Origin of the sequence: Bradyrhizobium sp. CIAT3101 (genome assembly GCF_029714945.1) — a bacterium.
GTDB lineage: Bacteria > Pseudomonadota > Alphaproteobacteria > Rhizobiales > Xanthobacteraceae > Bradyrhizobium.
Genome location: NZ_CP121634.1, coordinates 1,303,587 through 1,531,035, shown reverse-complemented (window position 1 = coordinate 1,531,035; position 227,449 = coordinate 1,303,587). Strand labels below are relative to the sequence as shown.

The 227,449-nt window shown below is 63.3% G+C and carries 218 protein-coding genes, 2 tRNA genes and 1 pseudogene (2 of these 221 only partly in view); 81 read left to right on the top strand and 140 right to left on the bottom strand.

Going from position 1 to position 227,449, the window contains the following annotated elements; genetic code table 11:
• The 3 genes from QA645_RS06990 to QA645_RS06980 all read right to left on the bottom strand — a co-directional run.
• Window positions 1-617 carry the 5' portion of a Crp/Fnr family transcriptional regulator gene (locus QA645_RS06990; protein WP_283049145.1) on the bottom strand. It extends 97 nt beyond the left edge of the window, so the window shows 617 of its 714 coding nt (coding positions 1-617); it begins with the start codon at window positions 615-617; the stop codon falls past the left edge of the window.
• A gap of 89 nt (window positions 618-706) precedes the next feature.
• Window positions 707-1,504, bottom strand: coding sequence for an enoyl-CoA hydratase/isomerase family protein (locus tag QA645_RS06985; RefSeq protein ID WP_283049143.1), 798 nt, complete (start codon window positions 1,502-1,504; stop codon window positions 707-709).
• A gap of 35 nt (window positions 1,505-1,539) precedes the next feature.
• Window positions 1,540-2,355, bottom strand: a complete 816-nt coding sequence (locus QA645_RS06980) for an amidohydrolase family protein (protein WP_283049141.1) — start codon at window positions 2,353-2,355, stop codon at window positions 1,540-1,542.
• A 97-nt stretch (window positions 2,356-2,452) separates the two neighbouring features.
• Here QA645_RS06980 and QA645_RS06975 point away from each other — a divergent pair, with 97 nt between their 5' ends.
• The 10 genes from QA645_RS06975 to QA645_RS06930 all read left to right on the top strand — a co-directional run bounded on the left by QA645_RS06975 (window position 2,453) and on the right by QA645_RS06930 (window position 14,196).
• The gene (locus QA645_RS06975) at window positions 2,453-3,106 is read left to right on the top strand and encodes a TetR/AcrR family transcriptional regulator (protein ID WP_283049140.1); all 654 of its coding nucleotides are present in this window, start codon (window positions 2,453-2,455) and stop codon (window positions 3,104-3,106) included.
• 67 nt (window positions 3,107-3,173) lie between these two features.
• Window positions 3,174-4,877 (top strand): AMP-binding protein, encoded by a 1,704-nt coding sequence (locus tag QA645_RS06970; RefSeq protein ID WP_283049138.1) that lies wholly within the window; start codon window positions 3,174-3,176, stop codon window positions 4,875-4,877.
• A gap of 31 nt (window positions 4,878-4,908) precedes the next feature.
• Entirely contained in the window at window positions 4,909-5,595 is a 687-nt protein-coding gene (locus QA645_RS06965; RefSeq protein ID WP_283049136.1) for a glutathione S-transferase N-terminal domain-containing protein, read from the top strand.
• Window positions 5,596-5,609: 14 nt separating this feature from the next.
• A complete protein-coding gene (locus QA645_RS06960; RefSeq protein WP_283049135.1) occupies window positions 5,610-6,215 on the top strand; it encodes a DsbA family protein in 606 nt (201 codons plus the stop codon).
• Between the two features lie 572 nt (window positions 6,216-6,787).
• Window positions 6,788-7,861, top strand: a complete 1,074-nt coding sequence (locus QA645_RS06955; RefSeq protein ID WP_283049133.1) for an ATP-binding protein — start codon at window positions 6,788-6,790, stop codon at window positions 7,859-7,861.
• A gap of 39 nt (window positions 7,862-7,900) precedes the next feature.
• Window positions 7,901-8,533 (top strand): response regulator, encoded by a 633-nt coding sequence (locus tag QA645_RS06950; protein ID WP_283049131.1) that lies wholly within the window; start codon window positions 7,901-7,903, stop codon window positions 8,531-8,533.
• 143 nt (window positions 8,534-8,676) lie between these two features.
• A complete protein-coding gene (locus QA645_RS06945) occupies window positions 8,677-9,066 on the top strand; it encodes a response regulator (protein ID WP_283049129.1) in 390 nt (129 codons plus the stop codon).
• A 67-nt stretch (window positions 9,067-9,133) separates the two neighbouring features.
• Entirely contained in the window at window positions 9,134-11,119 is a 1,986-nt protein-coding gene (locus QA645_RS06940) for a carbohydrate porin (RefSeq protein WP_283049128.1), read from the top strand.
• A gap of 14 nt (window positions 11,120-11,133) precedes the next feature.
• Window positions 11,134-12,870 carry an ABC transporter permease subunit gene (locus tag QA645_RS06935; RefSeq protein ID WP_283049126.1) on the top strand — a complete coding sequence of 579 codons (1,737 nt, stop codon included), beginning with the start codon at window positions 11,134-11,136 and terminating at the stop codon, window positions 12,868-12,870.
• Window positions 12,871-12,885: 15 nt separating this feature from the next.
• The gene (locus QA645_RS06930) at window positions 12,886-14,196 is read left to right on the top strand and encodes a nitrate/sulfonate/bicarbonate ABC transporter ATP-binding protein (RefSeq protein WP_283049124.1); all 1,311 of its coding nucleotides are present in this window, start codon (window positions 12,886-12,888) and stop codon (window positions 14,194-14,196) included.
• A gap of 61 nt (window positions 14,197-14,257) precedes the next feature.
• On the opposite strand, the gene QA645_RS06925 is transcribed toward QA645_RS06930, so the two are convergent.
• The 12 genes from QA645_RS06925 to QA645_RS06870 form a co-directional block, all read right to left on the bottom strand.
• Window positions 14,258-15,094: a DUF1194 domain-containing protein gene (locus QA645_RS06925; protein WP_283053111.1), complete on the bottom strand. Its 837-nt coding sequence runs from the start codon at window positions 15,092-15,094 to the stop codon at window positions 14,258-14,260.
• A gap of 1,160 nt (window positions 15,095-16,254) precedes the next feature.
• Window positions 16,255-16,956 carry an SDR family NAD(P)-dependent oxidoreductase gene (locus tag QA645_RS06920; protein WP_283049122.1) on the bottom strand — a complete coding sequence of 234 codons (702 nt, stop codon included), beginning with the start codon at window positions 16,954-16,956 and terminating at the stop codon, window positions 16,255-16,257.
• A 39-nt stretch (window positions 16,957-16,995) separates the two neighbouring features.
• Window positions 16,996-17,802 (bottom strand): glutathione binding-like protein, encoded by an 807-nt coding sequence (locus QA645_RS06915; RefSeq protein WP_283049121.1) that lies wholly within the window; start codon window positions 17,800-17,802, stop codon window positions 16,996-16,998.
• Between the two features lie 29 nt (window positions 17,803-17,831).
• Window positions 17,832-19,031, bottom strand: coding sequence for an ABC transporter substrate-binding protein (locus QA645_RS06910; protein WP_283049119.1), 1,200 nt, complete (start codon window positions 19,029-19,031; stop codon window positions 17,832-17,834).
• Between the two features lie 65 nt (window positions 19,032-19,096).
• On the bottom strand, window positions 19,097-20,257 hold the full coding sequence (locus QA645_RS06905; protein WP_283049117.1) for an iron-containing alcohol dehydrogenase: 1,161 nt from the start codon (window positions 20,255-20,257) through the stop codon (window positions 19,097-19,099).
• 47 nt (window positions 20,258-20,304) lie between these two features.
• Window positions 20,305-21,315, bottom strand: coding sequence for a nitronate monooxygenase family protein (locus QA645_RS06900; RefSeq protein ID WP_283049116.1), 1,011 nt, complete (start codon window positions 21,313-21,315; stop codon window positions 20,305-20,307).
• Window positions 21,316-21,336: 21 nt separating this feature from the next.
• On the bottom strand, window positions 21,337-22,524 hold the full coding sequence (locus tag QA645_RS06895) for an acetyl-CoA C-acyltransferase (protein WP_283049114.1): 1,188 nt from the start codon (window positions 22,522-22,524) through the stop codon (window positions 21,337-21,339).
• Window positions 22,525-22,538: 14 nt separating this feature from the next.
• The gene (locus QA645_RS06890) at window positions 22,539-23,669 is read right to left on the bottom strand and encodes an acyl-CoA dehydrogenase family protein (RefSeq protein ID WP_283049113.1); all 1,131 of its coding nucleotides are present in this window, start codon (window positions 23,667-23,669) and stop codon (window positions 22,539-22,541) included.
• A 23-nt stretch (window positions 23,670-23,692) separates the two neighbouring features.
• Window positions 23,693-24,874, bottom strand: coding sequence for an acyl-CoA dehydrogenase family protein (locus tag QA645_RS06885; RefSeq protein ID WP_283049111.1), 1,182 nt, complete (start codon window positions 24,872-24,874; stop codon window positions 23,693-23,695).
• An 11-nt stretch (window positions 24,875-24,885) separates the two neighbouring features.
• Window positions 24,886-25,623 carry an SDR family oxidoreductase gene (locus tag QA645_RS06880; RefSeq protein WP_283049110.1) on the bottom strand — a complete coding sequence of 246 codons (738 nt, stop codon included), beginning with the start codon at window positions 25,621-25,623 and terminating at the stop codon, window positions 24,886-24,888.
• 47 nt (window positions 25,624-25,670) lie between these two features.
• Window positions 25,671-27,218 (bottom strand): class I adenylate-forming enzyme family protein, encoded by a 1,548-nt coding sequence (locus QA645_RS06875; RefSeq protein WP_349253175.1) that lies wholly within the window; start codon window positions 27,216-27,218, stop codon window positions 25,671-25,673.
• A gap of 58 nt (window positions 27,219-27,276) precedes the next feature.
• Complete coding sequence (locus tag QA645_RS06870; RefSeq protein WP_283049109.1) at window positions 27,277-27,915, bottom strand: 2-hydroxychromene-2-carboxylate isomerase; 639 nt, start codon at window positions 27,913-27,915, stop codon at window positions 27,277-27,279.
• A gap of 204 nt (window positions 27,916-28,119) precedes the next feature.
• On the opposite strand from QA645_RS06870, the gene QA645_RS06865 reads away from it, so the two are divergent.
• Window positions 28,120-28,578 (top strand): helix-turn-helix domain-containing protein, encoded by a 459-nt coding sequence (locus tag QA645_RS06865; protein WP_283049108.1) that lies wholly within the window; start codon window positions 28,120-28,122, stop codon window positions 28,576-28,578.
• A 1,006-nt stretch (window positions 28,579-29,584) separates the two neighbouring features.
• Entirely contained in the window at window positions 29,585-29,800 is a 216-nt protein-coding gene (locus QA645_RS06860; RefSeq protein WP_283049107.1) for a dodecin domain-containing protein, read from the top strand.
• A 120-nt stretch (window positions 29,801-29,920) separates the two neighbouring features.
• On the opposite strand, the gene QA645_RS06855 is transcribed toward QA645_RS06860, so the two are convergent.
• The 14 genes from QA645_RS06855 to QA645_RS06790 all read right to left on the bottom strand — a co-directional run bounded on the left by QA645_RS06855 (window position 29,921) and on the right by QA645_RS06790 (window position 44,379).
• The gene (locus QA645_RS06855; protein ID WP_283049105.1) at window positions 29,921-30,349 is read right to left on the bottom strand and encodes a hypothetical protein; all 429 of its coding nucleotides are present in this window, start codon (window positions 30,347-30,349) and stop codon (window positions 29,921-29,923) included.
• Between the two features lie 90 nt (window positions 30,350-30,439).
• Window positions 30,440-31,669: a 5-aminolevulinate synthase gene (gene hemA, locus QA645_RS06850; protein ID WP_283049103.1), complete on the bottom strand. Its 1,230-nt coding sequence runs from the start codon at window positions 31,667-31,669 to the stop codon at window positions 30,440-30,442.
• A 347-nt stretch (window positions 31,670-32,016) separates the two neighbouring features.
• The gene (locus QA645_RS06845) at window positions 32,017-32,532 is read right to left on the bottom strand and encodes a hypothetical protein (RefSeq protein ID WP_283049102.1); all 516 of its coding nucleotides are present in this window, start codon (window positions 32,530-32,532) and stop codon (window positions 32,017-32,019) included.
• Between the two features lie 37 nt (window positions 32,533-32,569).
• Entirely contained in the window at window positions 32,570-33,643 is a 1,074-nt protein-coding gene (locus QA645_RS06840; protein ID WP_283049101.1) for a tetratricopeptide repeat protein, read from the bottom strand.
• Complete coding sequence (locus QA645_RS06835; RefSeq protein WP_283049100.1) at window positions 33,640-34,764, bottom strand: DUF4331 family protein; 1,125 nt, start codon at window positions 34,762-34,764, stop codon at window positions 33,640-33,642. The genes QA645_RS06840 and QA645_RS06835 overlap by 4 nt, the downstream gene beginning before the upstream one ends.
• Before the next feature lie 32 nt (window positions 34,765-34,796).
• Complete coding sequence (locus tag QA645_RS06830) at window positions 34,797-35,120, bottom strand: NIPSNAP family protein (protein ID WP_283049099.1); 324 nt, start codon at window positions 35,118-35,120, stop codon at window positions 34,797-34,799.
• Between the two features lie 112 nt (window positions 35,121-35,232).
• Window positions 35,233-36,597 (bottom strand): Dyp-type peroxidase, encoded by a 1,365-nt coding sequence (locus QA645_RS06825; protein ID WP_283049098.1) that lies wholly within the window; start codon window positions 36,595-36,597, stop codon window positions 35,233-35,235.
• A gap of 30 nt (window positions 36,598-36,627) precedes the next feature.
• The gene (locus QA645_RS06820; RefSeq protein WP_349253189.1) at window positions 36,628-37,950 is read right to left on the bottom strand and encodes a cytochrome c; all 1,323 of its coding nucleotides are present in this window, start codon (window positions 37,948-37,950) and stop codon (window positions 36,628-36,630) included.
• Window positions 37,947-40,121 carry a molybdopterin cofactor-binding domain-containing protein gene (locus QA645_RS06815; protein WP_283049096.1) on the bottom strand — a complete coding sequence of 725 codons (2,175 nt, stop codon included), beginning with the start codon at window positions 40,119-40,121 and terminating at the stop codon, window positions 37,947-37,949. Before QA645_RS06815 ends, QA645_RS06820 begins: the two co-directional genes overlap by 4 nt.
• A gap of 7 nt (window positions 40,122-40,128) precedes the next feature.
• Window positions 40,129-40,593: a (2Fe-2S)-binding protein gene (locus tag QA645_RS06810; RefSeq protein ID WP_283053108.1), complete on the bottom strand. Its 465-nt coding sequence runs from the start codon at window positions 40,591-40,593 to the stop codon at window positions 40,129-40,131.
• Window positions 40,594-40,640: 47 nt separating this feature from the next.
• Complete coding sequence (locus QA645_RS06805; protein WP_283049094.1) at window positions 40,641-41,360, bottom strand: hypothetical protein; 720 nt, start codon at window positions 41,358-41,360, stop codon at window positions 40,641-40,643.
• Between the two features lie 762 nt (window positions 41,361-42,122).
• On the bottom strand, window positions 42,123-42,842 hold the full coding sequence (locus QA645_RS06800) for a hypothetical protein (RefSeq protein WP_283049092.1): 720 nt from the start codon (window positions 42,840-42,842) through the stop codon (window positions 42,123-42,125).
• Window positions 42,839-43,465 carry a flavin reductase family protein gene (locus QA645_RS06795; protein ID WP_283049091.1) on the bottom strand — a complete coding sequence of 209 codons (627 nt, stop codon included), beginning with the start codon at window positions 43,463-43,465 and terminating at the stop codon, window positions 42,839-42,841. Before QA645_RS06795 ends, QA645_RS06800 begins: the two co-directional genes overlap by 4 nt.
• Window positions 43,466-43,539: 74 nt before the next feature.
• Entirely contained in the window at window positions 43,540-44,379 is an 840-nt protein-coding gene (locus QA645_RS06790) for an SDR family oxidoreductase (protein WP_283049089.1), read from the bottom strand.
• 100 nt (window positions 44,380-44,479) lie between these two features.
• Between QA645_RS06790 and QA645_RS06785 the strand changes: the two genes are divergently transcribed.
• Entirely contained in the window at window positions 44,480-45,436 is a 957-nt protein-coding gene (locus tag QA645_RS06785) for a LysR family transcriptional regulator (RefSeq protein ID WP_283049088.1), read from the top strand.
• Window positions 45,437-45,445: 9 nt separating this feature from the next.
• Here QA645_RS06785 and QA645_RS06780 read toward each other — a convergent pair whose 3' ends face one another.
• The 8 genes from QA645_RS06780 to QA645_RS06745 form a co-directional block, all read right to left on the bottom strand.
• Window positions 45,446-45,679, bottom strand: coding sequence for a hypothetical protein (locus QA645_RS06780; protein ID WP_283049087.1), 234 nt, complete (start codon window positions 45,677-45,679; stop codon window positions 45,446-45,448).
• A gap of 182 nt (window positions 45,680-45,861) precedes the next feature.
• Complete coding sequence (locus tag QA645_RS06775) at window positions 45,862-46,170, bottom strand: hypothetical protein (protein ID WP_283049085.1); 309 nt, start codon at window positions 46,168-46,170, stop codon at window positions 45,862-45,864.
• Between the two features lie 236 nt (window positions 46,171-46,406).
• Window positions 46,407-47,606 carry an HlyD family secretion protein gene (locus tag QA645_RS06770; protein ID WP_283049083.1) on the bottom strand — a complete coding sequence of 400 codons (1,200 nt, stop codon included), beginning with the start codon at window positions 47,604-47,606 and terminating at the stop codon, window positions 46,407-46,409.
• A gap of 11 nt (window positions 47,607-47,617) precedes the next feature.
• Window positions 47,618-47,821: a DUF1656 domain-containing protein gene (locus QA645_RS06765; RefSeq protein ID WP_283049081.1), complete on the bottom strand. Its 204-nt coding sequence runs from the start codon at window positions 47,819-47,821 to the stop codon at window positions 47,618-47,620.
• Entirely contained in the window at window positions 47,821-49,761 is a 1,941-nt protein-coding gene (locus tag QA645_RS06760) for an FUSC family protein (RefSeq protein ID WP_283049079.1), read from the bottom strand. Before QA645_RS06760 ends, QA645_RS06765 begins: the two co-directional genes overlap by 1 nt.
• 34 nt (window positions 49,762-49,795) lie before the next feature.
• The gene (locus QA645_RS06755) at window positions 49,796-50,206 is read right to left on the bottom strand and encodes a transcriptional regulator (RefSeq protein WP_283049078.1); all 411 of its coding nucleotides are present in this window, start codon (window positions 50,204-50,206) and stop codon (window positions 49,796-49,798) included.
• Between the two features lie 217 nt (window positions 50,207-50,423).
• Window positions 50,424-51,059, bottom strand: coding sequence for a response regulator (locus QA645_RS06750; RefSeq protein ID WP_283049076.1), 636 nt, complete (start codon window positions 51,057-51,059; stop codon window positions 50,424-50,426).
• Window positions 51,060-51,294: 235 nt separating this feature from the next.
• Entirely contained in the window at window positions 51,295-51,510 is a 216-nt protein-coding gene (locus QA645_RS06745; RefSeq protein WP_283049074.1) for a hypothetical protein, read from the bottom strand.
• Between the two features lie 571 nt (window positions 51,511-52,081).
• On the opposite strand from QA645_RS06745, the gene QA645_RS06740 reads away from it, so the two are divergent.
• Entirely contained in the window at window positions 52,082-52,489 is a 408-nt protein-coding gene (locus QA645_RS06740) for a response regulator (protein WP_283049072.1), read from the top strand.
• Here the strand turns inward: QA645_RS06740 and QA645_RS06735 are convergent.
• Window positions 52,471-58,363 (bottom strand): annotated as a pseudogene (locus QA645_RS06735) (AAA family ATPase). The gene QA645_RS06740 and the pseudogene QA645_RS06735 sit on opposite strands and share 19 nt — an antisense overlap.
• A 286-nt stretch (window positions 58,364-58,649) precedes the next feature.
• Between QA645_RS06735 and QA645_RS06730 the strand changes: the two are divergent.
• The 9 genes from QA645_RS06730 to cydB all read left to right on the top strand — a co-directional run bounded on the left by QA645_RS06730 (window position 58,650) and on the right by cydB (window position 68,900).
• Entirely contained in the window at window positions 58,650-59,564 is a 915-nt protein-coding gene (locus QA645_RS06730; protein ID WP_283049070.1) for a 3-hydroxyacyl-CoA dehydrogenase, read from the top strand.
• A gap of 23 nt (window positions 59,565-59,587) precedes the next feature.
• On the top strand, window positions 59,588-60,565 hold the full coding sequence (locus QA645_RS06725) for a 3-hydroxyacyl-CoA dehydrogenase NAD-binding domain-containing protein (protein WP_283049068.1): 978 nt from the start codon (window positions 59,588-59,590) through the stop codon (window positions 60,563-60,565).
• Between the two features lie 87 nt (window positions 60,566-60,652).
• A complete protein-coding gene (locus tag QA645_RS06720) occupies window positions 60,653-61,855 on the top strand; it encodes an acyl-CoA dehydrogenase family protein (protein WP_283049066.1) in 1,203 nt (400 codons plus the stop codon).
• Between the two features lie 57 nt (window positions 61,856-61,912).
• Window positions 61,913-62,764: an enoyl-CoA hydratase-related protein gene (locus QA645_RS06715; RefSeq protein WP_283049064.1), complete on the top strand. Its 852-nt coding sequence runs from the start codon at window positions 61,913-61,915 to the stop codon at window positions 62,762-62,764.
• A gap of 29 nt (window positions 62,765-62,793) precedes the next feature.
• Window positions 62,794-64,017 carry a CoA transferase gene (locus QA645_RS06710; RefSeq protein ID WP_283049063.1) on the top strand — a complete coding sequence of 408 codons (1,224 nt, stop codon included), beginning with the start codon at window positions 62,794-62,796 and terminating at the stop codon, window positions 64,015-64,017.
• A gap of 38 nt (window positions 64,018-64,055) precedes the next feature.
• Window positions 64,056-64,841, top strand: coding sequence for an enoyl-CoA hydratase (locus tag QA645_RS06705; RefSeq protein WP_283049061.1), 786 nt, complete (start codon window positions 64,056-64,058; stop codon window positions 64,839-64,841).
• Between the two features lie 68 nt (window positions 64,842-64,909).
• Window positions 64,910-66,241 carry an NAD(P)/FAD-dependent oxidoreductase gene (locus tag QA645_RS06700; protein WP_283049059.1) on the top strand — a complete coding sequence of 444 codons (1,332 nt, stop codon included), beginning with the start codon at window positions 64,910-64,912 and terminating at the stop codon, window positions 66,239-66,241.
• Window positions 66,242-66,408: 167 nt separating this feature from the next.
• Window positions 66,409-67,818 (top strand): cytochrome ubiquinol oxidase subunit I, encoded by a 1,410-nt coding sequence (locus QA645_RS06695; protein ID WP_283049057.1) that lies wholly within the window; start codon window positions 66,409-66,411, stop codon window positions 67,816-67,818.
• Between the two features lie 2 nt (window positions 67,819-67,820).
• Complete coding sequence (gene cydB, locus QA645_RS06690) at window positions 67,821-68,900, top strand: cytochrome d ubiquinol oxidase subunit II (RefSeq protein WP_283049055.1); 1,080 nt, start codon at window positions 67,821-67,823, stop codon at window positions 68,898-68,900.
• A gap of 84 nt (window positions 68,901-68,984) precedes the next feature.
• Here the strand turns inward: cydB and QA645_RS06685 are convergent, their stop codons facing one another.
• From QA645_RS06685 to QA645_RS06670, 4 genes are all read right to left on the bottom strand, one after another.
• On the bottom strand, window positions 68,985-70,670 hold the full coding sequence (locus tag QA645_RS06685; RefSeq protein WP_283049053.1) for an ATP-binding protein: 1,686 nt from the start codon (window positions 70,668-70,670) through the stop codon (window positions 68,985-68,987).
• A gap of 425 nt (window positions 70,671-71,095) precedes the next feature.
• A complete protein-coding gene (locus QA645_RS06680; protein ID WP_283049051.1) occupies window positions 71,096-71,875 on the bottom strand; it encodes an ATP-binding protein in 780 nt (259 codons plus the stop codon).
• A 102-nt stretch (window positions 71,876-71,977) separates the two neighbouring features.
• Window positions 71,978-72,421 (bottom strand): transcriptional regulator, encoded by a 444-nt coding sequence (locus QA645_RS06675; RefSeq protein ID WP_283049049.1) that lies wholly within the window; start codon window positions 72,419-72,421, stop codon window positions 71,978-71,980.
• A gap of 189 nt (window positions 72,422-72,610) precedes the next feature.
• Window positions 72,611-75,325, bottom strand: coding sequence for a LuxR family transcriptional regulator (locus QA645_RS06670; protein ID WP_283049047.1), 2,715 nt, complete (start codon window positions 75,323-75,325; stop codon window positions 72,611-72,613).
• A gap of 882 nt (window positions 75,326-76,207) precedes the next feature.
• Between QA645_RS06670 and QA645_RS06665 the strand changes: the two genes are divergently transcribed.
• From QA645_RS06665 to QA645_RS06630, 8 genes are all read left to right on the top strand, one after another.
• Entirely contained in the window at window positions 76,208-76,351 is a 144-nt protein-coding gene (locus QA645_RS06665; protein ID WP_283049045.1) for a hypothetical protein, read from the top strand.
• Window positions 76,352-76,391: 40 nt separating this feature from the next.
• A complete protein-coding gene (locus QA645_RS06660; protein WP_283049043.1) occupies window positions 76,392-76,724 on the top strand; it encodes a hypothetical protein in 333 nt (110 codons plus the stop codon).
• Between the two features lie 196 nt (window positions 76,725-76,920).
• A complete protein-coding gene (locus tag QA645_RS06655) occupies window positions 76,921-78,006 on the top strand; it encodes a heme o synthase (protein WP_283049041.1) in 1,086 nt (361 codons plus the stop codon).
• On the top strand, window positions 77,909-78,886 hold the full coding sequence (gene cyoA / locus QA645_RS06650) for a ubiquinol oxidase subunit II (RefSeq protein WP_283049039.1): 978 nt from the start codon (window positions 77,909-77,911) through the stop codon (window positions 78,884-78,886). Before QA645_RS06655 ends, cyoA begins: the two co-directional genes overlap by 98 nt.
• Window positions 78,883-80,865, top strand: coding sequence for a cytochrome o ubiquinol oxidase subunit I (gene cyoB, locus QA645_RS06645; protein WP_283049036.1), 1,983 nt, complete (start codon window positions 78,883-78,885; stop codon window positions 80,863-80,865). The genes cyoA and cyoB overlap by 4 nt, the downstream gene beginning before the upstream one ends.
• Complete coding sequence (locus QA645_RS06640) at window positions 80,862-81,494, top strand: cytochrome (ubi)quinol oxidase subunit III (RefSeq protein ID WP_283049034.1); 633 nt, start codon at window positions 80,862-80,864, stop codon at window positions 81,492-81,494. Before cyoB ends, QA645_RS06640 begins: the two co-directional genes overlap by 4 nt.
• On the top strand, window positions 81,491-81,886 hold the full coding sequence (gene cyoD / locus QA645_RS06635) for a cytochrome o ubiquinol oxidase subunit IV (protein ID WP_283049032.1): 396 nt from the start codon (window positions 81,491-81,493) through the stop codon (window positions 81,884-81,886). The genes QA645_RS06640 and cyoD overlap by 4 nt, the downstream gene beginning before the upstream one ends.
• Window positions 81,887-82,217: 331 nt before the next feature.
• A complete protein-coding gene (locus QA645_RS06630; RefSeq protein WP_283049031.1) occupies window positions 82,218-83,123 on the top strand; it encodes a copper chaperone PCu(A)C in 906 nt (301 codons plus the stop codon).
• 763 nt (window positions 83,124-83,886) lie between these two features.
• On the opposite strand, the gene QA645_RS06625 is transcribed toward QA645_RS06630, so the two are convergent.
• A complete protein-coding gene (locus QA645_RS06625; protein WP_349253174.1) occupies window positions 83,887-85,344 on the bottom strand; it encodes a SagB family peptide dehydrogenase in 1,458 nt (485 codons plus the stop codon).
• Between the two features lie 12 nt (window positions 85,345-85,356).
• On the bottom strand, window positions 85,357-87,597 hold the full coding sequence (locus tag QA645_RS06620) for a TOMM precursor leader peptide-binding protein (protein WP_283049030.1): 2,241 nt from the start codon (window positions 87,595-87,597) through the stop codon (window positions 85,357-85,359).
• 903 nt (window positions 87,598-88,500) lie between these two features.
• Here QA645_RS06620 and QA645_RS06615 point away from each other — a divergent pair.
• Entirely contained in the window at window positions 88,501-89,358 is an 858-nt protein-coding gene (locus QA645_RS06615; protein WP_283049028.1) for a VOC family protein, read from the top strand.
• Window positions 89,359-89,427: 69 nt separating this feature from the next.
• Here the strand turns inward: QA645_RS06615 and QA645_RS06610 are convergent, their stop codons facing one another.
• Window positions 89,428-89,889: a DUF6314 family protein gene (locus QA645_RS06610; protein ID WP_283049026.1), complete on the bottom strand. Its 462-nt coding sequence runs from the start codon at window positions 89,887-89,889 to the stop codon at window positions 89,428-89,430.
• 123 nt (window positions 89,890-90,012) lie between these two features.
• On the opposite strand from QA645_RS06610, the gene QA645_RS06605 reads away from it, so the two are divergent.
• A complete protein-coding gene (locus QA645_RS06605; protein WP_283049024.1) occupies window positions 90,013-90,246 on the top strand; it encodes a hypothetical protein in 234 nt (77 codons plus the stop codon).
• A gap of 7 nt (window positions 90,247-90,253) precedes the next feature.
• Here QA645_RS06605 and QA645_RS06600 read toward each other — a convergent pair whose 3' ends face one another.
• Window positions 90,254-91,213: an AraC family transcriptional regulator gene (locus QA645_RS06600; protein ID WP_283049023.1), complete on the bottom strand. Its 960-nt coding sequence runs from the start codon at window positions 91,211-91,213 to the stop codon at window positions 90,254-90,256.
• 295 nt (window positions 91,214-91,508) lie between these two features.
• Between QA645_RS06600 and QA645_RS06595 the strand changes: the two genes are divergently transcribed.
• The 5 genes from QA645_RS06595 (at window position 91,509) to QA645_RS06575 (ending at window position 97,645) form a co-directional block, all read left to right on the top strand.
• Window positions 91,509-91,751 (top strand): hypothetical protein, encoded by a 243-nt coding sequence (locus tag QA645_RS06595; protein ID WP_148755338.1) that lies wholly within the window; start codon window positions 91,509-91,511, stop codon window positions 91,749-91,751.
• Window positions 91,752-91,776: 25 nt separating this feature from the next.
• Window positions 91,777-92,028 carry a hypothetical protein gene (locus QA645_RS06590; RefSeq protein ID WP_283049020.1) on the top strand — a complete coding sequence of 84 codons (252 nt, stop codon included), beginning with the start codon at window positions 91,777-91,779 and terminating at the stop codon, window positions 92,026-92,028.
• 257 nt (window positions 92,029-92,285) lie between these two features.
• Window positions 92,286-94,979, top strand: a complete 2,694-nt coding sequence (locus QA645_RS06585) for a DUF2235 domain-containing protein (RefSeq protein WP_283049018.1) — start codon at window positions 92,286-92,288, stop codon at window positions 94,977-94,979.
• A gap of 78 nt (window positions 94,980-95,057) precedes the next feature.
• Complete coding sequence (locus QA645_RS06580) at window positions 95,058-95,729, top strand: response regulator transcription factor (protein WP_254128204.1); 672 nt, start codon at window positions 95,058-95,060, stop codon at window positions 95,727-95,729.
• Window positions 95,726-97,645 (top strand): ATP-binding protein, encoded by a 1,920-nt coding sequence (locus QA645_RS06575; RefSeq protein WP_283049016.1) that lies wholly within the window; start codon window positions 95,726-95,728, stop codon window positions 97,643-97,645. Before QA645_RS06580 ends, QA645_RS06575 begins: the two co-directional genes overlap by 4 nt.
• A gap of 50 nt (window positions 97,646-97,695) precedes the next feature.
• On the opposite strand, the gene QA645_RS06570 is transcribed toward QA645_RS06575, so the two are convergent.
• Window positions 97,696-97,983 carry a hypothetical protein gene (locus QA645_RS06570; protein WP_283049014.1) on the bottom strand — a complete coding sequence of 96 codons (288 nt, stop codon included), beginning with the start codon at window positions 97,981-97,983 and terminating at the stop codon, window positions 97,696-97,698.
• A 232-nt stretch (window positions 97,984-98,215) separates the two neighbouring features.
• On the opposite strand from QA645_RS06570, the gene QA645_RS06565 reads away from it, so the two are divergent.
• Window positions 98,216-98,440, top strand: a complete 225-nt coding sequence (locus QA645_RS06565; RefSeq protein ID WP_283049012.1) for a cysteine rich repeat-containing protein — start codon at window positions 98,216-98,218, stop codon at window positions 98,438-98,440.
• A gap of 131 nt (window positions 98,441-98,571) precedes the next feature.
• On the opposite strand, the gene QA645_RS06560 is transcribed toward QA645_RS06565, so the two are convergent.
• From QA645_RS06560 to QA645_RS06530, 7 genes are all read right to left on the bottom strand, one after another.
• Window positions 98,572-100,464, bottom strand: coding sequence for a hypothetical protein (locus tag QA645_RS06560; RefSeq protein WP_283049011.1), 1,893 nt, complete (start codon window positions 100,462-100,464; stop codon window positions 98,572-98,574).
• A gap of 2 nt (window positions 100,465-100,466) precedes the next feature.
• On the bottom strand, window positions 100,467-100,934 hold the full coding sequence (locus QA645_RS06555; RefSeq protein WP_283049010.1) for a hypothetical protein: 468 nt from the start codon (window positions 100,932-100,934) through the stop codon (window positions 100,467-100,469).
• 10 nt (window positions 100,935-100,944) lie between these two features.
• Window positions 100,945-102,687, bottom strand: a complete 1,743-nt coding sequence (locus tag QA645_RS06550) for a hypothetical protein (RefSeq protein WP_283049009.1) — start codon at window positions 102,685-102,687, stop codon at window positions 100,945-100,947.
• 133 nt (window positions 102,688-102,820) lie between these two features.
• Entirely contained in the window at window positions 102,821-103,516 is a 696-nt protein-coding gene (locus QA645_RS06545) for a hypothetical protein (RefSeq protein ID WP_283049008.1), read from the bottom strand.
• Window positions 103,517-103,604: 88 nt separating this feature from the next.
• A complete protein-coding gene (locus QA645_RS06540) occupies window positions 103,605-104,327 on the bottom strand; it encodes a hypothetical protein (RefSeq protein WP_283049007.1) in 723 nt (240 codons plus the stop codon).
• 133 nt (window positions 104,328-104,460) lie between these two features.
• On the bottom strand, window positions 104,461-104,709 hold the full coding sequence (locus QA645_RS06535) for a hypothetical protein (RefSeq protein WP_194479426.1): 249 nt from the start codon (window positions 104,707-104,709) through the stop codon (window positions 104,461-104,463).
• 124 nt (window positions 104,710-104,833) lie between these two features.
• Window positions 104,834-105,799 (bottom strand): nitronate monooxygenase, encoded by a 966-nt coding sequence (locus QA645_RS06530; protein WP_283049006.1) that lies wholly within the window; start codon window positions 105,797-105,799, stop codon window positions 104,834-104,836.
• A gap of 107 nt (window positions 105,800-105,906) precedes the next feature.
• Between QA645_RS06530 and QA645_RS06525 the strand changes: the two genes are divergently transcribed.
• Window positions 105,907-107,469 carry an AMP-binding protein gene (locus tag QA645_RS06525; RefSeq protein ID WP_283049005.1) on the top strand — a complete coding sequence of 521 codons (1,563 nt, stop codon included), beginning with the start codon at window positions 105,907-105,909 and terminating at the stop codon, window positions 107,467-107,469.
• A gap of 410 nt (window positions 107,470-107,879) precedes the next feature.
• On the opposite strand, the gene QA645_RS06520 is transcribed toward QA645_RS06525, so the two are convergent.
• From QA645_RS06520 to QA645_RS06490, 7 genes are all read right to left on the bottom strand, one after another.
• Entirely contained in the window at window positions 107,880-108,653 is a 774-nt protein-coding gene (locus QA645_RS06520) for a thioesterase family protein (protein WP_283049004.1), read from the bottom strand.
• 11 nt (window positions 108,654-108,664) lie between these two features.
• Entirely contained in the window at window positions 108,665-109,633 is a 969-nt protein-coding gene (locus tag QA645_RS06515) for a nitronate monooxygenase family protein (protein ID WP_254128192.1), read from the bottom strand.
• 283 nt (window positions 109,634-109,916) lie between these two features.
• A complete protein-coding gene (locus QA645_RS06510) occupies window positions 109,917-111,317 on the bottom strand; it encodes an aspartate ammonia-lyase (RefSeq protein WP_254128191.1) in 1,401 nt (466 codons plus the stop codon).
• Window positions 111,318-111,345: 28 nt separating this feature from the next.
• The gene (locus QA645_RS06505) at window positions 111,346-111,867 is read right to left on the bottom strand and encodes a hypothetical protein (protein ID WP_254128190.1); all 522 of its coding nucleotides are present in this window, start codon (window positions 111,865-111,867) and stop codon (window positions 111,346-111,348) included.
• 68 nt (window positions 111,868-111,935) lie between these two features.
• A complete protein-coding gene (locus QA645_RS06500) occupies window positions 111,936-112,538 on the bottom strand; it encodes a YqaA family protein (protein ID WP_254128189.1) in 603 nt (200 codons plus the stop codon).
• Window positions 112,539-112,573: 35 nt separating this feature from the next.
• Window positions 112,574-112,978 carry a phosphoribosyl-ATP diphosphatase gene (gene hisE, locus QA645_RS06495; RefSeq protein WP_254128188.1) on the bottom strand — a complete coding sequence of 135 codons (405 nt, stop codon included), beginning with the start codon at window positions 112,976-112,978 and terminating at the stop codon, window positions 112,574-112,576.
• 104 nt (window positions 112,979-113,082) lie between these two features.
• Window positions 113,083-113,457 carry a hypothetical protein gene (locus QA645_RS06490; protein WP_254128187.1) on the bottom strand — a complete coding sequence of 125 codons (375 nt, stop codon included), beginning with the start codon at window positions 113,455-113,457 and terminating at the stop codon, window positions 113,083-113,085.
• Between the two features lie 227 nt (window positions 113,458-113,684).
• Between QA645_RS06490 and QA645_RS06485 the strand changes: the two genes are divergently transcribed.
• From QA645_RS06485 to QA645_RS06460, 6 genes are all read left to right on the top strand, one after another.
• Window positions 113,685-114,725 (top strand): ABC transporter substrate-binding protein, encoded by a 1,041-nt coding sequence (locus QA645_RS06485; RefSeq protein ID WP_283049003.1) that lies wholly within the window; start codon window positions 113,685-113,687, stop codon window positions 114,723-114,725.
• Between the two features lie 85 nt (window positions 114,726-114,810).
• Window positions 114,811-116,604, top strand: a complete 1,794-nt coding sequence (locus QA645_RS06480; protein WP_254191646.1) for a glucan ABC transporter ATP-binding protein/ permease — start codon at window positions 114,811-114,813, stop codon at window positions 116,602-116,604.
• Between the two features lie 189 nt (window positions 116,605-116,793).
• On the top strand, window positions 116,794-118,221 hold the full coding sequence (locus QA645_RS06475; protein WP_283049002.1) for a D-alanyl-D-alanine carboxypeptidase family protein: 1,428 nt from the start codon (window positions 116,794-116,796) through the stop codon (window positions 118,219-118,221).
• Between the two features lie 196 nt (window positions 118,222-118,417).
• Complete coding sequence (locus QA645_RS06470; protein ID WP_254128183.1) at window positions 118,418-120,103, top strand: long-chain fatty acid--CoA ligase; 1,686 nt, start codon at window positions 118,418-118,420, stop codon at window positions 120,101-120,103.
• 14 nt (window positions 120,104-120,117) lie between these two features.
• Window positions 120,118-120,672: a DUF924 family protein gene (locus tag QA645_RS06465; protein ID WP_254128182.1), complete on the top strand. Its 555-nt coding sequence runs from the start codon at window positions 120,118-120,120 to the stop codon at window positions 120,670-120,672.
• A gap of 108 nt (window positions 120,673-120,780) precedes the next feature.
• Window positions 120,781-121,266: a peroxiredoxin gene (locus tag QA645_RS06460; protein WP_007597501.1), complete on the top strand. Its 486-nt coding sequence runs from the start codon at window positions 120,781-120,783 to the stop codon at window positions 121,264-121,266.
• 154 nt (window positions 121,267-121,420) lie between these two features.
• On the opposite strand, the gene rnhA is transcribed toward QA645_RS06460, so the two are convergent.
• The 3 genes from rnhA to ispH are packed head-to-tail and all read right to left on the bottom strand — an operon-like array spanning window position 121,421 to window position 123,840.
• Complete coding sequence (gene rnhA / locus QA645_RS06455) at window positions 121,421-121,885, bottom strand: ribonuclease HI (protein ID WP_283048998.1); 465 nt, start codon at window positions 121,883-121,885, stop codon at window positions 121,421-121,423.
• A complete protein-coding gene (locus QA645_RS06450; RefSeq protein ID WP_283048996.1) occupies window positions 121,882-122,865 on the bottom strand; it encodes a homoserine kinase in 984 nt (327 codons plus the stop codon). The genes rnhA and QA645_RS06450 overlap by 4 nt, the downstream gene beginning before the upstream one ends.
• Before the next feature lie 6 nt (window positions 122,866-122,871).
• Window positions 122,872-123,840, bottom strand: coding sequence for a 4-hydroxy-3-methylbut-2-enyl diphosphate reductase (ispH, locus tag QA645_RS06445; RefSeq protein WP_254128179.1), 969 nt, complete (start codon window positions 123,838-123,840; stop codon window positions 122,872-122,874).
• A 265-nt stretch (window positions 123,841-124,105) separates the two neighbouring features.
• Here ispH and QA645_RS06440 point away from each other — a divergent pair, with 265 nt between their 5' ends.
• Window positions 124,106-124,801 (top strand): cell cycle transcriptional regulator TrcR, encoded by a 696-nt coding sequence (locus tag QA645_RS06440; RefSeq protein WP_254128178.1) that lies wholly within the window; start codon window positions 124,106-124,108, stop codon window positions 124,799-124,801.
• 137 nt (window positions 124,802-124,938) lie between these two features.
• Here the strand turns inward: QA645_RS06440 and QA645_RS06435 are convergent, their stop codons facing one another.
• The 4 genes from QA645_RS06435 to QA645_RS06420 form a co-directional block, all read right to left on the bottom strand.
• Entirely contained in the window at window positions 124,939-125,199 is a 261-nt protein-coding gene (locus QA645_RS06435) for a hypothetical protein (RefSeq protein ID WP_283048994.1), read from the bottom strand.
• A gap of 287 nt (window positions 125,200-125,486) precedes the next feature.
• On the bottom strand, window positions 125,487-127,409 hold the full coding sequence (locus QA645_RS06430) for a propionyl-CoA synthetase (RefSeq protein WP_283048992.1): 1,923 nt from the start codon (window positions 127,407-127,409) through the stop codon (window positions 125,487-125,489).
• Between the two features lie 223 nt (window positions 127,410-127,632).
• Window positions 127,633-129,003 (bottom strand): tetratricopeptide repeat protein, encoded by a 1,371-nt coding sequence (locus QA645_RS06425; protein ID WP_283048990.1) that lies wholly within the window; start codon window positions 129,001-129,003, stop codon window positions 127,633-127,635.
• Between the two features lie 131 nt (window positions 129,004-129,134).
• Complete coding sequence (locus tag QA645_RS06420) at window positions 129,135-129,899, bottom strand: tetratricopeptide repeat protein (RefSeq protein ID WP_283048988.1); 765 nt, start codon at window positions 129,897-129,899, stop codon at window positions 129,135-129,137.
• A gap of 95 nt (window positions 129,900-129,994) precedes the next feature.
• Between QA645_RS06420 and QA645_RS06415 the strand changes: the two genes are divergently transcribed.
• The gene (locus tag QA645_RS06415) at window positions 129,995-131,572 is read left to right on the top strand and encodes a sodium:proton antiporter (RefSeq protein WP_283048987.1); all 1,578 of its coding nucleotides are present in this window, start codon (window positions 129,995-129,997) and stop codon (window positions 131,570-131,572) included.
• 67 nt (window positions 131,573-131,639) lie between these two features.
• On the opposite strand, the gene QA645_RS06410 is transcribed toward QA645_RS06415, so the two are convergent.
• The 5 genes from QA645_RS06410 to QA645_RS06390 all read right to left on the bottom strand — a co-directional run bounded on the left by QA645_RS06410 (window position 131,640) and on the right by QA645_RS06390 (window position 136,779).
• Window positions 131,640-132,446, bottom strand: coding sequence for a glucose 1-dehydrogenase (locus QA645_RS06410; protein WP_283048986.1), 807 nt, complete (start codon window positions 132,444-132,446; stop codon window positions 131,640-131,642).
• A gap of 12 nt (window positions 132,447-132,458) precedes the next feature.
• Window positions 132,459-132,878: a DUF1850 domain-containing protein gene (locus QA645_RS06405; RefSeq protein WP_283048985.1), complete on the bottom strand. Its 420-nt coding sequence runs from the start codon at window positions 132,876-132,878 to the stop codon at window positions 132,459-132,461.
• Window positions 132,839-134,953 carry a TRAP transporter permease gene (locus QA645_RS06400; protein WP_283048983.1) on the bottom strand — a complete coding sequence of 705 codons (2,115 nt, stop codon included), beginning with the start codon at window positions 134,951-134,953 and terminating at the stop codon, window positions 132,839-132,841. Before QA645_RS06400 ends, QA645_RS06405 begins: the two co-directional genes overlap by 40 nt.
• Window positions 134,954-135,153: 200 nt before the next feature.
• On the bottom strand, window positions 135,154-136,101 hold the full coding sequence (locus QA645_RS06395; RefSeq protein WP_283048981.1) for a TAXI family TRAP transporter solute-binding subunit: 948 nt from the start codon (window positions 136,099-136,101) through the stop codon (window positions 135,154-135,156).
• 198 nt (window positions 136,102-136,299) lie between these two features.
• A complete protein-coding gene (locus QA645_RS06390; RefSeq protein WP_254128167.1) occupies window positions 136,300-136,779 on the bottom strand; it encodes a hypothetical protein in 480 nt (159 codons plus the stop codon).
• Window positions 136,780-136,988: 209 nt separating this feature from the next.
• Between QA645_RS06390 and QA645_RS06385 the strand changes: the two genes are divergently transcribed.
• Entirely contained in the window at window positions 136,989-137,291 is a 303-nt protein-coding gene (locus QA645_RS06385) for a hypothetical protein (RefSeq protein ID WP_254135216.1), read from the top strand.
• A gap of 181 nt (window positions 137,292-137,472) precedes the next feature.
• Here the strand turns inward: QA645_RS06385 and QA645_RS06380 are convergent, their stop codons facing one another.
• Both QA645_RS06380 and QA645_RS06375 read right to left on the bottom strand, forming a co-directional pair.
• Window positions 137,473-138,690: a hypothetical protein gene (locus QA645_RS06380; RefSeq protein ID WP_254191631.1), complete on the bottom strand. Its 1,218-nt coding sequence runs from the start codon at window positions 138,688-138,690 to the stop codon at window positions 137,473-137,475.
• A gap of 53 nt (window positions 138,691-138,743) precedes the next feature.
• The gene (locus QA645_RS06375; RefSeq protein ID WP_254128165.1) at window positions 138,744-139,370 is read right to left on the bottom strand and encodes a CoA pyrophosphatase; all 627 of its coding nucleotides are present in this window, start codon (window positions 139,368-139,370) and stop codon (window positions 138,744-138,746) included.
• A gap of 72 nt (window positions 139,371-139,442) precedes the next feature.
• Here QA645_RS06375 and QA645_RS06370 point away from each other — a divergent pair, with 72 nt between their 5' ends.
• The 13 genes from QA645_RS06370 (at window position 139,443) to QA645_RS06310 (ending at window position 152,069) form a co-directional block, all read left to right on the top strand.
• A complete protein-coding gene (locus tag QA645_RS06370; protein ID WP_283048977.1) occupies window positions 139,443-139,868 on the top strand; it encodes a PaaI family thioesterase in 426 nt (141 codons plus the stop codon).
• Window positions 139,869-140,035: 167 nt separating this feature from the next.
• The gene (locus QA645_RS06365) at window positions 140,036-141,058 is read left to right on the top strand and encodes an aldo/keto reductase (RefSeq protein WP_283048975.1); all 1,023 of its coding nucleotides are present in this window, start codon (window positions 140,036-140,038) and stop codon (window positions 141,056-141,058) included.
• 16 nt (window positions 141,059-141,074) lie between these two features.
• Window positions 141,075-142,388: a tetratricopeptide repeat protein gene (locus QA645_RS06360; protein ID WP_283048973.1), complete on the top strand. Its 1,314-nt coding sequence runs from the start codon at window positions 141,075-141,077 to the stop codon at window positions 142,386-142,388.
• A 34-nt stretch (window positions 142,389-142,422) separates the two neighbouring features.
• A complete protein-coding gene (locus tag QA645_RS06355) occupies window positions 142,423-143,241 on the top strand; it encodes a CoA transferase (protein ID WP_283048972.1) in 819 nt (272 codons plus the stop codon).
• A complete protein-coding gene (locus tag QA645_RS06350) occupies window positions 143,241-143,984 on the top strand; it encodes a CoA transferase (RefSeq protein WP_283048970.1) in 744 nt (247 codons plus the stop codon). The genes QA645_RS06355 and QA645_RS06350 overlap by 1 nt, the downstream gene beginning before the upstream one ends.
• Window positions 143,985-144,202: 218 nt before the next feature.
• Complete coding sequence (locus QA645_RS06345; protein ID WP_283048968.1) at window positions 144,203-144,781, top strand: hypothetical protein; 579 nt, start codon at window positions 144,203-144,205, stop codon at window positions 144,779-144,781.
• Between the two features lie 129 nt (window positions 144,782-144,910).
• A complete protein-coding gene (locus tag QA645_RS06340) occupies window positions 144,911-146,773 on the top strand; it encodes an ATP-binding protein (RefSeq protein ID WP_283048966.1) in 1,863 nt (620 codons plus the stop codon).
• Between the two features lie 284 nt (window positions 146,774-147,057).
• A complete protein-coding gene (locus QA645_RS06335) occupies window positions 147,058-148,854 on the top strand; it encodes a tannase/feruloyl esterase family alpha/beta hydrolase (protein ID WP_283048964.1) in 1,797 nt (598 codons plus the stop codon).
• An 80-nt stretch (window positions 148,855-148,934) separates the two neighbouring features.
• Entirely contained in the window at window positions 148,935-149,561 is a 627-nt protein-coding gene (locus QA645_RS06330; protein WP_283048962.1) for a hypothetical protein, read from the top strand.
• A 125-nt stretch (window positions 149,562-149,686) separates the two neighbouring features.
• Window positions 149,687-150,586, top strand: a complete 900-nt coding sequence (locus QA645_RS06325) for a LysR family transcriptional regulator (protein WP_283048960.1) — start codon at window positions 149,687-149,689, stop codon at window positions 150,584-150,586.
• 24 nt (window positions 150,587-150,610) lie between these two features.
• Entirely contained in the window at window positions 150,611-150,958 is a 348-nt protein-coding gene (locus QA645_RS06320; RefSeq protein ID WP_283048959.1) for a DUF3088 domain-containing protein, read from the top strand.
• A gap of 107 nt (window positions 150,959-151,065) precedes the next feature.
• Window positions 151,066-151,641 carry a cysteine hydrolase family protein gene (locus QA645_RS06315; protein ID WP_283048957.1) on the top strand — a complete coding sequence of 192 codons (576 nt, stop codon included), beginning with the start codon at window positions 151,066-151,068 and terminating at the stop codon, window positions 151,639-151,641.
• A gap of 110 nt (window positions 151,642-151,751) precedes the next feature.
• Window positions 151,752-152,069, top strand: a complete 318-nt coding sequence (locus QA645_RS06310; protein ID WP_283048956.1) for a hypothetical protein — start codon at window positions 151,752-151,754, stop codon at window positions 152,067-152,069.
• Between the two features lie 49 nt (window positions 152,070-152,118).
• Here the strand turns inward: QA645_RS06310 and QA645_RS06305 are convergent, their stop codons facing one another.
• Genes QA645_RS06305 through QA645_RS06295 form a run of 3 tightly spaced genes read right to left on the bottom strand, consistent with a single transcriptional unit; the run spans window position 152,119 to window position 154,786 of the window.
• Window positions 152,119-153,390, bottom strand: a complete 1,272-nt coding sequence (locus tag QA645_RS06305) for an NAD(P)/FAD-dependent oxidoreductase (protein WP_283048954.1) — start codon at window positions 153,388-153,390, stop codon at window positions 152,119-152,121.
• 9 nt (window positions 153,391-153,399) lie between these two features.
• Window positions 153,400-154,104, bottom strand: coding sequence for a RibD family protein (locus tag QA645_RS06300; protein WP_283048953.1), 705 nt, complete (start codon window positions 154,102-154,104; stop codon window positions 153,400-153,402).
• 22 nt (window positions 154,105-154,126) lie between these two features.
• The gene (locus QA645_RS06295; RefSeq protein ID WP_283048951.1) at window positions 154,127-154,786 is read right to left on the bottom strand and encodes a heme-binding beta-barrel domain-containing protein; all 660 of its coding nucleotides are present in this window, start codon (window positions 154,784-154,786) and stop codon (window positions 154,127-154,129) included.
• Between the two features lie 239 nt (window positions 154,787-155,025).
• Between QA645_RS06295 and QA645_RS06290 the strand changes: the two genes are divergently transcribed.
• A complete protein-coding gene (locus QA645_RS06290; protein ID WP_283048949.1) occupies window positions 155,026-157,050 on the top strand; it encodes an ATP-binding protein in 2,025 nt (674 codons plus the stop codon).
• Between the two features lie 489 nt (window positions 157,051-157,539).
• Here QA645_RS06290 and QA645_RS06285 read toward each other — a convergent pair whose 3' ends face one another.
• Window positions 157,540-157,815, bottom strand: a complete 276-nt coding sequence (locus QA645_RS06285) for a hypothetical protein (protein ID WP_283048947.1) — start codon at window positions 157,813-157,815, stop codon at window positions 157,540-157,542.
• 3 nt (window positions 157,816-157,818) lie between these two features.
• On the opposite strand from QA645_RS06285, the gene QA645_RS06280 reads away from it, so the two are divergent.
• The 3 genes from QA645_RS06280 (at window position 157,819) to QA645_RS06270 (ending at window position 160,427) form a co-directional block, all read left to right on the top strand.
• Window positions 157,819-158,484 carry a helix-turn-helix transcriptional regulator gene (locus QA645_RS06280; protein ID WP_283048946.1) on the top strand — a complete coding sequence of 222 codons (666 nt, stop codon included), beginning with the start codon at window positions 157,819-157,821 and terminating at the stop codon, window positions 158,482-158,484.
• A 67-nt stretch (window positions 158,485-158,551) separates the two neighbouring features.
• Window positions 158,552-159,694 carry a helix-turn-helix transcriptional regulator gene (locus tag QA645_RS06275; RefSeq protein ID WP_283048944.1) on the top strand — a complete coding sequence of 381 codons (1,143 nt, stop codon included), beginning with the start codon at window positions 158,552-158,554 and terminating at the stop codon, window positions 159,692-159,694.
• A 118-nt stretch (window positions 159,695-159,812) separates the two neighbouring features.
• Window positions 159,813-160,427 carry a hypothetical protein gene (locus QA645_RS06270; RefSeq protein ID WP_283048942.1) on the top strand — a complete coding sequence of 205 codons (615 nt, stop codon included), beginning with the start codon at window positions 159,813-159,815 and terminating at the stop codon, window positions 160,425-160,427.
• A gap of 150 nt (window positions 160,428-160,577) precedes the next feature.
• Here QA645_RS06270 and QA645_RS06265 read toward each other — a convergent pair whose 3' ends face one another.
• The 8 genes from QA645_RS06265 to QA645_RS06230 form a co-directional block, all read right to left on the bottom strand.
• Window positions 160,578-160,826 (bottom strand): hypothetical protein, encoded by a 249-nt coding sequence (locus QA645_RS06265; RefSeq protein ID WP_283048940.1) that lies wholly within the window; start codon window positions 160,824-160,826, stop codon window positions 160,578-160,580.
• Between the two features lie 188 nt (window positions 160,827-161,014).
• Window positions 161,015-162,202 carry an ABC transporter permease gene (locus QA645_RS06260; protein WP_283048938.1) on the bottom strand — a complete coding sequence of 396 codons (1,188 nt, stop codon included), beginning with the start codon at window positions 162,200-162,202 and terminating at the stop codon, window positions 161,015-161,017.
• A 4-nt stretch (window positions 162,203-162,206) separates the two neighbouring features.
• A complete protein-coding gene (locus QA645_RS06255) occupies window positions 162,207-163,367 on the bottom strand; it encodes an FtsX-like permease family protein (RefSeq protein WP_283048935.1) in 1,161 nt (386 codons plus the stop codon).
• A complete protein-coding gene (locus tag QA645_RS06250; protein WP_254128141.1) occupies window positions 163,364-164,065 on the bottom strand; it encodes an ABC transporter ATP-binding protein in 702 nt (233 codons plus the stop codon). Before QA645_RS06250 ends, QA645_RS06255 begins: the two co-directional genes overlap by 4 nt.
• Window positions 164,066-164,084: 19 nt before the next feature.
• On the bottom strand, window positions 164,085-165,026 hold the full coding sequence (locus QA645_RS06245; RefSeq protein ID WP_283048933.1) for an efflux RND transporter periplasmic adaptor subunit: 942 nt from the start codon (window positions 165,024-165,026) through the stop codon (window positions 164,085-164,087).
• A 584-nt stretch (window positions 165,027-165,610) separates the two neighbouring features.
• Complete coding sequence (locus QA645_RS06240; protein ID WP_283048931.1) at window positions 165,611-166,450, bottom strand: bifunctional allantoicase/(S)-ureidoglycine aminohydrolase; 840 nt, start codon at window positions 166,448-166,450, stop codon at window positions 165,611-165,613.
• Window positions 166,451-166,452: 2 nt separating this feature from the next.
• Window positions 166,453-166,959: an ureidoglycolate lyase gene (locus QA645_RS06235; protein WP_283048929.1), complete on the bottom strand. Its 507-nt coding sequence runs from the start codon at window positions 166,957-166,959 to the stop codon at window positions 166,453-166,455.
• A 24-nt stretch (window positions 166,960-166,983) separates the two neighbouring features.
• On the bottom strand, window positions 166,984-168,318 hold the full coding sequence (locus QA645_RS06230; protein WP_254128137.1) for a C4-dicarboxylate transporter DctA: 1,335 nt from the start codon (window positions 168,316-168,318) through the stop codon (window positions 166,984-166,986).
• 205 nt (window positions 168,319-168,523) lie between these two features.
• Between QA645_RS06230 and QA645_RS06225 the strand changes: the two genes are divergently transcribed.
• On the top strand, window positions 168,524-169,420 hold the full coding sequence (locus QA645_RS06225; protein WP_283048927.1) for a LysR substrate-binding domain-containing protein: 897 nt from the start codon (window positions 168,524-168,526) through the stop codon (window positions 169,418-169,420).
• A 198-nt stretch (window positions 169,421-169,618) separates the two neighbouring features.
• On the opposite strand, the gene QA645_RS06220 is transcribed toward QA645_RS06225, so the two are convergent.
• The gene (locus tag QA645_RS06220; RefSeq protein WP_349253173.1) at window positions 169,619-170,701 is read right to left on the bottom strand and encodes an ABC transporter substrate-binding protein; all 1,083 of its coding nucleotides are present in this window, start codon (window positions 170,699-170,701) and stop codon (window positions 169,619-169,621) included.
• Between the two features lie 538 nt (window positions 170,702-171,239).
• A complete protein-coding gene (locus QA645_RS06215; protein ID WP_349253172.1) occupies window positions 171,240-171,611 on the bottom strand; it encodes a lysozyme inhibitor LprI family protein in 372 nt (123 codons plus the stop codon).
• Between the two features lie 317 nt (window positions 171,612-171,928).
• Between QA645_RS06215 and QA645_RS06210 the strand changes: the two genes are divergently transcribed.
• The gene (locus QA645_RS06210; RefSeq protein WP_283048920.1) at window positions 171,929-172,630 is read left to right on the top strand and encodes a DUF2306 domain-containing protein; all 702 of its coding nucleotides are present in this window, start codon (window positions 171,929-171,931) and stop codon (window positions 172,628-172,630) included.
• Between the two features lie 44 nt (window positions 172,631-172,674).
• Here QA645_RS06210 and QA645_RS06205 read toward each other — a convergent pair whose 3' ends face one another.
• Window positions 172,675-174,240 (bottom strand): acid phosphatase, encoded by a 1,566-nt coding sequence (locus tag QA645_RS06205; protein WP_283048918.1) that lies wholly within the window; start codon window positions 174,238-174,240, stop codon window positions 172,675-172,677.
• Between the two features lie 118 nt (window positions 174,241-174,358).
• Here QA645_RS06205 and QA645_RS06200 point away from each other — a divergent pair, with 118 nt between their 5' ends.
• Window positions 174,359-175,585: a cytochrome c peroxidase gene (locus QA645_RS06200; RefSeq protein WP_283048915.1), complete on the top strand. Its 1,227-nt coding sequence runs from the start codon at window positions 174,359-174,361 to the stop codon at window positions 175,583-175,585.
• A gap of 43 nt (window positions 175,586-175,628) precedes the next feature.
• Here the strand turns inward: QA645_RS06200 and QA645_RS06195 are convergent, their stop codons facing one another.
• The 10 genes from QA645_RS06195 to QA645_RS06150 all read right to left on the bottom strand — a co-directional run bounded on the left by QA645_RS06195 (window position 175,629) and on the right by QA645_RS06150 (window position 182,044).
• Window positions 175,629-175,832, bottom strand: coding sequence for a hypothetical protein (locus tag QA645_RS06195; RefSeq protein WP_283048913.1), 204 nt, complete (start codon window positions 175,830-175,832; stop codon window positions 175,629-175,631).
• Window positions 175,833-176,122: 290 nt separating this feature from the next.
• Window positions 176,123-176,198 (bottom strand) — tRNA-Phe (locus QA645_RS06190).
• A gap of 163 nt (window positions 176,199-176,361) precedes the next feature.
• Window positions 176,362-176,544 carry a DNA gyrase inhibitor YacG gene (yacG, locus tag QA645_RS06185; protein WP_283048911.1) on the bottom strand — a complete coding sequence of 61 codons (183 nt, stop codon included), beginning with the start codon at window positions 176,542-176,544 and terminating at the stop codon, window positions 176,362-176,364.
• Window positions 176,545-176,670: 126 nt separating this feature from the next.
• On the bottom strand, window positions 176,671-177,300 hold the full coding sequence (locus QA645_RS06180) for a Maf-like protein (RefSeq protein WP_148774643.1): 630 nt from the start codon (window positions 177,298-177,300) through the stop codon (window positions 176,671-176,673).
• 158 nt (window positions 177,301-177,458) lie between these two features.
• A complete protein-coding gene (locus tag QA645_RS06175; protein ID WP_254128132.1) occupies window positions 177,459-177,926 on the bottom strand; it encodes a low molecular weight phosphatase family protein in 468 nt (155 codons plus the stop codon).
• Window positions 177,927-177,931: 5 nt separating this feature from the next.
• On the bottom strand, window positions 177,932-178,429 hold the full coding sequence (locus QA645_RS06170) for a UPF0262 family protein (protein ID WP_254128131.1): 498 nt from the start codon (window positions 178,427-178,429) through the stop codon (window positions 177,932-177,934).
• Window positions 178,426-179,721 (bottom strand): histidinol dehydrogenase, encoded by a 1,296-nt coding sequence (gene hisD / locus QA645_RS06165; protein ID WP_283048909.1) that lies wholly within the window; start codon window positions 179,719-179,721, stop codon window positions 178,426-178,428. The genes QA645_RS06170 and hisD overlap by 4 nt, the downstream gene beginning before the upstream one ends.
• A gap of 159 nt (window positions 179,722-179,880) precedes the next feature.
• Window positions 179,881-180,330: a DUF2948 family protein gene (locus QA645_RS06160; RefSeq protein ID WP_254128129.1), complete on the bottom strand. Its 450-nt coding sequence runs from the start codon at window positions 180,328-180,330 to the stop codon at window positions 179,881-179,883.
• An 89-nt stretch (window positions 180,331-180,419) separates the two neighbouring features.
• Window positions 180,420-181,079, bottom strand: a complete 660-nt coding sequence (locus QA645_RS06155; protein WP_283048907.1) for an NAD(P)H-binding protein — start codon at window positions 181,077-181,079, stop codon at window positions 180,420-180,422.
• 26 nt (window positions 181,080-181,105) lie between these two features.
• Complete coding sequence (locus QA645_RS06150; RefSeq protein WP_283048905.1) at window positions 181,106-182,044, bottom strand: oxidoreductase; 939 nt, start codon at window positions 182,042-182,044, stop codon at window positions 181,106-181,108.
• Window positions 182,045-182,128: 84 nt separating this feature from the next.
• Between QA645_RS06150 and QA645_RS06145 the strand changes: the two genes are divergently transcribed.
• Window positions 182,129-182,770, top strand: coding sequence for a TetR/AcrR family transcriptional regulator (locus QA645_RS06145; RefSeq protein WP_283048903.1), 642 nt, complete (start codon window positions 182,129-182,131; stop codon window positions 182,768-182,770).
• 9 nt (window positions 182,771-182,779) lie between these two features.
• Here the strand turns inward: QA645_RS06145 and QA645_RS06140 are convergent, their stop codons facing one another.
• The 5 genes from QA645_RS06140 to QA645_RS06120 all read right to left on the bottom strand — a co-directional run bounded on the left by QA645_RS06140 (window position 182,780) and on the right by QA645_RS06120 (window position 186,707).
• Window positions 182,780-183,604: an alpha/beta hydrolase gene (locus tag QA645_RS06140; protein ID WP_283048900.1), complete on the bottom strand. Its 825-nt coding sequence runs from the start codon at window positions 183,602-183,604 to the stop codon at window positions 182,780-182,782.
• A 27-nt stretch (window positions 183,605-183,631) separates the two neighbouring features.
• Window positions 183,632-184,141, bottom strand: a complete 510-nt coding sequence (locus QA645_RS06135) for a hypothetical protein (protein ID WP_254128124.1) — start codon at window positions 184,139-184,141, stop codon at window positions 183,632-183,634.
• Between the two features lie 198 nt (window positions 184,142-184,339).
• A complete protein-coding gene (locus QA645_RS06130) occupies window positions 184,340-184,648 on the bottom strand; it encodes an EthD family reductase (protein ID WP_063985878.1) in 309 nt (102 codons plus the stop codon).
• A gap of 123 nt (window positions 184,649-184,771) precedes the next feature.
• Window positions 184,772-186,478: a cyclic nucleotide-binding domain-containing thioredoxin-disulfide reductase gene (locus QA645_RS06125; RefSeq protein ID WP_283053103.1), complete on the bottom strand. Its 1,707-nt coding sequence runs from the start codon at window positions 186,476-186,478 to the stop codon at window positions 184,772-184,774.
• A gap of 46 nt (window positions 186,479-186,524) precedes the next feature.
• Window positions 186,525-186,707 carry a hypothetical protein gene (locus QA645_RS06120; RefSeq protein ID WP_283048898.1) on the bottom strand — a complete coding sequence of 61 codons (183 nt, stop codon included), beginning with the start codon at window positions 186,705-186,707 and terminating at the stop codon, window positions 186,525-186,527.
• 316 nt (window positions 186,708-187,023) lie between these two features.
• Between QA645_RS06120 and QA645_RS06115 the strand changes: the two genes are divergently transcribed.
• Window positions 187,024-187,098, top strand: a tRNA-Thr gene (locus QA645_RS06115).
• 742 nt (window positions 187,099-187,840) lie between these two features.
• On the opposite strand, the gene QA645_RS06110 is transcribed toward QA645_RS06115, so the two are convergent.
• The 3 genes from QA645_RS06110 to QA645_RS06100 form a co-directional block, all read right to left on the bottom strand.
• Window positions 187,841-188,299, bottom strand: coding sequence for a hypothetical protein (locus QA645_RS06110; RefSeq protein ID WP_283048896.1), 459 nt, complete (start codon window positions 188,297-188,299; stop codon window positions 187,841-187,843).
• A gap of 147 nt (window positions 188,300-188,446) precedes the next feature.
• On the bottom strand, window positions 188,447-188,683 hold the full coding sequence (locus QA645_RS06105) for a hypothetical protein (protein ID WP_283048894.1): 237 nt from the start codon (window positions 188,681-188,683) through the stop codon (window positions 188,447-188,449).
• Complete coding sequence (locus QA645_RS06100; protein WP_254128121.1) at window positions 188,683-189,006, bottom strand: hypothetical protein; 324 nt, start codon at window positions 189,004-189,006, stop codon at window positions 188,683-188,685. Before QA645_RS06100 ends, QA645_RS06105 begins: the two co-directional genes overlap by 1 nt.
• Before the next feature lie 181 nt (window positions 189,007-189,187).
• Between QA645_RS06100 and QA645_RS06095 the strand changes: the two genes are divergently transcribed.
• Complete coding sequence (locus tag QA645_RS06095; RefSeq protein WP_283048893.1) at window positions 189,188-190,141, top strand: dienelactone hydrolase family protein; 954 nt, start codon at window positions 189,188-189,190, stop codon at window positions 190,139-190,141.
• Between the two features lie 364 nt (window positions 190,142-190,505).
• On the opposite strand, the gene QA645_RS06090 is transcribed toward QA645_RS06095, so the two are convergent.
• From QA645_RS06090 to QA645_RS06080, 3 genes are all read right to left on the bottom strand, one after another.
• A complete protein-coding gene (locus QA645_RS06090; protein WP_283053101.1) occupies window positions 190,506-190,982 on the bottom strand; it encodes a cyclic nucleotide-binding domain-containing protein in 477 nt (158 codons plus the stop codon).
• Between the two features lie 113 nt (window positions 190,983-191,095).
• The gene (locus QA645_RS06085; RefSeq protein WP_254191612.1) at window positions 191,096-191,725 is read right to left on the bottom strand and encodes a ferric reductase-like transmembrane domain-containing protein; all 630 of its coding nucleotides are present in this window, start codon (window positions 191,723-191,725) and stop codon (window positions 191,096-191,098) included.
• Window positions 191,726-191,736: 11 nt separating this feature from the next.
• The gene (locus tag QA645_RS06080; protein ID WP_254191611.1) at window positions 191,737-192,240 is read right to left on the bottom strand and encodes a Twin-arginine translocation pathway signal; all 504 of its coding nucleotides are present in this window, start codon (window positions 192,238-192,240) and stop codon (window positions 191,737-191,739) included.
• Window positions 192,241-192,498: 258 nt separating this feature from the next.
• On the opposite strand from QA645_RS06080, the gene QA645_RS06075 reads away from it, so the two are divergent.
• Entirely contained in the window at window positions 192,499-193,506 is a 1,008-nt protein-coding gene (locus QA645_RS06075; protein WP_283053100.1) for a luciferase-like monooxygenase, read from the top strand.
• Window positions 193,507-193,643: 137 nt separating this feature from the next.
• Here QA645_RS06075 and QA645_RS06070 read toward each other — a convergent pair whose 3' ends face one another.
• The 7 genes from QA645_RS06070 to QA645_RS06040 all read right to left on the bottom strand — a co-directional run bounded on the left by QA645_RS06070 (window position 193,644) and on the right by QA645_RS06040 (window position 200,279).
• Window positions 193,644-195,353 carry a methyl-accepting chemotaxis protein gene (locus tag QA645_RS06070; RefSeq protein WP_283048892.1) on the bottom strand — a complete coding sequence of 570 codons (1,710 nt, stop codon included), beginning with the start codon at window positions 195,351-195,353 and terminating at the stop codon, window positions 193,644-193,646.
• Between the two features lie 316 nt (window positions 195,354-195,669).
• Complete coding sequence (locus QA645_RS06065) at window positions 195,670-196,545, bottom strand: amidohydrolase family protein (RefSeq protein WP_283048891.1); 876 nt, start codon at window positions 196,543-196,545, stop codon at window positions 195,670-195,672.
• Window positions 196,546-196,558: 13 nt separating this feature from the next.
• Window positions 196,559-196,951, bottom strand: coding sequence for a RidA family protein (locus QA645_RS06060; RefSeq protein ID WP_283048890.1), 393 nt, complete (start codon window positions 196,949-196,951; stop codon window positions 196,559-196,561).
• Window positions 196,952-196,975: 24 nt separating this feature from the next.
• On the bottom strand, window positions 196,976-197,779 hold the full coding sequence (hpaH, locus tag QA645_RS06055) for a 2-oxo-hept-4-ene-1,7-dioate hydratase (RefSeq protein WP_283048889.1): 804 nt from the start codon (window positions 197,777-197,779) through the stop codon (window positions 196,976-196,978).
• Between the two features lie 3 nt (window positions 197,780-197,782).
• The gene (locus QA645_RS06050; RefSeq protein ID WP_283048888.1) at window positions 197,783-198,643 is read right to left on the bottom strand and encodes a fumarylacetoacetate hydrolase family protein; all 861 of its coding nucleotides are present in this window, start codon (window positions 198,641-198,643) and stop codon (window positions 197,783-197,785) included.
• Between the two features lie 49 nt (window positions 198,644-198,692).
• A complete protein-coding gene (locus tag QA645_RS06045) occupies window positions 198,693-199,310 on the bottom strand; it encodes a flavin reductase family protein (protein WP_283048887.1) in 618 nt (205 codons plus the stop codon).
• Window positions 199,311-199,313: 3 nt separating this feature from the next.
• Window positions 199,314-200,279 (bottom strand): tripartite tricarboxylate transporter substrate binding protein, encoded by a 966-nt coding sequence (locus QA645_RS06040; RefSeq protein WP_283048885.1) that lies wholly within the window; start codon window positions 200,277-200,279, stop codon window positions 199,314-199,316.
• A 129-nt stretch (window positions 200,280-200,408) separates the two neighbouring features.
• Here QA645_RS06040 and QA645_RS06035 point away from each other — a divergent pair, with 129 nt between their 5' ends.
• The 3 genes from QA645_RS06035 (at window position 200,409) to QA645_RS06025 (ending at window position 203,383) form a co-directional block, all read left to right on the top strand.
• Window positions 200,409-201,203: an IclR family transcriptional regulator gene (locus QA645_RS06035; protein WP_283048884.1), complete on the top strand. Its 795-nt coding sequence runs from the start codon at window positions 200,409-200,411 to the stop codon at window positions 201,201-201,203.
• A gap of 97 nt (window positions 201,204-201,300) precedes the next feature.
• Window positions 201,301-202,596 (top strand): O-acetylhomoserine aminocarboxypropyltransferase, encoded by a 1,296-nt coding sequence (locus QA645_RS06030; protein ID WP_283048882.1) that lies wholly within the window; start codon window positions 201,301-201,303, stop codon window positions 202,594-202,596.
• 4 nt (window positions 202,597-202,600) lie between these two features.
• Window positions 202,601-203,383 carry an alpha/beta hydrolase gene (locus tag QA645_RS06025; protein ID WP_283048880.1) on the top strand — a complete coding sequence of 261 codons (783 nt, stop codon included), beginning with the start codon at window positions 202,601-202,603 and terminating at the stop codon, window positions 203,381-203,383.
• Here QA645_RS06025 and QA645_RS06020 read toward each other — a convergent pair.
• The gene (locus tag QA645_RS06020) at window positions 203,380-204,333 is read right to left on the bottom strand and encodes an aliphatic sulfonate ABC transporter substrate-binding protein (protein WP_283048878.1); all 954 of its coding nucleotides are present in this window, start codon (window positions 204,331-204,333) and stop codon (window positions 203,380-203,382) included. The two genes, QA645_RS06025 and QA645_RS06020, sit on opposite strands and share 4 nt — an antisense overlap.
• Before the next feature lie 12 nt (window positions 204,334-204,345).
• Window positions 204,346-204,567 (bottom strand): hypothetical protein, encoded by a 222-nt coding sequence (locus QA645_RS06015; RefSeq protein ID WP_283048877.1) that lies wholly within the window; start codon window positions 204,565-204,567, stop codon window positions 204,346-204,348.
• 388 nt (window positions 204,568-204,955) lie between these two features.
• Here QA645_RS06015 and QA645_RS06010 point away from each other — a divergent pair, with 388 nt between their 5' ends.
• Window positions 204,956-205,687: an SDR family NAD(P)-dependent oxidoreductase gene (locus tag QA645_RS06010; protein ID WP_283048875.1), complete on the top strand. Its 732-nt coding sequence runs from the start codon at window positions 204,956-204,958 to the stop codon at window positions 205,685-205,687.
• A 164-nt stretch (window positions 205,688-205,851) separates the two neighbouring features.
• Here QA645_RS06010 and QA645_RS06005 read toward each other — a convergent pair whose 3' ends face one another.
• From QA645_RS06005 to phnG, 9 genes are read right to left on the bottom strand one after another with little or no spacing between them, the layout of a single operon-like run.
• Window positions 205,852-206,463: a pyridoxamine 5'-phosphate oxidase family protein gene (locus QA645_RS06005; RefSeq protein ID WP_283048873.1), complete on the bottom strand. Its 612-nt coding sequence runs from the start codon at window positions 206,461-206,463 to the stop codon at window positions 205,852-205,854.
• Window positions 206,464-206,488: 25 nt separating this feature from the next.
• Window positions 206,489-207,085: a phosphonate metabolism protein/1,5-bisphosphokinase (PRPP-forming) PhnN gene (gene phnN, locus QA645_RS06000; RefSeq protein WP_283048872.1), complete on the bottom strand. Its 597-nt coding sequence runs from the start codon at window positions 207,083-207,085 to the stop codon at window positions 206,489-206,491.
• Complete coding sequence (locus tag QA645_RS05995) at window positions 207,082-208,239, bottom strand: alpha-D-ribose 1-methylphosphonate 5-triphosphate diphosphatase (protein WP_283048870.1); 1,158 nt, start codon at window positions 208,237-208,239, stop codon at window positions 207,082-207,084. Before QA645_RS05995 ends, phnN begins: the two co-directional genes overlap by 4 nt.
• A 12-nt stretch (window positions 208,240-208,251) precedes the next feature.
• Window positions 208,252-208,950, bottom strand: coding sequence for a phosphonate C-P lyase system protein PhnL (phnL, locus tag QA645_RS05990; protein WP_283048869.1), 699 nt, complete (start codon window positions 208,948-208,950; stop codon window positions 208,252-208,254).
• Window positions 208,951-208,958: 8 nt separating this feature from the next.
• The gene (phnK, locus tag QA645_RS05985; protein ID WP_254128101.1) at window positions 208,959-209,756 is read right to left on the bottom strand and encodes a phosphonate C-P lyase system protein PhnK; all 798 of its coding nucleotides are present in this window, start codon (window positions 209,754-209,756) and stop codon (window positions 208,959-208,961) included.
• The gene (locus tag QA645_RS05980) at window positions 209,749-210,657 is read right to left on the bottom strand and encodes an alpha-D-ribose 1-methylphosphonate 5-phosphate C-P-lyase PhnJ (protein WP_283048867.1); all 909 of its coding nucleotides are present in this window, start codon (window positions 210,655-210,657) and stop codon (window positions 209,749-209,751) included. The genes phnK and QA645_RS05980 overlap by 8 nt, the downstream gene beginning before the upstream one ends.
• The gene (locus QA645_RS05975) at window positions 210,654-211,769 is read right to left on the bottom strand and encodes a carbon-phosphorus lyase complex subunit PhnI (RefSeq protein ID WP_283048865.1); all 1,116 of its coding nucleotides are present in this window, start codon (window positions 211,767-211,769) and stop codon (window positions 210,654-210,656) included. Before QA645_RS05975 ends, QA645_RS05980 begins: the two co-directional genes overlap by 4 nt.
• A gap of 3 nt (window positions 211,770-211,772) precedes the next feature.
• Window positions 211,773-212,381 (bottom strand): phosphonate C-P lyase system protein PhnH, encoded by a 609-nt coding sequence (phnH, locus tag QA645_RS05970; protein WP_254191598.1) that lies wholly within the window; start codon window positions 212,379-212,381, stop codon window positions 211,773-211,775.
• Window positions 212,382-212,385: 4 nt separating this feature from the next.
• Window positions 212,386-212,850: a phosphonate C-P lyase system protein PhnG gene (phnG, locus tag QA645_RS05965; protein ID WP_254128097.1), complete on the bottom strand. Its 465-nt coding sequence runs from the start codon at window positions 212,848-212,850 to the stop codon at window positions 212,386-212,388.
• A 120-nt stretch (window positions 212,851-212,970) separates the two neighbouring features.
• Between phnG and phnF the strand changes: the two genes are divergently transcribed.
• Entirely contained in the window at window positions 212,971-213,699 is a 729-nt protein-coding gene (gene phnF / locus QA645_RS05960; RefSeq protein WP_254128096.1) for a phosphonate metabolism transcriptional regulator PhnF, read from the top strand.
• Between the two features lie 168 nt (window positions 213,700-213,867).
• Here the strand turns inward: phnF and phnE (QA645_RS05955) are convergent, their stop codons facing one another.
• The 4 genes from phnE (QA645_RS05955) to phnC all read right to left on the bottom strand — a co-directional run bounded on the left by phnE (QA645_RS05955) (window position 213,868) and on the right by phnC (window position 217,478).
• Complete coding sequence (gene phnE / locus QA645_RS05955; protein ID WP_283048862.1) at window positions 213,868-214,713, bottom strand: phosphonate ABC transporter, permease protein PhnE; 846 nt, start codon at window positions 214,711-214,713, stop codon at window positions 213,868-213,870.
• Window positions 214,710-215,594 carry a phosphonate ABC transporter, permease protein PhnE gene (gene phnE / locus QA645_RS05950; protein WP_283048861.1) on the bottom strand — a complete coding sequence of 295 codons (885 nt, stop codon included), beginning with the start codon at window positions 215,592-215,594 and terminating at the stop codon, window positions 214,710-214,712. Before phnE (QA645_RS05950) ends, phnE (QA645_RS05955) begins: the two co-directional genes overlap by 4 nt.
• 75 nt (window positions 215,595-215,669) lie before the next feature.
• Window positions 215,670-216,608 carry a phosphonate ABC transporter substrate-binding protein gene (gene phnD / locus QA645_RS05945; protein ID WP_283048859.1) on the bottom strand — a complete coding sequence of 313 codons (939 nt, stop codon included), beginning with the start codon at window positions 216,606-216,608 and terminating at the stop codon, window positions 215,670-215,672.
• 60 nt (window positions 216,609-216,668) lie between these two features.
• Entirely contained in the window at window positions 216,669-217,478 is an 810-nt protein-coding gene (gene phnC, locus QA645_RS05940; protein ID WP_283048857.1) for a phosphonate ABC transporter ATP-binding protein, read from the bottom strand.
• Window positions 217,479-217,653: 175 nt separating this feature from the next.
• Here phnC and QA645_RS05935 point away from each other — a divergent pair, with 175 nt between their 5' ends.
• From QA645_RS05935 to QA645_RS05925, 3 genes are read left to right on the top strand one after another with little or no spacing between them, the layout of a single operon-like run.
• On the top strand, window positions 217,654-218,313 hold the full coding sequence (locus tag QA645_RS05935; RefSeq protein ID WP_283048855.1) for a chloramphenicol acetyltransferase: 660 nt from the start codon (window positions 217,654-217,656) through the stop codon (window positions 218,311-218,313).
• On the top strand, window positions 218,310-219,503 hold the full coding sequence (locus tag QA645_RS05930) for an alpha-D-ribose 1-methylphosphonate 5-triphosphate diphosphatase (RefSeq protein WP_283048853.1): 1,194 nt from the start codon (window positions 218,310-218,312) through the stop codon (window positions 219,501-219,503). The genes QA645_RS05935 and QA645_RS05930 overlap by 4 nt, the downstream gene beginning before the upstream one ends.
• 18 nt (window positions 219,504-219,521) lie before the next feature.
• Window positions 219,522-220,247 carry a DUF1045 domain-containing protein gene (locus tag QA645_RS05925; RefSeq protein ID WP_283048852.1) on the top strand — a complete coding sequence of 242 codons (726 nt, stop codon included), beginning with the start codon at window positions 219,522-219,524 and terminating at the stop codon, window positions 220,245-220,247.
• Here the strand turns inward: QA645_RS05925 and QA645_RS05920 are convergent.
• From QA645_RS05920 to QA645_RS05890, 7 genes are all read right to left on the bottom strand, one after another.
• On the bottom strand, window positions 220,225-220,818 hold the full coding sequence (locus QA645_RS05920; protein ID WP_254135211.1) for a hypothetical protein: 594 nt from the start codon (window positions 220,816-220,818) through the stop codon (window positions 220,225-220,227). The two genes, QA645_RS05925 and QA645_RS05920, sit on opposite strands and share 23 nt — an antisense overlap.
• Before the next feature lie 83 nt (window positions 220,819-220,901).
• Complete coding sequence (locus QA645_RS05915; RefSeq protein WP_283048848.1) at window positions 220,902-222,302, bottom strand: selenium-binding protein SBP56-related protein; 1,401 nt, start codon at window positions 222,300-222,302, stop codon at window positions 220,902-220,904.
• A gap of 384 nt (window positions 222,303-222,686) precedes the next feature.
• Window positions 222,687-223,625, bottom strand: coding sequence for a dihydrodipicolinate synthase family protein (locus QA645_RS05910; RefSeq protein ID WP_254191587.1), 939 nt, complete (start codon window positions 223,623-223,625; stop codon window positions 222,687-222,689).
• Between the two features lie 132 nt (window positions 223,626-223,757).
• Window positions 223,758-225,839: a methyl-accepting chemotaxis protein gene (locus QA645_RS05905; RefSeq protein ID WP_283048845.1), complete on the bottom strand. Its 2,082-nt coding sequence runs from the start codon at window positions 225,837-225,839 to the stop codon at window positions 223,758-223,760.
• A 124-nt stretch (window positions 225,840-225,963) separates the two neighbouring features.
• Complete coding sequence (locus QA645_RS05900; RefSeq protein ID WP_283048843.1) at window positions 225,964-226,734, bottom strand: enoyl-CoA hydratase; 771 nt, start codon at window positions 226,732-226,734, stop codon at window positions 225,964-225,966.
• Between the two features lie 12 nt (window positions 226,735-226,746).
• Window positions 226,747-227,220 (bottom strand): MarR family winged helix-turn-helix transcriptional regulator, encoded by a 474-nt coding sequence (locus QA645_RS05895; protein ID WP_283048841.1) that lies wholly within the window; start codon window positions 227,218-227,220, stop codon window positions 226,747-226,749.
• A gap of 47 nt (window positions 227,221-227,267) precedes the next feature.
• Window positions 227,268-227,449 carry the 3' portion of a TetR/AcrR family transcriptional regulator gene (locus QA645_RS05890; RefSeq protein WP_283048839.1) on the bottom strand. 427 nt of this gene lie beyond the right edge of the window, so 182 of the gene's 609 nt are visible here — the last part of the coding sequence; the start codon falls outside the window, past its right edge; the stop codon is at window positions 227,268-227,270.

Genomic DNA, 227,449 nt, shown 5'->3' with positions numbered 1-227,449 from the left:
AAGATCTTTCCGTGCCGCGTCGTGACGAGGCCCGCGGCCTCGATGCTCGCGAGGGCTTTGTTCGCCGCCTGGCGAGAGAGGCCGGCCAGAAGCGCGAGTTCCTCCTGCGTGATCTCGATGAGCGAGCGGGTGTTCGGATAGAGGATCGGGTTGAACAGCCACGCCAGATGCCGTGCCACGCGTACCGCGAGATCGTGGAGGCGATCCGATTCCATGGCGGCGATGAATTGACCCATCCGTTCGTTGAGCTGCTGCGCCAGAAACTGCGTGAACCGAGGGCAATTCTCGAACAGCCAGATGAACGTGTTCCGGTTCAACATCGCCAGATGAGTATCGCGCAACACGACCAGGTCGTACTTGCGTCCCTCGTTCTTCAGTAGGCTGCCTTCGCCGAACCATCCGCCGGCGCCAAGGCCGGCGAACGTCATGGGCTTCCCCGTCTCGGAGATCGCACTCATCTTGACGAGACCCGTCACGATTCCGGTCCAGTAATCGAGGCGGTCGTCCCGATGGCAGATGTAGGTGCCGGCGCGGTAGCGGCGCTCGCTGATGCCGACAATCGCCCGCTCGGCCTCCTCCTCCGAGAGGACGTCCGCCCAGAACGCCAGCTTTCGCAATTCCTGTTTGGCACCCATTGGGATCTCTCGGAATTGGCAACCGGTGCTCGACGTCGAGCCGTCCGGAGCGCAAATCTCTAACAGTCGGTTCAGACTGGCATCGGCCAGGTGATGTCCCGGCCCTTCAGCTCGCGATAGCGGCGCGCATTCGCTTGCAGGCTTTTTGGATCCGACATGCCCCGCGACAGAAGATCGAGATCGAGCCTTGCCGCCGCATCGATCGCCGCCATCGTCGTCGCCTGCAGCGCGCGCTTGGCAAATGCATAGGCGGGATAGCAATCGGGAGGGACATTGGCCGCCCAAGCCACCGCCGCATCGAGCAGTTGGTCCGGCCGGACGACCTTCTGCACAACGCCCATCCGCGTCGCTGCGGCCAGATCGTACACCTGGCCGAATAGCGTGAACTCCGATGCGGCTTGCGAGCCGATCGCATGCTTGATGATTTCGCAGTAGACTGCCGGCATGGGGATGCCGATCGGCACCTCGTTCAGCGCGAACTGCAGATCGGCCTGGGCGGCGACGCGATAGTCGCAATCGATCGCGGTGATGAAACCACCGGCATAGGCATGGCCGTTGATCGCGGCCACGGTCGGCCGCGGATACGTGAAGAGCCGCAGGTTCGTCGCGCGGTATGCGGCGAACCATTTGTCGATTTCCTTCAGATCCCGGCGGGCGAACATCGCGAAATGGTGGTCGAGATCGAGGCCCGCTGAAAATACCCGTCCGGTCCCGGTGAGGACCACCGCGCAGTCCTCGAACTCGCGCTCGAGGCGGTCGAACGCCGCGTGAAGATCGTCGAAGAACGCCGGATTTTGGGCATTCACCTTGTTCGTGTTCATGGTCACGACGACGACGTGGTCGTGTCTGCGTTCGATGGTCCAGGCCATAATTGATCCCTATCGCGATGACAAAGGAGTTGGGTTCAGCCGAGCTTGAAGACGCGCTTCGCGTTGCCCGAGAGAAACGCCGCTTGGGCCGGGTCGCCGAGCTGCAGATCCTGAAGCCCTTCGATGCAGTCGCCGGCGGGCCAGAACGGATGGTTGGACCCGAACAGGACGCGATGCTTCGGATTACCCCGCATGTATTCGACCACTTCCTTGGGATAGCGGCTGACCTTGTAGGCCGAGGTGTCGATGAAGACGTTCGGATACTTCATCATCAGCGACAGCATTTCGCCGAACCACGGCACGCCGATATGACCGCCCAGGATGCGAAGCTCCGGAAACTCGATGGCGACGCGGTCGAGATACGGAATGGGACGTCCCGGTTCGGACTCCCTTAAGGGCCCGGCGTGCCCGACCTGCGTGCAGAAGGGAATATCGAGCTCACAACATTCGGCAAACAGCGGGTAGTAGCGTCGGTCGTCGGGCGGCAACCCCCATAGCCAGGGCAGGACGCGGAGTCCCTTGAATCCGTCCTGCCGGACACGCCGACGGAGTTCCCGCACGCCATCCATCGGCCGGTAAAGATCGACCGACGCGATGCCCACGAAGCGATCCGGATGCGCCCGGCAATGCTGGGCGACCTCCTCGTTGCTGATCATCGCGCCTTGGGGGCCGTGCCATCCGCACAGCATACCGACGAAAACGCCCGCCCTGTCCATTTCGGCCAGGGTCTCTTCGACCGGCCGGCTGGTCTCGGACCACGGGCCCGGCTTCCAGCGGCGAAGGGACGCGAACATGGGGTCGCCGATCCATCCGGCGTTCGGGTGCTGCATCCATGCGTCGATCGTCGTCATGTTCCCTCTCCCGACAAAATTATCGCCGCCCTCTTGCAATCCATAACACTGTTATATTAGGATTTCAACATTACATTTGCAGAACGCAGGTGCGACCATGCCGAGCTCGTCGGACGACAACAGTGAAAAGCGCCGGGTCGCCGTCAGTGCCTTCAAGCGGACGCTGATCCGCGAGGCGGCGAAGCAAGTCTTCGTCGAGGTCGGCCTGAACGCGACCTCGGTGAGGGAAATCGCTCGAGTGGCCGGATGCACAACCGGCGCGATCTATTCGCAGTACGAAAGCAAGGAAGCCGTCTATGCCGACATTCTGCGGGAATCCCTGCAGGACATGGCGGAAGCGGTGGGAGGAGCGGCGCGGGCGGCCCCGGTGGGCCGCAAAGGCGCGGCAGCGCTCCGCGCTTGGTTCGAATACTTTCGCGCGAGGCCGGCCGAATACGATCTCGGTTTCTACCTCTACGGCGGCGCGAAGCCCGCCGGCGTCGGCAAGGACCTCAATCGCGAACTGAACGTGCTGCTCAAGCGCGTGTACGCGGCCGCAGCGGACGCTCTCGAAGCCGACGGACTCGCAACCGCCTCGAACAAGCTCGAGAGAGGGGCCGCCGGCGCCTCCTGGATGTTCGGTCTCCTCCTCATGCTGAGAACGGGTCGCCTTCGCATTTTGTCGCTCGACGTCGACAAGCTGGTCGACCAGGCCTTGGCCACCTTCGAAAACGGTCAGTCCGAAAGAGCGGCTCGCAGATCGAACGCATAGCCGAGCGACGAAGAAAGACAGCCATCCACGAAGCCGTCGATCGTCGAAACCATTTAGGAGGAAGCCGATGTCGACTGCCGACGTTGCAGCCCGTGGAAGCGATGCGTCCAGTCTTGTGCGGGGCGCGACCACGCCGCCCCTGCTCGAAACGACGATCGGCGACCGGTTCGACGAGATCGTTCGGCGTCATCCCGACCGTCCGGCGCTGGTTTCTCGCGCCCAGGGGCGCCGATGGAACTACCGAGAGCTCGGTGTCGCCGTCGACGATTTCGCACGCGGTCTGGCGTCGCTCGGTTTGAGAAAAGGCGACCGCATCGGAATCTGGTCGCCCAACAACGCGGAATGGGTCATCACGCAGTTCGCAACCGCGAAGCTCGGCCTCATCCTCGTCACCATCAACCCGGCCTACCGGACCCATGAGGTGGAATACGCATTGCGGAAGGTCGGCTGCTCCGCGCTGATCACCGCGACCTCCTTCAAGTCGAGCGACTACGTCGGGATGTTGCGGAAGCTCGCGCCGGAGATCGCGACGGGGACGCCGGGGCGGCTCAAACTCGAGAAGCTTCCGGACCTGCACACGGTCATCCGGATCGGCGGATTCCCGGAGCCCGGCCTGATCGCGTTCGACGAGGTGAGCAAGATCGGGGCCGGCGCTCCGGCGCCCTCGGTCGACCTGGACCCCGACGACGCGATCAACATCCAGTTCACCAGCGGAACGACGGGCTCTCCTAAAGGAGCCACGCTGACCCATCGAAACATCCTCAACAACGCCCACCTCTTCGGTTTGGCGCTGGGATTTACACCCGCCGACAAGCTCTGCATCCCCGTCCCGTTCTACCATTGCTTCGGCATGGTCATGTCGAGCCTGATGTGCGTCACGCAGGGCGCCACCATGGTGATCTCCGGCGAATCCTTCGATCCATTGACTGTGCTGGAGACCGTCCAGGCGGAGCGCTGCACCGCGCTGCATGGCGTGCCGACCATGTTCATCGCCGTCCTGCAGCATCAGGATTTCACGCGATACGACCTGTCTTCCTTGCGGACCGGCGCAATGGCGGGGGCGCCGTGCCCCGTCGAAGTCATGCGGCGCGTGATCGACGAAATGGGCATGAGCGAGATCACGATCGCCTACGGCATGACGGAGACCAGCCCGATCAGTTTCCAGAGCGACCGCGCGGACCCGATCGAGCGGCGTGTTTCCACGGTCGGCACGATCCACCCCCATCTGGAGGTCAAGATCGTCGACGTGAACGGCCATGTCGTGCCTCGGGGCGTGCCGGGAGAGCTGTGCACCCGGGGCTATTCCGTGATGAAGGGCTACTGGGAAGATCCCTCGAAGACCGCCGAGGTGCTCGATCCGGAAGGATGGATGCACACGGGCGACATCGGGACCATCGACAACGAGGGATACTGCAACATCACCGGCCGCATCAAGGACATGGTCATCCGCGGCGGCGAGAACATCTTCCCGCGGGAAATCGAAGAATTCCTGTATCGGCACCCGCACGTCCAGGACGTGCAGGTGTTCGGAGTTCCGGACCCGAAGTTCGGCGAGGAACTCTGTGCCTGGATCCGGCTCAAGGACGGCCAGGCGTCGGACGAGGATGCGATCCGTGCTTTCTGCCGCGACGCGATCGCGCACTACAAGATCCCTCGCTACATCCGCTTCGTGGACAGTTTCCCGATGACGGTCAGCGGCAAAGCCCAGAAGTTCGTCATGCGCGAGGCAATGGTTCAGGAACTGAGCCTGGCCGAGATCCGCACGGCGTAGCCATTCAGAACCGCACACACGGAGACTGCTCATGATCAAGCTCTACACATGGCCAACCCCGAACGGCCACAAGGTCCAGATCATGCTCGAGGAGATCGGACTCCCCTACAGCGTCCACCCGATCGACATCACGCAAGGCGCGCAATTCGAGCCGGCCTATCTCGCCCTGAACCCCAACAACAAGGTGCCGACCATCGTCGACGAGGAAGGACCGGACGGCAGGCCCTTCACGGTCTTCGAGACCGGCGCCATTCTGATCTACCTCGCGGAAAAGACCGGCCGGTTCATGCCGTCCGACCCGCGAGCGCGATCCGAAGTCTTGCAGTGGCTGATGTGGCAAATGGGCGGCCTCGGCCCGATGCTCGGCCAGGCGCAGCATTTCTACCGATACGCGACCGAAAAGGTTCCGTACGGAATCGAGCGCTACACGAAGGAAGGAAGACGTCTGCTCAAGGTCATGGAGAAGCGACTGGAGGGGCGCGATTTTCTCGTCGACGAATACTCCATCGCCGACATCGCTTGCTTCGCCTGGGTTCGCATCCACAAGATGGCGAACCAGAGCCTGGACGATCTACCCCAAATTTCGCGCTGGTATTCGACCATCCGCTCGCGACCGGCCGTCGAGCGCGGTATCAAGCTGATGATCGACAAATGGGTGGACGTCACCAAGAGCGACGACGCGAAGACGAACCTTTTCGGCAAGCCCCAGTTCGGTTGAAGCAAGTACCCCCGATGACGAAATCACTCACGCTATACGCCGACTACCGGAGCCCGTTCTCCTACCTTGCCAAGGACGAGGCCTATGCGCTCGAGAAGGAGCTCGGCGTGACCATCGCTTGGCGGCCGTTCGCCGTCGACATCGAAAGCGCCTACGGCGGCACCGTCGAGGAACGCACGGAACGCGACTGGCGGAAGGTGCGCTACTCCTACATGGATGCCCGCAGGCTCGCGAACCGGCGGGGCCTGATCGTCCGCGGCCCGCAGAAAATCTACAACGGCAACAACGTCCACATTGGCATGCTGCACGCCCAGCGGGCAGGAAACGACGTGTTTCGAAGATACCACGACGAAGTGTACGAACGCTTCTGGTGCAGGGATCTGGAGATCGAAGACTTGACAGCCGTCCGGGACGTCCTCGTCAAGGCCGGGGCGGACGGAGCCGCTTACGAAGACCTAGTGCGTTCCGGGGAAGGTCTTCGGGAGTACACGCAAGTCGTCGCAGAGGCGGAAGAACGCGGGGTCTTCGGAGTGCCGACGTTCGTCGTCGACGAGACCGGCGAACTGTTCTGGGGCACCGACAGGCTTTGGCTGCTGCGCGAGTGGCTCGAAAAGACGTGAATTCGGCGTTCAAAAACGCAATAGAACGCGCACAATCGCAAAATATCGTAGAAAATCGTGGAGCGGGTGAAGCGCTCTGTTTCGAAATCTCGAATGCAATTAGTTAAGCAAATACAATGTCTTATATCGATTCACCCATTTTCATGTTGGACGTTTCATTGGACCGTTTTTTGCGCCTGACAAGGGACTAAATGTAGTCAACACTAGGGATGTCGCGATTTCTATCGGACGCGCAGCGCTCTAAAATTTAGAGGGCGCACCACTTTCGCGGAGCCCTGGCCTCCGAAGTCAAAGGTCACACGTTCGAATCTTGTCGGGTGCGCCAGCTTCTCGTTGTTTTCCAGCGCGATACGTCCGTCCGGGCGGAAAACTCCGAATATGCGAGCGAGTAAGCAATCTCGAGACAAGCACTCGCTGAGCGAAAGTGGCTCGGCGACAAGCGATTGCCCCGAGCCTCGTCTTCTCCGCGACTTGGATCGCCCCCAGGATCCAACCGAGGTCCGCCAACCAGCCGTATTCAGCATGCGTAACAGCGATGGTAGGCTCCGACGCGTTGCTCAATCGAGGCTTCCATGCAGCTTGCTCAGCGATACTGGTTCACTATGCGTGATCTGCTCCTGCCGGGGCTGGCGGTTCTTATGACGGTTTCGATCTTCATATTCGACACGTTGACCGACCTGGAAATCGCTGTCGCCGCTCTCTACGTGATCGTCATCCTGCTATCCGTCAGCTTCGCACAGGGGCGCGGCGTTCTCCTCATCGGCGGAACATGCATCGTTCTTACCATAGCGAGTTTTCTGCTCACGCGATCCGGAGCAGCCTTTTCCGGTGCAATCAATTGCCTCATCAGCATCGCTGCGATCGCCGCGACCACTTACCTCGTCCTCCGAATCGAGACGGCGCGTGTCGCGGTCTACGAAACACGCGCCCAGCTCGCTCACGTGACCAGGGTCACGACGTTGGGCGAACTAACGGCTTCGATAGCCCACGAGGTGAACCAACCGCTCACCGCGGTGATCACCAACGGCAATGCTGCCTTGCGGTGGCTTGGATCCTCTCCGCCGAACAGCGAAGAGGCTGCTACGGCCATCAGGCGCATCGTCCGGGATGCAAACCGAGCGAGCCAAATCGTTGGTCGGATACGTCTCCTCGCCAGGAGATCTCCCCCCGCACCGAGCTGGTTCAGCCTCAACGATACAGTGACGGCGACGATAAGCCTGATCCAGAATCAGGTCCGTCACCATGGGATCTCTCTGAGCACGCAGCTCGATGTGGGCCTGCCTACCGTTCGGTGCGACGAGATCCAGTTGCAACAGGTCTTGCTCAACCTGCTTGTCAACGCTGTGGAATCACTCGCGAAGGTCGATGCGGCTTCCAGGAAGCTGCACCTGACGACATCGAGGGACCCGGGAGGAGTGGTCGTCACGGTGGAGGATAGCGGCGCCGGCCTGGGGGGCAACCTTGACCGGCTGTTTGATGCCTTCTACACGACCAAGGACGAAGGCTTGGGAATGGGCCTGGCAATCGCCAGGTCCATCATCGAGTCCCACGCGGGCCGTATCTGGGCCGAAGGCGCGAAACCGCAAGGCGCAATCGTACGGTTCTTCCTACCAGTTTCAGGTGAGCCGTTACATTCTTTCGCCTGAGCCGGGCATGAGCCCGGTCCCGAGACTCTGGGCAGAGCGATGGAAAGCGAGGCAACTGTTTTCGTTATCGACGACGAACTGGCCGTGCGGGAGGCGCTCGACAGCCTGTTCCGCTCGGTGGGGTTGCGCGTGCTGTCGTTCGGATCGGTCCCGGAATTCCTGGCCTGCAAGCTGCCCGACGCACCCGCGTGCCTTGTGCTCGACGTTCGCCTTCCCGGCGTGAACGGCCTCGACTTCCACGACCAGATGGGCGAGCTCGGCGTTCAGATGCCGGCAGTCATCATAACCGCTCATGGCGACGTGCCGATGTCGGTGCGGGCCATGCAGGCGGGTGCGATCAACTTCATTATCAAGCCGTTTCCGGACGACGCGTTGCTGGATGCGGTGCACGCGGGCCTAGCAAGGGACCGCCTACGCCGAGCAAGCCTTGCCGCAGCCGATTCATTGACGCGCCGCTTCGAGTCGCTCACGGAGCGCGAAAAGCAAATCCTCTGGCTTGTGGTGGCAGGTCAAATGAGCAAGCAGATCGCGGCTCATCTCGGCCTGAGTGAAATCACGGTCAAGGTCCAACGCGCCCAGATGATGCGGAAGATGAAGGCGATGTCGCTCATCGATCTTGTACGAAAGGCGGATATCCTCTCTCGCCATCTCGGAAACGGCGCGCTCCACTGATCTCGGTCCAGCGCCGAATTGGCCCGGTGTCCGACGGATCCGTATACCCGGGTATAATCGCCTTTTGGGAGGAAATCGGCGATTTCCCCGAATGTATCAACTGCGTCCTGCTTGGTCTCAGCTCATAGGCCCTCGGGGAAGACATGCCGATCAAGCCGTCGATTGCCATCATTGATGACGATGAGGCCGTACGCGATGGGCTGATTGCCCTGGTGCGTTCGCATGATCTTCTGGCAAAGGCATTTGCCAGCGCGGATGAATTTCTCAACTCTTACCGTCTCAGCCTGACCACCTGCGTGATCTCAGACGTCAAGATGCCGGGCATAAGCGGCTTGGAATTGTACGGCCGCCTGGTGGCGCGAGGGACACCCATCCCAACCATTCTTGTGACCGCCTATCCGGATGAGCAAACACGTGCGAGAGCGCTGGGTGCGGGCGTCAGCGCATATCTTGCAAAGCCATTCAGCGAGAGCGAACTGCTCGACGCGATAGGCCTCGCGACGGGCTACAACGTCCTCTCAACCAAACGATAACGCAGTTTCATACAGGCGTCTTCCAACTGTCTTATCCGCAGACGGGGAGACGGAAGGCACGCAGGGCATGACCATGAAGCATATTCTGGCGATCGCGAGCGCAAGCCTCGCCGGCAATTGGCTCCCGGCGGCTGCAGCCGATCTGCCGTTGAAGGCGCCGGCGGCACATATCTTGTACAATTGGACCGGATTTTATGTCGGCGGTCACTTCGGCTATGGCGACGCGAGCTTTGGGCCCGGGACCAATCCGCTGCCCGAACAGGGCGTATTTCTGCCGCACAGCGCGACCGGACTCCTCGGCGGCTATCAGCTTGGCTATAATCGTCAGCTCGCCAACGGCGTCGTGCTTGGCGTTGAAGCGGATTCCACCTTCACCAGTCCAGTGGATGGCCCCGCACTGGCGCGCGCGCCGAGCCCTTTCAATACGACGATCGATTATGTCGGGACGGTGCGCGGCCGGATGGGCTACGCGTTCGGACGATTCATGCCCTACGTGACCGGCGGCTTCGCCTGGGGGCATACCCACATCAATGTCAATGATGGCGACGGCGTTACGGCCGTGTTCCCAGTCGGCCACTACCAGACCGGCTGGACCGCGGGACTCGGCCTGGAGTTCGCGGTCAGCGGCAATTGGACCGCAAAGGCCGAGTACGAATATGTCGACCTGGCACGTCGGACCTACGATCTAGGCGGTTTCGGATTGCCGAATGTCGACGCCGATCCGCGCATCCACCTGTTCAAGCTCGGGCTGAACTATCAGTTCGACGACACGCCGTGGATGGCGTCCGTCAGCGACAAAACCAAGCTGCCGGAATCCACCGACTGGAACGTCCACGCGCAGACGACCGTCCTGCCGCAGGGCTATGGGCCGATCCATTCGCCCTATGCGAGCCCGCTTAGCCTTCCCGGCAGCGGCCAGTTGCAGGCGACCTGGACGACGACAGCTTTCCTCGGTGCACGGCTCTGGGACGGTGGCGAGGTCTACTTCAATCCGGAGCTTGCCCAGGGCTTCGGCCTCAATGGCACGCTCGGCCTCGCCGGCTTCTCCAACGGCGAAGCTCAGAAGGCCGGTGCCGCCTTCCCGAAGATCCGCGCCCAGCGTTATTACCTCAAGCAGACCTTCGGACTCGGCGGCGAGCAGGAAGACGTCGCCGATGGGCCGAACCAGCTTGCCGGCAAGCGCGACATCGACCGCATCACCGTTATTGTCGGCCGCTTTGCGGTTGGCGACTTCTTTGACGGCAATTCCTACGCGAAAGACCCGCGTGCAGATTTCATGAACTGGGCGATGTGGTCGTCGGGTGCCTACGATTTCCCCGCCGATTTGCCTGGCTACACGCGCGGCGCCGTGGTCGAGCTTAACCGCAAGGACTGGGCGGTGCGTGCCGCCCTGCTCCAGGTGCCATCGGCGCCCAACAGCGACGTGCTTACCTTCAAGACCGGCGGCAGCGTGATCGAATTCGAGGAACGGCACTCGATCGCCGATCAACCCGGCAAGCTGCGCCTTGGCGCGTTCTACAATAGCGGCAATACCGCGAACTATCGCGACGTGCTCGCGATCGCGGCCGTCAATCCGGCGCTCGACATCAACGACATCACTATCGCCAATCAGCGCGACCGAATGAAATACGGCTTCTATGCCAATCTCGAGCAGCAGATCGTCAAGGACGTCGGGCTGTTCGCCCGCGCGAGCTGGAATGACGGCCAGAACCAGATCCTGTCGTTCACCGACATCGACCGCAGCCTGTCCGGCGGCCTGTCAGTCAAGGGTAGCTTCTGGGGGCGGCCCGACGATACGGTCGGCATCGGCGGCGCCATCAACGGGCTTTCCGCCGCGCACCGCGATTTCCTTGCTGCTGGCGGCACGGGCCTACTGATCGGAGACGGGCAGCTCAACTACAGCCCGGAGCGCATCCTCGAAGCCTACTATGCCTGGAAGCTCAACACCTGGACGACGCTGACATTCGACTATCAGTTCGTCGCGAACCCCGCCTACAACGCCGATCGCGGTTCGGTGTCGGTCTTCTCCGGCCGGCTGCACGCCGAATTCTGACGGAGGGCGACCGGATGACATTGCAGGATATCCGTTCGGCCGTCGTGGGGCGCAGCGCCCTCTGGCCCAACGTCTGGGACCTCATCGCGCTGCTGCTCCTGGTCGGCGCGATGGTGCTGATGGTCTATGGCGGCGAGCAGACCGTGGTGCCGTTGTCGGAGCTCGAGCATACGCCGGTCTCGCTCGATCCGCAGCATTTGCCGCTCTATGCGCTCCGCACGACGATGCGGATGCTGCTGGCGATCGTCTGCTCGACCGTCTTCACCTTCATCTATGCGACCGTCGCCGCCAAGAGCCGCCGAGCCGAGCTGGTGCTGATCCCCCTGCTCGACATCCTGCAGTCGGTGCCGATCCTCGGCTTCCTCACCTTCACCGTCGTGTTCTTCATGAACCTGTTTCCGGGCCGGGTGCTCGGCGCGGAGCTCGCTTGCGTGTTTGCGATCTTCACCAGCCAGGCCTGGAACATGACCTTCAGCATGTACCAGTCGCTGCGCAGCGTGCCGAAGGACCTGGAGGAGGCGACCGCCAGCTTCCACCTCTCGGGCTGGCAACGCTTCTGGCGGCTGGATGTGCCCTTCGCAATGCCCGGCCTGATCTGGAACGCGATGATGTCGATGTCCGGCGGCTGGTTCTTTGTGGTGGCCTCCGAGGCGATCACCGTCGGCAACACCACAGTGACGCTGCCCGGTGTCGGCTCCTATGTCGCGCTCGCGATCCAGCAGCAGAACTTGCCTGCGATCGGCTACGCCCTGGTCACGATGCTGCTCGTCATCATTGCCTATGACCAGTTGCTGTTTCGTCCGATCGTCGCCTGGGCTGACAAATTCCGCTTCGAGCAGACCGCCTCCGGCGAGGCGCCGACCTCCTGGATGCTCGATCTGTTTCGTCGCACGCGCGCGCTGCGCGCCCTCACCTACCCGCTCGCCGCAGCTAACAAGGCGATTTCGACCCTGCGCATCCGGATGCCGACAGCGCTACGGACCCGCGCGAAGATCGCGCCATCCTCCCGCACCATCGATGTGGTATGGATTGCGATCATCGTCGCCGCTGCGGGCTATGCGGCCTGGATCGCCGCGCAGTATCTGTCCGCCAATCTTGGCCTCACCGACGTCGTCACTGCTGTCGGCTATGGATTGATCACGCTGGTGCGCGTCGTCGTCCTCATCACGTTGGCAACGCTGATCTGGGTGCCAATCGGCGTCTGGATCGGACTGCGGCCAAAGCTGGCAGAGCGGATCCAGCCGCTCGCGCAGTTCCTTGCGGCGTTCCCGGCAAATCTCGCCTTCCCCGTCTTCGTCGTGCTGATCGTGCGCTTCGGCTTGAACCCGAACGTCTGGCTGAGCCCGCTGATGATCTTGGGCACGCAATGGTACATCCTGTTCAACGTGATTGCGGGCGCCGCCGCATTCCCGACCGATCTGCGCGAGGCGGCGGGGAGCTTCCATCTGAAAGGGTGGCGCTGGTGGATGAAGGTCGTGCTCCCCGGCATTTTTCCTTATTACGTCACGGGCGCGATTACCGCGTCGGGCGGGTCGTGGAACGCCTCGATCGTCGCAGAAGTGGCGAGTTGGGGCGATACGCATCTCACCGCCAGCGGGCTCGGCGCCTACATCGCGCAGGCCACCGAGACAGGTAACTTTCCACAGGTCGTGCTCGGCATCGTCGTGATGTGCGTCCTGGTGACGCTGTTCAACCGCCTGCTGTGGCGCCCGCTCTATGCGTTCGGCGAACGCCGGCTCCGTCTCGGCTGATCAGGAGGATCGTCCATGCTCGACCAACCCAAGACATCTCCCCTGATCGATATCCGTAACGTCTGCCGCTCGTTTCCAAAGGGCAGCGGCGAAGAACTGTTGGTGCTCGAAAAGGTCGACCTCACGATCCGTGCCGGCGAGATCGTCGGCCTGCTCGGCCGCTCCGGATCAGGCAAATCGACCCTGCTGCGCATCATCGCCGGCCTGATCGCGCCGTCATCGGGCAATGCGACCTGCCGCGGCGAAACGATCGCAGGCCCGCCAAACGGCGTCGCCATGGTGTTCCAGTCGTTTGCGCTATTCCCCTGGTTGACCGTGCTGCAGAACGTCGAACTCGGGCTGGAAGCGTTGGGCGTCGACGCCACCGAGCGCCGCAAGCGCGCGCTGTCGGCGATCGACCTGATCGGTCTCGACGGATTCGAATCCGCTTACCCCAAGGAGCTGTCGGGCGGCATGCGCCAGCGCGTCGGCTTTGCGCGCGCCCTGGTCGTGCATCCCGACCTATTGCTGATGGACGAGCCGTTCTCGGCACTGGATGTGCTGACGGCGGAGACGCTGCGCACCGATTTGATTGATCTCTGGATCGAAGGACGCTTGCCGATCAAGTCGGTGCTGATGGTGACGCACAATATCGAAGAAGCCGTGCTGATGTGCGACCGAATCCTGGTGTTCTCGTCGAACCCGGGGCGTGTCGCCGCCGAGGTCAAGGTCGAGCTTCAGCATCCGCGCAACCGGCTCGATCCGGCATTCCGGCAGCTCGTCGACCAGCTCTATGCGCGCATGACCCAGCGCGCGGAGCCGCGGCCGACGTCTATCGACGGCATTCCGGGCACCGGGGTTGGCATGGTTCTGAACCACGTCTCCTCCAACGTGCTGTCCGGCCTGATCGAGACCATCGCGGCGCCGCCCTACGACGGCCATGCCGACTTGCCGGTACTGGCAGGCCAGTTGCAAATGGAGGCTGACGAGATCCTCCATCCCGGCGAATCCCTGCAACTGTTGCGCTTCGCCCAGCTCAGCGAGGGTGACTTGGTGCTCACGGATGCCGGCAAGCGATTTGCGCATCTGGAAACCGACGCGCGCAAGAGGTTGTTCGCAGAACACCTCGTCAATTATGTGCCCGTCGCAGGGTTGATCCGGCGCGTGCTGGACGAACGCCCGTCGCACACAGCACCGGCCGCACGGTTCCGCAGCGAACTCGAGGACTACATGTCGGAGGACGACGCCGACGAGACACTCCGCACCGCCGTATCGTGGGCCCGCTATGGCGAGCTATTCGCTTATGACGAGCAGTCGGAGACGTTCAGCCTCGAAAATCCAGGCTAAAAGTGGGTCTTCGAATAAAGTGAATACTGGCCCGCATGAAGAGGCGCATCAGAACCAGACTCTAACGTCCCCAACGTTCCTGCCAGATCCGTTCACCGATCTGGCAGCTAACCCGCGGCTCCTTTTCGGCGACCGGAACGACCTTGTGCACGTCACGGTGGTCCGCGACCTCGAGCAGCAGCTTGGTCCGGATCGCTTCCTTGAACTTGTCGCGATCCTTGATTGCCACCACGAACGAACCAGGCCCGCCGATGACGCAGTCTTCGTAGTACCAATCGAGATTGTCGATATCCATCGTCGAATAGGACGGCTCCTTCACCATGATCGGCAGGCCGTTGATGACGATACCCTTTCCCAGCGCCTCGTCACGTGCCGGTGTAATCGGCGGTCCGTTGTTGTTTGGACCATCGCCGGAGATGTCGATCACGCGCCTCAGGCCACGGTTCGGGTTCTGGTCGAACAGCGGCATCGCATAGAGAATGGCACCTGAGATCGACGTGCGTGACCCTCGCCTGACAGGAGTCTGCATGATTTCGTTGGCGACGGCATCGGCCGTCTCGGGCCCATCGATCACCCGCCAGGGAATAATCAGCTTCTGGTCACTGAAGGCCGACCACTCGAAATACGTGATCGCGATCTTACCGTTCGGCCCGCCCCTCAGCGCCTGCAGGAATTCCTTTGATACGATTGCCTGGGCATACCCCTCCCGCTGGACCGCCAATTCGTCGAGGTCCATTGAGTAGGAGACGTCGACCGCGATAACCAGTTCAACATCGACCGAGGGCGCAGCCTGCTTATCCGCAGCCTCCTGCCGTCCACTGACACCGGCAACGCTGGTGCCGGCGAGTAGGCCCGCTATAAAAAGCGGTCCAATGGAGACGCCCCACCGAGCCTGCATAAGTGGACCTCCGCGTTGCATATGATGGTGACATGCACCGCCCTTCGCGGAAAGCGGAAGGTGCATCTCACCAATTCACGATCCCGGGATATATCTTGGACGGACCACTCGCTCGACCCGCATGAGACCAAGACATCATCGGCAAGATCAAGACGACCGAAGCGACCCTGAACGCTGTCTGACCGTCGTCCCCGCCATCCGTTCATCGCCGCCGAACGCGGTCTCTCCGACGGCGTGGCCGACGGCGCATCGGGGTGGTCGTCGCCGAGCCAAAGTCCTCACACCTCGTTCAATGTTGTCGGACATTGGCCTGCCATTGTCATTGCAAGTCCAGCAGATCAGCGTCGCGCGATCGGCGATTTCGGCGTCAATCTCGCACGCCAGATCACTGCAGCGCGCCGTAGCGGACAAATCGGACGAAGCAGAACCGATCGCGCAGAGGTTTGCAGCCGGGGTTCGATTCCGGGCGAGGCGGTTGCGCGGATGGAAACGGCATGGGGCGAGCCTATCGCCGGGGAGCCCCGCTAAAATTTTTTTCAGCTCATCCCGCGCGTCAGGCTGTCGGTATTTCTGTCGGTATCGGTGGGAGTAGACGACAAAAATAGATTTGAATTCATATAGTTATGGTATTAGTTGATCGTCGGCCAGGGGCACCAAGACGAAAACATCAATAATAACAATATCTTACAATGCTGGTTCGATTCCAGATTTTCGGGAAAATTCTCAACGCACATTGAAAACACGCGCAAAAGTTCGCTCCAGCCGTGCGTGTTGTCGGTATTTTTGGCGGTAGTTGGGAGAACAGCCGTTCGCGGCGAATTTCGCTATTCCGAACGAATTGAGCAGATGACGCGCAAGACGACGGCGCGTGCGACCACCCCAAGCAGCGACGGCAGGTTCGATTTCGGAATCTCTGAACCGCGGTATTCGCGCTCGGTGTGATCTACCTAGGCGGCTTTCAGCTTGCTGATCGCCAGGTCGGCGAACCCGGCGGCGCGTATGGAAAGCCCGCTTCGCTAGCTGCCACCGCGAAGGAGTAATGCTGCAACGGTCCCACCGCCCGCCGGCAGCGGGACGTTGCCTGTTGTTCGATCTGGCGAGGTCACTTCCCCGCCATCTTGGCGGCGAACTACCCGCTTTCGTAACGTTCTACGCTGCGACTACCAGTTTTCTCCGAAGGGCCGCAGCTCCACGTTGAATGACCACGCGCTGCGAGGCTGGTGAACGACGTGCCAGATCTCCTCTGCGATCGCCCGCGGCTTGATGAAGAAGTCGTCAGAGCGCTCCGGGTAACGTTTCCGCGTCCATTCCAGGTCGATCACCGCGTCAATGACTACGTAGGCTACGTGGACCCCTCGCGGCCCAAGCTCGCGCGCCATCGATTCGGCGAGAATCCGCTGCGCCGCCTTGGTCGGTGCAAAGCCGGCGAAACCGGGCTTGCCCCGGAGTGCGGACGTATTGCCGGTGGCGACGATGGCACCTTTACCGGAGCTGACCATCGCCGGCGCAAAGCGCCTCGCCAGATACAGCAGCCCCATCGTGTTGATCTGGAAGTTCCGGTTGAGAATTTGCGGATCGATCTCCCGAAACGTGCCGAAAGCTCCGCCAACTGCATTGTGAATAACGACGCCAGGTTGGCCTAGCTCGCGTTCCACGGAGCTGGCGACTGCTTCGATCTGTGCCGGATCCGAAACGTCGCATCGATACCCCCGCGCGTTCGGTAGCTCCTTCTCGAGCGCGACAAGACGTTCCTCGCTCCTGGCGAGGAGCGCCACGCGGTAGCCGCCCTCGGCAAATCGTCTGGCAAGCGCCGAACCCGTGCCGGGTCCAACGCCCGTTATCAGGCAAACGGGCGCGGTCATGCGATTAAACCTCCTGGTTGGAGCGGACGGCCCTTCCCTTCAGGCCGCCGCCTTTGAGACCAATTTCTCGACATACGGTTTGAGGTCCGGCCTGAAGTTCTCGTGATCGACCAGCCGCGCGAAGTGCGCGAACACCAATGGATAGACGTTTTCGATTGCCGGATGCAGGATCTTATCGAGCCCATGCTCGCTCAACTGCCTGGCCCGCGCATGCTCGTTCATGAACAATGCAAGCTCGGCGGCAAAGCAGATGTCCGCGAGCGTGACGCCTTCTCCCACCAGCGTATCGCGTCGCGGAGACAACGCCTGTTCCAGTCCCGAGGCATAGATAGCAAAGGCCTCCTTGGCGCGGGCGTGTATCGCAGCATTCACCGTGCCGTCCGACAGCGCGAGCAGATAGATCTGCGTATCTCTGGCGAAGACGAGGCTGACATCCAGAAAGCTGTCGATCCTGGACGCTTCGTAAGCATCACGCCCATAGAGCGGGAACGCCGCCTCACCCAGCCGCGCCACCGCTCGCATGATGCTGTTCGACTCGAAAATACCGGTCTTGCTGTCCGCCCCGAAAGCGGCGGGCACGTTGCCGAAGGGCTGCGCTTCAAGGAACGCGTCAGTCTTGAAAAGCTGTGCACCAGTCAGCCCGACCCGCCCCGTACGCGCAAGGGCCGATAGCGATTGACGCTCGTGGTCGGCCAGGGGACGCGCATCATAATCCCATAGCCAGTCTCTCAACTCCTTGGCCGACGCTCCCCTGACCTCGACATCCACGGCGCAGAACCGGGCCGCGATGGTCGCTTTCCAGACACGCGGGTTCGGCAGATAGGAGAATATTCGCAGATCAGCCATCGTGTATCGCTCCTAACGAACCTTGTGACCTACTCTGAACTCCCGTCGAGAACTTCACCGAACTGCTGCCAACCGGTGCCCGTCCATCGCTGGAGCTGCAGTTGCGTCCAGATCATGTTGTTGTTGGCGCTGGTGTTGATCTGAATTCCGGGCAGCGCCGTAGGCAGCGAGAGGTTCTTCAACGATTTCGCCTGCTTGATGATGTTTTCGCGCGAAAGGTCATCGCCGCATTGCTTGAGGATCTGTTCCAGCACCATGCCCTGCTGGTACCCGGTCAGATAGCTGGTGTTGCTGATATCGGATCCGGCCAGATATCGTTCGAAAAAGGCGCGATAGACCTTGACGCCCTCATCATCCGCCCATTTCTCATCGCTGGGATCTTTGTTCGGCGTTCCCACGATCACGCCGATCGCGTTTTCCAATCCCGCTGGCTTGAGCGTACCCGCGATCGTCGACGAAGGGAAGTTGATGAAGATTGTCGGTTTCCAACCGCTCTCGGCGGCGCGGCGGATCGCCTGCGCGGCAAATTTCGGCGTCCCCGCGATGAACAGCGCCTGCGCGCCTGAGCTCTTGAGCGTGACCACTTGCGAGTCGACTGTCGGCTCTGTCACCTCGTAACTGGCCGTCACCACGCGCTTGTCGAAATCGGCACCCAGCACTGTCTTGAACGCGTTCACGTAGTCACGGCCGAGATCGTCATTCTGGAACAGGATCGCGTATTTCGCGGCGGGCAAGGTGCGCTGCAGATATCTTGCGTAGATCTTTCCCTCGGTGTCGTAGCTGACAAGTCCCGTGGTCGTCAGCGGATAGTCCTTGACGCTGGTGAATTTGCTCGCGCCGGTCACGATCGCGATCGTCGGCACGCGTTTCGCAGCGAGGTATTTTGCCACGGCGGAGTTTCCCGCTGTACCGAGCTGGCTGAACATAAAGGCGATCTCGTCGCTCTCCACCAGCCTGCGCGCCTGCTCGAATGCCTTTGGCGGGCTATAGGCATCGTCGAGCATGATATAGTCGATCTTGCGCCCGTTGATTCCACCGCGATCGTTGATCGATTGCACATAAGCGCGTACGCCCTGCCCGGTCTGGCCGATCGAGGAGGCCGGTCCACTCAAGGGAAATATCCCGCCGATCTTGATGGACGTTGCCGTGACACCGGGCGTGTCACCTGCCCAGCACGAGACCGACATAGCAAACAAGAGCGCACAGCCTAGCCGGATGCTCCTAAACATTGCGCATTCCTCCAATGTTGACGCGCCTCGCCCATCGCAGGCTTGACGCTTGTTGTTCGGTCGGCTCAGGCGGCCAACTTCAGAATCTTGACGATATCGCCGGGCTCGCGGATCGGCTGCGGGTTGGCGCGCGTAAAGATCGAGAGCATGGCGTTCTTCCCGATCAGCTCGAAACGATCCTCGGCAACGCCGACCTCGGCGAGCGTCCTGGGAAGGCCTAGCTCCGCGATGAACCCCGCGAAGGCCTCGCTGGCGTCGCGTCCCGGCGCGCCGAGCGCCGCTGCGACCGTCTTTTGAGCAGCTTCCGTGGCAGGGCGGTTGTAACGCAACACGCTCGGCATCATCACGGCCGTGCAGAAATAGTGCGGTACGTCGCAGGTACCACCGAGCACATGACCGATGGCGTGGCTCGCGCCCATCGGCACCCGCGCCTGCAAGCCGAAGGCCGACAGCCACGAGCCGAGCTGACAGCTCAATCGCGCCGCCGCGTCGTCGGGATCGCGCTTGGTGCGCCCGAGACCATCATGCAGATAGCGCAACCCCTGCTGACACACCGCGTCGACAAGCACATTGGGACGGCTCGAACAGATCGCCTCAATGCCGTGATCCATGGCCCGCGTGCCGGAGCCGAGCCAGAGCTTTTCCGGCGTATATCTGGTCATGGCGGGATCGAGAATGATGCTGCGCGGCATCATCATGGGGTGGTTGAAGATCTGCTTCAGCTTGCGGCGGGTATCAGTGACCAGTGCGCCGGAATTGTACTCGCCGCCGGATAGCGTGCTGGGGATGGCGATCATCCGCACCTTGGGGGTGCGGAACTGACCGAAGCGTCGCTCCGGCGTAGTCTCGAAGCCGTCAAGCCCGTCCTGCTCGAAGATCTCGTGCTCCATGCACATCAGCACGATCTTCGCCGCGTCGACCACCGAGCCTCCGCCGATGGCAACGACCAGGTCGGCCTTCGCTTCCGTCGCGCGCTTTGCGATCTGCACCACCGCTTCGCGTGTCGTGTGCTGCGGAACCCCGTCGAACGTCTCGGCATGGCGTTCGCCGAGGCCCTTCCAGATCTTTTCGATCTCATCGGTCTTGCTGTTCAGCGTACGGCTGACGATCAGGTAGACGCGCCTGGCGCCAAGCCGCTCCGCTTCCTCACGCAAGGCCTCGGCCGCGGGCTTGCCGTAGATCACCGATTCCATCGTCGGGTATTGATAAGCGCCCGCGACCAGCATGCCTTCCTCCCATCGATGTTGTTGTTAGACGTTCCCGCATGAGGCCGTCAGGCGACGGCGCGCGCCGGCGTGTCGTCGATCGTCGCATCCAGGAAGCCGGTCAGGCGCTGGCGGATGATTTGCTCCGCTTCCCTCATGATCCGGTCGACCAATTCCTTGACCGTCGGGATGTCCTTGATCAGGCCGACCACCATGCCGCAGCTCCAGGCGCCCGCATCCATCTCGCCGTTCACCATCACCCTGGGATAGACGCCAGCGACCTGCTCGTGGATGTCGTCGATCTTCAAGCTCGCGCCCTTCTCGCGCTCGATCTCAAGCAGTTCTGTGACGCCCTTGTTCTTCAGCACGCGCTCGGTGTTGCGCAATGCGCGCATGACCAGAACCGTGTCGAGCTCTGTCGCCTTGACCAGCGCCTGCTTGACGTTGTCGTGGACCGGCGCCTCCCTGGTGGCAACGAAGCGGGTTCCCATGTTCATGCCGGCCGCGCCCATCGACAGAGCCGCGACGAGGCTCCGCGCATCAGCCATGCCGCCCGACGCCACGAACGGGATCTTCAATTCATCTGCGGCGCGCGGCAGCAGGATCATGTTGGGGATATCGTCTTCACCAGGGTGACCGCCGCACTCGAAGCCATCGACGCTCACCGCATCGCAGCCGATCTTCTCGGCCTTGAGCGAGTGCCGCACCGAGGTGCATTTGTGAATCACCTTGATCCCGGCCGCTTTGAGCGCCGGCATGTACTGCTCGGGGCTGCGGCCGGCCGTCTCGACCGCCTTGACGCCACCTTCCTTGATCGCGGCGATGTATTCCGGATAAGGCGGCGCCGTGAAGCTCGGCAGAAACGTCAGGTTCACGCCGAACGGCTTGTCGGTCATGTCGCGGCAGCGCGCGATTTCCTTCGCCAGCAGTTCCGGCGTCCTCTGCGTCAGGCCGGTGATGATTCCGAGACCGCCGGCATTGGACACGGCGGCGGCGAGTTCGGCAAAGCCGACATAGTGCATGCCGCCCTGGATGATCGGGTGCTGGATGCTAAACAGTTCAGTGATTGCTGTCTTCACGAAGATCTCCCGCGTTTCCGATCAATGGACGATTTCAAACAGGCCGGCGGCGCCCATGCCGCCGCCGATGCACATGGTGACAACGCCATACTTTGCCTTGCGCCGCCGACCCTCGATCAGGATATGGCCGGTGAGGCGCGATCCGGTCATGCCATAGGGATGGCCGATCGCGATCGAACCGCCGTTGACGTTGAGCTTGTTAGGATCGATGCCGAGCTTGTCGCGACAATAGATCACCTGCACCGCATAGGCTTCATTGAGCTCCCAGAGGTCGATGTCGTCGATCTTCAGATTGTGGCGCTTCAGGAGCCGCGGGATCGCGGCAACCGGACCGACGCCCATCTCATCGGGCTCGACGCCGGCGGCGACGAAACCGCGGAAGATGCCGAGCGGCTTCAGCCCCTTCTGGGCCGCGATCCGATCGCTCATGATGACGCAAGCCGAGGCGCCGTCGGAGAGCTGACTGGCGTTGCCGGCACTGATGGTCTTGCCCTCGAACACCGGCTTGATCTTCGCAAGGCCCTCGGCGGTCGTATCCGGGCGCGGGCCTTCGTCCTTGGCCAGCGTGACCTGCTGGTAGCTGACCTGCTTGGTGTCCTTGTCGACCACGGCCATTTTGGTCGTGAACGGAATGATCTCGTCGTTGAACCGGCCACCCTGAAGGGCCGCGCCGACGCGGCGCTGGCACTCGAGGCTGTATTCGTCCTGTTTGTCGCGACCGATCTTGTAACGCTCGGCGACGACCTCGGCCGTCTCCAGCATCGACATATACATCTCCGGCTTCATCGCCATCAGCTCGTCGTCGACGGCGTGGAAGCGGTTCATGTGATCGTTCTGCACCAAGCTGATCGATTCGATACCGCCGCCGATTGCGATCTCGACGCCGTCGAGCATGACCGAGCGCGCGGCGACCGCGATCGCCTGTAGGCCGGAGGCGCATTGACGATCAATGGTGGTACCGGCCACCGTGACCGGCAGGCCGGCCCGGATCGCGCCCTTGCGCGCGACATTCATTACCATGGTGCCCTGCTGCATGGCGCAGCCCATCACCACGTCCTCGACCTCGCCGGGGGCGATGCCGGCCCGTTTGACGGCCTCGGCCATCACGTGGCCGGCCAGGGTCGGTCCGTCGGTGTTGTTGAGCGCGCCGCGATAGGCCTTGCCGACGCCGGTGCGCGCGGTGGAAACGATGACTGCATCAACTGACATGCTTGCCTCTCTGTCTAGGCCGCCACATCGGGCTGCGCGTACCGCAGCAGGTGATAGGCGGGGTCGCCGAACTGGATGTTGATCGCGGAAATGCGCTTGAAGTAGTGACCGATGTTGAGCTCGTCGGTCATGCCCATGCCGCCATGCAGCTGCACCGCCTGGTCGGCGACGAACTTGCCGGCATAGCCGATCTTCGATTTTGCCCCCGACGGCAGCCGCGAGACGCCGGCCTCGTCCGCGCCGAGGGAAAGATTGAGATGCTGCATCAGGGACAGCGCTTCCTGATGCGCGATGAACATGTCGACCATCCGGTGCTGCAGCACCTGGAACGAGCCGATCGTGGTTCCGAACTGCTTTCGTGTCTTCGAATAGTCCAGCGTCGCCGCGTTCAGCTCGCCGATCGCGCCGACGGCTTCCGCGCATAATGCCCCGATGGCCCGATCGCGGCAGGCTTCGAGCGCGGCGACGCCCTCGCCCTCATTGCCGAGCAGCTCGCCCCGCACATTGTTCAGGCTGACCTCCGCGGCGCGGCGTCCGTCGATGGTCTTGTAGCCCTGCAGATGCAGATTGGCCGCACGGCGATCGACCACGAACAGGCTGACGCCGGCGCGGTCGCGGCGACCTCCCGAAGTCCGGGCAGACACGATGAGATAATCCGCCCACGGCGCTGCGATCACGGCGGTCTTCTCGCCGGTCAGAACGTAGTCGTCGCCGTCGCGCCGCGCCGTGGTCGCGACCGCCGCCGGGTCGAAGCGCGAGTCCTTTTCCGTCCAGCCGAGGGCCCAGATCTTCGTGCCGGCGATGATGTCGGGGATGAAGGCCTGTTTCTGTGCGTCCGATCCGGACTGCTCGATCAGGCCGCCGGCAAGCACGACCGTTTCCACGAACGGCTCGACAACGAGGTGGCGACCGAACTCCTGCATGATGATCATGGTGGACAACGGCCCGCCGCCAAGGCCACCGGCGTCCTCTGAAAACGCTGCCGCAAACAGGCCGAGCTCGGCGAAATCAGCCCATTGCTTGCGGCTGAGGCCTTCTTCGCTTGCGACGATCTTGCGACGCGCGTCGAAATCATACTGGTCGCGCAGCAGTCGCTGAAGGCTGGATCGCAGCAATTCCTGCTCTTCCGTGAATTGGATATCCATCCGATCCTCTTATGGCGCTGTTGCTAGAGACCGAGCACGGCCTTGGCGATGATGTTGCGTTGGATCTCGTTCGATCCGCCGTAGATGCTGAGCTTGCGCGAGTTCAGGTACTTTTCCGACGCCGTGTGGCCATAGTCCGGCCCCGGCATGAAGTGGTTCGCGCTGACCGGATGCTCGCGGATGGCGAGGCCATAATTGCCGATCGCACGATGCGTCAGCTCCGTGATCTGTTGGAATATCTCGGTGCCGCGGATCTTGAACAGCGAGGCCGCCGGCCCCGGATCGATGCCGCGCGCCATCTGCGCCACGACCCGCAGCTCGGTGGCTTCCAGTGCCAGCACGTCGAGCTCGATGCGGGCAATCTCCTTGATGAATTCGAGATACGCCGGATCGTCGTCCGGAATCTCCGCCTTGACGATCTTCTTGAGCTTCGCGAGGTAGCGCGTCGAGCGGCCGATGCCAGCCATGCTGGTGCGCTCATTGCCGAGCAGGAATTTGGCGTAAGTCCAGCCCTTGTTCTCCTCGCCGATCAGGTTCTCGGCGGGAACACGAACGTCTTCCAGGAAGACGTCGTTGACCTCATGAGAGCCGTCGATGGTGATGATCGGCCGTACCGTTACACCTGGCGATTTCATGTCGATCAGCAGGAATGAGATACCGGACTGCGGCTTGGCGGTTGGATCGGTCCGCACCAGGCAAAAGATCCAGTCCGCGTGCTGGGCCAGCGTGGTCCAAGTCTTGTGACCGTTGACGATATAATGGTCGCCGTCACGCACGGCCTTGGTGCGGACAGTGGCTAGGTCAGATCCGGAGCCCGGCTCGGAATAGCCCTGGCACCACCAGTCCTCGCCCGAGAGAATGCGCGGCAGAAACTTCTTCTTCTGCGCCTCGTTGCCGAACGTGTAGATGACAGGGCCGACCATCGTGACGCTGAAGGCCAGCGGTGGCATCGTCCCGGCGCAGGACGTCTCCTGCTCGAAGATGAAGCGGCGCGTGATCGACCAGCCGGGTCCGCCATATTCCTTAGGCCAGAGCGGCGCGATCCAGCCCTTCTTGTTCAGGATGCGATGCCAGAGCAGCATCTGCTCCTTGGAAAGATCGGTCTCCGGATTGGGAACCCGCATCTCGGCCGGGTAGTTCGCGGCGATGAAGGCGCGCACCTCGTCGCGAAATTCTGCATCTTCCGGTGATAACGCGAGCTCCATTGGACCGGCTCCTACCACTTCTCGCCGAAGGGACGAATTTCCAGCTCGAAGGTCCAGGCACTCTTCGGTTGCAGATAGAGCTGCCAGTAGGACGTCGCGACAGAGGACGGCGGCATCAGGAGATTGGGATTGTCGAGGGCGTCGGGACCCAAAGCCTCGGCACGGCGCTGCCGCACCCATTCGGTATCGACGCCGGAATCGATGATGAGATGGGCGACGTGGATGTTCTTCGGCCCCAATTCACGCGCCATCGCCTGTGCCACCGCGCGCAGACCGAACTTGGCGCTGGCAAAGGCAGCGTAGCCGCTGCCACCGCGCAAGGACGCGGTCGCACCGGTGAAGAAGATGTTGCCGCCACCGCGCGGCAGCATCAGTCGCGCCGCTTCGCGACCAGCCAGGAAGCCGGAATAGCACGCCATTTCCCAGACCTTGCGGAATACCCGCTCGGTCGTCTCCAGGATCGGAAAGTTGACGTTGGCGCCGATATTGAAGATGCAGACTTCCAGCGGCGCGTGCTTGTCGGCGTCATTGAGGAAGGAGATGATCTCCTCCTCCTTGCGAGCATCGAGCGAGCGGGCGTGGATTTCACCGCCGGCCGCCTCGATCTCCTTGACCAGCGGCGCGAGCTTGTCGCCATTGCGGCGGCCCGCAAACACCGTAAAGCCTTCGGCAGCGAATTTCTTGGCAATCTCACCGCCGATATAGTCCCCTGCGCCGATCACGGCCACCGTGGCGTTTCTCTTCTGCATGATGTTCTCCGCTGAGTTCTGCAAACGTTGTTGGCGGGTGCGCCGCCTTAGCTGCTGCGCAACTGTTCCGCCAATTTATGCTTCAGGATCTTTCCGGTGGATGTCGCCGGAAGCGCGTCGAGCAGGATGATTTCCGACGGGCGCTTGTAAGAGGTGAGCTGGGGAGCAACATGCGCCAGCAAATCTTGCGCGGTCGCAGTCGAGCCCTTGATCAACTGGACGAAGGCCACGACCTCCTCGTTCCCCTCGACCTGCCGCCCGACCACGGCGCACTGCACCACCGCATCATGGGTGCTAAGGACGGCCTCGATCTCCGCGGGATAGACGTTAAAGCCCGAACGAATAATCATCTCTTTGGTGCGCCCCACGATGTAGAGCGCCTCGCCCTCGAAGCGAGCGAGATCTCCGGTATTGAACCAGCCCTCGGGGTCGATCGCTTTTGCGGTGAGGTCAGGTGCGCGGTAATAGCCGCGCATCACGTTCGGACCTCGAACATGCAGTTCACCCACCTCGCCGTTGGCGACCATCTTGCCATCACGACCGACCAGCCTGGCTTCGACGTCAGGCAGCACGGTGCCGACAGCGTGGTCAGCCCGCGGCGACTCCGACCGCACGCCTGATATCCCGGGCGAGCACTCGGTAATGCCGTAGCCATTAAGCAGCGAAAGGCCTAGTTCCTGCTCGACCCGCGATTTGAGGTCGAGATCGAGCGGCGCGCCGGCGACCGCGATCAGGCGCAGCGCGCCGCGATCGAGCTTCGGCAGGCCGGCATTGCGACGATATTCGATCAGACGCTGATAGGTGGCGGGCACGCCGTTGAGGATGGTGATGCCCTCATCAGCCATCGCCTTCACCAGCGCGGCGGGATCATATTTGGCAACCAGGCGCACGGTCGCGCCGACCATCAGCGTCATCGTCAGCAGCGAAATGCCGACGATGTGCGAGATCGGCAGCACGCAATATTGCACGTCGGCTGCCGTCATTTTGCGCCATATCGCGGTGCCACGCGCGCTGAACAGGAGATTGCGATGCGTCAGCATCACGCCCTTCGGCGTCCCCGTCGTCCCCGAGGTGTAGATCAGGACGGCAACCTGCTTTGCGGCATCGGCCTCGACCGGCTCAGGCAATGTCGTCTCGTTCAACGCGGTGACGCCTATCCCTTTGAGCGGGCCTACATCCTGCACCGACGCATTCAAACGCGTGGCGTGGGCAGCGGCTTCCTGTGAAACGTCAGCCGTCAGGAACACCCGACGCGCGCCGCTGTGGTCCCTGATCTGGTCGAGTTCCCGTGCGGACAGGCGTGGATTGGCGACTGTCGCCCAGACGTTCAGCCGGCTTGCGGCGAGGATCAGGCTGGCGAGCGGAATCGAATTCTCGCTAACGATCAGCATACGGTCGCCAGGCCGCACGCCGAGCGCCCCGAGTGCCTCGACGACGCCGGCCACGGTCCGGTCGAGCGCGCGATATGTCAGGCTGGCCTTGTCGTCGACCAACGCCAGCTTGTCGGGCGTCGCATCGACATATCGGTCCATCACCTCATGAATCCGGTTTGGCAAAGTCTCGGGAATAGCGCTCGTCGTCTGGGTCGAAGCCACCGATCAATCCTCCCTGTGACAGCCCTTTGGGCCCCGTTATTGCCTCGCGTGATCCCGGTTATGCGGATTTGCGCTGCCCTGCAGCGAGTTGGGCGACGATCTCGTCTTCGACCTCACGCAGGCGATCCTTGCCGAAGAAGATCTCGTCCCCGACAAAAAAGGTCGGCGAGCCGAACGAACCACGCGCAACCGCATCGCTGGTGTTTTCGATCAGCTTTTTCTTGACCTCGTCTTGCTGGGCGCGGGCAATGATGCGGTCGATGTCGAGGCCGGACGACAGGAACGCCGCACGGAACACCTGCGAGTCGTCCATCTTCTTCGGCTCGACCCACATGTGATGATAGGCGGCACGGAAATAGGGTTCGAACATCCCTTCGAATTGGGCCGCGACGACCCCGCGCATCAGCATCAGCGTGTTCACCGGGAAGAACGGGTTCGACTTGAAGTTCATGATGTTGTGGCGCCGCAGAAAGCGCTCGGTTTCCAGCGCATTGTATTCAGGCTTGTTCTTGATGCCGTGCAGGGACTCGGCCGGCGACATGTTGCCGGTCGCCTTGTAGACGCCGCCGAGCAGCACGGGAATGTAATCGAACTTCACGCCGGTCCTGCGCTCGATCTCCGGCAACGCAAGCTCGGCGAGGAAGGCATTGGGACTGCCGAAATCGAAGTGAAACTCGACCTTAAGCGGAGCCGCCATGGAGCACCCTTCCCTGCGATGGCGGCGCTTGCTTGCCCCGCGATTGATGTGCCCCATCGATACGGTTCTATTTTAGAACTGTCAATATGATGATGATCATATTATGCAGGCAATAGCCGCGCATTCTGCGCATCCTGTTGATTTCCCGTAAGTTCCGATTTAGAATTTATTTGTAACCGCGTGGTGGATTCGCTGGAGAGATCGATGAAATGGGATACGCTCGAGGAGGAGCCGTGCTCGCTGGCCCGCACAGTGGCGGTGATCGGCGACCGCTGGAGTCTGCTCATCCTCCGCGAATGTTTCTTGCGTATCCGCAGGTTCGATGAATTCCAGGCGTCGCTGGGAATCACCCGCCACCTTCTCGCCGACCGGCTGAAGAAGCTGGTGCGCTTTGGCGTGCTTCGCCGGATTCCCTACCAGGACTCGCCCAAACGCTACGAATACATCCTGACGCAGAAGGGCCTCGACCTCTATCCGATCATCATGTCGATCGTGCATTGGGGCAACATCCACATGGTCGATGCGCGCGGAAGGCCGATGCTGCACGAACACAAGAACTGCGGAAAGATGTTCGACCCCGTGATGGTGTGCTCGGAATGCGGCGAGCCATTGACGGCCAAGGCAGTCCACGTGCATCCAGGCCCCGGCGCCCGTGCTGCGTAGGCAGGCCGCGACGGAACGCATCGATCGGGCATAGCGCGCCATTTGGCCATCTTCCTGAAGTGGCTAGTAACGAACTAGTTTACTTGGGCGGCGCAAGAGCGAGTCCGAAGAAAAGGGGCGCGACGAGCGAGCCGCAGAGTTGCGGCCTCCTCTGACCCGCTACTCTTGTCCAGGCACCGCCACTACGGTCCTCACGCCGCCCTTCCGCCCCACGGCTTCAGCTGACTGGATCGATTTCGCGGGCTCCGGAGATGTCCCGCTCGCAGCGGTACCGGCCACGAAGCCGCTCCCCTGCACTAGCTTACGCGGGAGCTCGACCGCCGCCCAAGGAGCGCGAGCAGAGGTCAGATCGGAGGTACGGGCACAATCCAAGGATCCGCCCCTCGAGACGGGCATGATTCCGCAACCTCAGCTGACTATCGAATGGGACTGGTCGCATCGCGCCGTGCGTACGACGGCGATAGTTGTTGCTGCCCAGCTGGGAGTGCGGCTTGAGAATCGAATTTCGACCAAGGCTGATGCTTGGCGCTCCATTTCTGACCAGGACCTCGCATGTCGTGCAACTCGGGCCGGTAGCTGTCGCGGACGTCCAGAATCAGATTGCGAACGAGACCGGCGAAATCAGAGGCCGACCCGGCCGTCCTGCGAGCAAGACCCGACAATGCGCTTGCATCCATGATTCCCATCGCTGTGACTCCTCGACTGCCGCGCGATAGATCGGACAATTGACGCCCCGAGCGTAGTCCACGAGAGGAGAACCAAACCATTGCACAGAGGTCGATCGCGTACGGTGCATTAGCTAACAAGACCAAACCTAAGTTTAGGATCTGCCAGAGCCTGAGCCGGCCTTCAAACCGGCGCTCACTCGGACCTGCCGCGATGCAACACGGCCCAGCTCACCTGCCCTGCGGCGATATCGCGTCCTTTCAGCGCCGACATCGTGATGCTAGGTTCGACGTCGGCAGGAAGTACCTGCTTCCTGCTTCATACCGAACGGGAGAACAACATGGCTGAGAGCGTCTACAAAGTCATTGAGCTCATCGGGACCAGCGACACTTCCTGGGAAAAGGCCGCCGCCAATGCAGTTGAGCAAGCCGCAAAATCCCTGCGAGATCTTCGCGTTGCAGAAGTCGTCAAGCTCGATATGCAACTGGACGCCCAGGGAAAGATCGAAGCCTATCGCGCCAAACTCAACGTCTCATTCAAATTCGAGGGCTCCTGACCTGAAGTGATCTCGCTTCACGGCCGGATCGTCGACCGCCGGATCGGGCTCGCATTGACATTTCAAGCGAGTCCTCCCGAAGTCATGCCTCTAAACATGTTCTGCAGGTCGCAAGCCGGGCTATGTCCGCTTGACCTGTTCGAGCCAACTCACAAAGCGTGGGTGTCTTGCAAATCTGCCCTCCAATGCTTCCAATTCTTGTCGAAAACTCGGGAGAGAAAGAGTTCTTTTGATATCGGGCTCTCTTATCTTCCAGACCTCCGATGGGAGGTAGCCATGCACTTTGAGCTCATAGAGCTCGAAGATCGAGTAGATGATTTCATGTGCTGCTCGACGTTCTTCCGGAGTCATCTCCAAATGACAAGGCCCGTCAAGTCCATCAAAAGCAGCTATTGGGAGGTTGCGCCTCACGTCGGCAATTCGATCAGAGTATTTCAGGAATATGTCGGCCCCCAAACGCCTATTGTTGGTGTAAAGCGCAGTGTAGATCGCAATACTGCCAACGATGACGGTGCCAAGCGTCATGAATCGCAGAATATGATCAAGCACCCGCATTCTCCTTCGCTCCTGCACACGCGAGAGCCGGATTACACGTCAGCATCGTCGGTAGAGCTGGGTTGAAGCGCCCCACTGTTACTCTCACTCTGCCGCGAGCGCGCCGTGACGGAGAGGTAAACCGAGGTGCTCCCAGACGTCGACCAGCGCCTCAGCGAGCGCATCGATGAGAGCATCATCGTGATAGGGCGTCGGCGTGATCCGCAGCCGTTCGGATCCGCGAGGCACAGTCGGATAGTTGATTGGCTGAACATAGATGCCGTGCTCGGTGAGCAGGAGATCGCTGGCCTCCTTGCACTTCTCGGGATTGCCAACCATCACCGGCACGATGTGCGTCTCGCTAGGCATGAGCGGCAACCCCGCTGCGTTGAGCACGGCCTTCACCCGCGCCGCGCGTTCCTGGTGGCGGTCGCGCTCCCACTGCGAGGTTTTCAGGTGCCGGATGGCTGCGGTGGCAGCGGCGCAGACCGCCGGTGGCAGCGCGGTGGTGAAGATGAATCCTGGCGCGTAGGAGCGCACCGCATCGATGACGTCAGCATTCGCCGCGATATAGCCGCCAAGCCCTCCAAAGGCCTTCGCCAGCGTACCCTCGATGACGTCGATCCGGTGCAGCGCCCTTTCACGCGCCGCAATGCCGGCGCCGCGCGGGCCGTACATGCCCGCCGAGTGGACCTCGTCGATATAGGTCATGGCGCCGTAGCGCTCCGCGAGATCGCAAATCTGGCTCACTGGCGCTACGTCGCCGTCCATCGAATAGAGCGCCTCGAACAGGATCAGCTTCAGTCGCCCGGGCGCCTCCGCCGCCAGCAGTTCTTCGAGATGACCGACATCGTTGTGACGCCAGATCTTCTTGTCAACGCCGGCACGGCGCACGCCCTCGATCATCGAATTGTGGTTCCAGGCATCCGATAGAATCACGCAGTCGGGTAGCAGTTTCACAATGGTCGGAATGCCGGTCTCGTTGGATACATAGCCAGAAGTGAAAACCAACGCCGCCTCTTTGCCATGGAGGTCGGCGATCTCACGCTCCAATTCGACCAGCGGATGGTTGGTACCGGAAATGTTGCGGGTGCCACCGGCGCCCGCACCCATGCGGGTCGCGGTTTCGACCATAGCGCCGATCACCTTCGGATGCTGGCCCATGCCGAGGTAGTCGTTCGAGCACCAGATCACGACCGGCCGCGGACCGTCCGCTGAATGCCATATCGCGTGTGGAAATCGACCGGCAATACGCTCGATATCGGCAAACACGCGATAGCGCCGCTCCGCATGAAGGCGGGCAAGCGCTGCGGAAAAGAAATGATCGTAGACCATGGAGCGAAATCTCCGTCCGTTTTCGGCTCAACGATTGGGACTTCCCCGATCCAAGAGACCAATGCCCATCCCATCCAGCATCCGCGAGCCATCGGCCGTTCGGAGGGGCGGCCGGTCCTCCGGGAGGGAAAGGACCGGCCACTGGTAGCCGCGGCGGAGGGACGGCGCCGGGGCCAATCGCTTGCGAAGCTGTCAGCCCCTGCAAGGCAAATTGGTATGCGACGAGGAGCGTCGGTGCGAGTAAAACAATCCAAATTTCAGCAAACGTGACGCACGACCGCGATGGTCTTGCCCGCGAGTGCAGTGGGCTGAAGCAAGACTGGAAGGTCTCTTCGAGACGGTGACCCTCAAGTCGCCGCATCAAGCAGCTCGCTGACGGCTCCGCTCAGACGCCGCATCTTCGCCACGTCTCGGGCCGTGACATCCGGATTGCTTACAAAGAAAAAGTCGCATTCGAAAGCAAAGCCCAAGAGCTCTTCAACAGATTTGCGGTCCTGCGTACCCTTGAACCCGTCCCACACACCGAGAAAGATCTGGTCGAGCCAGGGAGACGCCTCCCTCAGGATGTCTGCGATGTAGGGCTTGAAGTCGCCATCGAAGACAATCGTAAAGAGGATGCGGGTATCGTTGTCGATGAGCGTTACCCGGAAGTCGTGAACTGTGCCGATACGCGTTTCCCAGTAGCCGGCCTCAGCCTGGATTTGCGGCAGGCGCTCGCGGAACAGCTGCGCTCCGCCCGGAGCGACCTTTCCGATGCCAGAAATTTCTCCTTTCTTTCCGATGCGCTTGCCTGGCCCGTCGGGCTGACGAGATATGTGCTGCGACATCGCGGTGCGTTCGTTTTCGATGAGTTTCGCGGTCACTGTGTTCTCCTCATGACTGAGTTGCTGCTCAATTGGGTTAGGTGACGCTGAAGCAACGAGCAGATGTCGCTCCCGCGATGTTCGCATCAATTGCCTGCGCCAGGAGTTCACGCGCACGCGGCGTCTCCCGCACTTCGAGATTGAGCGTTGCGAGGCGTAGACCCTTCTCTGGATCCTTACCTGGACCGAGCCAGAACTCCGCCGCATGATCGGCGAACGCCTCGCGGTGCGTCGCGGTCAACTCGTCATAGCGGTCCGCAGCCCTGCGGCGCCAAACACTGGACTCGTCGTCCCGACCCATTTCGCCGAGGATGCGCGCGAGTTGCGCCGCGTAATCGGGATCGTCGGAAGAGACGGCCAATGGGTACAGCCGCGTCAGCGCCGATTCAGGGTTGCCCAGATCTGCCTCGACCTCCGCCAAGTGTCCTTGCGCTGGTGCATAGGCCGGCACGCGAGCTATCGCCACCTCGAAGCACGTTCGCGCCTCCTCCAGCCGCTGATGCCTCATCCACATGACGCCCAGTTGAAAATCGAGTAGCGCCACCGGAAACGGAGAAATGCCGCGGTAGCTGCGCAGGCTATCGAGGTAACGGCGCTGCGCCGTGTCAGCCTCGCCCCGCTCGGCCCACAGGCCCGTCAACGCAGCAGATCGTTCAAATTGGCTCACACGGTCGTCAGTGGTGGCGTATGCTGCGAGCGATTCATGATACCTCCCCTGCGCCTGCAGGATTACCGCACGCTCCCGCTTTGCGGTGGCGTCGTCGGGCGACATCCGATCGGCGTTATCAAGATCGTCAAGCGCCTCTGCAAAACGATGAAATACCGCGCGGGTCCGCGCGCGCGCCATGTAGGCTGCGGCGTCCACAGTTGCAGCGCCGACCGCACGATTGGCCAGCTCCGCGGCTCGCTCATAATCGCTGATGCGCCCGAGGATGAGCCCCCGAAGAATGAGCAGATCGATCAGGGTTGCTGTTTCCGCCGAGGTCCAGTGACCTTCGAGGCCATCGATTTGGGCCTGCAGATTGAGCAGGGCAATCGTTCCGTCCGTCAGCGTGAGCGGGCTGGCGGCGGGCCAAATGGCCGGCGCGGAGATTCCGGACGGATCGATCATGCTACCGCTGCCTTCGTTGGGTTGGGCGGCGCAAGATACGGAAATGCCTTAGACGACCAGGCGATCGGCGCGTCCACGCCATCGTTGATGGGCGGGCCGTTTATGCCGTTGACATAGAGCGTGTAAACGAAATCCATGAAATCCTGATTGAGCCAACGGCCGCCAGGCGTGGTGTGCGATCGGCCCTCGAGCATCGAATGCTCGATATCGAAGTAGCTCGCTTCAGCGAAAGGCATCGAGGCATCGACGACCAGGAAGTCCGCCAACAGCAGCTTGGTGAGCGGATGATTGCCGTGCTGATCGAACGGCCAATCGATCTTGCCGTCGAGTCCATCGTGGAATGCCAGATTGGCGTTCATCCGCATCCGATAGACATCGAAATAGTCGGGCTTGACGTCGAAGGCGTCCTCGCTGTTGTAGAGATCGCGGATTTCAAGGTCTCTGTTGATCTGATCGAATTGCTTCCAGCTCAAAGTGACGTTCTTGATTTCAGGACGGCCGACTCGTTCAATTCGAACTGGTCGCTTGCCGGCCGCGAGCGTTTCGCACACGACGGCGAAGAGCGGTCCGCCGTTGAGCATCTTGCGCCAATCGAACTTGATCACGATGGCAAGTATGTTGGTGCCATAGAGAGTATCAGACCCTTTGGGTTTGAACGACAATTTGCCGGTGGCTGCCGTCTTCTCGATCATCCGCACGTCGAGGAAGAAAGGTTCAGAACGCTGGCCCGCGAATACTTGGACGCCGTCATCCACACCGCCGTTCTCGTCGTCGGCGCGAAACGAGATGACACGTCCATCCGGCGTGAGACAGCGGCCGTACTGAACCGGGCGCACTGCGTTGCCGGTGCCACTCGGGACGTCGAACGTGCAGTCAAATGTGAACTCAGTTTGACTCGGTGCAAAGGCCGCTTCCGGACCCATTGCAGCAATCTCAACCGGCCGTATTCGAAACCGATAGATGATCGCGTCGGAGAAGACGGCCGAGGGGCCGGCCTTGCCGAACACGTCCAGCACCAAGACAAGGTGATCTGGACTGTCGGGCGCCGGAAACGCATACACATCCGTGATGTCGGCAGCTGGTTCGGAGAGGGCCCGAGGCCCGGAGAAGTGATCGGACATGGTCGAACAATCCTTGTTACCGATGACCGCACTCACCGTTTGATGGGGGCAAAGCTCGCCGGCACCATGAGGCTGTTGCGCTGCCCCTCCAGGTAAGCGGCCTCATCGGCCAGCTTCAGGTAATTCAGCCATTCCGGGTCCGCCATCATGGAGGCGCGGCGGCAGGCTCGATCGGCGGCATCCTCAAACGTCCAGAGATGAACCATGGTGTTCAGGTCGCCGCTTTCAGCGTGCAAATACGCAAGCGGCGCACCCAGGTGACGGATTTGCGCCGCCAGTCCGTGTTTGGCGTAAAGATCAAGCTCCTGGGTGAGTTTTCCCGGCTTGACCTGATAAGTGCGGACATCGACGAGCACGGTGCTTCTCCTAAATCTTCGGCAGTATCGAGCTTTGAATTAGGTGATCTTGCGCTGCACTTCGAGTGAAGGCTGACAAAGCGATGCAAAGCCTTGCTAACGCTGCGCGCGTCTAGCCGGTATCGTCGCCCAAGCGCGCGATCCATTGCAGCGCGCGCAGGCCAGGCATGAAGCAATATTCACCGCCCCGGACGGAGACGAAGCTAGGCAGCCCGTGCAGACGACGCCGAACCGGAACCTTGGGAATAGTGAAGACGCCCTCACCATCGTTGTTGCCGATGACCGGATCCTGTTCGGTTCCGTGACTGATAAAATTGCCGTCGGTCGCCCATTGCGACTGCACGAACTCGAACTGCCGCTGCAAGTGTGCGCCGATCAAGAGGAAGACGCCGCCGCGCTCGGCGCCGTCATCTTCGAGCACTCCCTCCGGCAAGGCTGATCCGTAGTTCGTGCCGCGCCGCAGGAATTTGTGGAGATTGACGTCGACGACGTCGTCCTTCAGGGCATCGCGCGGATTGATGCGGCGGATGTGCGCGCTGAACGGGCACTTCAATCCCTTCATATCATCTGCATAGCCGAAATCATTGTTGCGGTTCGTATCACCGCCAAGCGTGGGATCGTCATGCTCGGGCGCCAGCGCGAGGGGCGCTCCGCTGCGCCATCGCCCTATCATCTTGGCCGCGAGCAGCTCCTCTTCTTCGGGCGACGCTGCCTGCGTGCGCAGGTAATTGCGAAACGCCGCGACATCCATCTGAAACTTGCGGAAGGCCACGAAGGTGCCGTTATGCCGCAGCTCCTCAGGAATCGGCGCCTGCACAATCTGGCCGAGTTCGTCCGGATAACCCATGACGAACTCGCCGGCCTTGATCGGTGGCTCGCTTGCGGTTGCGACAAGAGCGATGTGTTCTTCAGCGACGCTCCCTTCGACGTGCGGATTGTGCAGTCCGTCCCGGAAACCGAATGGATTGCGCCCGCCCGGCAGTTCATTGAAGCGCATGCGATAGACGACTGAGACATGCGCGAGATCATGGTGGGACTGGCGCGCCCGTTCCAGAACTTCGCCGAGATGCTGCTCATTGTCCGAGTAGACCGCTAGTGCGACATGCATTTCGGAGTTGCCGAACGGATATTCCCAATTGCTCGGCGCGTTGCCGCCGAAATCGTGCAGTATCGCGGCACGAGCGGCCATCCCCTGTCGAAACTCGATGGGAAAGCTGTCCAGGGAGGCCTGCGGCAGCCCTAATGCTTTGAGGCCCTGGTAGGTGAAGGCGATTCCTAGCCAGCCTGGTAGCGATGGCACCCACCATTCGTCGGCGGGCGCGACGTGCGGGATTATTCGGCGTAACATCTCTCGCCCCTGCGCCGCGTCGTCGATGCGAAGAACGACGTATTCTCCCACGTAGGGCGACGGGCGTGGCCGCAGGACCGTGGCCTGGATATCGCTCACATCAAGGGCGGGTGTGGAAGGCTTAAGCATCAAACCGAGCTCGTTCTGCGTGGTGGCTGATCAGTTTTGTGTTCGGAGGTTCGCGACATCCTGCGCCGTGAGCGATGAGCCCTTGGCTCCAAAGCGGGCGGTGACGTAGTTGGCGACCGCGGCGATCTCATCGTCGGAGAACGCGCCGAACGACGGCATCGACAACGCTCCAGCGGGTGTCAGGCGTCTCGTACCGCCGATAACAACCTGTGCCACGTTCGTCGCACTCGGATCGTTCACGGCAGCGCTTCCAGTCAGCGTCGCGAATGACGATACCGCGCTCTCACCGGTCCAGCCGTGGCAACTCGCGCAAGCGCCCTCGAAGACCTTCTTCCCAAGAAGGTTTGCGGTTACGCCATCCTTGTGGGAGGCCGACGCGGGCGCCGATCGTGAAGGCAACTCGAGTGTTGTGCTGGGTGGAACGCTCCGTACGAACGCGACCATGGCCTCGATATCAGCCTGCGTCATCTTGCTGAAAGAGTGATCGACGGCCTCACCCATCGCTCCTGATGCAGTGCCGTGCCCCGGTGCATGTCCGGGCGAAAGATAGGAGGCGATGTCCTCATCGGTCCAGCTGCCAAGGCCTGTAGCCTTGTCGGAAGAAATATTGAAGGCGCGCCAGCCTCCCACCGGAGCTCCGGCAAACTTCTTGCGGTTATCGAGTGCAAAGCCGATGTTGCGAGGCGTGTGGCATTCGCCGCAATGCGCCAGCGCTTCAGCCAAATAGGCCCCCCGATTCCATTTGAGGCTTTGCGAAGAATCAGGCTGGAAGCGCGTATCGCGATTGAACACCGCTGACCAGAACATCATCGCCCAACGCTGGTTGAATGGGAATAGCAACGTGTTTTCCGGCGGGACCGCGCGCACCGGCGCAAGGCTAAACAGGTACGCCTTGATCGCGAGTGCATCAGCGTCCGTGATGTAAGTGTAGGACGTGTAGGGCATTGCCGGATAAAGTCGCGCGCCATCGCGGCGGACGCCCCGATGCATCGCGTCGAGGAACTCCTTGTCGGTATACTTGCCGATACCCGTCTCCTTGTCGGGCGTGATGTTGGTGGAGTACATCGTTCCGAAGGGCATTTTGAACGCAAAACCGCCCGCATATTCCTTGCCGCCAGGCGCGGTGTGGCAAACCCCACAGTCCGCAGCCTCCGTGAGATACTTGCCACGTTCGAGGAGGCTGGCCTGTCCCATGGAGGCAGGCACGCCGGTCGGATCACCATCCTTGTAGTCAGCCAGCGCGACGCTCTTACCGCCGGTGAAGGCCAACGGACCAGGGCCGCGCACGTACCAAACTGCGCCCAGCGCAACGATGCCGCCGATGATGATGATAGCCCCGATGAGCTGCTTCAAAGCCACGACTTCTTCTCCGCAATAAGCCGCCGATCGATCGGAAGCCGACGCAATGCGACCCCAGTCGCCGCGTAGATGGCGTTGCGCAAGGCCGGGGGTCCTCCGACCACACTGGCCTCACCGATCCCGCCAGGCGCCTCGGCACTCTTGACGAGATGGACATTGATCTTCGGGATCTGGTCGATGCGCAGCATGCGATAATCATGGAAGTTGGATTGCTGAACGCGCCCCTTCTCCAGCGTGATCTCGCCATACAATGCGGCGGTGAGACCGAAGATCATGCCGCCCTCGATCTGTGCTAGGACGGTGTCCGGATTGATGGCGAGCCCGCAATCCACAGCGAGTGTCACCTGGCGAATGTAGACGTCGCCGCCAGAGTCCACCTCTGCCTCAACCACGGTAGCAATCGATGTATTGAACGTCGGCTGGACGCTGACGCCCCGGCCGACGCGTCGCGGCAATGGCTGGCCCCAGTTCGACTTTTCCGCCACGAGGTCCAGCACGTGCCGGAGACGCGGCGTCTTTCCAAGCATGTCACGTCGAAATGCGATTGGGTCCTTGTTCGCCTTGCCGGCAAGCTCGTCCATGAAACTTTCGATGGCGAACACGTTGTTGTTCGGACCGACGCCGCGCCAGAAGCCGGTCGGCACCGCAGGCGGCTCGACACGGACATATTCCACCTGGAAGTTTGGAATATCGTACGGGGTGTCGGCGGCGCTATCGATGGCGTCGTCATCGATGCCTTTCTGAAAGCCGGGCGGCAACCATCGCGCAATCACCGAAGATCCGGCGACGCGGTACTTGAAGGCGACTACCTTGTCGCCGGACAGTCTTGCTGAAATTGTATCGCGGTAAACTGGCCGGTAGATGTCGTGTTGGATGTCCTCCTCCCGCATCCAGGTGATCTTGATCGGGCCATCGACTTTGCTACCGATGCGCACCGCCGTGGCAATCATGTCGACCTCGAGCCTGCGCCCGAATCCACCGCCGAGCAGGTGCTGATGGATCGTCACCTTGTCTTCTGGAAGCCCGGCCGCCTTGGCGGCGACCGACCGCGCGCGCGCGATGATCTGCGTTCCCACCCAGACGTTACAGGAATTCGGTGTCACGTGGACGGTACAGTTCAGAGGCTCCATGGTTGCGTGGGCAAGGAACGGCATTTCGTAGGAGGCTTCGTACGTCTCGCCAAGGTGCAGCGCGTCGGCGACGTCTCCGACGGATTTGGCGACGACACCTGCGCCTTCGCTGGCGGCGCGAAGATGGCCCCAAATGTCCTTTGAACTGACGTTGGCGTTCTTGCCTTCGTTCCAGGTGATCTTCAGGGCCTCAAGCCCACGCTTGGCGGCCCAGGTATGATCGCCAATGACAGCGACCAGATCATCCAGCACCACGACTTGCCTTACGCCGGGGATCTGCATCGCGGCATGGTCTTCAACATCGGCAACCTTGCCGCCAAAGACCGGGCATTGCGCCAACGTCGCAAACTTCATGCCGGGTATCATGGCGTCGATGCCATAGATCACCTTGCCGTTGACCTTGTCAGGCGTATCGAGACGCTTCAAAGGTTTTCCGATTAGAACGAAGTTCTTCGGGTCCTTCAGCGGAATATCGCTTGGCGCAGACAGCTTGCTGGCGGTGTCGACGAGCTCGCCGTAGCGAAACCTACGGCCGCTTTCGACGTGGAGTACCGCGCCAAAGGCCGCGCTGCAACTTGCCGGCGTGACTTGCCACTGGTCCGCAGCGGCCTTGATGAGCATAGCCCGCGCGGTTGCGCCGGCTTCGCGCAGTGGGGTCCAGAACGCCCGAACGGAGGTTGATCCGCCGGTGGCCTGAATGCCGAACGACGGGTTCGCATAGAGCTTCTCGTCCGGCGGCGCGTGCTGGAGAACGACTTGAGTTAGGTCTGCATCGAGCTCTTCGGCAAGGATCGTCGCGACGCCGGTGTAGATGCCCTGCCCCATTTCGACCTGTGGCATAATGAGCGTAATTTGGTTGGATTCGTCGATGCGGATATACGCGTTTGGTGCAAACTTTCCGTCGGCCGTATCCATTTGCTGCGGCGGCCGGGCTGCGCCAACCGGGAGATGGAATGCGAATACGAAACCGGTCGCCAGTGCACCACCGAGGATGCGACGACGCGAGATCTCCGAAACTTCGGTCGTGACGGTCATGCGCACCTTACGATTTCTGAGTGGACGCTGCCTGCTTGATGGCAGCTCGAATTCGCACATAAGTGCCGCAGCGGCAGATGTTGCCCGCCATCGCTGCGTCGATGTCGGAGTCGTCTGGATCCGGCGTCGAAGCCAATAGTGCGGCGGCAGACATGATCTGGCCGGACTGACAATAGCCGCATTGCACGACTTCGAGATCCAACCACGCTTTCTGCACCCCCGCCCCTACCGGCGTCGTACCGAGGCCTTCGATGGTGGTGATCGTGCGGCTCTGGAGCCTGCCAACGGGGAGCACACAAGAGCGCACCGGTCTGCCATCAACATGCACCGTGCAAGCGCCACACTGTGCCATGCCGCATCCGAATTTCGTGCCGGTCAAACCGAGAATGTCCCGCAGGACCCACAACAGGGGCATTTCTGGCGGCACATCGATGGATCTTTCCTGACCATTGATGGTTAGCGTCGTTGCCATATGAACTCCTGCAATCTTCTCGAACTTGTTCAGATCGACCGACATGCCTAAGAGAAGGCGACGTCACTGATCTCCATCGATACCATCAGCATATCCAGGATCGGACGCCGGTCGGGGCCGCGCGTAAAAGCGCGACGCTTGCTCGGCAAGCGCATGCCGTTGGCCTCGGTATATTCCAGCATCAGTTGAGCGGCCGGAAAGCCACCGGCGATATTGACGCTATAGTCGTGGCGGCGGAGCTCACATTTCTCGTCAAAGAAGAAATCCTGAACTTCGCAGTGCGTCCCGATCGAGCCGGGAAAATAGACACGCAGCACCCGCCAGGTCTCCTTCCCCTCTTGCCAGGGCTCCGCCTCCTCGACCCGGACACCGTCCATTGCAAAGGCGAAGGGCGTCGCGAGGTAGGTCCACAGGGCTTCGCTGTTGAAGTAGGCGAGATGCAGAGGATCCCACGGCGTGTGCATCTGGTGCCCCGCAAACGAATCCTTGGGCGCAAACCGCTCTGCGACGATGGTTCCATCGAGCTTCTCGATGCCGATCCGGTCGGGGGTGAACATGGTGCGTTGATCCGCTGCCCCAAAATTCGTGAGTGACGATCGCTCTTCGTGCAGCGACACAGTCAAGCGGCGTGGATCTGCGTCCATCAAAACGCCCTTCAAGGCAAAGAAGCCACCGCCAGCGACAATTGTGGCCTCAACCTTGTTGTAGCTACGCCAGCGCTCCAGACCACCGTGCGCATCGAGAACTTTCGTCAGCAACTCGTTCATGGGTTACCCCTCCCTCAAGCAGGATCGCGGCAGTTTCCCGGACCAAAAAGCTCCTACTGCTAGCGCCACACTGTCGTTAGTTTCGCACGGCGGTCCAATAGCCTGAGCAACGCGCGCCTCCCGAATAACCGCTCCACGTTCCGCGACCTGAACCATTCGAGAGTCTGCCTGAGCCGGCCGCGTATTTGTCCTGAACAGTCACGGAAGCGCGCACGGCACCCGAGCGTGCCACTCGGCCTCTGAACCTCACCAGATTTGGATGCGTGACGACGCCGTTGGTGATATTGACCGAGAAGCTATAGGTCGGATCGCACGCGCCTCTTTGCGTCACGAAGGAAAGGTCCCAGGACCCGTCATACGCAGGACGGGCTTGCGCGGCGGAGACAAATGCGACCAAGCAAATCGCTGCCGTCGCACAAGTGAAAAGCTTTTTCATCATTTGCTCCAAAAGTTGTGATCGTTGGTCTCGATACCGAGCGCGATCCGAACAACCTCCTCCATGCCCATCCGATCCAACACCGCGGTCCATCCGCCTTACGGAGGGGGCGGCCGGTCCTCAGGGAGGGAAAGGACCGGCCGCGGGAAGCCGCGGCGAAGGGACGGGACGCCGGGGCCAAGCACTCAGGAGTATCGTTCGCCTCCGATAGGCCAATTGATATGCGACAAGGGGCGTCGGTGCGAGTGAAGCAATGCAAATCCCAGCAAATCGTGGCGAATACGCGTGCGAGTACCTCGACGCGAGTCGCATACAGACTCAGCCGTCTAAGAGAAGGCAACGTCGCTGATGTCGATCGATACCATCAGCATATCCAATATTGGGCGCCGGTCGGGACCGCGCGTGTATGCGCGACGCTTGCTCGGCAAGCGCACGCCATTGGCCTCGGTGTATTCCAGCATCAGCTGCGCGGCGGGGAAGCCACCGGCGATATTGACGCTGTAGTCGTGGCGCCGAAGCTCGAGTGTCTCGTCAAAGAAGAAATCTTGAACCTGGCAGTGCGTCTCGATGGAGCCGGGAAAATAGACACGCAGCACTCGCCAGGTCTCCTTCCCCTCCTGCCAGGGCGCGGTCTCCTCGACGTGAAAGCCATCCATCGCAAAGGCAAAGGGCGTGGCGAGGTAGGTCCATAGCGCTTCGCCGTTGAAATAAGCGCGATGCAGCGGGTCCCATGGCGTGTGCATCTGGTGCCCGGCAAACGAATCCCTGGGCATGCGCCGCTCGGCAACCACCGTACCGTCGAGCTTCTCGATAGCGATCCGGTCGGGCGTGAACATCGTGCGCTGATCCGCCGCCCCATATGGCGTGACGGACGATCGCTCCTCGTTAAGCCAGACAGTCATGCGGCGCGGATTTGCATCCTGCAAGACGCCCTTCAAGGCAAAGAAGCCGCCGCCACTGATAATGGTGGCCTCAACCTTGTTGTAGCTGCGCCAGCGCTCTAAACCGCCGTGCGCGTCGAGAACTTTCGTCAGCAACTCGTTCATGGCTTTCCTTTCCAATCCTGAAGTGCAATCGCCGGCATTTCGAAACGCTCGCGCGTGCGCGTGTACCAGCCGCCTTCCATGCGGCCGATCAGATCGAGCTTTTCGGCATCGACATGCTGGCGGGCCGCATTGGTTACAGCCTCGTCCTTGACATGCACCATCAGGATCTTGCCGAGCACCAGAGAGAAGCTGCCGAGCGCAATCTCCTGCATGAAGGTGCATTCCATCGAGACCGGCGCTTCTGCGATACGGGGTACGCCGACCCGTAACGAGGGTACCAGCGACAGGCCTGCCTCCTTCGGCTCCTCGACGCCCCTTGGAAACGCGATCGACGTGATACGCATTTGCTCGGCCAACGAGAACGGCACCAGATTGACGACGAATTGTTCATTGGTACGAATATTGGCACGGGTGTCCTTTGGCTCAGCCGGCCCCTTGCTACCGATGCCAATACCTACCGTCGCCGGATCGCTGCCGAACACATTGAAGAACGAGAACGGCGCGGCGTTGATTGCGCCGGCAGCGTCGCGGGTCGTCACCCAGGCGATCGGCCGTGGCAAAACGGTCGCCAGCAGCAGTCTGTAGCGTTCGAGTGCTGCCATTCTTTCGAAATCAAACTGCATGGCTTCTCCGATCTAGTCGGCTCTAGCGCCTCGCTTCGACCCTTTGTTGTCGACCTTAAACTCTTGCCGGCGGGTCACCGCGTCGACATTGCGGTAGCTTTCGACGTCGAGACATTTTCTCTGGCGTTGTATCGAGGGGCCGGGACAGCGCTTGAGAGCTTGCCTGACATGGCGATGCGCGCGCCCTCATATCGGTCCCAATCGGCCTTGTCGGCGAGCGACGGAATGGTGACCACCTCGCCCTGGTCGAGGCCGGTCAGTGCGGCGTCGACCATGTCATCGGCGGTCATCACGATCGCAGCAGGTAGCTGGTGGACCGGCACACCGGCGATGTCCCAGAAGTCGGTCGCCGTGGCGCCGGGCAGGACGGCCTGGACGCGCACGCCCTTGTCGGCAAGCTCATGGTGCAGCGAGAGGGAGAAGGCCAGCACGAAGGCTTTGCTTCCGGCATAAACGCCATTGAGCGTTTCGGGAGAGATCGCCACGATCGACGAGATATTTATGACGGTACCGCTGCCGCGGCCGACGAAGCCCGGGACCGCGGCGTAGGTCAGTCGGGTCAGCGCGCCGACATTGAGGCGGATCATCTCGTCCATCTTCTCGACGTCGGCGTCAAGCAGCGGCGCCGTGGCCCCAACGCCAGCATTGTTGACCAGCAGCGTGATGTCCGCGTTCGTGCTCAGGATTGCCTCGACCTTGGCCAGATCCGTCTTGTCGTTGAGGTCTGCTGCGACCGTGTCGACAGAGCGGCCGGTCGAGCTTCTCAAGCGTTGCGCGAGGCCGGCGAGACGGTTCTTGTCGCGGGCGACCAAGATCAGGTCATAACCCCGATGGGCCAGACGGTCGGCATAGATGGCGCCGATGCCAGCCGATGCGCCGGTGATCAACGCAGTGCCTTTGATTGTGGTGCTCATGGACGTTCTCCTCTGTTGCGTCTACAGCTAAGACCTTCCGAAATCTGGCGCTATATGGCAAAGTCGAGAGCTATCCTTCCAAAATATGGAAGAGGAGCTGATGGATCGTCTGGAAGCGATGTCGACCTTCCTGACCGTGGTCGAGACAGGCAGCCTGTCGGCCGCGGCGCGGCAACTGAAAACGCCCCTGGCAACGGTCAGCCGCAAGGTCTCCGAGCTCGAGTCGCACTTGCGGACGAAGCTGTTCAACCGGTCGAGCCGGAAGCTGGTCCTTACTGACGCAGGCAGCTCCTATCTTGCCGCGTGCAAGCGGATTCTGGCCGACGTGACCGAGGCCGAGCGCGCCGCCTCCGGCGAATATACCGCTCCGACAGGAGAGCTGATCTTGACGGCTCCGGTCGGGCTTGGCCGCGCTTACCTCATCCCGATCCTGGCGGATTTCCTCAAGGCCTACCCGGATATCAAGGCCAATCTGCTCCTCGCCGATCGCGTGCAGAGTCTGTTTCAGGAGCAGATCGACCTTGGGCTGCGCATCGGCGCGCTGCCCGACAGCAGCCTGATTGCGGTACGCCTCGGCACCACGCGCCGCATGGTTTGCGCCAGTCCCGCCTACCTCGCTGCGCACGGAACGCCGCGCACGCCCGACGATCTCGCCGGGCATGACTGCATCACCTATGCGGGCTTCATGTCACCCGATGTCTGGACATTCTTCAAAGATCAGATCGCCGTTGCGGTACCCGTGCACGCACGGCTCGTGGTCGGCAGCGTCGAGGCCGCCTGCGATGCAGCATGCGCCGGCATCGGAATTACCTCAGCCTTCGCCTATCATTTCCGGGCAGCTCTCGAGCGCCGAGCCCTTACGCCCCTGCTCGATGAATTCCAGCCCCTGCCACTACCGGTTAATCTTGTGTACACGGCCAATCGGTTTCTACCGATCAAGGTGCGCGCCTTCCTCGACTTTGCGGCCCCGAGGCTGAAGAAAGTCTTTGCGGAGCTCGAGGCGCCAGCTTTCCAGATGGAACAGGTTCTGACTGAGCCAAAGGATCGACCGGAATAGTGACAATCTTCAGTGGGGCTTCCCCAGCACGAAAGTGAAGGGCACAACGAAGAGCTCATCGCCCTGATCGTCGCTGACATGTAGGACCCAGTCACGCCAATCCTCGAGGCTACGCTCGTTGGTGAAGGATTGCACGACACGGGACGCATGATCGCGCGCCTCAGCAAGATCGTCCACCACCGCGCCGCGGTAATCGACGAAAACCTTCCTCGTGTTGGAGCAGTGGAAATAGACCTGGGTCATGTCGAGCCTCCTCAAGATAGGCAGATAGCCACGCGATCAGCGTTTCTGCTCTCCTAGACAGCGCGGCACGAAAGCCGGAAGCGGTGATACCATGAAGATTTTGAACCACATCCAGGTGGCATGAGAGGAGATAGGATCATCTGCGCACCTCAGAGGTTGCAATTTGTTGAGGCTTGTGCGGCCTAGCCGCCGCACTTCGTCGCCAGCAGGTCGTTGAAGGCATTGATCACGGAATCGAGCGCCACCAACACTTGCGCGCCGTCAACGCGGTCAGCAGCGGCGCGCCGCAGCACCACTGACTCATAGAATGAGGCGGCGTAGGCGCGACAAGTTTTCTCCTTGTCAATGGCGTTAGCTGGCTGGCTCTGTACCGTCGCCAACGACGCGCAAGAGCCGCCAATGCCCTTGTTTGAGGGGCACTCCGCGGCACTCGCGGGAATCGTAGATGCGTTAATCGCGGCAAATGCGATGAGAACAGCGATTCTCCTCACGAGGCGAACTCCATAAAGCGAGTTGTTGCGAGGAGAGTTACAGTTCTACGTGTCTATCTTCTATTGCACGCCAGTCGTTCTGAGTACGACTGTGGTTGCGCCACATAAGCCTTGGCTTAGAAAAGCGAGCGACGGTTCCGGATGCGACAGGACCACCGCCCTCTTGGCCAGTTGATGGCACCAAGCTCAGTTGGCGACGGACGCAGTGGTCTGTCCTTCCAGCTGATAATTGCTTCCTACCGCTGCGGAGGCGAAGGGCCAGGAATACAGCCGGGCCGCGGCGAAGCTTTGCCGATCAATCCGAAGAAGCTGGTCTCCAGATCGGCAAGGACTCTTTGCAAGAGCCCTCCACTCTCGCCGTTCTTGCCGTCGCGAATCGTGACAGTTGCGGTCAAACCCGACACCAGCGGCACGCCGGGTGGCACGTTGTCGATTGCGATCCGGACTGGCACTCTCTGCGCCAAGCGCACCCAGGTGTAGACGGGATCGACGTTGGGCAACCCCTGCGTGGACGCAGCCGCGTTGGATACGCTGACGCCACGCGTCACTGTTGCTATGCGCCCCGTGATCGGCGCCGGGTAGCCCATCAGTTTTGCCTCGGCTCGGTCACCCATGCACAAGCGGGCCAGTTTGGTCTCCTCGAAATACCCGTCGATCCAATAGCTATCTGTATCGATGACCGAAACATTGGTGGCGCCCTGATGTGCGTAGTCTCCCTCTCGCAGCAGAAGGTTGGTGACAATTCCATTCACCGGACTGCGCACTTCAGTGCGCTGCAGATTGATCTCCGCCTGCCGTACCTGCTGCTGAGCCGAATCGACGGCGGCTTTTGCCTGCAGCGCGTTTCCCTCATAGATTTGCTTCTCTTCGGTGCTGCTCGCCAGATCCGACAAGCGGCGCCGACGTTCGGACTGCAGATCCTTTACGTTGAGGTCCGCCATCCTTTGCTGCAAGATCGCCTTGTTCGTCCGCAGTGCGACGTCAAAATCAAAGGGATCGATGACATACAGAAGGTCGCCTTTGTGCACGAACTGGTTGTCGACAATTCGCAGCTCAGTGATCTGACCGGAAATCTGCGGCGCCACACTTGCAACTTGAACTCGCACACGCCCGTCGCGTGTCCAGGGCCCGGCGTTATAGTGGTCCCAAGTGACGAGAGCTATCAGAACCGCAACCACTACGATCCCGGCTGTAGCCACTTTGCGCAACAGAAACCGCACGGTTCGCAAGGCGTCGCCTCGACGCCGCACCACCTGCTTTCCGGCGGACGAGACAATCGGTTCTTCGTTTGAATATCCTTCCGACACCGTTTGCGCGACGTCGTCGAGCTCACTGGCTCGGCTAGCCGATGCGCCATCGACACTCGGCGAAGATTTCGTGACGGCTGCCTGCATCACGTCTTGCCGAACAGCCTCATCATGAACGGCCGCATCCATGGCCACCTCCTTCAGAACAAGAGCACCAACAAGCTCAGAATGGCCACGTACAGACTGAACTCAGCAACTGAGGCGTGACTGAACATCTTCGCAAAGCCGACGACATGCAAAAGCGGTCGCAGGACAACGATGAGGACAAGAGCTGCCACCAAATAGGCTACAAACGGCGCGAACAGGACGCCTTCGACCACCAGCTCCGCAAAGGTGTGCCCCATTAGATTACCTCCTGAGAGAAATCGATGCCGCTACCCCGGTCGAGGATCCTGCTTGTCAGGATCAGGCACGCGGCAAGATCGGCCTCAATCGAGGTTTTCTGTGTGGCCCCGTCACGCAACCGGTGCGCAATGGTGCGCAGGATCGCCGTATCCCGATTGACGATCGCCAGGCGCGCTTCGTCTGCCAGCGATGCAAGTGGCTCATCGGCGAGCGACTTCAGCTTTTCCTCGCAAAGCCGGACCATCACCGATTGGTCGAAGCAGGAGAGCATTTCTGCCAGGGCGCGACCGTCTTGCGCTCCTCCGACGGAAAGAAATTGTCCAATTCGCGAGGCGTCCCTGAACGTTGCTTCTTCTGAAGCCTCATTAGTCTGATGGGCTGGTTCCTGCAGCTCGCTACGTGCCTCCAGGAGCAGCCGCTTGCTGCGCTCGTCATCGGACACGGGAGGAATTAACGTCTGTGCGGCAAGCAACAGCGCCGCTGCCGCCACAAGAAATAGAGAGGTGAAGAGGAAGCTCTGCGGATTGTAGGTCTGCGGATTGCTCGGCGCCAGGAGAACCGGGACGAACAGCAGATTGACGCGACCGAGTGATGACCACAAAAGGCTTTGTGACCTCATCAGAGCGGCTGCGCCGATCGTAAACGGAGCCATGGCGACCGCCAACACAGGAAAGGCGTCGGCGCCATTGAGGATGATGAACTCGAGAATACCGGTCAGTACAGCCGCGATCGGCGTACCAATAAGCGTGATGGTGGTGAAGCCGCGCGGGCTCGGTGTTGTGGCCCCCAATCCGATAATCAGCGCGACAAAGGACAGCGAAACGCTCGCAGCGGGCCATCCAGCCCAAATGTAGAACGTCGCGGCGATTGCAAACCAAATAGCCGCACGGACTCCGCTTTCAGCTGCAGTTCTGTAGGATCGATACAAGGGCGCGCGCCACGCCCGCAGTGGCCATCGCGCCGACCTCAGGGCTAACAGATCCTGGCGAACCTCCTCATCCCGAAGCAGCAATTGCCTGGCTGCCCAGGCCGACGCTTCGGTCTCAACGTCACGTACAGGTCTCTGTCCCGCCACGAGTTCCAGCAGCCGCTGCACCGGCAAACCGGAATCGCCGGCTCGTACGAATGCAGGCCTTGCCTGATTGCAAGCAATGTTATCGGCCTCAACAGGACCAACGTTCAAGATCCGGGCGGTCTGTAATTCAGCAACCAATCCGACCGCCGCGCTGCGAGCAGCGATGCTCCTAACGGATCCGCTGCTCGTCTCAAGAGCCACGCTTGCGATCTCAGGCCGGAGCGCCACGATTTCCCGAAGCAGCGCCAGGAATGTAGTCGAGCTGCCTTGTTCGCCGCGGAAGGCCGCGCTCGCATACTCGCGAACGCGGCGACGAATCGCCGTGAGTTGCACCAGGAGTCGCGGATGACGGTCGGGGGTATACATGAACGTATTTACAACCGCCATCGACAGAATGCCGACCGAGATCGCGGCACCACGCGCCAGACCGGATTCGAACACGTGCTGCGGAGTGTCGATCTGCTGTGTCGCAATAAGTGCGACAGTGTAGCCAGACAGGACTGCGGCATAGGCCCGATAGCCGTCCAGAAGGTTCGCCGCAAAGACGCAAATACCGATCCATACCGCAAATGCAGCGAGGATCAGATCTCTCTCCTGGGAGAAGAGCTCAGTGACTGCGATTGATGCGGCCACGCCCACAATAGTGCCGAGCAACCGAAAGCCCGCCTTCTCCAGTGCCTGACCGCGGGTCGGTTCGGCAAGAATTCCAACAGTGACCGCCGCCGACGCCGGCGCCTCAAGCTGCAGCCAAAAACTCACGAGCAAGGCCAAGAGCATGGCCAGCCAAACCCGGATGGCGAAGCTCCAGGAGCTGAGGGGGATATTCGCTACAGTGAGCGGCTGCTCTGATGTTGTCGCGACCACGGTGATACCTCGGCGGATAGTTCGCCACTAGCCCTCAATTCTCGTGTCCCGCGACATCCACTGAAGCAACGAAGCAATAGCCACGTCCGGGAATGTTGACGATGAACCGATGCCCGTCACGGCCATCGCGCAACGCGCGACGCAGCGCAGAAATATGGACCGTGAGGTTGGCAGGCTCGACAAAGACGTTGGGCCACACCCGAGCCATCAAGTCCTGGTTGCTGACCAGCTCACCGCGGCGTTCAAGCAAAGCGATCAGAATTTCCAGAGCCCGGCTTCCAAGAGGCACGGGCCTGTCGCCTTCCCGCAATAGAAACTGCGTCGGAAGGAGGCAGAACGGTCCGAACAACACTTTGGCGTGAACGGGACGCTTCTGGTCAAGCTCCGGTTCGGGATCAAATTGCGCCAAGCCTCCGAAAGTTGCGGTCGATCCTGATGCGCGCATTATCACCTCGCGTGCGTTGGGAGAGCTAATCCCTGCAAAGATGCTTGTGAGGCGTAATCTGACGGCTTGGAGTGCGGTGGGCTATTGCACGCGGGTGGCGCGTCACGGCGAATTTAGCTGTATTAGCTAAACTCAAATTTACACGGCGCCCTGCAGATTGCCGCAAGAAATTGGGCGCGCCTGCCGTGCAGGTGAAGGATTCCACCAAATTGGCAGCCTAGGAACGTCGCGGCGTGCCAGGCACCAGCTTGAGCTTGTCGGCCATCCGGCCGAGTTCGGGAAGCGAGCCGGCCTGCATCTTCTGCATTGCCCTGCTGCGATGCACTTTCACAGTGGCCTCAGCGATGCCGATCTCATGGGCAATCTGTTTGCTCAGGCGACCGCGGGCAACCTGAGTTACGATCTCGCGCTCCCTGGGACTTAGTGACCCGAAACGCTCCCTGAGAACGGCCAGGTCCTTGTCATTTTCCCGCCGTGTACGGTCGCGAGAGAGACCGAGCTGAATGGCGTCGAGGAGATCCTGATCGCGAAACGGTTTGGTCAGGAACTCGATGGCACCTCTCTTCATCGCTTGCACGGACATTGGAATGTCCCCATGCCCGGTGATGAAGATGATCGGGATCTCCCTGTTTGCTGCGGCGAGCTCGCACTGGAGATCGAGGCCGCTCTGGCCGGGTAGCCTGATATCGAGCACCAGGCAAGTAGGGCAGTTCGGAGGATCGGATTTGAGGAAGTCGGAAATGGAGGCAAATAGCTGAACATTGATACCGAGCGACCGCAACAGACGCCCGACCGAAGCGCGGAGATCCGGATCGTCGTCGATGACCAACACCGTGGAGGTTGCGTCAGACATCGCTGCTGCTCAGAAAAAGATCGCGAAAATCAGCCTGTGCGTGCGGCCAGATCGCGCATTTCTAGTCCTAATCCTGAAATCTGAACAGCCCCATTTTTCCTAAGAGCACGCGCGCGGGGTACGCCAAAGTTTATGTGCCGACACTGTCCGTGCCTATCGGAGGTGCGGGCCGAATTTTGGCTGAAGTTCGATCTACCGTCCGCCTGATAGCCGCTGAGCGAGCCTATCCATCGGCTCACACGAGCCACTCCTGTTCCGGGCCGGCAGCTGACCGAGCCAACGCCCTGGCTGCATCATCACGCGAGGCCTTTTCAGCTCGGCGCTCGTAGTCGTCGGCAAGCGCCTTGAGCTGCCCCGCAATCGCCTGGTCAGTCATGGTCTTGGCGGAACGGAGCAAGGTCTGCGCAGTCTTCAGATATTCCTTGCCTCGTTGCGAGATCTGAAGAGTCATGACTCCCTCGCGCGGGTCACGGGCGACTGGTCGATGGCGATTTGGAGCCAGCTCATCCAGTTACGGTCACTTTGACGGCGCGCCTTGAGACGATCGACGCACCTCCTTGAGCAAAGCGGCGTTCGCCACGAATAATGTCGAACGAGCCCAAACTTGCCATCACAGACTGCGCATCGCGTGGCCTTGTCAGAGCCGCGACTTTCCGAGCGATAAGACATTGTCCTCTCCTCTTGGCCTGTGCGAACTTCGTACGCATGCAGACTAGGAGGACGGTCACCAAGAGCTCAATTGAGCACAGGTCGACATCGGGCATCCAAAGGGGGCAAGATGACGATACCAAGGCTTATGGCACCCGGACCTAGTCCTAAGGTCGCCCGATGCGATCCCGGCGCCCCGTTCGATCAGCCGAAATTCTCGATCGCAAGCCCTATCCGTCCAGCTTCGCAGTTGTCGTCAAGATAAGCCAAAGTTTATGGGGCATGGGCATTGCACTGGTGGCATTCTCGCCCAGATCGGGCAATTCCATGCAGAGCGTCGGCATAGTTGGCTGCCCAAACGACGGGTCCACCGAATGACCAAAGGCGGCATGACGAGAAAGATACTGGTTTCGGTCGTCGATGATGATCGGTCTTGTCGCGAGTCCTTGTGCAGGCTCTTGAGATCGCTGGGCCATACAGCCGACGTTTTCTCGTCTGCAGCCGAATTTCTTACCTCCCCGCGCCTCGCCGAAACAGCCTGCCTAATCGCCGACATCCAGATGCCGGCCATGACGGGGCTCGAACTCTACCGACGCCTCATCGACACGGGCCAGGTGATTCCGACGATCCTCGTGACCGCGTTTCCCAATGATGCCGACCGGGCTCGCGCCCTGAATGACGGGGTCGCATGTTACCTGGGCAAGCCGGTGGATGACGAGCATCTTACGCAGTGTGTCCGCGAAGCCCTCAGGTCGGCTGGCCCTCATGAAGAAGAGCCGTGAGCTCCTTTTTCGAGATCGGGCAAGGTGAACCGAAATGCGGCACCGCCAGGATTATTTGCTCCCGCCCACAGCTTACCCCCATGAGCATGGATGATGGAGCGGCAAATCGACAACCCCATGCCTGTTCCACTGGACTTCGTCGTGTAGAAGGCGTCGAAGACCCGATCGAGATGCAGCGGATCGATGCCCGGCCCGGAATCGCGCACCGCCACGAGGACGCCCGCCTGGTCCTGCTCGGTGCAGATCAACAGCTCTCTCGCCCCCTCCTCAACCGAAGCCATTGCTTCAATTGCGTTGAGAACCAGGTTCAACAAGACTTGTTGCAGCTGGACGCGATCCCCCAAAACCGGACGCAGTCCCTTCGCTAGCTGGATTCGGACCGAAACGCCATTCCGGAACGTCGCGCTTTGCGCCAATCCAATCACTTCATTGATTGCCGCGTTGAAATCAAAGCGCTCCTTTCGCGGCGGCGCCTTCTTGATTTGCTCCCGGATACGATCAATGATTTCTCCTGATCGATCTGCGTCCGCAACCAGACAGGAGAGCGCTTCCCTGACCTCACCCAGGTTCGGCGGCTGCATCTTTAGAAAATTCTGGGCCGCCCGGGCGTTGTTACGGGCACTGGCGATCGGTTGCGCGATCTCGTGAGAGAGCGAGGCTGCCAACTCTCCCATTATGCTTACGCGGTTCATGTGGGCAAAATCCGATTGCATCTGCTGCAATTGCGCCAGCGCTTGTGTGCGATCCTCGATGTCCGTCAGGAGGACATACCAACGGGTAATACGTCCAGAGTCATCGCGAAGCGGGATGCCGCGGTTATCAAACCAGCGATATTCACCGTCGAAGCGTCGAATGCGTTGTTCAATATGGTAGGGAATCTCGGCGGCGATCGATTTTGTGAAGACTTCGGCGACATTGGGAAGATCGTCGGGATGTATCGTCCCGTTCGTTGCCCAATTCCTCAACTCCTCCAGCGACTGTCCGCCATATTCAAGGATTTGGCGATTGACGGCTTCGAGCTCACCATTTGGGGCTAGAATCGCAACTAGACCAGGTATCCCATCAATGGCCGAGCGCAAACTTCGTTCACTTTCACGCAGCGCCTCTTCCGCGCGCTTGCGCTCAGTCAAGTCGAGCACGAACGCGACGCCCTCGCTCCCGCCTTCGTTGAGGAGCGCAGCACCAACAAGCACAGGAACGCGGCTGCCGTCCTTCCTAAGGTACTCCCTCTCGAAAGGCTGAATGATTCCGGTGGAAGTCAGTTCGGCCCAGATACCCTTGTCGAGCTCACCCCACTCCGGCGGGCTCAGATCGGCCAAGCGCAAGCGACCCGAAACCAGATCCTCACGGTCATATCCGATGATATGTAGAAACGCGTCATTGGCTTCAAGAATCCGACGTTCGCGGTCGCCAATGAATATCCCGATGATGTTGGCGTCGACCAAACGACGAATCTTGCTTTCGCGATCTGCAAGGTCGTGATAGAGCCGCGAATTTTCAAGCGAGATTGCTGCTTGCGATGCAAGCACCTTCAACAGAACGACGCGGTCAGGTGTGAAAACGTTCGGTGATAAGTTGTTCTCTAGGTAGAGAATGCCGATGAGCTTTCCCTGACTGATCAACGGTAAACAGAGAATAGAACCGACGCGCCCCTGGACGATATAGGGATCGGCAGAAAACGCATTCTGAGATGATACGTCGTCGAGAATAACGGTCTCCTGGGTACGTGCTGAATAACGAACCACCGACTCCGGCAGCGCGGCTGCATTATGTTGCCCGTCCCGCAGACGCACGGATACGTCCTCTCCGCTGGCCGTCGCTTCCGCTTCTGCCTGCAGCTCATCGCCTCGCGGGGCAATCAAGAGACCTCGTTCTGCGCCGGCGTGCTTGAGGGCCGCGCGCATAAGTTTGTCGACGAGCTTTTCCAGAACTATTTCGCCAGAGAGCGCTTGCGAGACTTCGATCATCGTTGCGAGATCGAGATGTTCGACCGGTGCCTCGATCGTACCCGTTGGGCTCCGCGCGCGCTCGTCCTGCCTTAGCCGCGGATGTAGCTGGTCGAGTTGCCGCACCTTTCCGCCAGCGCCCCATCGCAGATAACCCCGCCGCGCGTTTCCCAGGTAGTGATGCGCAACCTCCTCGAGGCCGCGCGCCGCGTAAAAGCGGGCGGCCAGTTCGCAGGCAAGCGCTTCAAGTTGCGCGAAGTCGTTCGTGCGCGCAGAACGGATCGCCTTTTCGTAGAGGCGCTCCGCGTCGAGTTCCCGATCTTCGATTCGGGCGATTTCGGCGCCGATGATGGCGGCGCGGCTTTCGAAATTCTCCGGGCAGTTATCTGCCCATTCCACGAATCTTCGGTAATGGGCACTCAGTGCCTGGACGTGCTGCTGGAGGTCATTGGGCGATGCGCCATTGCAGGACGCCGCGTGGCTTAGCGCACCATAGAAGTACGCTTCTGCCGCCTCGAAAAAGGACGGCGATGTCCAGAGCAGCTCTTGCACCTTCAGCCATGCGCCGGCGGCCGCCGCATAGTCGCCCGCAAAGAAGCGCGCTTGAAGCTTCCGTAACCAATACCAACACGCCACGATCGGGGGCACCTCCCGGCCTTCGAACTCAACCTCATTGAAATGCGCGTCGCTCAGGCTACCGAAACTCACTGTGAGGCCGCGAAGATTACGGATGAGCGCAAGCTGCGTCGCAATAACGTCAACGACGCCAACGAAACGGGCTTTTTGGGAGAACTCCAGGCCGTGCTCGGCTTCGCGTTGCACGTCGGGGAGAGGATCACCTATCGCCAGAAGCCTGTGATTGACGTTATGGCACGCGTATCCCGCGTAGGTGAGATCGCCGACGCTATTGGCGGCCTCGAACGCTCGACGGTACAAATCCCGCTCGGTTCGTAGATGTTTGGTCCACGGGATGATGAGAACGACGAAATCCAGGTATGTCCGAGCCTGGAATCTCTTCAGCCCTCGCCGTTCGACCAGATCGTATCCCAGCCGGCCGAGGCGAAAGCCGGCCTTGTAGTTGCCAAAAATCATTCCGGCAATCGCTCCCACACAGACATAGGCGGCACAGGAGGCATCGGTGTTGCCGCGTTCAAGGCTCAGATTGACCATCCGGCACATCACCAGGCCATACAGATTCAAATCCACATTCATTGCGGCGACCGCGACCTTCGTCAGAACATCCATGGAGGCCAGAGCCTCTGGTTCGCTCATGATGGGCAAGTCGACGAGAGCCTCGATCTCGCGCCCTGCGAGCAGCGACCAGATTCGCTCGTATTCACCTTGCGCCTCGTCCGCCGTCGGATGAGCCGACCACTCGACACCGAGACAACGGAGGTAGCCGAGACAGACTTCGACTGCACGGTCGACCCGGCTCATCGTCGTATAAAGATCGATACGCAAGCCGGCGATTGCCGCCTGATCGATGATCGTTGCGGCGTGGGATGCCAGCATCGTCAGGCGCTCCTCCGCGGCGGCCAGTTCGCCAGTCAAAAACTCACATTCCGCTCGGTGCAGCTCCAGCGCGAACATGAGATCTGGCCTTCGCTCCGATGCATCGTCTGGCAAAATTGCCGCGCCCGCAGTAAGATAGCGCAATGCTGAAACATAGGCCGTGGAAGCTTTGGCGCGCTTGCCAGCGATCAGGTTCAGCTCGGCGAGTTGTTCGCGCTCGTCGTGCGAAGTGATCAGCGATATACCGCGGTTTAGTTGATTGACGATCTCAAAAATTTCTTCGTCGCGTTTCTCCCGGGGGGGTCTGCGCCAGCAGCAGCCGGCCGATCGCCAAATGTGCCTCGGCGCGCGCGTTGTCCGGGATCAGGTCGTAAGCAGCTTCCTGCACGCGGTCGTGAATGAACTTGTAGGACCGCCCAAGACGGTCGATCAACTGTTGACGCCGGGCCTCCCAGAGAGCCGAGTGCACCTGTTGTTCCGACGTTCCCAGAACGATCGAAAGCGCCGCGACATCGGCAACATTACCGAGGCAAGCGAACCGCCGTAACGCGTCCTGCGTGTCGAGCGGCAGCCGTGTCAGCTTCCCTGCCAGGAGCTCCACGACGTTGTCCGCATATCGTTTGGCATTTATGCCGCCGAGGTCCCACGTCCACTGCGCCCACTCATGATCGAAGGCCAGGAGACCCTCGTTGGCGAGCAGGTGAAGAAACTCGATCACGAAGAACGGATTGCCGCCGGTCTTTACATCCACCAGCTCTGCGAGGGGATGAGCCTCCTCTGCGTCGCAGCGGAACGAATCTGCGACAAGGTTTCCCAGCTCCTTGGCCGTGAGCGGAGCCAGCTTGATGTCCTGTACCCTTCCTGTCGCACGGACCGCCTCCAGCTTGCGCGTGAGCGGATGCGTTGCTGTGACTTCATTGCTGCGGAACGCGCCGATGAGGAGGAGATTGCGGAGATCGGGCCGGCTCAACAGGTCTTCCAACAGGTCGAGCGTAGCTGCATCGATCCATTGCAAGTCATCGACGAAGAGTGCCAGGGGATGTTCAGGCCGAGCAAAGACACCGATGAACTGCCGAAACATCAGCTGAAAACGCCGTTGCGCGTCCTGTGGCGGAAGCTCGGGAACCTGCGGCGGCTCTCCAATGATGAGCTTCACTTCAGGAACGAGATCCACAATCAACCCTGCGTTCGGCCCCAGCGCTTCCCGCAAGGCGTCGCGCCAGGGTGTAAGGTCGGCTTCGCTCTCGCCGAGTAGAGGACGGATCAAGCCCTGAAAGGCCTGTGCCAGCGTTGCGTAGGGAATATCGCGTTTGAGTTGATCGAACTTGCCGGAAGCGAACAGGCCGCGCGGCGGTACCAGCACCGGCTGGAGCTCGTTGACGACCGAGGATTTGCCCACGCCGGAGTAGCCGGAGACCAGGACCAATTCCGGGGCGCCACCGTTGACGACCCGATCGAACGCAGCGAGCAAGGTGTCAACCTCGTGTTGACGCCCATAAAGCTTTTCGGAAATCAACAGCCGGTCAGGCGTGTCGTGTTCGCCGAGCGGAAACTCGTCGATCCGCCCCTGCGCCTCCCATGCGATCAGGCAGCTGCCAAGGTCGCTTTCGAGGCCACCCGCCGTCTGATAGCGGTCTTCGGCCCTCTTCGCGAGCAGCTTCATGACGATCGCCGAAATGGCGCCGGGGATTTCCTTCAGCCGTTCGGCCGGCGGCACCGGCCGCTTGGCGAGATGGCAGTGCACCCATTCCATCGGCTCCGCGGCAACAAACGGCAAGGCACCCGTAAGCAACTGATAGAAGGTGACGCCGAGCGCGTAGAGGTCACTCCTTGAATCGATCGACCGATTCATCCGTCCGGTCTGTTCCGGCGCCATGTAGGCGAGCGTGCCGGCGATCATCTCTGGCGGATGCGGCGACTGACGCTCGCGCGCAAAGCGGGTGGCGATGCCGAATCCCGTCAGCAGCACCTCACCGGTCGCCTCGTTGAACAGGATGTTGGCCGGCTTGATATCCTTATGGACGAGCCCGCGCTGGTGAAGTTTGCCGACAGCCGAGGTGACCGCGATGGCGAGGCCCAGGAAGCGCCCCGCCTTCATCGGCACACCGAGCAACCGCTCGAGTGGCTCGCCATCCACATTGTCGAGCACCAGCATGGTTCGATTGGCGTCGCGCACGAGCTCCAGCGGCCGCACCGCCCACGCGCTGTCGAGCTCGTCCTTCAGTTCGTATTCGTGCCTGAAGTGTTCAAGAGTTGAACGAGACGCGCGATCGGCGGCAGGAACAACGAGCAGCACGGGGCGCCGTTTGCCCTCATCGTCGAGTCGCCAACCGCGTTGAAAGACGCGTTCGCTGTCTCTCCATAAGACCTGAGCGCCATCTTCTGAGTACGCGACGTCCTGCGAATGCGGCACCATCTGTCAGACTCCGGCATCCGGGCCCCGAAACGGTCAGGCAAAGCACCGCATTAGGTGCACAAAGGTCCTGCCTTTCTCGGGTCTGCAGAAATCGTATCCAATCGGCTGAAAAATGCCAGCCGTCCGTTGATCCTGCATGATCCGAAATGCGCCGAACCGGCCCTCTTCTTAGCAGCCATTTGGCGCGATTTGCCGGGCTTTACTCGCGACGATGACACACGTGGGTCAAATAGAGGTCAACCAAGGCAATTCGAGACAAGGCAACTGTAACTCCGAAGGAAAGACCATGACGACACTGGAAGCAACCAAATCGAGGGCCGCATCGGGCGTCACCCGCTCCGCCAGGCTATTCGTTCTCGAACTGAGCGGGGACCGCATCCACGCGATGAATCCCGACGGTTCCGACCGCAAGACCATCGTCACCGATTGCCGCCTCCCCGACGGCATCGCCGTGGATGTCGAGGCTGGTCACATCTACTGGACCAACATGGGCGTTCCTCCTCTCAACGACGGCTCGATCGAGCGCGCCGACCTCGATGGCGGCAACCGCAAGGTCATCATCCCGCAAGGCGTCACCCACACGCCGAAGCAGATGCACCTCGATAAGGAGAACGGCAAGCTCTATTGGTGCGACCGCGAGGGCATGCGCGTGATGCGCGCGAACCTCGACGGCTCCCAGGTCGAAACGCTGGTCGAACGCGGCCGCGGCGACAAGGACCAGCTCGATGAAACCCGCTGGTGCGTCGGCATCACTATCGATCCGAAGTTCAAGAAAATCTACTGGACGCAAAAGGGCGCGACGAAGGGCGGACTGGGCCGCATCTTCCGCGCCAACATCGAGATCCCGAAGGGCGAGACCCCGACGAACCGCTCCGACATCGAGCTGCTCTTCGATCATCTGCCGGAACCCGTCGACCTCGAGCTCGATCTGGCGAACCGTATCCTCTACTGGACCGACCGCGGCGATCCTCCGCGCGGCAACACCGTCACTCGTGTGCCGATCGACACAAAGGCTGCCCCGGAGATCGTGGTCACGCATTTGATGGAGGCCATCGGCATCGCGCTTGATGTCCCCGGCAACCGGATGTTCGTCACCGACTTCGCGGGATCGATCTATTCCGCCGATCTCGATGGCAAGAACGAGCGCAACTTCCTTTACGCCCAGGGCAACCTCACCGGCGTTGCCTACGCCGAAGTCTGAAGATCGAGGAGGAGAAACAAACCATGTCGAACAATAAACCCATTCGCCGCATCGCCATGATCGGGACCGGCGTGATTGGAGCGAGCTGGACCTCGCTGTTTCTCGCCAAGGGACTGCAGGTCGTCGCGACCGACCCCGCGCCAAACGCAGAAGCCTCGCTCCGCAAGTTCGTGGAGACGGCCTGGCCAGCGCTCAAGCGACTGGGCCTGTCGCCGGGAGCCTCGCAGTCGAACGTCACGTTCACCGCCGATCTCGCGCAGGCGGTTGCCGGCGTCGACCTCGTCCAGGAGAACGGGCCCGAGCGGATCGATTTCAAGCAAAAGCTCTACGGGCAGCTCGATGATCTCCTGCCACCCGAGGTCGTTATCGCATCGAGTTCGTCGGGGCTCACCATGAGCGAAATCCAGAAAGGCGCCAAGACCCATCCGGAGCGCTGTGTCATCGCCCATCCATTCAATCCGCCGCACCTGATCCCGCTGACCGAAATCGTCGGCGGAGCCAAGACCTCGGAAGCGACAATCCAGCGCGTGGAGGAATTCTACACGTCGATCGGGCAGAAGACCGTGCGGGTCAAGAAGGAGATGCCCGGCCACGTCGCCAACCGCTTGCAGTCCGCGCTGGCGCGCGAGGTCTACTATCTCGTCGCCGAGGGCGTGGTGAGCGCGGCCGATGTCGACACCGCCCTCTCCTGGGGCCCGGGCCTGCGCTGGGGCGTCATGGGCAACATGATGCTCAATCACCTTGGCGGTGGCCCGGGTGGGATCGAGCACTTCTTCCATCAATTCTCGGGGCCGATGACGGCCTGGTGGAAGACTCTCGGCTCGCCCGTGCTGACGCCGGAAGTGCAGCAGAACCTCATCGACGGCGTCCACGCGGAGGTCGGCTCGCGCTCCATCGCGGAGCTGGAGGCAGAACGCGACGAAGTCCTGCTCGGCCTGATCGAGCTGCGCAACAAGGTCGCAAAGTCGAACCAGACCAAATCGATCGAGCCGGTCGCATAAGCGAAAGCGCAACCGCGGAGATCGGACATGCAACTGACGCCGCCTCTTCTCTTCCGGCCTTCAGGCCACAGCAACAGGAGACCCAGAATGCTTACCAAAGCCCAGAAGCAGCTTCCGACGCCGAACAGCGATTTCTATCACCTCGCGAATACCCTGAACGCAGACGAACGAGCGGTTCTGCACAAGGTGCGCACGTTCATGGAGTCCAAAGTCCAGCCCATCATCAACAAGTACTGGGTCGAAGACGCTTTTCCGTTCGAGCTGCTGCCCGCATTCAAGGAGCTGAACCTCGCCGGAGTCGGCATCGAGGGACACGGCTGCGCCGGCGGGAATCAATTGCTGGTCGGTCTTGTTGCGATGGAGATGGCGCGGGTCGACTCCTCGTTCGCAACCTTCTTCGGTGTCCACAGCGGCCTCGCGATGGGTTCGATCGCGATCGCTGGAACGGAGGAACAGAAGCAAAAGTGGCTGCCGCCGATGGCCCGCATGGAGAAGATCGGCTGCTTCGGCCTGACCGAGCCGCTGGTCGGCTCCGGCGCGGGTGGCGGCCTGACCACGACGGCAAAACGCGAGGGCGACACCTGGGTCCTTAACGGCCAGAAGCGGTGGATCGGCAATGCGCCCTGGTGCGATATCTCGATCATCTGGGCGCGCGACGTCGACGACAACCAGGTCAAGGGCTTCATCGTCGAAAACAAGACCACGCCCGGCTTCACCGTCGAGAAGATGGAGAACAAGATTGCGCTCAAGGTAGTCCAGAACGGCCAGATCACGATGAAGGACTGCAGGATTCCGGAGGCAAATCATCTTGGAGCCGGCACCCAGTCCTTCCGCGACACCGCGCGCGTGCTGCGTGGGACGCGGTACCTTGTGGGATGGGAAACGACGGGATGCCAGATGGGTGCATACGAGAATGCGCTCAAGTACGCACAGGAACGACTGCAGTTCGGAAAGCCAATCGGCTCGTTCCAGATCATTCAGGACTTGCTTGCGAAGATGCTCGGCAACATCACTGCCTGCCAATGCATGGTGGCCCGTACCGCACGGCTCGCGGACGAAGGCAAGCTTACAGACCAGCAATCGGCGCTTGCGAAGGCGTTCACGACGTCCAAGACACGCGAGACGGTTACCTGGGCGCGAGAGCTGCTCGGCGGCAACGGCATCCTCGTCGACTACAACGTGGCGCGGTTCTTTGCGGATGCCGAGGCCCTCTATTCCTACGAGGGCACGTACCAGATGCAGCACCTGATCGTCGGGAAGGAGATCACAGGGTTCAGCGCCTTCATCTGAACCTCAAGCGAGCCGCCGCGCTCTGCGCCGGGTCGCGAACTGGAAAGAGAGATCAACATGTCATCGACAACAATCACGCTGCCACCTCCGCCCCCAGCAGTGCCTGCCGATTCATTGGCAGCCGTGCTGACGCTCGCAAACGTCCTGTACGAGAAGCGGGGCGCGATCGCCTATGTGACCGTCAACCGGCCCAAGGTGCTCAACGCCCTGAACACGCCGACATGGAAGGATCTGCGGACGGCCTTCGAGCATGCACAGGACGACGACGCCGTGCGCGGCGTCATTCTCACTGGCGCGGGCGACAAGGCATTCATTGCCGGCGCCGACATTAGCGAGCTCGCACATGCGAGTGCGATCGACGCCGAACGATCCAGCAGTTCCGGCCAGGAGGTGCTCGATCTCGTCGAGAATCTCGGCAAACCGGTGATCGCGGCAATCAACGGCTTTGCGTTGGGCGGCGGCTGCGAAACGGCAATGGCTTGCACCATCCGCATCGCGGTCGAGCACGCGAAGTTCGGCCAGCCCGAAGTCAAGCTGGGATTGCTGCCCGGCGGTGGCGGCACGCAGCGCCTGCCGCGCCTGGTCGGAAAGGGCCGCGCTCTTCAGCTCATTCTGTCCGGCGAGATCATCAACGCGGAGGAAGCCTGGCGCATCGGGCTCGTCAACGAAGTCGTCGCGGCAGCCGACCTCGTCCCGCGCGCGGAAGCCATTTTGAAGATGATCGCGTCGAACGCTCCTATCGCTGTCAAGCTCTCGCTCGAGGCGGTGAACAAGGGAATGGACACGAGCCAGAGCCAAGGCTTTGCGCTGGAAGCCTCCTATTTCGGCCTGTGCGCCGGGACGGAGGACAAGAAGGAAGGCACGTCCGCCTTCCTCGAGAAGCGCGCCCCCAAGTTCCTGGGGCGGTGAAGCAAGCACGACGATTTAGGAGAGATCCAATGCCAAGCGACAACATTTTCTCTGGACTGAAGGTGGTTGACTTCGCGAGCTTCATCGCGGGGCCCGGCGCGGCGGTCATGCTGTCGGATTTCGGCGCCGACGTCATCAAAGTCGAACCACCGAGCGGCGACCCCTGGAGACATGGGCACAAGATCCCACCGCAGCCGGCTTCAGATGATCCCTATCAGTGGCATCTCGCCAACCGCAACAAGCGCAGCATCACGCTCGATCTGAAGTCGGCCAGCGCGCAGCAGGTCGTCGAGCAGTTGGTCAGGTGGGCCGACGTCTTCATCGTCAATACACCGCATCCCGCTCGCAAGAAACTGAAGCTCGAATACGCCGACGTCGCACAATGGAACCCGAAGCTGATCTACGCGGATCTTACTGGCTTCGGCGAACAAGGGCCCGATTCCGCGCTGCCTGGCTTCGATCTCACGGCGTACTGGGCGCGCAGCGGCCTGCTGTCGATGACGCGCGATGCCGGCGCACCGCCAACCTGGCCGGTGGCCGGTAGCGGCGACAACGCGACCGCGGTTGGAATTTATTCGGCGATCGTCACCGCGCTCTACCGTCGCGAGCGAACCGGCAAGGGAACGTATGTCACGACCTCACTGCTCGCCACGGGTGTCTGGTCGGCGAGCGTTTCGATCCAGGCCGCATTGTCCGGCGCGAGTTTCTACGGGCTGCATGATCGCAAGCATCCGGCCAATGCGGCGCTCAACGTGTACCGCGCCTCCGACGGCACCTGGTTCGTTCTGGTCGTCGCGCCCGACAGGCTGGCAGCCGTGACGAAGGCGATCGGCCGGTCGGATCTCCTGACCGATCCGCGGTTTTCCGATCCCGCAAAGCTGACAGCGAACATGCCGGAGCTCACGGCCATTCTCGACGAGACTTTCTCCGCGCGACCGATGGAGCATTGGAATGAGGTTCTCAGCGGCGTGAACGTCACGTTCGGCGCCGTGCGCGGGCCGCAAGAGGTGATCAACGATCCGCAGTTGGCGGCAAACGACATCGTCGTTCCGCTCGAAGGCGCCGGCGGCAAGCTCACCTCCACGATTAGCAGCCCAATTCAGCTGCACGGTGTCGCCAAGGTGCCGGCCCGGCGTGCGCCCGACCTCGGCGAGCACACCGAGCAGATCCTCGGTGACCTGGGATTTGATGCTGATGGCATCGAGGACCTGCGAGCAACCGGCGCTGTACCGAAGGTCAAGGAACACGCCTGAAAAGTTGCGACGACGACTTGCAAACAAAGGAGCAAACGATGAGCGACATTCTCACCGAGAGCAGCGACGGCATCCTGCGGATCCAGCTCAATCGCCCGGCCCAGAAGAACGCGATGACGTCCGCCATGTATACGAACCTGGCCGACCTCCTCAACGAAGCCGACAAGGACGACGCGATCCGTGTCGTTCTCTGGCACAGCACGGGGAACGTGTTCAGCGCCGGCAACGACGTCGTGGATTTCCTTAAGAATCCGCCCAGGCCCGGAGCATTTCCGCAAGGCGACTTGATGGACGCATTCGTCAGGTTCGAAAAACCGATCGTCGCGGCCGTACAAGGCGCGGCGATCGGCGGAGGAACCACGATGCTGACGCACTGCGATTTCATCTACGCGGTCGAGAGCGCGAAATTCCAGCTACCGTTCATCAACCTGGCGCTGGTGCCGGAATTCGGATCGAGTTTTTCGATACCAGCACGCATAGGCCACCTCCGAGCGGCGGAATTGTATTTGCTGGGAGAGCCCTTCACGGCCACGCGGGCCGCGGAGCTAGGCCTCGTGACTCGCGTCGTGCCCGACGCCGATCTGCTCACGACCGCCACCGCAACGGCGCACAAGCTGGCGGCAAAACCGAGCGGCGCGTTGGTGGCGAGCAAGCGGCTTCTCAAGCAGCCTTCGATAGGCCAGCTCAAGGCGGCGATCGAAAGCGAAAGCCAGGAGTTCATGGCGCGGGTGACTTCGGCAGACGCCAAGGAAGCGCTCTCGGCTTTCCTCGAGAAGCGTCCGCCCAATTTCAACAAGACGAAGGCGCCCGTCGCGGCCAAATAATCCGCGACGGCAGCAATCGATAGGCGTCGAATCGAGCACGGTGCGGCGCAGGCGCAAGGAGATGAACCATGAGTGCGATGTTGGCTGAAACCCAGGCTGACAAGCCGACCGTCGTTGCCGCGCCCCCCCGCCAAGAGCGCAAGCGCGTCATCATCATCGGCGGCGGCTTTGCAGGGATCGCAGCGGCGCGTGCGCTGCGGCATGCCGATGTCGATGTCGTCCTCATCGACCGCCGCAATCACCACATCTTTCAGCCGCTGCTCTACCAGGTGGCGACGGCGGTGCTCTCGCCTGCAGAGATCGCCGCGCCGATCCGTCAGCTCGAGGTGAAGCAGCGAAACCTGAGCGTGCTGCTGGCGGAGGTAACCGGCGTCGATGTTGCCTCCCGCACGATCGACGCATCCTCACCGGGCGTGGGCGTCCGCAAGCTCGCCTGCGACTATCTGGTAGTCGCGACCGGCATGCGTCCGAGCTATTTCGGGCACGACGAGTTCGCTCAATATGCACCGGGCCTCAAGAACCTCAGCGACGCCGAGACGATCCGAGCCAAAATCCTGGGCGCGTTCGAATTGGCTGCAACGACCGAGGATGAAACCGAACGCGCGCGTCAGATGACGTTCGTGCTGGTTGGCGCGGGTCCCTCCGGCGTGGAACTCGCCGCGTCGCTAGCGCAAATGGTGAAGGTCACGCTGCGCAGCAACTTCCGCCGCATCGATCCGGCACAGGCAAACATTGTTCTGCTCGACGCAGGCAAGCGGGTTCTGCCGACCTTTGCTGAGTCGCTGTCCCGCCGGGCGACCCGACGGCTCGAAAAGCTCGGTGTGAAAGTCATGACCGGAGTGAAGGTTGAGACCGTCGACGCGCAGGGCGTGGTCGCCGGCGGAAGCCGGATCCCGAGCGCCACGGTGCTCTGGACCGCGGGGGTTGCGGCATCGCCGATCCCCAAGATGCTCGGCGCCAAGACCGACCGCGCTGGACGCGCGCTCGTTGATCCCTTCCTGAAGGTCGTGGACGCGCCCGGCGTCTTCGTCGTGGGAGATGCAGCGTCGGTCATGCAAAAGAACGAACAACCGGTACCAGGCGTGGCTCAGGCGGCGATCCAGGAAGGACACTATGTCGGGCGGCTGATCGCGAAGGAGCTGAATGGACGGAAAGTCAAGCGTCCGTTCCGCTATTTCGACAAGGGCAACATGGCGGTCGTCGGCAAAAACTACGCGGTGCTTGAGCGAGGCTGGCTGCGCACAAGCGGAGCGCTGACGTGGCTGGTGTGGGCGTTCGTTCACGTCCTCGCCCTGCCGCAGCTACAGAATCGTTGGCGCGTGCAGCACCAGTGGCTCTGGTCGTATTTCACGGGCCAGCGCAGTTCGCGATTGATACCTGAACCTCCCAGGATCGGATGATTGAGCGTGTTCGCGCCACGAACCGGCGCAATTCGATGGAGCCGGGCTGAGCTATATTGAGCTCTTGATCCGCCTCGAAATGTACAGTGGCGAGTTCCTGGTCAGCAGACGTCAAACTCAATGAGCGACAGCGTGCAAGAGCCTGCGTGAGCAGATAGGAGACTTCGATGGACTCTTCGGCACTTCTTCTGTCGCGGCTGCAATTCGCATTCACCATTTCTTTTCACATCATTTTCCCGGCATTTAGTATTGGTCTGGCCGCCTGGCTCGCTTTGCTGGAAGCAAAGCATCTGCGGACGGGCAACGCCGTCTACCGGACCCTGTTTCAGTTCTGGCTCAAGATATTCGGCGTCGCTTTCGGCCTGGGCGTGGTGTCGGGCGTCGTCATGGCCTTTCAGTTCGGCACGAACTGGAGCGTGCTGTCGAATATGTCGGGACCGATCCAGGGACCGCTGCTCTCCTATGAGACATTCACGGCCTTCGCGCTCGAAGCCGGCTTCTTCGGCGTCCTCATTTGGGGTCGAACGCGTGTATCCCCTTGGTTCTACTTCTTTTCGACTGCCATGGTAGCGCTTGGAACGACGCTTTCGGCATTCTGGATCATGGTGAACAACAGCTGGATGCAGGTGCCGGTCGGTTACGTCGTGCAAAATGGCCAGTTTGTTCCTGATGATTGGACAACGATCATCTTCAACTCCGTGGTCTGGTCGCGTTTTCCACACATGCTGTTGGCGTCGTATCTCACGGGTGCATTCTGCGTCGCATCAACTGGTGCGTGGTATCTGCTGCGAGGCAAGTCTCGCGCTGAGGCCCTGATCATGCTCCGCATGGGGCTAGTCCTCGCGGCGCTGCTTATGCCGGTTCAGTTGGGGTTCGGCCACCTGGTTGGCGACTATGTACACGACTTTCAGCCCGCGAAGTTCGCGGCGATCGAGGGCCGTTGGCGCGCTGAGCAGCCGGCGAGCGAGGTAGTGATCGCGCTGCCCGATCCGGTACACGAGACCAACACGTACGAAATCAAGATACCGGTGCTCGGAAGCATTATCGGCAGCATGAGCATGACGTCCAAGGAGGTCGGTCTGACCGATTTCCCCGCGCAGGATCGTCCGCCAGTGTTGATCCCGTTTGCGACCTTCCGCATCATGGTCGGCTGCGGACTCATCATGCTCGTGCTTGCCTGGCTCGGATCCTATCTGAGCGTCACGCATCGGCTCGAGCGAAGCCGTCTTCTCCTTTGGTCCATCTTTCTAAGCTTTCCCCTGCCGTTCATTGCCATCCTCACGGGATGGTACACGGCTGAGGTCGGCCGCCAGCCATGGACGGTTTACGGGGTGTTGCGAACGGATCAGGCGATGACACCATTCTTGACGGCTGGCACCGCGCTGAGCTCGCTCATCCTGTTCGGCGCAGTCTACCTGTTCATCTTCTCGTTCGGCACCCTCTTCATCTACCGGCTCCTGCGCGATGGCCCCTCGCGACATGCCACCGCGCTTCCGTATGACGCTACTCCCGGCCGGCCTATGTCGTTGGCCGGCGGTGACGCCGCGGCTTCGATCCTTCTGCCTGCAGGAGAATAGAAATGGTCATGTTCTGGGTTTCGGTTCTCGCCATCAGCATGCTCCTGTATCTCTTGCTTGACGGGTTCGATCTTGGCGTCGGCATGCTGCTCGGCTTGACAAGGAACGAGGCCAGCCGAACCATCATGTTACGCACCATCGCGCCATTCTGGGACGGCAATGAGACCTGGCTCATTGTCGCTGCCGTAGTCTTGTGGAGCGCGTTTCCGGTCGTCTACGCGACAGCGCTATCTGCGCTTTACGTTCCTGTCGTCGTCATGCTGGCAGGCTTGGTCCTGCGCGGCGTGTCATTCGAGTTTCGCAATGAGGCGCAGCGACGCTGGATCTGGGATCTTTGCTTCGCTGGCGGCTCGCTTGCCGCGAGCTTCATGCAGGGCGTGATGGTCGGCGCTCTGGTCGAGGGACTGCAATTCACCGATGGCCGATATTCCGGTGGCGCTTTCGGCTGGACGACGAGCTTCGCAATGTTGTGTGGCGTCGGGCTTTGCTTCGGATACGCACTTCTTGGGGCCTGCTGGCTCGTCAGGAAATCCGATGGCCAGATCAGGGCCTTGGCGCACCGCGCGATGCCCGTTCTCGCAACCGCCGTATTGGCGTTCCTGGTCGTTGTCTTCCTACACGCGCTGAACAAACATCTTCCGATCATGCACCGATGGATCGACCGCCCATATCTTCTCGTCTTCCCAGCCATCGGGGGCGTTGCGGCATCGATCCTTGCGCTCAGCATTTTGCGTCAGGACGACCGTTGGCCATTCCGTATGGTTACGCTCATCTTCGTTTCGGCCTTCGGCACGCTCGCGCTTTCGTTCTGGCCTTACATGATTCCGTTTGCCATCACGATCGATTCCGGCGCGGCCCCCTATTCCAGCCTCGCCTTCATGTTCTGGGGCGCGGGTCTCTTCGTCTATCCCCTTATGCTGCTCTACGCCGTGGTCGGGTATCGCGTCTTCCGCGGCAAGCTCGAACCTGCAGCGTACCGCCATCATCGCTCCGGCAATGCCCACGGTGGGGCCAGGGATTCGCTACATCCAGCGGAAAACGACGCCAACGTCCGCCTTGGGTCCGCAAGCCGACCACGGTAGCCCGCTTGACCTAGGTCGGATTCCCATCCGAAAACGGTCGTAGCAGCGTTCTGCGCAAAGGTCGGCTACGGCCAATTCCGGAAGTTATCCGGAGGCGTTGGGCAAGGTGAATTGAAACACAGCACCGCGAGGTTCGTTCGCATCTGCCCATAGCCGCCCCCCATGGGCGGTGATGATGGAGCGGCAAATCGACAGCCCCATGCCTGTTCCACTGGACTTCGTGGTGTAGAAGGCGTCGAAGACCCGTTCCAGATGCGCCGGATCAATGCCCGGCCCGGAATCGCGCACGGCCACGCGGACGCCTGTCCGGTCTTGCTCGGTGCTGATCAACAACTCTCGTGCCCCAACCTCAACCGAGCCCATTGCCTCAGCCGCATTCAGGATGAGGTTCAACAAGACCTGTTGAAGTTGAACGCGATCCCCCTCAACGGGAAACAATCCGTCCGCAAGCTGGGTCTGGACCGAGACGCCATTCCGGTTGGTCACGCTTCGCGCCAAGACAATCAGCTCGTTAATCGCCGCACTTAGGTCGAAACGCTCCTTTCGTGGCGGCGCGTTCTTCATTTGCTCTCGGATGCGATCGATGATGTCTCGGGCTCGATCAGTATCGCCAACGATACATGCGAGTGCTTCCCGGACCTCGCCCAGGTCCAGCGGCTGCATGTTTAGGAAGTTCTGGGCCGCGCGGGCGTTGTTGCGCGCGCTGGCAATCGGTTGTGCGATTTCGTGAGACAGCGAAGCGGCCAATTCTCCCATCACGGTCACGCGGTTGATGTGGGCGAAATCCGATTGCATCTGCTGTAGCCGCGCCAGGGCCTGCGTGCGATCCTCGATGTCCGTCAGGAGAACATACCAGCGCGTGATACGCCCAGAGTCATCGCGAATTGGGACGCCTCGGCTATCAAACCACCGATATTCGCCGTCAAAGCGTCGAAGGCGAACTTGATGCTGGTAGGGAACACCGGAGGCGATTGATTTGGTAAAAATTTCAATAAGATGGGGACGATCTTCATGATGGAGCATTTCGTTGGTGCCCCAGTTCCTCATCTCTTCCAGTGGGAGGCCATAATACTCGAGGATTTGGCGATTGACGGCTTCGACGTCACCGTTCGGGGCCAGGATCGCAACGAGACCAGGTATCCCGTCAATTGCGGAGCGCGACCGTCGCTCGCTGTCGCGCAAGGCTTGCTCGCGACGGGTAATGTCCACGGCAATGGCAGCCTGCGCGGCGAAGTCCGTGACCAGTTCGATCACTTTCTCCGTAAAGGGCTCTATGCGGTACCGCACAAGGTTAAGCGTTCCGATTAGCTCGTCGTTTCTGAGCATCGGCACAAAAAGAACTGTCCTAGCACCACTTGATATAGCCTCTCGATCACCTTCGTCCGTGGCTCCCATGCGCTCGAGATATGTAGCTAAGTCGGGAATGTGGACCGGCGAACTGCATCCGAAGAGGCGACCTGAAACGCTGCTGTGTTCCCGAAGCAGTGGCGGTGAGTACACCTCAGACAACTCTGGGCTTGCTTTATAGGCAACGAGACGAAAGCCTATTTCCTCGACAAGACGGAAGGCGCCCCATTCTGCTCGGCAGAGATGCACTGCGCTCTCGATGATGGTGTCGAATATGGGCTGCAAGTCGTGCAGTGAATTGGCAATAGCGCGCAGCACTGCCGAGATGGCCGCCCGCTGCCGAAGGACCTCCTCCAGCTCCTTTTGCAAATCTGAGCGGCCGTGAGCACCTTCGGACGCCTCGCTGGTTGCGAGCTGGTCCATCGCCCAATCTCCAATCTACTTGCGGCAGCGTCGAATGGACGCGCGACTCGGCAATGCGCCGCTACTGACCGAGAGTTTCGATAACTCTCAATGCCGCGTTCTCCGTTGTGCCGTGTAGACCTAAGCGTTCCGAAGTCTGGCGCGATATGGAAAGTCGAGAACTGTCCTTCCAAAATATGGAAGGGCAGCCGATGGATCACCTAGAAGCGATGTCGATTCGTCGGAGATGCTATCGACCCCAGCCCGGCCCTCGGATAGCCCACGCTGGAACCTGAGCCCGAAGAAATGCGTCCGAGGGCTGCTCTGGGTCATTCTCTACTGGGCCAGCCGGTCCTGCCTCCCAGTCGATGTCCGCCTTGACCGTACACTCGACCTGATTGCTGCGGGCCTGCAAAATGACGCGACGGGCACAGACAATCGGTTGGTCAAGACGGCCGCGCAGGGATCGCAAACTGAAATAGGGCTCCACGTGGCTGGCCCGCGCTGACCCACAGGCGTCCGCCATGGGCTTCGACGATCGAACGGCAGATTGTCAGTCCCATTCCCATGCCGTTGGGTTTTGTCGTGTAGAATGGCTCGAACAGACGTGAGACGGTCTCCGGGCTCAGCCCAGGGCCAGTATCCCGAACGCCGACGTACAGATCGTTCAAGTCGGTCTGACGGCTGGTGATGAGCATCTGTCGCGCGCCCTCACCCACTGCGCCCATCGCCTGCACGGCGTTGAGAATGAGATTAAGAGCGACTTGCTGAAGCTGGACCCGGTCACCGGCTATGACAGGCAGGCCTTGCGCGAGTTGGCTCTCCACCACCACCCCGTTCTTCAGCGCTTCTCCCCGGGTCAGCTCGATTACTTCCTGCAGGGCCTCGTTGATATCTACCGGATCCAGTCGGGGCGACCCTTTCTGCATGAGCGCACGCATACGACCGACAATGGTGCTGACCCGGTCAGCGTCCTTGACAGCGGCAGCGAGCGCTTCTCGAACCTCCTGCAAATCTGGCGGATCCCTGTTCAAGAAATGCAGCGCCGCAATGACGTTGTTGCGCCCCGCCGCAATCGGCTGATTGACCTCGTGTGCGATAGAGGCGCTAAGTTCCCCCATTGTTACGAGGCGGTTCGTGTGCGCCAGTTGCATGTGGTGCTCGCGCAGCTCCCGCTCGCGGCGGCCGATCTCCGGGGCAAAGGCAGTCTGTGCAGCGAGGTCCATGAGGGGCTCAATCTCGTTCCCGATTGCGATGGCGGCTGTAGCGAGCTTGCGCACCAGTAGCCGCAGGCGCAAGGCGTCATGCGGACGTTTTACCACTCGAGCTCAGTTATCGTCTCCCGACACATCCACTGAGCCGACGAAGCGGTAGCCACGTCCGGGGATATTGACGATGAACCGACGTCCGTCCCGGCCGTCGCGCAGCGCGCGTCGCAGAGCAGACATGTTGATCGTGAGGTTGGACGGGTCGACGAAAAGGTTAGGCCAAACGCGGGCCATCAAGTCGCGGTTGCTGACAAGCTCACCGCAGCGTTCCAGCAAGGCAATTAGGATCTCCATGGCACGACTTCCGAGAGGCACCACCTTGTCGCCCTCCAACAGGAGAAGCTGCGTCGGGAGCAGAGAGAACGGCCCAAAGAAAACTTTGGTTGGCCGGAAATCGGCGGCTTCGGTTCGCTTCTCGACGATTACCTTGTCCATATCCTGACGTTGAGCGGCGTGTCTTTCGTTAAGCCCCGATCTTGGAATAAATCGAACAACCTCACTCATGTTCACTCCTATTGAATTCGGGATCCGCCGAGCGTCCATAAATGCTGGCATTATAACCTAGCGTGGCGCGTCACCGACCGACCGAGGCGGCTCCGACAATTGTCTCGCGGGTTTGAACGTATAGCGACCGAGGACGGGCGCCATCTGGCAAATGCCCAGTCCGACGACTCAGGAGGTCAAGTTGCCAGGCTACGGGCTTGTGGAGAGAATGGGTCCCAGGCTGGATCGGGAGGTGATCCCGGTCTTTGAAAAGATGTGCTGCAGATGGTAGCCGACGGTTTTATGTGACAAGTACAGTTTGGCGCCGATTGCCTTGTTAGAAAGCCCTTGAGCAGCGAGCTGCGCGATGTGCAACTCTTGTGGGGTCAGCTTCTCCCAAATTCGTTCGGTTCGACGAAGGCTGGTTTCGCCGGCTGCTCGCAACTCCACGCGCGCGCGATCGCTCCAAGGCCTAGCGCCAAGCGCGTCGAAAATGCCCCGGGCGTCGCGCAGTGGCGCCCGCGCGTCGGCGGGCCTGCGGTGTCGGCGTAGCCACACGCCATAAGCGAGCAGGAGGCGCCCTCGCAAGAAAGGCCAATTCTTTGCAGCCGGCCCAAGCCCCTGCAGGAAGAGCCGCTCCGCATCTTCTTCAGTCGCGATCAGCGCGTTGCCGTAGAATAACATCGTCTCGACCCACGGCACCGGCTTCGGAGCCGAGACGCGCTCGATCTCATCGATCACACTACGCGCAGCTTGCGACTGATCGGAATAGACCGCCGCCTCGACGAAATCGGCGAGCGCAAACACTTGCAGACGGGAGTTGAAGGCCGGATCGGCAGGCGCAAACAGGCGGCGCAGATGCTCAAAGGCTTCCAAATATCGGCCGGCACCGATCGCGGTTACGCCTCGCGCCAACTGCAGCTGGGCCAGCAGGAACTTGGCGCCGGTGGATAAGACGAGACGCTCTGCTTGCGCCGCATGTGCTTCGGACTGCTCCAGATCGCCTTGCATACCCGCGAGCTCCGCCTTCATGATCGTGGCCGCAGCGGTCCATAAGCCGCTTCCCGTCTCCTCGGCAAGGCGCACCGCTTCCTCGGCTTCTCTCATTGCCCCCACCCAATCGCCCACTTCCCTTTCGGCCCACGCTTGAGCGACAAGCGTACGCGGCAGGTTGCCGATTCGACCTTGTCTGCGCAGCTCTGCACTGGACTCCGCCAGAAAGCTGACACCGAGATCGAACGCCCCGATGACGTTGGCGGAGCTTCCCAGGAAGCGCCCAATATTTGCGTTGCCGATACTTCTTCGAGAGAGCGCCTTCAGCTTCGCGTACACGTCACCGCCTCGGCGAAGCGGCTCAGTATAGGCGGAAATTGCGATCGAGCGCGCATCGAGCTCCGGTAATTCCAACCGGCTTGCCGCAGCAAGAACGACCGCGCAGACGTCGCTGCTCGCGTTGCTCCACCAGCAGTGTTGTGCGGCCCGCCAGAGGAGATTGGCTGCGAGATCCTTCGCGTCTGCGGCGCGTGCGTGGTCGGAAAAGCCAACCAACGCGGAGATCTTTCTTGGATCATTGAATATCGGAGGCTGGCTTATCTCGCGACACCACCCGATTCGCGCTGCGCTCAGCCTATCCGACGTATCTACCTCGGCCCCTAGCAATAGATGCTCGACCAACTCCGGGCTCCCGAGATCGGCAGCAAATTCGGCGGCCTTCAGAAGTCGCTCCCTCCTTGCCCCAGCTGTGCTACTCAATTTCGCTGCAACTTGCAGGATCTCGACCACCATGGCGATACAACCCCGCTGCCGCGTGCGGGTTGCCAGGAGATCGTGTTCGGCAGCCAGTTCATCATCCGGTCCGATTGTCGCTGCCGCACGATGCCAAAGCCGGCGATCCGGATCTTCGATGATCGCCGCGAGCGCGGCGTGAACCCTTTGCCGCTCCGCCAGGTCAGTGACTTGATGAATCGCGGATCGTACGAGCGGGTGTCGAAACCGCACCTCCGTTGCATTGAGCTCGATCAGTTTAGCCGAGACGGCGGCCGCGAAGGCGTCAACTCCGATATTCTGGTCGAGCAGCACTTCGCCGGCGCGCATGATTTCGTGAGGAGACGCCCCATCGTTTGCCGCAGCTACGGACAGGAGCGTCCGCGTGGTACTGGGAAGCTCGGACAAGCGACTGGAAAAAGCGCGTTCAAGGCGCTCCGTCAACGGGAGCCATCGGGCCTCACGATCATCTGCCGCCTGGATTGCGCTCGGCAGCTCCATAAGGGCGAGCGGATTGCCGACGGCTTCTCTCAGCACTCGGCCGCGTAGATCATCTGAAAGGCCAGGCGCCTGGATCTCCAGCAAGCGTTCCGCATCGGCATCGCCGAGAGCCGGAATAATGTGTCGCAGGGTATCGGCATCACCAAACGGCAGTTCGAAACCCTCACGTACAGCCAACACCAGAACGATCGGGTCCGAACTCAATCGCCTCGAGACAAAGGACAAGACACTGCGGCTCGCCTCATCCAGCCATTGGGCGTCATCAGCGACAAGCAAAAAGGGCTTGCGACCCGCACCTCCAGTCAGAAGCGCGAGCGTCGCCAGGGCGACCAGCCAAATATCCGGGGACGCAGCGGCATCATTGCCCATACCAAACGCAGTTAGCAAAGCAGACCGTTGGCCAGAAGCCAAAGATTTTGCCTGCTTCATGAGCGGCCGCAGTGCCTGCTCAAGTCCCGCGAATGCAATATGGACTTCAGCCTGGACACCCGTCATGCCCAATACGGTGATGCCGCGTTCACGCGCCCGGCTTTTTGCTTCTTCAAGCAGCGCTGATTTCCCGATCCCGGGTGCCCCGCTGATCACGAGAGACGAGCCACCTTGATCGATCCGGTCGAGAAGTTGATTGATCAGGGCGATTTCTGTCTCTCGTCCCTGCAAGGCTAGCCCCCTCGATCGTGGGGCGCCTTCGTCCTGCTTGGACCGCGGTAACGGAGTTGGTTTCAGCCGTTTCGCCATTCTAGGCCTTACCGCCTCGTGCGCTGTGTTTCAGCCGGACCTCAGAGATATCCTATCACACGCCAGCGACGAGGGGCAGACCGTCAGCGGCAAGAGAAGCGAGCGGCACGACGCGGCGCTACCGTCATCATCGAGTCGCCGGCCGCAATGAAAGACGCACTCGCCGTTCTCCCAGACGATCCGAGAGCTGCATCCGAGCCCGTGCTGTTTGGCGCATGCGGCACCACCTGAGAAGCTCCAGCAGGACTTTCCGGGATGAGTGGGACCAAGCACTTGTGCGCCATGCTCGTCCTCTCCGGCGCGACAAATGGCACCCGATCGCCTGAGAAATGCCAGCCGTTCTTTGATCTTGCCTGATCCGGCACATGTGGACCGCCTTCTCGCTCCTAGAAATTTGGAGCGATTCGCGACGCTTAACTCGCGGTGGCCGCGTCTCCGCGTCAAACAGAGGCTGACGAACGCAAGAAGAGCCCACGCAACTGCGACACCGACGGAAAGACCATGACGACGCTCGAAGCGATTGAATCGACGACCTCATCGCGCACCACTCGCGCCGGCTGGCTGTTCGTTCCCGAACTGAGCGGGGCCGCAATCACTCGATGGCTCCCGACAGCTCCGACCGCAAGACCATCTTCACCGACTGCCGCCTTCCCAGCGGCATTTTGCGAAGAGACCGACACACGTACCGGCCGAATAGTCTTCTGCTTGCAGCATTTGACGAGCGTCGCACCGTGTCCGGTGCCGCGCAAGCTGGGACGTGAGAGGCGTCACCGCGGCGTCGGATGAAATGCGCAGGAACCACCCATGAAACACATCTTGACCGTGGTCACGTTCATCATGGGAGCCCTGTGCTTCGCGATGTTCCTGACCACGCTGAAGCCAGATCCGCTAGGCGCACTCCCCCGACCGGACGAGCCCGATAAGGTGATTGAGCGCGCCGTGCCATGAACCGGACGGCGTTCGACAAGTATTCAACGGAGAGATCAAAATGCGCACCCTTCCTTTTGCTGTAGCCGCCATTGTCGCTGCTTCATGGGCGATTGATCGCGCTGCGGCCGCCGACCGAATACCTGCTTTCGATATTGTCCGAAATTGCAGCGCCGAGGTGGCAGTCGTCGGCACCGAAATCGCAGACTGCGCGAAAGACGAAACGGATGCCAAGGACGAGCTCGACAGACGATGGCCTGAATTTGACGCATCGAACAAGAAGACATGCGTCGCTGAGAGCACCAATGGCGACGCGCAGAGCTATGTTGAGCTTTTGACCTGCCTCGAAATGTCTAGTGGCGCGTTCTTAGCCGGAAGACCTCAAACTCAATGAGTGATGTCGCGCAAGAGCTCATTTTCGGCATGCGCGCCGCCGGGTGCATCGCGCAGTTCTCGCGCACCGATACCTGCGGACTCTAGATGTTTGCGATCGCTAGGAAGAATTTGCTGGGATTTGGCAGCCTTCACTCACGTCGCTGGAGCTCGTCAGTTTAACTGTCAGAGAGGCGCATGATCCTTGCGACGGCGAAATGAAGGGTTTCACTCAAACAAAGCTCTGGCTTGAGGAAGCGACCACCATGAATACCACAGCGATTCCATTATCGCGTCGTTCGTTGGCTTCACGGCCGAGTTTGGTGAAGCGGCTGCCCCACTTCGTCACATTGATGAAGCCGCGCGTTATGGCGCTCGCGCTGTTCACGGCATTTGTCGGATTGATGGTCGCACCGACCCGCCTCGATCCGCTCATTGGTTTCATGGCAATTCTCGCCATCGCAGCCGGAGCTGGCGCCGCCGGCGCACTGAACATGTGGTACGACGCCGATATCGACGCGATCATGGCGCGAACCGCGATGCGGCCGATTCCCCGCGGCAAGGTCTCGAAAGCTGAGGCGCTTGTCTTTGGGCTCGTCCTCGGCGTGGTTGCAGTCACTGGTCTCGCTCTGGCGACGAACTTCGCGGCGGCCGCGCTGCTTGCCTGCACGATCCTGTTCTATGTTGTTGTCTACACGACGTGGCTGAAGCGCAACACATCCCAGAACATTGTCATCGGCGGTGCCGCCGGCGCCCTGCCACCGGTGATCGGATGGGCCGCTGCGACCGGACAAGCCGGGCTCGAGCCCCTCGTGCTTTTTTCTATCATCTTCCTTTGGACACCGCCCCATTTTTGGGCTCTCGCGCTCAATCGCAGCGATGACTATGCCCGTGCCGGCGTTCCCATGCTTCCGGTTGTTGCGGGACGAGCTGCGACGACGAGGCAGATCCTGATCTACAGCGGCCTCCTTGTTCTCGCGTCAGAACTGCCTTGGGTACTCGGGTTTGCCAGCGCGATCTATGGCGCGATCGCTACTGCCTGCGGCGCGCTTTTCTTTCTGCTCGCATACCAGTTGAACAAGAGCGAAACCGATCGTCGCGCCGCCCACAGCCTGTTCCTATTTTCCATCGCCTATCTGTTCGTGCTGTTTGCAGCGCTCCTGGTCGAGCACGACGGTGGTTCATTCTTGCGGATTCCTGCCCCGCATGCTGGCCGTAGCGGCGGATGGGTACATGCCGAGGCCCAGCCAGGCACGGCCCGCGGCGCAAGCGGCTTCACCAATCTCAGCACGCGCGAGGTCTGACATGCGATACCGTTTGCTTGCTTTGGTCCTGATCGGCGCCTCGATGCTCGGTGGTTGTACCGAGGGCGTGCTGGATCCGAAGGGACCCATCGCCTTCGCCGAGCGGCAGATTCTGTTCAACGCGACCGGCATCATGCTGGCGATCGTGATCCCGGTGGTGATTGCGACGCTTGGCGTTGCCTTCTGGTTCCGCGCATCGAATGACCACGCACGCTATCGGCCGGAGTTCGTCTATTCCGGCCGCCTCGAGATGCTCGTCTGGTCGATCCCCCTCATGACCATCTTGCTCACCGGCACTGTGGCATGGATTGGCGCATACGATCTCGATCCGCCCAAGCCGATTGCCTCTTCGACGAAGCCGATCAAGGTTCAAGCCATCTCGCTCGACTGGAAATGGCTGTTCATCTATCCGGAGCTGGGTGTCGCGAGCGTCAATCACCTGACCATACCCGTCGGCACTCCGGTGAGCTTCGAGCTGACATCATCGGGCGTCATGAACAGCTTCTTCGTGCCGCAACTTGCCGGCCAGATCTACACCATGGCCGGAATGGTGACGCGGCTGAACTTGCGGGCCGACTACGCGGGAACTTATCGCGGCTTGTCGGCCAATTTCAGCGGCGACGGCTTCGCCGATATGCACTTCAACGTCGACGCGATGCCACCCGAACGCTTTGCGCAGTGGGTCTCTTCGACCGGCAGCACTGGTCCGGTGCTGGATTCGAAGAGCTATGCCGATCTCGCCAAGCCTAGCGCCGCCGTGACTCCGTTCACCTATCACTCGGTCGCGCCCGGTCTGTTTGACAGCATCCGGACGACATCAATGCAGTCCGACGCTGCCTTGTGCCGCAGTTATCCCACATCGATGAGGGCAGAGAAATGACGCTTCTTGGCAAGTTGGACTGGAGTGCCGTTCCCTTCGATCAGCCGATCATCATGGGCACGGTCGGCGTCATGGTCGTCGCCATCGGCTCGGTCCTTTCGTGGGTCACGCTCAAGGGTTACGTACCCTATCTCTGGCGCGAGTGGATCACCTCCGTCGACCACAAGCGCATCGGCGTCATGTATATCGTCCTGGCGCTGGTCATGCTGCTGCGCGGCTTCGCGGATGGCATCATGATGCGCACGCAGCAGGCCGTTGCAGTCGGCGGAGCGCAAGGGTACCTGCCGCCCGAGCATTTTGACCAAATCTTCTCGGCTCATGGCACGATCATGATTTTCTTTGTGGCCATGCCGTTTGTGATCGGACTGATGAACTTTGTTGTCCCGTTGCAACTCGGCGTGCGCGATGTCGCGTTCCCTACGATGAACTCGATCAGCTTCTGGCTCACCGCGTCCGGTGTTCTCCTCACCAACATGTCGCTCGCTATAGGCGAATTCGCGAAGACCGGCTGGTTCGCTTATCCGCCGCTTAGCGAGCTGCAATTCTCACCCGGAGTCGGCGTCGACTACTATCTCTGGTCGTTGCAGATCTCGGGCATTGGGACCTTATTGAGCGGCGTCAACTTCGTCACCACGATTCTGAAGATGCGGGCTCCCGGCATGAGTTACCTACGCATGCCGGTTTTCTGCTGGACAGCGCTTGCATCGAACCTGCTGATTGTGGCGGCGTTCCCCGTGCTCACCGCGCTTTTCGCCATGCTTCTTCTCGATCGCTACCTTGGCTTTCACTTCTTTACCGTGGATGCCGGCGGCAACGTGATGATGTATGTGAACCTGTTCTGGATCTGGGGCCACCCCGAAGTCTACATCCTGGTCCTGCCTGCATTTGGCGTCTATTCCGAAGTGGCCGCCACGTTTTCCGGAAAGTCGCTGTTCGGCTATCGGTCGATGGTGCTCGCGACCATGGCGATCTGCGTGCTCTCCTACACGGTCTGGCTGCATCATTTTTTCACCATGGGCGCCAGCGCGAACGTCAACGCCTTCTTCGGCATCACAAGCATGATCATCGGGGTGCCGACGGGCGTCAAAGTCTTCAATTGGCTGTTCACAATGTACGGCGGTCGAGTCCGGTTCACGGTGCCGGTTCTGTGGACGATCGGGTTCATGGTGACGTTCGTGTTCGGCGGTTTGACCGGCGTGCTGTTGGCGTTGCCGGCGGTCGATTGGCAGGTCCACAACAGTGTTTTCCTGGTCGCCCATTTCCACCACGTTATCATCCCGGGCGTCCTGTTCGGGGCGATCGCTGGCTACAATTACTGGTTCCCCAAGGCATTTGGTTTCAAGCTGGATGAGCGCTGGGGCAAGGCGGCCTTCTGGTGCTGGTTCATCGGCTTCCACCTCGCTTTCATGCCGCTCTACGTGACGGGGCTGATGGGTATGCCCCGCCGTCTGCAGCACTCCGATGTCCTTGCCTGGCAGCCTTGGTTGTTGTTGGCCGAGGTGGGCGCAATCGTGATTTTTGCTGGCATCATCTGCCAGATCGTCCAGATCGTTGTGTCCATTCGCCACCGCGAGCAACTCCGCGACACGACGGGCGATCCCTGGAACGGTCGCACCCTGGAATGGTCCACCGCGTCGCCGCCCCCGGCCTGGAATTTTGCGGTGCTGCCGCGTGTCAGCGAACTCGACGCCTTCTGGGCATACAAGCAGCGCGTGCTGGCTAAGTTGCCGGTGCAGCAACACGCATACCAGCCGATCGAGGTGCCCAAGAACAGTCCGGTCGGTTTCATGACCGCGTTCTTCACAGTGATCACCGGCTTCGCCTTGATCTGGCACATCTGGTGGATGGCGGGCTTCGGAGTTATCGGCGCGGCCGTGACATTGCTTGCCTTCATGTTCCGCAGGAAGGACGAGGTCGAAATTCCAGCAGATGAGGTCAGCCTGTTTGATCGCGCCCACCCGGTGGAGGTTTCGCTATGAACGTCGCAGTTGAGATGGATGCGGTCCGCGAAGGCGAGTTGCTGAACGCAAGTGAGGCAGGCCCCGCCTCGAAGCGGGTCATCGCCGGCTTCGGGTTCTGGATCTTCCTGCTGAGCGACATCGTGATGTTCTCGGCGCTGTTTGCAGGCTATGCCGTGCTCGCAAAAGCGAGTGCCGGCGGTATGACCGGCATTCAGCTGTTTGACCAGCGCAACGTCGCAATAGAGACCGCCCTGCTACTGCTCTCCAGCTACACCTGCGGAATGATGTCCCTGGCCATCAATTCGCGGCGATATCTTGCTACCTTCCTTGGCGCCGCGGCGACATTCCTCCTGGGAGCAGCCTTTCTTGCCCTCGAGCTTCGCGAATTCCAGGGCATGATTGCGTTGGGAGCGGCGCCCCAACGTAGCGCATTCCTCTCCGCGTTCTTCACGCTGGTCGGCAGTCACGGACTGCACGTGACGGTCGGACTGGCGTGGCTGGTTCTCATGATGGTTCAGCTGTCACTGAGGGGCTTTCAGGACGTCGTGGTGCGCCGCCTGCACTGCTTCTCCCTGTTCTGGCACGCGCTCGACATCATCTGGGTTCTTATTTTCACCGTGGTCTATCTGATGGGAGTCCTTCCATGACTGAAATGCGTTGGGATGTTGCACCGGGAGACAGGCCGACGATCCCGGCCTCGGAACAAAGAGCTTCTTCCGGCTTCGTTGTGTACACGATCGGTTTGCTGCTCGCCGTGATCCTGACGGTCACATCTTTCTGGGTGGCAAACACCTCGGCGATCTGGCCACCCGGCGCGCCGGCCGGATTGGCCGTTCTCGCCATCGCCCAGATGGGAGTGCACCTGGTGTTCTTCCTTCACATCACGACGGGACCGGACAGCACCAACAACGTCCTGGCGCTCGCGTTTGGTGTGCTCATCGTGTTCCTGGTCCTCGCAGGTTCACTCGTGATCATGGCCGACTTGAATCAGAATATGATGCCACACACCGAAATGATGAATCTGCAAATGCAGCGCTAATCAGCGGGACATCCATCTTGCGATGGATACAGCGTGCGACGGAACAGAAAATGACTACCCGAGCCAAGGCTTGCGTCGGCTACTGGGCCGCACACTACATCAACCGCGATGGAAGCTGGAGCGCTGCATGCGACGCGCTCGGCCGAATCATCCGGTGCAAGACAGAGAAACTAGCGCTCTCGGTCGCTCGCTATCGCCGTCGTCGCCTCCAGCCGTTGCGACAGGGAAGCGCTAACTTAGTGAACACTGGAAGAGGTTCGCACCCGCCGAAGACAAACTGAACACAATGACCGCCGGTCCGCAGGCCTGCTGCTGCAGATGGAAATGAACCATGATGACGATCGCTGCCACGACAGCATGCGCTTTGCGACCCACCCGCATTCGCCTGTCACTATACGGCGTATTAGCGTCGATCGCCCTGCTCGTGGCGGCGACATCGGCGCGGGCTGGCGAAATCAGCGTCAAGCAGGCCTGGAGCAGAGCCGCGCCGAAAGGCGCACAGGTTGCTGGCGGCTACCTCACCATTGAGAACCACGGCCCTTCCCCTGATCGGCTGATTTCCGCGGCTACGCCCGGTGCCACGAAGATCGAGATCCACGAGATGATGACTCTGAACGGCATCATGGTGATGCGGCCCGTCGAGGATGGGCTCACCATCCCGCCCGGCGGCAGCGTGACGCTCGCTTCTGGCAGCAGCCATCTGATGTTCATCGGCATCAAAGCACCCTTCAGCGACGGCGAGCACATTGACGCTGTGCTGATTTTCGAGAAAGCCGGCAAGATCGATGTGACTTTCGATGTTGGAAGCATAGGAGCTCGGGGACCCCAGATGATCGCTGCTGCGGCCGCGGCCGCTGCGCCGGCAACTTCTTCCGGCGCGCCAGCGCCGGAGGATTTTTTCACCCACATCTGCGGGACCCAAGTCATGGCAAATGTTACAGTTTCGCCCGAGCGTGAGGGTCACGTGGTGGTTCGTATTGAGCTTGAAGATGCCAACGAGCAGCCTTTGATCGCGCAAGCCCTGTCTGTGACACTTTCTAGATCGGATCAGCAGATCGCTCCCGTTACGGTCGCGGCCGAGCGGATCTCTGCGGATAAATGGCGCGCGCGAATGCCGGCCGCTTCAACAGGAAAGTGGTCGCTGGGGCTCGGCATCGAGGTCGCCAACAGCGGCCGGATCGACATCGCTGCACCGATCCTGATTGAATACCCTCCTACACCCCGAACTGCGAGGTAAGGGCAAGCAGGACTGCCTTCGTCCGGCATTCCACAAACATTCATTATGTGAACCGCTGGCTGGCCTCACCTCGACTGATTGGCTTTGTGTGAAACCTCGACAGTCAGCCGACTGACACCGTTTGCGACCAAACGTGAGCTATCGACCGGAGCATTTTTGCCTTGCGCACGCACCAAATCTGACAGCGCGCTACCGCGCAGAAAATCGTTCAAAATCGCAGGTTGGCGTAGAAATCGTGCACATGGCGGAGAGAGTGGGAGTCAAACTCACAATCTTTAATCACTCTTCTTGAAGAAAACTGAAAGCTGCTGAGTAAGCGCTCGCCCCGCCTCCCTAAAGATTTCGAGTCTGAGCCGGGTTCGACTCCGGCCGGCGGTTATGAAGACAAGAACCGCAAGACTGTGCGTGCTGCAGAGCGCTCGCAGATTTATTTTTTGCGAACACCTCCCGTCCATCATCTTGTCGGTATTCCTGTCGGTATCTGAGGCAGTCGACGACTAAAAGTATCACAAATTCAATTTGTTATGCGACTAGTTGATTATCGGCCAGGGGCACCACGCTTCGCCCGTTGGGCTTCGCGTGGCGCAGCCACGCAAGGCCGAACGGGCGAAGCGTGTCCGGCGAAGCCTCTTGGCGAAGACGGACCGCGAACCACGCAGCGCAAAGCCCGATCCGGGCGAAGCCGCGAAGGCTGTCCCGCCGCAGCCTTGGTGAAGGTGGACCTCCCTTACGGTTTGCGCCGGCGACATCCGGAGATATCGGACTAGCCCGCGCCCGGCGGTTTGCTCCCGCGTCCGAGTGCGAACTGGCCGACCGGGCCTTCGACGTCGAGTGCGAGCCCCGTCATCTTTGCAAACTGTTCGATGTTGCTGGTGCCGATGGCGCAGCCGCCGAGGCCCATATCGGTCGCCGCCAGGTAGAATGTCTGGATCAGGCTGCCGACGTCCTTCAGGATCAGCGAATAGGCGATCGAGGAGTATTTCCAGGAGATCCGTCCGAAACGCGCGGCGATCGTGATCAGGACTTGCGGCGGACCGGACGCGCCCATGGCAAACTCGGCGGCCATTGAAAGCGCCCGCAGGTGCTGGGCAGCGGCGTCGATCGCGACCAGCACGTGGCTGCCGGCGTCGTAATGATAAAGTCCCGGAGCCAGCCCCTCGCAGTTCGAGACCGCCAGGTACAATTCAAGCTCGTATGCGCTGCCTGCCGCCGGATACGGCCTCGAACTGTAGGTGACCTCGACGCCCTCGTCGAAATCGGCACCGCTCTTCCATTCCGACAGCACGCGGGCGGAGGTGCCGAGAAACTGCGCGAGCTCGACGAGCGTGACCGGATGCCGGTCGTCGAAATCCCGTGTCGAATGGCGTTCGCGCAACAGTCTTGCGAAGGGCGACACCGCCTCCGGCTTGGCCGGCTGGCCGAGGGAGATTTTCCTGCCGGGCCAGAGCGGGCGCACTGCGGGCAGCGGCGGAACGGCGCCTGCATAGGCGTAGGCGCCACCGACCGGATCGGCATGGCGGCCCTCCGTGCTCCGGGTGTGAAACATCAGGTCGTGGAAATCCCAGAGCACGAGATTGCCATCCCCTTCGCTCATCCGCGTGCCGTCGCCGTCCTTCGCCCCGAGCTTGAATAGCATCCGGCTATCGAGCAGCAAGGCGAGCAGATCGGAGTTCAGGGAAGCCACTTGCTTGCGAAGCGCGTTGACCTTGTGAGGCTGCGACAAGCGAGCCAACGTCGCGGCGATGGCGGGATCGCAAATCCGGAATAACGCGCCAGCGCGCGGCGATTCCAGCACCATCTCGTTCCCGCGCCGGCGCAGATAGGCGAAGCGTGACAACACAATCGTATCGCCGCTCGAAAGCTTTGCGCGCTCCGGCCAGTATTCGGCGACCTGCGGCTCGATGACCACGAGATCTTGCGCATCATGCGGAGAGTACAGGCGATAGTCGAGCAGCCCGTGCCGCGCCAGTCGCTGCACCAGCGCATGAAGCTGCTTGGCCAGCGCGCTCTTGCCGGCAAGGGCGGTGAGCGGCAGGCCGGTGACGAGATGTCCGGCACGGTCGATCGCCGCCGCGCCGAATTGCCCGAGACTGACCGAATAGTCGGCCGAGACGGCGGCGATGCTTCCATCCGCCTGCATTTGAAAGGAGAAACGGCCGTTCAGTCGCGCGGCGATGATCGGTGCGCTCGTCCTGGTCGGCTTTTTCCGGGGAGCGCGCAACGAGGCCAGCCCTCAGGTGTGTGGCAGGAACGGAGTCAGCTCGCTTTCCAGCCGCGGACGGTCCAGCAGCCCCAGCTTCACCGGCACATCGTAAAGCCGGCCTGGCCCAAAGCGGCGATAGAAATGCCGCAGGCCCGGAACGAGCACCCTGACGACGGGGACTTCGACATCGGGCCGCGTCTGGTCGAGCACGAGGAAGTCGTAACCTGCGCGCGTTGCGATCTCGACGCAGGCGTTGACCTGGTCGCGGGTATTGTCATGGACCTCGAGGCCGGGGGCAGGCGGCAGAACGGGATTGTCGCTGGGGATCAGGAACGGATAATCGTCCAGCCGCAGCGGCGTAACACCGTCGAGGGACGGCTTCTCGCCGCTTCCACCGCTCATCATGCCTATCGACATGAACTGGGTCAGCTCGGTGAGGGAACGCAACAGCGCGATGCGGCGATCGAAATGCGAGCCGGATCCGAACTCGATATTCTCGTGCCCATTCTGCATCCAGTGCATGATCGCGACGTAGGAAGGAATGCCGAGATCGCTGGTGATATCGAGCACCCAGAGCCGACGCCCCGCATCGGCAAACTGACGCTGAATATCCCGCACGTAGGAATCCTCGAACTGCGTCAAATCAAGCTCGGCGCGCTGCACGCGGTTGTACCACCAGATCGCATAGGCATCGCGTTCGACCAGTTCGAGGAAGCCTTGAACGATGGCCTCTTCGCGGGTGTTGCCGGCCGCGCATCCGTTGGAATCGGTGTGGAAGCCGCCATAGAAGAAATACAGCAGGCCGGTCGGGAGATATTTGAAGCGCTTGTCGCGCAGCGACCAGACCGGCGACCATTCGGTCCTGCTCGCGGGATCGAATGGCTCGGGAACCGGATGCGAATCGTCAGGCAACGGGGCATGCCTGTATTGAAACTGCGCATCGCTGAAGAACTGGACGTCGTTGGGAAGAAGGGCATCACCGGGCGCGAAATCGGCAAAGCGGCGCGTCGCCCTGATCTCGTCACCCTGGAAAATGCCCGAGTAGCGCTCGATCGCCTCCATCAGCGCGCTGGCCTCGCCCTGCTCGGCCGTGGAGCCCTTGCCAAAGCTGCCCCCGCTCAGGCCGGACCTGAGCTGGTCGACGTTCCAGGCCGGCGCGGAGAAATTGTGGTGCGCGAAGAAATTGGTGTTCATCGGCAGATCGGCTTCGATCCGCTCGAGCCGCGACACCACGCCGGTCAGCGGACTGACGTGTTTGCGGAATCTCGCCACCGTGGCGCGCGACGTCACGGTGCGGTACCCACCGCTGGTCATGACGAGCTTTCTGCCTTCGGCGATCTCGATCGGCACCGCCGCTCGTCGTGGATTCCGGAGCTTCTTGCTGCCGCAGGCCGAACATTGCGGACGTTTCGCGACGTAGTGCTTGGCGATGACAGCTCCGGTCAGGTCGAAGCTTGCGATGTGATCGCTGAGATCGGTGCGAAATCCGGAGGCGATCGCCTTGGCGATTTCAACCGCGGCAAAGTGGATCGCGGTCTGTCCGACGGTGCCGCTGACGAGCGGCGACACGGCGACGGCCTGCGCAGCTCCGCGGTCGAGAAATCCCTTGATCTCGCGATTGCGGATCATGCGATCATGCAGGCAAGTCCAGCAGGCGCTCTCGCCCGGCTTGAACACGGGCCCCACCAGCGGAAACACGCCTGATGGCTGCACCAGCAGCCAGGGCGCCCTGTCAGCCACGCGCTTCTCGTTCATCTCGGAGAGTTGCCGATCGAGATAGTCGTTCACGAGTGTGACGACGAGCCGGGGCGATCGCTTGGCGATCTGAACCCCAAGCTTGCTCAAAGCCGCGCTCAGCTCGCTCGCGCCTTTGACATCGATCGATTCCACCCGCACCGGCCAGTTGCGGAGATTCTCTTCCGCGATGTCGGGGGGCAGGCCGAGGCTTGCCCAATATCCGTCAACGACGCCGCCATGCGATGCTCCGCTGACGACGTATCGGCGCTCCAGCAACCGCCTGATCGCCTCTTCGATCTCGGCCACGGGAAAACGCTTCGATAGCTCACGGATGAGCTCGGACGCAGCCTTGCCGTTCTTTCCGATCGCACGCGCCAACTCACAATAGAGGTCGCCGTGCAAAAAGAACTTGCGGGCCTCGGAATAGAGACAGACCGCGTTGGGAGGAAGCAGATAGGCGGTGAAGTTTGGCGCGAATCGCAAAATGTCCTTGCGGGTTTGCTTCGCGGTGCGGCTCTTTCGCTCGACTGTCATCGGGGCAGCACGCTGATCCTGTTCCCGTCATTTCCGATTGCCGTCACGCGACGAACGCTTCGCGCGGGCACCGACCTTCTCTGCATGAGTTGGAACATACTCGCTCGCCATCGGCAAGCGGACGGACTGCATGACACGAACGTCCTGACGCACGCAGCAAACTGGCCGGGTCCTTGCGAGCCCGGCCAATGAAATCGCGACCTGTCGATGTCCCGTCAGGGAGCGCCAACGCCTAGCACCAGCGGCAGCGGCCCCACGATGCGCAGCACCCGGTGCATGCAACGGGCGCAACAATGGCGCAGCCAATGCCAACGCCACAACCGACGCCGCAGCGGCAGGCTCTGCAGCCCGCACAGCCTCTGCAACCACCGCAGCCGCGACAACCGCCGCAGCCACGACAGCCACCGCAGCCACCGCATCCCCGCGCGAGCAGGATGCCGCTCAAGGTTTTCTCATCGCTGGCGAGATGGAAAGTGGCAAGGCTGACATCGGCGAGTTCTTCCTCGCTGAGCTGGGTAAACTGGCCAGGCATGACGTTCAGCCTTTGCGGCGCGTCGCCTGCCGGAACTGCGGCTGTCGCATATGCGCTGCCTGCCAGCGAAAAAGTCAGCCCGGCTACTCCGAGGGCCGGCACTGCGGCTTTGGTCATTCGAACTTTTTTCGAAGCTTGCTTCGTTCGCCGCATGGCCGCATCCTCCAAATCCGGGAAGAATGAGAACGATATTCCTCTAGGCATCCTACGCCGAGCAACCCAAGCGAGCAAGAATTGCGCATCGACAAGATGTCGAGAGGCTGCTTTGTAATCTTCATGAACGACATCGCGGCAATTTTGCGTCGAGCATGCCGGACCATGGCGCATGATGCAGTGCGCAATCGCCTGCCCGCCCGAACGGAGAAGACAATTTGATCGATCGGGTCGGAGGTTTCGTCTGGTATGAGCTGCTGACGACAGACAGGCGGTCGGCCGCTGCTTTTTACGCCGAGATCGTTGGCTGGACCACGAAGGATGCGTCCACCGCGGAACTGGCCTACACGCTGCTGAATGCGGCTGACGCTCCGGTCGCCGGGCTCATGGCGCTTCCGGAAGAGGGAGTGCGCATGGGGGCAACGCCGAGATGGCTCGGCTACGTTGCCGTCGATGACGTTGATGCGAAGGCCGCTCACATCGGCCTGCTTGGAGGCGCCATCCTGGTCTCACCGACAGACAGCAACATCGGCCGCATTGCGGTAGTCGCCGATCCGCAAGGAGCGACGTTTGCGCTGGTCACAGGATTGACATATGGCCGATCGCAACCGGGCGGATCGGATGAACCCGGACGCGTGGGCTGGCACGAGCTGCTTGCCGCGGATCGGAGCCGGATATTCGCGTTCTACGGAGAGCTCCTTGGCTGGCAACAGGCCTCTCCCGAAAACGATCCGGCGAGCGTGTATGAATTGTTCTCGGCGGCTGGACGGACGGTCGGCGGCATGCTCACCAAACTTCCGAGCGTGCCGCACGCGTGCTGGCTGCACTACTTCAATGTCGACGACGTCGGCGCGGCGGCCAGGCGGGTCCATGCCGGCGGAGGCCGGATTCTCCAGGGGCCGATCGAGTTGCCGGATGATTGCTGGATCCTGCGATGCGTCGATCCCCAAGGCGGCCTGTTTGCGCTGCAGGGGACCTGGGATCAAAAGTCCTCCGCCCCGGAAGTCAGCTGGTCCGCCAGCTGGGATGGCATGACTTCAAAAGGCAGGATGGTGCTTCGCAAGCCGAAGCGCTAGCCGTGGCGCACGACGCTTCGGCAATCCGCAGTGGCTTCGACGCAACGTGATTGTCGCGATCCCCGAGCCTCACGCGGCCCGCGTGTAGGTCGTGATCATCGTGTAGTCCTTGCGCGGACCCGACACGACGTGACGAATGACGAAGCCACCATCGGCCAGGAAGGTGTAGGTCGACTGATAATTGTCGAGATTGCACAGATGGCCGGCGCTTCCGTTCAGAGCGCCACCATCGGATGCAGCAAGCTCAATCGCGTGGAATAGCCGTGGCGGCGTCTCCTTGAAGAAGACTTCGAATCCCCGGTCGCGCCCGCGGAAGACGTACTCCCGCTCCGCTTCGAGCTCGGTGCCGTTCTGGAGCCTCAAGCGTCCTTGCTCGCGATAGGCGAGGCGCTCCGCGCCCAACGGCGTGAAGGTCGCAAGACCCCGCATGCTCCCTTGACCTGCGATGACCCGGTCGAACGACCAGCGCCCCGCCAGCCGCGTCATCACCTGCGACGCATCATCCCAAGCATCGATCACGGTTTCGTTCATGTGCTCTGGACCCAGGCGTCCGGCCGCTTCGTGGTTTCGCAAAATCCGCGGGGCCCGCGTTCGACTTTGCGGCGCCGCTACCTATATCCTTGCGATAATGCGTGTCGAGACAGTGAGCAAGTGATGGCCAGGAGACCGACGACGGACACCGGCGCCGACGATTCGCCCCGCTATTTCGTCTGGGTCCGCGGCCTCGACGGGCCCGAGCCGCAGAAATGGGTCGACATGGAGTTCGGTGTCGGCGACTGGAAGCGGCCGCTAGTGCTGGCCTGGCTGGAGCTGCCGCTGGACGAGCGGCGCCTGCCGCTGTCGATGCTGGCGCGCCGATATCCGCCGCCGAGGGTGGAGACGCCTTAGGCGCGCCTCACTTGCCCCGCGCCGCGGTCGGGGTCAGGCCGAACCTGCGGCGAAAGCAGCGATTGAAATACGACAGATCATTGAAGCCGCAGGCGAACGCGATGTCGCTGATGCGCCCCTCGCGATGGGCGAGCAGGTCGGCCGCCTTGCGCAGGCGCAACTCGGTCAGCCGGGTGGTGAAGCTCGCGCCCGCCTCGAACAAGAGCTCGTTGACGTAGCGCTCGGAGAGACCGGCGGCAGTGGCGAGCTTTTGCGCGGAGAAATCCGGCTCGTGGAAGCGCGCGTCGAGAATCGACTGCACGGCCTTCAGCCGTACCGCGCGCAGGCCCCGGCGTCGTGCCGCGGCCGCAACGTCGCTGCGGGCACCCAGGCCGATCGCGGCGAGATCGAGCAAATGGGACGCGATCGCCATGCCGGCCTCGTCGGCGGCCGAGGGATGACGAAGCAGCAGATCGCTGTAGTCCATCACGAGCGACAGCGCGCCGCCGGGCTCAAGCTCGCAGCCAACGAGGTCGTCGACGTCGGTGACCATCGCGCGCAGTGAATCGACCGGCAGATGCACGTTGGTGAAACGCTTCTGGCTCGCGCCGTCGGCAGCGAAGAACGGCTCGTCGAGCTTCAACAACACCATCGATCCCGGCCGCATGGTGAATTCGCGGCCGCGATGGATCACCTGCGAGGAGAGATCGCCGGTGTTGCGCGCGAGGCAGAAGCGGTCATCGCCGGTCTCGATCACCTGGCGCTTTTCCCGCCGCACCGTGACGAAGCTGCCGTCGCAGCGGCCGAGCATGGTGGTGCCGATATGGATCGAGTTCATGGCGGCGCGAAACGGCACGTCGGAGGCCGGATCGAGCTCGCCGGTGTTGGAAAAATGCTCGAACAGCTCGGCGAAACGGATGAAGCGCTGCCGGTCGGACAAGTCCTGCGGCAGCATCGCGGTCGAGAGCGACTTCCTGATGACGGACATCGACAAGGACTTCCGGGAAAAGCTTTTTCGGAAAAAATCGCGCAGAAAACGACTGAGCCTTGCAAGCCGCGGATGGACCCGCGCTGAAGGCCGACGGTCATAGGCTACCAGTACCGTCACCCGATTCAAGCTGCGCCGGTCAGTCCAAGCGGCAAGGCCGCGGGCGCCGGACAGTCCAAGACGAGCCGCACGCCACCATCCTATTCAGGCTGCGGATGCGACATCCCGCCACACGCGAATCGCGTCCGGGCAACCGGGCGGCCCCAGCCTGACGCCCGCTGGAGGAGACAACGACATGCGAACCTCTCTACCCCGCAGCCTCGTGCTCGGCGGCGCCATCGCAACCAGCCTCTGCATCGGCTACGCGCTCGGCGCGCAACCGCACATGGACGAGGCGGTGGCGATCCTGCAATCGGCCCGCGCCGAGCTGGTCAAGGCCGAGCCCAACAAGGGCGGTCATCGCGAACGGGCGCTGGGGCTGATCGACCAGGCGATCACCGAAGTACGCGCCGGCATCGCTTTCGCAGCCACCCACTGACCGCAGACATCAGGGAGCAAGACGCATGATACGAACCGTGTTTGCCGCGGCGCTCGCGCTCGGCGCAATCGTCAGCTCGGCCCAGGCCATGCCGCTGGCGCCGTTCGGCGCACAAGGCAATGGCTATGTCATCGCGGTCGCCGGCGGCTGCGGCGCCGGCTGGCACCGTGGCCCCTATGGCGGCTGCCTGCGCAATTTCGCCAACCCCGCCGCGCATGCCTGCCCGCGCGGCTACCATATCGGCCCTGGCGGGGCCTGCCGCGGCAACGGCAGGTAAGAGCCGACCACACCACCGCTTCGCAAGAGCGGCCGCTTCGCAGATGGGAGTCATGCCCGGGCTTGCCCGGGCATTTCTTTTGCCGATTGTGGCGGAGATCATAGACAGCCGCAGCGAAACGGCGCAATCGTCCTTGCTACCTCAGCGCGATTATGGGCGAAATACATCCATTCATTCACGACAAAACCACTGATTGAATTTTGAAGGATGCCGCCCGGGCAGGTTTAAGCATCCCAACTGGATTTTCGGAGGAGCCCATGACGCACCACGACAGGGCGCTGCATGGCGGTCCCGCAAGGCCGGACCAAACGCACGAAGATTCCAATGCCACGACGAATGCGGCCGACGCGCGTGCGCCCCGCAAGCTGGTGCTGTTCGCCGATGGCACCGGCAACGCCTTCACCACCCAGGAATCCAGCGTCTGGCGCCTCTACGAGGCGCTCGACCATACCAAGCCCGACCAGATCGCCTACTACATCAAGGGTGTCGGCACCGCCGGCTGGGCGCCGCTCGCCGCCCTCGACGGTGCCACCGGCATCGGCGTGCCCGCCAACGTCCGCAAGCTCTATCGCTTCCTGTGCTGGAACTGGCGCGAGGGCGACGAGATCTACATCTTCGGCTTCAGCCGCGGCGCCTTCACCGCGCGCACGCTGGCGGCGCTGATCGCGAGCCAGGGGCTGGTGCCGGCCGTCATCGACAAGGTCGCCGTGTCGCATGCGGAGATGCAGCGCAACACGATGGCCGCGTGGCGGGCGTATCGCAAGCAATCGGTCGGCTATTACAGCCTGCCGACGATCTGGATCGTGCGCTGGATCCGCGACGTGCTGATCTATCTCTATCAACTCGTCTTTCGGCAGCGCTCCTATGCGGAGGTTCGCGAGGCCATGGACGGCCGCAAGGAGGTCCGAATCGAATTCCTCGGACTGTTCGACACGGTCGAGGCGTTCGGGGTTCCGATCGAGGAGCTCCGTGTCGCGATCGACTGGGCGATCTGGCCGATCTCGTTCCGAAACTACCGGCTCTCCGACAAGGTGAAGCACGCCTGTCATGCGCTCGCGCTCGACGACGAACGTACCACCTTCCATCCGCTGCGCATCGACCAGGCCGGCCTTGCCGAGGGACAAATCGTCAAGGAGGTGTGGTTCGCCGGCGTCCATTCCGACATCGGCGGCGGCTATCCGGAATCCACGCTGTCCTTCGTGCCGCTGGTGTGGATGGCCGAGCAACTCGGCGACCAGCTCCGCTTCCAGGACGGCACGATCGAGCACTTCCGCCAATATCAGTCGGCGATCGGGCCGATCCACGATTCGCGCAGCGGGGCCGGCGTGCTGTACCGCTACGGTCCGCGACCGATCCACGACCGCGTGGAAGATGGCGGACCGCCGGTGGTGCACTTCGGCGTGGTCGAGCGCATGCTGCACGGCTGCGACAATTATGCGCCGCTGATGCTTCCGGCCAATGCGAGGGTGCTGCTGCCGGATGGACAGGTGCTGCCGCTGACGCGGGACGAAACGCGCAAGGCCATGAGGTCCGCCTACGCGAAACGAGAAGGCGATGGCCACAGGGCGGCCGAAGCCGACGCCTTCATGGCGATGAGCCCGCCGAATCCCGAGATGGCGCGTCAGGTTCTCGACACCGTGTGGTGGCGCCGCTTCGCCTATTTCTCGCTGCTGATCGCGCTCGGCGTCCTGGTCGCATGGCCGTGGATCGCGCGCTCCGTCGTAGGGTCGACCAAGGAGCACGGTCTCGAAGACACCACGCTGCTCAAAGTGATCACGGCGATCGACAACGGCACGAGCACGGTCGTCAAGCCGTTCGCCGATCTGCTCGCGAGCGTGCTGCCGTCCTACGCGGCGCCATGGCTTGCGATCGCGCTGTATTATCCCTTCGTCACCACGGTCCTCGTCATCATCATCCTGATCGCGTGGAACAGGAATGCGGCGCTGCGCGACAGCATCCAGGAACGCGCGCGCCTGGCCTGGTACCGGCCCGACCGGATGGCCTCGCGAAAGCGGGTCAGCAAATCCGGCTGGCTGCTCGCGATCGGCCGCTGGATGCGACTGCACGCCTGGCCGGTGCGCATGGCTTTCACCAACGTGCTGATGCCGGGCATTTTCCTGATCGCCATTTTCGGCTCCGCTGTGCTGTTGCTGTCGCGCGGCTATCTCGAATGGCGCGCGGGCGTCGGCGACTTCTGCAAGAGCAGCGCCTCGACGCGTGCCATCGGCGACACGCCGGTGACGGCGCGCGACGGCGAATTGTTCGACGTCAGCCATTTCTGCTGGCCAAGCCGCCTCGCGGTCGAGAAGGGCCGCAAATACCGCGTCTGGATTCAAATGGCCGATCCGTGGTTCGACCGCACCATCATGACCGGCCTGAACGGATTCACGACCCCGCCGGATCTGACCCATCGCATGGCCGTTCCGATCCTGCGGCTTCAGGGCGCGAACTGGTTCCAGCCGGTCGTGCGGATCGGCGCGCGCGGATCATACGATCTGCCGCTGCAGGCCATCAACGGAGTGCCGGCGAGCGAGCTGCCGCGGCGCGTCAACGCGACGGTGCCGGCCTATGACGACGACAGCAAGAACAACTACCCGATCCATGTCGAGGACTCCGCCGAGTTCAAGACAGCGGGCAGCGAATTGAATCGCGTCTGGAAACCGTTCGGGGATTTCGAGCCGATCCCGGAAGCGGCGCTGCCGGCGGCGCGCGCGCTCTGGCGCAAGCAGGGCTTGTCCGAGCTGTTCGTCGCGGAATTCGAGGCGCCCGAGGCCGGCGAATTGTTCTTCTACGTCAACGACGCCGTCCAGCTCTTCCCGCGATTCATCTCCACGCGGCACGCGCCGCGCTGGCTCCTGCCGGTCCAGGGCCGGCGCGTCCAGTTCTACAAAAACAACAGCGGAACGGCGACGATCCGGCTCCAGCGGTTGCCAGCGCCCCCGCCCCCATGATTATGGGTGTCGCGCACGTGGCGCCGCGGCTAAGCTTGGCTCGCGCGCCGCGGGGGACGCGCGGCCGGGACCATGATCATGACGGACCAGGGCGAGACCGGTGAGGCCATCACCATCCTCCTCGTCGAAGACGACGCACCGACCTGCTGGCGTCTTCAGGACGCGCTGGTGAAGGCCGGATACGAGGTGCGCACGGCCGGCTCGCTCGGCGAGGCCCGCGGTGCGCTTGCTGGCGGCGCGCCGCGCGTGCTGCTGACCGATTTGCGGCTGCCCGACGGCCATGGAGTCGAGCTGATCCGCGAGACCAGACGGCGCTTTCCGGACACCGAGATCATGGTGATCTCGGCGCTGGGCGACGAGGAAAGCGTGATCTCCGCCATCACCGTCGGCGCCACCGGCTATCTGCTCAAGGACGCCTTCCCGACCGACATCGCCACCACCGTGCGCGATCTGGTCGCCGGGCATTCGCCGATTTCGGCCTCGATCGCGCGCTTCATCGTGCGGCGAACGCAAAACTCCGCCGAGCCCCCGCCGGGGCCCGTGCTCAACACTGCAAAACTCACGCCGCGCGAGATCGACATCCTCTGGGGCATTGCCAAGGGCTTCAGCTACGCCGAGATCGCGAGCCATCTCGGCCTGTCCCGGCAGACCGTGCCCGGCCACATCAAGAACATCTACCGCAAGCTCGAGGTGCACACGCGCAGCGAAGCCGTGTTCGAAGCGGTCCAGCAGGGCCTGATCAAGCTGTGAGCGAGATTGCCGCGAAGGCCGTGGTCTCGCGGCACAGGCTGCGGCTCGCGCGCATCGTGCCGTATCTGCTGCTCCAGGCGCTGATCGTGCTTGCCACCATGCTCGGGCTGCGGCTGCTGGAGCCGCACGATCCCGACGATTTTGCGGTGGGCGAATTCTCGTTGCACGAGGCCGGCACGACGCGGCCCGTGACGCTGCCGCATTTCACGGCGTCGCGTTATTCGCTGGCCGATCCGCCGCTCTATTCGGGCAAATTCATCTTCAAGCCCGATGCCGCCGGTACGACCTGGTCGGTGTTCCTGCCGCGCTTCAGCAACGGCGCGGAGATCGCGGTCAACGGCGTCGCGATCCTGGACTCCCGGCGCGATCCCACCGCCAACCGGCCCGACCGCAACACGCCCGAGATTGCGGTCATCCCGCCATCGCTGCTGCACGACGGCAGCAACGACATCACTATCCGGCTGTTCGTATGGGGACCGCTGCGCGGGTTTCTCGACACCGTCTATGTCGGCCCGGATGCCGCCTTGCGCCCGGCCTACGAGACGCGCACGCTGCTGTTCGTCACGCTGCCCGTGGTGTTCTCGGCCTGGCAGTCGATCCTGGCCGTCATCCTCGCCATCATGTGGCTGATGCGGCGCCACGAGCCGGTCTATGGCGTGCTGGCGTTGGCGATGGTGCTCGGCGTGGTGCAGGCCTTCCTGACGCCGCCGGTGCCGCCGGCCACCTCGTCCCGGCTCGCCGGCGTGCTGCTCTCGTCCGCACCGATCGAGAGCGCGCTGATTGTGGTGTCGGCAGTGCTCTTCCTCGGCTGGCGCTGGCCGCGCTACGGCGCGCTGCTGTTCGTGCCGGGACTCATCGTGATCGCCGGCGGCCTCATCGCGGGTCCGCCGCTGCCGCGCATTCTTTTCCTGCTTTTGGGCATCCCGACGGTCGGGTTCTGCCTGGTCCTGATGGCCGGCATCGCGGCCTACGCCGTGCTCAAGCGCAAGGACGTGGCGAGCTTCGCGCTCGGCTGCGCGGCCACCATCGTGCTGACCTGCTGGGTCCACGATATGCTCTCGGTGTTCGAGATCATGCCCAACGAGCGCACCTTCGTCTCGCGGCTGTCCTATTCGGCGCTGCTGATTGCGATCGGCGCCGGGCTGACCTGGCGCTTCGCCCGCGCGCTCAACCAGGTCGACAGCTTTGCCGGCCAGCTGGTCGCGCGCGTGCGCGAGGCCGAGGAGCGGCTGAAGGCAAGTTTTGCCCGCGAGGAGGCCCGCGCGCGGGCCGCAGCCCTCGCCAACGAGCGCACGCGGCTGATGCGCGATTTGCATGACGGCCTCGGCGGCCAGTTGATCAGCATCGTCGCGCTCTCCGAACGCGGGCAGGAGGGCGCGACCATCACCGATGCGGCGCGCGCCGCGCTGAAGGATCTGCGTCTGGTCATCGATTCCATGGACGACATCGGTGGCGACCTCATGCTCGCACTCGGCTCCTGGCGCGAACGCGCGGCGATGCAGTTGCGGCCGCACGACATCGCGCTCGACTGGCGCGTGGCGACGCCGCAGGGCCTGCCGCTGCATCCCGAACTGCGGCCCTGGCACGTCATCCAGATCGTGCGCATCCTGGACGAGGCCGTGACCAATGCGGTCAAGCACGCGGCTGCGCGCCACATCGCCGTTGCCATCGAGACGCGCGACGACGGCCAGGGACCGTACGGCGTGATCAGCGTCGCCGACGACGGTCGCGGCTTTGTGCTTGGTGACGATTGCGAAGCCGCGGGCGCGAGCCAGAGCGCACGCGGCCTGCGCAACATGCGAAACCGCGCCACGCGCTGCGGCGCAGTGCTCGATCTGAGCTCGGATGCCTCGGGCACGCGCGTGCAGCTGCAATTGCCGCAGGTCTTTCCCGACAGCGACGCGGCCACGGGCTGAAGTCCTTCTTCTCCCTCGCCCCGCTTGCGGGGCGAGGTGAGGAAGGAGGCTCAGCGCACGCCGACGCGATTGACCGGACCGCCACGATTCATGGGCGTGCCGGCGCGGACGCCGACACCGGGCGCACCGACGCCGGGCGTGGCCACGGCCGCGGCTGCAACCGGTGCGCCTGGCGCAACCACCACCGCTCCGACCGGCCGCACCACGCAACCCTTGGGCACGCCGACCGTCTTGCAATAAACCACCGCCTGCGCCGGGCTCGTGCCCAGCGACACCATCGCCGCACCCGCCAGCATCATCATCGTCAGCCCGGCGCTCAGCGCTCCCATTTTCGACATCTTGCTCTCCTGCTTCCCGTTCGGCGCCCGATGCAGTCACCGGGTCTCGCAGCCGACGTGCAGCCTCAATGGCAAAAGACGATGCGCCAAGACATGCCATGAAGATGGGGGTGCGATGCGCGAGCCGCCGCGCCGATGCCATGAACATGGCATGGACCGGCCATGGATCTCCGCGAGATGGTCCGGCCCGCTTGATCCCAAGCCGACAACGACATTCCCGAGGAGATGCCTCATGAAAATTTCGGTACTCGCAGCCTTTCTGCTCGCCGCGGCCATCGTTCCCGCCACGGCGCAATCCGGCCCCACGCCGCAGGAGCAGATGGCCTGCCGCAGCGATGCGGGCAAATTCTGCGCCGAGCATATCGGCAAGCCGCCGCAGATGAACGCCTGCCTGCGCGAGAACAAGGCCAAGCTTTCGGACAGCTGCCGCAAGGTGGTGGAGTCGCACGGCGGCTGAAGCGCGATCTTTCCACATGAGCAAAATCGCAGGGTGGGCAAAGCGACAGCGTGCCCACCCCTTCTATTGGTGGGCACGGCGCCTTGCGCCTTTGCCCACCCTACGATTTCGGACTCGCGAATCGAGCCGCCCTAGTTCGTCAGTCCATAAACGTCGAGCTGTCCATTATAGGTCGGGCGATAGATGCGGCCCTTCCAGACGATCGGACGGTTGAACTTGGGATGCATGAAGGCGTGCTCTGGGCCCCAGTTCTCGCTGTCCCAGATCACCTGGAGCCGTTGCGAGCCGTCCGGATTGGTCGCGAAATTCTGCGCGTCATAGACCAGGAAGCGGCCGGGGCTGAGCATCATGTTGCTGTCCTTGTAGGGGACCATCGCGACGACGATGGCGTCAGCCCCGTTGTTGGCGGCAAGCGTGATGCTCCAGCCGGGCATGCCGCCCGATGGACGCGGCGATTGCGGCGACGCGATCTCGTTCGATCCGGCGAGATAGGTCGAGGTCCCGTCGGCCGCGATCGACCAGGCCCGCAGCGCGCTGTTCTCGCCGCCGACGATATGCATCACGCCATGCGTCGTGGACGAGAACAGCAGCGGCGTGCCATGCAGATGCCGCGTCGCGCCGCCCGGATACAGATTCAATTGCATCGGCGAGGCCGGCGCCGGCGGCACGGCGGGATCGAAGAATGTATAGAGGATCGGCGGCATCTTGAGCTTGGCATAGTTGGCGGCAAAGTGACCGGCCTGAAGATCGCCCGGCTGGGTGTCGCCGAGCGCCGCGGCGTTACCGGTGTAGAGAATGCCGTCCTTGCCCGCCGCGAGCACGGCGTTGGCCGATCCGACATAGACCGGTCCTCCCGAACCGAAATCCTGGTCGCTCCACGCCGATTCCTTCATCGCCGCCAAGTGATGCGCCACGGCCGCCGCGATCTGCGCATCCATCGGGTCGGGCCCGGACGTCACCGCGACATGCGCCAACTCGCGCGCATGAAGCGGCGTGAGCGTCATTCCCATCCGCTTGGCGTGGCCGATCACCGCGGTCAGCGAGACGTTCGACGGCAGCGCGTGCGCATCGTCGTCGTCGTCATCGAGCAGCGCCGCAGCCGCGGCGCCGACACGGTTGGCATCCGTCCACGGCGTCCACCACGACAGCACCTCGAAATGCGCGAGAGGTCCGGTGTGCAAGGCCAGCCGCACCACGCTCTCGCCGAAATCGCCCTGCTGCGGCGAGAACGCGCCGTTGCCGGTGATGACATAGATCGAACCGTCGGGGGCAATGGCGGGGCCGGCCCCGCTCTGCCACAGCCCGCCGCCGGAGCCGGTCACGGTGGAGCACCATGCAGCCGCAATATGCCAGGCCTGGACGTCGACCGCGATCAGCCAGCCCCGCGCCGCCGCCGAGGTCTCCCTGACCGTACCGAAGGGGATCAGCACGTGGTTACGCGTCAGCGTCAGTGCGCTGCGTTGCTTGCGCTGGATCGAGACGAATTTCTGCACGGGCAAGCCACCCGGCGGGGTATAGACCGCGCCTTCCAGATTCAACAGCTTGTCATGCACCTTCGAGCCGTCGCGGATCCGAAGCGCTGCAAGAAAATGCTGGGCCCTGGCCACGCTGCCATCGTCGCTGATCCAGGCGCAGGCGTAGAGAATGCCGGCCGCTTCGTCGATCACGGGGGTCGAGAGGATTCCCCAATCGACATTGGTCATGTGGCCATCGATGGCAGGCGTTCCGACGATGGGGCGGCCGAGATTCGTCGCCCAGATTTTTTCGCCGGTCACCGCATCGAAAGCGTAGACCCAGTTGCCCATGGTGGCCTGGAAGATCAGGTCGCGGGTCTTGCCATCGACCGTATGCACGCCGCCGACGGCCAGCGGCTGCGCCTCGAGCCGGGGATCGTCGGGAATGGGAATGCTGAAGAGCTTGACGATGCCTTTGGTGCGGACGGCGGTCGCCGTCAGCACGGTCTCGGCATTATTCGCGCCGGTTCTGGCGAGATCATAGCTGCGGGTGGTGACGGAGCCGGCCATGGTCAGGCTCCCCAGGCAAGCAGGCTTCCGGCTGCAATCAGGCAGGCCGCAGCCAGCGGTCGCGCGTTGCGCAAGCCTGCGCGGCCCCCGTTCAGCACGACGGCTCCGCAGGCAAAGCCGAGCCCGGCCATGATCGCGCTCGACAGCGCCGCAAGGACCGGCGCGTCGCCCGCACGTGACACGACATTGTCGATCGCCAGCAGCGGCGGCAGGACATAGAGCCAGCCCGGCGCGTTCGACAGGCGTTGCGCAATGGGCAGGCCAACGAAAAGCGCCGCGCCCCACGCCATCAGCAGCATCGCGCCAAGCCCACCCGCAAGCGGCACGCTGATGCCGAGCGCCGAGCCGAGCCCGTCGCACAGGCCGAACATCAGCGCGAGCGGCAGCGCATGCCGCCCCGGCACAACGAAGGACAGCGCGAAGGCGGCAATCAGGCTGTCGGCGGACGTCCACAACAAATGCAATGACATGGCAATCCTCTCAAACGATTTGTGGAGCAAGGTAGGTGACGTCGATCGAAAACGCCGCGCCGTGCTCCGGCAATTGCCGGCCCGCGACGCGAATATGATGCTCGCCGGTCGCGCCGGCCGTTCCGGCCGCGCTGACATGGTCGCCGCTGCACACGGCTTCGACCACACTGTGCCCGTGCGCATCGCTGACGGTGACCTTGAGCGAGCCATCTGGCGACACGCCGTGGCGATCGAGACTGACCCTGAGGGTGATCTTGCTGCCCTGCTCCACCCAGATCCGCGCGGTCTCGGTCTCGGCATTGGTGGCCGGCAGCGTGTCGAGATCGGCGGCGCCGAAGATCGTTTGCGTGGTGTGACGGGGATGCCTGATCGACGCGACATTCAGGCCGGCACGCGAGAAGCACAGATAGCTCTGTCCCTTGCTGAAAGCGTTGCTCGGGATCGTGAAAGTCGCGACGCCGTTTCCGTCAGTGCGGATATCGGCATGATGGCCGCTGTAGTCATGCAATTGGACATTGGCTCCGAACGCGGTCTGGCAGCTGATCGTACGCGCATTCATGGTGTCGAAATTCAGCGCGGTCAGCAGGCCGGGTGCACCGGTACGATTGAGCACGATCACCTTGTCATCCAGAAAGCGGCCGCTGGTCGGCCCATTGGCGAGATGCTCGTGGATCCAGACCAGATTATCGATCCATGGCTTCAACCCGTAGGCGCCGGGCCAGACGTCGGGCGGGAAGTAGTCCTTGCCGTAGACAAACGGGTAGCCCTCGATCGACAGCAGAAAGGCATAAGCCAGAAGCTTGTTGCTGATGACCTGCTGGCCCGGCGAGGTGTCGGTATCGGGATTGTCGACAAAGGTGCAGGTGAGATCGGCACGCCAGCTGGTGTAGCCGGCGCCATCAAGCACGCGCGCATTGCCGCCATCGCAGGCGGATTGCAGCGCCCAATGCATCGGGAAGTCGGCGACGAGAGATCGACCATTGAGCGGCGGCTGCGTCGCCCAGCCGTTGAGGATGGCGCGATTGCCGTCAAAATACTCCGAATAGAAAAACTTCGACGCCATCACGCCGTGCGTCATGAACTCGCGCACGAACGGCGCCCAGGTGCCCTTGACGTCGTCGAAGCGGGCGCCGTCCGCGCCGGTGGTGCGGAACACCCATTCGCCGAAGTCGAGCGCATCCTCGATCGTGACGCGCGGCGGGCGGCAGCGCTGGTAGGACAGCTCGCGACCGAACGGAAAATCGTTGGGCGGGCTCGGCACGTCATCATCGGGCAGATCGTCCGGCGGCACGCCGCGAAACCATGAGGGCGAAGTGGTGTGCCGTCCGTTCAGCGTCTGCCCGTCCGCGCCGAGATAGCGGAACACGCCGGGACCGCCGTTCTCGCCGCTGCGTTGATGCAGAACGAGATCGAGATAGACGTCGATATCGCAGGCATGCGCGACGGCGACCAGACGCGTCAGCGAAGCTTTGGGGCCGTAGCGCGTGGCGACCGAGCCTTGCTGGCTCTTGCTGCCGATATCGCGGGGATCGAACACACCATAGCCGTCACAGCCGGGCCCCGCTCCGCCTTGCGCCTTCGACGTCGGCGGCAACTGGATCGCGGTGAAGCCGACATCGCGCAGCGCGCGGACATGCGTGGCGAGGAAATCGAGCAGCCAGGGTGCGCCGCGCCCGTCGACCGGCGCCGGCACGGTCACGCGCTCGCCGTGCGGCCCGAAGAAGCGTCCCCAAGCTAGCAGCGCTACTCCCATGACGCGGCCTCTGGCTGGCTGCGTCGATCATGCCTTGCGCAGGGATCATCCGGAAGTTGAAAATTAAGGCAAGCGCTGCCCTCGAACGAACCGCCGCTCACGTTCGCGTGCGCGGCGACGTGCCGGTCGGATGCTAGTCGTCGTCGTCAGGACCGAACAACGCGAAGCCACCGCGCGGACGGCGGACGACGACATCACGGCTATCGGAATCCGCGCGAACGTTGCGCGCGACATCATCCCAATCGGTCTGATCGCGTCCGCCGCGTGCATCGCGCGTGTCGTAACGGCGACGCTCGGCCCAGCGTTCGTGCCGTTCCGCACGCCGCCGCTCGGACGCGGCACGCTTCACGTCAGACTCCCTGGCCTTGGCATAGGAGTTGTCAGGCGAAGATGCCGGTTCGGTCGAAGACTGCTGCTCGACGGGTTTTGTCGCCTGCGGAAGCGGCGGAGCCGGTTTGGGCGGCTCGACCGCGGCCGTCGTCTGCGGAGGCGGCGCTGCCGCGGGTTCAGCGCTTGCCTGGGTGGTCGGCACATCAGGCTTGGTTTCGGGCTTAACTTCAGGCCTGGCGTCACCCTGCGCCTGTGCCGGCGCCGCGATCATCGCACCGAAGGATTGCGATCCCGTAAGATATTGCACGCGCTCCGACGGCGCACTCGTTGTGGCCGGCTTGGCGGCTTCCGCGCGCCGTTCCATCTTGCTCGTGTCCGGGCCCTGCTTGGGCGCGATCGGATGCATGATATTGCCGGCGACGATGCCGCCGCCGAGACCAATGGCGATAGCGGCGACGATCGATCCGGCACCGACGAAATAGGCTGTCGAGGCGCGCATTTGGCCCACTCCCTGTTTGGAGCGGGCAACGCCTGTCGATTACCGGATGTTCCTGATGAGCGCGCGGTTCCTCTGAGGAACTCTAGCTTCAGATCTGCTGCGCGACCTTCTCGAGCCCGATGATGCGGGCGAGCTTGCGCACTTCTTCCTTCTGGTCGTCACGCAGTTGGAACAGCAGCGGCATTGCGGCTGACTTCAACTGCTGAACCTCGTCGCAGTTCGGATCGATCTGCACGTTCGGGCCGTTCGGATTGGAGAGCTTGTTCGCCGAGATCTTGCGGACGACGTTGCGCAGCGCCGACTCGACCGAAGGCCAGTAATATTCCTGCGACGACGACAGCTTCAGCCGATCCCTGATGCCGGCGATCTGCACCTCGGAGAGCAGCGAATAGGTCTTTTGCGGCTGCGGCTTTGCGACGGGCTTCGGCTTCGGCGCAGCCTCGATGGCGGCGGTGGTTTCCGCAGGAGCGGGCGCCTCGTTCGCGCTGGCCGATGAAGCCGATTTGGGCATCGGGAAATCGGACGGGGTTGCCGCGGCGAAGGCCTGGCGCAGCGGCTCGGTCAGCACGGGGGCCTGGGACAGCCGGTCGGCGGGAACCTGCACCGGATCGATCGCGGCCGACGCCAGCGCCAGCGTCGGAACCAGCCGGTCGGCCTTGGCGGCGCGATTGGCGGCGAGCGGCTTCGGCGGGGCCTGGGTGATCATCTCGGCACTGACGCTGGGCACGCTGTCGCGCCCGAGGATGGCAGTGGTGGCGGCGCCGAGGACGAGGAAACAGGTCAGCACAATGAGGGTGATGGCTCTGGACAAACGTCTCTCCGGAAGAACCGCTTCACGATGTTGTCAACGGTGCCCGGCAAAAGGGCACGAAATAAGGCTTGAGTGTGCCTTTGCGGCGACAATCACCAAGCCTGCGGCGACGAGGCCAAAAAGCCGAATGAAATCAGGCAGCTGCGGCCAGATCGTAGGCGTCCTGGATGTCGGCGACGATCTCCGAGGCCTCCCAGACGGCGCGGGGCTCGACCGATTGCAGCGTCACCGTCCAATTGCCGCCCCGGCGGGTGCGGGGGACGCTGACGATGTCGAAGCGAACATTGCGGCAGAGCGGGTGGCGAGCCAGAGCATGCGCGACGCGGACGCGGATCTCGTCCAGCGTTGCGGCTGTCTTGCTGTTGAGAAAATCGAAATCCATCGCCTGTCCCTCTCGTCCTGATTGGCGGCCGTGAGGGGGATTCTTGGCGGGCGATGGTTAATCTGCCGTTAAGTGCGGGCTTACGGAGCCATGCGGGATTAACCGTGCTGGGCGGCACGGAACGCTATCGCCCCGTCGCCTCACGGTATTCGGCGGCCGTCCGGGCCACGAGATCGTCGACAGCCACCACCTCGGTGACGCCGGACGTCGAATGTCCGCCGCTCCAGATGTCGCGCCAGCGTTTGGGGCGGTTCTCACGCCCGCCGACGTCGATGTCCTTGCCGATGTCGATGGCGCCGCGCGCCGGGAGATCATCAGGATCGAGCCCGGCGGCGACGATCGACGGCTTCAGCATGCTGGTCTGCAGGCCCGTGAAGGCGGTGGTCAGCAGAATGTCGTCGGCGCTGCTCTCGACCAGCATCTGCTTGTGGCGTTCGTCCGCCATGCTCTCGCGCGTCGCGATGAACTTCGTGCCCATGTAGCCGAGATCGCAGCCGAGCACCTCGGCCGCGTGCAGCGCGTGGCCGTCGCCGATGCCGCCGGCGAGCACGATGATGCCATCGTAGAACGCGCGCACGGCGCGGACGAAGGCGAACGGGTTGAGCCAGCCGGTCTGTCCGCCCGCGCCCGCGGTGAGCAGCACCAATCCATCGGCGCCTGCCGCCGCCGCGCGTTCGGCGTGGCGGATCGAGGCAACATCCGCCAGCACCAATGCACCCGCATCATGCAACGGCTTCAACACCGGCGCCGGCGAGCCGACCGATGTGATGACGATCTCGGGCCCGTGCTTGAGCAGCACGGCAAGATCCTGCTCCAGCCGCGCGTTGGAGCGATGCACGATCAAATTCGGACAGAGCGGCGCAGCCTTGCGGCCGGTCTGATCCTCGTGTGCACGCAACCGCGTCGCGATCTCGGTGAGCCAGTCGTCGAGCTGTTCCGTGCTGCGGCAATTCACGGTGGGAAAGCTACCGATCACGCCGTTGCGGCAGGCTGCGACCATCAGTTCGACGCCCGACACCAGAAACATCGGCGCCGCGATCAAGGGGAGGCCGAGACGATCGCGAAAACGTTGAAGTCGATCGGATGTCACGCAAATCTCCCGCGCGGGCTTTGTCGTTCCATCCCGCATTCGCTGTGCTAGCCTTGCGCGCAAACATTGGCACGACACAAGCCGATGACAAAGCAACGAGGAAACATATGTCCGATCCGCTCCACGCATCGTCACCGACTTGTGCGCAGACGCTACGGGCGTTGGCGCGCTATCCTGGCCGCACGGCGTTCGCATGGCCCGGCGGATCGCTGAGCTATCAGGGCACGCTCGATCTGATCGGACGCATCCAGGGCGTATTCATGCGGCTCGGCTTGCAGCCCGGCGCCCGCGTCGCCTTCCTCACCGCGAACCGCGCCGACACCTGGTGCGCCGGTGTCGCCGCGCAATTGTCGCGATGCTGCACGACCTGGCTGCATCCGCTGGGATCGGAGAGCGACCAGTTGTTTCAGCTCGAAGATTCCGAAGCGGACGTGCTGGTGGTCGATGTGGCCGCCTTCCGTGATCGCGGCGGCGAGCTCGCTACGAAGGCAACCCGCCTCAAGGCGGTCTTCACGATGGGGCCGGCCGACTACGGCGTCGACCTCTTGCACGCGATCGAGGGCGCGGGACAGGCCAGCGCGCGGTGCCTCGCAAATCTCGATGATCTCTCCACGCTCAACTACACCGGCGGCACGACAGGAAAATCCAAGGGCGCGCTGCGTTATCATCGCGAGAACGCCGGTGCGGCCGGCGCCATCCTCGCCGATTTCGAGATCCCCGACGCCGCGCGCTATCTCACCGTCGCCCCGATCAGCCACGTCGCCGGCACAAAGGTGCTGCCGACGCTGATGCGCGGCGGCACCGTGCACATGCTGAAAGGCTTCGATCCCGAGGCCGTGCTGGCAACGATCGCGCGCGAGCGCATCAACTTCACGCTGTTCGTGCCGACCATGATCTATGTGCTGCTCGATCATCCCGCGCTTGATAAGACCGATCTCTCCTCGCTCGAGCTCGTGCTCTACGGCGCGTCGGCGATGTCGCCGAGCCGGCTGGTCGAAGGCATCGAGCGTATCGGACCGGTGTTCTCGCAACTCTACGGCCAGACCGAATGCTATCCGGTCTCGGTATTGCGGAAGAAGGATCACGATCCCAGGACGCCGGAATTATTCCTGTCCTGCGGTTTCCCGATCGCAGCGTGCGAGGTCAAAATCCTCGACGACGACGATCAGGAGGTGCAGACGGGTGAAGCCGGCGAGATCTGCGTGCGCGCGCCGCATGTGATGGCTGAGTACTGGAAGCGGCCCGACATCACCGCGGAGACGTTGAAGAACGGCTGGGTCCACACCGGCGACATCGCGCGCCAGGACGAGCGCGGCTACATGTTCATTCTCGATCGCAAGAAGGACATGATCGTCACCGGCGGCTTCAACATCTTTCCGCGCGAGGTGGAGGACGTGCTGTCGCAACATGCCGATGTCGCGATGGTCGCCGTGGTCGGCGTGCCAGACGAAAAATGGGGCGAAGCGGTCACGGCCATCGTCGTGCCGCGCGAGGGCGCCAAGCCCGATCCGGACGAGCTGATCAATCTGGTGCGGACGCGAAAGGGTTCCGCGCATGCGCCGAAACAGATCCAGTTCGTCAAGCAGCTGCCGATGACCGGAGTCGGCAAGGTCGACAAGAAGGTGCTGCGCGCCGGCTTCTGGAGCGGGCGCGACCGGATGGTCGGGTAATCTTCCTGATTGCAGCGACGGGTTCGGAATACACGTATCGCGCGAAATGGCGGGAATGATCAGCATTCCCATCCGGGATTCTACGGAGCTGTTGTGGCCGCGGCACCACAATGCGTGACGGAGTACGTGCCCGTGGCGACCGCCCGATTGCAGGCGAATCAAGGAATCAAATAGACCGCTATTGGGGCTGGGAAGCGGAGTAAGCAATGAGAGTCGCTTCCCTGGAAAGTGCAGTCGCCGCGATCACGTTGATCACGGCTATCGTCGTGGTGCTGTGGGAGATCAAGATCTTCTACGGAGTGTGAACTGGCAGGATGCCCTGGTCCAGCACGGCCATGCATCCCTTCCGCGGCGGCGGAAGCCTGCCGTTCAATCGGCCCACGCAGCAACCGCGGCGCATGCCGCAACGCTCAACGCTTCTCGATCACCAAACTCTGCACCGCGCGGCCAAAATAGCCTTGGCGGTCAGCGAGCCGCGACATCGCGAGGCCCGCGCCATCAGGGCCGATCCAGGATTCGCCGTCGAGCAGGATCCAGTCGCCGATCGGCTGACGCGCCAGGCTCACCGAGAGGTCGGCGTTGATGTAGGTCCAGGTGCGGAAGTCGAGCGTCGAAGCGGTGCCGTTGGAGAAATCGGCGGCGACCACGGCTCGCATCGCCTGCGAAACCACCTCGCCTTCGACCAGCGGATGGTCGAGGCGAAACCAGATCGCGCCGGCACCGGCCTGGCCGAAACGGCCGCGCGCGGCGCGCATCGACATCATTCCCGCGAACGGACTGGTCGCACCGTGGCCGTCCTCGACCAGCGAGTCCTCCGGCGACGGCAGCGTGACCGGCAACTCCCTGACGTCGTCGGGCAGCGGCTGTGACTGCTGCTTGATCTTGAGCACGGTGGCGCCGACGACCTGCACGCCGTCGGCAAGCAGCTTGATCTCGCAGAGCTGGATCTTGCGGCCCTCGCGCAACACTTTGCTCTCGATCGCGAGCGGCGCCACCGGCACCGGGCGCATCAGATCGATGGTGACACGCGCGATATGCATCGGCACGGGCGTCGGAATCCGCTCCGCCGCCCACGTCACCAACGCCGATGGCGCCGAGCCGTGCTGCATGCGCCGGTCCCACGGACCGGCGGCATCGGGGCTGGTGACGACGCTGTTGCCGTCGACACGGTAGATGGCGGGCATTGCGACAGCCATCATAGCGGCGGATCAACCGCCTCGTCGTATTCCTTCTTGAAGCGCGCGATCAGATCGGCGGCGGGCAAGATGCCCTCGACGCTGCCGATGCCCTGGCCGGAGCCCCAGATTTCCTTCCAGGCCTTCGGCTTGGCGCGCTCGCCGGAGGCGTCGGTGCCGAAGTTCATCTTGGAGGGATCGGATGTCGGCAGGTTTTCCGGATCCATGCCGGCGGCGAGGATCGACGGCTTCAGGTAATTGCCGTGCACGCCGGTGAAGAGGTTGGAATAGACGATGTCGTCGGCCGTCGAGCCCGCGATCATCTCCTTGTACTTCTCGACCGCGTTGGCTTCCTTGGTGGCGATGAAGGCCGAGCCGATATAGGCGAAGTCGGCACCGAGGATGCGCGCGGCACGGATCGCCTTGCCGTTGCCGATGGCGCCCGACAGCGCGATCGGACCGTCAAACCACTTGCGGGTTTCGGCAACGAAGGCGAGCGGCGAGATGGTGCCGGCATGGCCGCCGGCGCCGGCCGCGACCAGGATCAGGCCGTCGGCGCCCTTCTCGATCGCCTTGTGGGCGAACTTCTGATTGATCACGTCGTGGAAGACGATGCCGCCCCAGCCGTGAACGGCTTGATTGAGCTCCTCGCGCGCGCCGAGCGAGGAGATGATCATCGGCACCTTGTACTTGGCGCAGAGCTGCATGTCGTGGTCGAGCCGGTTGTTCGACTTGTGCACGATCTGGTTGACCGCAAACGGCGCCGACGGCTTGTCGGGATGGGCGCGGTCGTAGGCGGCGAGTTCCTCGGTGATCCGCGCCAGCCATTCGTCGAGCAATTCCGGCGGCCGCGCGTTCAGAGACGGGAAAGAGCCGACCACACCGGCCTTGCACTGCGCGATCACGAGGTCGGGCACCGAGATGATGAAGAGCGGCGAACCGATCACGGGGATCGACAGGCGTCCCTTGAACAGAGCAGGCATGGACATTGCGGAGCGATCCTTTGCTGACAGACGCATTGAAGGTTGGGGGCCATACCAACAAGGCAATCTTTCCACTGTCAAGTATTGCGTTTTGGCGCCGTGGCGGACGCCGTTACCGCAATTCCAACGCGCGGAATTCCTGCTTCACCTCTCCCATGGGGAGAGGTCGAATTGCGTAGCAATTCGGGTGAGGGGATCAAGTCCACGAGCAAGCGAAACCCCTCACCCGGCGCTGCGCGCCGACCTCTCCCTATGGGAGAGGTGTGGCACCATCAGCGCCGCAACGGAATCACCCAACCAAATCCGGATTGATCAGCCGCTCGAACGAGAACATCTCGTCCCATTTTTCCTGCGTCAGCAGCTTGCGTTCGGTCACCACGATCTGGTGCAGCGACTTGCCGCTCTTGTAGCCCTCGCGCGCGATCTCGGCGCATTGCTTGTAGCCGAGCAGCGGCTTCAGCACGGTGACGATGCCGAGCGAGTTCAGCACCATGTTGCGGGTGTGCTCCTCGTTGGCGGTGATGCCGACGACGCAATTCTCGCGCAGGCTGTTGACCGCGCGCTCCATGGTGCGGATCGAGAAGAACAGCGCAAACGAGATCACCGGCTCCATCACGTTGAGCTGGAGCTGACCGGCACTCGCAGCAAGCGTCACGGTGGTGTCGAGCCCGATGACGAGGAAGCTGGTCTGGTTGACGACCTCGGGGATCACGGGGTTGACCTTGCCCGGCATGATCGAGGAGCCCGGCTGCAATTGCGGCAGGTTGATCTCGTTGAAGCCGGCGCGCGGGCCCGAGGCGAGCAGGCGGATGTCGTTGCAGATTTTCGTCAGCTTGCTCGCGGTGCGCTTCAGCACGCCGGAGAGCTGAACATAGGCGCCGGTGTCCGAGGTCGCCTCGACGAGATCGCCGGCGAGAATGAAGTCGACGCCGGTCAGCGCACTCAGATGCCGGACCGCGAGCTTGGGATAACCAATCGCCGCGGTGACGGAGGTACCGATCGCGGTGGCGCCGAGATTGATCTCGCGCAGCAGCGCGCGCGCCTCCGAGATGCGGTCGACCTCTTCGCCGATCGTGGTGCCCCATCCCCGGAATTCGGCGCCAAGCGACATCGGCACGGCATCCTGAAGATGGGTGCGGCCCATCTTCAGCACGCGTTCGAACTCGCGGCCCTTGGCGAAGAAGGCCTCCTGGAGCTGGCGCAGCGCCGTCATGTAGCTCTCGAGCCGCAGGATCAGCGCGAGCCGGAACGCGGTCGGATAGGTGTCGTTGGTGGACTGGCCGTAATTGACGTGGTCGTTCGGACTGACGTGCTGGTATTCGCCCTTGTGGAAGCCGAGCGATTCCAGCGCGAGGTTGGCGATCACCTCGTTGGCGTTCATGTTGGTCGAGGTGCCGGCGCCGCCCTGGATGAAGTCGGTGACGAACTGGTCCATCATGTCGCCGGCGATGACACGGTCGCAGCCGAGGATGATCGCATCCGCGACCTTCGTGTCGATCGCGCCGAGATCGCGGTTGGCCATCGCTGCGGCTTTCTTCACGTAACCCAGCGCCTTCACGAAGTAAGGCTCCTGGTTCATGGGAATGCCGGTGATGTGGAAGTTCTCCTTACCCCGGATGGTCTGGACACCGTAGTAGATGTCGTCGGCGATCTCACGCTGTCCGAGGAAGTCCTGCTCCGTGCGGCTCATGGGCACTCCTTGCTGCTCGCGCGCGGCGTCAGTTCTGGCATAGCGCGCTGGTGACGACGGTATCGGTGCGGCAATCATCCGGTTTGCGTTGCCTGCCCGGAATGAGAACCTTGGCCGAGCACTTCTCGGCTGAATCGGTGTTGAGGCTCTTGCCTTCCTGGTAGCCCTTGCTCTGGCAGAGCTGGTTGGCTGCGAGCTTGCAGTCGGCCCCGCCGTTCGACGAGACCGGACAGGCCACGCGCCCCGACACCATGGTGGACGGCCGCGCCAGGCGCGACAGATCGTTCATGGTCTCGCTCGGGCTTTTGATCGGTGGCAGGATCGAGGGCAGCTTGTCGAACAGCTTGCCCATTTCATTGATCAGCCCGGGGTTTTCAGAAGGCGCGGGCGTCGACGGCGGCGGCGCAGCCTGCGGCCCCTGCTCCTGCAACCCGAGCGACGGCGGCGCCGATTGCGCCCACCCGATCCCGCCGGCACCGGGCAGGAGCAGCAGCACCGCTGAGATCAGCGTCCCGAGCCGCACTGCCGGGTTTCCGGATCGAACCATCATAGGGACAACCGTAACCGAAGCCGGCGCGGCGTGAAAGCGTTGCGGATCTCAGTCCTAGATCAGCTTGCCTAGATCAGCTTGATCGCCACCACGAAGCCGAGCACCAGCACCGCGGCGCCGAGCGCCACCCACAATCCGAGATGCTCCTCGAGCTTGTGCCGGATCCAGTCGCCGTAGCGGTTGAGCAGGATCGCCACGATGAAGAAGCGGCCGCCGCGCGCGACGATCGAGCACAGGACGAAAAGGACGAGATTGTAGCCGGCAAAGCCCGAGGTGATGGTGACGAGCTTGTAGGGGATCGGCGTCAGGCCCTTGAGCAGGATGATCACCGCGCCCCACTCCGCGTAGGAGGCGCGGAAGGCATCGACCTTGTCGCCGAGACCGTAGACCTGGATCAGCCAGTGACCGACCGAGTCGAACAGCAGCGCGCCGATGGCGTAGCCGAGCAGGCCGCCGATCACCGAGGTGGCCGTGCAGATCGCGGCATAGAGCCAGGCGCGCTGTGGGCGCGCCAGCGACATCGGGATCAGCATCACGTCCGGGGGAACGGGAAAGAAGGAGCTTTCGGCAAAAGCCACGGCCCCCATGATCCAGAGCGCGTAAGGCTTGTGGGCGGCGTCGATGCACCAGTCGTAGATACGTTTCAGCATGGCGCCGCGATGAAGCACCATGGGACGGATTTGTCCATCGCCAGTTTTGTGACGATTTAGTGCCGCTTGCGCGCCGCGCGGCCTTCGAGGGCGACAATTGGCCGCCGGGCCGAGATACCCGCTGACGCGACTTTGGGCAGCTTCGCCGGCGACTTCGGCAGCTTTTCGGCAATGCCCAACATGTCCTCACGCCGCGACATTTCACGCCAGACGTCTTCGGGGCGCACGCCGGCGGAAGCCCAGAGCACGGTGAGATTGTAGAGCAGATCGGCACTTTCCCGGACCACGGCCTCGGTGTCGCCGTTGACCGCATCGATCACGACCTCGATCGCCTCTTCGGCCAGTTTCTTCGCCATTTTGGAGGGCCCACGCTGAAACAGCCGGGCAGTGCGCGATGTTGCCGGATCAAGGTCCCTGGCCGCGAGCACAGCCAGATATAGCCGCTCAAGCGAATCACTCATGTACGCAAAACTACTCTAAACAAACGGTCGACGCGTTAACGGTTGACAATAAAGGACAAAAAAGGCCGGCGCGGCAAGCGCGCCGGCCTTTCGTGGTCAATGACTTACCAACAACCGGCGCCGCTTCGGCTGCAGCTGGCGAAGGGGTCGCGGCCGACGCTGCCATTGCCCGGGTATTCGCGGCTGCCCGGGCCGGTGTACGGGCCATGGTAGTAGACGGGGCCCTCATCGTAATAGACCGGACCGGGACCGTAATAAGCGGGAGCGTCGTAGGCGTAGGCGTCACGGGTCGCGGCGATCGCAAGCCCGGTGCCGATGGCGCCGGCAATGGCCGCGCCGGCGAAGGCCGCACCGCCACCACCATGCCAGTGGCGACCGCCTGCGAACGATGCGGTGGGGGCGACGGTGGTCAGCGCCAGCACCGCGGCGGTGGCGAGAACGGCCTTGCGGCCGGCAAGTTTCGAAAATCGGTCAAACATCGCTGGGACCCTCCTTGGGACCGTCATTGGTGCCTCGAGACAGGCTCATGTCTTCCAAACACCCGCAGCCCATGTTGGGTTCCCAAACCCGAACGGGAGATGAATGGGGCTGCGTGATCATGACGCAACCACCGCTCATCTACCGTTCAGGTTGAGGCGATCAGAGTTGTCCGCGGCCGGCGCTGCGAGCGTCACGAAACCACAACAATGCGGAACCGGCGCGACCGATGGTTGGAATCAAGACGATCGTCTCTCACGTCCTGTTGGTCCTCTCGCTCGTGCTTGCCGCACGCGACGTCCATGCGACCGAGAGCGCCGCGCCGTCTGTGGCAATCCACCTCACCTTCGACCGACCGGTCGATGCGAGCATGGCGCCGTTCTTCATGGCCGCGAAGGACGGCCAGTTCGGCGCCGAGCACCTCAACGTCTCCTTCAACAGCGCGGCCGGCTCGCCGGAGGCACTTGCGCGCGTTGCGAAAGGCGATAGCGAGCTCGCGCTCGTCGACATCAACGAGCTCATTCGCTTTCGCGACAAGGCCGACGTGCCGACGGTCAAGGCGGTGTTCGTGCTGTTCAACCGCGCGCCTTACGCGATCGTCGCCCGCAAGAGCCGCGGCATCCATCTGCTCTCCGATCTCGACGGCAAGACCATCGGCGTCGCCGACAGCGATCTTTCGATCCGGCTGTGGCCGGCGCTGGCCCGGCAGAACGGCATCGACGTCTCGCGCGTGAAATTCTTCAAGATGAGCGCGGCGGTGCGCGAGCCGGTGCTCTCGGCGGGACAGGTCGACGCCGTCGCCGGCTTCTCCTATCTCTCGGCGGTGAATTTGCGCGACCGCGGCGTGCCGGCCGACGACCTCGCCGTGCTGCGCTATGCCGACTATGGCTGCGAGGCCTACGGTTTTGCGGTCGTCGCCAATCCCGCCTTCGCTGCGGCGAAGCCGGATGCGGTGAAAGGTTTTGTCCGCGCGCTGATTGCGGGCATCAACGCCACTGCGAAGGAGCCGGCGCGCGCGGCGGACGAGGCCGCCGGCCGCATCGACGACGGCGACCGCGACCTCGAGCTCGCGCGCCTACGCACGGTGCTCGCCGACAACATCCTGACCGACGAGGTCCGGCGTAACGGCCTCGGCGGCGTCGACCCGGCACGCCTGGAGCGCGCGATCGACCAGATCGCGGAAGATTTCAGATTCCGCAAGCGTCCGGCGGCGGGCGACATCTTCGACGACCGGTTCCTGCCGCCGGTCGAAAGCCGGCTCATCAATTGAGCAAAACCGGCAGCTTCTGCTGTATCTCGCGGGCAATCCCTGCTTAGAATATCGGATCCCTGACCCGCCCGAGTTCTTCGCCCGCATGCCCATCCTCCGACTCTACACCCGCGTTCTCGAGCTGCTCGGCAAGGAGGCGCGCCTTGGCTGGCTGCTGGCGTTCGCCAACCTCCTGCTGGCGGGTTCACAATTCGCCGAGCCGGTGCTGTTCGGCCGGATCGTCGATGTGCTCTCCGGCAAGACGGTCGCGGGCTCGAACTCGGCCTGGCCGTTCCTGATGGCATGGGTCGCGTTCGGATTGTTCACCATCGCCTGCAGCGCGCTGGTGGCCTTGCAGGCCGACCGTCTCTCCCACCGCCAGCGCCAGGCGGTGCTGACCAGCTATTTCGAGCACATCCTGCAGCTGCCGCTGACGTTCCATTCCGGCACGCATTCGGGCCGGCTGATGAAGGTGATGCTCAACGGCACGGACGCGCTGTGGCGGCTCTGGCTCGGCTTCTTCCGCGAGCACTTTGCCGCCATCCTGTCGGTGGTGGTGCTGCTGCCGCTGTCGCTGTACCTGAACTGGCGGCTGGCGATCCTGCTGTTCGTGCTCTGCGTCGTCTTCACCGCGCTGACCACCTTCGTGGTGCGCAAGACCTTCGGCATGCAGATGGCGGTCGAGGAGCAGTATAGCGAGCTGTCCGCGCGCGCCTCCGACGCGCTCGGCAACGTCGCGCTGGTGCAGAGCTTTGTGCGCGTCGAGTCCGAGGTGCAGGGGTTGCGCTCGGTCGCCGACCAGCTGCTCGCGGCGCAAATGCCGGTGCTGTCATGGTGGGCGCTCGTCACTGTGATCACGCGCGCCTCCACCACCATCACCGTGCTCGCGATCTTCACGCTCGGCATCGCCCTGCACGACCAGGGCCTCACCTCGGTCGGCGAGATCGTGATGTTCGTGAGCTTCGCGACGCTGCTGATCCAGAAGCTCGAGCAGGTCGTGAGCTTCATCAACAACGTGTTCATGGAAGCGCCGCGCCTGCGCGAGTTCTTCAACGTGCTCGATGCCGTGCCTGCGGTGCACGACCGGCCCGACGCGATCGATGCGGGGCGCCTCTCCGGCCTCGTCGAGTTCAACGACGTCACCTTCTCCTATGACGGCAAGCGGCCGGCGATCGAGGATCTCTCCTTCACCGCGCTGCCCGGCCAGACCATCGCGCTGGTCGGCCCGACCGGCGCCGGCAAATCGACCGCGATTGCGCTCTTGCATCGCGCCTTCGATCCGCAATCCGGAATCATCAGGATCGACGGCATGGACGTGCGCGGCGTCACGCTGACATCGCTGCGGCGAAATATCGGAGTCGTGTTCCAGGAAGCGCTGCTGTTCAACCGCTCGATCGCCGAGAATCTGCGCGTCGGCAAGCCTGACGCGACCGAGGCCGAGATGCGCAAGGCCGCCGAGCGTGCGCAGGCGATCGAATTCATCGAACGCAGCGGCGGCTTCGAGACCAACGCCGGCGAGCGTGGCCGCATGCTGTCCGGCGGCGAGCGGCAACGGCTGTCGATCGCCCGGGCGCTGCTGAAGGACCCGCCGATCCTGATCCTGGACGAGGCGACCAGCGCGCTCGATGCGGTCACCGAGGCCAAGGTGAACGCTGCTCTCGATGAAGTGATGAAGGGCCGCACCACCTTCGTGATCGCCCACCGTCTCTCCACCATCCGCAATGCCACGCGGATCCTGGTGTTCCAGAACGGCCGGGTGATCGAAAGCGGAACTTTCGATGAACTCGTGGCCAAAGGCGGCCATTTTGCCGAGCTCGCCAAGGCCCAGTTCATGGTGCAGGAACATGCGAAGGCTGGCGTTGCCGCCGAGGCCGCGGCCTCTGCCGCCAAATCCCCTTAGCAAGTCCCCGCAGCACCGTCGAAATTCGGCCTATTTCGTTGCGGAATACCCGGCCGAAGCCCCTATTCTCGACGCAAGAGCCGGTATAGGTTTGCGCTGCCGCGAGCGGCGGCGCTGGATTTCAGAACCGAACAGAGATCACGAGATCCCGACCGGAACCGGCGGATCTCCAAGGACCGGAATCGGATAGTGCACGCCTTTCGCCCGCTGCTTCGCAAGCCCCTGTTCAACCTGTTGGCCGCGGCTCTCGCAGTCGGCGCGCTGCTCGCACCGCGCATCGCAAACGCAGAGGCGCTGCTTCTGATCGAAGCCGACAGCGGCAAGGTGCTGCAGGCGGACAACGCAACGATCCCCTGGTATCCGGCCTCCGTCACCAAGATCATGACCGCCTATGTGACGTTGAAGGCGGTGAAGGACGGCAAGATCACGCTCGACACGCTGCTGACGGTGTCGCCGACGGCCGCCTCGCAGTCGCCCTCGAAGATGGGCCTCCGTCCGGGAACACAGCTCACCGTCGACAACGCGCTGAAGATGATGATGGTCAAGTCGGCGAACGACATGGCCGTGGTGCTCGCCGAAGGCCTCGGCGGCTCGATCGACGGCTTCTCCGTGATGATGAACGACACCGCGAAGAAGCTCGGCATGACGCAGACGAACTACGTCAATCCGAACGGCCTGCCTGCGGACGGACACGTCACCTCGGCCCGCGACCTCGGCATTCTCGCCCGCTCGTTCCTGCGCGACCTGCCGGAATACGAGTACTTCGTGCACATTCCGGCGATCCGCTTCGGCAAGCGCGTCACCGGTAATTTCAACAAGCTGATCGGCCGCTATCCCGGTGCCGACGGTTTCAAGACCGGCTTCATCTGCGCTTCCGGCTACAACCTGGTGGCCTCCGCGACGCGCAACGGCCGCCGCCTGATCGCGGTGGTGCTTGGCGCCAATTCCGGCACCGCGCGCGCGGTGAAGGCGGCGCAGCTGCTGGAGCGCGGCTTCAGCCAGGACAATCTGTCGTGGCTGCGGCCCTCGCTCGGCACCGTCGAGAACCTCGTGCCTGTCGACGCCTCGCCGCCGAACCTGCGCGAGGAGATGTGCGGCGGTCACCGCAAGCGGCCGGCCAGTGACGACGACGATGCGCTGATCGCGACCAACGGCACCGGCAGCGGCTCCTTAACCGGCGGCGCCGCCCCGGTGACGTTCTTCACCGCCGGCCTCCAGCCGCCGCTGATGAAGGCGTCCGAGCTGATGGCCTCGGCCCCGGAAGCTGCAGAGCCCGTGGTGGTCTACACCGGCCCAACCCGCACCGGCGCGGCCCTGGTCGCGGCGGTCGCGGCCGACAGCGATCAGCAGACCCCGCCGAAGGCGCGTGGCAAGAAGTCGCGTACCGCCAAGAAGCCCGACGCCGGCAGCGATGCCAAAACGGCCGCGGCGAAACCGGCGGCCGCCAAGCCTGACGCGGCTGCCAAGACAGATGCCAAGACCGCGGCAAAGCCGACGGCAAGCAAGCACGCGGCGGCCAAGCCTGCGGATAAGCCGGCGGCGAGCGGCGATCAGGCCGCAAAGCCCGCCAAGCCCAAGGCGGCCACCAAGCCGAAGCCTGCGCCCAACAACAGCTAGGTTAACACTGCAGTCCCGTTGACGCGCGAGCCGCACTTCGCACATGCGGCAGCGACTTGCGACGATTCCAGTAGCCACTCTCCGGCCTTTGCCCTAAGCCTCGACCGCTTGCCAGCCGTTCCGGCAGGCTCGATACTGCCGGCAATGAGGCAAGCCCGAGACACAACGGGCTCTGGTATAAGAGAGGGGAGTTTCCATGGAGCGCATCTGGCTCAAGCAATATCCGCCCGGCGTGCCCGCTGATATCGAGCCGACGCAATACGCATCGCTGGTCGACCTCTTGGAGGAGAGCTTCACCAAGTTCGCCGACCGCAAGGCGTTCATCTGCATGGACAAGGCGATCAGCTATCGCGACCTCGACCAGATGTCGCTGGCGCTCGCCGCTTACCTGCAGGGTCGCGGTCTGCAGCGCGGCGCGCGCGTCGCGATCATGATGCCGAACGTGCTGCAATATCCGGTCGCCACCGCCGCGGTGCTGCGCGCCGGTTTTGCCGTCGTCAACGTCAATCCGCTCTACACCCCGCGCGAGCTCGAGCATCAGCTCAAGGATTCCGGCGCCGAAGCCATCATCGTGCTGGAGAACTTTGCGCACACCGTCGAGCAGGTGGTCGCGAAGACGCCGGTCAAGCATGTCATCGTCGCCAGCATGGGCGATCTGCTCGGCTTCAAGGGCGTGATCGTCAATGTCGTCGTCCGCCGCGTCAAGAAGATGGTGCCGGCCTGGTCGCTGCCGGGCGCGGTCTCGTTCAACGACGCGCTGTCGGCCGGACGTGGCCAGACCTTCAACAAGCCGAAGCTGTCGCCCGGCGACGTCGCCTTCCTGCAATATACCGGCGGCACCACCGGCGTTTCCAAGGGCGCCACGCTGCTTCACCGCAACATCGTCGCCAACGTGCTGCAGAACGACGCCTGGCTGCAGCCGGCACTCAATGCGCCGCCGCATGTCGAGCAGCTGATGATCGTCTGCGCGCTGCCGCTCTATCACATCTTCGCGCTGACGGCCTGCTACCTGCTCGCGGTGCGCGCCGGCGGCTGCAATCTCCTGATCCCCAACCCGCGCGACATCGCGGGCTTCGTCAAGGAGCTCGCAAAATACCAGGTCAACAGCTTCCCGGCCGTCAACACGCTCTACAACGGCCTCATGCATCATCCTGATTTCAAGAAGCTCGACTTCTCCAAGCTGAAGATATCGAACGGCGGCGGCATGGCGGTGCAGCGCCCGGTGGCCGAGCAGTGGAAAAACGTGACCGGCTGCTTCATCGCCGAGGGCTACGGCCTGTCCGAGACCTCGCCGACGCTGACGTGCAATCCCGCGACCACGACCGAATTCTCCGGATCGATCGGCATTCCCGTGCCCTCGACCTGGATCTCGATCCGCGACGACGACGGCAACGAAGTCCCGCTCGGCCAGCCCGGCGAGATCTGCGCCAAGGGCCCGCAGGTGATGTCGGGCTACTGGAACAGGCCGGAGGAGACCGCGAAGGTCATGACTGCGGACGGCTATTTCCGCACCGGCGACATCGGCGTGATGGACGAGAAGGGCTTTACCAAGATCGTCGACCGCAAGAAGGACATGATCCTGGTCTCCGGCTTCAACGTCTATCCGAACGAGATCGAGGAAGTGATCGCGAGCCATCCGGGCGTGCTGGAATGCGCCGTGATCGGCGTTCCCGACAGCGGGTCCGGCGAAGCGGTGAAGGCCTTCGTGGTGAAGAAGGATCCGAACCTCACGGCCGAGGACGTCATCAAGTTCTGCCGCGAGCAGCTCACCGGCTACAAGGTGCCGAAGCAGATCGAATTCCGTGCCGACCTGCCCAAGACCAATGTCGGCAAGATCCTGCGCCGCGAGCTGCGCGACGAGAAGAAGGCCCAGGCGGCGTAAGCCGTCTTTTGCTGATGTCAGAGATCTCTCACGTGGCGCCAGCCGGCATTCTCGCCTTCTGGCGCGAGGCCGGTCGCGACGCCTGGTACAAGCGCAACGACGCTTTCGACGCCGAGGTCAGGCGTCGCTATCTCAATGTGTGGGAACAGGCCGCTGCCGGCCGGCTGGCGTCCTGGGAGGCCAGCGATGAGGGCACGCTGGCGCTCCTCATCGTGCTCGACCAGTTTCCCCGCAATATGTTTCGCGGTACGCAAGCGGCCTTTTCCAGCGACGCGCTGGCGCTCGACATTGCCCGGCGCGCCATCGAAAGGGGCGCCGGAGGCAGGGTCGATCCTGCCCTGCTCGAATTCCTCTATATGCCGCTGATGCATTCCGAGCATCTCGGCGACCAGGAGCATTGCGTCTCGCTGTTTCGCGGGACCGGCAACAAAGAGAGCCAGAAATCGGCCGCAGAGCACACCGAGATCATCCGCCGGTTCGGTCGCTTCCCTCACCGCAACAATGTCCTCGGCCGCGAAACCACGGCTGACGAACAGGCTTTCCTCGACGGCGGCGGTTTTGCCGGCTGATGACATAACGGTGAAGGGCTGAGGCCCTTACTGCTTCCCGCGCTGGCAATATTGTGCCTCCCGGCCGCACGGTCTACAAAGCGGGACCGATTTTCAGGGAGACTGACGATGGCGATCCAGACTGGCGACAAGCTGCCCGAGGCGAAATTCCGCGTGATGACGGCGGAAGGCCCGCAGGTGAAGACCACCGACGATATCTTCAAGGGCAAGAAGGTGGCGCTGTTCGCGGTGCCCGGCGCCTACACCGGCACCTGCCACAAGATGCATCTGCCGAGCATCTTCCTCAACGCCTATGCCATGAAGGACAAGGGCGTCGACACCATCGCGATCGTCTCCGTCAACGACGCCTTCGTCATGAACGCCTGGAAGCGCGACACCGACCAGCGCGACGAGGCGATCTTCCTCGCCGACGGCAATGCCGACTTCGCCAAGGCGATCGGCATGGAGCTCGATGCCTCCGGCAACGGCCTCGGCATCCGCTCCAAGCGCTACTCGATGCTGGTCGAGGACGGCGTGGTCAAGAAGCTGAACCTCGAAGCCATGCCCGGCAAGGTCGAGGTCTCCGGCGGCGATACGCTGCTGGGGCAGCTCTGAGCATCTCTTAGCGGCAAGAGACACTGTCATGCCCCGCGAAGGCGGGGCATCCAGTACGCCGAGGCGTCTCGGCTCAATCACAATTGTCTCTGGAATACTGGATCGCCCGCCTTCGCGGGCGATGACAGTTGGGCCACCGCGCCAACAGCGCGCCCTACTCCGTCACCCGCGCTTGTGTCCTCGCCTTCACGATCCCGTCGCGCGCGAGCTGGTCCGCCCGCTCGTTCTCCGGATGCCCGGCGTGGCCCTTGACCCAGTGCCAGCGCACCTCATGCGCCTTCAGCGCGGCATCGAGGCGCTGCCATAGCTCGACGTTCTTGACCGGCTTCTTGTCGGCGGTGCGCCAGCCGTTGCGCTTCCAGCCATGGATCCAGCCGGTGATGCCTTGCCGGACATATTGGCTGTCGGTGTAGAGATCGACGCTGCACGGCTTCTTCAGCGCCTCGAGCGCGGAGATCGCCGCCATCAATTCCATCTGGTTGTTGGTGGTGTGGCGCTCGCCGCCGTTCAGCTCTTTTTCCTTGTCGCCGAACTTCAGGATCGCGCCCCAGCCGCCGGGCCCGGGATTTCCCGAGCAGGCGCCGTCGGTATAGATCGTGACAACGGGACGCTCGCTCACGCGACCAATCCTGACGGCATCAGCCCATAGTCGCGCGCGCTGGAGACGCTCTGGTGGAAGCGCAGCTTGCGAAAATACTCCAGCGGATCCTTCGGCTTCACCAGCGCGCCCGGCGGCACGTTGAGCCAGTCGACCAGCCGCGTCAGCAGGAAGCGGATCGCAGCGCCACGCGCCAGCAGCGGCAGCGCAGCCTCTTCCGCCTCGGACAGCTTTCGCACACGGCCATAGGCGTTGAGAAAGGCGCGCGCCTTGGTGACGTTGAAGGAATGATCCGGCTCGAAACACCAGGCGTTCAGGCAGATCGCGACGTCATAGGCCAGCATGTCGTTGCAGGCGAAGGTGAAGTCGATGATGCCCGAGAGCTTGTCGCCGAGGAAGAAGACGTTGTCGTTGAAGAGGTCGGCGTGGATCACGCCCTCGGGCAGACTGGTCGGCCAGACGCCACCCGAGAGATAATCGAGCTCGGTCGCGAGGAACGCATGCAGGCCCGGCTGCACCTCGTCGGCGCGGTGCGCGGCGGCATCGAACAGCGGCCGCCAGCCCGCGACGGACAACGCGTTGGCACGCTTGATCGCAAAATTGGCGCCGGCCAGGTGCATCTTCGCCAGCCCCTCTCCGACACCGGCGCAATGGGTCGCGTTCGGCTTGCGCGGCCAGATGCCTTCGAGAAAGGTGATGATCGCAGCCGGCCGTCCCTGCAGCTCGTGCAGCGCCTCGCCGTCTCTCGCCTTCACCGGCAGCGGGCAGCTGACGCCGTGCTCGGCGAGATGCGTCATCAGTGCGAGGAAGAACGGCAGGTCGTTCTTCGCCACGCGCTTCTCATAGAGCGTGAGGATGAACGAGCCCTTGCTGGTGTGCAGCAGGAAGTTGGTGTTCTCGACGCCCTCGGCGATGCCCTTGTAGGAGAGCAACTCGCCGAGATCGTATTGCCTCAGGAAATCCGCAAGCTCGTCGGCGGCAACGTCGGTGTAGACCGCCATAAAGGTCTACTCGGCGGCGGCTTCGGGGCGCACCTGGCGCGGCAGCGGGAAGAACTCGTTCTCTTCCGCGGCCGAGACCGTCTCCACATGCAGCGTGTAGCGCTCGGCGAACGCGTCCATGATCTCCTCGACGATCACTTCCGGCGCCGACGCACCCGCGGTGATACCGAGGCTCGCGATGTTGCCGAACTTGTCCCAGTCGATGTCGGCGGCGCGCTGCGCCAGCACCGCGATCCTGCAGCCTTCGCGTTCGGCGACCTCACGCAGGCGCTGCGAGTTCGACGAATTGGGGGCGCCGACCACGATGAGCGCGTCGACCACCGGCGCCACCTTCTTCACCGCGAGCTGGCGGTTGGTGGTGGCGTAGCAAATGTCTTCCTTGTGCGGCCCGTTGATGTTCGGGAAGCGCTCCTTGAGCAGCGCCACGATCTCCGCGGTGTCGTCGATCGACAGCGTGGTCTGGGTCACGAAGGCGAGGTTGTTCGGATCCTTCGGCGAGATGGTCTTGGCGTCCTCGGCGGTCTCGATCAGGGTGACGGCGCCGACCGGCAACTGGCCGAGCGTGCCGACCACTTCGGGATGATGCGAATGGCCGATCAGGAAGATCTCGCGGCCGCGCTTGAAGTGGATCGCGGCCTCGCGGTGCACCTTGGTCACCAGCGGACAGGTCGCGTCGAGCGAAAACAGATTGCGGGACGTGGCATCGGCCGGAACCGACTTCGGCACGCCATGGGCCGAGAACACCACCGGCGCGGTGGTATTTTCCGGGATCTCCGCCAGCTCCTCGACGAAGATGGCGCCCTTCTTTTTCAACCCGTCGACGACGTATTTGTTGTGCACAATCTCATGGCGAACATAGACGGGGGCGCCGTATTTATCGAGCGCCCGTTCCACGGTGTCGATCGCCCGGACCACCCCGGCGCAGAAGCCGCGGGGAGAACAAAGCACGATCTTGAGGTCTGGTTTGGCTGACATTGAGCGATCTCGGGACCGAATCACCCATTCGCCTTCTGGCGGGGGACGGTCGATGGATGGAAAAGGGCCTAAAACGGTCGGCTTGGACGTTATAGCGACTTGAGAGGGAATTGGGCCCCCTTTCGGGCGCTGTCAAGGCACTATCTATAGCAGAACCATTGCGTGGCTACCCCCTCCGGGCTTATATAGCGCGAATTCCCTGTCATCGCTGATGACCACCGGTTTCGCCTCCAGAGGGGTGGGCGAAGCACAAAGGAGATTTGCCATGAGCAACGCACCTCTGATGCCCAAGGCGACCGCCGTCTGGCTGCTCGACAACACCGCGCTGACCTTCGACCAGGTCGCCGATTTCACCAAGATGCACCCCCTCGAGGTACGCGCGATCGCCGACGGTGACGCCGCGCAGGGCATCAAGGGCATGGACCCGATTTCGAACGGCCAGCTGACCCGCGAGGAGATCGAGAAGGGCGAGAGGAACCAAGACTACCGGCTCCGCCTCCAGGAGAGCAAGGTCGTGCTGCCGCCCCAGCCCAAGCGCAAGGGCCCGCGCTACACCCCGGTGTCGCGCCGCCACGAGCGCCCCAGCGCCATCCTCTGGCTGCTGCGCAGCCATCCGGAGCTCAAGGACGCCCAGGTCATGCGCCTGGTCGGCACCACCAAGAGCACGATCGCCAGCGTCCGCGACCGCACCCACTGGAACACCTCGCAGCTGACCCCGATCGACCCGGTCACCCTCGGCCTCTGCTCGCAGATCGAGCTCGATTTCGAAGTGGCGCGCGCGGCGAAGGAGAAGCCGATCGACGCAGCCTATGGCGGCGCCACCCTGCTGCCGGCATCCGAGACCACCAAGAAGGACGAGTACGAGCCGTCCGAGAAGTCGAGCGACGACCTCAACGTCGACGCCGTGTTCGCCAAGCTCAAGACCCTCGGCGGCAAGAAGCACGAGGAAGAGGAGGAGTAGTCCTCGCTCTTTCTTTCGTTGTCAGATGCAAACGCGGTGGGGAAACCTGCCGCGTTTTTGTTTGTGCCGCGACCACACTCTCCGCTGTCGTCCCGGCCTAGCGCGCAATTGCGCGCTAGGCCGGGACGACACGTGAGCTACGGATGGTTCAGCATGTATTCGCCAAGATTACGCTGACTTCTGTCGGCGCGGGCGATCGCCGCATTGCGCTGGACGTCGCGGTCCTTGCGGCAGGCCACATATTCCGGCGAGCCCTGAGCGTAACCGCGGCTCTGGCACACCGCATCATCGTCGTCGTTGCCCATTGCAACCGGCGTCTGGTAACGCGCCGAGCAGGCGGAGAGAGCGATGACGAGACCCACGGCAATGAGCAGCCGCGGCGCGGTGGCGAATGACATAGCAGGTCCCCTGTTGGCCGGCCCTGTTTAGCGCGGAATGCGGAGATTGTAAGTCCTGGCGCCGTTCCAGCTCGCTGTCATTCCCCGCGACCCGGCTACGCCAAGGCTTCGCCGAGGTTTCGGTCTTGGGCGCGCCGAAGCTTTAGCGTAGGCGGCAAGCGGGGAATCCAGTACACCGCGGCGGACATTGGGTTAGACAATTACCGCCGCGGAGTACTGGATCGCCCGCCTGCTCGGGCGATGACGGCGGAAGTTGGGGCAGCACCTCGCCCGCATGACGCTTCGCCTCACACCCGCCCCTTCAGCGCCTCGCCGATCTCGTCCAGCACCCTGGGGTCCTCGATCGTGGCGGGCATGGTCCAGGCCTCGCCGTCGGCGATCTTCTTGATGGTGCCGCGCAAAATCTTGCCCGAGCGTGTCTTGGGCAGGCGGCCGACGGTGATAGCGAGCTTGAAGGCGGCGACGGGGCCGAGCCGGTCGCGCACAAGTGCGACGATCTCCTTCTCGATCTCGGCGGGCTGCCGCTTCACGCCGGCTTTCAGCACCAGGAAGCCGCAAGGCACCTCGCCCTTGATCGCGTCCTTGACGCCGAGCACGGCACATTCGGCGACATCCGGATGCGACGCCAGAATCTCCTCCATGCCGCCGGTGGAGAGACGATGGCCGGCCACGTTGATGATGTCGTCGGTGCGGCCCATCACGAAGACATAGCCGTCCTCGTCCTTGTAACCGGCATCCGAGGTCTTGTAGTAGCCGGGGAATTCGGTGAGGTACGCCTCCTTGAATCGTTCATCCTGATTCCACAGCGTCGGCAGGCAGCCCGGCGGCATCGGCAGTTTTATCACGATCGAGCCCATGGTGTTCGCCGGCACGGGCTTCGCTGCCTCATCCACCACGTCGACCTGGTAGCCCGGCATCGGCACCGTCGGCGAGCCGTGCTTCACCGGCAGCTGGCCGAGGCCGATCGGGTTGCCGGCAATGCACCAGCCTGTCTCGGTCTGCCACCAATGGTCGATGACAGGCACCTTCAACTGCTGTTCCGCCCATTCCACCGTCGGCGGATCGGCACGCTCGCCGGCGAGGAACAGTGTGCGGAATGTCGACAGATCGTATTGCCGGATGAACTTGCCTTCCGGGTCCTCCTTGCGGATGGCGCGGAACGCGGTCGGCGCGGTGAAGAAGGCGACCGCCTTGTGCTGGCTGATCACCCGCCAGAACGCGCCGGCGTCGGGCGTTCCGACTGGCTTGCCTTCATACATGATCGAAGTCGCGCCGTGCAGCAGCGGGCCGTAGATGATGTAGCTGTGGCCGACCACCCAGCCGATGTCGGAGCCGCACCACCAGACCTCGCCCGGCTTGACGCCATAGAGGTTGAACATCGACCATTTCACCGCAACCAGGTGCCCGCCATTGTCGCGCACGACGCCCTTGGGAATACCGGTGGTGCCGGACGTGTAGAGGATGTAGAGCGGATCGGTCGCGGCAACGGGCACGCAAGGCGCCTTCTTGCCGTCGTTCATCGCCTTGCGGCGCAGGCTCGCCCAGTCATAGTCGCGCTTCGGCATGAGGTCGCACGTGAGCTGCGGACGCTGCAGCACGATGCAGGCCTTGGGCTTGGCGGACGCCAGCTTGATCGCCTCGTCGAGCAGCGGCTTGTACTGCACGATGCGGCCGGGTTCGATGCCGCAGCTCGCGGAGAGAATGAGCATTGGCTGCGCGTCGTCGATGCGGGTCGCAAGCTCCTTTGCGGCAAAGCCGCCGAACACCACGGAATGCACCGCACCGATGCGCGCGCAGGCGAGCATCGCAACCACGGCCTCCGGCACCATCGGCATATAGAGGATGACGCGGTCGCCCTTGGCGACGCCAAAGTCCTGCATGACGGCGGCGAGCGCCTGCACCTCGGCCAGCAGCTCGGCATAGGTGAATTTCGTGACCGAATTGGTCAGCGGCGAATCATGGATCAGCGCGACCTGGTCGGCGCGGCCGCGTTCGACATGGCGGTCGAGCGCGTTGTAGCAGGTGTTGACGACGCCGCCGGCGAACCAGCGGCCGTAGACGCCCTGGGTGGGGTCGAAGATCTTTTTCGGCGGTTCGATCCAGTCGATCTCCTTGGCCGCCTCGGCCCAGAAGCCCGCGGGATCGGCCAGCGAGCGCGCATGGAGCTCATGATAGGCACTCTTTCCGTCGCCGTTCCCTCGGACGTTCATTCCCGCGCTCCCGTTCCCTTGATTGGCCTCGCCTTGACCTGACGGCTGGATGGAAGTCCCGCCATGACAGGGATCAAGTGCCGGCCCTTGTTTGAGGGCTATTTTCCCGGGAACGGGCCGCGGTTCAAGCTGAAAAGGATGGGCCTTTTGGAGGAGGGACAGCGGCTGCGCCAGTGCTGCGCTCCCTCGCCCCGCGCGCGGGGAGAGGCGACGAGAGAAGCGCCTACCCCTCCATCGCGTTCAACCGCTGCAACCGGTCCTGCATGACCTTCTTCAGATCGTAGCCGGGGCGGCGGAAGCTGGCGTCGCGGGTGGCGAGGAAATCATGCTGGGATTTGCGTAAGTCGGCGGCCGAGCGCCGGCTCATCGATTTCAGCACGCGCTCATAGGCCTCGGCGAGCTGGCGGTCGAGCATGCCAAGCTGCGGATCGGCGCAGATCACCTTCTCCACCTCGCGCTTCGCGGAGGCGCAATCGAATGAGGGGCCGTTGCCGGAATTCGCAGCCAAAGGCTGCGGCGGCTCGGCGCCGAACTTCGCGATCTCCGCCATCATGGTGCGGCGGCCATCCGCGGCGTTGGTGTTGCCGGGATCGAGCCGCAGCGCCGTCTCGTAATCGGCCAGCGCCTTCTTGCGGTCGCCCATCTTGGTGTAGAGCACGGCGCGGTTGTTGTAGGTCTTCGCGAAGTCAGGATCGAGCTTCAGCGCGTCATTGTAGTCGCTGAGCGCGGCGCCGAACTCGCCCTTGAACTGGTAGGAATCGCCGCGATTGGTGAAGAAGTTCGGCCGCGGTGCCAGCCGCAGCGCCTGGTCGTAATCGGCGATCGCCTTGTCGTAGTCCTTCATCGCGGCATAGGAGAGCCCGCGATTGTCGTAATATTCCGGCACCTTCGGATCGAGCCTGATTGCCTCGCTGTCGTCGGCAATCGACTTGTCGAGTTGGCCGAGCTTCTTGTAGGCCGCGCCGCGATTGGTGTAGCTGCGCGCCCGGCTCGGATCGAGCAGCAAGGCCTGGCTGAGATCGGCGACCGCCTTGTCGTTGTCGCCATTGAGATAAAAGGTCGCGCCGCGGTCGGACCAGGCCTGCGCATAATCCGGCTTCAGCTTGATCGCCTTGTCGTAATCGGCAAGCGCCCGGTCGAGCCGGCGCTGGTTGGTGTAGGCGACGCCGCGCAGTTCGTAGGCTTCGGCATCCTGCGGATCGAGCTCGATCGCCTTGCTGAGATCGGCCGTGGCGCGGTTGAGGTCGCCGCCCGCCTCGCGCAGCAGATCGCCGCGCAGGCGCCAGGCGCGCGCATTCTTGCCATCGAGCGCAATGGCGCGGTCGATATCCCGCAGCGCCTGCGTGAGACCGCCGGAGGTCCGCGCATTGGCATCGGCCCGAACCAGCAGCGCCGCGACGCGGTCGGCATTCGGATTTGAGGTCTGGTCGATGATGGCACTGCACGCCGAGATGATGTCCGCCGGCGCCGCCTTGCTGCCCATCACGCAATCGGCGGCCGATGCCGGAGCGGCAAGCACAAGGCTGAGCGCCGCGCCGAGAAGGAAAGTGCGGAGCGAGACTTTGGAAATCTGCCCGGAAGAACGCGTACGCATGCCGAAGCACTCCGTGACATCAGGTTTTCACCATTGTCGCGGGGGACGCGTGATGGGTTCAAATCGGGCCGGTCCCTGACGTCATGGCCGTGCTTGTCCCGGCATGACGTCCTCTCATGAGGCGGGGAACTTCAATACCCGTCCACCCCGTTCAGCCGCTGCAGCCGATCCTGCATGGCCTTCTTCAAATCATATCCCGGCCGGCCGAACCCGGCATTCCGACGCGCAACAAAATCATCCTGCTCGCGCTGGATTTTCCTCGCCTCGCCCTCGTTGCGCGCCTCGCGCAGCACGCGCGCATTGGCGGCAAAAACCTCGCGGTCGAGGTCGGCGAGCTCGCGGTTGCCGCAGATCGCCTTCTCGACCGGGCGGCGCGCGCCCGCGCAATTGAAGCTGGGCTTGCCGGCGACCGCCATCTGTGCGCCGATCCGCTCGAGGTCGCGCGCGATCGCCTTGTGATTGGCCTTGGCCTTTTCGTGGTTCGGATCGATCCGCAGCGCCGCGCCGAAATCCTGCACGGCCTTGGGCTTGTCGCCCTTCTTCAGCCAGAGCTCGCCACGCGCGTTGAAGACGTCGGCCAAGGTAGGATCGAGCAGCAAGGCGCGGCTGTCGTCGGCGATGGCCCGATCGATCTGGTCGTGCCGCGCCAGCAGCGCACCGCGCGCGACCAGCGCCTTGATCAGATCGGGCTTTGGGGTCTTCTCGTTGTCGATGATTGCGGCACAGGCCGAGGTCGCCTTGTCCATGTCATCGGCCGCAGTTGCGGACAGGCAGGCCGCGACGTCGATCTGCGCGGCCACCGCCGGCTCACCCCCGGTCGCGGCCCGAGCGGCACCGAGCGAAAGCGTTGCGAGCACCACGGCCCCGGACAATCGAAGAAGTTTTTGAAAACGCATGCTCGTTGCAGCCGGAAAGTCTTGTCTTGGAGCTTATCTTGGGGGCTTGCCTTGGGGCCGTACTATCCATCATACGGCCGGATTGGTGCTAGCTTGTGGCGCTGCTCACATCGGTTTCGGGGATCGTCGTGTCGACATTCGAATGGATCATCGCGCTTCTGCTCGGCGCCGTTGCATTATCGGCGCTGGCCCGGCGGATCAAGGTCCCCTATCCGACCTTTCTCGCCATCGGCGGCGCGGCCATCGCCTTCGTGCCGAACAGCCCGACCTGGACGCTGGAGCCGGACCTGGCGCTGGCGCTTTTTGTCGCACCGGTGCTGCTGGACGCCGCCTTCGACACATCCTTGCGCGATCTCCGCAACAACTGGGTCCCGGTCGCGACCCTGGTGGTCGCGGCGGTCGGCCTGACCACGATCGGCGTGGCCTTTGTCGCGCACCGGCTGTTCCCGGACATGCCCTGGGCCGCCGCGGTGGCGCTCGGCGCCATCGTGGCGCCGCCGGATGCCGCGGCCGCCGTCGCGATCCTGAGCCAGGTCAAGCTGCCCTACCGCATGGTCAAGGTGCTCGAGGGCGAGAGCCTGCTCAACGACGCCACTGCGCTCCTGATCTATCGCATCGCCGTCGGCGCGGTCGTCATGGAACACCTCAAATGGAGCGAGGTCGCGCCGACGATCGCGCTGGGACTGGTCGGCAGCGTGCTGGCCGGCCTTCTCGCGGGGCGCATCATCCCGTTGTTCATGGAACGCGTGAGGGAAGTGCCGAGCGCGATCATCATGCAGTTCGCCACCACCTTCATGGTCTGGATCGCCGCCGAGCATCTCGGCCTCTCCGGCATCCTCACCATCGTCGTCTACGCCATCACCGTCGCACAAACGGCGCCGGCCCGTATCCCGGCGCGGCTGCGGGTGCCGTCCTACGCGGTGTGGGAGACCACGGTGTTCGTACTCAACGTTCTCGCCTTCATGCTGATCGGCATGCAGATGCGGCCGATCTGGACCAAGCTCGACGCAGACGTGCGCTGGGAATATTGCGTGGCCGCCGCCTGGATCCTGCTCACGGTTGTCCTGGTGCGGCTGCTCTGGATCACGTTCTACCGCACGACGCTGCGCGTGCTGATCGCGCGCGGCATCTATCACCCGAAAGACCCGAAGCAGGTCGCCTCGCCGAAGGGCGGCCTCATCATCTCCTGGTGCGGCATGCGCGGCCTGGTCACGCTCGCCACCGCCTTCGCGCTGCCGGAGAATTTCCCCTATCGCGACTTCATCGTCTTCATCGCCTTCGCGGTGGTGCTGGGCTCGCTGATCATCCAGGGCCTGACGCTGCGGCCGCTGATCCTCGCCTTCGGCCTCAAGGACGACGATCCCGTCGGCATCGAAGTCGCGCGCGCACGCGCCGTCGCCTATCGCGCCGCGCTTGACGCGATCGAGGACGATCCGTCGGAGGAGGCCGAAATCCTCAGGCTCGAATATCGCGCCATCCTGATGCAGGCCGACGACGATCCGCACGGCGGCATCGCCAACGGCGAGCTGCCCGCCGATCCGCTGCGCCGCCGCGCCATCGAGGCCGCACGCAAATCGATCTTCAACCTGCGCACCACCGAAGTGATCGGCGATGATGCGTTCCACCGGCTCGAGGAAGAGCTCGATCGGGCGGAGCTGAGTGCGGGGGGATAATGTTTTCGGTCGCCCCACAAACTCGCTGTCGTCCCGGCGAACGCCGGGACGACAGCGGAGATTGGAGCTACGCCCCCGCCTTGCACGTGATCCCGCCGTCGACCACGAGCTCGATCCCCGTCACATATTTCGACTCGTCCGACGCCAGGAACAGCGCGGCGTTGGCGACGTCCCAAGCCTCGCCCATGTGGCCCATCGGCACCTGCGCATCGCGGGCGCGCCACATCGCCTCGACGTCGCCCTTGGCATAGCTGTTGGCGAGGCCGGCGGAATGCTCCACCATCGGCGTCTTCATCAGGCCGGGCAGGATCGCATTCACCCGCACATGGCTCTTGGCGAACTCGATCGCGGTGGAGCGCGTCAGCTGGTTCATCGCTGCCTTGCTAGCGTTGTAGCTGACATAGGAGATTCCGACATGGCGGATCGAGGCGATCGAGGAGATGTTGATGATGGAGCCGCCGCCCTGCTTCACCATCACAGGGACGACGTGCTTCATGGCGAGATAGGCGCTCTTGAGGTTGACGGTGAAGACGCGGTCCCAGTTCTCTTCGTCGAGGTCGACCACGCTGCCGATCTCGGCGATGCCGACATTGTTGTCGAGCACGTCGATGCGGCCATAGGCCTTCAGGCAGGCCGCCACCATTCCCTCGATCTCGGCATGTCGCGCGACGTCCGCCGTGAACGCGGTCGCCTTGCCGCCTTCGCCGGCGATGATCCTGGCGGTCTCCTCGGCGGCAGCGCCGTTGCGGTCGACGCAAAACACCTGCGCGCCCTCGCGCGCAAAGGTCACCGCGGTCGCCTTGCCGTTGCCCCAACCGGGTCCGATCGAGCCGGCGCCCACAACCATCGCAACCTTGCCCTTGAGCCGGTCCATCGCGTGTCTCCCTTATTTCTGCTGTTCGTCGCAGATGCTCATCCTGGTGAAATTAGCACCGATTGCGTGGCCGACAATCTCGGACAATGTCCGGCACGTCCCGTCACGGCATAGCCGCCATTCACCGGCCGCGCCGGAATTGCCGAGCACGACTTCCGGCATCGGCGCGCGCGCAGGCCTCCATTGAAACCAGCCGTCGACGAGCCGCGCCTCGGGCGGCGGCTCCATGCCGGGACCGGTGCCCTTGACGCGCGCCTGCACCAGTTCGAGGCCGGCAGGCGTGACGCGCCAGTCTTCCTGCCACTCGACCTTCGCGATCGAATGCGTCCACGCGAGCGTGAACGCGGACAGCGCCAGCGCCTTCACAGCCCCGGCTGTTGCAAGGCAGAGGCTCACACCGCCTCGACCACGGCGGGCGGACGCTGCCGCCACTGCCACAGCACCAGCGCCGCCGAGAGCACGAAGCCCGCGGTGTCGCTGAACGGGAAGTCGCCGAGCAGGCACAACGCGGCGCCGAGCGCGACAACTCGCTCGAGCAGCGACATCCGCGTGAACAGGAAGCCGATCGCGACCATGCCGAACAGCGCGATCGCCACCAGCGCCTTGAAGGTCGCGAGCGCCACCGCGCCATAGAAGCCGAGCTTCGCCGCCATGGGATCGCCGGCCTGCAGCATCAGCGCCGGCGAATAGACGAAGATGAAGGGGATGACGTAGCCGGCGAGCGCGATGCGCATCGCCTCCCAGCCGATCTTGTCCGGATTCTCCTTCGCGATCGGAGCTGCCGCCAGCGCCGCGAGCGCCACCGGCGGCGAGAGGTCGGCCATGATGCCGTAGTAGAACGCGAACATGTGGCTCGCGATCAGGGGCACGCCGAGTTTGGCCAGCGCGGGTGCCGCAAGCGCAGCGGTGATGATGTAGGTCGGGATGGTCGGGATGCCGGTGCCGAGCAGGATCGACAGCAGCATGGTCATGATCAGCGCCAGGAACAGGCTCTTCTCACCGAGCCCGATCACCCAGCTGCCGAAGATGGTGCCGACGCCGGTCTGCGACATCATGCCGATGATGACGCCGACGATGGCGCAGGCCATGCCGACGGTGATGGCGGATTTTGCGCTCTCGGCCAGGGCATCGCGGCACTCACGCAGAGCCTTGAGACCGCCGCGGATGAAGGCGGTGATCACGATCAGCGCGACGACGACGCTTGCGACCGGCACGATCTGCAGGCCGTCGCGCGACAGCGCCGCCACGACCAGCGCAAGCCCGACCCAGAAGATGGTGCGGATCACCATGGAGGACGCGCCGGCCGTGATGCTGGCGCCCAGGATCAACGTCACGGTGAGCGCGAGGCCCATGCTGCCGGCATAGAGCGGGGTAAAGCCCTCGAACAGCATGTAGACCAGGGCTGCAAGCGGCAGCACGAGGTACCAGCGTGTCACCAGCGCCCGCCAGGCGCTCGGGATTTCCGAGCGCTTCATGCCGACGAGGCCGTGCTTGCCGGCTTCGAGATGCACCATCCAGAACGCCGAGGCGAAGTAGAGCACCGCCGGAATTGCGGCGGCCTTGACGATCTCCGAGTACTGGACGCCGAGCGTCTCCGCCATGATGAAGGCGACCGCGCCCATCACCGGCGGCATGATCTGCCCGCCCATCGAGGCCGTCGCCTCGACGCCCGCGGCAAACGCGCGGCGATAGCCGAACCGTATCATCAGCGGAATCGTGAACTGGCCGACGGTGACGACGTTGGCGACGCCGGAGCCGGAGATCGTGCCCATCATGCCCGAGGCAAACACCGCGACCTTCGCAGGTCCCCCGCGGGTGCGGCCGAACAGACCGAGCGAGACGTCGGTGAAGAGCTGGATCATGCCAGCGCGCTCCAGGAACGAGCCGAACAGGATGAACAGGAAGATGTAGGTCGCCGAGACGTAGATCGGCACGCCGTAGAAGCCTTCGGTACCGTAGGACAGATGCGTGACGATCTGGTCGAAATCATAACCGCGATGATTAAGCGGCGACGGCAGGTACTGCCCGAAGAACCAGTAGAGGAGGCAGGCGCCGCACATCAGCGGCAGCGCCGCGCCCATCAGGCGCCGCGTGCCTTCGAAGATCAGGACCGCGAGCAGCGTGCCGACGGCGAGGTCAAGCCTGGTCGGATCGCCATCGCGCGCGATCAAATCGGCGTAGAATATCCATTGATAGAGCCCGCAGAAGAATCCGGCGCCGCCGATCACCCAGCCGAGCGCACGGCCAGCGCTGCTCTTCGCGGTGAAATTGGCGATCAGGCCGAACGTGAGCAGGACCAGGAAGCCGACATGGACGCCGCGCACCACCTGGCTCGGCAGATAGTTGAAGGCGGCGACATAGAGCTGGAAGGTCGCAAAGGCGATGCCGATCCAGTAGGCGAGCGTACCCCACCAACCCGGGCCAAAGCCCTCCGGAAAACCATGCTCGAAATTGTCGAACTCAACCTTGATGGGCGCCGCTTCTGCGCCCTCTGCCTTTTCCAACATTTTCAAATCGCCCCAGTCCAAGCCCATTCAATTATAGCAGCAACACGATCCAATCGGACCGTCATGGCCGGGCTTGTCCCGGCCATCCACGCCTTACGGCGCCTCCAAGAACGTGGATGCCCGGGCCTTCGCCTCGCCGAAGCGGCTTCGGCCGCGCAGGCGGGACAAGCCCGGGCATGACGACGTGGAGAGAGCCGACCTTACTTGATCAGCCCTTTTTCCTTGTAATAGCGGATCGCGCCGGGATGCAGCGGGATCGGGCTGCCGGTGGCGGCCGTCTCGAGCTTGATCTCCTTGCCGGCCGCATGTGCGTTGGCAAGCTCGGGGAGCGACTCGTAGACCAGCTTTGTCATCTGATAGGCAAGGTCGTCGGACACGGCCGAGCTGGTGACGAGATAGTTGACCACGGCCGCGGTCGGCACGTCCTTGTCCTGGCCGGTATAGGTGTTGGCCGGGATCGTCGCCGCGATGAAGGGCGGGCCGATCCTGTCGACGGTCTCCTTCGGCACGGCCACCACATTGATCGAGGCCGAGGTCGACAGGTCCTTCAGCGAGGCGACGCCGAGGCCGGCCGACTGCAAGGTCGCGCCAAGCTGCCGGTTCTTCATGAGGTCGACGGATTCGGCGAACGGCAGATATTCAACCTTGCCGAGATCCTTGTAGGTCATGCCGGCGGCGGCCAGGATCGCGCGCGAGTTCAGCTCGGTGCCCGATTTCGGCGCGCCGACCGAGAGACTCTTGCCCTTGAGGTCGGCCAGCGTCTTGATGCCGCTCTCCGCGGTCGCGACGATCTGGATGTAGTTCGGATAGATCGCGCCGATGGTCCTGAGCTTGTCGAGCTTGGTCTTGAAGCCGGCCTCCTCCTCGCCCTCCCAGGCGGCCTTCAGCGAGTCGCCCAGCGTGAAAGCGATTTCGCCACGGCCCTGCTGCAGCAGGATGAGATTCTCGACCGACGCCTTGGTGGCCTGCACCTGCGTCTTCACGTTCGGAATCTTGTCGCCGTAGATCTTCCCGATCGCGACGCCGAGCGGGTAGTAGACGCCGGAGGTGCCCCCGGTCAGCACGTTGATGAAGGACTGCGCATGCGCGCAAGGTGCCGACGCCGCCAGAGCAAAAGCCGCGGCTGCGCCGATAAACGTACGTTTCATGGTTGTTATTCTCCCCAAACCGGCGGCGAAATTGGCCGGATGAGGAGGGCGGGTCAACCCATCCAAAAGGCACAACAGGGCTGCGGAAGCCCCTGTTTTAGCTGCGTTTTGATGGAACCCGCTGGGTGCGGCGACGTGGCGCAGCCGGATCGCCGGCGTGCGCCTCGCGCTCGTTAGAAAGCCGTCACCAGCGAGCCGTTACTGAAACGTCATGTCCAGGCACTTGGAGATGTCGGAGCCGAGGCCCGAGGAGATGGTGATGCAGCCGCGGATCTTCTGTGCGGCCATGTCGGCGGCCCAGATCGAGTAGCCGCCGGGACCGAAGAACGAGTTGGTGTTCGGCGGCTCGGTCTCGGTCGCGTCGAAATCATAGTGCCCGTCGGTCTCGAAGATGCGCGGCTTCTTGGTGCAGCCGCCGTCGGTCTGGACGTTGATGACTTCCTTGTTGTCGCGGGTCAGCGCCAGCGAGACCTGGCAGCGGAAGTATTCCGAGGTCTTGCTATTGAAGAGATAGGTGTAAGACTTGCAGGTTGCGGTGTTGAGCTTGCCCGGGGCAAGGCCGCGGCTGCACGAAATCCGCTGGTTGTGGCTGAGCTGGAAGTCATCGGCCCGGGCGTCCGGCGCGAGCGCCGTCAGCGACAACCCGGCAATCCAGCAAAATTTCATGACGTGGCGCATTCGAATCATCCCCACCAATATCTTTGTCGTGTTGCGTTCTAGACTGAAAGCGGAACATAGTCGCGAGGGGACGAAGGGAAAATCACAAACTGCTGGGCGGGACGTGATGCGCTGCGGCGTCATCGCGGATTGACCCGGAAACGTCGTTCGTGATTTGTTCAAACCGGCACCCCAACGACGGGGAGGATGGACCGATGGCGTTTTCAATGATGGCATTTTCGACCAGGACATTTGCAATTGCAGCCGCGCTGGGCGCGCTCGCCGCTCCCGCATGCGCACAGAACGCGGCGACGCCGTGGGAGCTCAAGGCTGACACCGGCTATGCCTATGACAAGGAAGGCAAGACCTTCTCCTACAAGATGGGCACCAACAATGCCGGCGAGCTGCTGAAAGGCGCCAAGAAGGTGCCGAAGGGCACGCTGTTCTTCATTGGCCAGAACGGCCAGCTCTACATGCGCAGCGGGCAATATCTCGAAGGCGACGGCAGGTTCAAGTTCGGGTCGGACCACTAGGGGACGCGATCACGGTGCGCTCCCTCGCCCCGTTCTTACGGGGAGAGGGTTGGGGTGAGGGGCTTCTCTCCGCGCATGAGATGATCGACGGACCTGTACCCCCTCACCCGGATTGCATCTTCGATGCAATCCGACCTCTCCCCGCAAGCGGGGCGAGGTGAAGGGCAGCTCGCCCAGCGCTCTAAAATGCCGCCGCCAGCTCCCGCGCGCCGGCATTGTTGCTGTTGCTGTCCATTCGCGCATCCGTGACCGCGAGCAGCTTCGCGACCGTGTTGTGGCGGATCGCGACCGGGTTGCGCTCGTAGCCGCCGCGCTGGAAGAAGTTCGAGGTCGGCACCTGCTCGCGCATCGCCTGCGGCATCGTCACCATGTCGAGGCCGGTGCCGTCGCCGGTGAGGTTCATCATCTCGAGCTCGGCGGCGGTGAGCGGACGGGTGTAGCCCTTGGCGCGGGCGAACAGCACCGAGGTCAGGAGCTTGTGGGTCTGCAGCATCGGCCCGATGTCGATGTCGAGCACCATCGCATGCATGGCCCAGCCCTGCGCGGTGTCGCCGATCTTCTCGTGCTCCGACCAGGTGTCGGGCACCGACTTCGCATGCGCCACCATCTTCTTCAAAACGCTGAGCTTGTGCTCGAGCGACTGCCGCGACGGCCCCGAGGTGCGCGCCACCTTGTCGGAGAGTGCGCGAATGAACTCATGGCCCTGCTCGGCCAGCAGCTCGACGCTGTTGGTGGTGAGCAGCTGGTTGTAGCCCATCGCGGTCGAGATCGCGCGCTTGCCGCCATGCTCGATGCCGGCCTGCACGTCGTAATTACCGGTGCCGCCGGTCTCGAACGAATAGACCCGCACCGCCTGCTCGCGCGTCAGCCCCGAGGCGAGCGCGTAGCGCGCATAGGCACGCTTGAACTCGACTTCGTTTGAGGGGCGCTGCGGCGTGAACTGATAGAGATCCTGCGCGGCGCGCAGAAGGTCGGAGGCCACCGGAAGCGGTTTGCGCGCCGGGCGCTCCGGCGTTTCCTCGGGCTCCGGATTCACCGGCCGCTTCGGCCCGGTATAGACCGGCGGCTGGTCGAGCATGTAATCGTCAAGCGTGATCTGCTGCCCGCTGCGCCGCTTGGCGTTGCGGCCTTTCCGCTTCTCCGAGACCTGGCTCCAATAGGCACCGGCCTCCTGGTCGAAGGCGCCGCGGATCTGCTGGTACTCGGCCAGCTTGCGGCGATATTCGAGCACCGCCGGCGATGCACCGCCGCTTTGCGCAAAGAACTGCGACAACAGCTGGGCGTTGGCATTGCTGACGTTTGATGGCAGTGCGTCGGACTCGCCGCCACGCGCGGCGGGAACGAGCAGGACGAGCGCGAGTGGAACCAGCGCCAGATGTGTTCGAATCGAATGATGCATGCTGCCCTCTTAGCAGGCATCCGGTAACCGTCACGTTAACGCGCCGTTTACCATCATTTCCAAGCGAAAACCGGCTGTTCCAGGTCGGTGACGCGGGTCTGCCGGCCCGCCAGCACCTCGCGGAACTGGTAGATCAGCGCCGCCGTCGGCGCGTGGATCAGGCTCATCCGGTGATGGAAGCGGATCACGCGACGGCTGCTTTCGGGGATATCCGTGAAATCGAAGGCATCGTCGCGCTCGATCGTGTCGAGCGCGATGCGATGGACCGAGGCGACCTCGTCCGGATTCGGCGTGATGGCATTGCTCTCGGCAGCCCAGACCACGACCGGCGTGATCAGATAACCGGAGCGCGTCGGATAATCGTCGAGCAGACCGAGCACCGCGTCGGCGGGAAGCCTGAGCGCGAGCTCCTCGTCGAGCTCACGCAGCGCCGCCTCGACCGGTGTCTCGCCGGCGTCGCAGCGTCCGCCCGGCAGCGCCCACTGACCGCGATGAGAGCGCAAGCTCGATGCACGCCTGGTCAGCAGAAACGCAGTGTCATCGCCGTCATGGGATGCGGTGAGCGCCAGCACCACCGCGGCGCGCTTCAGCGCCGACGGCTCGGCCGCTTCGGGTAGCCGCGCGAATGACGCGCAGGCCTCTGCGATATTCCGTCTGGTGGCATCGCCGAAAGCTCTCATGATGCTTGACTACACCAGGACCGCGCTCGATGAAACGAGGAGAGATCAAGCGTTGCAAGGATGGACGGGGCGATGACCAGCAAGACTGCCGCAAAGCTCAAATCAGACGGCTGGACCATCCTGGTGACCACGGGCTTCATGCACCTGGTCGGCCCCCTGTGGGAGCGCAAGGTCGACGGCCGATATGAATTCGCACTCGCCACCGAAGACAAGCACCACAATCGCCGCGGCATGGTCCAGGGCGGCGTGATGATGACGTTCGCCGATCGCACCTGCGGCATGACCGCTCGCTACACGTCGGGCAAGGACTACATGGCGACGGTGCAGCTCGATACCCATTTCGTCGAGGCCGGCCAGATCGGCGACATCCTGATCTCCCGCCCCCGCGTGGTGCGCGCGACCCGCAGCCTGATCTTCATGAGCACCGAGATCACGGTCGATGACCGCTGCGTGGTGATGGCGAACGGTGTGTTCAAGATCTTGAAGGGGCCCGCGTAGGCTCGCTCCGCGAGACTACCACCGCTGTGCACCACACCCTCGGTCGTCGTCCCCGCGAACGCGGGGACGACGAGATAGAGCATTGCTGAATTGCTTCGCTGCGCTCGCAATGATGGGCAGAGCTGGTTATGGTGCCCCCGCAACAGAAGCGTTGAGGAAACAGCCCCATGCACTACCGCCAACTTGGCCGCAGCGGCCTGAAAGTCTCGCCGATCTGCCTGGGTACCATGATGTTCGGCGGGCCGACGGATGAGGCGGCATCAAAGCGGATCATCGCCAAGGCGCATGAAGCCGGCATCAATTTCATCGACACCGCGGATGCCTATTCGAAGGGCGGCTCCGAAGAAGTCGTCGGCCGGGCCATCGGCAACAACCGTCATGCCTGGGTGCTCGCGACGAAGCTTGCTAACCCCATGAACAACGACACGCGCAACGATCCCAATCGCGTCGGGCTGTCGCGGCGCTGGGTGTTGCAAGCGGCCGAGGAGAGCCTGAAGCGGCTCGGCACCGACCACATCGACATCTACTATCTGCACAAGGAAGATCATGCGACGCCGCTCGAAGAGACGGTGCGCGCGATGGGTGATCTGATCCGCGCCGGCAAGATCCGCTATTTCGGCGTCTCCAACTACCGCGCCTGGCGCGTCGCCGAGATCTGCAACATCTGCGACCGGCTCGGCATCGACCGCCCCGTGGTGAGCCAGCCTTACTACAACGCGATGAACCGCATGCCCGAGGTCGAGCACTTTCCGGCCTGCTCCTATTACGGCCTCGGCATCGTGCCCTACAGCCCGCTGGCGCGTGGCGTGCTCACCGGCAAGTACAAGCCGGACGCAGCCCCCGACAAGGAGACGCGCGCCGGCCGCAACGACACCCGCATGATGCAGACCGAATGGCGGCCGGAATCACTGCAGCTCGCGCAGGAGATCAAGAGCCACGCCGAGAAGAACGGCATCACCGCCGGCCAGTTCGCGGTGGCCTGGGTGCTCAACTCCGCTTTCGTCTCGTCGATCGTCGCGGGCCCGCGCACGGAAGAACAGTGGGATGGCTATATCAGCGCACTCGACTATCGCTTTACCGCAGAGGATGAGGCGCTGATCGACCGGCTGGTGGTACCGGGTCATCCGTCGACACCGGGCTACAATGACCCGGCCTATCCGATCGAGGGACGGCGCGCGCGGACGGCTTGAAGTCTCGGGGATCACGATGGCGCTTGAAGACCGCTACGGCTTGCCGCTCTCCACCACGTCCGATTCCGCCGCGACCGCTTATCGCGACGGCATCGATCTCATGCTCGCCGGCTGGACCGGCACGGCGGAGGCGCTGGAGCGTGCGATCGTGGCCGATCCAGACTTTGCCCTCGCCCATATCGCCCGCGGCCGCGTGCATGCATTCTACCAGCAGGGCGATCTTGCGCGGCAGAAAGCGGCACTGGCACGCGAGCTTGTGGCCAGGCGCGGCAGCGAGCGCGAGCGCTCGCATGTCGAGACGCTGGCGCTCGCGATCGAGGGACGCGGGCCCGACGCGATCGCGGCGATGTCCGGGCATATCGAGCGCTGGCCGCGCGATGCCATGGTGCTGTCGTTGCCGCTCGGCGCGTTCGGCCTGTTCGCCTTCTCCGGCATGGCCGATCACGACCGCGCCCGGCACGAGCTGTGCGAACGCGTCGCGCATCATTACGGCGAGGACTGGTGGTTTCTCACCATGTCCGGCTGGGCGATGACCGAGAATGGCGACGTCGGACGCGGCCGCGCCGTCACCGAGCGCGGTTTTGACCTCCGCCGCGCCAACGCGCACGCCGCGCATGCCGTGCTGCATGCGATGTTCGAGGACGGATCGATCGAGGCGGCCGATCGTCTCGTCGAAGAATGGCTCCCGACCTATGACCGCGCGGGAATTCTCCACGGCCATATCCTCTGGCACCAGGCACTTGGCGCGCTCGAGCATGGCGATGCGGCCCGTGCGCTCAAAATCTATGACGACGTGCTGCAGCCCAGCGCCACGCAGGCGCCGCCGCTCAACGTCATCACCGACAGCGCCTCGCTGCTGTGGCGCTTGTCGGCTTACGGCCATGCCGTGCCGCAAGCGCTCTGGGCCGAGGCCGACGCTACCGCGCAAAAACTGTTCCCCAAATCGGGCCTGGCCTTCGCCGACGTCCACATGGCGCTGTTCGCGGCCGCGACACAAAATCAGGAAGCATTGGCCGCGCGCCTTGCCGTAATCGAGCAGCGGCTTGTCGACGGCAAGCTGCCGGCAGGCCCTGTGGTGCCGGCGATCTGTCGCGCGCTTGCGGCCTTTGCGGACGAAAATTACGCGGCTTGCGTGCGCGATCTCGCGCCGGTCCTCACCGAGGTCGTGCGCATCGGCGGCAGCCACGCCCAGCGCGAGCTGATCGAGGATACGTACCTCGTTGCCCTGATACGCAGCGGCGAGCTGCCGCGCGCCCGCAAGCTCCTCGACGCCCGCCTCCACCGCCGCCCGTCCTTGCGCGATACGCGCTGGCAGGCGGCGATGGCCTGAGGCAGGATGGAGAAAACACGGCCGGAGGACGCCCATGACCGAGATCGTTGCGCTGGAGGCGCTGGCTGCGCGCGTTGCATCCGGGCAGTCGCTGGCGATCCCGGTCGACGGTTCTGGCGTGGCGATGGCGGCGACCGCAGCGCTGCTGGAGTCCGGCATCCGTGACCTCAGGCTGATCTGCGTGCCGATCTCCGGCATGCAGGCCGATCTCCTGATCGGCGCCGGCGCGATCGCCTCGCTGGAAACCAGCGCCGTGTCGCTCGGCGAAGCCGGCGCCGCACCGCGTTTCACCGCTGGCATCAAGAGCGGCGCCTTCACGATGCGCGATTCGACCTGCCCCGCGATCTATGCCGGCCTGCTCGCGAGCCAAAAGGGCGTGCCGTTCATGCCGATCGCCGGCATCATCGGCAGCGATCTCCTCGAGGTGCGGCCGGACTGGCAGGTGATCGACAGTCCCGTAGGCGAGGCACGCAAGGTCGTCGTGGTGCCCGCGATCTCGCCTGACGTCGCGCTGTTTCACGCGCCCGAGGCCGACCGCGCCGGCAATGTCCGCATCGGCCGGCATCGCGAGCTCGCCGATCTCGCTTACGCCTCCAGGCGCACGCTGGTCACGGTGGAGCGCATCGTCGAGCGCAATTTGCTGGACAGCGAGGATTCCGCCGCAGGCGTGCTGCCCTCGCTCTATGTCGATGCCGTCGCGGTCGCCGCACGCGGCGCCTGGCCGCTGGCGCTGTGGGACGAATATCCGGCCGACGAGGCCGAGATCGCGCGCTACGCGGCAATGGCGCGCAGCGAGGACGGCTTTCGCGCCTATCTGTCGGCATTCCTGACGCATCGCAAGCAGGTGGCCTGATGTCGACCGAGCGCGAGCGGCGCGAGATCCTGATCGTTACCATTGCCGATCTGCTCGACGGCATCCGTCACGTCGCGGTCGGCGCGTCGTCGCCGATCCCCGCGGCCGGCGCCATGCTGCTGCGGGCCCGCAACGAACGCGACGGCAAACCGCCGGTACGCATCTCGATCCTGGGATCGCAGGCGCACAATTTCTTCACCAATGGCGGCATCGAGCTGTTCGACTGCGCCGCACAAGGCAGGGTCGACGCCTTCTTTCTCGGCGGCGGCCAGATCGACGGCCACGGCAACATCAACCTAGTCGGCACCGGCGATTATCCCACCAGCCACGTGCGCTGGCCGGGCTCGTTCGGCTCGGCCTATCTCTATCATCTCATTCCTCGCGTGATCCTGTTTCGCGAGGAGCATTCGCCGCGCGTGTTCGTGCGCAAGGTCGATTTCGTCAGCGCGCGCGCCATCACGCCGGAGGTGCCGCGTCGCGGCGGGCCGCATGCGCTGCTGACCAACATGGCGTTGTTCGATTTCGATCGTGAGGCAGGCGGCTTTGCGCTTCGCTCCGTGCATCCGCCCTTCACCCCGGCCGACATCCGCGAGAGCACCGGCTTCGCCTATCAGGAGCCGGAGGTGGTGCGCGAAACGCCGCGGCCGGACGCCGCAACGCTGTCGCTGCTGCGCGGGCGGGTTTTCACGGAGCTGGCCGAGACTTATCCGGCCTTTGCGCGGACCATGAAACAGGCGGCGTGAGGCGGTCTGCCACGAAAAAAACATCGGTCTGGCGGCATGTGCCTCCCGGGACGGGCTGAAGCGATCGAGGTGAATCGCCGATGGGTGGCGCGGTGGTATTCCAGTCGGGATTGGCGGAGCAAACGGTATCGCAACCAATTTGCGATTCGATGGTTGTTGGGCGGAACCTCTGCCGCTCCGTGGCCCCCTCCTTGGCCCCCTGGCACATGAGCCTGACGATGCGCCTCCGCCGACTGGTCCTGGTTACCCCCTTCGTTGCTCTCGCAAGTCCTTGTTTTGCCGAGTCTTCCACGGCGATTGCGGTCAACAATCCGCCGGCGCAACAAAATTCCCTCGTCGACATGCTGGCGCTGATGTCGGGCCACTGCAAGACGCTGAAGGTCGCGGGTCGCCCCTTCGCCTGCAAGACCGTGGCCTTTGCCCATGATGACAAGGGCCGGGTCAATTTCGCGGTCGCCGTCGACGATCCCAACGACGAGAACCACGTCGTGTCGTTCTCCGGCGAGAACGGCAAGCGGGCCGACGACAATTCCTACGAGTTGCCGGTCGACCGCATGCTGCTCAACTCCAAGACCCGGCCGAAGGTCGACGGCCTTCCGGTCCCGGCTGCGCAGACCTCCACCGGTAGCTGCCGCCAGACCGGTAATTTCTCGGCCAGGAAGGTCAACGACGTCACCTGCTCTGCGACCGACACCGAAGGCCGCAAGTATGAACTGCTGTTCGTCTCCGACGGTACGCCGGTGAGCGTGCGACGCATCAGGCAGTCGCAGCCCTCAGTCCAGGATCCGTTCAAGTAGCGGCCCGTCGCCTCACCCTGCCTGACACAGCATCCTTCCGTTGAAACTCCGGGTTGGCCGGGTATGCTCTTTCGTGCGTCCTCATGAGGAAGCCCGATAGCAACCGAAGGCGGGGCCGAGAGTCCAGCAATGCGTATCATCACCGGGCTCGGGCGCATCCTGATTGTCCTCCTGTTCGCTTGCCTGTCGCGTGAATGCAGTGCGGCCGACGGTCCGCGGCAGCGCTCCATCCTGGTGCTGGAAGAAGCCGATTTTCGCTCGCCGTTTTATTCGGAGATCTTTGACGGCATCCGCGCCGCCGCGAAGCAGAACGGCCATGCTCACACCGTGATCTACGGCGAGAGCCTCGATCTCGCGCGCTTCCCCGGACCGGACTACGAAGACAGCCTCGTCGGTCACCTCAAGACCAAATTTGCCGACCGGTCCATCGAGGTCATCATTTCGATCGGCGTCGCAGCGGCGAAATTCCTCCAGAAGCACAAGCAGGACATCTGGCCCGCCGCGCCTGTCGTGTACGCCTTCGTCCCCGATCTGCCCGAGGTGCGTGCGCTGTTTCTGCCGGACACGACCGCCATCTTCGCAAGGGTGAGGCCGACACATCTCCTGACGGCCGCGCGCGCGATCGTTCCCGACCTGACCCGTGTCGTCCTCGTCGGCGGTGCCTGGAGGAATCCGCTGGTCTATGGACACTGGAAGCAGGACTTCGCGGCCGCGATGCCCGGTCTCGAGGTCACCGATCTTTCCGACGCCACGCTGCGCGAGGTCCGCAATCAAGTCGCGACCCTGCCCGCCGGCTCCGCGATCCTGACCTCGGCGATGTATTCCGACGGCGAAGGCACCTATTATTCGCCGGCCTCGGCGCTCGCACGCGTCGCCGAGAGCGCAAACCGCCCGGTCATCATCACGTCCGATACGTTCCTCGGACGATCGGGCGTGGGTGGCTTCCTGCTGCTGCCGGATGTCATCGGACGGGAAGCCGGCGGCGTCGCGACGCGGATTCTCGCTGGCGAAGCGCCGTCGAGCATCGCAGCCTTCGACGGCGACAACGTCAAGCCGATCTTCGACTGGCGGCAACTGAAACGCTGGAACGTCGACGAAGCCAATCTGCCTCCGGGCAGCGAGGTGCGCTTCCGCGAGCTGGGCTTCTGGGAGCAGTACTATTGGCACACCATGCTCGTTGCCGCCGTAGTGCTGACGCAGGCGCTGATGATCGCCATTTTGCTGCGCGAGCGCAGGCTGCGCTTCCTGGCCGAGGTCGAGGCACGCCAGCGCATGTCGGAACTCGCCCACATGAATCGCCGCGCGACCGCGGGAGAGATGTCCGCCTCGATCGCTCACGAGCTGAGCCAGCCGCTCGCCGCGATCCTGCTCAATGCCGAGACCGCCGGGCACGTGCTGCAGAGCCCGGCGCCCGACCTCGGCGAAGTCAGGGACATGCTGGAGCACATTCGCCGTGACGATCAGCGCGCAAGCGAAGTCATCGGCCGGCTGCGCTCGTTCCTGAAGAGAGACCCGACCGAACGGCGCGACATCGACCTCAATGCGACCGTCGACGAGGTGTTTCGCTTCCTCTCCGTGCAGGCCCTGACCTACGATGTCGGGCTCTCGACGGAGCCGTCGTCTGCAACCATTCGCGTGAAGGCCGACAGGGTGCAGCTCCAGCAGGTGATCCTGAACCTCGTCGTCAACGGCATGGACGCGGTGGCCCATCTTCCAGCCGATCGGCGCCGCGTCGTCGGTCGTACCAGTCTCACCGACGGCAATCTGGCGCTGGTCTCCATCGCCGATCTGGGCGACGGCATCCTTGCGGGAAAGGTGACCGAGATCTTCAAGCCGTTCTTTACGACCAAGACGCAAGGCATGGGTATCGGCCTCTCGATCGCACGCACCATCGTCGAGGCCCATGGCGGCCGCATCTGGGCCGAGAACGCGCCGTCAGGCGGCGCCGTGTTTCACATCAGCCTGCCACTGGTCGTCACGCGACAGGTGTGATCGCGCACGCGCTGTCGCGAAAGATGCACGGCGCTCATAAATCCCGCCAAACAATTCATTTGCTTTGTCGGCCGCCAAATCCGACTTTCGTATGAAATAACACGACACAATCCGGGGGGATGCTGCGCCCAACTCACCCGCGCATCATTTCATCGATCTCGCTCTCCGATCAAACGTCCGACACTGACAGTCCGGCAATGCGATTTGCCGGATCGACGCATCATGGCGGAGTGCGCGTGCACCATCTGTCGTCCGAAGTACTGAACCAGAAGAGGGGACCGTTCATGACAGTCAAGCGTGCCAGTATTCAATCGAGATCCACCACAGGGATCGCGCTCGCTCTTGCGGCGGCTGCGATGCTGCTTGCGCCCGGTACGCGCGCCAGCGCCGCGGGCCTGAAGGATCTGCCGTCGATCGCCCCGGTGATGACGTGCAGTTCGCTGGTCGGCGTCGATCTGAGCGATGTCGGCAAGAAGGTCGGCGGCACCGTCACCATCACCTCGGCCGCAATCGTGGCGGCCTCGGCGACGAATCCCGCCGACTATTGCGGCGTGCGCGGCAATATCGGGCCCGGGACCAACTCCATCGTGATGCGCCTGCCCACCAACGCCTGGACGCAGCGCTATCTCCAGACCGGCTGCGGCGGCGAGTGCGGCAACGACAATATCAGCTACACGCAATCGACCGGCTGCGTGCCGATCACCAACGGCACGATCGCGAGCGCCACGACCAATATGGGCCACACCGGAGCGCAAGGGCCGACCTGGTCGGTCAACAATCCGCAGGCGCAGATCGACTTCGCCTATCGCGGCGTGCACGTCGCTTCGGAAGTCGCCAAGGCCGTCATCGCGAAGTTCTACGGCAAGAAGCCGGCCTACTCCTATTTCAGCGGCTGCTCGGACGGTGGCCGCGAGGCGCTGATGGCGGCGCAGCGTTACCCGCACGATTTCGACGGCATCGCCGCCGGCGCTCCGGCGAGCGACATGGACGTGCAAAACACCTATCACCACGGCTGGCGCGTTCTCACCAACCAGACCACGCCCGGCACGATACCGATTCCGGCCAGGAACACCTATGTCCTGCTGGCTTCCAAGCTCGCCTATGTCCACGCCAAGTCGGTGGCCGCCTGTGATGCGATCGACGGCGTCGTCGACGGCGTGATCGACGATCCCCGGGCGTGCAATTTCGACACCAAGACGCTGGTGTGCAGCAACAACGGCAACGAGACCGGCTGCCTGACGCAGGCGGAAGCCGACGTCGTCCGCCGCATCCACGATGGCGCGGTGACGGCCGACGGCCAGCGGCTCGAGCCCACCGCCAATTCCGAATGGGGCGGCGAGCTCGACTGGAGCCTGTTCGTGCCGGCAGCCCAAGGTGCCTCCGTCGGCAGCGAGAACTTCGTGAATTCGTGGGCCGCCTACAAGACCTTCCTCAACACCTACAATGCGAGCTGGACGCTGAACGACCTCCAGCTCACCGTGCCTGGCTTCAACAACACGGTGGCAAGCTCGACCGTCTATGCCGCGAACAATCCGGATCTCGGGCGGTTCGCGCGTCATGGCGGCAAGCTGCTGCTGTGGCACGGCTGGGCCGATCAGCACATCCCGCCGCGCGGCACCATCAAGTACTGGCATGCGGTGAACGATTTGCTGGGCGACGATCAGGTCGGCCGGTTCGCCAAATTCTACCTGTTCCCCGGCATGGCGCATTGCGGCAGCGGGCTCGGCCCGAACACCTTCGACATCGTCACGCCGTTGATGTCCTGGGTCGAGACCAACTCGGCGCCGAACGCGATCGTCGCCACCAACACTTCGACCGCGACCTCGCGCCCGGTCTATCCCTATCCGGCGGTGGCGCGGCTGAAAGCCCCCGGTCTCGACCCGAAAGTCGCCGCCAACTTCGTCGCCTACACGCCGAAGAAGGAGCCGCCGGTCAGTGAGTTCGTCGGCAACTATCTGTTCTCGCCCGACTACCCGCAGGCGACGTGTCATGCCGAGGGGACCACGCTCGTCTGCAGCAACGACAAGCGTCACGATGACGGGCATGGCGACGACGGGCGCCACGACGAAGCCCAGAGGTAACGCCACCAAGCTGCGCGCCATGCCCGGGCGGGGCTGGCGCGCAGCGTCTTTCGCACTTTGACAGGGCACGGACAGTGACGATGCGTTTTCCGGTGCTCGTGCTGACGGGCCTGTTCCTGATTGGCCAGGCAAGTCAGGTCTGCGCATCGCCCGGCAGCGAGACCGGCCAGGACCAGGCGCCTGTGCAGGCACGACACGGCGGCAATCCTCTGTGGACAGTACCGCTCACCGAGCTCAGCGCAACCGGCGAACGCCCGATCTTCACGCCCGCGCGCCGACCTTCCCGACCCGTGGCGGGCGAAGCGCCGGCAGCATCCACGCCGCGGCAGGCACAGGCGACGCCGGACAGGCCGGCTCTCTCGCTGCTCGGAACGGTGACGGACGCCGATGGAGCCGGAGGGATCGGCATCTTCATCGACGATATCGCCAAACGCGCGATGCGCCTCAAGACCGGCGAGCAGCATGATGGCTGGGCGCTCCGTCGGGTGCAGCGCGGCCGCGTGGTGATGGAGAAAAACGGGACACGCGTGACGCTGGCGCTGGCGCCACGAGACAGCGCGCCGCCCGCGGCCCCGGCTCTCCCCGAGCCGGCCCCTCAACCCGCCGCGGAGCCGGCAGTGGCGCGGCCGAGGATGCCTGCCCCCACGCCCGTCGCCGCGTTCGACTGGACCTCGATCCTGCGGCAAGGCGAAGCCGGATCGCATTAGTTGCAGCGCGTCCGGCCTTCGCGCCGTGCTCCCGCACGAGTTGAATGTTGGGCCCGCGGCGTGCAGTGTGGCCGACGCAAACGCCGGCCCAGCAAGTCCGGTGACAGACGCTGCCGGGGGCGGGAATGCGGATCGACTTTCTGGGCCTGCAGGCCTTCGTCAGCGTAGCCGAGCGCGGCAGCTTTCTGCGCGCCGCCGCCCATCTCAATCTGTCGCAGACGGCGCTTAGCCACCGGATGAAGAAGTTCGAGGAGGACCTCGGCGTCGCGCTGTTCGTGCGCACGACGCGGCAGGTCTCGCTCACGCCGGCCGGCCTCGAATTGCTGCCGAAAGCCTGCGCGCTGCTCGACGAATTATCCGACACGCTCGAAGGCGTGCGCGGGCAAGGCGCCAAGAAGGTCGAGCGCGTCACCATCGGGTGCCTGCCGACGATCGCGGCCTACCAGCTGCCGCGGGTGCTGCGCGACTTCAGCGCGGCCTATCCGAACGTATCGGTGAAGATCTACGACAATTCGGCGCGCGAGATCGCGCAGCTCGTGCAATCCGGCACCGCCGAGTTCGGCCTGACCATCGTGTCGCCGAACGTCGCCGACGTTGAGGTCAAGGTGTTGGCCAAGGAGCCCTTCGTGCTGCTGTGCGCCAAGGACGACCCGCTGGCCAAGCGCCGCTTCATCAACTGGTCGCAGCTCGGCAATGCGCCGCTGATCCGGATCAGTCCGCAGGCGGGCAACCGCGTGCTGATCGACGATGCGCTCGGGCACCGCCGCGAGAAGCTGAACTGGCGCTACGAAGTCCAGCACCTCCAGACCGCGGTCGGGATGGTGCTGTCGCATGTCGGCATCGCCATCGTGCCCAAGATCGCCGGTAGCCTGCCGGGCGTCGCCGGCCTCGCTGCCGTGCCGCTGCGCAACCCCAGCATTCACCGCAGCCTCGGCGTCATCACCCGGCGCGACAGACCCCTGTCGCGCACCGCACAGGCTCTGCTACATATGGTGCGCCAGCATTTCGTCTCATTGTTGCGGTGAGAAGCGGCAGTTTCGGAGACGTCCATGACACGTGATCGGCTGTTTCTGCTGCGCCAGGGTTTCGAAGACCCGGCCTATCCCGGCCGCCGCTTCTTTTGCTGGCACTGCGCGCTGATCGAAGGTCTGCTCACCTCATTTCCTGCGCTGGCCGACAGGTTCGACGTCGAGCGCATCGCCTGGCCGAAGCCGCGACAGGATGTGATCGCGCTGGTCGGTGAGGAGAATCAGTGGCTGCCGTTGCTCGTGCTCGCGGACGGCACCACATCGCCGCATCAGACCGGCAGCCATCACGGGCGCGCCTTCATCGCCGACAAGGACGCCATCCTCGCCGCGCTGTCCGAGCGCCACGGCTTTCCCGAACCGCATCCGTAGGGGACAGTGCCGTCCGGGACACGAGCCGTCCCTAAACGAGGGAAAATCGGCATTGCCCGATCGCGCAATCGCCCGACATACTGCACAAAACTCCGGAATCTCTCGCCATGCCCCACCCCCGTCCCGCCCTCATCGTCGTCGACGTCCAGCGTGCATTCGACGAATGGGAGGCGGCGGGCAAGCGGCGCAACAATCCGGATGCGGTGGCGCGCATCGTTGACCTGCTCGCGGCATTCAGGGCGAGCGGTGCGCCGATCTTCCACATCCGCCACGAAGGCACCAAGCCGAACTCGACGTTCCTGCCCTCGCGCAGCGGTTACGCCGTCAAGGACGAGGCGCGCGAACAGCCCGGCGAGCCCGTGATCGTGAAGCGCGTCAACAGCGCCTTCATCGGCACCGATCTCGAGACGCGCCTGCGCACAAGCGACATCGCCACGGTCGTGATCTGCGGCGCCACCACCAATCATTGCGTGGAGACGACGACGCGGATGGCCGGCAATCTCGGCTTCGACGCGGCCCTCGTGCGTGATGCGACCTGGACGTTCGACCGCGTCGGTCCCGATGGCGACACGCATTCGGCCGAATCCATTCACGCGATGACGCTGTCGAATCTCAATGGCGAATTTGCCCGCATCGTGACCACGAACGACGTCGTCACCTCGCTCGCAGACATGCGACAATAAATCTCAGCGCGAATACGCGTTGATGATCTGCGTCGTTTCGACGCCCGCCCTCGCCGGAACGCTGCCAACGCCCATCTGTTGTCACTCGATATCTCAACTGGAGTGATGACATGAAGTATCTCTTTGTCGCGATGGCCATCGGTGCGGCTGCGCTCACCGCATCCGCGGCCAACGCGGCTGGCGGCGGCAAGGCCGGACCGAACGCGCAAATCGGCCAGTCGACCGACATCAGCGCGCAGCACAGGCACCGCCATTACGGCCATCGCCATCATCGCTGGCACCCTCATCATCACGGCTACTATCGGCCGCACTATCGCAGCTACGGCTATTATCCACGGCACCAAGGCTATTACGGCGGCGGACCGTACGGTTATTATGGTGGCGGCGGCCCGAGCGTGACGTTCGGCTTCGGCGCCAATCGCTGGTGAGACCATCGCTGGCGAGACAAAGGGCCCGCAGAGATGCGGGCCTTCTTTCTCAGCGCTGCAAGATGAAGCCAGCCGTCTCCAGACCGCTCGCGAGCGCCGCCTCGACCGTGCCCATGTCGCGGCCGCGATAGAGCGCCTCGCCCGAGAACAGCACGGGGCCATCGGCGCGCGCGAGACTCTCCTGCGCCGCGCGCGTCCGCGGCGTCGCCCAGGAATAGGCGCCACGGGCAAAGCGATCATGCGCCCAATTGGTGGCCGACGCCGCCACGACCTCTCGCGCAATGTCCTCGCGCGGAATGCCGAAGATTGCGGCGAGCGACGAGATCGCCGCATCGATCAGCTCCGGCGAATCGAGATGCGACAGCTCCGCCGTTCGCGGACCGCCGAACCATCCCGTGAGCACGGGATGCTGATCCGGCCGCTGCGTCCACCACACCGGAATCGTCTCGTCCGACAGCAGGAACAGCATATCCGCGAGCTCTTCGCGCCGCTCGCGCCACCATGGCCGCTTAAATCGCAGCAGGATCTTGATGACGCTACCGAAGCCGATGTCGTCGGCGGCTGCGGCCTTCGCGCGTGCGGCTGGTGGCAGCGCGATCTCGCGCAGCAACGGCAGCGGCACGGTGACGATCACGCGATCGCAGAGTTGCGCCGCGCCGCCCGCGCAGCGGATCGCGAGCTTGCCACCGCTTTCCTCGATCGCGGTGACCACGGCACTGAGCTGAATGGCAACGCCTGACTTGCGGCTCCCGGCTTCCAGAAAGTCGATCAGGCCGCCATAGCCGCCGTCGAGACGCGCCTGTGTCGCGTGTCCGTCATTCATCCATTCGTCGCGCAGCGCCAGTATCGAGGCGCGCTCGGGGTCGGCGGCATCGTAGCCCTCGACCATGCGTTCGACATCATGCCGCAGGCGTGCGTACTCAGGTCCGGCGAAATGCCGGCGCAGGAAATCGGCGACGGTGAGATCGTCCGTCAGATCCTTCACGGCGGCATGAAGCCTCTCGTCATAGGGATCGCGCGGGCTCTCCCGCGAGAAGTCTGTACCGTCAAAGCTCCACTGCGCGCCGCCGATCGTCCGCACCGTCAACCCGGCTTCGCGCGCGAGGCCGCGCGTGACCGGCGCCTCGCCATGAACGAACTCGGCGCCGCCGTCGGCGGCATAGCCGAACTCCGACGCCGGCAGCGGATGGATACGTCCGCCGCAGCGGTCGCGCGCCTCCAGGATCGTGACCCGCTTGCCGGCACGCGCAAGCTCGCGGGCCGCCATCAGGCCGGCCGCGCCTGCGCCGACAATGACGATATGCTCCGGCGTGTCCGACATTGCCGTTGCTTATCGGCCGGCGGCGTCGTTCTGGATCAGGTAGCGCAGCAACAGCACGCCGCCGCCGAGCTGCCGCGTGCTCTCCAGCGTCATCGCGGTGAGCGGTGCGCGCTTGTCGCTGTCGGCGTCCGTCGAATCGAACACGAAGGGAGCGCCCTTGGCACCGTCGATCGCGGGGCTGAGGATCAAGTTGAATTCGTCGATCAGGCCGGCGCGCAGGAACGCGCCATTGGCGACACCGCCACCCTCCACCAGCAGGCGCTTGACGCCGAGCTCGCGATTGAGGATCTCGACCGCCAATGCGAGGTTGATCTCGGATTGACCTGCGAAGATATAGGACACGCCCTCGCCGCGCAGGCCGGCGAGATGCGAATCCGGCACGCTCTCGGTGAGCACCACGACGATCGGATCGCCGCCGATATCCGAGCGGCCCCAGCCGATCTTGCCCTGCGCATCGAGCACCACGCCAAAGGTCTTCGCATCGCGCCGCGCGAACCAGTTTTCGCGCGGCAGTTTTTCGCTACTCGTCGCGGGATAGGGCTTGCCCTTGGCAAACTCCGAGCCGGTGACGCGGCCGATCACCCAGGCATCGCCGCCGAGCTCGTCATGGATCTTCTCGAACCAGTCGCTGTGCGCGCCTTTCGGGCGCCAACGGCTGGGATGCGTGCGACCATCGAGGCTCGAATGCATCAGGCAGATGATGTAGGGCTTCATGCCAATTCTCCGCGCCGGCTTCTCAGGCCGGTTTATTGCCCTTCTCGCGATCGTTCACGATCACCGCGAGCGGATTGAGTTTCGGCGGCGCGACCAGCTTGAGCGTGTTGCTGTCATGATGATTGAACGGCGCGCCGCGGACGAACAACTCGGTCTGGATCTCGTAGCTCCAGCTGCCGTCGTCGTTGAAGGTGATGTCGCAACGGTAACTGTCGGTGCGGAACGCTTGTTCCAGGAAGTCGGTCGAACAGATCCCGTAAGCGGTGTCGCCGCGCTTCGCGGTGACGGAGATTGTCTTGTCGTCCGGCTTGGCCTGTCCGGAGGCCAGCAGCACCTGCCCGCGCGGGATCGCCAGCGTCTGCATGATCAGCCCGGTCGCCGCCTCCCACAGCCAGTAGCCGACCTGATCGTGGAAGGTGATGTCTTCCTCGGGCGTGTTGATGTGGATGTGATAGCGCAAGCCATAGAACAGCTGCGGACCGTTGGCCTGCGGGTCGATCGGGTCCATCCGGATGTGCTCGATGAAGGTCCGCCGCTCCGGGCCTTCCGCTTTCGGATTGATGTCGATGCCCTTGTCCGCCTGCCAGGTGCCGGCGAGCCGGCGGAGCGGCCCGAGATTGGCAAGACTGTCGGGCGAAACGTCCTCTTGTTCGGTGAAGATGTCGGCGGGAATGGGGAGCATGGCGACCTCGCATCGTTGCGCAGGGCAGCAATAGCACAAGGGCGGCGCGAATCGAGGGGAATGGAACCCCGCGGCTGCATACGCGTTATGAGACCTTGAGTACGAGTCCTCGATCGTCGGGCTCGAATGGGCAAGGATGCCCATGTCACGCGTCGCGAGGGGGTCCGGTGCTGTCGGAGAAAGCTGCTCGGCAGTCAATCGATGTGGGCTTCCCCTCCGACGGAGGCGAGCTGGGTGCGATGATGCGCACCCTCGATTGGTCGGGCTCGCCGCTCGGCGCGCCCCGCCGATGGTCCCAGGCCCTGAAGACGACGGTCGGCATGATGCTGGCCGCGCAAGCCCAGATCGTCCTGTTCTGGGGCCCCGATTTCGTCGCGCTCTACAATGACGCCTACGCACCGGGCATCGGCGCCAATCATCCCCGCGCCCTCGGCCGGCCCGCGATCGAGAACTGGGGCGAGCTGTGGGACGATCTCGAACCGCTGCTGGCCGGCGTCCGCAATACGCGAAAGACATTCGCGGCGAAGGACCGTCCCTTTTACGTCGAGCGTCATGGCTACGGCGAGACCAGCTATTGGGACGTCTCCTACTCGGCCGTACTCGATGACGATGGCTCGGTCGGCGGCGTGCTGTGCCTCGTCTCCGAGACGACCGAACGCGTGCTCGGCGAGGCGCAGTTGCGGGCGAGCGAAGCACGCTACAGGGAGCTCAATGCCACGCTGGAGCAACGCGTTGCCGAACGCACCGCCGAGCGTCATCTGCTCGCCACCATCGTGGAAACCACCGACGGGCAGATCCAGGCGCTCGATCTCGACTACCACTGGCTCGCCATCAACACATCCTGCGCCGATGCCTATCAGCGCATCTACGGCAAGCGGCCGAAGGTCGGCGATTCCATGCACGAATTCCTGGCCGACCGGCCCGAGCATCTTGCGGCGGCGACGGCGATCTGGGGCCGGGCGCTGACCGGCGAAGCCTTTACCAACATCGAGGAGTTCGGCGATCCCAAGTTCGACCGCCGCGTCTTTGAAATGAAATTCGAGGCGCTCCGCGCCGCCGACGGCACGCGGATCGGCGCGTTCCTGACCGGCGTCGACGTGACCGATCGTCTGGAGGAGCAGGCGCGGCTCGCTCAGGCCGAGGAAGCTCTGCGCCAGGCCCAGAAGATGGAGGCCATGGGCCAGCTCACCGGCGGCGTCGCGCACGATTTCAATAATCTGCTGACGCCGATTGTCGGTCTGCTCGACCGGTTTCAGCGCCGGGGCATTGGCGACGAGCGCGAGCATCGCCTGATCGCCGGCGCCATCCAGGCCGCCGACCGCGCCAAGACGCTGGTGCAGCGCCTGCTGGCCTTCGCGCGCCGGCAACCGCTGCAGGCTGTCCCGGTCAACATCAGCCGGCTCGTCACCGACATGGGCGAGCTGATCTCCAGCACCACCGGGCCGCAGATCCAGGTGACGGTGGATACGCCGGAAGGACTTCCCGAAGCCATGGCCGATCCCAACCAGATCGAGATGGCGATCCTGAACCTCAGCGTGAACGCGCGCGACGCCATGCCCGACGGCGGAAGCTTGCGCATCTCCGCCAAGGCCCGGACGATCGAGCGCGCACACGGCTCGGACCTGGCGCCCGGCACCTATGTCTGCATCTCCGTTGCAGACAATGGCATTGGCATGGATGACGAGACGCTGGCCCATGCCGTCGAGCCGTTCTTCTCGACCAAGGGCATCGGACAAGGCACAGGCCTTGGCCTCTCGATGGTCCACGGTCTTGCTTCGCAGCTCGGCGGCGCACTGACGATCAAGAGCGCCGTGGGGGCAGGCACCACAGTCGAGTTGTGGCTGCCGGTCAGCCACGCCGCCGCGGGCGCGATCGATGCCGTCACGCAGCCCAGACTGCGACCACTTCCCGCCGGCACGGCACTGCTGGTGGACGACGAGCCGCTGGTGCGCATGAGCACCGCCGAGATGCTGAGCGAGCTCGGCTACAGGGTCGTCGAAGCCAGCTCCGCCGAGGACGCGCTTCGGCGCGTCAGGGACGGCCTGCGGCCGAACCTGCTGGTCACCGACCACCTGATGCCCGGCATGAGCGGCACGGACCTCGGCCTCGCGCTGCGCAACCAATATCCCGAGATCCAGGTCCTCGTCGTCTCAGGCTACGCCAACAACGAAGGCATCACGCCGGACCTGTCGCGGCTGACAAAGCCGTTCCGGAGCGACGAGCTGGCGGCGAGCCTGGCTAATCTCGCAAAGGCCGGGCGGTAGGGCGAAGAGCGGTCGTGCATGCACGGCATCGCTTGTGCCGCAGTTTTAGTCAGACCTCGCACCGATACAGCACCGGCTTCCGGCCGTACGGGCACGCGCATGCGATCCGCGTAAAATCCTCGCAGCCATCCAAATGTTTGTGCTCGGCACTCCCATTGCGTCGCGGAGTCGCAGTGGTAATAATTTGACACGTGAGACTTGCCTCACGGACCGCGACTTCAGCCACCGGGGGATGATGCGGTTCCCGAAGTGACTTTTGAGCGACATTTTTCAAGTGAGTGGTTCGGAATGCAGCAGGCCTCGGTCGAGAAATTCTCTGACCTCATCGGCGCGATCTACGATTGCGTCATCGCCCCTGAACAGTGGACGAGGGTTCTGAACGAGATTCGCACGGAGTTCGGGTTCGCGACCGCGATACTCTCGGCATGCAGGCTGACAAACCGGACGATCGGAGTAAATGCGGCCGCTGGAACCGCCCCTGTCCAGACGTTAGCCCAGTACAGCATCGAGTATGCGGCTGATATCGTCGAACTCTGGGGCGGCGTCGAGCGCATTCGGCAATATCCGCTTGGAGAACCGATCATTCGATCCCAGGCGGTTCCGGAGGAAATGATTCTCGGCAATCGCTATCATCGGGAATGGGCCAAGCCCAGGGGTTTGTCCGACGCCGTCGGCGTCGCCCTTGTTCGCGACAAAACGATGATCGGTAATGCGACATTCGCTCAGCATCAATCGGCCGGCCCCATCGAGGATGCGCAGGTCCACGGATTGCGCGTTCTCGCACCTCACATCCGCCGCGCCGTGACGATCAGCAATCTGTTCGACATGAAGACCGTGGAAGCCGCGACATTCTCCGCGACCGTGGAGGCCCTGACAGCAGGTGTCGTCCTGGTGGACGAGGATTCGAAGATCGTTCACAGCAACGCAGTCGCCACCGCGATGCTCGCGGCCGGCGATCCGATTTTGACGCGACATGGCCGGATCGCGGTTCAGTCCACGGCGACGACCACCTCATTGCAATCGGCGATCGCACAGGCCGCGAAGGACGAGGCGGCACTCGGCCAGAAAGGCATCGGCATCCCGATCCTTCGTGAGAGCGGCGACCCGCTCGTCATCCACGTTCTGCCGCTGCGACGCGGCCACATGCGCGCCGGGCTGATCCAGCGCGCCGCCGCCGCGTTGTTCGTGGCGTCGGCGTCCGAGCCGCCGCAGATCTCCCACCTTGCCCTCACCCAGCTCTATGACCTGACGCCGGCCGAGATCCGCATCTTCGAGCTGATCTGCGAAGGACACACACGCGACGCGATCTCGGGTTTGCTCGGCGTGTCCGTCGCCACCGTGAAGAGCCATCTGCTTCATGTGTTCGAGAAGACAGGCTGCCGCCGCCAGGTCGACCTGGTCAGGCTCGCCAAGTCGCTGACATTCCCGGTGTGAAGCCCGGCTCGGCCGTGAGACGTCCGCCATCGGCGGATGAGGTGATTTTTGAAGTGAGTGGCTTGGAATGCGACAGGTTTCGGTCGAAGAATTCTCGGATATCATCGGCGATATCTACGATTGCGTCATCGCCCCCGAACACTGGACCGACGTTCTGGAGGGGATTTGCGCCAAGCTCGGCTTCGCCACCGGCGCACTCTCGGTCGCCAGCCTCACCAACATGAAGGCCGCGGTCAACGCAGTCTCCGGATCCAACCTGGCTGAGATGGCCCAAAATGCGATCGGCTATGGGCCTGAGATCATCGAGCTTTGGGGCGGCGCCGCGCGCATTCAGCAATACCCGCTCGGAGAACCCATCGTTCAATCCCAGGCCGTCCGGCAGGACATCATCGCTGCCAATCGCTATTATCGCGAATGGGCCCTCCCCAAGGGCCTGTTCGACGCCGTCGCTGTCGGCCTCGTTCGCGACCGGGCGATGGTCGGCAACGCGATCTTCAGCCAGCATCAATCGGCCGGTCCCATCGAGGATGCGCAGCTCGGAGGGTTGCGGCTGCTGACGCCGCACATCCGCCGTGCCGTCACCATCAGCAATCTGTTCGACATGAAGAGCGTGGAGGCCGCGACATTCTCCGCGACGGTGGAAGCGCTGACGGTCGGCGTCGTGCTTGTCGACCAGGATGCGAAGATCGTCCACAGCAACGCCACGGCCACCGCAATGCTCGCGGCCGAAGACCCGATCATGGTCCGACAGGGCCGGATTGCGGCTCCGTCCGCGACCGCGACCAGCTCATTGCATCAGGCGATCGCACAGGCGGCGAAGGACGAGGCGGCGCTCGGCCAGAAAGGCATCGGCATCCCGATCCTTCGCGACAGCGGCGACCCGCTCGTCATCCACGTGCTGCCGCTGCGGCGCGGCCACATGCGCGCCGGGCTGATCCAACGCGCGGCCGCCGCCCTGTTCGTGGCGACAGCCTCCGGCCCGCCGCAGATGTCCCACGTCGCCCTCAACCAGCTCTACGATCTGACGCCGGCCGAGATCCGCATCTTCGAGCTGATTTGCGAGGGCCACACGCGCGACGCGATCTCGGGGTTGCTCGGCGTCTCCGTCGCCACCGTGAAGAGCCATTTGCTCCATGTGTTCGAGAAGACGGGACGCCGCCGCCAGGTCGATCTGGTCAGGCTGGCAAAGTCGCTGACATTTCCGGTGTGAGCGGCGGAAGCCGCGACGTCCATCACCCCTTCGTGACCGTGCCGCGAATTCCGATCCGTAACATTCCCACGAGCAGAACGTAGCTGCCCATGATGATCCATCATCAGAGGGAAGAATTATGAATTGGAAATTGACTGCCGCAGCGCTGGGCTTCGGGATCGTGATCCTCAACGGCTTCAATGGTGCAGCCATCGCGGCAGATGCCGTGCGCGTTCGCGGCGTGATCGAGGCGACGGACGGATCGAAAATGACCGTCAAGACCCGCGAGGGCGCATCGACAGCGATCGCATTGGCCGCCGCCGTCAAGGTCATGGCCGTCGCGAAGGCGTCCGTCGAAGACATCAAGCCCGGCGATTTCGTGGGCATCGCTTCATTGCCCAAATCAAAGGGTGGCGACGGCGCCGTTGAAGTTCTCATTTTCCCGGCGGCCATGAAAGGCACCGGCGAGGGCAGCTATCCCTGGGATCTGAAGCCCCAGAGCACGATGACCAATGCCACCGTCTCGAATGCCGTGAAGGAAGTCGATGGGCATGAGGTCACGGTCAAGGTCAACGGAAAGGACAAGAAGATTTCCGTTGCGGACGGCACGGTCGTCGTCACCCTGGCGCCCGCGACTGCGGCGGACCTGAAGCCAGGCACCACCGTGTTCGTACCCACCGAACGCGGCAGTGACGGCACGCTCACCGCGGGCTTCGTCATCGTCGGCGCCAACGGCATCGTCCCCCCGATGTAACGAGACCCGACAAGCTGCGGTGGCGGCGCTCTCAACGCAGGGATTTTGCACGCGATCTCGACTGCCCGCGGTTCGGGCGTGCATTGGGAGTGCTGTCACCTCGGGTTCGCCCGGCGTGCCGTCGGTGTCCGGCGTGAGGCGGAGACGCTCTCAGGCCGCTTCCGACGCTGATCTTGCACGCTGCTCGAGCACGCCGATCGTCGAGACCAGATTGTCGCGTCGCGCGCGAAGGTTCGCCGCGAGCGCCGGATAGGACGGCTGCTGCGCGTCGAACACCCCGGCCCTTGCCTCCTCCTCCAGGATGTCGGTGTTAAGCAGCCGGACGCGCCACCACAAATCGGCGATCAACGCGTCGAGCCGAATTTCTCCATCAGCACCAGAACGGGACACTTCGTGCATCACTTGCCTCAACCTGACACGGCCTCCCTGCTGAGGCCTGGCTTTGGTGCCAACTGAGCAAGCGGAGTGCCAGCAAGGGGCGAGCGGAATCCGGTTCCGGAATTAACCAAGCGCTTCGCAATGCCCTCGTGTCGGCGGAACCGGCTTGATCAAGATCTGACGCTCAAGCCGAAAGGCGCGGCGAGCAATCAGCCATAGAGCCCGGTGACGATCGGCATGCGGGCGGCTCGGAGAGCGGGAAACAGTCCGCCGATCAGGCCGACCACGAGCGCGAGCAGCAGGCCCTGGCCGATCAGCCGCGGACTGAGCTGGAAGTTGAACACCACCTGGCTGAAGCTTGCGCCCATCGTCGAGGCCGTGAAGCCGTCAAAGACGAGATAGGTGGCTGCGGCCCCGATCACGCCGCCGACCGCGGCCAGGATCAGCGACTCGACCATCGTGCCGATGAATGTCGAGAAGCCGCCGAACCCGATGGCGCGCAGGGTCGCGATCTCGGTCGCGCGTGTCGCGACCGAGGAATACATGGTGTTGAGCGCGCCCGCCAGCGAGCCGAATGCCATCGCGATCGCCAGGGGCCAGCCGAGCTTCTGGATCAGGTCCGACGTATTCGACGCCTGCTGGGCGAAATAGGCGGCCTCCGACATCACGTCGAGCTTGAGGCGCGGATCGGTGTCGCTGTATGCGCGCAACGTCTCGATCGCGGCCGGGCTGGTCAGCCGCGCGCGGACGGTCTGGACCGAGCCGGCACGCTTGAACAGGCTCTGCAGCACCGGCAGATCGGCCCAGATCTCCGATTCGAACACGCTGCCGTCGGCGCCGAAGATTCCGACCACCGTCCACCGCGTGTTGTTGAAGGTCACCGTCTGGTCGAGCTCGAAACCTTCGAATTCCTTGCCCAGCGCCCTGCCGACGATGATCTCGTTGCTGCCCGGATTGAACATCCGGCCCGCGGTCATGACGACGCCACGACGCAGCGCGGGGCCCTGCGGGCCGAGGCCGCGCAGCGGCAGGCTCGCCTTGGTCCCGGTGCTGCGCTTGATCCCATTGACCGTCAGATAGAGCTCGGCGGACGTCTGCGGCTTGCCGTCGGGTCCCCTGGCAATGCCGGGACCGTCCTCGATCAGCCGGACCTGGTCGCGCAGGACGACACTGTTGATCTCCGAAACCGCGCCGCTGCGCAACACCACGGCGACATCCTCCGCGCCGGAATCCGCGATGGTGCGGCGGAATCCATTGGCCATGGAGAGAAACGCCAGGAGTACCGTGACGACGAGGCCGACCGCGATCACCGTCGCCAGCGACAGCCACAGGCGCTGTGGCAGGCTCTTGAGATTGATGGTGGTGACCGCCAGGATCTGCAGGAAGATCGAGCGCATCGGATCAGCTCCGTCCCAGCGCGGTGACGATGTTGAGGCGCATGGCGTTGAGCGCCGGCACCAGGCCTGTGATGATACCGAATACGACCATCAGCCCGACTGCCGCCGCGGCGATATCGGGGTATAGCGACAACGTCGGAACGAAGCTCATCAGGCTGTCCCGCACTCGCGTGATCAGAAGAAGCGCGACGCCTAATCCGGGCAGCCCGCCGAGCAGCGCCAGCAGGATCGATTCGCCGAGCACCATGCGCAGGATGCGACCACCGGAAAAGCCCAGCGTCTTCAGCACGCCGATCTCGCGCGTGCGCTCGCGCACCGTCATCACCATGGTGTTGCCGACGATCATCAGGATCGTCACGAAGGCCGCCCCGACCACGAGCTCGACGATCAGCGCGATGTTGCCGAGCTGGGCGGCGAATGCCTTGTTGAAGGCCTTTTCGCTGTCGGTCGTCGTCTCATAGGGAGAGTTGGCAAACATCCCGTCGATGGCATTGGTCACGCGCTCGTTCGCGGCCACAGACGTGGTGCGCAGCGCCAGCCAGTTGATCAGGTCCTTGCCGAACGAGCGGGTCTCGTTGAAATAGTCGTAGCCCATCAGCATGACGTTGGTGTCGGCCTGCGGAATGCGGGCGGTGAAGCTGCCGACGATGATGAAGTCCCAGGCGTGCGAGCCGTTCTTCTGGGACCAGACGCTGCTCGAGATCGGAATATGATCACCGACCTTCCAGCCCCACTTCTCCATCATGCGCGCCCCGACCAGAACGCCGGTGCGCTCGCGGATGAAGGCCGCGCGCGCCTCGGGAGAAAACACGAAGTCGCTGTCGCGAAGCTTCATCCAGTTCTGCGGGTCGACCGCAAAGGCCGCGATAAAGTTCCTTGGCTCCTGGTAATAGCCCCCGAACCAGCTGAAGTGGGTGATCTGGGCGACGCCGTCGATGGCGGCGACCCGATTGTAATAGGAAATCGGCAAGGGCTGGGTGAAGTTGATCTTGTTGAGGACCACCAGCCGGTCGGGCGTGGCGCGGTCCTGTCCAGCGTTGAAGGCGCGCTCGAAGCTCGCCAGCACACCGAAGATCGCAAAGGCGATCAGGATCGAGACCATCATCAGGATGGCCCGCAATTTCCGGCGGAACAGATTCTTGCGGATCAGGACCAGGTCGTTCACGCCGCGAGTTCCTTCTCGATGAAGTGGCCCTTGTCGAGATGCAGCGATCGCTTGGCGTATTGCGCCGCCGCCGGGTCGTGGGTCACCATCACGATGGTCTTGCCGAGATCGCGGTTGAGCACTTGCAGGATCGACAGGACCTCGTCGGCGGTGGCGCGATCGAGATCTCCGGTCGGCTCATCGCACAGCAGCAGCGCCGGATCGGAGACGATGGCGCGCGCGATGGCGACGCGCTGCTGCTGCCCACCCGACATTTCCTTGGGATAGTGCTTGACCCGATCGGCGAGCCCGACCACGCCGAGCGCGGTCTCGACCCGCTGGCGCCGTTCCTTGCGGCCGAGCCGCGTCAGCAGCAGCGGCAATTCGACATTCTGCGCCGCGGTCAGCATCGGCATCAGATTGTAGAACTGGAAGATGAAGCCGATATGCGATGCCCGCCAGCGCGAAAGTTCGCTCTCGGACAGGCGGTCAAGGCGTTCACCGGCGACTTCGATCCCGCCTGCGTCGGACCGATCAATGCCACCGAGCAGATTGAGCAGGGTGGTCTTGCCGGACCCCGACGGTCCCATCACGGCGACGAAATCCCCGCGTGGAATGGCAAGGTTGAGACCATCGAAGATGGTGATCGTCTCCTTCCCCTTGGTGAACCGCTTGGACAAATCGACGATGCCAATCATCGGATCGGTTGGCGATAACATGGGTCTTGCTCCCGCGCGCTTAAGGGGGATCGGAGCGCGCCGTGGCAGGCGCGCCGTCTTCCACGAATGTCACCTTGATCGCCATGTCCGGCAGAACGCGCCTGTCCTTCACATCCATGCCGACACGGACCTTGACGGTCGCCTTCTCGCGATTGGCGGTTGGCACGATGGCGATGACGGCGCCCGGGATGCGCCAGTCCGGATAGGCATCGAGCACGGCTTCGACGCGGGTGCCGGCATGCAAGCGGCCGATCGAGGCTTCGTTGACGTCAACCTCGATCTCGATCGAGTCCATGTCGACGATGGTGCAGATGCCGGTGCGGGTGAAGCCGCCGCCGGCCGACAGCGGCGAGATCATCTCGCCGGGTTGCGCGCTGCGGTCGACCACGATACCGGCGAACGGAGCGCGGATCCGGTGCTTGCCGAGCACCTCGCCAAAGCGCTGGGCCTCGAGCCGGGCCGCCGCAAGCTGGGCCTCCGCCTGGCGGAGCTGGGCCCGCAGCACGCCGGCTCGAGCCTGCGACTTGGTCAGGTCGGCTTCGGTGGCATAATTCTTTCCCGACAGCGTCTGGGTTCGATTGAGGATTCGCTCGGCGTCGGCCAGATCGGCGGCAATCGCGGCCATGGCCGCTTCGGAGGCCTCGGCGCGCGCCTGCGCCAGCGCGTAGTCCTTGTCCGCCAGGACATCGTCGAGCCTAGCGAGAACCTGGCCGGCCTCCACCACCATGCCCTCGTCGACCAGGAGTTCGACGACCTTGCCCGTGACCTCGGCCGCGACCGTGGCCTTGCGGCGTGCCACCACGTAGCCGGACGCGATCAGGCCGCCCGCACCGGGCGCGACCGATTGGGCCGGACGCTCCTGTTGTGCGACCTGGGTGGATGGGACCTCGGCAGCCGGCGCCTGCGCGGACGGCGACAAACCGCCGAGCCAAAGCACCGTGCCGCCTCCCAGCACAAGCACTGAGACCAAAATCCCGATGGCTGGCAGCAGCCAACTTTTTTTCCGCCGCAACGAAGGCCCGGCCGGTGGGGACCGTTCGATGACGAGCGAGCGTAACGATCGCGTCCTGTCATCCATCCGACCACAGGCCCCCGAGTAGGACAGTCGATATTATGCAACACATCCTTGGCATGAGCAATCTTCTGCCGCAACTATTAGGTGGTCTCGCTTCGTTGAGTCGGCGTTTGACTGCATCGGCTCAACTCCGGCATCCCTTCAAGAAAAGAAGATCTATCGCGCGCGGCAGGTTCGTTCTCGCCCGATGCAGAATTCGGCTAGCCGATTCCTGGCCGGATCGGCCGATTCTGAAATTCTCGTCGGTGTCCGATGCCGTTGCGGCCGACCGGCTGCGTGCGTCGCGGCACAATTCAGTCGGCGTCAGGCCGGTTTGCCTTGGCCTCATTGAGACGACAATGTTTGAGAAAAGCAGCGACACTGCGAATTTTAGTCGCATGCTCTCCCAACTGAACGACCTGGGCGTGCTGAGGGAAGGCCCCCAAAGAGAAGGCCAGTGCCCATCGAGCGGGCGGCCAATGCGCGCAAGACTAAATCAGCGGCGCACCCTGCCGCAGATTCATGTGGCGGTTGACGTCCTTGTAGAGCAGATAGCGGAACCGGCCGGGGCCGCCTGCGTAGCAGGCCTGCGGGCAGAACGCGCGCAGCCACATATAGTCGCCGGCCTCGACCTCCACCCAATCGCGATTGAGGCGGTAGACCGCCTTGCCCTCGAGCACATAAAGCCCGTGCTCCATGACATGCGTCTCGGTAAAGGGGATGGTTGCCCCCGGCTCGAATGTCACGATGTTGATGTGCATGTCATGGCGCATGTCCGAGGGATCGATGAAGCGCGTGGTGGCCCACCGCCCCTCCGTATCAGGCATCGGCACCGGCGCGATCGAGTCTTCATTGGTCACGATCGGCTCGGGTTCGGCCAATCCCGGCACGCGCTGATAAAGCTTGCGGATCCAGTGCAGCTGGGCCGCGCCTGAGCCGCGATTGCGCAGGCTCCATCCGCACCCGGGCGGCACATAGGCGAAGCCGCCGGCTTTCAGCTCTCTGTCCTTGCCTGCCAGCTTGAGCGTGACTTGCCCGCCCGCGACGAACAGCGCCCCCTCGGCGTCCTTGTCGGGCTCGGGAGTTTCGCTACCGCCATTCGGTGCGATGTCCATCAGGTAATGCGAGAACGTTTCGGCGAAGCCCGAGAGCGGCCGTGCCAAAACCCAGACACGGGTGTTGTCCCAGTGCGGCAGATGACTGACGACGATATCGCGCTGCACGCTGTTGGGAATGACGGCGTAGGCGGTCGTAAAGACCGCACGGCCGCTGAGAAGATCCGTCTGCGGCGGCAGACCGCCCTGCGGGACATGATAGGTTCGCGATGACATCGTCAGGCCTCGTGTCGTTCGGGCATCAGATCGAGCTGCATGGTCTCGTCCAGCCAATATTCTTCCAGATTGTTGCCACCGCCCTTGCGGTCGACGACGAGGAACGCGCTTGCGTCCTTGAGCACCAGCAGAGGATGGTGCCAGCAGTTGCGCGCATAGTTCACGCCCTGGTGCCCCGTCGCCGCGAACGCCCGATAGCTCGCGGCATTGCGTGGGTCGGTGCAAACAACGACCAGCCACTCCGCGCCGTTAAGCGGCATGAACAGCTGGCTTCCGAGCGGATGACGCTCCATCAGGCGGATCGCAATCGGCGCAGGACGCAGCGATGCGGCAAACCAGCTGATGTTGGTCTGTCCGCCTTCCGCGGTAACGTCGATGCTGGCGAGATCGTTGAAGCGCTTCGCAAAACCCTGGTTGATCGACAGGGGGATCACCCCGTCCGTTTCGATGACCTCGCCGAACGGCGCGAACGCCTGCTTGGTCAGGGGCTCAATCGAAAGTGTCGCCATCGTCAACCTCAAAAGTTTCCGCGATCAAAGCGGTTGCAGACCCGCGACGGGAGCATCCGCACCATCAGGCTCGGCCTGCGATGTCTCGCCCTGGGGAACGATCTCGCCGTTCAGGATGCGATGCGCCTTGGCGCGATCGAGATCGCCTTCCCATGCGGCGACAACGACCGTCGCGACGCAGTTTCCGACATAATTGCCGAGCGCGCGAGCGATACCGATAAACCAGTCCACCGACAAGATCAGCACCAGTCCGATTGCCGGAATGGCCGGAATCGCCGACAGCGTCGCGGCGAGGACGACGATGGCCGAGCCTGGGACGCCATGGGCACCCTTGGAGGTGAGCAATGCGACGCCGAGGATCGCCAGAAGGTCGCCCAGGGCGAGCGGCGTGTTGGTCGCCTGCGCAATGAAGACCGCCGCCAGGGTCAGGTAGATCGAGAACGCGTCCAGGTTGAACGAATAGCCGGTCGGGATGACGAGGCCGACGGTCGACCGCTTGATTCCGAGCTGCTCGAGCTTGCGCATGGTCTGCGGCAGCACGCTGTCGCCGGCGGCCGTGCCGAGCACGATCATCAGCTCCTCGCGCAGATAGCCGAGCAGCTTGAACAGGCTGAAGCCGGACAGCCGCATGATCGTTCCGAGGACGATCACCACGAAGAGGACCACGGCCAGATAGAACAAGCCGACGAGGCCACCGAGCTGCTTGAGCGAACCGATGCCGTACTTGCCGACGGTGAAGGCAATCGCTCCGAACACGCCGATCGGGGCAAGCCGGACGACGAAGTTCATCATCTTGAAGATGATCTCGTTCACGCGCTCGATGAAATCGACGACCGGCCGTGCGCGCTCGCCGCATAATGACACTGCGCAACCGAACATGATCGAAACGATCAGGACTTGCAGGACATCGCCGGAGCTGAACGCGCCGACGATCGTGGAGGGGATCAGCTTCATCAGGAATTCGGAGACGCCGCCGCCGGCAACCTGGGCCGCGGTCTGGCTGAATCCGCTGAGCGCTTTGGCATCGAGCGTCGATGGATCGATGTTCATTCCGGCGCCGGGCTGGAAGTAATAGGCAAGCGCAATGCCGAACACCAAGGCGATTGTGGTGACGATCTCGAAATAGAGCAGCGCGCGGATGCCGACCCTGCCGACCTTCGAAAGGTCTCCGGCCGCGGAAATTCCCTGCACCACAACGCAGAACACGATGACGGGCACCAGCATCTTGATCAGCTTGATGAAGCCGTCGCCGAGCGGCTTCATCTGCAGGGCCGTATCAGGATAGGCCATGCCGAGCGCAATGCCGAGCGCGAGTGCGACGACAACCTGGAAGAAGAGTGACTTGAAGATGTTGGGCATGGCTTTCCTCGCTCGCTGGGCTTTTGTCTGTCTGGCTTGGTCGGCTTGAGCCTTTCGCCATTCTTGTCATTTGGCAGCGGCGTCACGCCGCTGCGTACGGAGCCATTCGCCCCTTGCACGCGGACGAAGGCGCCATCGGTCATTCGTTGACCAGGTGCGACATCAAGTCCAATATATAGAACGACACGATTGATAGGTTTTCACTATGGATCTTCGCCAGGTCAGGTACTTCATTGCGGTGGCCGAAGAGCGCAGCTTCACCCTCGCTGCCCGGCGGCTGAACCTCTCGCAGCCGCCGCTGAGCCAGCACATCCAGGCGCTCGAGGCCGAGCTCGGCACCCCCTTGCTCTACAGGACGAGCCGCAAGGTCGAGCTGACCCAGGCCGGTGAAGCAATGCTGTCGCGCGGGCGCGCGATCCTGCAACAGGTCAAGTCGGCGGAAGACGAGGTACGCTCGATCGGCGCCGGCCTGGTCGGAACGCTGGATCTCGGCGCAACCGGCTCCATCCTGCGCGGCCGACTTGCCGAGCTGCTCGCGGCCTACCGTGAGGTCGCGCCATTGGTGAGGATGACGGTGCATGAGCAGGCACCGGCGCGACAGATCGCGGCCCTGCTCAACCGGACCACCAATATCTCGCTCATTCGCGGCGTTCCCACGGAGCGCGACCTGACCAGCAAGCTGGCGTGGCGCGAAGAGGTCGTTCTCGCCGTGCCTCGCACCCACCCCTTGGCGAAGCGCAAGCGCGTCGCGCTCGGCGATCTGGCGTCGGAGGATCACGTCGTCCTCGATCCCGACAGCTCCGACTTCGCGCGCTATATTCAGACTTGCTGTGTCGATGCCGGCTTCCTGCCAAAAGTGTCGCAGCAGGTCGTCGACGCGCAGTCGATCCCGAGCCTCATTGCGGCAGGCTTCGGCGTCGCGCTGGTGCCGCAGTCGATCGCGCGTTTCACGACCGCCGATATCGCGTTTCGCCCCATCCGCCCCTCACCGCCCGCGGCCGACGTATTTCTCGTTTACCGAGCGGACGAGACCTCGATGGTGGTGCACAATTTCATCAAGCTCGCGCTGAGGTATTTGAGTCAGAGGAAAAGGCTGGGGTAGCACGACCGTCAAATTTGCTGAACTGCTCCGAAGATCGGGCGCACAGAAGAGCCATGGCGCCGAAGGAAGGGACGTCGCTCAACCACCGACACGACGAACCGTTGTTTGTCCCTAGTCTGGTGGCGTAAGCGGTTGGCACGGCAACCTGGTAGAGCGGCCTAGGCGGCGCGAATAGCACCAGCAAACAGCCGAACAGTATCAATCACTGACAATCGGTCCGAACGCCTCCCATCGCTCGCCGGTGAAACGCATCATTCGGAACTCCTTGACCACACGATAGTCGGCCGGGCTGGTGTTGACGGAGAGCCCTGGGAGCAGCAGATCGAGTTTCACGTTTCTCAGGCTCGTCGCTTGCGCCATGACATTCTCGCGCGAGAGATTGTCCTCGCATTGCTTCAGGACCTGCACCAGCAGCTCGGCGGCGCTATAGCCGTAGACCGTGAAGATGCTCTTCCGATCGCCTCCCGGATAATAGCCGTCCATGAAGGTGCTCCATCGCTTCATGCCTTCGTCCTCACGCCAGGTCGGGTCAGCGGCCTCCTTGAATGAGCTCGCCGAGATGATGCCCTTTGCATTCTCGATGCCCGCCGGGCTCAGGACCGCGTCGATCGAGGACGAGCCCACGCCAAGGAGGTGAGCGGGCTTCCAATCGAGCTCCGCCATCTTTCTGATGACTTGGGCGGCGAATTTCGAGGCAGCCATGTTGATGAGGACGTCGACACCGGCCGCCTTAAGGCGCACGACCTGCGAATCGACGGTCGGGTCCGATACATCGTATGAAGCGTCGCAGACGATGAGTTCGCTTGCCCTCGCGCCGAGTGCGTCTTTTAATCCGGTCAGATAATCCCTGCCGGTCTCATCGTTCTGATAGAGCAGGCCAATTCTGGCATTCGGATAATTGTCCAGGATGAAGCGTGCGTAGACGCGAATCTCCGTGCGCAGATTGGGAGCAAATCCCATCGTCCAGGGAAAATTGATCGGATCCTCGAAACGCGTCGACCGCCCGGCCACGAAAAGCTGAGGGATATTGCGGTCATTGAGATATTTTTGAACCGCAATGTTCGAGGCATTTCCGAGCGTCTCGAACGTGAACAGCACTCCGTCGCTCTCGATGAGCCTACGGACCTGCTCGACGGTCTTGGACGGCGTCGCCGCATCGTCGTAGGACATCAACGTGATCTTGCGTCCATTGACGCCGCCATGATCATTGATCATGCGGAAATAGGCTGCCTGCACCTTGCCGATCACGGAAGATGCGGAGAGCGGACCGCTATAGGGCATCGTCTGGCCGATCTTGATCTCAGTATCGCTTGCGCCTTGACCGTATCGACGATCACCTGCGAGCAAGACAGTCGTGACGAAAAGTCCGGCAGCAAGGATTGCCGCTCGGGCAGCATGCGTGCACAAGCTCTTGCTCATCGCTGCGACCCTCGCCGCTTGGGGGGACTTCGTAAATCCGTGCGCCGTTCACGACATGCATACTCCCTCGCCAGCCGATGAGTGAGCTGATCACAGAGCCGCAGGAGAGCTGATCGGCTGGATTGGATCAGAGCGGACAATCGTAGTCCAACGAGCCCTGCCCGCGGGGTGCCAGGAAATCTGCCCGACGTTCGGCAAACCAGTGATCGGCAGCAATCAGCAGCGTTGGACAGTGTGCCGTCAGGCTTCGAGCCAACGATTCCGAATGCTTCCGATGCGAAGTGAAACCCACGCTCGCGGAGCTGTCCTTGTGGAGCCTGGGCCAGGTTCAAATCCTGGAGGCGCAACTACCGATACCGACAACCGCTTCAAGTGCGGATTTGACGAAGGTGTCGGCCGCTCAAGGCTTCTCGTTGACGCGCTTTTCGAGCGCCAACGTTCGCTCGACCAAGTCATCCAATTCAAAAGACTGCGATTCGAGGAATGCGACGGACCCATTGTTGGGGCTGACAGCCAGACGGCGGGTCTCGCTCAAATGATGTTTGAGCCAGGTCCTCTGCTCTTGTTGCAATTGCGCTCGCTGCTTGCCCTCGGACTTGTGCAGAAGCGTCTGATAGGCGGCATTCAGCCTCGGGTCCCACTTATCGATTTCGGCCTTGCCGCAATCCAGCATTTTCGAGGAAGCGCCGTCGGCCTTGGCTATGCAAGCGTCGAGCTCCGCGCCCTGCTGCGCGCTTGCAGGAAATGCGGCGACATAGAGGGCGGCTGCCAAAGCGCGAGATGTTCTCCAGAACATGACGGTCCTGTGCCTTTTCCGATCTGAGTAAAATTTGAGCTGTCTGGTGTGGCTATTTCGCGATGAGACTGGGAAGGTTGCTGGCGGCCACGGAAGATGCACGGCAAGGGAAACTCGAAAAACCGTCAAGATGTTGGCCGACGCCGTGCTGGAGCGCTGCTCGTCCCGTCAAAAACACCGATCGTCCCAGAACTCGTTCTTTCATCCCCGTTCCCACGCCGGCGGTCCCCCAATGCTTGTCCGCCCGGACGGTTCAACCATAGTCCGGCTTCCCTCCGGGAAACACTGACGGTTTGACCAACAATCGCGGCAAGGGTCCGAGACGGATGCACAGCAAATACATCCCCCGATTGGGGCGGGGCATCATCGCCGCGCTTGCCGCGATCGTAACCGCGCATTCCCTGCGATACTACGCCACGCTGGGAGGCGTCTGGTTCGGCATCGATCCGAATATCAAGGCCGTCATACTGCAAGCGCCTCTGCAGGCGCTGACGCACATGCTGATCGCCCCCGTCGCTTTGCTCCTGGGACCGCTCCAATTCGTTCCGAGGCTGCGGGCGCGCCATCCGACGCTGCATCGCTATTCCGGCCGGGTTTACGTCCTGGCGTGCGTTCTGGCTGGAGCGGGAGCATTGGCTACGACACCATTTGCTTCGGGTGGCGAGGTGGCCGGCCTGGGTTTCGGGATTCTCGCGGTCCTGTGGATCGGCACCACTGTGGCTGCCTGGGTCTCGGCCGTGCGCGCAAGGTTTGAGTGGCATCGGATACTGATGCGATTCAGCTACGCGATGACCTTCGGAGCCGTTGTCCTTCGCCTACAGATTCCGATCGGCTACGCCTTGGGCTATAGCAGCTATTCCAGCATGTCTCCGATCCTGTCGTTTACGTCGTGGCTACCCAACGTCTTGATCGTTGCCCTGTATTCGACGTTGGAAGCACGGCGGCACCCGCCAAGAAGCGCAAGCGCGTCGCGCCCGGCGAGCCGTCCGAGCTAACCTCATGGGCGCAGCAGTTGCGTTCGGTGGGAGGCCACTCCGCCTCACTTCTCCTTGAGCACGAGCGCACTGGTCAGGTCGCCGAGCGGCGTCTGCTTGCGAGCGGCGATCGCGGTGTCACGCACGGTGATGCCGTGCAGGGTCGGCAACTCGAAGCGGCGCGTGATGAAGCGCAGGATCGAGGTCGTGTCCATCGGCGTGTGGTCGACATAGCCGCGGCGCGCATAGGGAGAAATGATGATGGCGGGAATGCGGGAGCCCGGACCCCAGCGGTCGCCCTTCGGCGGCGGTACGTGATCCCACAGGCCGCCATTCTCGTCATAGGTCACGACGACCAGCATATGCGGCCATTGCGGGCTCTTCTCGAGATGCGCGACCACGTCGGCGATATGGGCGTCGCCGGCCTGGATATCGGCATAGCCCGAATGCTCATTGAGATCGCCCTGCGGCTTGTAGAAAGTGACCTGCGGCAGCTTGCCGTCGTCGATCGCCTTGATGAATTCGGTGCCCGCCAGGCCGCCGTCGCGCAGATGCTCGGCACGCGCCGCAGTACCGGGGGCGAAGCTGGCATAATAGTTCAAGGCCTGATGGTGATACTGAAAGAACGGGACCGGCGACTTGTTGCCGTGATCCAGCACGTCCTGCCAAGCGCCGCCATACCAGGCCCAGCTGACACGCTTGAGGCTAAGCATGTCCCCGATCGTCGGCTCGGTCTGCGGCGGCAGCGTCGTCGGCTTCATGGGATCCGCATAAGCCTTGTCGCCATCCTTCGCCGGTTCGTTGCCGCTCGGCTGATAGGGTGGCTGCATGGTGTTCACGGCGTAGAAGTCGGGTGTGAGATTGCCGTCGCTGACATATTTCGGAATGCCGTCCATCGCCGATTTCGGCGAGTTGGCGGCTTCCTTCAACGTGACTCCATCGGGCTCGACCACGGAGATCGACGGCTTGGCGGGACTGGTGTCGGCCTTGGGATAGGTCGGGATGCAGGCGCAGACCAGCCATTGGTGGTTGAGGAAGGAGCCGCCGAACGCGCCCATGAAGAAATTGTCGGCCAGCACATATTTCTGGGCAACCTTCCACATCGCCATCTTCGATCCGTCCCAGAGACTCATCACGAGCGCGCCCGAGTCGGCATGAGCGACAAATCTGTCGTTGCGTCCGCCATTGATCTGCATCTGGTTCTGATAGAAGCGGTGCCAGAGGTCGTGCGTAACGGTGCCGTAGCTGAGATTGAAGCCCTTCGGATCGTCCAGATAGTAGGGACGATTGGGCAGATGTTCGGTCTGGGCCTGGGTGACCGGTGGCGTCACGCCCTTTGCGGTCAGGCCGTCCCAGATCGGCGGCAATTCACGGAACGGTTTGCCATCACGATCGCGCTGCGTCCGCGTCCAGGCGGGCGCCTTCGCCACGCCGTTCGCGCCCGGGAAACTGCCATAGAGATTGTCGAAGCTGCGGTTCTCGGCGTAAATCACCACCACCGTGTCGATCAAGGTCAGATCGTCGGCGGCATTCTTCTGGGGGCCCGGTCCGTTACCCGCTGCCAGCGCCGGACCGAACGCACCGATGACGACACTCGACGCACAAAGGAAAACCGCTGATTTCGCCAGCATCCAAGCCCCCTGCTTCAGCCTGATTGTTGCTATCGTTCCGTTCGTCATAGCGCAGACGCTCGCCGAAGGCACGTTCGGATCGCCATGAAGATGTCCAAGGATCAACCCGGTTTGCAATATGCGGATTGAGCATTGGGTTTTCGCAGCTGTGATCGTCCTCGCGGCTTCGACCGTTGGTCCGGCCCAGACCAGTGCTGAGATGTCACGTAGCCAGGCGCGTCGGCAGGCCGAGCAACTCGGAGCTTTGGGTCAGGCCCTGTTTTTCGATCCTTCGCTCTCGGGATCGGGGAAACTCTCCTGTTCATCCTGCCACGATCCCGCGCACGCTTTCGGCCCTGCCAACGACCGCGCGGTCCAGTTGGGCGGTGGCGACATGCAGCAACCTGGCGCGCGAGCGGTTCCCTCCCTGAAATACCTGCAGGTGGTGCCGTCCTTCACCGAGCATTTCCATGATTCCGAGGACGAGGCCGACGAAAGCATCGACAATGGCCCAACAGGAGGCCTCACCTGGGATGGACGGGTCGACCGTGGCGCCGATCAAGCCAGGATTCCCCTGCTCTCGGATTTCGAGATGGGCAATCGGGATGAAACCGAGGTGGCTCGCCGGGTGCTCGCTGCGGGGCATGGCAAGGCTATCGCTGCCATTGCCGGGGCCAAAGCCGTTGCCAATCCGGCCGCGGTTTACAAGACGGCCCTCAAGGCGCTCGAGGTCTACCAGCAGGACCACCGAACCTTTTATCCCTATTCGAGCAAATATGACGCGGTGCTGGCTGGAAAGGCTGAGCTCACCGCTCAGGAAGCGCGCGGGCTCGAATTGTTCAATGCGCCGGACAAGGGCAATTGCGCGTCCTGCCACATCAGCAAACGAGGCAATGATGGCACCCCGCCCCAGTTCACGGATTACGGACTGATTGCACTCGGCATCCCGCGCAATCGCGACATTCCCGCCAACAAGGACCCGGGCTATTTCGATCTCGGTTTGTGCGGCCCCCTACGCACCGACTTCCTGAAGCGCGAGGATTATTGCGGTCTGTTTCGTACGTCGACACTCCGCAATGTCGCGCTCCGCCGGACCTTCTTTCACAACGGCGCCGTACATTCGTTACGAGACGCGGTGCGGTTCTACGTCGAGCGGGAAACCCGGCCCGAACTTTGGTATCCGCGCAAAGCCGACGGCAGCATCGACAAATATGACGACCTGCCCGACAGGCCCAAGGCCAATGTCAACATGGAGCCGCCGTTTGACCGCAAGGCCGGCGATGCGCCGGCCTTGAACGCGACTGACATCGACGATGTCGTCGCCTTCCTTGGTACGCTGACCGACGGATATGAGCCAGCGAAGTGAGGAGCTCAGAAGAGCCGTTCGTCGCCGTTCTTCAGCTCGGAGCTCAGGTTTTGCTGCCGAGACCGAGAAGGTTTGCGACCGTGTCGGCTCCCTTGCCGGAGGCTGACACCTCCCCCTTGTCCCCGACTTCGAGGATGGCGCCGTTGGAGAAACTGAGAGTCCACCCATTATCCGCACCGTTGCGGCGCCGGTCGGTGAGTTCCATGCCGGCCGCAGAGATCAATGCAATGGCCTTGTCGGCATCCATGGTCGTCACCTCTCGTAAGATGTCCCGAATAGATTTGTGCGGCATATGCACCGCCGGGGCAGCCTAAGCTCCTCAAGCCATTCTGGACAGAGCTTGAGGGCGTTGGACACGGTCGGACCGTGTCGCGCGAAGCAACCTGCTCCAGGTCGAACATTCTTTGGAAAGATCACGCTTCAGCGTGGAAATGGTGCCCAGGGGCGGAATCGAACCATCCGGCTTCGCCCTTCGGGCTACGCCGGGACGAGCTCTCGCTCGGGAGGTCTTCGGGTTACGGAGGCACCGAAATTGAGTGGTGCCCAGGGGCGGAATCGAACCACCGACACTGCGATTTTCAGTCGCATGCTCTACCAACTGAGCTACCTGGGCGTGCTCCACGAGAGGGGCCAAAGCCCATCGAGCGGGCGGTTTATAGTGGGCTCACAGCGGCCTGTCTACCCGGCTTCGCCGAGTGGCTTCGCCGGGCGCGGCCCGGCTGTGCACAAGGTGCGCGGGCTTGCGAGCCTCACTATTAAGTAATTGATATTCATCATTATTCTACGTCATCCACCTCATCATCCCGGCCGGGGATGACGTAGCAACCTTTCAGCCAGCGGTTCAGGTCGACGTCGCGGCAGCGCGACGAGCAGAACGGACGGGTGGCCTCCACCTGCGGCTTGCCGCAGATCGGGCAGGTTTTGAGGGGCGAGGCGGGCTTTTTGACGTGGTCGTCCATGGTCGGGATAGCTGTACACGCTGTGACGAGGTTCAAGTGCTCTTCGGCAAACGGGTTCCCGCGACGGGGGCGCAAGCGCGTCCCCACCCGCTTCTACTGTGCATCGGGTTGTTTTCGCGCTTTTTGTCAGACGGCGGTGGCGTTGAGCCAGCCGAAACGGATCGGAAAGCCCTCGCCGCCGAGCAGCGTCGTGGTCTCGTAGAGCGGCAGGCCGACGACGTTGGTGTAGGAGCCCACCATCTTCACCACGAACGAGCCCGCGATGCCCTGCACGGCGTAGCCGCCGGCTTTGCCGCGCCATTCGCCGGAGCCGATATAGGCCTGGATGTCGTCTTCCGACAGGCGCTTGAAGCGGACGCGGGTCTCGACCAGGCGCTGGCGGAACGCCTCGCGCGGCGTCACCAGGGTGATCGCGGTGTAGACGCGGTGGTTGCGGCCCGACAGCAGCCGCAGGCACTGCGCGGCCTCGTCCACCAGATTGGCCTTGGGCAGGATGCGGCGGCCGACCGCCACGACCGTATCGGCCGACAGGATGAAGGCGCCGCGCAGCTCGTCGTCCAGTTGCACCGATTTCAGCGCCGCATCGGCCTTGGCCCGCGCCAGGCGATTGGCGCAGGCGCGCGGCAGCTCGCCCCGCTTCGGCGTCTCGTCGACATCGGCCGGCCGGAGCGCGTCCGGGTCGATGCCGGCCTGGTTGAGCAGCGACAGGCGTCGCGGCGAACCGGAGGCAAGAACGAATTTGGGGCGGCCGAGCATCAGGTGATTTTTGGGGGTCGAGGCAGGGGGTGAATTGCGCGCGGAACCTATCGGACGAGGGCTGATTTCACAACCCGGGAACCCGGACTTTGGTGATTCGAGGTGTCCGACATGCGTGTGCCCTTAGTCTGTGACGCGGGTGTTACGTCGGTCCCATGCTACCCGCTCGCCGCGCCGACCTTGGCGAAACGCCGTCGGATCCGCATCAGCAGCTGGTCGCAGACCTCGCGATAGGCAGCGAGCTTCTGGTCGCGGCTGCCCTCCATGGTGGTGGGGTCATGCGTCGGCCAGTATTCGACGTCGGCGGCGAGCGTGCGGGTCAGCTCCAGCGCCTTGTGGTGCGCTTCCGGCGAGAGCGTGATGATGAGGTCGAAATTCAGCCCCTCCCAGTCCTCCAGCTCCTCGAAGGTCTGCGGCTTGTGGATGGAGATGTCCTGGCCGAGCTCGGCCATCACGGCCACCGCGAACGGATCGAGCTCGCCTTTTCTGGCGCCGGCCGATTTCACGTAGAGGCCCTGCGGGAACATGTGCCGCAACAGGCTCTCGGCCATCGGCGAGCGCACGCTGTTCATGGCGCAGGCAAACAGCACCGATTGCGGATCGCGTGTGCGTGGCGGACCCGCCATCGCACTTAGCCCTTCCAGTGCAGAACGGTGATGAGCGTGAACAGCCGGCGCGAGGTCTCGAAATCGACCCGTACCTTGCCCTTCAGCCGCTCCTGCAGCGTACGCGAGCCCTCGTCATGGATGCCGCGGCGGCCCATGTCGATCGCCTCGATCTTGTCCGGGGTCGCGGTGCGGATCGCCTGGTAGTAGCTGTCGCAGATCATGAAATAATCCTTCACGATCCGTCGGAACGGCGTCAGCGACAACAGATGCGCGACCACGGGCGTGCCGTCCTCGCGGCGGATGTCGAACATCAGCCGGCTGCCGGTGATGCCGATGTGCAGCGTGAACGGCCCCTTGCCGTCCGAACCATCTGGCGCGAACAGGTTCTGCTCGATCAGATCGTAGATCGCGATCGCGCGCTCATGCTCGATGTCGGGCCCGGAACGGCCGATCGAGTCTTCGTCGAGGGTGACCGCGACGATGCGATTGGTCGAGTCGTCCTGTTCGGGCGGCTGGGTCATGACAGATTGAGGCGCAATCCAATCGAGCGCGAATGGGCATCCAACCCCTCCGCTTGTCCAAGCGTCATCGCGGCAGGTCCCAGCGCACGCAGCTGGTCCGGGCCGCATTTCAGGATCGAGGTGCGCTTCATGAAATCGGCGACCCCGAGCCCTGAGGAGAATCGCGCCGAGCGCGCCGTCGGCAGCACGTGGTTGGAGCCGCCGACATAATCGCCGATCGCCTCCGGCGTATGCGCGCCGAGGAAGACAGCACCGGCGTTGCGGATCTTTGCAGCAAGCGCATCGGGATCACCGGTCATGATCTCGAGATGCTCGGCGGCGATTGCATCGGCGAGCGGAATGGCATCAGCGAGAGACTTCACCATGATGATGGCGCCGAAATCGGCCCAGGACTTGCCGGCAATTCCGGCGCGCGGCAGCGTCTTGAGCTGCGCTTCGACCGCCTTCTCGACATCGGCGGCAAGGCGCGCCGAGTCAGTGATCAGGATCGATTGCGCGCTGGCGTCATGCTCGGCTTGCGCCAGCAGATCGGCGGCGATCCAGTCGGCATTGCCGGTATCGTCAGCAATCACCAGCACCTCGGAGGGGCCGGCGATCATGTCGATACCAACCTTGCCGAAGACCAGCCGCTTTGCGGCGGCGACATAGGCATTGCCGGGACCGACGATCTTGGCGACCGGCGCAATCGTCGCGGTGCCGTAAGCGAGTGCGGCCACGGCCTGCGCTCCGCCGACGCGGTAGATCTCGCTGACGCCACCGAGATGGGCTGCCGCCAGCACTAGCGGATTGAGCTTGCCGTCGGGCGACGGCACCACCATCACCAGGCGCGAGACGCCGGCGACTTTTGCAGGCACTGCGTTCATCAGCACCGACGACGGATAGGCCGCAGTGCCGCCCGGCACATAGAGGCCAGCGGATTCGATTGCCGTGTAACGCCAGCCGAGCTCGACCCCGAGCGGGTCGGTGAAGCGCTCGTCCTTCGGGAGCTGGCGACGATGGTAAGTCTCGATCCGGTCACGCGCGAGTTTCAGCGCATCCAGCGTCGCCGCATCGCAGGCCTTTGTCGCAGCTTCGATCTCGGCTGCCGAAATGCGCAGGCCGGAGGCGTCCAGCCTCAGCCGATCGAACTTTGCGGTCGCCTCGAGCAGCGCGGCATCGCCCCGCTTGGCGACGTCGTCGACGATGGCGCGCGCGGCCGCCTCGACATCGGCCGAGACCTCTCGCTTGGCGGCGAGGAAGGCCGCGAATCGCTGGTCAAAATCGGCGCTGCTGCGGTCGAGACGAACGGGCATTTTGGGCTTGGCTTCTGCTGGTTTTAGGGGGCGCGGTCCGGCTTACCGGCCCCCCTGCTCAATGGCGCGGCGGGAAAGCTGCGTCAACCCTTGGCAGCCCCTTTGGAAGCTGCCGTTCCGGCGAGGGCCCGCGCCGGCTCGGCTGGTATACAGGCAACCTCACCCCTCTCCCTCGATCGCCAGCCCCGTTCCCAGTTCGTCCGCGCCCAAATCGGTCAGCTCGCATTCCAGGCATTCGACGTCGAGGCGGATGGCGCCGCCCTGGGCGAACAGCAAGAGCGCGCTGCCGCCGGGCTCCTCATCGCGACCGTCCTGGGGATGAAACTCGATACCGACGAGGTCCAGGACCGCCTCAGGCGTCGCGAGATCGATGTTGCGCGACTTGCAGGCGAGCACGCGGTCGAAGCGAAGCGCCGACACCAGCCGACGCGGCTCGGCCTCGCCCGCCAGCGTCTGCTCCCAGTCCAGCCGGCTCATCCCGACCACCAGGCGCTTCTCGCCCTGCCGCCAGATGATGTCGGAAGGCTGCACCCGGGCATCCTGCACATGGGTGGAGATCACCGCGAGATCGTCCGCATCGAGCGCGATCAGTTTGAGCTGGGGAGACATCACCGACACTTCTCCTCGAGGGCTGATACGGCTCAACGCGCGGGGCTGCCGATATTTCCGCCCAAACTAGCGGCCGCGTGGACGACCGACTAGAGGCTATTGATATCGTTCATCTCCAGCACCCTCCTGGGATAGCCAACCCTGGCCACATGGATCATGGCGCGCCCCATCTGCTCGGTCGAGGTGACGAGCCCGGGCGAGATCCGGCGCAGCACCGACCACAGCGGCCAGGTCACGTCGTAGACCGCTTGCACCCAGGCCGTCTTCGAGCGGATTCCGTGCAGGGGCTGGATCGCGCCGGGCCGGAACATGTAGGCGGCCTTGAACGGCAGCTTGAGCAGATCGTTCTCGGTCTTGCCCTTGACGCGCGCCCACATCCGCGAACCCTTCTCGGTGGAATCGGTGCCGGCGCCGGTGACATAGGTGAAGGTCATCTGTGGATTGAGCCGCGCTAGCGTCGCCGCCGCCGCGAGCGTGATGTCGTAGGTGAGATGGCGGTAGCGGTCCTCGCTCATGCCGATCGAGGAAACGCCGAGGCAGAAGAAGCAGGCGTCATAGCCTGCGAGCTGCGCCTCGATCTTCGAATAGTCGGTGAAATCGTCGTGGATGATCTCGGTCAGCTTGGCATTGCGCACGCCGACCGGACTGCGTCCGACCACGAGCACACGCGCGACACCGGCATCGACCAGACATTCACGCAACACACCCTGCCCGACCATGCCGGTCGCGCCGAAAATGATGACACGCATCGGGACGTCCCCGCCGGGATCGCGGCTCATGCGGCGGCCGCGATCGCGTCGAAGGATACACCGGTCAGCGTCGCCGAGACATCCCACAGCTTGGCCGCGGACGCGAAATCCTTCGCCCGCGGCATGATCCGCGCCTCGACCGGCGGCCCCTTCAATTCGTAGAACCAGTTGGGGCCGTAATAGCCGCCGGGCTCCGCGGCCGGCGAGGTCGCCGCGAACAGGGTCGGCAGCGCGCCTTCCGCCGCGGACTGGCTGATGAAGGGCTGGAGCCACCGGCTCACGCGCGACTGGAAGCTGTTGGTGCCCGGACCGTTCGGAATGAGATCGGTGCGCGCGTAGCCGGGATGCGCGGCAACACTCCGCAGGCCCCAGCCGGCCGCATCGCTGCGCCGCTGCAATTCGAGCGAGAACATCAGCATTGCGAGCTTGGACTGGCAGTAGGCGCGCCAGGGACGATAGGACCGCTGGCTCTGCAGATCATCGAAATGGATCGCGCCGGTGCGATGCGCGAGGCTGGAGAGGTTGACGATCCGCGGCCCCTTGACGCGGCGGAGCTGCGGCAGCAGGCGGGCCGTCAGGGCATAATGGCCGAGATAATTGGTGCCGAGCTGCATCTCGAAACCATCCTCGGTCTCAAGCCGTTTCGGCAGCGCCATCACGCCGGCATTGTTGACGAGGAGGTCGAGCTGGTCGTTGCTGGCGGCAAAACGCCGGGCGAAATCGGCGACCGACGCCAGGCTGGCGAGGTCGAGATGCTCATAGGCGATCAAGGCGTTGGGAAACTGCGCGCAAATGCCTTCGATCGCCCGCAGCCCCTTTGCGTCGTTGCGCCCTGTCAGTATGACGATGGCTCCGGCGCCCGCCAGCGCCAGCACCGTCTCATAGCCGAGGCCGCCGGTGGCCCCGGTGACGACGACGGTCTTGCCGCTGAGCGAGGGGATGTCTGCCGTGGTCCAGTCGGTCATGCCATATCTCCGTTCAGGGCTGGAACGAGGCCCGCGACGGGTCTAAATGTGCACTGAGTGCAAGTTTGCAAGAGGTGAAAGAATTTGAAGGCTTCGAAGCCCGCCGCGAAACGCCACAAGCCGTTGAACGCCGGAGAGAAATCTCCGCCGGCCGCCGGCCTGCGCCAGCGCAAGCAGCAGGAAACCCGCGAGCGGCTGAAGCGCGCGGCGATGGCCCTGTTCCTGGAGCGCGGCTTCGAGGCCACCACGATCGACGACATCGCCGAAGCGGCCGACATGTCGCGGCGGAGCTTTTTTCATTATTTCGCGTCGAAGGAGGACGTGGTCGCCGCCTGGCAGGAGGATGCGGCAGCGGCGCTTGTCGCCGAAATCCTGGCGCGGCCCGCGGAGGAATCCATGCTGACGGCGGCGGAGAATGCGATCGCTGCGGCGATGAAGCGGATCGATCCCACCGAGGCGGCGGCGATGTCGCGGCTCAAGCGCGACAATCCCGCGCTGCAGGCCCGCGATCAGCTCAAATACGAAAAACTCGAGCGCGCGCTGGCGGAGGGGCTTGCGCAACGCTCGGGCCGCAAGTCGGACCGCTTGAGGGCACGTCTCGTCGCCATGATCGCCACCGGCGCGATGCGCGTCGGCGGCGAGAGCTGGCTCAGCCAAGGCCCGCGCGACAAGCCGGAGGCTTTCGTCAAGCGGACCTTCGATGCGATCAGAACGATCCTGGCGTGAGCGACCTGCTCAGCCCTTGAAGAACGCCAGCAGGTCCGCGTTGATGGTTTCGGCGTGCGTGGTCGGCATGCCGTGCGGAAAGCCCTTGTAGGTTTTCAGCGTGCCGTTCTTGAGCAGCTTGGCCGACAGCGGCGCGGAATCGGCGTAAGGCACGATCTGGTCGTCGTCGCCGTGCATCACCAGCACCGGCACGTTGATCTTCTTCAGATCCTCCGTGAAATCAGTCTGCGAGAACGCGACGATGCCGTCGTAATGCGCCTTCGCGCCGCCCATCATGCCCTGGCGCCACCAGTTCTGGATCACCGCCTCCGACGGTTTTGCACCGGGACGGTTGTAGCCATAGAAGGGTCCGGCGGCGACGTCGCGGTAGAACGCCGAGCGGCCGGCGGCGAGCGCCGTCTGAAAGCCGTCGAACACATCCTTGGGCAGACCGCCGGGATTGGCCTCGGTCTTCACCATCAGCGGCGGCACCGCGGAGAGGATCGCGGCCTTCGCCACGCGAGACTCGCCGTGGCGCGCGATGTAGTGCACGACCTCGCCGCCGCCGGTGGAATGGCCGACATGGATGGCGTTCTTGAGGTCGAGATGCGCGGTCACCGCCGCGAGATCGTCGGCATAATGATCCATGTCGTGACCGTCGGCGACCTGGGCCGAGCGGCCGTGCCCGCGGCGGTCATGGGCGACGACGCGATAGCCGCGGGTGACGAAGAACATCATCTGCGCGTCCCAGTCGTCGGCTGACAGCGGCCAGCCATGGCTGAACACGATCGGCTGGCCCGAGCCCCAATCCTTGAAAAAGATCTCGACGCCGTCCTTGGTGGTGATGGTGGGCATTTGCGGGACTCCTTTAGCGAGATGCGATCAGGCGAACGCCACCGGCCTGTAGCGACGCCAAGCGCCGATGGTGACAATCACGAAGAACACCAGCACGATGCCCTGCACCGCGGCGAACACCGGGCCACCCGGTGGATTCGGCGGCACTGCCGGTGCGAGCGCGGCCAGGGCCGGCACCTTGAGAAACGACTGGATCACCAGCACGAAGACGTTGAAGTAGAGCGAGATCATCGCGGTCACGATGTAGACCGGGCGCCAGGCGCCTCTGAGCTTCATGCCGTACAGCGCGAAGCAGGCGATCGCGAGCAGCACCAGCGAGATGCCGGCGATGATGTACGAGGGCAGCAGCTCCTTGAACGGAAACAGCAGGCCGGTGACGTTGGTGAGGATAGTGAAGAGAAGAAAGATCGCTGTGAGGGCCGGCATCGGATTCGAGCCAAGCAGCCCGAACATCACGATCAGGCCGACCGCGATGGCGATCAGGCTGATGATGACATGGACCAGTGTGAAGGCTTGCAGGCTCATCCCGAGAACCATGGCATCTCTCTCCTACGCTCAGCATTGAGGTCAGAAGATTAGTATTACGGTCCTCATTGGATTGCCACATGCGGCACGATCACACATGTGCGTGCAGCCATGCGTCATCGTGCGAATCGACAAACGCATGGCTGAATTTTTCGCAGCGCTGTCACAAACGACAGCAGCTTTCGACGAAAGTTGAATCGATCGTCGCGATCACACTTCCTTGGTGTCGAAGATCAGGAGGTCGGCACCGCCGCTGGCGAATTTCGGCACGTCGCCTGCGGCCGCCTTGCCCGCTTCGCTGCCGAATGCCTTCTGGATATCGCCCACGCTGTCGAAGCTGAGAATGGCGACGAGGTGAACGCCTGACGGTCCGGCGGGCGAGCCGACCGCACCCGTGCTCACGGCGTATTTCTTCAGGCCGGGAAGTTTCTTGGCGAGCGGAATGTGGGTCTCGGCATAATGCTTGTCGAAGGCGGCAGCGTCCTTGGGCGTCTTGTAGAGCACGACGAGTTCGGCCATTTAGTCCTCCCGTTGAATCTTTGTTTCCACGCGCGATTGGCCTCGCGACGAGGGGATAGTCGGGCATCGCACGGCAAGATGGCAAGCCGGATTCGACTTGCCGTCTGCTTGTCTTCTGCTTGACTAAAGCGCCGGTTTTGCGGCGTCGCCGAGATAGCCGTGCAGGGAGGCTACGACCTGCGCGCCTTCGCCGATGGCGCCGCCGACGCGCTTGACCGAGCCGGAGCGGACGTCGCCGACGGCGTAGACGCCGGGCACGGAGGTCTCCAGCGGCGCCACCAGCTTGCCCTGGTTCAGCTCGGACTGCGCGCCCGTGACGACGAAGCCGCCGCGATCGAGCGTCACGCCGCAGCCGTCGAGCCAGCCGGTGGCGGGATCGGCGCCGACGAACAGAAAGAGATTCTTGATGTCGGCGGTTTCCTCATCATCAGACAGCCGGCTCTTCCAGCGGATCCGCCGCAGCAGCGAGGCCTCGTCGCCTTCGAGCGCCGTGATCTCGGTGTTGAACAGCAGCTCGATGTTCGGCGTCGCCTCGATGCGTTCAATGAGATAGCGCGACATGCTGGCGCCCAGGCCGCCGCCGCGAATGATCATGAGCACCTTCTTGGCGTGTCCCGACAGGAACACGGCCGCCTGCCCGGCCGAATTGCCGGCGCCGACCAGCGCAACCTCTTCGCCGGCGCACAGCTTCGCCTCGACCGGAGAGGCCCAGTACCAAACGCCCCGGCCCTCGAACTTGTCGAGGTTTGCGATATCAGGCCGGCGATAGCGCGCACCGCTCGCGACCACCACCGCGCGCGAGCGCAGGGGATCGCTGCCGTCGAGCGCGACCGCAAACGCGCCATCCTTGCGCGAGCAGTCGAGCGACTGCACCGTGACGGGAATCATGATGTCGGCACCGAACTTCTGCGCCTGGTTGAACGCGCGCGCGGTCAGTGCCTGCCCGGAAATGCCGGTCGGAAAGCCCAGGTAGTTTTCGATGCGCGCGCTGGCGCCGGCCTGGCCGCCGAAGGCACGGGTGTCGAGCACGGCGACCGACAAGCCTTCGGAGGCCGCATACACGGCGGTCGCGAGCCCCGCCGGTCCGCAGCCGACGATCGCGACGTCGTAGATGCGGTCATTGCGCGGGCCGCCGATCATGCCGATCGCGCGCGCAAGCTCGGTCTCACCGGGATTGCGCAGCACTGCGCCGTCGGACGTGACGACCAGCGGCCAGTCCTCGGGCTTTGGCGAATAGCGCGCGATCACCTCCGCGGCGTCGCGGTCGCGCTCGGGATCGAGCAGATGATGCGGCTGGCCGTTGCGGGTGAGAAAGCCCTGCAGGCGGACCACGCCGACCGAATGCGACGGACCGATCAGCACGATGCCGCCGACGCCGGCCTGGAGCAGATTGACCCGGCGCAGGATCAGCGCACGCATGATGCGTTCGCCGAGCTCGGCTTCGGCCACCAGCAGCGCGCGCAGGCGCTCCGGCGGCAGCAGCAGCGTCTCGACATCGCCTTCGGCGCGGCCGTCGACCAGCGCCGGACGGCCGGAGAGCTGGCTGAGCTCGGCCAGAAATTGCCCCGGCCCCTGGTTGATCAGCGGCGCGACATGACCGAGCCCGTCGCGCTGGGTGATGGCGACGTGGCCCTTCAGCACGACGAACATGCCCGGACCGGGCTTGCCGGTCTCGAACAGTAGCTCGCCGTCCTTGTAGGTGCGGACCTCGCCGAAATGCCGCATGCGCTCGATCTCGGCGGGCGACAGCGCGGGAAACGTCTGCTCGGGGCGGGTGAACCGCGACATCATCGCGTCGCGATCGGCTTGATGTAGATCGTCGTGCCCCATGGTCACTGCATGCACTCCAAAAAATTCCGGCTGCGGGATTCGAATCTCAAGTCTTCCCGGCGGTCCCCTCATCTAGGGAACCATCGTCGACTTGCGAGGGGTCGGAACTTGCGGCGCGTTCGCGCGCCTGCACCTTCCGCCGCTTGAGATTCTCCCGCAGCGCCGATTTCAGCCGGTTGTCCCGCGAGGTCCTCGCCTGGTTCGCGCTTCTGTCGTTCTCGTCAGCCATCACGGGTCCATACAGCGGTTGGCGATAACATGCCCAGAGAATGCGGCAGCTCAAGAGGCCCGCGCGGTCCCGATCGTGCGAAACTCAAAATGGGTCGAATCTGCCGCACGGGCCAACTGGCCAGTTGGCCGGGGCGCGTGGAACCAAAATCGGCGGAAAGTCGGTCGTTTCCGGCCAAAACAGCCGTATAACCCCCGATACCGCCCCGATTTTCTCGTTTTGGCCGTCCTTGCAAGCTTGCACAGCGGGGAGGCCTGTGGCAGATATCGGCCCGCCTGGTAGGCCCCTCGGGCGGCCGATTCTTATCCCAGCACATGCTGCCGTAGCTCAGTGGTAGAGCACTCCATTGGTAATGGAGAGGTCGACAGTTCAATCCTGTCTGGCAGCACCATTTCATCTCTCGAAATGCGCATGAATCAGCGTTCTCGCGGCATCCAGCGCCCGAGCTTTGCTCGTTTCCGTTGCCCTCCTCTTCTGAAGAGGGCGCAGGGAAGACCGGGTGCCGACGGGCACCCGCGGTCCGCTGCGCGAATGTGTAGCGCAAGGAGACCGCACAGCAGCATACAGGTGGCGCCGAACACTCGGCCTTCCCTGCCGATGGGTTGACGGCGTATGCCGCGCTCTCCCCGGCGACGAGTTCTGAGTTGTCACCGTCACTTCACGAGAGGTGATGCACCGCGCCCGGTTGGGACGATGCATCCTCGCCAAAGCTTGGCTGTAGCAACGACAGCCGGGACCACACGGTTTGGCCGTACGCAGCGATTCCGTCTCCGCCCTGCGGGCTTCGCCGGACAAGCCCGGCTTCGGCCCAAAGCGTCTTCGGATACAGGCGCCGTTCGTACGACACGGCTTGCGACGGGCTCACGGGGGTCGGCTCAATCCTCTGCCCGCCCTGCCCTCACATCCGCGCCGGCGCTGCCGCGTCCATCGCTTCCCCGCCCCACGTTCGTGACGACGTACGATCGCCCCTCTCCTCGGGCCGGGATGGCGGAACTATGCCGCAATTCCGAATTTCGGTAAAGTGGAATATTTTCAGGGAAAGGGGTTGACGGGGATTTGGCGGGAGCTGGGTGTTTTGCCCGACGGGCATAGCGAGCGATGTCGGCTTTTGGCGAAAGGACGTTGCAGTTGGCCTACCGCGACGCCCGCTGAGGGTATGGGGTCAATTCAGCGCGCAGCTGTTGCGCAGCCGACCTCAGGTTCAGTTCTCCGATCGGAAATTCAACCCAAATATCCTCTTGCCCGGCAACCCGGCTCGACGCCCACGATGGCCGCGCTTCAAGCTCGAAGTACACCCGAAGTACCGGATGCTCGAGGCTCAATAGCGCTCGAAATTCGAGATTGGGTTCAGTGAAGCCGCAGGTATCAGAACATGGGTTGATATCCGCAACTGAATCCATCCATGATGCCAATCTCGCGGCTTCATACGTGAGAAGGCACGGATGGGTGAACTGCCACGTGCCCCTTGAATGCCCAACCTCGCCAGCTACGATCAACCAATTTGAATCGTATTCGGCGGTCTTCAAATGAGGGAATTCATATCCAAGGATTCGAAGTTCAAGGAATTGCCCGTCGCGACCAACAAGTTTCATGGCTCCGCACCGGCCTACCGGCTACAAATTCTAGTGGCGTAGCCCGGATGAAGCGCAAGCGTAATCCGGGGCAACAACTGTGGACGCAATCGTCCCGGATTGCGCTCCGCTCCATCCGGGCTACGAACTGCAATAAAGAAGCAGCAGCTAATCATGACCGCTCGGTACGTGGACGAACCCCTCCGACCAACTGACGCGGTCAAACAGATGAAAGTCTATCGAGAAGCCAAGAGGGTGATCAACAAAGCCCGGCATCTTCGCTAGAGCGTCTACAGCATCTTGGGCCTTCTCTTTGGTACCGAAGATGCCGATGAATTTCACCTGCTCGTCTCCATTTTCGTCCTCGTAGGCGTGGAAAACGGCAAACGCCCCAGCACCATCCATTACGTGCTGCCCTTTCTCTTGAGCAACCGATCCTTGACGACCTCGCCTAGCGGCGTGTCCGCTGTTTTCCGGAACGCCTTCAACTTCTTTACTTGGCCTCTTCTCAGAACGAGAGACTGCGCTTCATCCGAGCCTTCATCGGCAACCTGTCCCTGCACTCCTATAAGAGCTTGCCGGATAGTTCGACGTTCTTCTTGATGAGAGATTTGCTTGCTTCGCGGGATGTTTTTCCGACTACTCTTCTGGTTTTCACCATAAGTGTTGCGCCCGTCGCGCTCGTAACTTAGCCGCTTCTTCTCACGGGGAGCTTTGACTTTGCTCATAGGCACTCCCAACGCTCGCCATGAATGGCCCTGAGATAACCAGGCTAGCCGCATCTCATTAATCCGGTCTTTACTCAAAAACTCTCGGCGACCACAATGGGGCACGTGCCGATATCGCGCGAGTGAAAGCTAGGCTCGAAAGACGGGTAGAGCGCAGCAAAACGCATCGAGGGCCCGTTCGGTGAAGAGGCCTGATGGGTTTCGCTACGCTCTACCCATCCTACGCGGGCTCAGCGAGCCGGCGTGCCACGGGAGCCAAAACGTGCGTAGTGGGGTTATCACACGTCTCATCCTGACGATTCTCGCGACGTTCGAGATTCAAACCGTCGCTTCGGCGGGGGATCTGGTGAAGTTCGACAATGCGCCCGTCATCATGGGGCAAATCCAGCAGCAGCGGGCGCGCGAGCGCGGCGAAACGCCGGCCAACACGCCCGATGCGATCGAAGGCTACCTCTCCAGACCTGAGGGACCCGGCCCCTTCCCTGCGGTCGTCTATCTCCACGGCTGCGCCGGACTGCTGGAAAAGACCCGCACGCGGATGGCCGAGCTGTTCACAGGCTGGAGCTACGTCTCGCTCAGCGTTGACAGCTTTACGACCCGCGACATCGAACACGCCTGTGATGCGCAGACGGTTGTCCGGCAGGGCGTGTTGCTTGCCCGGCAAAGGGACGCGCTGGGCGCACTGAGCTATCTTGCGAAGCTCCCTTACGTCGATCCGAAGCGGATTGCTGTCGTTGGATCATCGCAGGGCGGCATCGTCTCGCTGCAATTGGCCTCGCCCCGCTCGGTCGATTATTTTGCCGTTCCGGATGGGCTGAAGTTCAGGGCCGCCGTGGCCTACTACCCCCTATGCGCCCTGGCCGCCGACCGGTTGACGATTCCAGCAGCAATCCTGATCGGCGACCTCGACGACTGGAGCCCGACCAGGGATTGTGAACTCTGGATGGAACGGCGCGCGGGTAAGGGGGCGCGCGTCAAGCTGATGATCTATCCCGGAGCCTATCACGCCTTCGATGCCCCCGACCTCAACGAGGGAATGCGGCTGTTCGGCCACTGGCTCAAATACGATGCCAACGCTGCATCGCGCTCAGTCCAGGACATGCACGACTTCCTTGCGACCGAACTGAACGAATAGGTGCCCTTGGAGAGGGTGAAGGTGAACCCATCGATGGCTCGCTCCGTGATGAGAGATGATGGGTTTCGCTTCCGCCTTCGCTCTTCGAGCTACGGCGGACGAGCCGCTCTACCCATCTTACGCACTGCCTGCCGGGCCGCGCAGGTAAGGTTAATTCTTCCTTTCGATTGTCGGTAAAATTTTATCTATTATCGTCTTGGTCATCGACGACGAACCAGAGGCTCCAATAGTGATTGCGTGTTGCCTGATCGTGACTGGGACTGCGCTGCTTCTCTCCGGCTTGATTGCCTTCGGTTTTCATCGAAACTCGCTGCACTCATTGGCGCTGCTGTAGCCGGACCGGCGTGCCGATCCTACGCAGGGATCAATTGTCTTCGCCCATCTGATGCCCCGCGAACCGGTCATCCGAGCGGCGTAGCCGGCGGCACAGCTCGCGATTGATGTTCTGCAGGACGATCACGTAGGCGTGGATGTCGGCCTTGTAGCAGGCGTAGAGTTTTTGAGCCGTCAGCTCGTAGAGCACCGTCGGCGACTCCGCGACCACCGTGGCGGAGCGGTTTTGCATTTCGATCAGCGTCATTTCACCGAAGAAGTCGCCGGGCTCCAGAGCGGAAATCGGGACGACGTGCCCTGAGTTCGTCCGCTTGGTCACCGCCAGGCGGCCGGATTTGACGATGAACATCGAGCGTCCCGGCTCGCCTTCCGCCACGACGGTTGCGCCGGCATCAAAGCGGCATTCGACCAGCATCGAGATCAGGAGGTCGAGGCTCGCGTCCGACAGACCGCCGAAGAACGGCGTCGCGAGCAGGAATGCTTTCAGATCGGGAGCACTGACGGTCATCGCGCGAAGATATGCCTCACCGGAATTCGCGGCAAGCAGAGCAGCGGACGGGTTGCGCATCGTCCGATCGGACGATCCGTGGCAGCGGCGCAGCCCGGAATCGGCGCGATCCTTCACTGCCGCACGGCGCTCTCGCCACGCAGCGTCCGCTTCCGCCAGAGATCAGCCATGACTTTCACGGTTGCCGCGAGCACAAGTGCACACAACGCCGCCTTCGAGATGGTCTCCATCGTCCCCTCGATCAGCAGGCAATGGACGATGCCTGCGATCACGATGACGATCGCGAGTGGCAGATGGAGGATGCGCCAGGTGCGCAGCCGCAATCCCAACCGCCGACGCAATGATGCCAACAACGCGACGGCGAAGATGGCCCACATCGCGACCACGCCGAAGGGGGAGAACGGCGTCGGCGACGAGAAGGTGAGCGCGTCGATCATGTCGGGCGGGCTGGTGATCCAGAGGCCGGCGACATGGATCACCACCGCCAGAGCAAGTGCGCCGCCGATCCAGTGATGCGCACGCCGTCCGCGATAGGCCGACAGGCCCGGCAGATATCCGCCGATCAGCAGCGGCTGAACCAGCACCAGAGCGAGGGCAACGATGCCTGCGAATCCAGCGAGGATGTAGACCGGGCCGCGCCATGCGAGCTGTTCGCTTGTCGCTGCGAGCGCGATCGGCACGCCGATGGCCACGGCAAGGGCGGCCCAGATCAGTGGCACCCGGGCCGATCTCCACCCCTTCATCTGCAACGCGATCAGGCCGGCTGAAGCACGAAATGCGCCTCGAGGCTGGTGTCCTTGGCGCTCCGCATGATCGGCCGCAGAAAGACGGTCTTGAACTCACCGCTGTCATAGGCGAGGTGGCCGTGCGGCTGGCCGAAGATCGGAATGATCTGCGGCATCTCGAGCCGGAACGCGCCATCCTTGTCGGTGAGCGTGGCGCCGTGACTCTGCGGCTCGTGCTCCTGGCCTTCGACCGTGTGCGCCCAGATCTGGATGCGCTGACCGGCCAGCGGCGCTCCGTCGCCGGCACGGCGCACGGTGCCGCTCATCCAGAAGCCACCTTTGCCGATGCGATCCACGATCGCCGCGCCCTTGCGGTAATTGTTCGCGCCGCCCGTCATCGATTCGGTGGGTGCGAGGCCGTCCGCACGGGCAGGCAACAGGAGGCCGGACACTCCGGCTGTCAAAACGCCGGTTGCGAGGACGGAACCGCCGGCCGCGAGGAGGTTGCGGCGGCTGAGTACGACGATGGTCATGTCAGGTCCTCCTGGCGACGGTGGCGTTGCATGCAGGGTACAACAACAGGCGCGAAACGCCCAGTTGCGACGAAGGGCGCCATGGGTCGCAATAACAGGGTTGTGAACGGGTGCGGGCCAGCTTCGTAGGATGGGTAGAGCGAAGCGAAACCCATCGAGACCTTGCCCGACGATACATGATGGGTTTCGCTGCGCTCTACCCATCCTAAGCGGTGACATTACATGTCATCGCAGCCTTCCACCCCCGGTGCCTTCCCCATGATCCCCTTCTCCGTGCTCGACCTCGCTCCCATCAAGCAGGGTTCCGACGCCACGCAAGCCTTTCGCAATTCGCTCGACCTCGCCCAGCATGCGGAGAAATGGGGCTTCAAGCGGTTCTGGCTGGCCGAGCACCACAACATGACGGGGATCGCGAGTGCGGCAACATCCGTGGTGATCGGGCATGTCGCGGGCGGAACCAGGACGATCCGCGTCGGCTCGGGCGGCGTGATGCTGCCGAACCATTCGCCGCTGGTGATCGCCGAGCAGTTCGGCACGCTGGAGTCGCTCTATCCGGGGCGGATCGATCTCGGCCTCGGGCGTGCGCCTGGTACGGACCAGTTCACGGCGCGGGCGATGCGGCGCGATCTTGCGACTGCCTCGGAGAACTTTCCGCATGACGTGCTGGAATTGCAGGCGCTGCTCGGCGACGTGCAGCCGAACCAGGCGATCCGCGCCGTGCCCGGCATGGGGACGAAGGTGCCGCTGTGGATCCTCGGCTCCAGCATGTTCGGCGCGCAGCTTGCGGCCATGCTCGGGCTGCCCTTCGCCTTCGCCTCGCACTTCGCGCCACAGATGATGATGCCGGCGTTGCGCGAGTACCGCGCGCGCTTCGAGCCTTCGGCGCAATTGGAAAAACCCTATGCAATGGTCGGTGTCAACGTGTTCGCCGCCGACAGCAACGGCGAGGCGCAACGCATGTTCACCTCGCTGCAGCAGCAGTTCATCAATCTGCGCCGCGGCACGCCCGGCCAGCTGCCGCCGCCGGTCGATGACATGGACGCGCTGTGGTCGCCGGCCGAGAAGGCCGGCGTCGCGCAGTCGCTGGCGATCTCCGCGGTCGGCACGCCGGCGATGGTCGAAGAAAAGCTGAAGGCGCTGATCGCCGACACCGCGGCCGACGAGCTGATGACCACGGGCCAGATCTACGATCACACCGCGCGGCTGCGCTCGTTCGAGATTGCGGCCGAGGTGCGGGATCGGCTGGCGGAACGGACGGCGGCGTGACGCAACTCGGCCTGCATGGTTCGAGACGCCCGCCGTTGGCGGGCTCCTCACCATGAGGTCTAACAGCAACACAGGACCTCATCCTGAGGAGCCCGCGCAAGCGGGCGTCTCGAAGGATGGCCGCAAGAGAGCGCCGCTTACGCCGCCCTGATCGAATTCATGAAGCTGGCGACGCCGCGCTTGAGGCGGGTGCTTTCATTGGCGAGCGATTGCGCAGCCGACTGCACCTGGGCGGAGGCACCGCCGGTCTCGGAGGCGCCGCGCTGGACGTCGGCGATGCTGGTCTCGACCTGCGAGGTGCCCGCGGCGGCGCGCTGCACGTTGCGGGAAATCTCCTGCGTCGCCGCCCCCTGCTGTTCGACCGAGGTCGTGATCGCGGCCGAAATCTCCGAGATCTTGCCGATGGTCGCGCCAATCTCCTTGATCGCCGCGACCGAATCCCGCGTCGCCGACTGGATGTCGTTGATCTGCTGGCTGATCTCGTCGGTTGCCTTTGCGGTCTGCTCGGCGAGCGATTTCACCTCGGAGGCGACCACGGCAAAACCGCGGCCGGCTTCGCCCGCACGCGCGGCCTCGATGGTCGCGTTCAGCGCCAGCAGATTGGTCTGGCCGGCGATGGTCTGGATCAGATCGACGACGTCGCCGATCCGGCTCGCAGCCTGCGACAGCTCGCTGATGCGGCTATCGGTCTTCTGCGCCTGACTGACGGCTTCGCCCGCAATCCTGGCCGAGGTCTCGACCTGGCGGGAGATTTCGCCGATGGAGGAGGCGAGCTCCTCGCTCGCGGCAGCGACCGAATGCACGTTCGCCGACGCCTCGCCCGACGCCGTGGAGGCGCGGTTCGAGACTTGCGAAACGGTGTCGGCGGTCTTGGACAGCGTCGTCGACGACGTCTCGAGCTGACCGGCGGCGACCGAGACCAGCTCGATGATCTCGCCGACCTCGCGCTCGAACTGATCGGCGAGCTTGTTCATGTCGACCTTGCGGGTCTCGACCTGACGCTTCTCGGCCACCACCTGCTCTTCGCGCATGCGGTTGGTCTCGATCATGGCGTCGCGGAACACCTGCACGGTGCGGGCCATCTCGCCGATCTCGTCGCGGCGATCGGCATGCGCGACCGGCGCGTCGAGCTGGCCCTTGCTGAGCGAGGCCATGCGTTCCTTCAGGCTGGTCAACGGCTTCACCACGCTGCGGCCAACGGCCCAGGCGATCATGATCGAGATCAGCATCAGGACGGCGATGACCATCGAGGCCGTCTGCACCATCGACCAGAACGAATTGTCGACCTCCGACATGTATTCGGCCGAGCCGATCATCAGGTTCCACGGCGCGAAACCGCGCGTGAAGGCGACCTTGTCGAGCGGGGTGGGATCACTGCCGCTGCGGCGGAAGGAATAGCGCAAGGAGCCCTGGCCCTTCTTCGCGATGTCCATCAGCGCGACCGCGAACAGCATGCCGTTGGCGTCCTTGTTCGGACGCATGTCCTTGCCGACGAATTGCGGGATGCCGGGATTGGAGACGCACAACCCGGTCTCGTAGTCGTAGATGTAGGCGTAGTTGCTGTGGTCTTCGTACCAGACGTAATTATTGGCTTCGAGGAAGCGCTTCTTGGCCTCCTCCTCGGTCATCTGGCCGGCCTTGTAGGCCTTGTAATAGCCGTCGGCCAAATTCCAGACGATGTCGACGGCGGCATGCGCCTTTTCGATGCGCTCGGTGACGAGCTGGTTGCGCGCGATCCACAGCACGGTAGAGGCGACAAGCGCCATGCAGATCGCACCGACCACGGTCATGAGGGCGAGCTTGGCGCCGATCGAGCGCAGCGAAAACAGGTCCTTGAGAGCCGGCATTCTGCCTCTTCGATGTTGCTGGGCACGGCGCCATCGAGAATCAGGCGGCAGGCCATCACGAGGTGGGAATGCGCAAATTAGAGGCAATTCGTTAAGAACTCAGTTACGCCACGAAGGCGCCACGGAGCGTCTTGGGTGTTACCGAAGCGTTAACGCGCGCGTGGCCGAACAGCGCGCAAGCGGGCATCTCGAGCAAGCGAGATCTCGCAGGGTGGGCAAAGGCGCGTCTGCGGCGTGCCCACGATCCTTTCCAATCGATGGAGGTGGTGGGCACGCTTACGCTTTGCCCACCCACCCGCATCTGCATCAGGGTTTGCTAATCCGGAAACCCGAACAGCTTCGCCGGATTGTGCACGAGGATCTTCTCCAGCTCGGCCTGGTCCGGCGCGTAGCGATACATCAGTTCGAGCAGATCGGCATCGTTCGGCGGTTGCTTCACCGAGACCGGATGCGGCCAGTCGCTGGCCCAGACGCAGCGGTCGATGGCGGCTTCGATATAGGTGCGCGCGATCGGGATCACGTCATCGTAGGGAGGGCCGGCTTGCGAGGTCTTCTCGCCGAGCGAGAGCATGACCCAGAAATTGCCCTTCGCGAGCAGCTCCAGCATCTTGCGCAGGTTCGGATCGTCCTTGCCATTCGAGGGCACCGGCCGCGCCATGTGGTCGATCAGCACGGGCACGTCGAGATTTTCGTATTTGGCCACGCTGGAGACGATGCCGTCCTTCTCCGGCTGGATTTTGACGTACCATCCGAGCTCGCGGATGCGCGCAATCGCGCGAGCGAAATCGGCGTCCGACAGCACCGCGCCGAGCTCCTGCCGGAAACTGAAGCGCGCGCCGCGGACGCCCGCATCATGCAGCTTCGCGAGATAGGCATCGTTCGCCTCCGCGAACACCAGCGCGTTGGCACAGCCGCGATAGTTCGGGCCCATGGCTGCAAGGCCGTCGAGCACGACCGAATGGTCCGCGCCGTATGTCGTGGTCTGCACGATGATGCCGCGCTCGATGCCGAGCGTCTTGTGCACGCGCAGCGCCGCCTCCCAGGTCGCGGTCGGCATCCGATAGGCCGCGCCCGGGCGCTCCGGATATTTGTCGATGGGACCGAGCACGTGAAACTGGCTGTCGACGGTCTTCGGCGGCGGCGCCTTGACGGGGCGGCGCGGGTTCGGATCGAACGGCAGATAGGTCGGCATGCGCAAGACTCCCTCAGTCGATCACGGCGGTGAAGTCGCACTGCACCAGCGCGCCGCCGTCCATATTGTCCATCGGCAGCGCATGACGCGCCGGGCGCGAATGCTCATCCGGAAACATTTTCAGCCATTCGACATTGACGGGTGCGCGCTGCGAGCGGTCCTTCAACCACACCGTCATCTTGATGATGTCGTCCGTGGTGCCGCCGGCCGACTCCACGGTCGCCCTCATATGCGCGAACATGTTGGCGCATTGCGCATCCAGACTCTCGGGCATCACGCCGGCCGCGTCACGGCCGAGGATGACACCGGACATCACGAGATTGCCGATGCGGCAGGCGTTCGGAATCGGATTGGCGTGCTTGAAGCCGCCGATATGGATGCTCTTGCGCCGCGTTGGGCCTGTCATGATGCGTTTCCTCTTATTGTTGATTCAGACGAACTGGCACGACACCGAGCCGAAGGCGCCATAGTCGGCATGAAACGTGTCGCCGCGGCGGATATCGACCGGACGCGTGAACGAGCCCGCCAGCACGACCTCGCCGGCGGCGAGATGCTCGTCATGCGGCGCCAGCCGGTTGGCGAGCCAGGCGATGCCGTTGGCGGGATGGTTGAGCACGCCGGCGGCAAGCCCGGTCTCCTCGACCTCGCCGTTGCGGAACAGCAGCGCGCCGATCCAGCGCAGATCCTCATCGAGCGGACGGAACGGCCGGCCACCGAGCACCAGCGCGGCATTGGCGGCGTTGTCCGAGATCGTGTCGACGACCTTGCGCGCCTTGCCGGTCTCGGGATCGACGCGATGCATCCGCGTCTCCAGAATCTCGAGCGCGGGCGTGACGTAATCGGTCGCGTTGAGCACGTCGAAGATGGTGCAATCCGGCCCGCGCAACGGCGCCTTCAGCACGAAGGCGAGCTCGACCTCGATCCGCGGCGCATGAAAGCGGTCGAACGGGATGGGCGTCGCGTCGGCATAGAACATATCGGCGAACAGCACGCCGTAATCGGGCTCGGAGATACCGACCGCGTTCTGCATCGCCTTCGAGGTCAGGCCGATCTTGTGGCCCTTGATGACGCGGCCGCGGCCAAGCTGGAGCTTGGTCCAGGCGCGCTGGACGGCATAGGCATCCGCGATGCTGAAATCCGGGTAATCCTTCGAGAACATCGGGATCAGCGCCTTGGTGCGCTCGGCTTCATCGAGGCGCGCGGCAAGGCGCTCGATCGTGGCGGTGTCGAGCATGATTTATTGCTCCGCCGCGACGGTGTTGCGCAGTACGCCGATGCGGCTGGACTCGATCTCGACGACGTCGCCGACCTTCAGCCAGCGCGGCGGGTCGAAGCGCGCGCCCGCCCCTGTCGGCGTGCCCGTCACGATCATGTCGCCGGGCTTGAGCGTCGCAAAGGTCGAGAGATAGGAGATCAGAAAATCGAACGGGAACATCAACCGCTCGGTGGTGTCCTGCTGGCGTATTTCGCCGTTGACGCGCGTGACGATGTCGTGCGGCCCACGCGGGTCGAGCTCGTCCGCCGTGACGATCCACGGGCCGATGCTGCCGGAGCGGTCAAAGTTCTTGCCCTGCGTGACGTTGAACTTGCCGTGGCGCAGCCAGTCGCGGATGGTGCCCTCGTTGCACAGCGTCATGCCGAAAATATGCGACCACGCCTCTTCCCGCTTGATATGACGGCCGCCCTGGCCGATCACGATGACGAGCTCGCCTTCATAGTCGAGCTGCTCCGACACCTTGGGCTTCTCGAGCGGCTGGCCGGAGCCCGTCATCGACGACATGCTGCGCACGAACAGGCTCGGATATTTGGGCAGGTCCGAATTGTCCTTGTATTCGGCGTTGCGCTCGGCATAGTTGACGCCGATGCACCAGAGCTTTTCGGGCGCCAGCACCGGCGGCAACAGCGTGAGCTTCTCGAGCGCGTAGTCAGGCGTCTCGCCAGTCACCGCCTCCTGCGCATTCGCCAGTGCATTGGCTGCGATCAGCGCTTTGAGGTCGGCGAACTCGCGGCCGATCCGCCTGGTCAGATCGACGACACCGCCATCAACGGCCGCGCCATAGCGCGGCTCTTCGTCCACCAGATAGCTCACCAGTCGCATCGTCGTTCTCCAATGGTCTTCGGGCGGCCGACGCAAGGCGTCCGCACGCTCAATCCTTCGATTTGGGAGTCTGGAACACGGTGTTCAGCGTCACGATCTCGCCGAGGCGGGCATAACGCGGACCGCCGATGCGAGCGATCGGGTCGAGCGCTCTGGTTTCGACCTTGCCGTCACTGACGAGACCGTCGCGGACGTGGAACATCACGACTTCGCCGACGATCAGCCGGCTGCGCGCTTCGCCAAACTCGAGGCATTGCCGGAACACGCACTCCATCGCGACCGGCGCGGCGGCGAGCCTGCGCACCTTGATGCGCTCGCAAGGCGACGTTTCCAGCCCGAGATGCTCGACCTCGCTGATCTCAGGCGGATGCTCGACGGAGCTGTCGTGCACCGCCGACATCAGCGGCGTGTCGGCGATGTGGATGACATATTCCTCCGTGTCGAGGATGTTGTGCGCGGTGTCCTTGTAGTCGGCGCCCTTGCGGCCGACGCTGATGGCAAGCATCGGCGGCTTCTGCGAGACGAAGGTGAAGGCGCTAAACGGCGCGAGGTTGAGCACGCCACCGCGCGACAGGCTCGTCACCCAGGCGATCGGGCGCGGGACCACGATGCCGGTCATCAGCCTGTAGATTCGCTCCGCGCCGAGCTCGCCGGGGTCGATCCGCATCGCTCAGTCAGCCTTGATGTTGGCCTTGCGCACGATCGGGATCCATTTGGTGTCCTCGCGCTCGAGATAGGCCTTGAATTCGTCCGGCGTCATCGCGACGGCTTCGCCGCCAAGCTTGTCGAACTTGTCGACCACGCCGGGATCCTTCAGGATCGCCACCAGCGTCTCGTGCAGCTTGTCCACGATCGGAGCAGGCGTGCCCGCCGGCGCGAACAGGCCGGTAAAGGTCTGGCCGTCAAAGTCCTTGTAGCCGAGCTCAGTGAAGGTCGGCACGTCAGGCAGCGACTTCAGCCGATGCGGGCTGGTGACCGCGAGCGCACGGAACAGGCCAGCCTTGATGTGCTGGAGGCTGACCGTGAGCTGGTCGAATGCGAACTGCACCTGCCCGCCCAGCAGATCGTTGATCGCCGGCGCGTTGCCGCGGTAATGCGCGGTGACCCATTGCAGATCGAGGCTCGACTGCATCAGCTCGCTGAGCAGATGGTTGGTGGTGCCGGGTCCGGGCGAAGCCATTGTCAGCTTGCCGGGCTCGCGCTTGGCAAGGTCGATGAACTCCTTGAAAGTCGTGGCCTGCACCGACGGGTGGACCTCGAGCACCAGCGGCGTCATCGAGATCGTCGAGATCGGCAGGAAATCCTTCTTCCAATTATAGGCGTCGCGCTTGTTGATCTCGGTCGCGAACAGCACCGGGCCGTTGGCGCCGACGAACAGCGTGTAGCCGTCAGGCGCCGATTTCGCGAAGGCTTCGCCCGCGATCATGCCGCCGGCGCCGGCCTTGTTCTCGATGATGAAGGGCTGACCGAGCTTTTCCTGAAGCTTGTCGGCGACGATGCGCGCGGCGCTGTCGACATTGCCGCCGGCGGGATAGGGCACAATCAGCTTGACGCTGCGCGCCGGCCATTGCTGGGCCGATGCGGGCGCTGCCAGCATCGCCGCGACAGCAGCGATGGCGATCCCGATCAATCTCATGTTAACCTCCCGACGGCGCTTCCAATTTCAAGTCGATCGCCCTGACGTCGCGCAGGGCATCCCGATCGGAGCGCAATCTCCAGATGCCACTTTACCTGTCGAGTGAATTGTGGCGTTCTTGTCCATATTATGGACAGAAGAACTACCTCAAGTGCGACAGAACCGCGACAAGGCGCGCAGGCGATCCGGCGCGCGTTGTCGGTGCTGCGTATTCTTGCCGCAGGCCGCGAGGACGGTGTGCCATTGGCCGAGGTCGTGCAGGCGACCGGGCTGACGCGCCCGACCGTGCATCGCATCGTCCACGTGCTGATCGAGGAGGGCATTGTCGAGCGCCACGACAGGACCGGCCGCTACGCCATCGGCAACCAGGTGCCGGAACTGGCGCTCGCGCGCCCCCGGCCTTCGCCGCTGCTGGTCGCCGCAGGTCCGTCGCTGCGCCGCGCCTCCGCCGAGATCGGCGACACGCTGTTCCTGACGGTGCGAACCGGCAACGACACGCTGTGCGTCGATCGCAGGATCGGCGCCTATCCGATTCAGGTGCTGTCGATCGAGGTCGGCGCGCGCCGCCCGCTCGGCGTCTCCAGCGCGGGCGTCGCCATCCTCGCCGCGCTGCCGGCGCCGGACGCGCGAAAAATCGTCACGGCAAACGAGAAGCGGTTCGAGACCTATCGCACCGACGCCGCAACCGTGCTCGGCCAGGTCACGGCGGCGCGGCGACGTGGATATGGCATGCGGGAGATCGGCCTCGTGCAAGGCACGAAATCGATCTCGACCTGGATCAAGACGCCGGACGGCCGGCCTGCGGCGGCAATGACCGTCTCCGCCGTTCGGACGAGGCTCGGTCCGCGCCGCGAGCAGGAGGTCGCGGAGATCCTGTTGCGCGAGACCCGCACGATCGAGCAGGCGATTGGCACAATTGCCTAGCGCTGCACGCGCTCGCGCGGCGCTGTCAATGGGCTGACGTGGCGCACGTTTTTGTGGCACAAGGACCGCCATCGCCGATCGACCAACGAGGCCACGCATGCCCGCGCCAAAACCGCCTGCCTTCGAAACCCTGAGCCTGCATGCGGGCCAGCATCCGGATCCCGCGACCGGTGCCCGCGCGGTGCCGATCTACCAGACCACGTCCTACGTGTTCCAGGATTCCGATCACGCGGCGGCGTTGTTCAACCTGGAGCGCGCCGGCCACATCTATACGCGCATCTCCAACCCCACCACCGGCGTACTGGAAGAGCGGCTCGCCGCGCTCGAGGGCGGCGTCGGTGCGATCTGTACCGCGAGCGGCATGGCCGCGCTGCATCTCGCCATCGCCACGCTGCTGAATGCCGGCGACCACATCGTGGCGTCGAGCTCGCTCTATGGCGGCACCATCAATCTGCTGGCACACACCTTGCCGCGCTTCGGCATCACCACGACCTTCGTCAAGCCGCGCGATCATGATGCGTTCCGGAAGGCGATCAAGCCGAACACAAAGCTCGTGATCGGCGAGACCATCGGCAATCCCGGGCTGGAGGTGCTCGATATCCCGAAGATCGCGGGAATCGCGCATGACGCCAAAATTCCGCTGCTGATCGACAACACTTTTGCGACGCCCTATCTCAGCCGACCGATCGAGCTTGGCGCCGACATCGTGATGCATTCGGCGACCAAGTGGATCGGCGGCCACGGCATCGCGATCGGCGGCGCCATCGTCGACGGCGGCCGCTTCGACTGGCGTGCGTCGGGCAAGTTCGGCGTGCTGACCGAGCCCTATGGCGGCTATCACGGCATCGTCTTCGACGAGCAATTCGGCACCGCCGCCTTCATCATGCGCGCGCGCACCGAGGGCCTGCGCGATTTCGGCGCCTGCCTGTCGCCGACCAACGCATTCCAGCTCCTCCAGGGCGTCGAGACGCTGGGCGTGCGCATGGACCGCCACATCCAGAATACCCACCTCGTGCTGGAGGCGCTCAAGTCCAACAAGGCGGTCGACTGGGTGCTGCATCCCTCACTTGAAGACCACACGGACTATCAGCTCGCCAAGCAGCTGCTGCCGCGCGGTGCGGGCTCGATCGTCTCCTTCGGCATCAAGGGCGGCCGGCCTGCGGGGCGCAAATTCATCGAATCGCTGCGCATGATCAGCCATCTCGCCAATGTCGGCGATGCCAAGACGCTGGTGATCCACCCGGCTTCGACCACGCATCAGCAGATGGATGCCGAGCAGCTCAAAGCCGCCGGCATCGGCGAGGAACTGGTGCGGCTATCGGTCGGCATCGAGACCGCCTCCGACATCATCGACGATCTCGCGCAGGCGCTGCGCCTCTCGCAGAAGGTTTGACACGATGAAGCTTTCCGTCAACGGCGCCGAGGTGTTTGTCGCAACCGGCGGCCGCGAATTCGACAAGTCCCTGCCGACGGTCGCCTTCATTCACGGCGCCGGCTTCGATCATTCGACCTGGGCGCTGCATACGCGCTGGTTTGCCCATCACGGCTTTGGCGTGCTGGCGCCCGACCTGCCCGGTCACGGCCGTTCGGCCGGCCTCTCGCTCACAAGCATCGCCGACATGGCCGACTGGACGGCGGCGCTGCTCGGCGCGGCCGGTAGCGCCAAAGCGTATCTGATCGGTCATTCCATGGGATCGCTGATCTCGCTGGAGACCGCAGCACGGCATCCCGACAAGGTCTCCGCGCTGAGCCTGATCGGCACGGCGGCGACCATGACGGTCGGGCCCGATCTGCTGAAGGCTGCCGAAGCCAACTCGCAGGATGCCAACGACATGGTCTCGATCTGGGGCCTCGGCTTCAACGCCGAACTCGGCGGCAGCCTCGCCCCGGGCCTGTGGATGCATGGCGGCGCACAGGCAGTGCTGAAGTCGTGCGAGCCGGGTGTGCTGTTCAAGGATTTGTCGGCCTGCAATGCCTACGCAAATGCGCTGACCGCGGCCGCGAGCGTGAAGGTGCCGACCACCCTCATCCTCGGCGAACGGGACATGATGACACCGGCCAAAGCCGGCAAGGCACTTGCGGCCGCGATCCCGCATGCCAAGACCGTCGTCGTGCCGGGCGCGGGCCACATGATCATGGCCGAGCGCCCGGATGAGTTGCTGGCAGCGTTGAGAGGCTAGGAGCCAGGCGTCCACTTCCAGACGATATCGGAGACGTTGACCGGTTTCGGGATCAGGCCGAGCTTTGCAAAGCGATCAGCCACCGCCTGCTGAGTTACGATCACCTCAGCATCCAGTGGCACCACGCGGAAGTTGGAGCGATCCACGAAACGCCTGACGGCCTCGATGTCGACGCCGGTAGCGTCCGCCTGCGCCTTGGCGACCTCCTCGTGGTGTTCGTTGGCCCAGACGCCTTCGGACGCGAAGGTCGTGTTGAGCTTGGCGACCAGCGACGGATATTTTTCGACGAAATCCGTGTTGGCGATGTAGAACGCGTTCGGCTTGTGTACGTCCTTGTCGAAGACGAGGACGCGCGCATTCTCCTTCAACTCGGCGAGCGCGAGGTACGGATCCCAGATCGACCAGGCATCGACCGAGCCCTTGACGAAAGCGGCGGTCGCATCGGCGGGCGCGAGCGGTGCCGGCGTGATGTCGGACCAGGACAGGCCGGCCTTTTCGAGCGCGGCGACGAGCAGATTGTGCGCACTCGATCCCTTGCCGAAGGCGACGCGCTTGCCCTTTAGATCAGTCAGCGACTTGATCGGCGACTCCTTCGGAACAATGATCGCCTGCGTATTGCCGTCCGATTTAACCGCGGCGACGTAGCGGATCTTCGCGCCGCCGGCCTGCGCGAAGATCGGCGGGGCATCGCCGACATAGCCAAAATCAACGCTGCCGACATTGATCGCCTCGAGCAGCGGCGGGCCGAACTGGAAGTCGATCCATTTGATCTCGATGCCGAGCGGCTTGAACGCGTTTTCAAGCGTCTGGCGTTGGCGCACGGCGGGGAAGAAGCCGCCTTTCTGCGTGCCGATGCGGATTTCCGTTGGCTTGTCCTCGGCGCGAGCTGGGACTGCGACAGTCGCCGCGAGCAGCAGCGCTGCTGTCAGAAGGTGTCGTCGGGCAATCATGGTGCGATCCTTTCAGTTTGCGAAAAATGGGGAATTCGCGCGCCGGCTGCGCTCGGAGAACACGGCGCGGGCGGCACGCTCGGCCTCGCGTGCAGAACGGAACTGACGACCTTCGAGGCTGTCGAACAGGCGCTCGGAGGAGAAGAAACGGAAGCCGCGCTCATCTCTTGTGATGATGCCGGCGGCACGATCGTGGATTTCGATGATGTAGGCGTTGGACTGGAGCTGGGACATGACTGCTCGTTCGCCGAAGTTCGGCGTTACTGTCGTGGGATTTTCGGTGTGAGGCGTTGTGAGGTGCCGGTCAGCAACAACAACAGGCGCCGGTCGCCGCTGAGAAACAGCGCCGCGTCATGCAAGCATGCATGTCGACAGGGTTACGCTGGTGATCGGTTCTCATATCGCGGCATCAAGCTCGGGAGCAGTTTCGATACTGTCGAATATCGAGCGATTGGCGCGATCGGTCAATGAAATGGCTATCCATATTTGGCGGCGTCGCGCAGGAGCACTTCTCCCGTCGCAAGCACTGACAGTCGGATTCATCTCGCGATGAGTTCAACGCAGATGCGTCGCCGACATGGTAAACTGCGGCTAACGCAAAGCAAGAATGGGAAATCCGGATATGGCGGACAATCTAAAGGGACGTGTCGCGCTCGTCACCGGCGGCTCGCGCGGGATCGGCGCTGCCGTCTGCCGCGCGCTGGCTGAGGCCGGCGCAGCCGTGGCCATCAATTGCCGCGAGCAGATCGGACAGGCCGAGCAGCTCGCAGGCGAGATCGGCAAGCAGGGCGGTCGCGCCATCGTCGTTGCCGCAGATGTCTCACAGCACGAGGCGGTGGCCCATATGGTCGAGCGCGTCACGACCGGGCTCGGGCCGATCGACATTCTCGTCAACAACGCCGGCATCGCCATCACACGCGGCATCGACGATCTCAACGAGGACGATTTCGATCGCACCATCCTGGTCAATCTGAAATCGGTCTTCGTGTGCACGCAGGCCGTGCTGCCGTCGATGCGCCAGCGAAAGTGGGGCCGCATCGTCAACATCTCCTCGGGTGCCGCGCGTGGCGCCGGCTCGATCGGCCCGCACTACAATGCCTCCAAGGCCGGCATGGAAGGGCTCACGCGCGGTTATGCGGCGCGGCTGGTGAAGGACGGCATCACCGTCAATGCGGTGGCGCCCTCACTGATCGCGACCGACATGATGAGCGGCCAGCCGCAACTCATCAGCCGCATTCCGCTCGGCCGCTTCGGCACGGCGGATGAGGTGGCGAAAGCCGCGATGCTGCTGGTCGACAACGCCTACATGACGGGGCAGACGATCGCGTTGAGCGGCGGGATGGCATTTAATTGAGGGATGGAGTCAACGGCGGCGCCTCTTCCAGGCTCGGGGAATGCCGTAGGGTGGGTAAAGCGAAGCGTGCCCACGATTTGGGTATGATTGGTGAGAATTCGTGGGCACGGCGCAATTGCGCCTTTGCCCACCCTACGATTCCGGACTCGCGGAGAGTCCGATGCTCACCACATCGTCGCGGCGGCGCGCTCCGGCCAGATGCGGTCGTATTCCGCTCCGCCGACCTTGTTCTGGCTCATCTCGGCGAGGATCTGGCCCGGTGTCGGCAGCGTCTTCGGGTCGATGCGCTTGTCGGGATTCCAGAGATCGGAGCGAACGATGGCGCGGGCGCACTGGAAGTAGATCTCGTCCACCTTCATCACCATGACGCTGCGCGGTGCCTTGCCTTCGACCTTGAACGAAGAGAGCAGCTCAGGATCGATCGACAGATGGGCGCGACCATTGGCGCGCACCGCATTGCCTGAGCCGGGGATCAGGAACATCAGCGACACCCGGGGATCGCGCACGATGTTGCGCAGGGAATCGACGCGGTTGTTGCCGCGGCGATCGGGCAACATCAGAGTATGCTGATCGTGGATGCGGACGAAGCCGGGGAGATCGCCGCGGGGCGAGCAGTCGATGCCCTCGGGCCCGATGGTGGCGAGGGCTGCGAACGGCGCTTTCTCGATGAAGATGCGGTAGAGCGGGGTGACGTGGTCGGCGACTTTCACGGTCGAGGCGTCACCAACGGCGCCGTAGATAGCTTCGAGCTGTTCGACCGTTTCGATCACCGACATTCTGTTCTCCTTGTTGCGCCGGCCTTTACTCGCGCCAGCATTCATTCCTGATGACGCGCAGAAGGTGCCGGCTGTGATACTCCGCGCTGCCGGCATTGAGGATCGTGACATCGGCATTGGCCGAGGCGTCATCGACGCTGCGCGTCAGCCGATCCGCGATGTTGCCGTCGGTGTTACGCGCGCGCGCGGCAAGGCGCTGCGCCAGCACGTCCGGCGGCGCAGTGATCGCGACCACGACGACGTTTGCATAATTTTGGCGTAGCGCAGCGATCACCGTGCGCGAGACGTTGGCCACGACGGCGCGCCCCGCGCGGATGTCGTCGTTGATCTCCAGCGGCAGGGCGTAGGAATGCCCATGCGCGTCCCAATGCACGGCGAAATCGCCGTGATCGCGCGCGCGGGCGAACTCGTCCGGGCTCAACGCAATATTGTCCTCGTCGGCCGAGGATGCACGCGTCACGACGCGGCGCGGGAAGACGACATCGTGATCGTCGGCACAAGCCGCCTGCGCCAGCCGCAGCAGCGTGTCCTTGCCGGCGCCGCTCGGGCCGACCACGAGCACGAGCCGCCCGGGCCCGATCGCGCCCGCCGCGTCGTTCGCCGTCGCGACGGTTTCGCTCATGCGACACGGCCTCCTTCGCGCCAGACGCTGCGCACCACGGGCACGCTGCCGGCAACGTGGACGCGGATCAGATCCGCGCGCTTGCCGATCGCGATCTCGCCGCGATCGGTGAGGCCGACGGCGTCGGCCGGCGCCTTGGTCACGGTGCGAACGGCCGCCGGCAGGCTGATCGAGGGCGCATGCTCGGGCAGTTGCAGCGCGCCCATCAGCAGGCTGGACGGGATGTAGTCGGACGACAGGATGTCGAGCAGACCTTCGCGGGCGAGATCCACCGCGGCGATGTTGCCGGAGTGAGAGCCGCCGCGCACCACGTTCGGTGCGCCCATCAGGATGTCGATGCCGGCCTGGTGCAGGCCGCGCGCGGCCTCCAACGTGGTCGGGAATTCGGCCACCGCGACGCCGTCACGCACGGCATCCGCAACGTTCTCCTCCGTGGTGTCGTCATGGCTTGCCAGCGGAATTTTGTACTCATGCGCCAGCGACACAATCTGACGCATATTGGTTGCAGCGTACTTCTGCTGATACTCGAAGCGCTTCGCGAACAGCTCGTCGAGCTCGGCGTCGGTCTTGCCGCCGTTCTTGCCGCGATAGTAGTCGCGCAGCTTTCCCTCGTCGCGGAACTGGCGCTGGCCGGGCGTATGATCCATCAGCGACATCAGCTTGACGTCGGGACGGTCGATCAGCTCCTTGGCCTCCTCGACCACGCTCGGCATCGGGATTTCGCAGCGCAGATGCAGGAAGTGGTCGGCGCGCAGGAGATTGCCGTCGCGCGCGGCCGTGATCGCGGCGGCAAGCACGCCGGCGCGGCCATCGACCTCCTCGGCGCCGTCTTCGCGCCAGACCCGGAGCGAGTCGAACACGGTGGTGATGCCCGAGGTCGCAAGCTGGCCGTCATAGGAAATGACGGCGGCAACCGGGTTCCAGAATACTTTCGGGCGCGGCACGTAATGCGCTTCGAGATGATCGGTGTGGAGCTCGATCAGGCCGGGCATGATGAGATCGCCCCCGGCATCCTCCGCACCCGCGGGCGCCATGCCCTCGCCGATCTCGGCAATGCGTCCATTGGCAAGAGCGAGCCAGCCCTGTTCGATCACCCGGTCGGCCAGCACGATCCTGGCGTTGGCGATCACAATGTCCTTCGGCTTGGCGTTCATGTCCCTCTTCCTTCAGGCCGCGGCGGCAAAGCTGGTGACGTCGACGATGCGGTCGGCAATCAAATGGCGGATTTCGTCGTCGTGGACAATGGCGACCATGGCGACGCCCTGGCGTTTCTTCTCGGCGACCAGCGCGACCACGACGGCGCGGTTGGCGGCGTCGAGCGAGGCGGTCGGTTCGTCCAGCAGCAGGATCGGCAGGTCCGAGATGAAGCCGCGCGCGATGTTGACGCGCTGCTGCTCACCGCCGGAGAAGGTCGCCGGCGGAAGCTGCCAGAGCCGTTCGGGAATATTGAGGCGATGCAGCAGCTCGCCGGCGCGCGCCTGCGCATCGGCGCGGGCCAGGCCGCCAGCGATCAAGGGCTCGGCGACGACGTCGATGGTCGCAACGCGCGGCACCGCCCGCAAAAACTGACTGACATAGCCGATGGTGGCGCGGCGGACGTTGAGCACCTGCCGCGGCTCGGCGGTGGCGAGGTCGATCAGCGCGCCCCGATGGCGGATGCCGATGCGGCCGGAGTCACAGCGGTAATTGCCGAAGATCATCTTCAGGATCGAGGATTTGCCGGCGCCTGATGGCCCCGACAGCACGACGCATTCGCCGGGCTCGACATGGAAGGTCACGCCGCGAACCACGGGCAATTCGATGCCGCCCTGCAGGTGCATCGTGAAGGTCTTGTTGGCGTCGGCGACGTCGATCATGGCGGTCATCGGAGAGCTCATGGCGGCAGAATCGAGGAAACGAGGAGTTGCGTGTAGGGCTCGCGCGGATCGTCCAGCACCTGGTCGGTGAGGCCGGTCTCGATGACGCGGCCGCCCTTCATCACCATCACGCGATGCGACAGCAGGCGCGCAACCGCCAGATCGTGGGTGACGATGACGACGGCGAGGTGCAGTTCGGCGACGAGATTGCGCAGGAGATCGAGCAGGCGGGCCTGGACCGACACATCGAGGCCGCCGGTCGGCTCGTCCATGAAGACCAGCCGCGGACCGGTGACGAGATTGCGCGCGATCTGGAGGCGCTGGCGCATGCCGCCCGAATAGGTGCGCGGCGCATCATCGATACGCGCGACGTCGATCTCGACACGGGTCAGCCAGTCGGAAGCGCTCTCGCGAATGCGGCCATAGTGATTCCAGCCGACCGCCATCAGCCGCTCGCCGACATTGGCGCCTGCGGAGACCGCCATGCGCAGACCCTGCGCCGGATCCTGATGCACGAAACCCCAATCGGTGCGGAACAGCAGGCGCCGCTCGGCTTCGCCAAGCGCGGCAAGATCGCGGGTGACGCCGTCGCGCATCCGATAGGACACCTGCCCGCCGCTCGCCGCGAGTTGGCCCGACAGCAATTGCAGCAGCGTCGACTTGCCGGAGCCGGATTCGCCGACGATCGCCAGCACTTCACCGGGATAAAGCGAGAACGACACGTCGCGGCAGGCGGCAATGCGGCCGTAGGACTTGCTGAGGGTATCAGCGACCAGCAGCGGCTGATCGGTTTCGAGCAGATCCTGGTCAGCCATTTGCTTTCCCTTGTGCCTCTCCCTGCGCCTTGTCCTTGTACGGCGCAGCGCTCATGCTGCCGTGATGGCCGGCGGCCTGGCGGCCCTCGCAATAGTCGGTGTCCGAGCAGACGAACATGCGGCTGCCCTTGTCGTCGGTGACGATCTCGTCGAGGTAGGAATTTTCGGCGCCACACAGCGCGCAGGGCGCGTTGAAACGGTACGGCTCGAACGGATGATCCTCGAAATCGAGCGACACCACCTGGGTGTAAGGCGGGATCGCATAGATGCGCTTCTCGCGGCCGGCGCCGAACAATTGCAACGCCGGGCAATTGTCCATCTTGGGATTGTCGAATTTCGGCGTCGGCGACGGGTCCATCACGTAGCGCGCGTTCACCTTCACCGGATAGGCGTAGGCGGTCGCGATGTGGCCGAAGCGGGCAATGTCCTCATAGAGCTTCACATGCATCAGGCCGTATTCGGCGAGCGCGTGCATGCGACGCGTCTCGGTCTCGCGCGGCTCGAGGAAGCGCAGGGGTTCCGGGATCGGCACCTGGTAGACCAGCACCTGGTTCGAGTGCAGCGACGCCTCGGGGATGCGGTGGCGAGTCTGGATCACGGTCGCATCTTCCGTCGACGTCGTCGTCGCGACCCCGGCGGTCTTGGCGAAGAATTTTCGGATCGAGATCGCGTTGGTGGTGTCGTCGGAGCCCTGGTCGATCACCTTCAGCACGTCCTGCGGGCCCAGGATCGCGGCCGTGACCTGCACGCCGCCGGTGCCCCAGCCATAGGGCATCGGCATCTCGCGGCTGGCGAACGGGACCTGATAGCCGGGGATCGCGATCGCCTTCAGGATCGCGCGGCGGATCATCCGCTTGGTCTGTTCGTCGAGATAGGCGAAGTTATAGGCGGGCGCGTTCATTCCGCGGCCTCCTTCATGGCATCGGGCGCGTTGGCGTCAGGTGAGGCTTCGGCAAATTCCTTGCGCAGCTTGCGGAGCAGTCCGAGCTCGGACTGGAAGTCGACATAATGCGGCAGCTTCAGATGCTCGACGAAGCCGGTCGCCTGGACGTTGTCCGAATGCGACAACACGAATTCTTCATCTTGCGCAGGGGCTCCGACCTCTTCGCCGAGCTCGCGGGCACGTAGCGCCCGGTCGACCAGCGCCATCGACATGGTCTTGCGCTCGCTCTGGCCGAAGGCGAGGCCGTAGCCGCGCGTGAAGCACGGCGCTTCCGTCGCCGAGCCCTTGAACTGGTTGACCATCTGGCACTCGGTGAGCTCGATCGCGCCCAGCGGCACGGCAAAGCCGACGTCCTCGGCGGCGAACTCGACCTCAACCTCGCCGAAGCGGATCTCGCCGACGAAGGGATGATTGCGGCCATAGCCGCGCTGGGTGGAGTAGCCCATCGCCAGCAAAAACCCTTCGTCGCCGCGCGCGAGATTTTGCAGGCGCAGGTCGCGATCGGCCGGGAAGTTCAGCGGTTCGCGGGTGAGATCACCGACGCTGGCGCCGTCTTCCGTCTGCGGCGAGGATTCGATCAGCCCGTCGCGACCGAGAATGTCCATGACGCGCGGCGTCGCCGCGGTTGAGGCCTCCGATGTCGCCGGCGCTTCCGGCACAAAACCTTCAGCGAGTGAGGGGTCGAGCAGGCGGTGCGTGTAATCGAAGGTCGGCCCGAGGATCTGGCCACCCGGAATGTCCTTGAAGGTCGCGGACACCCGCCGCTGCACGCGCATCGCAGCGGTATTGACGGGCTCGCTGGTGCCGAAGCGCGGCAAGGTGGCGCGGAAGGCGCGGACCAGGAAGATCGCTTCGATCAGATCGCCGCGGGCCTGCTTGATCGCGAGCGCTGCCAGCTCGCGGTCATAGAGCGAGCCTTCGCTCATGACGCGGTCGACGGCGAGCCCGAGCTGTTCCGAGATCTGGTCGAGCGAGACTTCCGCAACGCTCTGGTCGCCGCGCCGCGCATTGGCCAGCAGGCGATGGGCGTTCTCGATGGCGCGTTCGCCGCCTTTGACTGCGACATACATGCGTCAGACTCCCATGCTCGTAACGCGGGTCGTGCGCGGGATCGCCACCACGGCATCATCGGCAACCAGAACCACGTCGATGCCGCGCGGAAACAGCGTCTCGTTGAACCGCAGCTGGTCAAACAGGTCGAAGGGTTTGAACGACGCCTGCAGCGTCGCGACGCCGTCGATGCCGGGGCCGCGCAGCTCGAAACTCGGACCTGAATCCAGGCTCTCGACCTGAATGATCACTGTGGTCGATCGGTCAGGATATTCGTTGGTGCCGAGCGCAAAACGCTCCAGCGGCGGCAGCAACACGCCGTCGCTGATCAGCGCAAAAGCCGCGATGGAAGAATCCTGGATCACCGGCGCGCCGGTGTGGAACTTGAGCCACTTCAGGACGTCGGAGCTTTCCGACATCCGCGCATCGAGCCAGAGCGGCGTGTCGTGGTCGAACAGCGTCAGCGCGATCGCGGCGGTGCCGCGCATCATCGGGCCGGCCGTTCCCGCCATCGGCACGATGCGCTGGACCGCGCCCGGTCGCGCCATCGCATCCATGACCGAGCGAAAGGTCGATTGCGCCGACAACACCTTGTCGACGAACCCCGGCGGCAGTTCCGCAATCGTGGTCATGGCCTCACCCCTCACCGCGCACCATGGTGTAGAAATCAACCTTCGTCGCGGCGGTCTCTTCCGCCGCGCGGCTGCGCCGAATCATAAGCTGCTCGCGCAACGGCGCGATAACGTCGCGCTCCACCAGCCCACCAAAATCGCGAGACTGCACCAGCGCGTCGCACAACGCGATCAGCCGCGCCTTCTCGCCGTCGCGCCCGAGCGTGTAGCCGAAGCCGACCTCGCCGCTCGCAAGCCGCACCGCGGCGCGCGACACCGTCGCTTCGCCGAGATTGAACGGCGCGCCGTCGCCGCCGACCCGGCCGCGCAGCATCACCAGACCGTTCTCGGGCTCGCGCAGATCCTGATGACCGGGCAAGGGAATCGTGCGGAGGCGGGCGGCGATCTCGCCCGCCTCCGCGTGCGCCAGCACGGCCATGGCGGCCTGGCGCTGGGCTTGCTGGATGTTGTGTTGGGTCACCGGATCCACCGACCGTTTTGACAGAACTTGCCGAATTCAAGTTGTCTATGATAATAGACAACTTGATACGGAAGCGCCATGACTGTTTCGTGACAAGCGTGTGATTTTCGGGCTAGGCTGACCGCCGACATGAGCATGCAGGACACCGCCTCTTCAGGCGTCGCATTGTGGCGCCTCGTTGCCGACGGCATCGAGCGCGGCATCGCCGACGGCCGTTTTGCCGCAGGCGACAAATTGCCGGGCGAAATGGAAATCGCCGAAACCTATCGCGTCAATCGTCACACCGTGCGGCGCGCGCTGGCGGCGCTGGCGGAGCGTGGCATCGTGCGCGCCGAGCGCGGCAGCGGAACCTATGTCGAGGCGCAGAAGCTCGCTTATCCCTTGCGCTCGCGCACCCGCTTCTCCGAGATCGTCGGCGCCGACGGCCGCGAGCCGCATGGCCAGATGATCGAGGCATCAGACGATGTGGCGACCCGCGAGCTCGCGCGAGAGTTGGGATTGAAGACCGGCGCGCCGCTGGTGCGGATCGAGGCCATCCGCCTCGCCGACCGCACGCCGATCTGCGTCTCCACGACCTGGCTGTCGGCAGAGCTGTTTCCGGGCGCCGGCACGGTGTTTGCCGCCACGCGCTCGATGACGAAGATGCTCGAACATTACGGGATCCGCGACTACCGCCGCGGCGCCACCCGGATCACCGCCGGTATCGTCGACGCCACCGACGCCGCGCGGCTCGATCTGCCGCTGGGGCGGCCGATCCTGGTGGTTGACGCGACCGACCTCGATCTCGAGGGCAAGCCGCTGGTGACGAAGCACTCGCGATTCGCGGCGGAGCGGGTGGAGTTTTTGGTGGAGCCGTAGGGCTCTTCCCCTCTCCCCTTGTGGGAGAGGGTGGCTCGCCGCGGTAGCGGCGAGACGAGTGAGGGGTTCTCTCCGCGAGTCCAACTCTCGATTGAATGCGCGGAGAGAACCCATCATCCGGCGCTTCGCGCCACCTTCTCCCGCAAGGGGAGAAGGGAAGAAGAGACCTCAGGCCACGGCCCTGCGGCCAATGATCGCGAACCGCAGCTTGCCCGAGATGAAATCGATCGCGGCGACCGCGACCAGGATCATCAGGATCAGGAACGACACCTTCTGCCATTCCAGCACGCGGATCTGTTCGGCCAGCTGAAGCCCGATGCCGCCAGCACCGACGATGCCGATGATGGTGGCCGAACGCGTGTTCGACTCGATGAAATAGAGCACTTGGCCGGCGATCACAGGCAGTACCTGCGGCATCAGGCCGAAGCGGATCTCGTGCAATGCGCTGCCGCCGGAGGCGCGGATGCCCTCGACCTGCTTCTGGTCGGCGCCCTCGATCGCCTCCGAGAACAGCTTTCCGAACGCGCCGAAATCCGACACGGCGATGGCGAGCACACCGGCGAACGGGCCGAGCCCGACGACATTGATCCACACCAGCGCCCAGATCAGCGTATCGACGCCGCGGATCGAATCGAGGAGGCGCCGCACCGGAAAGCGCACGACGCCCGGCACGATATTACGGGCAGCGAACAGGCTGACCGGCAGCGCCAGCACGGCCGCCAGCGTGGTGCCGAGCAGCGCAATCGACAGCGTCTCGCCCAGCGCCTTCAGATAGATCGGCAGCGACGACCCGGGATCGGGCGGGATCATCATCATGCTGATCCAGCCGAGCTGGCTGAGGCCGGCGACAAACTGCGACGGCGAGAAGTCGAGATCGACCAGACCGCAAATGAAGATGCCGAGCGCCGCGACGATCATGGCCGGCATAGCGAGCCGCGCCGAGGCCGGCCGGTCGAACACATCCGGGTAGCGCGCGCGGATCTCAGCGGTATCGACCTCCTGCGGTCCCGTCACGTCCGCGCCTCCTTGCCGAACAGGCGACCGCGCAGCCAGCCCGTGCTGATATCGATGATGAAGACGGTGACGATGATGAGCAGCAGGATGGCGCTGACGTCCGAGTAATAGAATTTTCGGATGGCAACGACGAGTTCCTGCCCGATGCCGCCGGCGCCGACGAAGCCCATCACCGAGGCTTCGCGGACATTGATCTCGAAGCGCAGCAGCGCATAGCTGGCATAGCCCGCGGTCACCTGCGGCAGGATCGCAAAGCGCATGCAGGACAGCCAGCTCGCCCCGGTCGAGCGGACGCCCTCGACCGGCTTCATGTCGGCGTTCTCGACGATCTCCGAGAACAGCTTTCCGAGCGCACCGGTGGAGTGAATCGCGATCGCGAGCACACCGGCCATCGGCCCGAGGCCGAAGGCGATGACGAAGATCAGCGCGAAGACGATTCCGGGAACAGTGCGCGCAAATTCAAGCAGACGCCGCACCACGAAGCGCAGCCATGGCCCGGGCGAAGTGTTTTCGGCCGCGAAGAAATTCAGGACAAAAGCGAAGGTGGCGCCAATCAACGTGCCGACATAGGAGATCAGCAGCGTCTCGCCCAGCATCTTCAGCCATTTGCGCCAGCCCCACAGCCACTCGCCGATATCGGTCCAGACGCGCTGGCCACTGTCGAGCGTCAGGATGCGGTCGAAATAGCTGACGAAGTTGCCGAAATAGGTGAACAGCGTGCGCAGATTCACCTCGGCGCCGATCGCTGCGAGCACCAACGCTGCGGCGAAGATCACCAACCCCAACATGAGGCGTAGCCGCTTGCGCGCGACCGCCTGACGGTAGGCGGCGTTGAGCGCGGCGAGCTGTTGCTCGGGAAGGATCGAAACCGCTGTCGTCATCGGATCAGGGCAAATGCTCGATCAAAGAGAAAGAGCCGGGTCCATCGACCCGGCTCCAGTGACGTCGCCCTGAGATCAGGACGCCTTCTTTTTACGCAGCGCGTCGACGAACTTGATCAGCTCGATCGTGGCATCCCAGTCCTTGGTGGTGGCGGGATGAAAGCCCTTCTTCTGGCCGTCGGAGAGGCGATCGAACGCCTCCTTGTCCTTGGTCGGCGAATCGAAGAACGCCTTCGCAATCGCCGCCTTCAGATCGTCAGGCAGATCGGAGCTGTAGGCGTACATCGACGGCCCGATGATCGGCGCCGACTTGTGGATGATGCGGAAATCTTCCCTCTTCATCGGCGAGCCATCGGCATTCTTCAGCATGCCCTTGGTCAGCATCTGCGCCAGGGTCGAATCGTCATCGCTGGTCCACTGATTGGCCGCGACATCGACCGTGCCCTGTGCCAGGGCAAGGATCGCGTTCTCGTGGCTACCGGTGAAGACGACCTTGCTGAAATAGGTATCCACGTCCGCGATGCCCATCTTGTCGAGCTCGAAGCGCGGCACGTTGTTGCCGGAGGTTGAATTCGGATCGACCAGACCGAGATTCTTGCCCTTCAGCTGATCGATGTTCTTGTAGGGGCTGTTCGCCTTGACGAAGAATACCGAGTAGTAGCCGGTACCGCCGTCAGCGTTCAGGTCGCTGGCAAACGCGTCCGTCTTGACGCCGGTCAGGCGGGCGCGGGCGAACGAGGCCGAGCCGTAGCACGCGATCTGGATGTTGCCCGCGCGCTGGCCCTCGATGACGGCGGCGTAGTCGTTGGCGATGCGCAGCGTGACCTTCACGCCCAATTCCTTGGAGAGATAGCTCATGAACGGCGCCCAGCGCTCGGTAACGCCGGAGGCGTTCTCGGCCGGGACGACCGCGAAGGTCAGCTCGGGATACTTGGCCTTCCAGTCGTCCGCGGAAGCGGATGTCGTGAAGGCAAGCGCGGCGGCGCCGGCAAGGATTAATCTGCGAGTGATCATGATACCCTCTTCATGGGTTGGGGTCGGTTGACGCAAAACTGGCAACTAAACAGGTGCGGCTCAGGCGGCAGCCGCCGTTCCGAGTGCCGGAACGCCCTCGGGCGCCGGCGCAGGCGTGCCGCCCATGACGTCGGCGGCTTCGAGATCGTAGAGTTCACGCGCGACGAGGTCGGTCAGTGCGGATGGCGCACCGTCGAACACCACCCGGCCTGCCGCCATGCCGATCAGCCGGTCGCAATATCTGCGCGCCAGGTCGAGCGAATGCAGGTTGCAGAGCACGGTGATGCCGAAATGCTTGTTGATGCGCAAAAGCGCATCCATGACGATCTTGGTGTTGCGCGGATCGAGCGAGGCGATCGGCTCGTCGGCGAGGATGATGTCGGGCTGCTGCACCAGCGCCCGCGCGATCGCAACACGCTGCTGCTGGCCGCCGGAGAGCTGATCGGCGCGCTGGGCAGCGAGCGAAGCAATATCGAATTGCTCGAGCGCCGACATCGCCAGCGCCTTGTCCTGCTCCGGCCAGGTCTGCGTCAGCGAGCGCCAGGCCGGCATGGTGGCGAGGCGTCCCATCAGCACGTTGGTCAGCACGTCGAGCCGACCGACGAGGTTGAACTGCTGGAAGATCATCGCAGATCGCGCCCGCCACTGCCGCAACTCTTTGCCGCGCAGCGCGGTGACGTCGAGACCGTCGAACAGGATGCGGCCCTGCGTCGGCGTCGCCAGACGATTGATCATGCGCAGCATGGTCGACTTGCCGGCGCCCGAGCGCCCGATCACGCCGACGAAGCCGCCGGGGGAGATTTGAAACGAAGCGTCGTCCACCGCGGCTTTTGCGCCGAAGCGGCACGTCAGACCTTCAACCACCAGCATGCAGGGCTCCAGAGTAGCTGCAGCCCACCGCTATCCCCGGCGCTTGACACTTGTGTGACATGCGCGATGCGGTGCGGCGATCCAACACACCTCATCCCCTGTCATTGCATCGTCATGACATTGTCATCGAGCCACTCGAAGACGAACGCCTCGCCCTCAAGCTTTCGGACGCAACATGGCCGGCAAAGTGCTTTCGGTTGAACCGACCATCGATCCCTCGGCGAAGCTACACGAGACCCGGCTCGGGGCCTATACCGAGGTCGGCGCGCGCACCATCCTGCACGAAGTGGCGATGGGCGATTACTCCTACGTCGTCAACGACGCTCAGATCACCTACACCACCATCGGAAAGTTCTGCTCGATCGCGGCGATGACCCGGATCAATCCCGGCAATCATCCGATGCATCGCGCCACGCAGGCGCACTTCACTTACCGCTCCAGCGCCTACTTTCCGGGCGAGAGCGACGACACCGAATTCTTCGACTGGCGGCGCCAGCATCACGTCCATATCGGCCATGACGTCTGGATCGGGCATGGCGCAGTCGTGCTGCCGGGCCGCAACATCGGCACCGGCGCGGTGATCGCGGCCGGCGCCATCGTCACCAAGGACGTGCCGGCCTATACCATCGTCGCCGGCAATCCGGCGCGCATCGTGCGCCGCCGGTTCTCGGAAGAGGTTGCCGGACGGCTGGCCAGGCTGGCATGGTGGGACTGGGATCACGACAAATTGCGTGCGGCGCTGCCTGATTTCCGCAAGCTCGCGATTGAAGATTTCCTGACGACATATGAAGCAGGGGCACATTCCCCTGCCAGCAAACGAAGCGCGGTCGCGTGACAGACATTTTCATCGAGGGTGGCCGGACCCTGATCGGCTCCGAGCTCACCGAGACCTCCCTTGCAGTATCGGGAACCGACATCGCGCAGATCGATGCATCTCGCGGCCGCGCACGGCTGGCGATCGACGCGCGCAATCTGCTGGTGCTGCCCGGCATCGTCGATCTGCACGGCGACGCCTTCGAGCGGCAGATGATGCCGCGCGCCGGCGTCGACTTCCCGATCGACGTCGCGCTCGCCGACACCGATCGCCAGGTCATCAGCAACGGCATCACTACGGTGTTCCACGCCACGACCTGGTCGTGGGAGCCCGGCCTGCGCAGCGGCGACAATGCAAGGCGCCTGCTGGAAGCGATCGAGCGGCAACGCCCGCATTTCGCCGCCGACACCCGCTTCCACCTGCGGCACGAGACCTATAATCTCGATGCCGAGACCGAGATCGTCCAATGGCTGGCCGAGGGCCGCGTCGACCTGTTCGCCTTCAACGACCACATGGATGGAGTCGTCGCCGACATCTCCAATCCACGCAAGCGCAACCGCATGGTGGAGCGCACCGGGCTATCGAGCGAGGAGTTCGACAAGTTCGTCGCGCGGATCGTGTCGCGTGCAGCCGACGTTCCGGCATCCATCACCCGTCTCGCTGCTGCGGCGCGTAGCGCCGAAGTGCGGATGCTATCGCATGACGATGCGACCCCGGCGATGCGCCGGGACTTTCGCGCCATGGGTGTGACGCTCGCCGAATTTCCGGTCAACGAGGAGACGGCGCGCGAAGCCGCGGATCATGGCGACGCCATCGTCTACGGCGCGCCGAACGTCGTGCGTGGCGGCAGCCACACCGGCTGGACCAAGGCCTCCGACATGATCGCCAAGGGGCTCTGCTCGGTGCTGGCGTCCGACTATTACTATCCGGCGCCGCTGCTCGCTGCGTTCCGCCTAGTCGCCGACGGCGTGCTGCCGCTTAACGAGGCCTGGAAGCTGATCTCGTCGGCACCGGCGCAAGCCACGGGCCTGACCGATCGCGGCACGCTCGCCGCGGGCCGTCGCGCCGACATCCTGCTGGTCGACGACAGCGTGACGCTGCGGCCGCGGCTGATCGCGGTGATCGCCGCGGGCAAGCTCGTGCATCTCACCGATGCAAGCCGGCTGCTTGGCACAGCGGCGACGCCGCGCGAGACTGTCGTTGCGGCATAAATTGGCTATGCTCCGGCAATGACAGGTTTTCCCCGCTACGCGATCTATTTTGCCGCCGGCGCCGACAATGCGCTGTCACGCTTCGGCGCCGAGTTGCTTGGCTATGATGCCTATGCGGACGACGAGGTTTCGTTTCCGCAAGGCGCTCTGGATGTCGCGCCGGACTGGCGCGACATCACCGCCGATCCCCGCAAATACGGCTTTCACGGCACGCTGAAGGCGCCGATGGCGCTGGCATCCGGCAGGACCGAGGCTGAGCTCAGCGCGGCCTGTGCGACATTCGCCGAGAAGGCGCGGCCGATCCCGGTGATCCGCCCCGTGGTCGATGCCATCAGCGGGTTCATCGCCGTCATTCCAGCCGAGCCGGTCGACGCGCTCCAGCAACTGGCGGCCGACTGCGTCCGCGATTTCGATTCCTTTCGTCCGGCCCTGACGGCGGAAGATCGCGCGCGGCGGAAGCCCGAAAAGCTCAGCGAGCGACCGCGCGAGTATCTCGACCGCTGGGGCTATCCCTACGTGATGGAAGAGTTTCGTTTCCACATGACACTCACGGGACGGCTGGATGCGGAACGCCGCGGGCCAATTCTGGAGATGCTGCGGGCACGGTTTGCGGCGCTGAAGCTCGAGACGCTCGCGATCGATCGCATTACGCTGTTCAAGCAGGATGATGCCGAGGCGCGCTTCCGCATCATCGGCGAGTGGGCTCTGGCGCATATGGATCTCAACGCCAGCTCACGAGATTGAAGGCGAGCGCCACCGCGCCGACCAGAACCAGGCTGGTCGCCCAGACTGCATCCAGATTGAACCAGCTTCGCGAGATGAACTTCAATCCCAGATAGCGATAGACCAGCCACGCCAGACATCCGCCGGCGCTGACCATGGCAGTCACGTGCACCACGGACACCAGCAACATCATCCCCAGACTTGCCTTCATCAGCGCGCCCGCTGCCTGATGGCCGGCATCGAGCTCGAAGGCCTGACAGAGTCCGAGATAAATCGGCACGAGCATCAAGGCGGCGCCGTGAGCAATGGCCACGGCAAATGACCAGAGCCCCAATTGCGTCGGCGGAATTCGTGCCAGCGCACGGGGATGGCGCCGCGCCATCAGCTGATAGATGCCGAAGCCGATGACGAGAAGGCTCGCGATGAGCTGGATTGCGCGCTGCCACTCGGCCAGGACGAGCAGGAATGCGAATGGCAGGAGCACGAAAAGTGTTGCCAGGAGATGCCCGGCCGACAGCGCCCACAACGCGCGAAAGAGCGCGCGCGGGCTCTTGTCCATGAGCCCCGCCGAAACAGCGAGCGGCCATCCCATCCCCGGATTGACCCCGTGATAGAGACCGCTCGCAACAAGAGCGAGCCAGAGCCAGCCAAGCGCGGGGCTCGTGTGCCCCCAATCTAGACCGACGGGTAGCAAAAGGAGTCCGTCGAACAATCGCCGCCCTCGAGCCTGATCTGGTGCGCACGATATCCGTCGGGGAAGCTCACGAAGTAGTCCTTGGCGAGCTCGAGCCCGCCATTGCGACCGACATTGGCCATGACTTCCACGCCCGGAACTCCCTCGGGATAGAACTGGTCGTCCCAAGTGGAATAGAGCGAGTTGGTCCAATACACGCGCCTGCCGTCGCGGCTGATCTCGACCATCTGCGGACCTGCCGCAAATGCCTTGCCGTTCGGATGGGGCGTGCGGCGCGCGATGCCACCGATGTGGACGGAGCCCGCAAGCTTCGGTTTGCGCGGATCACTGACGTCGTACTGGCGCATTTCACCCGTGCCCCAGCACGAGACATAGAGAAACCGGTCGTCCATCGACAGGTCGATGTCTGTCACCAGTGGCGGCACGGCGCCAAATCCCTGTAGCAGCGGCGGCAGCTTCTCCTTTGGCGCTGGTTCGGGAGGGATCGTCGCCGTCTTTTCGGCATGGAATTTTCCGCCCTCGCGCCACCAGGTCCAAATCGATGCTTCGAGATTGGTGGTGTCGACCACGACGCCGACGAAGCCGTACTCGCGAACCGGATCGTGCGCGGGCCTTACCTCCAGCGCCATCTGATGATTGGCGCCGAGGTCGATGGTTTGCACGTTGCGCCGGGCGCGGAGATCCCAGAAATGGAGACGATGGCCATATTTGTTCGCGAGGAGATCCTCCGGGACGATCCCGTTCTCGAACTGCGGCGGCAACGCCCATTCGCTCGTCACCATGTAATCGCGCGGCAGATTCCACCAGAAGTCATAGTGCAGCGTCTGCGGGCCACGGTCGATTTCCCACCGTCCAAGGACCTCGAACGTCTCGCAATCCATGATGAAGACGCCTGGAGGTCCGTTGGTGCCGTCTTTGCCGCCGCCGCCGAGCGTGCTCACATAGATGCCGTCCGGCCCGCAATGGATCGTGTGCGGCCGCGAGTAGCCGGTCTTCTTGAAGACTTCCTCTGGTTCGATGATCTTGTGGATTTTGGCTTGGGTCGGATCGGGCTTGGTATCGATGATGTAGATCCGCGACGAGCGTATCCCAGGGATGACGAGATAGCGACGCTCGATGAAGGCGTGTCCGGCGAGCGGCGACAAGGCGGACGAGCAGGCATTCCAGCCGAAGTGATGAAACTCATCACCCTTGTTAGGCATCGTCACGGTGTGGACGATTTGACTGTAAGTCGGCGATCCCGGCTTGACATCGACGACCGCGAGAGCATCCGGCTTTGAGAAATCCGGACTGAGCAGCAAGGTGTAGGCAAAGTTCTCCGCAGGCGCTTCCATCGCAAGCTTGGGCGATGCGTGAAAGGTGGGATCCGGCCTCATCGTCATGGCACTGCCTCCCTGTTCTGTCGGTTCGCGCCAACCTGGCTCGGGATAACGGCATAATGAAGAGGTGTTACGCGATGTCTTGAGATGCTCCGCAGGCGTGTTGGCAGCCGTACAATATGTCATCACCGCGCTACGGGAAACCGCCCGAGCCGCGTTAATTCGACGCTTTCAGTCAGAGTGGGCTGATGGATGAGCTGGAGCGCGTCCCGCACAGGCGCGCTTGCGGGACGACAGCGGAGTGCGCAGTCTCGTAGGGTGGGCAAAGGTGCGAAGCGCCGTGCCCACGTCCTTTCTCGACAATACGCAGGTCGTGGGCACGCTACGCTTTGCCCACCCTACGAGAGCTTACGCGTTGAGAGCTCCTCGCAATGACGCTGGAGAGCCTTACTTCCCCCAGCGCAGCGCCAGAGCGTCACGCTCCTTGGCCAATTCCAGCAATCCCGCCCGCGTCGCCGGATGCAGCGGCTGCAGCGGATGGCGGACCGCATCCGACTTGATCACACCGCCGGCCTGCATCATCGCCTTGCAGGCGATCAGGCCGCATTGACGGTTCTCGTAATTGATCAGCGGCAGCCAGCGCTCATAGGCGGCCTTCGCCTTCTCCCGATCGCCCGCGAAATAGGGATCGATGATCTGGCGGATGCCGTCGGGATAGCCGCCACCGGTCATCGCGCCGGTCGCGCCCGCGTCGAGATCGGCCATCAGCGTGATCGCCTCCTCGCCATCCCAAGGGCCCTCGATGTCCTTGCCGCCCGCCTCGATCAGGCTGCGGAGCTTTGACGCCGCACCCGGCACCTCGATCTTGAAATAGCGGATGTTGCCGAAGTCGCGCGCCAGCCGCGCCAGCAGCTCGACCGACAGCGGCGTGCCCGCGACCGGCGCATCCTGAATCATGATCGGGATGTTGATCGCGCCCGAGAGCACCTTGAAGAATTCGACGATGCCCTTCTCCGGCACCCGGAAGGTCGCGCCGTGATAGGGCGGCATCACCATGACCATAGCCGCACCGGCGGCCTCGGCCTGCTGGCTCCGCGCCGCACACACCGCCGAGCTGAAATGCGTGGTGGTGACGATCACGGGCACGCGGCCGGCGACATGCTCCAGCACCGCATGCATCACGGTCTCGCGCTCGGCGTCGGTCAGCACGAACTGCTCGGAGAAATTGGCGAGAATGCAGATGCCATGCGAGCCGGCATCGATCATGAAGTCGATGCAGCGGCGCTGGCCGTCCAGATCAAGCTCGCCACGCTCGTCGAAGATGGTCGGCGCGACCGGGAACACGCCGCGATAGGGGCGCTGAGCCTTGTGGGGGGTGACCGGCATCGAAATTACTCCCTGTCGTCCTGCCGTTAGTTTCGACACGCCCGCGGGCATGCTTGGTACCGCTACCATTTACAGGTCGCAGGCACCCACGGCAATGCCGATCCGCTTGCCGTTGGGACAAGGAATGAAAGCCTAGGCGGTCTTCACCGCGCCAAGGAAGCCCTCGACCGCGACCCGGAGACGGTCGGCATCGGCCGACATCTTGGTCACGGACTGGGACAGCACCGAGCCGGCATTGCCGGTCTCCTGGTTGAGCTTGGCGACGCTGCCGATGGTATCGGTGACCTCGCGGGTGCCCTGGGCGGCGTGCTGGAAGTTGCGCGAGATTTCGGTGGTGGCCGCACGCTGCTGTTCGACGGCGGCGGCAATCGCGGTCATCTTCTCGTCGATGCCGCTGATGGCACCGCCGATCGAGCGGATCGCGGCGACCGCTTGCCCGGTCGCGCCCTGGATCTCCTCGACCTGGCGCGAGATTTCCTCGGTCGCGGTCGCGGTTTGCGCCGCGAGACTCTTGACCTCGCCGGCAACCACCGCGAAGCCGCGGCCGGCTTCGCCGGCGCGCGCCGCCTCGATGGTCGCGTTCAAGGCGAGCAGATTGGTCTGGCCGGCAATGGCGTGGATCATCTTCACGACTTCGCTGATGCGGCCCGCGGTCTGGTCGAGGATCTCGACGGTGGCGTTGGTCTGCTCGACCTGCGACACCGCTTCGCGGGCATCGCGTGCGCTGGACTGCACCTGCGCCGAGATTTCGCCGACGGAGGCCGAGAGCTCCTCGGTCGCAGCCGCGATGCTCTCGAGATTGTTGGTGGCCTGCTCGGCGGCAGAGGAGACCGCAGCCGTCTGGCTGCTCGATTCCGACACCAGCGTGCGCACATCGGTCGCGGTCGCATCGAGCTCCCTGGTCGACGCCGCGACGCTCTGGATCACCGCCTGAACGGTGTCGTCGAAACTGCGGCATGCGTCGTCGACGGTACCGGAGCGGGCGAGTTGCAGGGCCTGCTGCGATTCGCGTTCCTGGCCCAGACGCTCCGCGGTCGCCGCGCTCTCGCGCAGGCTTTCGAGAGCGGCCGCCATGGTACCGAATTCGTCGGGATAGCGGGATTGCGGAACCGACGTCGCATAATCGCGGGCGCTGATCCGGGCGATGGCGTCGAGAATGGCGCGAACCGGGCGCATCAGGCGATTGCGCACGACATAGACGCCGGTGAGCGTCACGGCGAGCGCGACGAGGAACGCAAGCGACTGCACCACGAGATTGGTCAGTGCCTTGGCCTGCACCGTCTCGGCGCGCGCGATCGACTGGTCGAGTGCCTTGGTCGCGACCGCGACGATCAGCGGGAACGGCGACTGGCAGAGCGTATTCCATTCCGACGCGGGCATCGCCGGCTTGCCGCTGCCGTCGAAGCTCTTGGTGAGATCGCCGATCTGCTTGAGAACACCGTCGGTCTTGGCCTGCGCCTCCTTGGCCGCGGTGACCAGTTCCGACGTCACGTCGGGCGCCGCCAGGAGCTCGGCCATGCCGGCCCAGCCGGAGGCGATGGTGCCGTCCCACTGCGCCAGTGACCGCTTCTGGGTGTCGTCGAGCGGCTTGCTGCTGTTGACGTTCGAGCGCAGCACCGAGCAATGAATGCCGTAGCGGTCACGCACCTGCCAGGCGAGGCGACGGACCTGGATCATGCGGGCAATGAAGGGATCGTTCATCCAGGCGCGGTTCGACACTGCGGTGGAAGCGAGGTTCGCGGTGTCGATCACTTTGGTGACGGCGTCGTACCACGAGTTGGTCCGCTCGATCTTGCGCTCGGCGCGCGGGCGCTTGGCCTCGTCGTAGAACAGCTGGAACTGCGGTGCGGCCTCGCCCCAGCGCTGCGTCAGCGTGCTGGCGAGTTCATCACGACGGGCGAAATCGACGGTGGCGAGCGCGGCATTGATGCCGTCATAGCCACCCAGCTCTGCCTTCTCGGCTTCGGCGAGTTTGGCGCGCGGATCGTCCTCGCCGAGGATCGCGCTCTGGGCATCGCCGCGATTGTTGCGCAGGGACAGCACGCCGTGGAAGATCGCCTTGTCGGCCGCGGCAAGCCGCGCGGTCTCGAGACTGTCGCTGTAGCGACCGAAAGCTCCGACCATCTGGATCGCCGTCGAGGCAAGCGCACCGGCCGCCAGCAGGGCCATCAGGGTCAGGAGAAGCGAGCTTACCGATTTCTTAAACATTGCCATGAGTCACAAGGGGCCTACTTCCAGGAGAGGCCACCTTGCAGCGCGACATGCCAATGTTCAGTTAAGGTTTTAGTCAAATGCCGGGAATTCCCCGGTTTGCCAAACCTTTAATCAGGCCCCGACGTCACGAAACCTTCGTGAAGTCAGGCGGACGCCGCTCCGCGAAAGCCGTGAACGCCTCGCGCGCCTCCGCCGTGCGCAGGCGCTGCGCGAATTGCTCGCCCTCGGCCAGCATCTGCGCCACCAGCGCCTCGCCGTTGCGCATCAGCTTCTTGGTTGCCGTGAGCGCGCCGGCCGGCTGCCGGGCAAGGCGTTGAGCGAGCGCAAGCGCCTCGGCATCGAGCTTGTCGAGCGGCACCACGCGGTTGGCGAGGCCCCATTCCAGCGCGGCCTTGGCCGGCACGGTCTCGCCGAGCGCAAACATCTCATAGGCGCGGGCATAGCCGATGCGCGCCGGCATCAGCAGGCTCGATGCGGCTTCCGGCACCAGTGCGAGGCTGACGAAAGGCGTCGACAATTGGGTGTTGTCGGCGAGCACGACGAGATCGCAATGCAGGAGCATCGTGGTGCCGACGCCGACGGCGCGGCCTTGCACCGCTGCGACCAGCGGGCGGGTGCAGCGTCCGAGTGACTGGATGAAGCGGGTCACGTTACGGCTGCCTTCGGACTTGCCTGTGGCAACAGCCGCAAACTCGCCGACGTCATTGCCGGCGGTGAACATGTCGCCTTCGCCGCGGAACAGGATCACTCGCACGGACGGATCGGACTCGGCGGATTCAATGGCGTCGGCAAGCACGCGATACATCGCATCCGTCAGCGCGTTCTTCTTGTCGGGACGCGCCAGCGTGAGCGTGAGAATTCCGGCGTTATTTTCAACTCGCACATGCTCGGTCATGAATGTCTCCTCTTAGTCCTCTGGATCTCTTGTGGTGTCTTGTGAAGGCTCTCTTGGAAACTTGTCCTGAATGCTGGTCAGCCAGCGCGCGACGATGTCGATCTCCGCGCTGGTAAATCCTTCCGTCAGCGCTGCGTTGACGGCAGCCGCCTCGGTCTTGGCCTGCGCCAGCACGGAGCGGCCCTTCGGCGTCAGCCATACCCGCCAGGCGCGGCCGTCCGCACGATCGGCGCGTCGTTCAACCAATCCCGCCGCCGCGCTGCGATCGACCAGGCCCGAAATGCCGGCCGGGCCGAGATCGAGCGCGGCACCGACCTCGCCGATGAGGGCACCATCCTGTTTGCCGAGAATGAACAGCAGTCCCGCCTGCGCCGGCGTCACTTCGCGCAAAGGCTGCGCCGCCATCCAGCGCTGCAACCGCCGCTGCGCGACGCTGAGCAGATAGATCAGCCGATGGTGCCTCGCCTCGGGCGATTTATTTCGCATGCGAAGTATATAATATAGGTCCGGCGAGATGTCAAAGCCCGCCGCCGCTAACGCGACGCCCCGCGACAGCCGTCAAGCAGGATCGCCGCGCATATCCGCGCTCGCTTCTCGATCTCCTTGCGCGAAGGCAGCGTCAGCTGCGCATAGATCGCGGCGCGCTGCGGCGCCGACACCATCATCCCAATCATCATGCCGGCGGCTTCGTCGACGTTGTCGAGCGCGATCCGCT

What these genes read in the sequence shown, in the direction of transcription:
- QA645_RS06260 (WP_283048938.1), bottom strand. Translation starts at nt 162,202, where the DNA reads ATGCGCTCGATCTTCCTGCAGATCCTGGCGGTCACCACCATCAATCTC.
- QA645_RS06430 (WP_283048992.1), bottom strand. Translation starts at nt 127,409, where the DNA reads ATGAACGTCCGAGGGAACGGCGACGGAAAGAGTGCCTATCATGAGCTC.
- QA645_RS06925 (WP_283053111.1), bottom strand. Translation starts at nt 15,094, where the DNA reads ATGCAGGCTCGGTGGGGCGTCTCCATTGGACCGCTTTTTATAGCGGGC.
- QA645_RS06725 (WP_283049068.1), top strand. Translation starts at nt 59,588, where the DNA reads ATGTCGAACAATAAACCCATTCGCCGCATCGCCATGATCGGGACCGGC.
- QA645_RS06295 (WP_283048951.1), bottom strand. Translation starts at nt 154,786, where the DNA reads ATGCTCCCCATTCCCGCCGACATCTTCACCGAACAAGAGGACGTTTCG.
- QA645_RS06685 (WP_283049053.1), bottom strand. Translation starts at nt 70,670, where the DNA reads ATGGACCAGCTCGCAACCAGCGAGGCGTCCGAAGGTGCTCACGGCCGC.
- QA645_RS06590 (WP_283049020.1), top strand. Translation starts at nt 91,777, where the DNA reads ATGATACGAACCGTGTTTGCCGCGGCGCTCGCGCTCGGCGCAATCGTC.
- QA645_RS06810 (WP_283053108.1), bottom strand. Translation starts at nt 40,593, where the DNA reads ATGGCAACGACGCTAACCATCAATGGTCAGGAAAGATCCATCGATGTG.
- QA645_RS06580 (WP_254128204.1), top strand. Translation starts at nt 95,058, where the DNA reads ATGACGGACCAGGGCGAGACCGGTGAGGCCATCACCATCCTCCTCGTC.
- QA645_RS06655 (WP_283049041.1), top strand. Translation starts at nt 76,921, where the DNA reads ATGAAGGGTTTCACTCAAACAAAGCTCTGGCTTGAGGAAGCGACCACC.
- QA645_RS06045 (WP_283048887.1), bottom strand. Translation starts at nt 199,310, where the DNA reads ATGCGGATCGACCCCGGCGAGCTCGGCGCGGAGCGAATCTACAGGCTG.
- QA645_RS06790 (WP_283049089.1), bottom strand. Translation starts at nt 44,379, where the DNA reads ATGAGCACCACAATCAAAGGCACTGCGTTGATCACCGGCGCATCGGCT.
- phnF (WP_254128096.1), top strand. Translation starts at nt 212,971, where the DNA reads ATGAGCATGCAGGACACCGCCTCTTCAGGCGTCGCATTGTGGCGCCTC.
- phnH (WP_254191598.1), bottom strand. Translation starts at nt 212,381, where the DNA reads ATGACCACGATTGCGGAACTGCCGCCGGGGTTCGTCGACAAGGTGTTG.
- QA645_RS06180 (WP_148774643.1), bottom strand. Translation starts at nt 177,300, where the DNA reads ATGCTCGGCCGCCCCAAATTCGTTCTTGCCTCCGGTTCGCCGCGACGC.
- QA645_RS05995 (WP_283048870.1), bottom strand. Translation starts at nt 208,239, where the DNA reads ATGAACGCCAAGCCGAAGGACATTGTGATCGCCAACGCCAGGATCGTG.
- cyoD (WP_283049032.1), top strand. Translation starts at nt 81,491, where the DNA reads ATGACTGAAATGCGTTGGGATGTTGCACCGGGAGACAGGCCGACGATC.
- cyoA (WP_283049039.1), top strand. Translation starts at nt 77,909, where the DNA reads ATGCTGGCCGTAGCGGCGGATGGGTACATGCCGAGGCCCAGCCAGGCA.
- QA645_RS06040 (WP_283048885.1), bottom strand. Translation starts at nt 200,279, where the DNA reads ATGAGATTGATCGGGATCGCCATCGCTGCTGTCGCGGCGATGCTGGCA.
- QA645_RS06320 (WP_283048959.1), top strand. Translation starts at nt 150,611, where the DNA reads ATGACACGTGATCGGCTGTTTCTGCTGCGCCAGGGTTTCGAAGACCCG.
- QA645_RS05935 (WP_283048855.1), top strand. Translation starts at nt 217,654, where the DNA reads ATGGCCGGCAAAGTGCTTTCGGTTGAACCGACCATCGATCCCTCGGCG.
- QA645_RS06665 (WP_283049045.1), top strand. Translation starts at nt 76,208, where the DNA reads ATGAAACACATCTTGACCGTGGTCACGTTCATCATGGGAGCCCTGTGC.
- QA645_RS06825 (WP_283049098.1), bottom strand. Translation starts at nt 36,597, where the DNA reads ATGCTTAAGCCTTCCACACCCGCCCTTGATGTGAGCGATATCCAGGCC.
- QA645_RS06315 (WP_283048957.1), top strand. Translation starts at nt 151,066, where the DNA reads ATGCCCCACCCCCGTCCCGCCCTCATCGTCGTCGACGTCCAGCGTGCA.
- phnE (WP_283048861.1), bottom strand. Translation starts at nt 215,594, where the DNA reads ATGACGACAGCGGTTTCGATCCTTCCCGAGCAACAGCTCGCCGCGCTC.
- QA645_RS06505 (WP_254128190.1), bottom strand. Translation starts at nt 111,867, where the DNA reads ATGATGGTTCGATCCGGAAACCCGGCAGTGCGGCTCGGGACGCTGATC.
- QA645_RS06935 (WP_283049126.1), top strand. Translation starts at nt 11,134, where the DNA reads ATGACATTGCAGGATATCCGTTCGGCCGTCGTGGGGCGCAGCGCCCTC.
- QA645_RS06265 (WP_283048940.1), bottom strand. Translation starts at nt 160,826, where the DNA reads ATGCACGAAGTGTCCCGTTCTGGTGCTGATGGAGAAATTCGGCTCGAC.
- QA645_RS06380 (WP_254191631.1), bottom strand. Translation starts at nt 138,690, where the DNA reads ATGCATCATTCGATTCGAACACATCTGGCGCTGGTTCCACTCGCGCTC.
- QA645_RS06050 (WP_283048888.1), bottom strand. Translation starts at nt 198,643, where the DNA reads ATGCGACTGGTGAGCTATCTGGTGGACGAAGAGCCGCGCTATGGCGCG.
- QA645_RS06605 (WP_283049024.1), top strand. Translation starts at nt 90,013, where the DNA reads ATGGCCAGGAGACCGACGACGGACACCGGCGCCGACGATTCGCCCCGC.
- QA645_RS05905 (WP_283048845.1), bottom strand. Translation starts at nt 225,839, where the DNA reads ATGGCAATGTTTAAGAAATCGGTAAGCTCGCTTCTCCTGACCCTGATG.
- QA645_RS06950 (WP_283049131.1), top strand. Translation starts at nt 7,901, where the DNA reads ATGGAAAGCGAGGCAACTGTTTTCGTTATCGACGACGAACTGGCCGTG.
- QA645_RS06730 (WP_283049070.1), top strand. Translation starts at nt 58,650, where the DNA reads ATGACGACACTGGAAGCAACCAAATCGAGGGCCGCATCGGGCGTCACC.
- QA645_RS06805 (WP_283049094.1), bottom strand. Translation starts at nt 41,360, where the DNA reads ATGAACGAGTTGCTGACGAAAGTTCTCGATGCGCACGGTGGTCTGGAG.
- QA645_RS06480 (WP_254191646.1), top strand. Translation starts at nt 114,811, where the DNA reads ATGCCCATCCTCCGACTCTACACCCGCGTTCTCGAGCTGCTCGGCAAG.
- yacG (WP_283048911.1), bottom strand. Translation starts at nt 176,544, where the DNA reads ATGGACGACCACGTCAAAAAGCCCGCCTCGCCCCTCAAAACCTGCCCG.
- QA645_RS06750 (WP_283049076.1), bottom strand. Translation starts at nt 51,059, where the DNA reads ATGTCTGACGCAACCTCCACGGTGTTGGTCATCGACGACGATCCGGAT.
- QA645_RS06080 (WP_254191611.1), bottom strand. Translation starts at nt 192,240, where the DNA reads ATGACCATCGTCGTACTCAGCCGCCGCAACCTCCTCGCGGCCGGCGGT.
- QA645_RS06705 (WP_283049061.1), top strand. Translation starts at nt 64,056, where the DNA reads ATGAGCGACATTCTCACCGAGAGCAGCGACGGCATCCTGCGGATCCAG.
- cydB (WP_283049055.1), top strand. Translation starts at nt 67,821, where the DNA reads ATGGTCATGTTCTGGGTTTCGGTTCTCGCCATCAGCATGCTCCTGTAT.
- QA645_RS06135 (WP_254128124.1), bottom strand. Translation starts at nt 184,141, where the DNA reads ATGGTTCTCGGGATGAGCCTGCAAGCCTTCACACTGGTCCATGTCATC.
- QA645_RS06170 (WP_254128131.1), bottom strand. Translation starts at nt 178,429, where the DNA reads ATGACCCAGCCGCCCGAACAGGACGACTCGACCAATCGCATCGTCGCG.
- QA645_RS06090 (WP_283053101.1), bottom strand. Translation starts at nt 190,982, where the DNA reads ATGACCGTCAGTGCTCCCGATCTGAAAGCATTCCTGCTCGCGACGCCG.
- QA645_RS06595 (WP_148755338.1), top strand. Translation starts at nt 91,509, where the DNA reads ATGCGAACCTCTCTACCCCGCAGCCTCGTGCTCGGCGGCGCCATCGCA.
- QA645_RS06970 (WP_283049138.1), top strand. Translation starts at nt 3,174, where the DNA reads ATGTCGACTGCCGACGTTGCAGCCCGTGGAAGCGATGCGTCCAGTCTT.
- QA645_RS06395 (WP_283048981.1), bottom strand. Translation starts at nt 136,101, where the DNA reads ATGAAACGTACGTTTATCGGCGCAGCCGCGGCTTTTGCTCTGGCGGCG.
- QA645_RS06940 (WP_283049128.1), top strand. Translation starts at nt 9,134, where the DNA reads ATGACCATGAAGCATATTCTGGCGATCGCGAGCGCAAGCCTCGCCGGC.
- QA645_RS06535 (WP_194479426.1), bottom strand. Translation starts at nt 104,709, where the DNA reads ATGGATTTCGATTTTCTCAACAGCAAGACAGCCGCAACGCTGGACGAG.
- QA645_RS05900 (WP_283048843.1), bottom strand. Translation starts at nt 226,734, where the DNA reads ATGACCGAGCATGTGCGAGTTGAAAATAACGCCGGAATTCTCACGCTC.
- QA645_RS06545 (WP_283049008.1), bottom strand. Translation starts at nt 103,516, where the DNA reads ATGCGCGCCTCGACAGCCTATTTCGTCGGTGCCGGATCGATCGTCGCC.
- QA645_RS06410 (WP_283048986.1), bottom strand. Translation starts at nt 132,446, where the DNA reads ATGGACCGGCTCAAGGGCAAGGTTGCGATGGTTGTGGGCGCCGGCTCG.
- QA645_RS06985 (WP_283049143.1), bottom strand. Translation starts at nt 1,504, where the DNA reads ATGGCCTGGACCATCGAACGCAGACACGACCACGTCGTCGTCGTGACC.
- hpaH (WP_283048889.1), bottom strand. Translation starts at nt 197,779, where the DNA reads ATGCTCGACACCGCCACGATCGAGCGCCTTGCCGCGCGCCTCGATGAA.
- QA645_RS06400 (WP_283048983.1), bottom strand. Translation starts at nt 134,953, where the DNA reads ATGTTGGAAAAGGCAGAGGGCGCAGAAGCGGCGCCCATCAAGGTTGAG.
- QA645_RS06225 (WP_283048927.1), top strand. Translation starts at nt 168,524, where the DNA reads ATGGATCTTCGCCAGGTCAGGTACTTCATTGCGGTGGCCGAAGAGCGC.
- QA645_RS06205 (WP_283048918.1), bottom strand. Translation starts at nt 174,240, where the DNA reads ATGCTGGCGAAATCAGCGGTTTTCCTTTGTGCGTCGAGTGTCGTCATC.
- cyoB (WP_283049036.1), top strand. Translation starts at nt 78,883, where the DNA reads ATGACGCTTCTTGGCAAGTTGGACTGGAGTGCCGTTCCCTTCGATCAG.
- QA645_RS06695 (WP_283049057.1), top strand. Translation starts at nt 66,409, where the DNA reads ATGGACTCTTCGGCACTTCTTCTGTCGCGGCTGCAATTCGCATTCACC.
- QA645_RS06425 (WP_283048990.1), bottom strand. Translation starts at nt 129,003, where the DNA reads ATGCGTACGCGTTCTTCCGGGCAGATTTCCAAAGTCTCGCTCCGCACT.
- QA645_RS06570 (WP_283049014.1), bottom strand. Translation starts at nt 97,983, where the DNA reads ATGTCGAAAATGGGAGCGCTGAGCGCCGGGCTGACGATGATGATGCTG.
- QA645_RS06890 (WP_283049113.1), bottom strand. Translation starts at nt 23,669, where the DNA reads ATGGATATCCAATTCACGGAAGAGCAGGAATTGCTGCGATCCAGCCTT.
- QA645_RS06870 (WP_283049109.1), bottom strand. Translation starts at nt 27,915, where the DNA reads ATGGCGGCTCCGCTTAAGGTCGAGTTTCACTTCGATTTCGGCAGTCCC.
- QA645_RS06915 (WP_283049121.1), bottom strand. Translation starts at nt 17,802, where the DNA reads ATGGCTGATCTGCGAATATTCTCCTATCTGCCGAACCCGCGTGTCTGG.
- QA645_RS06560 (WP_283049011.1), bottom strand. Translation starts at nt 100,464, where the DNA reads ATGGCCGGCTCCGTCACCACCCGCAGCTATGATCTCGCCAGAACCGGC.
- QA645_RS06150 (WP_283048905.1), bottom strand. Translation starts at nt 182,044, where the DNA reads ATGACCGACTGGACCACGGCAGACATCCCCTCGCTCAGCGGCAAGACC.
- phnN (WP_283048872.1), bottom strand. Translation starts at nt 207,085, where the DNA reads ATGAGCGAAACCGTCGCGACGGCGAACGACGCGGCGGGCGCGATCGGG.
- QA645_RS06240 (WP_283048931.1), bottom strand. Translation starts at nt 166,450, where the DNA reads ATGTCATCGCGAACCTATCATGTCCCGCAGGGCGGTCTGCCGCCGCAG.
- QA645_RS06275 (WP_283048944.1), top strand. Translation starts at nt 158,552, where the DNA reads ATGCGACAGGTTTCGGTCGAAGAATTCTCGGATATCATCGGCGATATC.
- QA645_RS06305 (WP_283048954.1), bottom strand. Translation starts at nt 153,390, where the DNA reads ATGTCGGACACGCCGGAGCATATCGTCATTGTCGGCGCAGGCGCGGCC.
- QA645_RS06390 (WP_254128167.1), bottom strand. Translation starts at nt 136,779, where the DNA reads ATGCGCCACGTCATGAAATTTTGCTGGATTGCCGGGTTGTCGCTGACG.
- QA645_RS06085 (WP_254191612.1), bottom strand. Translation starts at nt 191,725, where the DNA reads ATGAAGGGGTGGAGATCGGCCCGGGTGCCACTGATCTGGGCCGCCCTT.
- QA645_RS06675 (WP_283049049.1), bottom strand. Translation starts at nt 72,421, where the DNA reads ATGAGTGAGGTTGTTCGATTTATTCCAAGATCGGGGCTTAACGAAAGA.
- QA645_RS06420 (WP_283048988.1), bottom strand. Translation starts at nt 129,899, where the DNA reads ATGCGTTTTCAAAAACTTCTTCGATTGTCCGGGGCCGTGGTGCTCGCA.
- QA645_RS05980 (WP_283048867.1), bottom strand. Translation starts at nt 210,657, where the DNA reads ATGAACGCGCCCGCCTATAACTTCGCCTATCTCGACGAACAGACCAAG.
- QA645_RS06770 (WP_283049083.1), bottom strand. Translation starts at nt 47,606, where the DNA reads ATGGATGCGGCCGTTCATGATGAGGCTGTTCGGCAAGACGTGATGCAG.
- QA645_RS05895 (WP_283048841.1), bottom strand. Translation starts at nt 227,220, where the DNA reads ATGCGAAATAAATCGCCCGAGGCGAGGCACCATCGGCTGATCTATCTG.
- QA645_RS06130 (WP_063985878.1), bottom strand. Translation starts at nt 184,648, where the DNA reads ATGGCCGAACTCGTCGTGCTCTACAAGACGCCCAAGGACGCTGCCGCC.
- phnL (WP_283048869.1), bottom strand. Translation starts at nt 208,950, where the DNA reads ATGACCGCCATGATCGACGTCGCCGACGCCAACAAGACCTTCACGATG.
- hisD (WP_283048909.1), bottom strand. Translation starts at nt 179,721, where the DNA reads ATGCCCGTTCGTCTCGACCGCAGCAGCGCCGATTTTGACCAGCGATTC.
- QA645_RS06030 (WP_283048882.1), top strand. Translation starts at nt 201,301, where the DNA reads ATGCCCGCGCCAAAACCGCCTGCCTTCGAAACCCTGAGCCTGCATGCG.
- QA645_RS06375 (WP_254128165.1), bottom strand. Translation starts at nt 139,370, where the DNA reads ATGAGAGCTTTCGGCGATGCCACCAGACGGAATATCGCAGAGGCCTGC.
- QA645_RS06155 (WP_283048907.1), bottom strand. Translation starts at nt 181,079, where the DNA reads ATGCGTGTCATCATTTTCGGCGCGACCGGCATGGTCGGGCAGGGTGTG.
- QA645_RS06175 (WP_254128132.1), bottom strand. Translation starts at nt 177,926, where the DNA reads ATGGCGGGTCCGCCACGCACACGCGATCCGCAATCGGTGCTGTTTGCC.
- QA645_RS05975 (WP_283048865.1), bottom strand. Translation starts at nt 211,769, where the DNA reads ATGTATGTCGCAGTCAAAGGCGGCGAACGCGCCATCGAGAACGCCCAT.
- hemA (WP_283049103.1), bottom strand. Translation starts at nt 31,669, where the DNA reads ATGGTCTACGATCATTTCTTTTCCGCAGCGCTTGCCCGCCTTCATGCG.
- QA645_RS06450 (WP_283048996.1), bottom strand. Translation starts at nt 122,865, where the DNA reads ATGGCGGTCTACACCGACGTTGCCGCCGACGAGCTTGCGGATTTCCTG.
- QA645_RS06700 (WP_283049059.1), top strand. Translation starts at nt 64,910, where the DNA reads ATGAGTGCGATGTTGGCTGAAACCCAGGCTGACAAGCCGACCGTCGTT.
- QA645_RS06235 (WP_283048929.1), bottom strand. Translation starts at nt 166,959, where the DNA reads ATGGCGACACTTTCGATTGAGCCCCTGACCAAGCAGGCGTTCGCGCCG.
- QA645_RS06600 (WP_283049023.1), bottom strand. Translation starts at nt 91,213, where the DNA reads ATGTCCGTCATCAGGAAGTCGCTCTCGACCGCGATGCTGCCGCAGGAC.
- QA645_RS06720 (WP_283049066.1), top strand. Translation starts at nt 60,653, where the DNA reads ATGCTTACCAAAGCCCAGAAGCAGCTTCCGACGCCGAACAGCGATTTC.
- QA645_RS06010 (WP_283048875.1), top strand. Translation starts at nt 204,956, where the DNA reads ATGGCGGACAATCTAAAGGGACGTGTCGCGCTCGTCACCGGCGGCTCG.
- QA645_RS06160 (WP_254128129.1), bottom strand. Translation starts at nt 180,330, where the DNA reads ATGTCTCCCCAGCTCAAACTGATCGCGCTCGATGCGGACGATCTCGCG.
- QA645_RS06840 (WP_283049101.1), bottom strand. Translation starts at nt 33,643, where the DNA reads ATGATCGATCCGTCCGGAATCTCCGCGCCGGCCATTTGGCCCGCCGCC.
- QA645_RS06195 (WP_283048913.1), bottom strand. Translation starts at nt 175,832, where the DNA reads ATGGATGCCGACAAGGCCATTGCATTGATCTCTGCGGCCGGCATGGAA.
- phnC (WP_283048857.1), bottom strand. Translation starts at nt 217,478, where the DNA reads ATGCTGGTGGTTGAAGGTCTGACGTGCCGCTTCGGCGCAAAAGCCGCG.
- QA645_RS06005 (WP_283048873.1), bottom strand. Translation starts at nt 206,463, where the DNA reads ATGTCGGTGATCGAAACGGTCGAACAGCTCGAAGCTATCTACGGCGCC.
- QA645_RS06980 (WP_283049141.1), bottom strand. Translation starts at nt 2,355, where the DNA reads ATGACGACGATCGACGCATGGATGCAGCACCCGAACGCCGGATGGATC.
- QA645_RS06765 (WP_283049081.1), bottom strand. Translation starts at nt 47,821, where the DNA reads ATGGGGCACACCTTTGCGGAGCTGGTGGTCGAAGGCGTCCTGTTCGCG.
- QA645_RS06780 (WP_283049087.1), bottom strand. Translation starts at nt 45,679, where the DNA reads ATGACCCAGGTCTATTTCCACTGCTCCAACACGAGGAAGGTTTTCGTC.
- QA645_RS06105 (WP_283048894.1), bottom strand. Translation starts at nt 188,683, where the DNA reads ATGGATGGTGCTGGGGCGTTTGCCGTTTTCCACGCCTACGAGGACGAA.
- QA645_RS06110 (WP_283048896.1), bottom strand. Translation starts at nt 188,299, where the DNA reads ATGAAACTTGTTGGTCGCGACGGGCAATTCCTTGAACTTCGAATCCTT.
- QA645_RS06490 (WP_254128187.1), bottom strand. Translation starts at nt 113,457, where the DNA reads ATGTTTGACCGATTTTCGAAACTTGCCGGCCGCAAGGCCGTTCTCGCC.
- QA645_RS06465 (WP_254128182.1), top strand. Translation starts at nt 120,118, where the DNA reads ATGTCAGAGATCTCTCACGTGGCGCCAGCCGGCATTCTCGCCTTCTGG.
- QA645_RS06660 (WP_283049043.1), top strand. Translation starts at nt 76,392, where the DNA reads ATGCGCACCCTTCCTTTTGCTGTAGCCGCCATTGTCGCTGCTTCATGG.
- phnK (WP_254128101.1), bottom strand. Translation starts at nt 209,756, where the DNA reads ATGGCTGACCAGGATCTGCTCGAAACCGATCAGCCGCTGCTGGTCGCT.
- QA645_RS06740 (WP_283049072.1), top strand. Translation starts at nt 52,082, where the DNA reads ATGACCAAAGGCGGCATGACGAGAAAGATACTGGTTTCGGTCGTCGAT.
- QA645_RS06800 (WP_283049092.1), bottom strand. Translation starts at nt 42,842, where the DNA reads ATGAACGAGTTGCTGACGAAAGTTCTCGACGCGCACGGCGGTTTAGAG.
- QA645_RS06610 (WP_283049026.1), bottom strand. Translation starts at nt 89,889, where the DNA reads ATGAACGAAACCGTGATCGATGCTTGGGATGATGCGTCGCAGGTGATG.
- QA645_RS06550 (WP_283049009.1), bottom strand. Translation starts at nt 102,687, where the DNA reads ATGGGAGTAGCGCTGCTAGCTTGGGGACGCTTCTTCGGGCCGCACGGC.
- QA645_RS06065 (WP_283048891.1), bottom strand. Translation starts at nt 196,545, where the DNA reads ATGCCGACCTATCTGCCGTTCGATCCGAACCCGCGCCGCCCCGTCAAG.
- QA645_RS06815 (WP_283049096.1), bottom strand. Translation starts at nt 40,121, where the DNA reads ATGACCGTCACGACCGAAGTTTCGGAGATCTCGCGTCGTCGCATCCTC.
- QA645_RS06785 (WP_283049088.1), top strand. Translation starts at nt 44,480, where the DNA reads ATGGATCGTCTGGAAGCGATGTCGACCTTCCTGACCGTGGTCGAGACA.
- QA645_RS06905 (WP_283049117.1), bottom strand. Translation starts at nt 20,257, where the DNA reads ATGCTGGTCGCGGGCGCTTATCAATACCCGACGATGGAATCGGTGATC.
- QA645_RS06565 (WP_283049012.1), top strand. Translation starts at nt 98,216, where the DNA reads ATGAAAATTTCGGTACTCGCAGCCTTTCTGCTCGCCGCGGCCATCGTT.
- QA645_RS06335 (WP_283048964.1), top strand. Translation starts at nt 147,058, where the DNA reads ATGACAGTCAAGCGTGCCAGTATTCAATCGAGATCCACCACAGGGATC.
- hisE (WP_254128188.1), bottom strand. Translation starts at nt 112,978, where the DNA reads ATGAGTGATTCGCTTGAGCGGCTATATCTGGCTGTGCTCGCGGCCAGG.
- QA645_RS05920 (WP_254135211.1), bottom strand. Translation starts at nt 220,818, where the DNA reads ATGGGATGGCCGCTCGCTGTTTCGGCGGGGCTCATGGACAAGAGCCCG.
- ispH (WP_254128179.1), bottom strand. Translation starts at nt 123,840, where the DNA reads ATGTCAGCCAAACCAGACCTCAAGATCGTGCTTTGTTCTCCCCGCGGC.
- QA645_RS06510 (WP_254128191.1), bottom strand. Translation starts at nt 111,317, where the DNA reads ATGAGCCGCACGGAGCAGGACTTCCTCGGACAGCGTGAGATCGCCGAC.
- QA645_RS06515 (WP_254128192.1), bottom strand. Translation starts at nt 109,633, where the DNA reads ATGTCCATGCCTGCTCTGTTCAAGGGACGCCTGTCGATCCCCGTGATC.
- QA645_RS06300 (WP_283048953.1), bottom strand. Translation starts at nt 154,104, where the DNA reads ATGAAGCCCTACATCATCTGCCTGATGCATTCGAGCCTCGATGGTCGC.
- QA645_RS06865 (WP_283049108.1), top strand. Translation starts at nt 28,120, where the DNA reads ATGAAATGGGATACGCTCGAGGAGGAGCCGTGCTCGCTGGCCCGCACA.
- QA645_RS06070 (WP_283048892.1), bottom strand. Translation starts at nt 195,353, where the DNA reads ATGCCGGCTCTCAAGGACCTGTTTTCGCTGCGCTCGATCGGCGCCAAG.
- QA645_RS06680 (WP_283049051.1), bottom strand. Translation starts at nt 71,875, where the DNA reads ATGGACCTCGCTGCACAGACTGCCTTTGCCCCGGAGATCGGCCGCCGC.
- QA645_RS06895 (WP_283049114.1), bottom strand. Translation starts at nt 22,524, where the DNA reads ATGTCAGTTGATGCAGTCATCGTTTCCACCGCGCGCACCGGCGTCGGC.
- QA645_RS06715 (WP_283049064.1), top strand. Translation starts at nt 61,913, where the DNA reads ATGTCATCGACAACAATCACGCTGCCACCTCCGCCCCCAGCAGTGCCT.
- QA645_RS06330 (WP_283048962.1), top strand. Translation starts at nt 148,935, where the DNA reads ATGCGTTTTCCGGTGCTCGTGCTGACGGGCCTGTTCCTGATTGGCCAG.
- QA645_RS06500 (WP_254128189.1), bottom strand. Translation starts at nt 112,538, where the DNA reads ATGGTGCTTCATCGCGGCGCCATGCTGAAACGTATCTACGACTGGTGC.
- QA645_RS06035 (WP_283048884.1), top strand. Translation starts at nt 200,409, where the DNA reads ATGGACAGAAGAACTACCTCAAGTGCGACAGAACCGCGACAAGGCGCG.
- QA645_RS06955 (WP_283049133.1), top strand. Translation starts at nt 6,788, where the DNA reads ATGCAGCTTGCTCAGCGATACTGGTTCACTATGCGTGATCTGCTCCTG.
- QA645_RS06585 (WP_283049018.1), top strand. Translation starts at nt 92,286, where the DNA reads ATGACGCACCACGACAGGGCGCTGCATGGCGGTCCCGCAAGGCCGGAC.
- QA645_RS06930 (WP_283049124.1), top strand. Translation starts at nt 12,886, where the DNA reads ATGCTCGACCAACCCAAGACATCTCCCCTGATCGATATCCGTAACGTC.
- QA645_RS06470 (WP_254128183.1), top strand. Translation starts at nt 118,418, where the DNA reads ATGGAGCGCATCTGGCTCAAGCAATATCCGCCCGGCGTGCCCGCTGAT.
- QA645_RS06270 (WP_283048942.1), top strand. Translation starts at nt 159,813, where the DNA reads ATGAATTGGAAATTGACTGCCGCAGCGCTGGGCTTCGGGATCGTGATC.
- QA645_RS06350 (WP_283048970.1), top strand. Translation starts at nt 143,241, where the DNA reads ATGTCGACCGAGCGCGAGCGGCGCGAGATCCTGATCGTTACCATTGCC.
- QA645_RS06125 (WP_283053103.1), bottom strand. Translation starts at nt 186,478, where the DNA reads ATGGGGCACGACGATCTACATCAAGCCGATCGCGACGCGATGATGTCG.
- QA645_RS06630 (WP_283049031.1), top strand. Translation starts at nt 82,218, where the DNA reads ATGATGACGATCGCTGCCACGACAGCATGCGCTTTGCGACCCACCCGC.
- QA645_RS06975 (WP_283049140.1), top strand. Translation starts at nt 2,453, where the DNA reads ATGCCGAGCTCGTCGGACGACAACAGTGAAAAGCGCCGGGTCGCCGTC.
- QA645_RS06140 (WP_283048900.1), bottom strand. Translation starts at nt 183,604, where the DNA reads ATGCCCACCATCACCACCAAGGACGGCGTCGAGATCTTTTTCAAGGAT.
- QA645_RS06460 (WP_007597501.1), top strand. Translation starts at nt 120,781, where the DNA reads ATGGCGATCCAGACTGGCGACAAGCTGCCCGAGGCGAAATTCCGCGTG.
- QA645_RS06200 (WP_283048915.1), top strand. Translation starts at nt 174,359, where the DNA reads ATGCGGATTGAGCATTGGGTTTTCGCAGCTGTGATCGTCCTCGCGGCT.
- QA645_RS06345 (WP_283048968.1), top strand. Translation starts at nt 144,203, where the DNA reads ATGCGCCTCCGCCGACTGGTCCTGGTTACCCCCTTCGTTGCTCTCGCA.
- QA645_RS05910 (WP_254191587.1), bottom strand. Translation starts at nt 223,625, where the DNA reads ATGCCGGTCACCCCCCACAAGGCTCAGCGCCCCTATCGCGGCGTGTTC.
- QA645_RS06960 (WP_283049135.1), top strand. Translation starts at nt 5,610, where the DNA reads ATGACGAAATCACTCACGCTATACGCCGACTACCGGAGCCCGTTCTCC.
- QA645_RS06325 (WP_283048960.1), top strand. Translation starts at nt 149,687, where the DNA reads ATGCGGATCGACTTTCTGGGCCTGCAGGCCTTCGTCAGCGTAGCCGAG.
- QA645_RS06755 (WP_283049078.1), bottom strand. Translation starts at nt 50,206, where the DNA reads ATGCGCGCATCAGGATCGACCGCAACTTTCGGAGGCTTGGCGCAATTT.
- QA645_RS06745 (WP_283049074.1), bottom strand. Translation starts at nt 51,510, where the DNA reads ATGACTCTTCAGATCTCGCAACGAGGCAAGGAATATCTGAAGACTGCG.
- QA645_RS06370 (WP_283048977.1), top strand. Translation starts at nt 139,443, where the DNA reads ATGACCAGCAAGACTGCCGCAAAGCTCAAATCAGACGGCTGGACCATC.
- QA645_RS06310 (WP_283048956.1), top strand. Translation starts at nt 151,752, where the DNA reads ATGAAGTATCTCTTTGTCGCGATGGCCATCGGTGCGGCTGCGCTCACC.
- QA645_RS06385 (WP_254135216.1), top strand. Translation starts at nt 136,989, where the DNA reads ATGGCATTTTCGACCAGGACATTTGCAATTGCAGCCGCGCTGGGCGCG.
- QA645_RS06120 (WP_283048898.1), bottom strand. Translation starts at nt 186,707, where the DNA reads ATGGCTGACGAGAACGACAGAAGCGCGAACCAGGCGAGGACCTCGCGG.
- QA645_RS06525 (WP_283049005.1), top strand. Translation starts at nt 105,907, where the DNA reads ATGTCCGATCCGCTCCACGCATCGTCACCGACTTGTGCGCAGACGCTA.
- QA645_RS06965 (WP_283049136.1), top strand. Translation starts at nt 4,909, where the DNA reads ATGATCAAGCTCTACACATGGCCAACCCCGAACGGCCACAAGGTCCAG.
- QA645_RS06795 (WP_283049091.1), bottom strand. Translation starts at nt 43,465, where the DNA reads ATGCAGTTTGATTTCGAAAGAATGGCAGCACTCGAACGCTACAGACTG.
- QA645_RS06015 (WP_283048877.1), bottom strand. Translation starts at nt 204,567, where the DNA reads ATGTCCCAGCTCCAGTCCAACGCCTACATCATCGAAATCCACGATCGT.
- QA645_RS06555 (WP_283049010.1), bottom strand. Translation starts at nt 100,934, where the DNA reads ATGTCATTGCATTTGTTGTGGACGTCCGCCGACAGCCTGATTGCCGCC.
- QA645_RS06910 (WP_283049119.1), bottom strand. Translation starts at nt 19,031, where the DNA reads ATGTTTAGGAGCATCCGGCTAGGCTGTGCGCTCTTGTTTGCTATGTCG.
- QA645_RS06220 (WP_349253173.1), bottom strand. Translation starts at nt 170,701, where the DNA reads ATGCCCTATAGCGGTCCGCTCTCCGCATCTTCCGTGATCGGCAAGGTG.
- QA645_RS05925 (WP_283048852.1), top strand. Translation starts at nt 219,522, where the DNA reads ATGACAGGTTTTCCCCGCTACGCGATCTATTTTGCCGCCGGCGCCGAC.
- QA645_RS06485 (WP_283049003.1), top strand. Translation starts at nt 113,685, where the DNA reads ATGGTTGGAATCAAGACGATCGTCTCTCACGTCCTGTTGGTCCTCTCG.
- QA645_RS06440 (WP_254128178.1), top strand. Translation starts at nt 124,106, where the DNA reads ATGAGCAACGCACCTCTGATGCCCAAGGCGACCGCCGTCTGGCTGCTC.
- QA645_RS06340 (WP_283048966.1), top strand. Translation starts at nt 144,911, where the DNA reads ATGCGTATCATCACCGGGCTCGGGCGCATCCTGATTGTCCTCCTGTTC.
- QA645_RS06365 (WP_283048975.1), top strand. Translation starts at nt 140,036, where the DNA reads ATGCACTACCGCCAACTTGGCCGCAGCGGCCTGAAAGTCTCGCCGATC.
- QA645_RS06020 (WP_283048878.1), bottom strand. Translation starts at nt 204,333, where the DNA reads ATGATTGCCCGACGACACCTTCTGACAGCAGCGCTGCTGCTCGCGGCG.
- QA645_RS06100 (WP_254128121.1), bottom strand. Translation starts at nt 189,006, where the DNA reads ATGAGCAAAGTCAAAGCTCCCCGTGAGAAGAAGCGGCTAAGTTACGAG.
- QA645_RS06945 (WP_283049129.1), top strand. Translation starts at nt 8,677, where the DNA reads ATGCCGATCAAGCCGTCGATTGCCATCATTGATGACGATGAGGCCGTA.
- QA645_RS06920 (WP_283049122.1), bottom strand. Translation starts at nt 16,956, where the DNA reads ATGACCGCGCCCGTTTGCCTGATAACGGGCGTTGGACCCGGCACGGGT.
- QA645_RS05915 (WP_283048848.1), bottom strand. Translation starts at nt 222,302, where the DNA reads ATGACGATGAGGCCGGATCCCACCTTTCACGCATCGCCCAAGCTTGCG.
- phnD (WP_283048859.1), bottom strand. Translation starts at nt 216,608, where the DNA reads ATGATCACTCGCAGATTAATCCTTGCCGGCGCCGCCGCGCTTGCCTTC.
- QA645_RS06520 (WP_283049004.1), bottom strand. Translation starts at nt 108,653, where the DNA reads ATGCCCGCCATCTACCGTGTCGACGGCAACAGCGTCGTCACCAGCCCC.
- QA645_RS06025 (WP_283048880.1), top strand. Translation starts at nt 202,601, where the DNA reads ATGAAGCTTTCCGTCAACGGCGCCGAGGTGTTTGTCGCAACCGGCGGC.
- QA645_RS06860 (WP_283049107.1), top strand. Translation starts at nt 29,585, where the DNA reads ATGGCTGAGAGCGTCTACAAAGTCATTGAGCTCATCGGGACCAGCGAC.
- QA645_RS06435 (WP_283048994.1), bottom strand. Translation starts at nt 125,199, where the DNA reads ATGTCATTCGCCACCGCGCCGCGGCTGCTCATTGCCGTGGGTCTCGTC.
- QA645_RS06885 (WP_283049111.1), bottom strand. Translation starts at nt 24,874, where the DNA reads ATGGAGCTCGCGTTATCACCGGAAGATGCAGAATTTCGCGACGAGGTG.
- QA645_RS06290 (WP_283048949.1), top strand. Translation starts at nt 155,026, where the DNA reads ATGATGCGCACCCTCGATTGGTCGGGCTCGCCGCTCGGCGCGCCCCGC.
- QA645_RS06620 (WP_283049030.1), bottom strand. Translation starts at nt 87,597, where the DNA reads ATGACAGTCGAGCGAAAGAGCCGCACCGCGAAGCAAACCCGCAAGGAC.
- QA645_RS06880 (WP_283049110.1), bottom strand. Translation starts at nt 25,623, where the DNA reads ATGCAGAAGAGAAACGCCACGGTGGCCGTGATCGGCGCAGGGGACTAT.
- QA645_RS06710 (WP_283049063.1), top strand. Translation starts at nt 62,794, where the DNA reads ATGCCAAGCGACAACATTTTCTCTGGACTGAAGGTGGTTGACTTCGCG.
- QA645_RS06230 (WP_254128137.1), bottom strand. Translation starts at nt 168,318, where the DNA reads ATGCCCAACATCTTCAAGTCACTCTTCTTCCAGGTTGTCGTCGCACTC.
- QA645_RS06075 (WP_283053100.1), top strand. Translation starts at nt 192,499, where the DNA reads ATGATCCCCTTCTCCGTGCTCGACCTCGCTCCCATCAAGCAGGGTTCC.
- QA645_RS06060 (WP_283048890.1), bottom strand. Translation starts at nt 196,951, where the DNA reads ATGACAGGCCCAACGCGGCGCAAGAGCATCCATATCGGCGGCTTCAAG.
- QA645_RS06835 (WP_283049100.1), bottom strand. Translation starts at nt 34,764, where the DNA reads ATGTCCGATCACTTCTCCGGGCCTCGGGCCCTCTCCGAACCAGCTGCC.
- QA645_RS06250 (WP_254128141.1), bottom strand. Translation starts at nt 164,065, where the DNA reads ATGTTATCGCCAACCGATCCGATGATTGGCATCGTCGATTTGTCCAAG.
- QA645_RS06355 (WP_283048972.1), top strand. Translation starts at nt 142,423, where the DNA reads ATGACCGAGATCGTTGCGCTGGAGGCGCTGGCTGCGCGCGTTGCATCC.
- QA645_RS06360 (WP_283048973.1), top strand. Translation starts at nt 141,075, where the DNA reads ATGGCGCTTGAAGACCGCTACGGCTTGCCGCTCTCCACCACGTCCGAT.
- QA645_RS06640 (WP_283049034.1), top strand. Translation starts at nt 80,862, where the DNA reads ATGAACGTCGCAGTTGAGATGGATGCGGTCCGCGAAGGCGAGTTGCTG.